At 63.5% G+C, this 221,919-nt stretch carries 218 protein-coding genes, 6 tRNA genes and 3 riboswitches (2 of these 227 cut by a window edge); of the genes, 125 read left to right on the top strand and 99 right to left on the bottom strand.

Features of this window, described 5'->3' with window-relative positions; genetic code table 11:
- The 5 genes from AC1DMA_RS24120 to AC1DMA_RS24100 all read left to right on the top strand — a co-directional run.
- Positions 1-16: the 3' portion of an O-succinylhomoserine sulfhydrylase gene (locus tag AC1DMA_RS24120; protein WP_478145715.1), read on the top strand. The gene continues 1,199 nt to the left of window position 1, outside the view; the window shows 16 of its 1,215 coding nt (coding positions 1,200-1,215); its start codon lies beyond the left edge, outside the window; its stop codon occupies positions 14-16.
- The gene (gene gltX, locus AC1DMA_RS24115) at positions 13-1,401 is read left to right on the top strand and encodes a glutamate--tRNA ligase (RefSeq protein ID WP_478145714.1); all 1,389 of its coding nucleotides are present in this window, start codon (positions 13-15) and stop codon (positions 1,399-1,401) included. Before AC1DMA_RS24120 ends, gltX begins: the two co-directional genes overlap by 4 nt.
- 35 nt (positions 1,402-1,436) lie before the next feature.
- A tRNA-Ala gene (locus AC1DMA_RS24110) sits at positions 1,437-1,512 on the top strand.
- 30 nt (positions 1,513-1,542) lie between these two features.
- Positions 1,543-1,618: transfer RNA gene (locus tag AC1DMA_RS24105), tRNA-Glu, on the top strand.
- 71 nt (positions 1,619-1,689) lie between these two features.
- Positions 1,690-1,766, top strand: a tRNA-Asp gene (locus tag AC1DMA_RS24100).
- 49 nt (positions 1,767-1,815) lie between these two features.
- Here AC1DMA_RS24100 and AC1DMA_RS24095 read toward each other — a convergent pair.
- Complete coding sequence (locus AC1DMA_RS24095) at positions 1,816-2,580, bottom strand: carbonic anhydrase family protein (RefSeq protein WP_478127018.1); 765 nt, start codon at positions 2,578-2,580, stop codon at positions 1,816-1,818.
- 224 nt (positions 2,581-2,804) lie between these two features.
- Between AC1DMA_RS24095 and AC1DMA_RS24090 the strand changes: the two genes are divergently transcribed.
- The gene (locus AC1DMA_RS24090; RefSeq protein ID WP_478127017.1) at positions 2,805-4,520 is read left to right on the top strand and encodes a M30 family zinc metallopeptidase; all 1,716 of its coding nucleotides are present in this window, start codon (positions 2,805-2,807) and stop codon (positions 4,518-4,520) included.
- Positions 4,521-4,560: 40 nt separating this feature from the next.
- Here the strand turns inward: AC1DMA_RS24090 and AC1DMA_RS24085 are convergent, their stop codons facing one another.
- Positions 4,561-6,051, bottom strand: a complete 1,491-nt coding sequence (locus AC1DMA_RS24085; protein ID WP_478145713.1) for a coniferyl aldehyde dehydrogenase — start codon at positions 6,049-6,051, stop codon at positions 4,561-4,563.
- Between the two features lie 142 nt (positions 6,052-6,193).
- On the opposite strand from AC1DMA_RS24085, the gene AC1DMA_RS24080 reads away from it, so the two are divergent.
- Positions 6,194-7,264 carry an AraC family transcriptional regulator gene (locus tag AC1DMA_RS24080; protein WP_478145712.1) on the top strand — a complete coding sequence of 357 codons (1,071 nt, stop codon included), beginning with the start codon at positions 6,194-6,196 and terminating at the stop codon, positions 7,262-7,264.
- A gap of 36 nt (positions 7,265-7,300) precedes the next feature.
- Here the strand turns inward: AC1DMA_RS24080 and AC1DMA_RS24075 are convergent, their stop codons facing one another.
- The 3 genes from AC1DMA_RS24075 to AC1DMA_RS24065 all read right to left on the bottom strand — a co-directional run bounded on the left by AC1DMA_RS24075 (position 7,301) and on the right by AC1DMA_RS24065 (position 8,714).
- Positions 7,301-7,792, bottom strand: coding sequence for a hypothetical protein (locus AC1DMA_RS24075; RefSeq protein WP_478127014.1), 492 nt, complete (start codon positions 7,790-7,792; stop codon positions 7,301-7,303).
- Between the two features lie 40 nt (positions 7,793-7,832).
- Positions 7,833-8,219 carry a DUF3597 domain-containing protein gene (locus AC1DMA_RS24070; protein WP_478145711.1) on the bottom strand — a complete coding sequence of 129 codons (387 nt, stop codon included), beginning with the start codon at positions 8,217-8,219 and terminating at the stop codon, positions 7,833-7,835.
- A 117-nt stretch (positions 8,220-8,336) separates the two neighbouring features.
- Positions 8,337-8,714, bottom strand: a complete 378-nt coding sequence (locus tag AC1DMA_RS24065; protein WP_478145710.1) for a hypothetical protein — start codon at positions 8,712-8,714, stop codon at positions 8,337-8,339.
- A gap of 165 nt (positions 8,715-8,879) precedes the next feature.
- Between AC1DMA_RS24065 and AC1DMA_RS24060 the strand changes: the two genes are divergently transcribed.
- Positions 8,880-10,631 carry an IlvD/Edd family dehydratase gene (locus AC1DMA_RS24060; RefSeq protein ID WP_478145709.1) on the top strand — a complete coding sequence of 584 codons (1,752 nt, stop codon included), beginning with the start codon at positions 8,880-8,882 and terminating at the stop codon, positions 10,629-10,631.
- A 5-nt stretch (positions 10,632-10,636) separates the two neighbouring features.
- Positions 10,637-11,101, top strand: a complete 465-nt coding sequence (locus tag AC1DMA_RS24055; RefSeq protein ID WP_478127090.1) for an EVE domain-containing protein — start codon at positions 10,637-10,639, stop codon at positions 11,099-11,101.
- Here AC1DMA_RS24055 and AC1DMA_RS24050 read toward each other — a convergent pair whose 3' ends face one another.
- Positions 11,102-11,476, bottom strand: a complete 375-nt coding sequence (locus tag AC1DMA_RS24050) for a VOC family protein (RefSeq protein ID WP_478127010.1) — start codon at positions 11,474-11,476, stop codon at positions 11,102-11,104. It abuts the gene before it with no gap.
- Positions 11,477-11,533: 57 nt separating this feature from the next.
- Between AC1DMA_RS24050 and AC1DMA_RS24045 the strand changes: the two genes are divergently transcribed.
- On the top strand, positions 11,534-12,835 hold the full coding sequence (locus AC1DMA_RS24045) for an acetyl-CoA hydrolase/transferase family protein (protein ID WP_478145708.1): 1,302 nt from the start codon (positions 11,534-11,536) through the stop codon (positions 12,833-12,835).
- Positions 12,836-12,847: 12 nt separating this feature from the next.
- Here the strand turns inward: AC1DMA_RS24045 and AC1DMA_RS24040 are convergent, their stop codons facing one another.
- Both AC1DMA_RS24040 and AC1DMA_RS24035 read right to left on the bottom strand, forming a co-directional pair.
- The gene (locus AC1DMA_RS24040; protein WP_478145707.1) at positions 12,848-14,311 is read right to left on the bottom strand and encodes a hybrid sensor histidine kinase/response regulator; all 1,464 of its coding nucleotides are present in this window, start codon (positions 14,309-14,311) and stop codon (positions 12,848-12,850) included.
- A 65-nt stretch (positions 14,312-14,376) separates the two neighbouring features.
- The gene (locus AC1DMA_RS24035; protein ID WP_478145706.1) at positions 14,377-15,882 is read right to left on the bottom strand and encodes an ATPase domain-containing protein; all 1,506 of its coding nucleotides are present in this window, start codon (positions 15,880-15,882) and stop codon (positions 14,377-14,379) included.
- Positions 15,883-16,004: 122 nt separating this feature from the next.
- On the opposite strand from AC1DMA_RS24035, the gene AC1DMA_RS24030 reads away from it, so the two are divergent.
- Positions 16,005-16,652 (top strand): HEAT repeat domain-containing protein, encoded by a 648-nt coding sequence (locus AC1DMA_RS24030; RefSeq protein ID WP_478127006.1) that lies wholly within the window; start codon positions 16,005-16,007, stop codon positions 16,650-16,652.
- On the opposite strand, the gene cueR is transcribed toward AC1DMA_RS24030, so the two are convergent.
- Positions 16,649-17,044 (bottom strand): Cu(I)-responsive transcriptional regulator, encoded by a 396-nt coding sequence (gene cueR, locus AC1DMA_RS24025; protein ID WP_478127005.1) that lies wholly within the window; start codon positions 17,042-17,044, stop codon positions 16,649-16,651. The genes AC1DMA_RS24030 and cueR overlap by 4 nt on opposite strands.
- 17 nt (positions 17,045-17,061) lie before the next feature.
- Entirely contained in the window at positions 17,062-19,311 is a 2,250-nt protein-coding gene (locus tag AC1DMA_RS24020; RefSeq protein WP_478127004.1) for a heavy metal translocating P-type ATPase, read from the bottom strand.
- A 192-nt stretch (positions 19,312-19,503) separates the two neighbouring features.
- Here AC1DMA_RS24020 and AC1DMA_RS24015 point away from each other — a divergent pair, with 192 nt between their 5' ends.
- A complete protein-coding gene (locus AC1DMA_RS24015; RefSeq protein ID WP_478127003.1) occupies positions 19,504-20,478 on the top strand; it encodes a cupin domain-containing protein in 975 nt (324 codons plus the stop codon).
- Positions 20,479-20,499: 21 nt separating this feature from the next.
- On the opposite strand, the gene AC1DMA_RS24010 is transcribed toward AC1DMA_RS24015, so the two are convergent.
- Complete coding sequence (locus AC1DMA_RS24010; protein ID WP_478145705.1) at positions 20,500-21,768, bottom strand: cytochrome c; 1,269 nt, start codon at positions 21,766-21,768, stop codon at positions 20,500-20,502.
- Positions 21,769-21,774: 6 nt separating this feature from the next.
- Positions 21,775-22,491 (bottom strand): c-type cytochrome, encoded by a 717-nt coding sequence (locus AC1DMA_RS24005; RefSeq protein WP_478127001.1) that lies wholly within the window; start codon positions 22,489-22,491, stop codon positions 21,775-21,777.
- Positions 22,492-22,624: 133 nt separating this feature from the next.
- On the opposite strand from AC1DMA_RS24005, the gene AC1DMA_RS24000 reads away from it, so the two are divergent.
- Together AC1DMA_RS24000 and AC1DMA_RS23995 are read left to right on the top strand one after the other, a co-directional pair.
- Positions 22,625-23,503, top strand: a complete 879-nt coding sequence (locus tag AC1DMA_RS24000; protein WP_478127000.1) for a mechanosensitive ion channel family protein — start codon at positions 22,625-22,627, stop codon at positions 23,501-23,503.
- 28 nt (positions 23,504-23,531) lie between these two features.
- A complete protein-coding gene (locus AC1DMA_RS23995) occupies positions 23,532-24,293 on the top strand; it encodes a DUF1345 domain-containing protein (protein WP_478145704.1) in 762 nt (253 codons plus the stop codon).
- Here the strand turns inward: AC1DMA_RS23995 and AC1DMA_RS23990 are convergent.
- The 3 genes from AC1DMA_RS23990 to AC1DMA_RS23980 are packed head-to-tail and all read right to left on the bottom strand — an operon-like array spanning position 24,243 to position 27,288.
- Positions 24,243-25,217, bottom strand: coding sequence for a DMT family transporter (locus AC1DMA_RS23990; RefSeq protein WP_478127089.1), 975 nt, complete (start codon positions 25,215-25,217; stop codon positions 24,243-24,245). The two genes, AC1DMA_RS23995 and AC1DMA_RS23990, sit on opposite strands and share 51 nt — an antisense overlap.
- Positions 25,217-25,741 carry a methylated-DNA--[protein]-cysteine S-methyltransferase gene (locus AC1DMA_RS23985; RefSeq protein WP_478126998.1) on the bottom strand — a complete coding sequence of 175 codons (525 nt, stop codon included), beginning with the start codon at positions 25,739-25,741 and terminating at the stop codon, positions 25,217-25,219. Before AC1DMA_RS23985 ends, AC1DMA_RS23990 begins: the two co-directional genes overlap by 1 nt.
- 8 nt (positions 25,742-25,749) lie before the next feature.
- A complete protein-coding gene (locus AC1DMA_RS23980; RefSeq protein WP_478145703.1) occupies positions 25,750-27,288 on the bottom strand; it encodes a DNA-3-methyladenine glycosylase 2 family protein in 1,539 nt (512 codons plus the stop codon).
- Between the two features lie 109 nt (positions 27,289-27,397).
- Between AC1DMA_RS23980 and AC1DMA_RS23975 the strand changes: the two genes are divergently transcribed.
- Together AC1DMA_RS23975 and AC1DMA_RS23970 are read left to right on the top strand one after the other, a co-directional pair.
- On the top strand, positions 27,398-28,780 hold the full coding sequence (locus tag AC1DMA_RS23975) for a phosphomannomutase/phosphoglucomutase (RefSeq protein WP_478145702.1): 1,383 nt from the start codon (positions 27,398-27,400) through the stop codon (positions 28,778-28,780).
- An 11-nt stretch (positions 28,781-28,791) separates the two neighbouring features.
- Positions 28,792-30,150: a 3-deoxy-D-manno-octulosonic acid transferase gene (locus tag AC1DMA_RS23970; protein WP_478126995.1), complete on the top strand. Its 1,359-nt coding sequence runs from the start codon at positions 28,792-28,794 to the stop codon at positions 30,148-30,150.
- A 16-nt stretch (positions 30,151-30,166) separates the two neighbouring features.
- Here AC1DMA_RS23970 and AC1DMA_RS23965 read toward each other — a convergent pair whose 3' ends face one another.
- From AC1DMA_RS23965 to AC1DMA_RS23935, 7 genes are all read right to left on the bottom strand, one after another.
- Entirely contained in the window at positions 30,167-31,051 is an 885-nt protein-coding gene (locus AC1DMA_RS23965) for an autotransporter outer membrane beta-barrel domain-containing protein (protein WP_478126994.1), read from the bottom strand.
- A 150-nt stretch (positions 31,052-31,201) separates the two neighbouring features.
- Entirely contained in the window at positions 31,202-32,701 is a 1,500-nt protein-coding gene (locus AC1DMA_RS23960) for a TolC family outer membrane protein (RefSeq protein WP_478145701.1), read from the bottom strand.
- A gap of 166 nt (positions 32,702-32,867) precedes the next feature.
- On the bottom strand, positions 32,868-33,206 hold the full coding sequence (locus tag AC1DMA_RS23955) for a rhodanese-like domain-containing protein (RefSeq protein WP_478126992.1): 339 nt from the start codon (positions 33,204-33,206) through the stop codon (positions 32,868-32,870).
- 13 nt (positions 33,207-33,219) lie between these two features.
- Complete coding sequence (locus tag AC1DMA_RS23950; RefSeq protein ID WP_478126991.1) at positions 33,220-33,906, bottom strand: protein-L-isoaspartate O-methyltransferase family protein; 687 nt, start codon at positions 33,904-33,906, stop codon at positions 33,220-33,222.
- A gap of 20 nt (positions 33,907-33,926) precedes the next feature.
- Positions 33,927-37,157 carry an efflux RND transporter permease subunit gene (locus AC1DMA_RS23945; protein WP_478126990.1) on the bottom strand — a complete coding sequence of 1,077 codons (3,231 nt, stop codon included), beginning with the start codon at positions 37,155-37,157 and terminating at the stop codon, positions 33,927-33,929.
- 10 nt (positions 37,158-37,167) lie between these two features.
- A complete protein-coding gene (locus AC1DMA_RS23940; RefSeq protein WP_478126989.1) occupies positions 37,168-38,355 on the bottom strand; it encodes an efflux RND transporter periplasmic adaptor subunit in 1,188 nt (395 codons plus the stop codon).
- Complete coding sequence (locus AC1DMA_RS23935) at positions 38,352-39,026, bottom strand: TetR/AcrR family transcriptional regulator (protein ID WP_478126988.1); 675 nt, start codon at positions 39,024-39,026, stop codon at positions 38,352-38,354. Before AC1DMA_RS23935 ends, AC1DMA_RS23940 begins: the two co-directional genes overlap by 4 nt.
- Before the next feature lie 96 nt (positions 39,027-39,122).
- Here AC1DMA_RS23935 and msrA point away from each other — a divergent pair, with 96 nt between their 5' ends.
- Genes msrA through AC1DMA_RS23920 form a run of 3 tightly spaced genes read left to right on the top strand, consistent with a single transcriptional unit; the run spans position 39,123 to position 40,989 of the window.
- Positions 39,123-39,704: a peptide-methionine (S)-S-oxide reductase MsrA gene (msrA, locus tag AC1DMA_RS23930; protein WP_478126987.1), complete on the top strand. Its 582-nt coding sequence runs from the start codon at positions 39,123-39,125 to the stop codon at positions 39,702-39,704.
- A 13-nt stretch (positions 39,705-39,717) separates the two neighbouring features.
- Positions 39,718-40,023 carry an acylphosphatase gene (locus AC1DMA_RS23925; protein WP_478126986.1) on the top strand — a complete coding sequence of 102 codons (306 nt, stop codon included), beginning with the start codon at positions 39,718-39,720 and terminating at the stop codon, positions 40,021-40,023.
- A gap of 18 nt (positions 40,024-40,041) precedes the next feature.
- Positions 40,042-40,989 carry an AEC family transporter gene (locus tag AC1DMA_RS23920; RefSeq protein WP_478126985.1) on the top strand — a complete coding sequence of 316 codons (948 nt, stop codon included), beginning with the start codon at positions 40,042-40,044 and terminating at the stop codon, positions 40,987-40,989.
- A 20-nt stretch (positions 40,990-41,009) separates the two neighbouring features.
- Here the strand turns inward: AC1DMA_RS23920 and pdxH are convergent, their stop codons facing one another.
- Positions 41,010-41,675, bottom strand: coding sequence for a pyridoxamine 5'-phosphate oxidase (gene pdxH / locus AC1DMA_RS23915; RefSeq protein WP_478126984.1), 666 nt, complete (start codon positions 41,673-41,675; stop codon positions 41,010-41,012).
- A gap of 22 nt (positions 41,676-41,697) precedes the next feature.
- Between pdxH and AC1DMA_RS23910 the strand changes: the two genes are divergently transcribed.
- Complete coding sequence (locus tag AC1DMA_RS23910; RefSeq protein ID WP_478126983.1) at positions 41,698-42,282, top strand: nucleotidyltransferase family protein; 585 nt, start codon at positions 41,698-41,700, stop codon at positions 42,280-42,282.
- On the opposite strand, the gene AC1DMA_RS23905 is transcribed toward AC1DMA_RS23910, so the two are convergent.
- Both AC1DMA_RS23905 and AC1DMA_RS23900 read right to left on the bottom strand, forming a co-directional pair.
- Complete coding sequence (locus AC1DMA_RS23905; protein WP_478126982.1) at positions 42,269-42,814, bottom strand: superoxide dismutase family protein; 546 nt, start codon at positions 42,812-42,814, stop codon at positions 42,269-42,271. The genes AC1DMA_RS23910 and AC1DMA_RS23905 overlap by 14 nt on opposite strands.
- A 5-nt stretch (positions 42,815-42,819) precedes the next feature.
- Entirely contained in the window at positions 42,820-43,488 is a 669-nt protein-coding gene (locus AC1DMA_RS23900) for a gamma-glutamylcyclotransferase (protein WP_478126981.1), read from the bottom strand.
- 129 nt (positions 43,489-43,617) lie between these two features.
- Here AC1DMA_RS23900 and AC1DMA_RS23895 point away from each other — a divergent pair, with 129 nt between their 5' ends.
- The 5 genes from AC1DMA_RS23895 to AC1DMA_RS23875 all read left to right on the top strand — a co-directional run bounded on the left by AC1DMA_RS23895 (position 43,618) and on the right by AC1DMA_RS23875 (position 49,555).
- Positions 43,618-44,154 carry an OmpA family protein gene (locus AC1DMA_RS23895; protein ID WP_478127088.1) on the top strand — a complete coding sequence of 179 codons (537 nt, stop codon included), beginning with the start codon at positions 43,618-43,620 and terminating at the stop codon, positions 44,152-44,154.
- Between the two features lie 97 nt (positions 44,155-44,251).
- The gene (gene edd, locus AC1DMA_RS23890; RefSeq protein WP_478145700.1) at positions 44,252-46,090 is read left to right on the top strand and encodes a phosphogluconate dehydratase; all 1,839 of its coding nucleotides are present in this window, start codon (positions 44,252-44,254) and stop codon (positions 46,088-46,090) included.
- Entirely contained in the window at positions 46,081-46,722 is a 642-nt protein-coding gene (gene eda / locus AC1DMA_RS23885; protein WP_478145699.1) for a bifunctional 4-hydroxy-2-oxoglutarate aldolase/2-dehydro-3-deoxy-phosphogluconate aldolase, read from the top strand. The genes edd and eda overlap by 10 nt, the downstream gene beginning before the upstream one ends.
- Entirely contained in the window at positions 46,719-47,444 is a 726-nt protein-coding gene (locus AC1DMA_RS23880) for a haloacid dehalogenase type II (protein WP_478126978.1), read from the top strand. The genes eda and AC1DMA_RS23880 overlap by 4 nt, the downstream gene beginning before the upstream one ends.
- A complete protein-coding gene (locus AC1DMA_RS23875; protein WP_478126977.1) occupies positions 47,444-49,555 on the top strand; it encodes an O-linked N-acetylglucosamine transferase, SPINDLY family protein in 2,112 nt (703 codons plus the stop codon). Before AC1DMA_RS23880 ends, AC1DMA_RS23875 begins: the two co-directional genes overlap by 1 nt.
- Here AC1DMA_RS23875 and gloA read toward each other — a convergent pair.
- Positions 49,552-49,962: a lactoylglutathione lyase gene (gene gloA, locus AC1DMA_RS23870; protein ID WP_478126976.1), complete on the bottom strand. Its 411-nt coding sequence runs from the start codon at positions 49,960-49,962 to the stop codon at positions 49,552-49,554. The genes AC1DMA_RS23875 and gloA overlap by 4 nt on opposite strands.
- A gap of 55 nt (positions 49,963-50,017) precedes the next feature.
- Positions 50,018-50,560: a PaaI family thioesterase gene (locus AC1DMA_RS23865; RefSeq protein ID WP_478145698.1), complete on the bottom strand. Its 543-nt coding sequence runs from the start codon at positions 50,558-50,560 to the stop codon at positions 50,018-50,020.
- Positions 50,561-50,588: 28 nt separating this feature from the next.
- Between AC1DMA_RS23865 and AC1DMA_RS23860 the strand changes: the two genes are divergently transcribed.
- The 5 genes from AC1DMA_RS23860 (at position 50,589) to AC1DMA_RS23840 (ending at position 56,791) form a co-directional block, all read left to right on the top strand.
- Positions 50,589-51,077, top strand: a complete 489-nt coding sequence (locus tag AC1DMA_RS23860; protein ID WP_478145696.1) for a MarR family winged helix-turn-helix transcriptional regulator — start codon at positions 50,589-50,591, stop codon at positions 51,075-51,077.
- The gene (locus AC1DMA_RS23855; protein ID WP_478145695.1) at positions 51,070-52,350 is read left to right on the top strand and encodes an MFS transporter; all 1,281 of its coding nucleotides are present in this window, start codon (positions 51,070-51,072) and stop codon (positions 52,348-52,350) included. Before AC1DMA_RS23860 ends, AC1DMA_RS23855 begins: the two co-directional genes overlap by 8 nt.
- 20 nt (positions 52,351-52,370) lie before the next feature.
- The gene (locus AC1DMA_RS23850; RefSeq protein ID WP_478126972.1) at positions 52,371-53,783 is read left to right on the top strand and encodes an MATE family efflux transporter; all 1,413 of its coding nucleotides are present in this window, start codon (positions 52,371-52,373) and stop codon (positions 53,781-53,783) included.
- A gap of 40 nt (positions 53,784-53,823) precedes the next feature.
- Positions 53,824-54,546: an SDR family oxidoreductase gene (locus tag AC1DMA_RS23845; protein ID WP_478145694.1), complete on the top strand. Its 723-nt coding sequence runs from the start codon at positions 53,824-53,826 to the stop codon at positions 54,544-54,546.
- Positions 54,547-54,703: 157 nt separating this feature from the next.
- Entirely contained in the window at positions 54,704-56,791 is a 2,088-nt protein-coding gene (locus tag AC1DMA_RS23840) for a site-specific recombinase (protein ID WP_478145693.1), read from the top strand.
- A 6-nt stretch (positions 56,792-56,797) separates the two neighbouring features.
- On the opposite strand, the gene AC1DMA_RS23835 is transcribed toward AC1DMA_RS23840, so the two are convergent.
- Genes AC1DMA_RS23835 through AC1DMA_RS23825 form a run of 3 tightly spaced genes read right to left on the bottom strand, consistent with a single transcriptional unit; the run spans position 56,798 to position 58,757 of the window.
- Positions 56,798-57,460 (bottom strand): 2-dehydro-3-deoxy-6-phosphogalactonate aldolase, encoded by a 663-nt coding sequence (locus AC1DMA_RS23835; RefSeq protein WP_478145692.1) that lies wholly within the window; start codon positions 57,458-57,460, stop codon positions 56,798-56,800.
- Entirely contained in the window at positions 57,457-58,362 is a 906-nt protein-coding gene (locus AC1DMA_RS23830) for a 2-dehydro-3-deoxygalactonokinase (protein ID WP_478126968.1), read from the bottom strand. The genes AC1DMA_RS23835 and AC1DMA_RS23830 overlap by 4 nt, the downstream gene beginning before the upstream one ends.
- Entirely contained in the window at positions 58,359-58,757 is a 399-nt protein-coding gene (locus tag AC1DMA_RS23825) for a RidA family protein (RefSeq protein WP_478145691.1), read from the bottom strand. The genes AC1DMA_RS23830 and AC1DMA_RS23825 overlap by 4 nt, the downstream gene beginning before the upstream one ends.
- A 112-nt stretch (positions 58,758-58,869) precedes the next feature.
- Here AC1DMA_RS23825 and AC1DMA_RS23820 point away from each other — a divergent pair, with 112 nt between their 5' ends.
- The 14 genes from AC1DMA_RS23820 to AC1DMA_RS23755 all read left to right on the top strand — a co-directional run bounded on the left by AC1DMA_RS23820 (position 58,870) and on the right by AC1DMA_RS23755 (position 74,171).
- Complete coding sequence (locus AC1DMA_RS23820; RefSeq protein WP_478145690.1) at positions 58,870-60,474, top strand: ABC transporter substrate-binding protein; 1,605 nt, start codon at positions 58,870-58,872, stop codon at positions 60,472-60,474.
- 18 nt (positions 60,475-60,492) lie between these two features.
- A complete protein-coding gene (locus tag AC1DMA_RS23815; RefSeq protein WP_478145689.1) occupies positions 60,493-61,443 on the top strand; it encodes an ABC transporter permease in 951 nt (316 codons plus the stop codon).
- Positions 61,444-61,475: 32 nt separating this feature from the next.
- Positions 61,476-62,306 (top strand): ABC transporter permease, encoded by an 831-nt coding sequence (locus tag AC1DMA_RS23810; protein WP_478127087.1) that lies wholly within the window; start codon positions 61,476-61,478, stop codon positions 62,304-62,306.
- A complete protein-coding gene (locus AC1DMA_RS23805; protein WP_478145688.1) occupies positions 62,303-63,349 on the top strand; it encodes an ABC transporter ATP-binding protein in 1,047 nt (348 codons plus the stop codon). Before AC1DMA_RS23810 ends, AC1DMA_RS23805 begins: the two co-directional genes overlap by 4 nt.
- Positions 63,346-64,329 carry an ABC transporter ATP-binding protein gene (locus AC1DMA_RS23800; RefSeq protein ID WP_478145687.1) on the top strand — a complete coding sequence of 328 codons (984 nt, stop codon included), beginning with the start codon at positions 63,346-63,348 and terminating at the stop codon, positions 64,327-64,329. The genes AC1DMA_RS23805 and AC1DMA_RS23800 overlap by 4 nt, the downstream gene beginning before the upstream one ends.
- A 17-nt stretch (positions 64,330-64,346) precedes the next feature.
- The gene (locus AC1DMA_RS23795; protein ID WP_478145686.1) at positions 64,347-65,618 is read left to right on the top strand and encodes an amino acid deaminase; all 1,272 of its coding nucleotides are present in this window, start codon (positions 64,347-64,349) and stop codon (positions 65,616-65,618) included.
- A 13-nt stretch (positions 65,619-65,631) separates the two neighbouring features.
- Positions 65,632-66,534: a MurR/RpiR family transcriptional regulator gene (locus AC1DMA_RS23790; RefSeq protein WP_478126961.1), complete on the top strand. Its 903-nt coding sequence runs from the start codon at positions 65,632-65,634 to the stop codon at positions 66,532-66,534.
- Positions 66,534-68,018, top strand: a complete 1,485-nt coding sequence (locus AC1DMA_RS23785) for an N-acyl-D-amino-acid deacylase family protein (protein ID WP_478145685.1) — start codon at positions 66,534-66,536, stop codon at positions 68,016-68,018. The genes AC1DMA_RS23790 and AC1DMA_RS23785 overlap by 1 nt, the downstream gene beginning before the upstream one ends.
- 115 nt (positions 68,019-68,133) lie before the next feature.
- Complete coding sequence (locus AC1DMA_RS23780; RefSeq protein ID WP_478145684.1) at positions 68,134-69,102, top strand: 2-hydroxyacid dehydrogenase; 969 nt, start codon at positions 68,134-68,136, stop codon at positions 69,100-69,102.
- Between the two features lie 8 nt (positions 69,103-69,110).
- Positions 69,111-69,857 (top strand): FadR/GntR family transcriptional regulator, encoded by a 747-nt coding sequence (locus AC1DMA_RS23775; protein WP_478126958.1) that lies wholly within the window; start codon positions 69,111-69,113, stop codon positions 69,855-69,857.
- A gap of 71 nt (positions 69,858-69,928) precedes the next feature.
- Positions 69,929-71,305: an ABC transporter substrate-binding protein gene (locus AC1DMA_RS23770; protein ID WP_478126957.1), complete on the top strand. Its 1,377-nt coding sequence runs from the start codon at positions 69,929-69,931 to the stop codon at positions 71,303-71,305.
- 30 nt (positions 71,306-71,335) lie between these two features.
- Positions 71,336-72,217: a carbohydrate ABC transporter permease gene (locus tag AC1DMA_RS23765; protein WP_478126956.1), complete on the top strand. Its 882-nt coding sequence runs from the start codon at positions 71,336-71,338 to the stop codon at positions 72,215-72,217.
- 16 nt (positions 72,218-72,233) lie between these two features.
- Positions 72,234-73,085: a carbohydrate ABC transporter permease gene (locus tag AC1DMA_RS23760; RefSeq protein WP_478126955.1), complete on the top strand. Its 852-nt coding sequence runs from the start codon at positions 72,234-72,236 to the stop codon at positions 73,083-73,085.
- A 15-nt stretch (positions 73,086-73,100) separates the two neighbouring features.
- Positions 73,101-74,171: an ABC transporter ATP-binding protein gene (locus AC1DMA_RS23755; protein ID WP_478145683.1), complete on the top strand. Its 1,071-nt coding sequence runs from the start codon at positions 73,101-73,103 to the stop codon at positions 74,169-74,171.
- Between the two features lie 79 nt (positions 74,172-74,250).
- On the opposite strand, the gene AC1DMA_RS23750 is transcribed toward AC1DMA_RS23755, so the two are convergent.
- On the bottom strand, positions 74,251-76,059 hold the full coding sequence (locus AC1DMA_RS23750) for a DEAD/DEAH box helicase (RefSeq protein WP_478126953.1): 1,809 nt from the start codon (positions 76,057-76,059) through the stop codon (positions 74,251-74,253).
- Positions 76,060-76,337: 278 nt separating this feature from the next.
- Here AC1DMA_RS23750 and ettA point away from each other — a divergent pair, with 278 nt between their 5' ends.
- The gene (gene ettA / locus AC1DMA_RS23745; RefSeq protein WP_478126952.1) at positions 76,338-77,999 is read left to right on the top strand and encodes an energy-dependent translational throttle protein EttA; all 1,662 of its coding nucleotides are present in this window, start codon (positions 76,338-76,340) and stop codon (positions 77,997-77,999) included.
- Positions 78,000-78,085: 86 nt separating this feature from the next.
- A complete protein-coding gene (locus AC1DMA_RS23740; RefSeq protein WP_478145682.1) occupies positions 78,086-79,438 on the top strand; it encodes a PQQ-dependent sugar dehydrogenase in 1,353 nt (450 codons plus the stop codon).
- Between the two features lie 18 nt (positions 79,439-79,456).
- On the opposite strand, the gene AC1DMA_RS23735 is transcribed toward AC1DMA_RS23740, so the two are convergent.
- Positions 79,457-80,830 carry a TAXI family TRAP transporter solute-binding subunit gene (locus AC1DMA_RS23735; protein ID WP_478126950.1) on the bottom strand — a complete coding sequence of 458 codons (1,374 nt, stop codon included), beginning with the start codon at positions 80,828-80,830 and terminating at the stop codon, positions 79,457-79,459.
- A 403-nt stretch (positions 80,831-81,233) separates the two neighbouring features.
- Positions 81,234-82,250, bottom strand: a complete 1,017-nt coding sequence (locus AC1DMA_RS23730; protein WP_478145681.1) for a P1 family peptidase — start codon at positions 82,248-82,250, stop codon at positions 81,234-81,236.
- A gap of 184 nt (positions 82,251-82,434) precedes the next feature.
- On the opposite strand from AC1DMA_RS23730, the gene AC1DMA_RS23725 reads away from it, so the two are divergent.
- Positions 82,435-82,905 (top strand): Cd(II)/Pb(II)-responsive transcriptional regulator, encoded by a 471-nt coding sequence (locus AC1DMA_RS23725; RefSeq protein ID WP_478126948.1) that lies wholly within the window; start codon positions 82,435-82,437, stop codon positions 82,903-82,905.
- Positions 82,906-82,927: 22 nt separating this feature from the next.
- Here AC1DMA_RS23725 and AC1DMA_RS23720 read toward each other — a convergent pair whose 3' ends face one another.
- The 7 genes from AC1DMA_RS23720 to AC1DMA_RS23690 form a co-directional block, all read right to left on the bottom strand.
- Complete coding sequence (locus AC1DMA_RS23720; protein WP_478145680.1) at positions 82,928-83,932, bottom strand: glycerophosphodiester phosphodiesterase; 1,005 nt, start codon at positions 83,930-83,932, stop codon at positions 82,928-82,930.
- A gap of 13 nt (positions 83,933-83,945) precedes the next feature.
- Complete coding sequence (locus AC1DMA_RS23715) at positions 83,946-84,524, bottom strand: DUF1439 domain-containing protein (protein ID WP_478126946.1); 579 nt, start codon at positions 84,522-84,524, stop codon at positions 83,946-83,948.
- A 48-nt stretch (positions 84,525-84,572) separates the two neighbouring features.
- Complete coding sequence (locus tag AC1DMA_RS23710) at positions 84,573-85,355, bottom strand: amino acid ABC transporter ATP-binding protein (protein WP_478145679.1); 783 nt, start codon at positions 85,353-85,355, stop codon at positions 84,573-84,575.
- Entirely contained in the window at positions 85,339-85,992 is a 654-nt protein-coding gene (locus AC1DMA_RS23705) for an amino acid ABC transporter permease (protein WP_478145678.1), read from the bottom strand. The genes AC1DMA_RS23710 and AC1DMA_RS23705 overlap by 17 nt, the downstream gene beginning before the upstream one ends.
- Before the next feature lie 4 nt (positions 85,993-85,996).
- Positions 85,997-86,659, bottom strand: coding sequence for an amino acid ABC transporter permease (locus AC1DMA_RS23700; protein ID WP_478145677.1), 663 nt, complete (start codon positions 86,657-86,659; stop codon positions 85,997-85,999).
- A gap of 9 nt (positions 86,660-86,668) precedes the next feature.
- The gene (locus AC1DMA_RS23695) at positions 86,669-87,460 is read right to left on the bottom strand and encodes a transporter substrate-binding domain-containing protein (protein ID WP_478145676.1); all 792 of its coding nucleotides are present in this window, start codon (positions 87,458-87,460) and stop codon (positions 86,669-86,671) included.
- Positions 87,461-87,529: 69 nt separating this feature from the next.
- The gene (locus AC1DMA_RS23690; protein WP_478145675.1) at positions 87,530-87,970 is read right to left on the bottom strand and encodes an OsmC family protein; all 441 of its coding nucleotides are present in this window, start codon (positions 87,968-87,970) and stop codon (positions 87,530-87,532) included.
- Positions 87,971-88,149: 179 nt separating this feature from the next.
- Between AC1DMA_RS23690 and AC1DMA_RS23685 the strand changes: the two genes are divergently transcribed.
- Entirely contained in the window at positions 88,150-89,838 is a 1,689-nt protein-coding gene (locus tag AC1DMA_RS23685; RefSeq protein WP_478126939.1) for a long-chain fatty acid--CoA ligase, read from the top strand.
- A 24-nt stretch (positions 89,839-89,862) separates the two neighbouring features.
- Here the strand turns inward: AC1DMA_RS23685 and AC1DMA_RS23680 are convergent, their stop codons facing one another.
- The gene (locus AC1DMA_RS23680; RefSeq protein ID WP_478145752.1) at positions 89,863-90,717 is read right to left on the bottom strand and encodes a LysR family transcriptional regulator; all 855 of its coding nucleotides are present in this window, start codon (positions 90,715-90,717) and stop codon (positions 89,863-89,865) included.
- A 75-nt stretch (positions 90,718-90,792) separates the two neighbouring features.
- On the opposite strand from AC1DMA_RS23680, the gene AC1DMA_RS23675 reads away from it, so the two are divergent.
- The 8 genes from AC1DMA_RS23675 to phnE all read left to right on the top strand — a co-directional run bounded on the left by AC1DMA_RS23675 (position 90,793) and on the right by phnE (position 99,229).
- Positions 90,793-91,998, top strand: coding sequence for a YbfB/YjiJ family MFS transporter (locus AC1DMA_RS23675; RefSeq protein WP_478126937.1), 1,206 nt, complete (start codon positions 90,793-90,795; stop codon positions 91,996-91,998).
- Positions 91,999-92,012: 14 nt separating this feature from the next.
- Positions 92,013-92,606: a carboxymuconolactone decarboxylase family protein gene (locus AC1DMA_RS23670; protein WP_478145674.1), complete on the top strand. Its 594-nt coding sequence runs from the start codon at positions 92,013-92,015 to the stop codon at positions 92,604-92,606.
- Positions 92,607-92,732: 126 nt separating this feature from the next.
- On the top strand, positions 92,733-94,460 hold the full coding sequence (locus AC1DMA_RS23665; protein ID WP_478145751.1) for an ABC transporter permease: 1,728 nt from the start codon (positions 92,733-92,735) through the stop codon (positions 94,458-94,460).
- Between the two features lie 37 nt (positions 94,461-94,497).
- Complete coding sequence (locus AC1DMA_RS23660) at positions 94,498-95,826, top strand: ABC transporter ATP-binding protein (RefSeq protein WP_478145673.1); 1,329 nt, start codon at positions 94,498-94,500, stop codon at positions 95,824-95,826.
- Between the two features lie 77 nt (positions 95,827-95,903).
- Entirely contained in the window at positions 95,904-96,767 is an 864-nt protein-coding gene (locus AC1DMA_RS23655) for a putative selenate ABC transporter substrate-binding protein (protein WP_478126934.1), read from the top strand.
- A gap of 13 nt (positions 96,768-96,780) precedes the next feature.
- A complete protein-coding gene (locus AC1DMA_RS23650; RefSeq protein WP_478126933.1) occupies positions 96,781-97,599 on the top strand; it encodes a phosphonate ABC transporter ATP-binding protein in 819 nt (272 codons plus the stop codon).
- Positions 97,600-97,604: 5 nt separating this feature from the next.
- Entirely contained in the window at positions 97,605-98,444 is an 840-nt protein-coding gene (locus AC1DMA_RS23645; protein WP_478145672.1) for a PhnE/PtxC family ABC transporter permease, read from the top strand.
- Positions 98,441-99,229, top strand: a complete 789-nt coding sequence (gene phnE, locus AC1DMA_RS23640; protein ID WP_478145671.1) for a phosphonate ABC transporter, permease protein PhnE — start codon at positions 98,441-98,443, stop codon at positions 99,227-99,229. The genes AC1DMA_RS23645 and phnE overlap by 4 nt, the downstream gene beginning before the upstream one ends.
- Here the strand turns inward: phnE and mnmH are convergent.
- Positions 99,220-100,284: a tRNA 2-selenouridine(34) synthase MnmH gene (mnmH, locus tag AC1DMA_RS23635; RefSeq protein ID WP_478145670.1), complete on the bottom strand. Its 1,065-nt coding sequence runs from the start codon at positions 100,282-100,284 to the stop codon at positions 99,220-99,222. The two genes, phnE and mnmH, sit on opposite strands and share 10 nt — an antisense overlap.
- Positions 100,285-100,331: 47 nt before the next feature.
- Here mnmH and selD point away from each other — a divergent pair, with 47 nt between their 5' ends.
- The 3 genes from selD to AC1DMA_RS23620 all read left to right on the top strand — a co-directional run bounded on the left by selD (position 100,332) and on the right by AC1DMA_RS23620 (position 102,094).
- Complete coding sequence (gene selD / locus AC1DMA_RS23630; RefSeq protein ID WP_478145669.1) at positions 100,332-101,423, top strand: selenide, water dikinase SelD; 1,092 nt, start codon at positions 100,332-100,334, stop codon at positions 101,421-101,423.
- A 20-nt stretch (positions 101,424-101,443) separates the two neighbouring features.
- Positions 101,444-101,944 carry an ABC transporter ATP-binding protein gene (locus tag AC1DMA_RS23625; protein WP_478126928.1) on the top strand — a complete coding sequence of 167 codons (501 nt, stop codon included), beginning with the start codon at positions 101,444-101,446 and terminating at the stop codon, positions 101,942-101,944.
- Between the two features lie 74 nt (positions 101,945-102,018).
- Positions 102,019-102,094 (top strand) — tRNA-Gly (locus AC1DMA_RS23620).
- Between the two features lie 42 nt (positions 102,095-102,136).
- Here AC1DMA_RS23620 and AC1DMA_RS23615 read toward each other — a convergent pair.
- From AC1DMA_RS23615 to AC1DMA_RS23600, 4 genes are all read right to left on the bottom strand, one after another.
- Positions 102,137-103,633, bottom strand: coding sequence for a trypsin-like peptidase domain-containing protein (locus AC1DMA_RS23615; protein ID WP_478145668.1), 1,497 nt, complete (start codon positions 103,631-103,633; stop codon positions 102,137-102,139).
- A gap of 96 nt (positions 103,634-103,729) precedes the next feature.
- Positions 103,730-105,181, bottom strand: coding sequence for a flavin-containing monooxygenase (locus AC1DMA_RS23610; RefSeq protein WP_478145667.1), 1,452 nt, complete (start codon positions 105,179-105,181; stop codon positions 103,730-103,732).
- Positions 105,182-105,204: 23 nt separating this feature from the next.
- Positions 105,205-105,486 (bottom strand): hypothetical protein, encoded by a 282-nt coding sequence (locus AC1DMA_RS23605; protein WP_478145666.1) that lies wholly within the window; start codon positions 105,484-105,486, stop codon positions 105,205-105,207.
- 188 nt (positions 105,487-105,674) lie between these two features.
- Positions 105,675-106,304, bottom strand: a complete 630-nt coding sequence (locus AC1DMA_RS23600) for a flavin reductase family protein (RefSeq protein WP_478126924.1) — start codon at positions 106,302-106,304, stop codon at positions 105,675-105,677.
- Positions 106,305-106,410: 106 nt separating this feature from the next.
- Between AC1DMA_RS23600 and AC1DMA_RS23595 the strand changes: the two genes are divergently transcribed.
- Entirely contained in the window at positions 106,411-107,319 is a 909-nt protein-coding gene (locus tag AC1DMA_RS23595; protein WP_478145665.1) for a DUF3014 domain-containing protein, read from the top strand.
- Between the two features lie 36 nt (positions 107,320-107,355).
- Here the strand turns inward: AC1DMA_RS23595 and AC1DMA_RS23590 are convergent, their stop codons facing one another.
- On the bottom strand, positions 107,356-107,907 hold the full coding sequence (locus AC1DMA_RS23590) for a DUF4124 domain-containing protein (RefSeq protein ID WP_478145664.1): 552 nt from the start codon (positions 107,905-107,907) through the stop codon (positions 107,356-107,358).
- A 172-nt stretch (positions 107,908-108,079) separates the two neighbouring features.
- Here AC1DMA_RS23590 and AC1DMA_RS23585 point away from each other — a divergent pair, with 172 nt between their 5' ends.
- Together AC1DMA_RS23585 and AC1DMA_RS23580 are read left to right on the top strand one after the other, a co-directional pair.
- Positions 108,080-108,463, top strand: a complete 384-nt coding sequence (locus AC1DMA_RS23585; protein ID WP_478126921.1) for a hypothetical protein — start codon at positions 108,080-108,082, stop codon at positions 108,461-108,463.
- Between the two features lie 31 nt (positions 108,464-108,494).
- A complete protein-coding gene (locus tag AC1DMA_RS23580; RefSeq protein WP_478145750.1) occupies positions 108,495-108,716 on the top strand; it encodes a hypothetical protein in 222 nt (73 codons plus the stop codon).
- An 18-nt stretch (positions 108,717-108,734) separates the two neighbouring features.
- Here AC1DMA_RS23580 and gcvP read toward each other — a convergent pair whose 3' ends face one another.
- The 4 genes from gcvP to AC1DMA_RS23560 all read right to left on the bottom strand — a co-directional run bounded on the left by gcvP (position 108,735) and on the right by AC1DMA_RS23560 (position 115,311).
- On the bottom strand, positions 108,735-111,641 hold the full coding sequence (gene gcvP / locus AC1DMA_RS23575) for an aminomethyl-transferring glycine dehydrogenase (RefSeq protein WP_478145663.1): 2,907 nt from the start codon (positions 111,639-111,641) through the stop codon (positions 108,735-108,737).
- Between the two features lie 137 nt (positions 111,642-111,778).
- A complete protein-coding gene (gene gcvH / locus AC1DMA_RS23570; RefSeq protein ID WP_478126918.1) occupies positions 111,779-112,153 on the bottom strand; it encodes a glycine cleavage system protein GcvH in 375 nt (124 codons plus the stop codon).
- An 83-nt stretch (positions 112,154-112,236) separates the two neighbouring features.
- On the bottom strand, positions 112,237-113,397 hold the full coding sequence (gene gcvT / locus AC1DMA_RS23565; protein ID WP_478145662.1) for a glycine cleavage system aminomethyltransferase GcvT: 1,161 nt from the start codon (positions 113,395-113,397) through the stop codon (positions 112,237-112,239).
- A gap of 46 nt (positions 113,398-113,443) precedes the next feature.
- Positions 113,444-113,553: riboswitch (glycine riboswitch) on the bottom strand.
- 15 nt (positions 113,554-113,568) lie between these two features.
- A riboswitch (glycine riboswitch) is annotated at positions 113,569-113,668 on the bottom strand.
- A 77-nt stretch (positions 113,669-113,745) separates the two neighbouring features.
- Positions 113,746-115,311, bottom strand: a complete 1,566-nt coding sequence (locus AC1DMA_RS23560) for a glycine betaine ABC transporter substrate-binding protein (protein ID WP_478145661.1) — start codon at positions 115,309-115,311, stop codon at positions 113,746-113,748.
- A gap of 29 nt (positions 115,312-115,340) precedes the next feature.
- On the opposite strand from AC1DMA_RS23560, the gene AC1DMA_RS23555 reads away from it, so the two are divergent.
- Positions 115,341-116,219, top strand: coding sequence for an alpha/beta fold hydrolase (locus AC1DMA_RS23555; protein WP_478145660.1), 879 nt, complete (start codon positions 115,341-115,343; stop codon positions 116,217-116,219).
- Positions 116,220-116,240: 21 nt separating this feature from the next.
- Complete coding sequence (locus AC1DMA_RS23550; RefSeq protein ID WP_478145659.1) at positions 116,241-117,389, top strand: ROK family protein; 1,149 nt, start codon at positions 116,241-116,243, stop codon at positions 117,387-117,389.
- A 13-nt stretch (positions 117,390-117,402) separates the two neighbouring features.
- Here the strand turns inward: AC1DMA_RS23550 and AC1DMA_RS23545 are convergent, their stop codons facing one another.
- From AC1DMA_RS23545 to AC1DMA_RS23530, 4 genes are all read right to left on the bottom strand, one after another.
- Positions 117,403-118,089, bottom strand: a complete 687-nt coding sequence (locus tag AC1DMA_RS23545) for a dienelactone hydrolase family protein (protein ID WP_478145658.1) — start codon at positions 118,087-118,089, stop codon at positions 117,403-117,405.
- An 81-nt stretch (positions 118,090-118,170) separates the two neighbouring features.
- Positions 118,171-119,550, bottom strand: a complete 1,380-nt coding sequence (locus AC1DMA_RS23540; protein WP_478145657.1) for a phospholipase D-like domain-containing protein — start codon at positions 119,548-119,550, stop codon at positions 118,171-118,173.
- Complete coding sequence (locus AC1DMA_RS23535; protein WP_478145656.1) at positions 119,547-120,215, bottom strand: glutathione S-transferase family protein; 669 nt, start codon at positions 120,213-120,215, stop codon at positions 119,547-119,549. The genes AC1DMA_RS23540 and AC1DMA_RS23535 overlap by 4 nt, the downstream gene beginning before the upstream one ends.
- 160 nt (positions 120,216-120,375) lie before the next feature.
- Positions 120,376-121,494 carry a 5-methyltetrahydropteroyltriglutamate--homocysteine S-methyltransferase gene (locus AC1DMA_RS23530; RefSeq protein WP_478145655.1) on the bottom strand — a complete coding sequence of 373 codons (1,119 nt, stop codon included), beginning with the start codon at positions 121,492-121,494 and terminating at the stop codon, positions 120,376-120,378.
- Between the two features lie 158 nt (positions 121,495-121,652).
- On the opposite strand from AC1DMA_RS23530, the gene AC1DMA_RS23525 reads away from it, so the two are divergent.
- The 7 genes from AC1DMA_RS23525 (at position 121,653) to AC1DMA_RS23495 (ending at position 127,790) form a co-directional block, all read left to right on the top strand.
- Positions 121,653-122,429 carry a GntR family transcriptional regulator gene (locus AC1DMA_RS23525; RefSeq protein ID WP_478145749.1) on the top strand — a complete coding sequence of 259 codons (777 nt, stop codon included), beginning with the start codon at positions 121,653-121,655 and terminating at the stop codon, positions 122,427-122,429.
- A 202-nt stretch (positions 122,430-122,631) separates the two neighbouring features.
- A complete protein-coding gene (locus AC1DMA_RS23520; RefSeq protein ID WP_478126908.1) occupies positions 122,632-123,807 on the top strand; it encodes an ABC transporter substrate-binding protein in 1,176 nt (391 codons plus the stop codon).
- A gap of 151 nt (positions 123,808-123,958) precedes the next feature.
- Complete coding sequence (locus AC1DMA_RS23515) at positions 123,959-124,831, top strand: branched-chain amino acid ABC transporter permease (RefSeq protein ID WP_478126907.1); 873 nt, start codon at positions 123,959-123,961, stop codon at positions 124,829-124,831.
- Positions 124,831-125,802: a branched-chain amino acid ABC transporter permease gene (locus AC1DMA_RS23510; RefSeq protein WP_478145654.1), complete on the top strand. Its 972-nt coding sequence runs from the start codon at positions 124,831-124,833 to the stop codon at positions 125,800-125,802. Before AC1DMA_RS23515 ends, AC1DMA_RS23510 begins: the two co-directional genes overlap by 1 nt.
- The gene (locus AC1DMA_RS23505; protein WP_478145653.1) at positions 125,799-126,641 is read left to right on the top strand and encodes an ABC transporter ATP-binding protein; all 843 of its coding nucleotides are present in this window, start codon (positions 125,799-125,801) and stop codon (positions 126,639-126,641) included. The genes AC1DMA_RS23510 and AC1DMA_RS23505 overlap by 4 nt, the downstream gene beginning before the upstream one ends.
- A gap of 1 nt (position 126,642) precedes the next feature.
- Complete coding sequence (locus tag AC1DMA_RS23500) at positions 126,643-127,347, top strand: ABC transporter ATP-binding protein (protein ID WP_478145652.1); 705 nt, start codon at positions 126,643-126,645, stop codon at positions 127,345-127,347.
- A gap of 41 nt (positions 127,348-127,388) precedes the next feature.
- Positions 127,389-127,790 carry an SRPBCC family protein gene (locus AC1DMA_RS23495; RefSeq protein ID WP_478145651.1) on the top strand — a complete coding sequence of 134 codons (402 nt, stop codon included), beginning with the start codon at positions 127,389-127,391 and terminating at the stop codon, positions 127,788-127,790.
- A gap of 117 nt (positions 127,791-127,907) precedes the next feature.
- On the opposite strand, the gene AC1DMA_RS23490 is transcribed toward AC1DMA_RS23495, so the two are convergent.
- Positions 127,908-128,525: an NAD(P)-dependent oxidoreductase gene (locus tag AC1DMA_RS23490; protein ID WP_478145650.1), complete on the bottom strand. Its 618-nt coding sequence runs from the start codon at positions 128,523-128,525 to the stop codon at positions 127,908-127,910.
- Positions 128,526-128,626: 101 nt separating this feature from the next.
- On the opposite strand from AC1DMA_RS23490, the gene AC1DMA_RS23485 reads away from it, so the two are divergent.
- The gene (locus AC1DMA_RS23485; RefSeq protein ID WP_478145649.1) at positions 128,627-129,577 is read left to right on the top strand and encodes a LysR family transcriptional regulator; all 951 of its coding nucleotides are present in this window, start codon (positions 128,627-128,629) and stop codon (positions 129,575-129,577) included.
- Here AC1DMA_RS23485 and AC1DMA_RS23480 read toward each other — a convergent pair.
- The 4 genes from AC1DMA_RS23480 to dnaG all read right to left on the bottom strand — a co-directional run bounded on the left by AC1DMA_RS23480 (position 129,522) and on the right by dnaG (position 136,528).
- On the bottom strand, positions 129,522-130,655 hold the full coding sequence (locus tag AC1DMA_RS23480; RefSeq protein WP_478126900.1) for an HPP family protein: 1,134 nt from the start codon (positions 130,653-130,655) through the stop codon (positions 129,522-129,524). The genes AC1DMA_RS23485 and AC1DMA_RS23480 overlap by 56 nt on opposite strands.
- Positions 130,656-130,660: 5 nt before the next feature.
- Positions 130,661-131,899 (bottom strand): multidrug effflux MFS transporter, encoded by a 1,239-nt coding sequence (locus AC1DMA_RS23475; protein WP_478126899.1) that lies wholly within the window; start codon positions 131,897-131,899, stop codon positions 130,661-130,663.
- An 86-nt stretch (positions 131,900-131,985) separates the two neighbouring features.
- Entirely contained in the window at positions 131,986-134,307 is a 2,322-nt protein-coding gene (rpoD, locus tag AC1DMA_RS23470) for an RNA polymerase sigma factor RpoD (protein WP_478126898.1), read from the bottom strand.
- Positions 134,308-134,581: 274 nt separating this feature from the next.
- Positions 134,582-136,528, bottom strand: coding sequence for a DNA primase (dnaG, locus tag AC1DMA_RS23465; protein ID WP_478145648.1), 1,947 nt, complete (start codon positions 136,526-136,528; stop codon positions 134,582-134,584).
- Positions 136,529-136,609: 81 nt separating this feature from the next.
- Between dnaG and AC1DMA_RS23460 the strand changes: the two genes are divergently transcribed.
- Positions 136,610-137,572, top strand: a complete 963-nt coding sequence (locus AC1DMA_RS23460; RefSeq protein WP_478145647.1) for a YihY/virulence factor BrkB family protein — start codon at positions 136,610-136,612, stop codon at positions 137,570-137,572.
- Here AC1DMA_RS23460 and AC1DMA_RS23455 read toward each other — a convergent pair.
- Positions 137,520-138,278 (bottom strand): 3-hydroxyacyl-CoA dehydrogenase, encoded by a 759-nt coding sequence (locus AC1DMA_RS23455; RefSeq protein WP_478145646.1) that lies wholly within the window; start codon positions 138,276-138,278, stop codon positions 137,520-137,522. The two genes, AC1DMA_RS23460 and AC1DMA_RS23455, sit on opposite strands and share 53 nt — an antisense overlap.
- A 248-nt stretch (positions 138,279-138,526) precedes the next feature.
- Positions 138,527-139,084, bottom strand: a complete 558-nt coding sequence (locus AC1DMA_RS23450; protein WP_478126894.1) for a phasin family protein — start codon at positions 139,082-139,084, stop codon at positions 138,527-138,529.
- Between the two features lie 173 nt (positions 139,085-139,257).
- On the opposite strand from AC1DMA_RS23450, the gene AC1DMA_RS23445 reads away from it, so the two are divergent.
- Together AC1DMA_RS23445 and AC1DMA_RS23440 are read left to right on the top strand one after the other, a co-directional pair.
- A complete protein-coding gene (locus AC1DMA_RS23445) occupies positions 139,258-140,187 on the top strand; it encodes a histone deacetylase family protein (protein ID WP_478145645.1) in 930 nt (309 codons plus the stop codon).
- Positions 140,184-140,630: an acyl-CoA thioesterase gene (locus tag AC1DMA_RS23440; protein ID WP_478145644.1), complete on the top strand. Its 447-nt coding sequence runs from the start codon at positions 140,184-140,186 to the stop codon at positions 140,628-140,630. The genes AC1DMA_RS23445 and AC1DMA_RS23440 overlap by 4 nt, the downstream gene beginning before the upstream one ends.
- Positions 140,631-140,687: 57 nt before the next feature.
- On the opposite strand, the gene AC1DMA_RS23435 is transcribed toward AC1DMA_RS23440, so the two are convergent.
- Both AC1DMA_RS23435 and AC1DMA_RS23430 read right to left on the bottom strand, forming a co-directional pair.
- Positions 140,688-141,107: a hypothetical protein gene (locus AC1DMA_RS23435; RefSeq protein ID WP_478145643.1), complete on the bottom strand. Its 420-nt coding sequence runs from the start codon at positions 141,105-141,107 to the stop codon at positions 140,688-140,690.
- Positions 141,108-141,171: 64 nt separating this feature from the next.
- A complete protein-coding gene (locus AC1DMA_RS23430) occupies positions 141,172-141,402 on the bottom strand; it encodes a CsbD family protein (protein WP_478126890.1) in 231 nt (76 codons plus the stop codon).
- A gap of 187 nt (positions 141,403-141,589) precedes the next feature.
- Here AC1DMA_RS23430 and pncB point away from each other — a divergent pair, with 187 nt between their 5' ends.
- The 5 genes from pncB to AC1DMA_RS23405 are packed head-to-tail and all read left to right on the top strand — an operon-like array spanning position 141,590 to position 147,776.
- Positions 141,590-142,810 carry a nicotinate phosphoribosyltransferase gene (gene pncB / locus AC1DMA_RS23425; protein ID WP_478126889.1) on the top strand — a complete coding sequence of 407 codons (1,221 nt, stop codon included), beginning with the start codon at positions 141,590-141,592 and terminating at the stop codon, positions 142,808-142,810.
- Complete coding sequence (locus AC1DMA_RS23420) at positions 142,807-144,243, top strand: sodium:proton antiporter (RefSeq protein WP_478145642.1); 1,437 nt, start codon at positions 142,807-142,809, stop codon at positions 144,241-144,243. The genes pncB and AC1DMA_RS23420 overlap by 4 nt, the downstream gene beginning before the upstream one ends.
- Positions 144,240-145,226, top strand: coding sequence for a 2-hydroxyacid dehydrogenase (locus tag AC1DMA_RS23415; RefSeq protein ID WP_478145641.1), 987 nt, complete (start codon positions 144,240-144,242; stop codon positions 145,224-145,226). The genes AC1DMA_RS23420 and AC1DMA_RS23415 overlap by 4 nt, the downstream gene beginning before the upstream one ends.
- A gap of 19 nt (positions 145,227-145,245) precedes the next feature.
- Positions 145,246-146,598 carry a DNA recombination protein RmuC gene (locus tag AC1DMA_RS23410; protein WP_478145748.1) on the top strand — a complete coding sequence of 451 codons (1,353 nt, stop codon included), beginning with the start codon at positions 145,246-145,248 and terminating at the stop codon, positions 146,596-146,598.
- Complete coding sequence (locus AC1DMA_RS23405) at positions 146,595-147,776, top strand: MFS transporter (RefSeq protein ID WP_478145640.1); 1,182 nt, start codon at positions 146,595-146,597, stop codon at positions 147,774-147,776. The genes AC1DMA_RS23410 and AC1DMA_RS23405 overlap by 4 nt, the downstream gene beginning before the upstream one ends.
- Positions 147,777-147,790: 14 nt before the next feature.
- Here AC1DMA_RS23405 and AC1DMA_RS23400 read toward each other — a convergent pair whose 3' ends face one another.
- From AC1DMA_RS23400 to earP, 3 genes are all read right to left on the bottom strand, one after another.
- The gene (locus AC1DMA_RS23400; RefSeq protein ID WP_478126886.1) at positions 147,791-148,657 is read right to left on the bottom strand and encodes an LOG family protein; all 867 of its coding nucleotides are present in this window, start codon (positions 148,655-148,657) and stop codon (positions 147,791-147,793) included.
- Between the two features lie 120 nt (positions 148,658-148,777).
- Positions 148,778-149,332, bottom strand: coding sequence for an elongation factor P (gene efp / locus AC1DMA_RS23395; protein WP_028253416.1), 555 nt, complete (start codon positions 149,330-149,332; stop codon positions 148,778-148,780).
- A gap of 106 nt (positions 149,333-149,438) precedes the next feature.
- Complete coding sequence (gene earP / locus AC1DMA_RS23390; protein WP_478145639.1) at positions 149,439-150,506, bottom strand: elongation factor P maturation arginine rhamnosyltransferase EarP; 1,068 nt, start codon at positions 150,504-150,506, stop codon at positions 149,439-149,441.
- 47 nt (positions 150,507-150,553) lie between these two features.
- On the opposite strand from earP, the gene AC1DMA_RS23385 reads away from it, so the two are divergent.
- The 10 genes from AC1DMA_RS23385 to AC1DMA_RS23340 all read left to right on the top strand — a co-directional run bounded on the left by AC1DMA_RS23385 (position 150,554) and on the right by AC1DMA_RS23340 (position 158,771).
- On the top strand, positions 150,554-151,036 hold the full coding sequence (locus AC1DMA_RS23385) for an OsmC family protein (RefSeq protein ID WP_478126884.1): 483 nt from the start codon (positions 150,554-150,556) through the stop codon (positions 151,034-151,036).
- A gap of 4 nt (positions 151,037-151,040) precedes the next feature.
- Complete coding sequence (gene uvrC / locus AC1DMA_RS23380; RefSeq protein WP_478145638.1) at positions 151,041-153,002, top strand: excinuclease ABC subunit UvrC; 1,962 nt, start codon at positions 151,041-151,043, stop codon at positions 153,000-153,002.
- 37 nt (positions 153,003-153,039) lie between these two features.
- On the top strand, positions 153,040-153,606 hold the full coding sequence (gene pgsA, locus AC1DMA_RS23375) for a CDP-diacylglycerol--glycerol-3-phosphate 3-phosphatidyltransferase (protein WP_478126882.1): 567 nt from the start codon (positions 153,040-153,042) through the stop codon (positions 153,604-153,606).
- Positions 153,603-154,484, top strand: coding sequence for a DMT family transporter (locus AC1DMA_RS23370; protein ID WP_478126881.1), 882 nt, complete (start codon positions 153,603-153,605; stop codon positions 154,482-154,484). The genes pgsA and AC1DMA_RS23370 overlap by 4 nt, the downstream gene beginning before the upstream one ends.
- A gap of 64 nt (positions 154,485-154,548) precedes the next feature.
- A complete protein-coding gene (locus AC1DMA_RS23365) occupies positions 154,549-155,634 on the top strand; it encodes a tartrate dehydrogenase (protein WP_478145637.1) in 1,086 nt (361 codons plus the stop codon).
- Between the two features lie 223 nt (positions 155,635-155,857).
- Positions 155,858-156,130, top strand: a complete 273-nt coding sequence (locus AC1DMA_RS23360; RefSeq protein WP_007830705.1) for an HU family DNA-binding protein — start codon at positions 155,858-155,860, stop codon at positions 156,128-156,130.
- Positions 156,131-156,143: 13 nt separating this feature from the next.
- Positions 156,144-156,219, top strand: a tRNA-Val gene (locus tag AC1DMA_RS23355).
- 74 nt (positions 156,220-156,293) lie between these two features.
- Complete coding sequence (locus tag AC1DMA_RS23350; protein ID WP_478126879.1) at positions 156,294-158,207, top strand: SurA N-terminal domain-containing protein; 1,914 nt, start codon at positions 156,294-156,296, stop codon at positions 158,205-158,207.
- Between the two features lie 30 nt (positions 158,208-158,237).
- A tRNA-His gene (locus AC1DMA_RS23345) sits at positions 158,238-158,313 on the top strand.
- A 119-nt stretch (positions 158,314-158,432) separates the two neighbouring features.
- Positions 158,433-158,771, top strand: coding sequence for an H-NS histone family protein (locus AC1DMA_RS23340; RefSeq protein WP_478126878.1), 339 nt, complete (start codon positions 158,433-158,435; stop codon positions 158,769-158,771).
- Between the two features lie 63 nt (positions 158,772-158,834).
- Here AC1DMA_RS23340 and AC1DMA_RS23335 read toward each other — a convergent pair whose 3' ends face one another.
- Positions 158,835-159,821: an NADPH:quinone oxidoreductase family protein gene (locus AC1DMA_RS23335; RefSeq protein WP_478145636.1), complete on the bottom strand. Its 987-nt coding sequence runs from the start codon at positions 159,819-159,821 to the stop codon at positions 158,835-158,837.
- Positions 159,822-159,947: 126 nt separating this feature from the next.
- Between AC1DMA_RS23335 and surE the strand changes: the two genes are divergently transcribed.
- Genes surE through rlmD form a run of 5 tightly spaced genes read left to right on the top strand, consistent with a single transcriptional unit; the run spans position 159,948 to position 164,975 of the window.
- Positions 159,948-160,712 carry a 5'/3'-nucleotidase SurE gene (gene surE / locus AC1DMA_RS23330; protein WP_478126876.1) on the top strand — a complete coding sequence of 255 codons (765 nt, stop codon included), beginning with the start codon at positions 159,948-159,950 and terminating at the stop codon, positions 160,710-160,712.
- Between the two features lies 1 nt (position 160,713).
- Entirely contained in the window at positions 160,714-161,487 is a 774-nt protein-coding gene (locus AC1DMA_RS23325; RefSeq protein ID WP_478127083.1) for a protein-L-isoaspartate(D-aspartate) O-methyltransferase, read from the top strand.
- Between the two features lie 11 nt (positions 161,488-161,498).
- A complete protein-coding gene (locus AC1DMA_RS23320) occupies positions 161,499-162,449 on the top strand; it encodes a peptidoglycan DD-metalloendopeptidase family protein (RefSeq protein ID WP_478126875.1) in 951 nt (316 codons plus the stop codon).
- Positions 162,450-162,455: 6 nt separating this feature from the next.
- Positions 162,456-163,499, top strand: a complete 1,044-nt coding sequence (locus AC1DMA_RS23315) for a sigma-70 family RNA polymerase sigma factor (protein WP_478126874.1) — start codon at positions 162,456-162,458, stop codon at positions 163,497-163,499.
- Positions 163,500-163,541: 42 nt separating this feature from the next.
- Positions 163,542-164,975, top strand: a complete 1,434-nt coding sequence (gene rlmD, locus AC1DMA_RS23310; protein ID WP_478145635.1) for a 23S rRNA (uracil(1939)-C(5))-methyltransferase RlmD — start codon at positions 163,542-163,544, stop codon at positions 164,973-164,975.
- Between the two features lie 48 nt (positions 164,976-165,023).
- Here the strand turns inward: rlmD and AC1DMA_RS23305 are convergent, their stop codons facing one another.
- On the bottom strand, positions 165,024-165,725 hold the full coding sequence (locus tag AC1DMA_RS23305) for a Bax inhibitor-1/YccA family protein (RefSeq protein ID WP_478126872.1): 702 nt from the start codon (positions 165,723-165,725) through the stop codon (positions 165,024-165,026).
- Positions 165,726-165,897: 172 nt separating this feature from the next.
- Between AC1DMA_RS23305 and AC1DMA_RS23300 the strand changes: the two genes are divergently transcribed.
- Complete coding sequence (locus AC1DMA_RS23300; protein WP_478126871.1) at positions 165,898-166,305, top strand: GlcG/HbpS family heme-binding protein; 408 nt, start codon at positions 165,898-165,900, stop codon at positions 166,303-166,305.
- A gap of 168 nt (positions 166,306-166,473) precedes the next feature.
- On the opposite strand, the gene hemP is transcribed toward AC1DMA_RS23300, so the two are convergent.
- From hemP to bfr, 6 genes are all read right to left on the bottom strand, one after another.
- Positions 166,474-166,692 (bottom strand): hemin uptake protein HemP, encoded by a 219-nt coding sequence (gene hemP / locus AC1DMA_RS23295; protein WP_478126870.1) that lies wholly within the window; start codon positions 166,690-166,692, stop codon positions 166,474-166,476.
- 91 nt (positions 166,693-166,783) lie between these two features.
- Complete coding sequence (locus AC1DMA_RS23290; protein ID WP_478145634.1) at positions 166,784-167,197, bottom strand: ExbD/TolR family protein; 414 nt, start codon at positions 167,195-167,197, stop codon at positions 166,784-166,786.
- A 5-nt stretch (positions 167,198-167,202) separates the two neighbouring features.
- Positions 167,203-167,916 carry a MotA/TolQ/ExbB proton channel family protein gene (locus tag AC1DMA_RS23285; protein ID WP_478126868.1) on the bottom strand — a complete coding sequence of 238 codons (714 nt, stop codon included), beginning with the start codon at positions 167,914-167,916 and terminating at the stop codon, positions 167,203-167,205.
- A 21-nt stretch (positions 167,917-167,937) separates the two neighbouring features.
- Positions 167,938-168,636, bottom strand: coding sequence for an energy transducer TonB (locus AC1DMA_RS23280; RefSeq protein ID WP_478127082.1), 699 nt, complete (start codon positions 168,634-168,636; stop codon positions 167,938-167,940).
- A gap of 100 nt (positions 168,637-168,736) precedes the next feature.
- Complete coding sequence (locus AC1DMA_RS23275; RefSeq protein WP_478126867.1) at positions 168,737-169,009, bottom strand: (2Fe-2S)-binding protein; 273 nt, start codon at positions 169,007-169,009, stop codon at positions 168,737-168,739.
- A 157-nt stretch (positions 169,010-169,166) separates the two neighbouring features.
- Complete coding sequence (gene bfr, locus AC1DMA_RS23270) at positions 169,167-169,643, bottom strand: bacterioferritin (RefSeq protein ID WP_478126866.1); 477 nt, start codon at positions 169,641-169,643, stop codon at positions 169,167-169,169.
- A gap of 244 nt (positions 169,644-169,887) precedes the next feature.
- Between bfr and ahpC the strand changes: the two genes are divergently transcribed.
- Complete coding sequence (gene ahpC, locus AC1DMA_RS23265; protein WP_478126865.1) at positions 169,888-170,460, top strand: alkyl hydroperoxide reductase subunit C; 573 nt, start codon at positions 169,888-169,890, stop codon at positions 170,458-170,460.
- Between the two features lie 82 nt (positions 170,461-170,542).
- Positions 170,543-172,120 carry an alkyl hydroperoxide reductase subunit F gene (ahpF, locus tag AC1DMA_RS23260; protein WP_478126864.1) on the top strand — a complete coding sequence of 526 codons (1,578 nt, stop codon included), beginning with the start codon at positions 170,543-170,545 and terminating at the stop codon, positions 172,118-172,120.
- 57 nt (positions 172,121-172,177) lie between these two features.
- Here ahpF and ppsR read toward each other — a convergent pair whose 3' ends face one another.
- Entirely contained in the window at positions 172,178-172,999 is an 822-nt protein-coding gene (gene ppsR / locus AC1DMA_RS23255; RefSeq protein ID WP_478097142.1) for a posphoenolpyruvate synthetase regulatory kinase/phosphorylase PpsR, read from the bottom strand.
- Between the two features lie 187 nt (positions 173,000-173,186).
- On the opposite strand from ppsR, the gene ppsA reads away from it, so the two are divergent.
- The 7 genes from ppsA (at position 173,187) to dnaB (ending at position 179,408) form a co-directional block, all read left to right on the top strand.
- Positions 173,187-175,580: a phosphoenolpyruvate synthase gene (gene ppsA / locus AC1DMA_RS23250; RefSeq protein ID WP_478126863.1), complete on the top strand. Its 2,394-nt coding sequence runs from the start codon at positions 173,187-173,189 to the stop codon at positions 175,578-175,580.
- A gap of 208 nt (positions 175,581-175,788) precedes the next feature.
- A complete protein-coding gene (locus AC1DMA_RS23245) occupies positions 175,789-176,289 on the top strand; it encodes a hypothetical protein (protein ID WP_478126862.1) in 501 nt (166 codons plus the stop codon).
- 97 nt (positions 176,290-176,386) lie between these two features.
- Positions 176,387-176,761, top strand: a complete 375-nt coding sequence (rpsF, locus tag AC1DMA_RS23240; RefSeq protein WP_093109828.1) for a 30S ribosomal protein S6 — start codon at positions 176,387-176,389, stop codon at positions 176,759-176,761.
- 4 nt (positions 176,762-176,765) lie between these two features.
- Entirely contained in the window at positions 176,766-177,068 is a 303-nt protein-coding gene (gene priB / locus AC1DMA_RS23235) for a primosomal replication protein N (protein WP_478145633.1), read from the top strand.
- Between the two features lie 21 nt (positions 177,069-177,089).
- Positions 177,090-177,371 (top strand): 30S ribosomal protein S18, encoded by a 282-nt coding sequence (gene rpsR / locus AC1DMA_RS23230; protein WP_007830781.1) that lies wholly within the window; start codon positions 177,090-177,092, stop codon positions 177,369-177,371.
- A gap of 12 nt (positions 177,372-177,383) precedes the next feature.
- Complete coding sequence (gene rplI, locus AC1DMA_RS23225; protein WP_478145632.1) at positions 177,384-177,836, top strand: 50S ribosomal protein L9; 453 nt, start codon at positions 177,384-177,386, stop codon at positions 177,834-177,836.
- Between the two features lie 168 nt (positions 177,837-178,004).
- Complete coding sequence (gene dnaB, locus AC1DMA_RS23220) at positions 178,005-179,408, top strand: replicative DNA helicase (RefSeq protein WP_478126859.1); 1,404 nt, start codon at positions 178,005-178,007, stop codon at positions 179,406-179,408.
- Here dnaB and AC1DMA_RS23215 read toward each other — a convergent pair whose 3' ends face one another.
- The 7 genes from AC1DMA_RS23215 to AC1DMA_RS23185 form a co-directional block, all read right to left on the bottom strand.
- A complete protein-coding gene (locus tag AC1DMA_RS23215; protein ID WP_478145631.1) occupies positions 179,409-180,125 on the bottom strand; it encodes a helix-turn-helix transcriptional regulator in 717 nt (238 codons plus the stop codon).
- 53 nt (positions 180,126-180,178) lie between these two features.
- Positions 180,179-180,634, bottom strand: a complete 456-nt coding sequence (locus AC1DMA_RS23210) for a GyrI-like domain-containing protein (protein WP_478145630.1) — start codon at positions 180,632-180,634, stop codon at positions 180,179-180,181.
- 33 nt (positions 180,635-180,667) lie between these two features.
- Positions 180,668-181,123, bottom strand: a complete 456-nt coding sequence (locus tag AC1DMA_RS23205; protein ID WP_478126856.1) for an EVE domain-containing protein — start codon at positions 181,121-181,123, stop codon at positions 180,668-180,670.
- Positions 181,124-181,128: 5 nt separating this feature from the next.
- A complete protein-coding gene (locus AC1DMA_RS23200) occupies positions 181,129-181,500 on the bottom strand; it encodes a VOC family protein (RefSeq protein WP_478126855.1) in 372 nt (123 codons plus the stop codon).
- A 126-nt stretch (positions 181,501-181,626) separates the two neighbouring features.
- Entirely contained in the window at positions 181,627-183,369 is a 1,743-nt protein-coding gene (locus tag AC1DMA_RS23195; RefSeq protein WP_478145629.1) for a PhoH family protein, read from the bottom strand.
- 190 nt (positions 183,370-183,559) lie between these two features.
- A complete protein-coding gene (locus AC1DMA_RS23190; protein WP_021006537.1) occupies positions 183,560-184,036 on the bottom strand; it encodes a peroxiredoxin in 477 nt (158 codons plus the stop codon).
- A 120-nt stretch (positions 184,037-184,156) separates the two neighbouring features.
- Entirely contained in the window at positions 184,157-184,543 is a 387-nt protein-coding gene (locus tag AC1DMA_RS23185) for an Mth938-like domain-containing protein (RefSeq protein ID WP_478126853.1), read from the bottom strand.
- A 66-nt stretch (positions 184,544-184,609) separates the two neighbouring features.
- Between AC1DMA_RS23185 and AC1DMA_RS23180 the strand changes: the two genes are divergently transcribed.
- The 6 genes from AC1DMA_RS23180 to moaD all read left to right on the top strand — a co-directional run bounded on the left by AC1DMA_RS23180 (position 184,610) and on the right by moaD (position 190,689).
- Positions 184,610-185,833, top strand: coding sequence for a pyridoxal phosphate-dependent aminotransferase (locus AC1DMA_RS23180; RefSeq protein ID WP_478126852.1), 1,224 nt, complete (start codon positions 184,610-184,612; stop codon positions 185,831-185,833).
- A gap of 63 nt (positions 185,834-185,896) precedes the next feature.
- Positions 185,897-187,219 carry a homoserine dehydrogenase gene (locus tag AC1DMA_RS23175; RefSeq protein ID WP_478126851.1) on the top strand — a complete coding sequence of 441 codons (1,323 nt, stop codon included), beginning with the start codon at positions 185,897-185,899 and terminating at the stop codon, positions 187,217-187,219.
- The gene (gene thrC / locus AC1DMA_RS23170; protein ID WP_478145628.1) at positions 187,219-188,634 is read left to right on the top strand and encodes a threonine synthase; all 1,416 of its coding nucleotides are present in this window, start codon (positions 187,219-187,221) and stop codon (positions 188,632-188,634) included. Before AC1DMA_RS23175 ends, thrC begins: the two co-directional genes overlap by 1 nt.
- 15 nt (positions 188,635-188,649) lie before the next feature.
- Positions 188,650-189,195: a molybdopterin-guanine dinucleotide biosynthesis protein B gene (mobB, locus tag AC1DMA_RS23165; protein WP_478145627.1), complete on the top strand. Its 546-nt coding sequence runs from the start codon at positions 188,650-188,652 to the stop codon at positions 189,193-189,195.
- Positions 189,188-190,435, top strand: a complete 1,248-nt coding sequence (locus AC1DMA_RS23160) for a molybdopterin molybdotransferase MoeA (protein ID WP_478145626.1) — start codon at positions 189,188-189,190, stop codon at positions 190,433-190,435. The genes mobB and AC1DMA_RS23160 overlap by 8 nt, the downstream gene beginning before the upstream one ends.
- A gap of 2 nt (positions 190,436-190,437) precedes the next feature.
- The gene (gene moaD, locus AC1DMA_RS23155) at positions 190,438-190,689 is read left to right on the top strand and encodes a molybdopterin converting factor subunit 1 (RefSeq protein WP_478145625.1); all 252 of its coding nucleotides are present in this window, start codon (positions 190,438-190,440) and stop codon (positions 190,687-190,689) included.
- Here moaD and dapA read toward each other — a convergent pair.
- Positions 190,676-191,671 carry a 4-hydroxy-tetrahydrodipicolinate synthase gene (gene dapA / locus AC1DMA_RS23150; protein ID WP_478145624.1) on the bottom strand — a complete coding sequence of 332 codons (996 nt, stop codon included), beginning with the start codon at positions 191,669-191,671 and terminating at the stop codon, positions 190,676-190,678. The genes moaD and dapA overlap by 14 nt on opposite strands.
- Positions 191,672-191,824: 153 nt before the next feature.
- Between dapA and AC1DMA_RS23145 the strand changes: the two genes are divergently transcribed.
- Positions 191,825-192,301, top strand: coding sequence for a molybdenum cofactor biosynthesis protein MoaE (locus AC1DMA_RS23145; RefSeq protein ID WP_478145623.1), 477 nt, complete (start codon positions 191,825-191,827; stop codon positions 192,299-192,301).
- 6 nt (positions 192,302-192,307) lie between these two features.
- Here the strand turns inward: AC1DMA_RS23145 and AC1DMA_RS23140 are convergent, their stop codons facing one another.
- Positions 192,308-193,264 (bottom strand): Bug family tripartite tricarboxylate transporter substrate binding protein, encoded by a 957-nt coding sequence (locus tag AC1DMA_RS23140; protein WP_478145747.1) that lies wholly within the window; start codon positions 193,262-193,264, stop codon positions 192,308-192,310.
- Between the two features lie 128 nt (positions 193,265-193,392).
- Between AC1DMA_RS23140 and clpB the strand changes: the two genes are divergently transcribed.
- From clpB to arfB, 3 genes are read left to right on the top strand one after another with little or no spacing between them, the layout of a single operon-like run.
- The gene (gene clpB, locus AC1DMA_RS23135) at positions 193,393-196,014 is read left to right on the top strand and encodes an ATP-dependent chaperone ClpB (RefSeq protein ID WP_478145622.1); all 2,622 of its coding nucleotides are present in this window, start codon (positions 193,393-193,395) and stop codon (positions 196,012-196,014) included.
- A 5-nt stretch (positions 196,015-196,019) separates the two neighbouring features.
- Entirely contained in the window at positions 196,020-196,349 is a 330-nt protein-coding gene (locus tag AC1DMA_RS23130; RefSeq protein WP_478126843.1) for a hypothetical protein, read from the top strand.
- Between the two features lie 18 nt (positions 196,350-196,367).
- Positions 196,368-196,775 carry an alternative ribosome rescue aminoacyl-tRNA hydrolase ArfB gene (gene arfB / locus AC1DMA_RS23125; protein ID WP_478126842.1) on the top strand — a complete coding sequence of 136 codons (408 nt, stop codon included), beginning with the start codon at positions 196,368-196,370 and terminating at the stop codon, positions 196,773-196,775.
- Here the strand turns inward: arfB and AC1DMA_RS23120 are convergent.
- Positions 196,744-198,465: a SulP family inorganic anion transporter gene (locus AC1DMA_RS23120; protein ID WP_478126841.1), complete on the bottom strand. Its 1,722-nt coding sequence runs from the start codon at positions 198,463-198,465 to the stop codon at positions 196,744-196,746. The genes arfB and AC1DMA_RS23120 overlap by 32 nt on opposite strands.
- Before the next feature lie 93 nt (positions 198,466-198,558).
- The gene (locus tag AC1DMA_RS23115) at positions 198,559-199,437 is read right to left on the bottom strand and encodes an AraC family transcriptional regulator (protein ID WP_478126840.1); all 879 of its coding nucleotides are present in this window, start codon (positions 199,435-199,437) and stop codon (positions 198,559-198,561) included.
- A gap of 89 nt (positions 199,438-199,526) precedes the next feature.
- On the opposite strand from AC1DMA_RS23115, the gene AC1DMA_RS23110 reads away from it, so the two are divergent.
- On the top strand, positions 199,527-200,765 hold the full coding sequence (locus AC1DMA_RS23110) for an MFS transporter (protein WP_478126839.1): 1,239 nt from the start codon (positions 199,527-199,529) through the stop codon (positions 200,763-200,765).
- Between the two features lie 10 nt (positions 200,766-200,775).
- On the opposite strand, the gene AC1DMA_RS23105 is transcribed toward AC1DMA_RS23110, so the two are convergent.
- The gene (locus AC1DMA_RS23105; RefSeq protein WP_478126838.1) at positions 200,776-201,288 is read right to left on the bottom strand and encodes a 6,7-dimethyl-8-ribityllumazine synthase; all 513 of its coding nucleotides are present in this window, start codon (positions 201,286-201,288) and stop codon (positions 200,776-200,778) included.
- A gap of 84 nt (positions 201,289-201,372) precedes the next feature.
- Positions 201,373-201,530, bottom strand: a riboswitch (FMN riboswitch).
- A gap of 58 nt (positions 201,531-201,588) precedes the next feature.
- Positions 201,589-202,713 (bottom strand): DNA glycosylase AlkZ-like family protein, encoded by a 1,125-nt coding sequence (locus AC1DMA_RS23100; RefSeq protein WP_478126837.1) that lies wholly within the window; start codon positions 202,711-202,713, stop codon positions 201,589-201,591.
- Positions 202,714-202,846: 133 nt separating this feature from the next.
- On the opposite strand from AC1DMA_RS23100, the gene AC1DMA_RS23095 reads away from it, so the two are divergent.
- Positions 202,847-203,314: a C40 family peptidase gene (locus AC1DMA_RS23095; protein WP_478126836.1), complete on the top strand. Its 468-nt coding sequence runs from the start codon at positions 202,847-202,849 to the stop codon at positions 203,312-203,314.
- An 18-nt stretch (positions 203,315-203,332) separates the two neighbouring features.
- On the opposite strand, the gene AC1DMA_RS23090 is transcribed toward AC1DMA_RS23095, so the two are convergent.
- From AC1DMA_RS23090 to AC1DMA_RS23055, 8 genes are all read right to left on the bottom strand, one after another.
- The gene (locus tag AC1DMA_RS23090; protein ID WP_478145621.1) at positions 203,333-204,211 is read right to left on the bottom strand and encodes a sugar phosphate isomerase/epimerase family protein; all 879 of its coding nucleotides are present in this window, start codon (positions 204,209-204,211) and stop codon (positions 203,333-203,335) included.
- Positions 204,212-204,218: 7 nt separating this feature from the next.
- Positions 204,219-205,406 (bottom strand): dihydrodipicolinate synthase family protein, encoded by a 1,188-nt coding sequence (locus tag AC1DMA_RS23085; RefSeq protein ID WP_478145620.1) that lies wholly within the window; start codon positions 205,404-205,406, stop codon positions 204,219-204,221.
- A gap of 9 nt (positions 205,407-205,415) precedes the next feature.
- Positions 205,416-206,579, bottom strand: coding sequence for a Gfo/Idh/MocA family protein (locus tag AC1DMA_RS23080; RefSeq protein WP_478126833.1), 1,164 nt, complete (start codon positions 206,577-206,579; stop codon positions 205,416-205,418).
- Positions 206,580-206,620: 41 nt separating this feature from the next.
- Positions 206,621-208,060: an enolase C-terminal domain-like protein gene (locus tag AC1DMA_RS23075; protein WP_478145619.1), complete on the bottom strand. Its 1,440-nt coding sequence runs from the start codon at positions 208,058-208,060 to the stop codon at positions 206,621-206,623.
- Between the two features lie 9 nt (positions 208,061-208,069).
- Positions 208,070-208,852 (bottom strand): ABC transporter ATP-binding protein, encoded by a 783-nt coding sequence (locus AC1DMA_RS23070; RefSeq protein ID WP_478126831.1) that lies wholly within the window; start codon positions 208,850-208,852, stop codon positions 208,070-208,072.
- A gap of 140 nt (positions 208,853-208,992) precedes the next feature.
- Complete coding sequence (locus AC1DMA_RS23065; protein WP_478145618.1) at positions 208,993-209,994, bottom strand: ABC transporter substrate-binding protein; 1,002 nt, start codon at positions 209,992-209,994, stop codon at positions 208,993-208,995.
- A gap of 28 nt (positions 209,995-210,022) precedes the next feature.
- Positions 210,023-210,796, bottom strand: a complete 774-nt coding sequence (locus AC1DMA_RS23060) for an ABC transporter permease (protein ID WP_478127080.1) — start codon at positions 210,794-210,796, stop codon at positions 210,023-210,025.
- 95 nt (positions 210,797-210,891) lie between these two features.
- Positions 210,892-211,545 carry a TetR/AcrR family transcriptional regulator gene (locus AC1DMA_RS23055; RefSeq protein ID WP_478126829.1) on the bottom strand — a complete coding sequence of 218 codons (654 nt, stop codon included), beginning with the start codon at positions 211,543-211,545 and terminating at the stop codon, positions 210,892-210,894.
- A 94-nt stretch (positions 211,546-211,639) separates the two neighbouring features.
- On the opposite strand from AC1DMA_RS23055, the gene AC1DMA_RS23050 reads away from it, so the two are divergent.
- The gene (locus AC1DMA_RS23050; protein ID WP_478145617.1) at positions 211,640-213,358 is read left to right on the top strand and encodes a thiamine pyrophosphate-binding protein; all 1,719 of its coding nucleotides are present in this window, start codon (positions 211,640-211,642) and stop codon (positions 213,356-213,358) included.
- Between the two features lie 82 nt (positions 213,359-213,440).
- Here the strand turns inward: AC1DMA_RS23050 and AC1DMA_RS23045 are convergent, their stop codons facing one another.
- Both AC1DMA_RS23045 and AC1DMA_RS23040 read right to left on the bottom strand, forming a co-directional pair.
- Positions 213,441-213,860, bottom strand: coding sequence for an SWIB/MDM2 domain-containing protein (locus tag AC1DMA_RS23045; RefSeq protein ID WP_478145616.1), 420 nt, complete (start codon positions 213,858-213,860; stop codon positions 213,441-213,443).
- A 183-nt stretch (positions 213,861-214,043) separates the two neighbouring features.
- Positions 214,044-214,970, bottom strand: a complete 927-nt coding sequence (locus tag AC1DMA_RS23040) for a DMT family transporter (RefSeq protein ID WP_478126826.1) — start codon at positions 214,968-214,970, stop codon at positions 214,044-214,046.
- Positions 214,971-215,330: 360 nt separating this feature from the next.
- Between AC1DMA_RS23040 and aceA the strand changes: the two genes are divergently transcribed.
- The 7 genes from aceA to pheT form a co-directional block, all read left to right on the top strand.
- Entirely contained in the window at positions 215,331-216,662 is a 1,332-nt protein-coding gene (gene aceA, locus AC1DMA_RS23035; protein WP_478126825.1) for an isocitrate lyase, read from the top strand.
- Positions 216,663-216,986: 324 nt separating this feature from the next.
- Positions 216,987-218,894, top strand: coding sequence for a threonine--tRNA ligase (thrS, locus tag AC1DMA_RS23030; protein WP_478145615.1), 1,908 nt, complete (start codon positions 216,987-216,989; stop codon positions 218,892-218,894).
- A 94-nt stretch (positions 218,895-218,988) separates the two neighbouring features.
- Positions 218,989-219,597, top strand: coding sequence for a translation initiation factor IF-3 (infC, locus tag AC1DMA_RS23025; protein ID WP_478145746.1), 609 nt, complete (start codon positions 218,989-218,991; stop codon positions 219,595-219,597).
- 137 nt (positions 219,598-219,734) lie between these two features.
- Positions 219,735-219,938 carry a 50S ribosomal protein L35 gene (gene rpmI, locus AC1DMA_RS23020; RefSeq protein WP_028253491.1) on the top strand — a complete coding sequence of 68 codons (204 nt, stop codon included), beginning with the start codon at positions 219,735-219,737 and terminating at the stop codon, positions 219,936-219,938.
- Between the two features lie 23 nt (positions 219,939-219,961).
- A complete protein-coding gene (rplT, locus tag AC1DMA_RS23015; protein WP_028253492.1) occupies positions 219,962-220,321 on the top strand; it encodes a 50S ribosomal protein L20 in 360 nt (119 codons plus the stop codon).
- 125 nt (positions 220,322-220,446) lie between these two features.
- On the top strand, positions 220,447-221,523 hold the full coding sequence (gene pheS, locus AC1DMA_RS23010; RefSeq protein ID WP_478126823.1) for a phenylalanine--tRNA ligase subunit alpha: 1,077 nt from the start codon (positions 220,447-220,449) through the stop codon (positions 221,521-221,523).
- 19 nt (positions 221,524-221,542) lie between these two features.
- Positions 221,543-221,919: the 5' end (the start) of a phenylalanine--tRNA ligase subunit beta gene (gene pheT, locus AC1DMA_RS23005; RefSeq protein ID WP_478145614.1), read on the top strand. The gene runs 2,059 nt beyond the window's last position; 377 of the gene's 2,436 nt are visible here — the first part of the coding sequence; its start codon is at positions 221,543-221,545; the stop codon falls past the right edge of the window.

The following is a 221,919-nucleotide window of genomic DNA, read 5'->3' as shown; positions in this document are numbered from 1 at the left end:
GAGCACCCTCGCATGACGCAAAAGACACGTACACGCTTCGCCCCTTCGCCGACGGGATTCATCCATCTCGGCAACATCCGTTCCGCGCTCTATCCGTGGGCCTTTGCGCGCTCGACCGGCGGCGACTTCATTCTCCGGATCGAAGACACCGATGTGGAGCGTTCGACGCAGGCGGCCGTCGACGTCATCCTGGAGGGCATGCAGTGGCTGGGCCTCGACCACGACGAAGGCCCGTATTACCAGATGCAGCGCATGGACCGCTACAAGGCAGTGCTCGCCGAAATGCAGGCCACCGGTCTGGTGTATCGGTGCTACATGAGCATGGCCGAACTCGACGCCCTGCGAGAAAAGCAGATGGCTGCCAAGGAAAAGCCGCGCTATGACGGCACTTGGCGCCCGGAACCCGGCAAGACCCTCCCGCCGGTTCCAGAAGGCGTACAGCCCGTGCTTCGCTTTCGCAATCCGCAGGGTGGCGTGGTCGCGTGGGATGACAAGGTCAAGGGCCGCATCGAGATCGGCAACGACGAGCTCGACGATCTTGTGATCGCTCGCCCGGACGGAACACCCACCTACAACTTCTGCGTCGTGGTCGACGACATCGACATGGCCATCACGCATGTGATCCGCGGCGACGACCATGTGAACAACACGCCACGCCAGATCAATATCTTTCGGGCGCTCGGCAAGGAGCCGCCGGTGTACGCGCATCTGCCGACTGTTCTGAATGAGCAGGGCGAGAAGATGAGCAAGCGCAACGGCGCAAAGCCGGTCACGCAATTCCGCGATGAAGGCTTTCTGCCTGACGCGATGGTGAACTACCTCGCTCGGCTGGGCTGGAGCCACGGCGATGACGAGATCTTCTCGCGTGAGCAATTCATCGGGTGGTTCAATCTGGATCACCTCGGCCGCAGCGCGGCACAGTTCGACGAAGCCAAGCTGCGCTGGGTCAATGCGCAACATCTGAAGGCAATGGCTGACGATGCGCTGGCGCCTTTGGTCGCAGACCAATTGAAGAAGCGCGGCATCGCGGCCGACGACCGCCTCTCGGCGATCTGCGGACTCTTCAAGGATCGGTGCGAAACCACGGTTGCACTCGCCGGCTGGGCAGCAGCCTTCTATTCGGATGTGGCTGCAAGCGAAGCGGATCGCGCGCAGCACCTCACCGACGCCGTGCGCCCGGTGGTTGCGACGCTGGCGGACAAGCTCGCGAATGTCACTTGGGATAAGGCTGCGATCTCATCTGCAATCAAGGAAGTGTTGGTTGAACATGGCATCAAAATGCCCGCGCTCGCAATGCCCGTGCGTGTGCTTGTCATGGGTACGCCGCAGACCCCGTCACTCGATGCAGTGCTCTCACTTTTTTCTCGCGAGAAAGTGATTGAGAGACTCAGGAAGGTCTAAAAACCTGTATATAATTTGAGGCTCGACACCCACATGGGGGTATAGCTCAGCTGGGAGAGCGCTTGCATGGCATGCAAGAGGTCAGCGGTTCGATCCCGCTTACCTCCACCAACAGGGCGTCGAGAAAACAGTCCAGGTTTTGACCCTATCGTCTAGAGGCCTAGGACATCACCCTTTCACGGTGAGTACCGGGGTTCGAATCCCCGTAGGGTCGCCAGTTTTCACCATCAGGTGAAGAAGGCACAAGTGGCAACACTTGGCTCCAGTCGGAGCGAACGTTGTCTATCAGGAGTGGTAGTTCAGTTGGTTAGAATACCGGCCTGTCACGCCGGGGGTCGCGGGTTCGAGTCCCGTCCGCTCCGCCAAAAAGCAAAAAGCCGTTGCAAGTTACTTGCAACGGCTTTTTTTGTTCGTTCAAGCCATGAACGTGACAACACCATTCGCAAGGTTGTACATCGATCCCACGATCTTGATCTGCCCCTTCTTTTCGAGATCTGCGAGGGTCGAGCTTCCACTGCGCAGTGCGTCCATCGTCTGCTGCACATTCGTGCGAGCCACCGCATCGACGAACTCGGCGTTCTTGGCGGATCGTTCGCCTGCGTAGGTCGTCGCAGCGACGGCGGGCTTGATGACATCAAGCAGACCGGTCAGGCTCCCCAGTTCCACCCCGTCAATGGCGCCCTTGATTGCGCCGCAAGCGGTATGTCCCATGACGAGGACTACCTTTGCGCCCGCTGCGGCGCAAGCGAACTCGAGACTTCCCAGCATGTCCTTGTTGGAGATGTTCCCCGCAACGCGTGCGTTGAAACTGTCGCCGATGCCCATGTCCAGAATGATCTCGGCCGGCGCACGCGAATCGATGCAACTCAGGATGACAGCCGCCGGGTATTGCCCGGAGGCGCTGGAGCGTTTCTGCGCAAGATAGTCGTGCGCTTTCATCTTTCCTGACCGGAACCGCTGATTTCCCTTCTTCATCATCTCGATGATTTGGTCTGGGGTCATCGCGTCGCGCTGCGCCTGGTTCAGCGAGGCGGCCTCGGCGTCATCTGTTCGCAAGCCGATGCTGGCCATCAGGACGGCGGCGCCGCCACCTGCGGCTGCCTTTTTCAACCACGACCGGCGGCCGTTGCTAGTGGGGCTGTGATCGTCCGATGCACAGCATGCAGTCATCAGTTTCATTGGGATCCTTTCAGTGAATATGGCGTCCGCCAGATGCTAGGGAGTTCGTCGGGCCGCCGCCACTTCTGAAGGGGGCGTTCGATGAGCTTGACGGAACTGGCGAACTGCCCGTCCGACATTCAAGTTTCAGCCCCTGCTGCCGATATCCGGGTGGAGCCCGAGAAGCTCTGCACGGCAACGAGCACTTTCGATTGCACGTGTCTTCAACGTACAGGAAAGATCTCATGCGCAGCAATTCGCGATTCGACCAAGTGTGTAGACCAACGGCACTGCTGGTGGCTGCAATGTTCTTGTCCGCATGCGGCGGAGGCGGCGGCGGTGGGGCTGGAGGCGGAGGTGCCGGCTATGCAACTGCGCAGACTTCACCGGCGACGGCATCGAATCCTCCCAGCGATTTGACAGTAACCAACGCGGTCAAGGCGACGTGCAATTCGTGCGGAGCGCTCGACGACGGAACCTACGCGGGCACCGGCACGGGAGTCTGGCAGGGCGTCAACGCCTCGCAGGCTCCGGTGGATGTGCCGCTCTCGATCTCTGGCCTCAAGGGGCAGACGGTGACGCTGGTGTTGACCAACGAGGGCAACTCGGCCGAGGCGCTGCCGGGTTTGAACGTGCGTGCGAGCGCCGAGATAGTCGCAACGGCAAACAAGGCGATCGTGGAACCGCATGATGGCGTGGGCGACTACCGCAGCGCGATCGACGATTTCAACCGCTCCGGATTCGCCAAACTGCTGGATCCTCAGACCAAGCAGCCGTCGGGCATCATGAAATCGATGGCGCCGCTTGCCGCTTACGCAGTCAATGACCAGCGCAGCATCTATCTCTACGACCAATCGCAGCGGACGGTCAAACTCGCGGCTCGGCGCCCGGCCGGCGACGGCACGATGGTGAACGTGTGGGTCGAGGCGGCCGAGCTCTCACCTTCTGCCGTGTCGGACACGCTGGTGACGCGCATGCTGGACAAATTCGCGGCGCCGGGGGGGATCTACGACATGCTCGTTCGAGTCGGCGGGCCCCTTTGGGGCGATCACGACACGATGCAATTGTTGCCGGGCAGTGGGCAGCCAGTCGACATCTTCATCGTCAACTTCGACCGCGACCGTCAGCCGTACGGCCTCGTGGGCTACTTCTGGGCCTTGAACAACTTCAAGAAGGGCGCTGCCGACTTGGCCTACAGCAATGAATCCTTGAGCCTGTACCTGGATTCGGAGTCGCTCTATCTGGACGGTGAAACGGGCGTCAAGCAGATCGCGACGGTGATGGCGCATGAAGGCATGCACATGCAGAACTTCTATCGCCGAGGTGTGAAGATGGGGCCCGACTCCACGTTCGATACCTGGCTCGAAGAAATGTCCGCATTGATGATGGAAGACTGGGCGAGCTTCAACATCGATCCCGCGCACAACGCCATCCGCGATTCGCGCTATCCGTACTATCTCAGCTACAACGGTGCGGGCAGCTACAACTGCGGGCTGACCGAATGGACGCCGATGGGGGTGAATTGCGAGAGCTATGCGGTGAACGGGTCGTTCGGCGGTTTCCTGAATCGCCAGTTCGGGCTCGACTTCTACAAGGCGCTGCTCAATGGTCCACCCAAGACAAAGTCGGCCGACATCCTCGACCAGGCGATCAAGTCGCGCCGTCCGGATTCGAGCACCGGACAAGAGCTGCGCCGATTCACCGCGGCTTCGGCGGGGCTGATCCCGCTGGGTGCAGGCATTGCCGAATACAGCATGCCGGCGCGCAACGACGACATCTTCAGGTTGCCGGCGATCGACCCGGCCAGTCTCGGGCAAGCCAACCGCAAGCTGCCGCGCGCTGCGCCGCAGTTTCTGCAGGCGCTTGCGAGCTTTCCAGTGATCCGGTCCAAGATCGAAGGCACCTACAGCGAAGTCGTCCGGGTTCCGCCGGGCAGCACGCTGTCGGTCGTCGTGAACTAGGAAAGCGAAAGCGGGAAAGCGGAGGGCCAGCCGGCGCGGATCATGGGCGATCAGCGGTGTGCTGGGCCGCGAGCTTCGGGTCGGCGCTTCGGAGGTAGAACTTCAGCGCCAAGCGCTGCACGAAGTTGCCGTAGGGCGGATAGAACAGGTCGATCGGGAAGAAGCGGTTGCGCTGGAAGACGGTACGCGCATGCGACAGTTCCCGAAAGCCCTCCACGCCGTGATAGGTGCCCATGCCCGAATTGCCGATGCCGCCAAAGGGCGCGTCGTGGTTCACCACCTGCCATCCCCAGTCATTGACGGCGACCCCGCCGGAATGCGTGCGGCGCAGCAGTTCGTCGCGCTCCGCGCCGCTGTGGGTGAAGCAATAGAGCGCCAGCGGACGCGGCCTCGCATTGACGAAGGCGATCGCTTCGTCTGTCGTGTCGTAAGGCACTACCGGGAGGATGGGGCCGAAGAGTTCTTCCTGCATCATGCGCATGTCCGGCGTCAGGCCGGTCACGATGTGTAGCGGCATCTGGCGACCGGCGCCTTGCGGATCAGGCGCACAGGCTTCGATGCGTGCGCCCTTGGCCCGCGCGTCTTCGAGGATGCCGCGGATGCGGTCCATCTGCCGCTGATTGACCACGGCCGTGTAGTCGGCGTTGCCGTGGGTGCGGTTGTCGTAGAAGCGGCTGAACGTGTTCCTGACGCCCGCGATGAAATCTTCCATGCGTTCGCGCGGCACCAGTGCGTAGTCGGGCGACACGCAGATTTGTCCGCTGTTGGTCGACTTGCCATGCGTGATGCGTTTCGCCGCATCGGCAATCGGGTAGTTGCGCGTGACCACTGCCGGCGATTTGCCGCCCAGCTCAAGCGTCACCGGTGTGAGGTTCTCGGCGGCGGTTCGCATCACGATGCGGCCGACGGCGGGCGAGCCGGTGAACACGATATGGTCAAAAGGGAGTGATGTGAAGACGTTCGGGTCCGCCAGTTCTTCGCCGACGACCGACACCAGATCCTCGGAGAAGACTTCGGCGAGCAACGCCTTCAGCGCCGCGTTGGTGGCCGGCGTGACTTCCGGCATCTTGATCATCACGCGATTGCCTGCCGCCACCGCTGCGGCGAGAGGGCCGATTGCCAGATAGAGCGGGAAATTCCACGGCACGATCACGCCGACGACGCCCTTGGGCTGGTAGCGCACCTCGACGCGGTTGCCGAGGAAGAGCAACTCGGTCGAACGGCGGCTAGGTTTCATCCACCGGCGGACGTGCGAGACCGCATGGTCGATCTCCAGAACCGATCCCAGCAGGTCGAGCATCTTCGACTCGGCTTCCGATCGATAGCCGAAATCCTTGCTCATGGCTGCGGTCAGGACGTCCTGGTGGCGCTGGATCTGCCGCTTGAGTGCAGTCAGCCGGGACCGGCGCTCCGCGGCGTCCGGGCAAGGCTGCAAGGCGAAGGCCGCTCGTTGCGCCGCGAAGAGGCGACCGACGCGTTCGGTTGCGTCGACAGTTGCTGCTGCATGCGCCAGATCGGTGGTGTCGTTCATGTGTTGTCTCCATGGACGCGAGCTTGCAAGGGGAAACTGTCGCGCCGTCTGGAAGCGACTGTAGGCTTTTGCAAGGGTTGCGCACAGGTTCAACTTCGACACATTAGGGTGAAAATCTGCCAAACCATCTCACCCGATCGCCGTGCCCAAAGAAGCTCTCGCCACCCCGACGGCAACGCCCCGCATGGCGGCCCGCTACGTCGCCGACATGGATGCACCGGCGCACAGCATGCTCGGCCTGACGGCGATCATCGATTCCCTCGCGGAACTCGGCGTGGCGACGCGCGACTTGTTCGACGGAACCGGCATCTCGCCGGAGGCCATCTCCGATCCGCAGGCGCGCATTTCACATCGCCAGAAGATCGCGTTCTTCGGCAACGTCCATCGGCTCAGCCCGGAGCCGGCCATCGGGCTCGTCGCCGGACAGCGCCAGCGCATTTCGGATTTCGGCGTCTTCGGTTATGCAGTGCTGACCAGCGCCACGCTGGCGGATGCGGTGGCTTTCGGCATTCAGCACGTGCGGCTCGCCGGCCCTGTGCTCGAGAAGAGCTTCCGCGTCGAAGGTGATGTCGCGATCTTCGAGGCGCAGGACGTCATGGACCTCGGGCCGCTCCTTCCTCTTGCGACCGAGTTCTGGTTCAGCTCGATACGCGCGTTGACGAGCCGCGTGCTGGAGCGTGATTACGGAGGTCGTTGCCTGCTGCTGCCTTATGCCGCCCCGGCGTATGCAAAGCGCTACGAAGAGATCCTGCAATGCGACGTGACCTTCGACGCGGGTGTCATGCAATGGCAGTTCGATGCTGCACTCCTGAGCGCGGCCTTGCCGAATGCGAACCCCATCACCGCGGAGGTATCCGCCGATTTTTGCGGCCGCATGATGGGAGAGTTCATGGGCGAGCACCCGCTGGTCAAGACCATCAAGGAAGCCTGTCTCGATAGCGTCGGCGACCTGCCACGCGCCGAACAGATGGCCGAGCGACTGCATCTGTCGACCCGCACACTGCACCGCCGGCTGGTCGATGCCGGCACGAGCTTTCAGGGAATCATCGACGGTATCCGACAGCGCGTGGCGATCGAATTTCTTGAGCGCACCGACATGTCCGTCGAGGAAATCGCTGGCCGCAGCGGTTTTTCCGATGCCTCGAATTTCCGCAAGGCGTTCAAGAAGTGGACGGGCCAGACGCCCGCGTATTTTCGGGATCGCGGGCGCTGAACCCGGACCCTAGACCTCGGATCTCGTGACAACGCCTCAGCGTTGCTGTGTCGCGTGCTCTTTCATCTTCGCAAGCGTGACAGCCAGGGCCGCGCCACCGATCATCTTGATGAGTCCGGCGTGCTGTGCATAGAACTGGCCGACCTGATCGACGATGCCCGGATGCGCCTGTTCGGCATGCGCCGCGATTTCAGTGACCTGCGCTGGCGTGAGCTGCGAAGCCTGATCGGGGGTCACCTGGGTCTGGCCCGGCGCCAGCACGCGCCCCAGGGCGCCGCCCGCCACCGCCGACGCTGCCGCCGGGCCGAGTGTGGCGAGGATCTGGTTCAGCAGGCCGGCTTGCTGCGATGACGACGACACGTTGAAGAGCTTTCCAACCATGTCCGCGAATGGCGGCGTCTGGTCGGATTTCATCGCGGCGGCGAGGCCCGCGCCGAGCTGGTCCGTGGAAGCGTTCTGCACGACCTGATCGAAGTGCGCTTCCGGATTGGCGCCAAGCGCCTGCTGCAACAGATCGAGCAATCCCATGGCGTTCTCCATTTGTCCGTTTGTCTGGTTGCCTAGTGGTTCAGGCGATGAGCTCCGATGGCACCTTGCCGCCGTTGGCCGCCAGCTTGGTCATGACCTGCCGGTGCAGCCAGACGTTCATCTTGGCGCTGTCGCTCGTGTCCGCGCCGTAGCTCAGTTCTTGCGCGAGCTGCTTGCGGGTTTCGAGGCTGCTGTCCAGGCCGAGCAGTTTCAACAGGTCGACGATGGACGTACGCCAGTTGAGATTCTTTGCGCCGGGCATCCCATCGAGCAGCGCCTCGACATCGACCACCGAGATGGCGGCCGGTGGCGCAGCAGCGGCTGACGCTGAGGGAGCGGCCGGCGCTACAGGAGCCGCTGTTTCTTGCGCCGGGGCAGCGGCTGCATGCGGAATGATCTTGGCAAGAATGCTGCTGAAAATGCTCATGGGTTTTCCTCAAAAAGAGTTGGGACTGGCGGCTGGTTCATTCTGCGACGCGGATGTGACGTGTTTGGAAGGCTGCAAACTGTTACTGGTCGCTTCCATGACGGGATTGGTACTGGTTCAGTGAGGGGTTGCTGGCGGACTGGCCGCCATGGACTCGCAGGTGTATCCGGGCTGCACCGACACAAACCGGTCGATCACCATATGTTCCCGCGCCGGGCCTTCCATTGGATCCATGGTTTCGAGGCGGCCGTCGACGTTTGCCAGCAGGGGCGCCTTCGGCTCGGAACGCCACTGCATGTAGGCGTGCTCCAGCGCGAGATAGTCGCCAGTCATCGCCACGGGCCACCGGGTGCCGCTCGCGCAATCGGTGAAAACGGCCGAATCCGCGAAGTAAACGAAGTCGCCGCGCCAGCGCACCGGCTGCGCTTGCGCGTTCAGCGCGAGTGCGCCAGTTGCGCCGAGCACGCAGGCGATGATCCATTTCGGTCTGAGCATCCGATCGCCTTTCATCATTCATCTTTCATGTGTCTAAAGGACGAAACCGTGCGACAGCTTAAGAGACGCCCACACAACCCGCAAGGCGGGCGAAGATGTGCAGGATCGCGTAGATCGCGTACAAAGCGATGACTTTTTTTCCACGATCTCCCGGAAGGCGTTTGCATGGCCAGTTCTCCGTTCGAACCCGATGACTCCATCGATGCCAGCGACGAGGGCGGCATGCGCAAGGGGCTGACCAGCTACGGCGACCAGGGCTTCTCGCTGTTCCTGCGCAAGGCTTTCATCAAGGGCGCGGGATTCACCGACGCGGCGCTCGACCGACCCGTGATCGGCATTGCCGACACCGGCAGCGACTACAACCCCTGCCACGGAAATTCGCCGCAGCTTATCGAGGCGGTCAAGCGCGGCGTGATGCTCGCGGGTGGATTGCCCATGGCATTTCCGACGATCTCCATCCACGAGAGCTTCGCGGCGCCGACCAGCATGTACCTTCGCAACCTGATGTCGATGGACACTGAAGAGATGCTCCGCGCGCAGCCCATGGACGCCGTGGTGCTCATCGGCGGCTGCGACAAGACCGTCCCGGCGCAGCTCATGGGTGCGGCGTCCGCGGGCCTTCCGACGATTCAGCTCATCACCGGGTCGATGCTCACGGGCAGCCATCGCGGCGAACGCGTGGGCGCGTGCACCGATTGCCGGCGGTACTGGGCTCGCTTTCGTGCCGATGAGATCGACGCCGAAGAGACGGTGGAAGTGAACAACCAGCTCGTGGCGAGCGTGGGAACATGTTCGGTGATGGGCACCGCCAGCACCATGGCCTGCATTGCTGAAGCGTTGGGCATGACGGTACCTGGTGGCGCGTCGCCCCCGGCCGTCACGGCCGATCGTGTTCGCATCGCGGAGCAGACGGGCGCGCAAGCCGTGCAGATCGCTCGCGAGCGGCTGACCATCGACAAGGTCCTCACAGCTGCCGCCTTCGAGAACGCGATGAGGGTGCTGCTTGCCATCGGCGGGTCGACCAACGGCATCGTGCATCTCGCGGCGATTGCCGGGCGCGTGGGGATCGACATCGATTTGCAGACGCTCGATCGCATGGGCCACGAGACGCCCGTGCTGCTGGACCTCAAGCCTTCGGGCCAGCACTACATGGAAGATTTTCATGCGGCTGGCGGCATGGCGACCCTGTTGCGCGAGCTCAAGCCGCTGCTTCGCCTCGAAGCACTGACGGTCACCGGTCGCACGCTGGGGGAAGAAATCGAACATGCCGGACCGGGGTTTGCGCAGGACGTGGTGCGGCCCATCGGCCGGCCGATCTATCCGCAGGGCGGCATCGCGGTGCTGCGGGGAAACCTGGCACCGGGCGGCGCGATCATCAAGCAGTCGGCGGCCGATGCAGCGCTCATGGAGCACGAGGGCAGGGCAGTCGTGTTTGAGAACCTCGAAGACCTCGCGCGGCGCATCGACGGCGATGATCTCGATGTGATGCGCGACGACATCCTTGTGCTCAAGAATATCGGCCCCAAGGGTGCGCCGGGCATGCCCGAAGCAGGCTATCTGCCCATTCCGCGCAAGCTGGCGCGTGCAGGCGTCAAGGACATCGTTCGCATCTCCGACGGCCGCATGAGCGGCACGGCCTTCGGCACCATCGTGCTCCACGTGACGCCAGAATCGGCCATCGGTGGCCCGCTCGCGCATGTGCGCAGCGGCGACCGCATCCGGCTCAGCGTTGCCAACCGTGAACTGTCGTTGCTCGTCGACGACGACGAACTCGCGCGCCGCGCCAACGAATCGCCGATCATTCCGCCGACGGCCGAACGCGGCTACCGCAAACTTTTTCTTCAGACGGTCACGCAGGCCGACCAGGGAGCCGACTTTGATTTCCTTCGCGCGCCGAAGGCTGGAGGACGTCCATGACTCAGATGACGCAGTATTGGTTGATGAAATCCGAACCCGACGATTGCTCGATCGACGATGCCATTGCGGCCCCGAACGCCACCGTCCCCTGGACGGGCGTTCGCAGCTGGCAGGCACGCAACTTCATGCGCGATGCGATGCATGTGGACGACGGCGTGCTCTTCTATCACTCGAGCTGCCCGCAGCCGGGCATTGTCGGCATCGCGCGTGTCGCATCGGGCACCCGTCCGGACCCGACGCAGTTCGACCCAGCCTCGCCGTACTACGACGCTGCTTCCAAGCCCGAATCGCCGCGTTGGTTGCTGCTGGACGTGCAGGCATTGCGCAAGACGCGCCTGCTGGCGTTGCCCGAGATGCGTGCGACGCCCGCGCTTGCGGACATGTTGGTGCTGCGAAAAGGAAACCGGCTGTCGATCACGCCGGTCGATGAAGCGCATTGGCGTCTGATCACCGAACAGTTGCTCGCCTGATCAGAGGCTCTGGATGACAGCGAGGATGTTCCCCTCCGTGTCCTTGAACCACGCCGCCATCGCGCCGCCCTGCGTCACGATGCCGTCGGCGTCCTTGCCGGGCATGTCGTAGTCCTCGAAGACCACGCCGCGCGCCTTCAGTTCGGCGACTTCCTTTCGGATGTCTTGGACCTGCCAGAAGGCCTGGCTGGCGCGTGAGGTTCCTGCATTCGGCGTGGGGTACAGAAACGCACCGGTGCCGCCGCCGAACTCATAATGCACTCCGCCGCCGAGCTCGGCCTTCGGCTTGAATCCGAGCCTGTCTTCGTAGAACTGCCTGGCTCGCGCGACGTCCTTGGCGGGGATGTAGGCATACAGAGGGGATTGCTGTAACACGGCATGCTCCTTGAGTCCTCGAACGGCAGATATTGTGCGCCCACACTGGAGTAAGTCATGACCCTCGCTTTCGAATCGAAGTACCAGAGCAAGCGGATGTCCGCTGCCGATGCGGTGCGACTGGTCCATGACGGCGACACCATCATCGTGCCGACGGGACCGGGAGAGCCGCCGCACCTGCTGACGGCTTTGTCCGAGCAGCGTCGGGAATTCCGCGACGTGCGCATTTCCCAGATCCTGCCGCTCGGGAAGTTCGGCTACTTCGACCCGGAGACGGTTCAGCATGTGCGGCATGTCGCGTATTTTTTCGGGCCCGCATCGCGTGCGGGTGGGCAGGACGGATGGAGCGATTACGTGCCGGCCAATTTCTCGGAGCTGCCGGTGCTGATCAAGCGTGGCCTCACGCCGGCCGACGTGGTGTTCAGCATGGCTTCGCCGATGGACGAGGAGGGCTACTTCTCGCTCGGCCTCGCGGCCGACTACACGATGGCGGCCGTCGGCGAGGCGCGAGCGATCGTGCTCGAAGTCAATCCCAACGTGCCGTATTCATATGGCGCCTGCCGCGTCCATCTGTCGCAGGTGAGTGCGCTCGTCGAATCAGACGACGAGCTTCCGGTCGTCGGCCTGCCGACGATCGGCCCAGTCCAGGAGGCCATCGGCAGGCAGGTCGCCGAAATGATTCCGGACGGTGCGACCCTGCAGATCGGCTATGGCGGCATTCCGGACGCGGTGGTGATGCAGCTCACGCACAAGCGCGACCTCGGCATCCACACCGAGATGGTGGGCGACGGCATCCTCACGCTGGTCGAAGCCGGCGCGGTCACCAATCGGCTGAAGAACATTCATCCGGGGCGCATGTTCGCGACTTTCGCTCTGGGCTCCAAGCGGCTCTATCAGTTCATGCATCGCAATGCGATGCTGGAGCTGCACCCGGTCGACGTCACCAACGATCCATTTCTTGCGGGTCAGAACGACCACCTCATCGCCATCAACGCGACGATGCAGGTGGACCTGATCGGGCAGTGCGGTTCCGAGAGCCTCGGCTTCTCGCCGGTGTCCGGAACGGGCGGCCAGAGCGATTTCGTGCGGGCCGCCAATCGATCGAACGGCGGCAAGGCGTTCATCGTGTTGCCGTCGACGGCCAAGGGCAACAGCATTTCGCGCATCGTGCCGACGTTGAGCCCGGGCACTCACGTCACGACGAGCAAGAATGACGTCAACTACGTGGTGACTGAATACGGCGTCGCGCAGTTGCGCGGCAAGAGCGCCAAGCAACGCGCCGAAGCGCTGATCGCGATTGCGCATCCGGACTTTCGGGACGAGCTTCGCGAGGCGGCGCAGAAGATGCGGCTGGCCTGAGCCACGCCGGAGTCAAAGCAACGATAGCAAGTGGTCGATGTTGACCGGCTTGAGCAAGTGGTGGTCGAAGCCCGCTTCTTCGATGCGTTCGCGGTGGCCGTGCTGTCCCCAGCCGGTGAGCGCAATGAGCTTGATCGCCGCGCCATCGGGTTCCGCCCGTAGGAGCCGCGCCAGGTCGCATCCATCCATGCCAGGCATGCCGATGTCGAGGATGGCGGTTTCCACGGGGTTCAGCCGGGCGAGCCGCAGGGCCTCTTCGCCGCTATAGGCGACGAGCGATTCGGCACCCATCGACCCCAGCAACTCCGAGAGGCTGTCGGCGGCATCGCGGTTGTCGTCAACGACCAGGATGGTTCCCTCGAGCTTGGCCATCGCGCGGCCGCGCTGCTCCGCGCGAGCATCGGTCACGGCGGTCTGCCTGGCCAGCGGAAGGCGGACCGTGAAGGTGGCGCCGCGATCGAGCCCTTCGCTCGCCGCTTCGACGCTGCCGCCATGCAGTTCAACCAGGCTCTTGACGAGCGTCAGGCCGATGCCAAGGCCGCCCTGCGCCTGCCTCGCGGTTCCGCTCACCTGCACGAACATGTCGAAGATCGAAGCCAGCATGTGGGGCGCGAGGCCGGTTCCTGAATCGATGACCTGCACCACGGCGCGGCGGCCTTCCGAAAAGGCCTTCAGTTGCAGCCGGCCGCCGGCGGGCGTGTACTTGGCCGCGTTGTTCAAGAGATTCGAGAACACCTGCGTCAAGCGAACCGCATCGCCCTGTACGACCAGCGGCCCGGACTCGATGTCCAGCGACAGCGAATGCCGGGCGTTCTCGATCAACGGCCGGCTCAGCTCCACCGCATCTTCGATCACGGCTTGCAGTCGCACCGGGCTCCGGCGCAACTGGATCTTGCCGCGGGTGATGCGCGATACCTCCATCAGGTCGTTCACCAGGCGCACCATGTGGTCGACCTGCCGCCGCATCAGTTGGTGGTACTTGTCGGCCTCTTCGGCGGAGAACTTCTTGCGCGCCAGCAGCGCCAGCGCCGTACTGAGCGGCGCCAGCGGATTTCGCAACTCGTGCGCCAGGGTCGCGAGGAACTCGGTCTTGCGCTGGTCCGCATCACGGAGCCCGTCGAGCAGCGTGCGCAGTTCATACTGCCGCCGCCGCGAGCGCATGGCCGTGCGCACGGCGCTGACCAGCGAGGCCACCCGCATGGGCCGCTCGATGACCGTGACGTTGGGGATCTCATCCATGACATGCACGATGGCGCGCGTGTCCATCCCTTGACGCGCAAGGACGATCACGGGCACGTCCGACCAGGGTGCCTGCTGCGCCAGCGTGGAAGCCAGTTCCGCCATCGCGGTGCCTGCGATCACTTCTTCGGCCAGCAGGAGGGCGCCGGCGCCGGCGGCGAACTCGTGTGTCAGTCGCTGCATGGTCTCGCAGGTGAAAGCTGTGAAACCGGCGCGCTTCAACACGGCGCTCGCCATCAATGCATCCCTGGAGGTCGCCGTCCGCAACAGGATGCGGAAATCGAGGTCCGTCTCGCAATGGCTCACGTTTGGGCCCGAACCCCGTCAAGCGGGATGGGAATGCCCGACAGGATGCCGCGGAAGTTGCGCAGCGGTGGCCCGACACAAATGCCGTTGCTGCCCAGTGAGAACGAGCGGATGCTGCGCTCATGCGCACCGCCGCGCTTCTTGAGCACCGAGATCGCCTGCCGCACTTCGCCTTCGTCCTCGAAGTAGCGCAGCAGCACCACCGAGTCGGCAAGGTAGCTCGCATCGACAGGCGTCTGCATCTGCATGCCGATCAGGCCGTGCTGCGCACCGATCAGCATCGTCGCGACGCCGGCCTGGCCCAGATAGGTCAGCAGCTCGTGAAGCTGGACGATGAGAAAGCGCTCGTCGGGCATGGCATTGAGATAGCCATTCAGGCTGTCGATGATGACGACCGTCGCGCCATGGTTTGCCACGACCTCGCGAATTTCGTGCACGAATTCGCCGGGCGAAAGCTCTGCAGGGTCGACCTGCCGCACGCGAATGGCGCCTGAATCGAGGTGCGGCCCGAGGTCCATGTTCATCCCGGCGCAGCGCGTGCGCAAGGTGTTGATGCTTTCGTCGAAGCAGAAGAGGGCTGCGCATTCGCCGCGCATCGCTGCGGCAATCGCAAACTGCACGGCAACGGTCGATTTGCCGGTGCCGGGAGCGCCGACGAAGAGCGTGCTGGTTCCCCTCTCGATGCCCCCGCCGAGAAGGTCGTCGAGGGCAGACAGTCCGCTGGGCATGCGCGTCTGCTCGATCGGGGTCGCGTGTTCCGCCGCAATCAGCCGCGGGAACACCTGCAGGCCGCCGCGCACGATCTTGTAGTCGTGGTAGCCACCGCGAAACGCCATGCCGCGGTACTTGGTGACGGTGAGCCTGCGCCGCGCCAATCCGTAGTCGGGCATCACTTGCTCAAGGCGGATGACTGCATGCGCGATGCTCTGGACTTGCAGGTCGTGCTCCATGGCGGTCATGTCGTCCAGCAGAAGCACGGTGCACTGCCGGCCTGAGAAAAACTGCTTCAGCGCCAGAATCTGCCGCCGATAGCGCAGCGAGCCACCGGCCAGCAGGCGCAGCTCCGACAGCGAATCGAAAACGACCCGCGTCGGCTTGATCACGTCGACGTCCGCCAGGATCTTCAGCGTCGTTTCGCTGAGCTCCACCTCGGACGGATGGAACATCGTGTATTGCTCGTCGGGCTCCAGGGCGTCGTGAGCGGGCAGCATTTCGCGGATCTGGATGGCACCCAGATCCCATCCATGTGAATCAGCCACGCTCTTGAGTTCGCCCGTCGTTTCGGAGAGGGTGACGTAGAGCACCGACTCACCCTGCAATGCGCCTTCAAGAAGGAACTGAATGGCCACCGTGGTCTTGCCTGCGCCCGGCGCTCCCTCCAACAGGTAGAGCCTGTGGGCCGTGAGGCCGCCACCGAGGACGTCGTCCAGGCCCGGTACTCCAAACTGCAACAGAGGGGTCAAGGTGGCCGCTTTGGTGGCGGCCGGGATTAGTGCCTTCATTCAATCTCCGGATTGCGGGAGGTTAGCGCAGCAACGCGACGCGTGATTTTGTATGCGGTCGCGAGAGCTCGATGTGAGGCGAGGTACGAGGCCGCCGTAGGAGAGCATCGCGGCATGCGGCGGTGGCCTACATCGGCCCGGCTTGTGTGCTGTCACGCTACGGCGCCATGAGTCAGGACATGGGCGGCCTCGACGCCGCAGACCCCCTCGATCGCGCCAGCGCACTTGCCGCCTTGGTCGTGGCCGGCCGTGCGTCGACGGCGACGCTGTTGCGCGCACTTTCAAGCACCCAGCCCGAAGCGCGCGAAATGGCGGCGGAGGGACTCGCTGAAGTCGCGGATCCCTCAGCCGCCGAAGCGCTGGCCAGCACGCTGGACGACGCCGAGCCGCGGGTCCGTGCGCGCGCAGCGCAGGCGCTGGCGTCCATCGGCGACCCTCGCGCGTTGGATGCGCTCGTGCGCACCATCGACGACTATCCGGATGAACTTCATCCACCCCATACCGTTGCCACCTATGTGCTGATTGCACGCGGCCGTGATGCATTGCCTGCCGTCGTGCCGCTGCTCGGTGCGCCCAACCCGCTCACGCGCCAGCGTGCATGCGTCGTGCTGCGGACCCTGGTATCGGCCATGCCCGAGGCCGGTGAGTGGGAACCGCTTTGGGAATCGCTGGGCGCCTACGATCCGATGGAGCCGGATCAGGCAGTGCGCGCAGCTGCTGCTGCGCAGTGGCGGCAGTGGATTGGCACGCACTGCCAGTCGCAGACCTAGTCCGCCAGCTCGTCAAGGATCGGGCAATCAGGTCGCTCATCGCCATGACAGCATTCGGCCAGGCGCTCCAGCGTGCGCTTCATGGCCGTCATTTCCTCGATGCGGCGATGCAGGTCTTCGGCGTGTGAAAGCGCGATGCGCTTGACGTCGGCGCTTGCGCGGCCCTTGTTCTGCCAGAGCTTCAGGAGCTCGCCGATTTCGGCCATGCTGAAACCCAGATCGCGCGCACGCCGGATGAAGCGCAGCGTATGCACGTTGCTCTCGGTGTATTGCCGATAGCCGGCATCGGTGCGCGACACATTCGGCACGAGTCCGAGCGACTCGTAGTGCCGCACCATCTTCGCGGAAACGCCCGAGCGTGCCGCGGCCTCGCCGATGTTGAAGGGGCCCATGGATGTTCCTGCAGCTCTCATCGCGCATTGCCTTTCCAGCGCCGCAGCAGCAGCGCATTGCTCACCACGCTCACGCTGCTGAAAGCCATCGCGGCGCCCGCGATCACCGGGCTCAGCAGTCCGAACGCCGCCAACGGAATGCCAACCACGTTGTAGGCAAAGGCCCAGAACAGGTTTTGCCGGATCTTGGCGTAGGTGCGGCGTGAGATGTCGATCGCATCGCCCACCAGCGCCGGATCGCCGCGCATGAGCGTGATGCCCGCCGCGTGCATGGCAACGTCGGTGCCCGTGGACATCGCGATGCCCACATCGGCGGCAGCCAGCGCGGGCGCGTCGTTGATGCCGTCGCCGACCATCGCCACGCAGTCGCCGTTGGACCTCAGTTGGGCAATGATGTCCGCCTTGTCTTCCGGCAGAACTTCCGCGCGAACGGTGTCGATGTCGAGCGCGCGCGCCACGGCTTCGGCACTGCCGCGGTTATCGCCGGAGACCAGTGCAGTGCGAATGCCTTGCGCATGCAATTGCCGAATGGCTTCGGCGGCAGATGCCTTGGGCGTGTCGCCGAAAGCAAGCATGCCGATCAGCGTGCGGCCATCGGTCAAGTCCGCAAGCCATGAGACGGTGCGGCCTTCTGACTGCAGCTGCGAAGCGAGTCCTTCGAGCGTGCCGAGCGGCACCGACAACTCCTGCATGAAGCGGCTGCTTCCGAGTCGCATCTCATGGCCCTCGACCACAGCCGACATGCCGCGCCCCGCAATCGCTCGCACGGCGTTGGCGCGCGGGATTTCGATGCCGGCGTCTTTCGCTGCGGCGAGCGTCGCACGCGCCAGGGGATGTTCGCTGCCGGCCTGAATGGCGGCGCTCGCGCGCAGCAACGAATGCGTGTTTCCGTCGACGGATTCGCAGGCAATGAGCACCGGGCGCCCTTCGGTCAACGTGCCGGTCTTGTCGAACGCGACGACCTTGACCTTGTGCGCGACTTCGAGGGCTTCAGCGTCCTTGATCAACACGCCATGCCGCGCGGCAACGCCGGTCCCGGCCATGATGGCAGTCGGCGTCGCAAGACCCAGCGCGCAGGGGCAGGCAATGACGAGCACCGCGACGGCGTTCAATATGGCTGTCTCCCAGTCGCCTGCTGCGATGCCCCAGCCGATGAAGGTGAGCAGGGCGATGCCGATGACGACGGGCACGAAGACGCTGCTGACCTGGTCCACCAGCCGCTGGATCGGCGCCTTCTTCGCCTGCGCGGATTCGACCAGCCGAACGATGCGCGCGAGCGTCGACTCCGCGCCGATCGCGGTCGTCCGGATGAGCAGCAGCCCCTCGCCATTGACTGAGCCGCCCGTGACGGCGTCGGCCGCCTGCTTGGTGACCGGCAGGCTTTCGCCGGTGATCAGCGACTCGTCGACTTCGCTGTTGCCTTCGACGACCCATGCATCCACCGGCACCCTTTCGCCGGGCCGGACGACCACGAGGTCGTTGATCCGGACCTGCTCCAGGGGCAGGTCGTGCTCGCCGTCTTCTTTTCGCACGCGGGCTCGCTCCGGGCGTAGCGCGTTGAGCGCGCGGATGGCCTCGGTGGTCTGTCGCTTGGCGCGTGTTTCCAGCCATTTGCCGAGCAGCACCAGGGTGATGACGACGGCCGACGCCTCGAAATAGAGATGCGACATCCCCTCGTCGGCCGGGGTGAAAAGCAGGAGATAAACGCTGAGTCCATAGGCCGCGGACGTGCCGAGCGCAACCAGCAGGTCCATGTTGCCGGCGCGCGCCTTCAGCGCCTTCCATCCCGATCGATAGAAGCGCGCCCCCAGCCAGAACTGGACGGGCGTTGCCAGGGCGAATTGCAGCCAGCCGTCGAGCATCCATTCTTCGCCGAAGAGAATGCCGAACATCGGCAACACGAGGGGTGCGGAAAGGATGGCTGCGACGACAACGGGCCAAGCATCGTTGCGCCCGCGGTGCTTCGCCGGCGGCGCGCCTGCAACGGGCGTCTCGCCGCCATGGGGGGGCGGGGCCTCTTCCTCGCCGACGCTGTAGCCCGCCTTTTCGACAGCGGCCCGCAATGTGGCGAGTTCGACCGAGCCATCAGTGCGTACGTTCGCCGCCTCCGTCGCCAGATTGACGCTGGCTTCGGTGACGCCGGGTACGCCGGCCAGCGATCGTTCGACCCGCGCGACGCAGGACGCGCAAGTCATGCCTTCAATGGGAAGCGACCACTCGCGAAGCCCGTTCGATGCGCCGGGCGAAAGCGCCAAGCTGTTGTTCATTCGGTTTTCCTGTCTGTTTCGTGCTCAATGCGAAGTGCCGTGAGTTTCAACCTTTCCATGATGGGAGGGTCAAGTGGGGTCAAGTGGGCCCAGCCGCTCCGTCGCATATTGGCCTTTAGTACTACATCGAAAGTTATTTAGTATTTTTTGTTACGTCCACGTATTCTTCCGGGATCACCTCAAGGAAGTCTCATGGGAGCGAGCGAAATCGACAAAATCACGGGCCTGACCGCCGATTGCCGGATGTGGGTGGATGACCCCGCGGGCTTCACGACCCACAAGGTCGGGCGGCTGCATCACACCTATGACCGGCACCCGCTATTCCAGTTGACGGAACTCGAGGCGCTCGCGAAAGAACTCGTCCCGCTCAAGCAATGCCGCTTCGTGAGACCCGGCATCACGCAGGCTTCGGGCTTTGCGCATGACAGCAATCATCCGGACGGGCGCAGCATCGAGGAGGTTTTCCGGCGCATCGAGGAGCCGGGTTCATGGATCGCGCTCTACGACGTCGAAGCCATTCCGCGATATCGGGCGCTGCTCGAAAACGTGCTGGACAACGTGCGCGAAACCATCATGCGAGAGCAGCGCGGGATCTTCATGGTCACCGGCTTCATCTTCATCTCGGCGCCGCCTTCGGTGACGCCGTTCCACATCGACCGCGAGAATAATTTCTGGCTGATGCTGCACGGACGGAAAGTGATGAACGTCTGGGACCATACCGATCGAGTGGTCGTGCCGGCCGAGGCGGTGGAGGACTACATCGTCGCCCACTCGGCGCGCAAGGTCCGGCTCAAGGATGAGTTCCGCGCGCGCAGCCATGAATTCGAGGCGCGGGCGGGGGATGGCATCTACTTCCCGAGCACTTCGCCTCACATGACGCGCTCGGACGCGGAGTGGACGGCGCCCGGCGACCGCGTGGCGATCTCGATCGGCGTGAACTTCTACACCGCGCATACGCGCAAGACAGCGCGCATTCACCAGTTCAACCGGCTGATGCGCAGGTGCGGGCTGTCGCCGGCGCAGCCGGGGGAGTCGCCGGTGGCGGATGCGCTCAAATCGCCGCTGGGCAAGGTCATCGGCGTCGCCCAGTCGACACTGGCGCGCGTGTCTTATGCGATGAAGACGAAGAACGCGATGAGCTTCAAGCCGCCGCCCGGCTCCTATTGAACTTGGACCGAACGCCCGCCCTCACTGGCGCATCATGTCGCGCGGTGAAACCGGCGATGCGTCGTTGCCCCAGGAGCCGCGAACGTAGGTCAGCACGGCTGCCACATCGCTGTCGTCCAGGACCGGGCTGAAGGGTGGCATGCCGTAAGGGCGCGGATTGCCTCCGGTCGAAGGGAGGAAGCCGCCGTGCCGCACGATCTGGATCAGGTTCACTGCCGAATCCATCAGTACCGCGCGGTTGCCCGCGAGCGGCGGATACGCGCCCTCGGCACCCTGGCCCGAGTCGCCATGGCAGTAGGCACAGCGCTGGTCGAAGATTTTGGCGCCCCGTTCCATGGTGCGCGCATCGCGCCGGATCGGAGCGGTCCGCGCCGCGGCGGACGCGGTGCTCGGCAGTGCCTTGAGGTACACGCCCATTGCGTGCAGGTCTGCCTCTTCGAGGTGCTGGGTGCTGCCGAACACGACGTCGGCCATGGGCCCCATGACGGAGCCGCGCGCGGACCGCCCGTTCTTGAGCAGCTCGACCACATCCTGCGGATCCCAGTCCGCAACCCCTGCTTCGCGATTGGAGGTGAGCGAAGGCGCATACCAGTTTTCCATCGCGATGAGCCCGCCCGAGAGACCCAGTTTCTCCTGGGTGGCGCCGAGCACATTGCGGCTGCCGTGGCACGCAATGCAATGGCCGAGACCTTCGACCAGATAGGCGCCCCGGTTCCACTCGGCCGATTTGGCGGTGTTCGGCGCGAAGGTGCCGGGGGTGAACGAAAGCGCCCGCCAGACCGCAAGCGCCGGTTGTGTGTCGTAGGGAAAGCGCAATTGGTGGGGAAGGTTGCGCATGGGCGAAGGCGGAACACTGCGCAGGTAGGCAAAGATCGCGTCCGAATCCTCGCGCGTCACGCGCGTGAAGTTCGGATATGGAAACGCCGGATAGAGCAGACGCCCGTCCTTCGAGCGGCCGTTGTGCAGGGCCCGCCAGAAGTGGTCGGCGCTCCAGTTGCCGATGCCCGCCTTCGGGTCGGGCGTCAGATTGCTCGCGAAGACGGTGCCGAAGGGCGTCTCGATGCCGACGCCGCCAGCGTACGGCGCGCCGCCGAGCGCGGTGTGGCATCCGGCGCAGTTGCCCGCCAGCGCGAGATAGCGCCCGCGTTCGACCTGGGCCGGCGAGGGATCGAAGGCGGCAGGTGTGTCCGGCAGCTTGTCCTCGCCGCGCAGATTGAGTCCGATGATGGCGAGTCCCGCAAGAACAGCGAGCGTGATCACGAAGGTCAGCAGATAAACAAAGCGTCGCATGGCGGCTCAGTTGTTGTTCAGCGCACTGCACGCCATCGGGACGGGGCTCGGCGCGTTGGCCTGCGGCTTCGGGTTGGCAGGCACCGGCTGCATCGCGAGCCAACTCGCCGCCGCGTTGATGTCGGCCGACGTGAGCTTGCGGCCCACTTCGGCCATGCAATCGGGCGCGAGCGCGTGGCGCTCGTTGGTGATCCAGGCGCCCAGCTGAGATGAAAGATAGAGGCGCGGCAGGCCCACAAGCGCGGGAATGCCGGGCAGCACACCGGTCAGTGCTTCGCCGTGGCAGCGAACGCAAGCCGGGATGTCGCGCGCGGGATCGCCCTGGAACACCAGCGCCTTGCCGCGCGCCAGCATCTCGGGCGTGGCGTCGGTGGTGGTGGGAACGGGCGGGTAGGGCAGGTCGATGGACGAAAAATACTCGGCGATCTCGCGCAAATAGGCATCCGACAGATGCCGCACCATGTGGACCATGTCCGAATTGAAGCGACGACCGTCCCGAAAGCTCTGCAGCTGGTTGAAGAGATAGCCCGCCGGCTTGCCGGAAAGGCGAGGGTAATAGCCCGCCTCGGTGCTCGAACCCTCGCGGCCATGACATGCAATGCACGCGGCGACGCGCTGTTCGATGGTGTCGGGAACGTGCCCCGGCGCAGGCGGTGCGGCAAGCGCCGGTCCCGGCATGGCGCAAGCGGTGAGCAGGGCGGCAAGAAGACGGGGAATGTTCATTCGGAATTCATTGGCTGACATCGAGCAGGCCGGAGCGTAACGCGATTGCGGCACACGAAGTCGGACAGTTCGCAGTGATTTTCAGATCGTTCCGGTGCCGCAGAAAAGGCGGCACCTCCGGAGAATCGATCGCATGAATCAATACCTGCAAGCGCTCGGCCGTATCGATTGGGAGCAGTGGAGCGCAACCGTTTTGTCGGGGCTGCGCATCTTGCTGATCGTGGCTGCGGCCTGGATGGCGATCCTCGTGCTGCAACGGGTCGTCGGCGCCGTTCGCCTTCGGGTGGAGGCCCGGCTCGACGCGGCCGATGGCCCTCAGCGCGCCGAGACCCTCGGGCGCGTGGTCCGCTACCTGATTGCACTGACAGTGAGCGTGGTGGCGGTCATGCTGGTGCTGGCCGAACTCGGCATATCGCTGGCGCCGATCCTTGGCGCTGCCGGTGTCGTCGGGCTTGCCGTCGGCTTCGGCGCGCAGAGCCTCGTCAAGGACTATTTCACGGGCTTTTTCATCCTGTTCGAGGACCAGATCCGCACCGGCGACTTCGTGACCATCGCCGATCTCAGCGGCATCGTCGAAGACATCACGCTGCGCCATGTCCGGCTGCGCGACTACGAAGGCAACGTTCACTTCGTGCCCAACAGCCTCGTGACGACAGTGACCAACATGTCGCGCTCTTTCGCGCAGGCCGTGGTCGAAGTCGGCGTCTCTTCCCGCGAGAACATCGACCACGTCATGTCCCTGATGGAGGACGTCGCCACCATGCTGCAGACCGATCCTGCCTTTGCGGCAAGAATCCTGGCGAACCTGGAAATGGCAGGCGTCGAGCGTTTCGAGAACGGCGCGGTCGTGCTGCGCTGCCGCTTCAAGGTGATGCCCTTGCAGCAATGGAGCGTTCGCCGCGAATACCTGCGTCGCCTCAAGATCGCTTTCGATCATTCAGGCATCGAACTGCACCTTCCGCGCATGGCGCTGTACGGCCCCTCCGTCTCCAATTCAGCGCCTGCAACCTGACGCGAGCGCTGGCGCTACAGTTGCCGGCATGCGAAAGCACTTCACCAGGATGACCGGCTGGCAGCGTCTGCTGTCCGGCGCCTTCCTCGGCTTGGTTGTGAGCCTGGCGCTTCCCCTTCTTCATTGGCCGCTCGACGATGCGACCCGCGGGCTGGTGGGCTGGTGCGTCGCGGCAGTCGCGTATCTGCTGCCGGCGTGGTGGATGGCGGAGACCTCGACAGCCGAGGGAACGCGCATGCGCTCCCAGCAACTCGATCAGCCGCAAGCGTGGATCCTGCTGATCATGCTGGTCGCGGTCGGTGTCGCGGTCGGAGTGATCGCGATGTTGCTGCAGCAGGTGCCGCAGCTGTGCGGTGGACACCGCGTCGGCCACATCGCCCTGGGGCTGGCGGGCCTCGCGTGTTCGTGGCTGGTGATTCACACCATCTATGCCTTTCACTACGCGCATCGCTACTACCAGCGCGAGCAGAAAGAGAGCGCAAAGGGCCCAAACGCCGAGCATCCCGGCCTGAAGTTCCCGGGCAAGTCCGAGCCGGACTACTTCGACTTCCTCTACTATTCCTTCGTGGTCGGCATGACATCGCAGGTGTCCGACGTGCAGGTCACATCGCGAGAGATGCGGCGCATCACGCTCGTGCACGGGGTCCTTGCCTTCACCTTCAACATGCTGGTGCTGGCCCTGTCCATCAACGTGGTGGCTGCGTCGATGCAGTCGCCGCCTTCGCCGCCGTCAGCGCCTTCAGGCACCCTGGCGCCCGGTGCGACCCAGTCTGACCAGCCCTGTCGATAGCGCGACACCACAGACGATCACCACCGCGCAGATCAGCATCCATCGCGTGATCTCTTCGCCCAGGAAGACGGCGCCATAGAAGAGGGCGAACACCGGCACGAGGAAGGTCACCGTCAGCGCGCGCGCCGGTCCCGCGTTCTCGATCAGCCTGAAGAACAGGATGTAGGCGAGGCCGGTACAAGCAGTGCCGACGGCAACGAGCGCGAGCCACGCATGCATGCTCGGCATCTGGGCGGGCCAGAGCCAGACGGCCGGCACCACGAGCGCCAGCGTGGCGCCGATCTGGCTGCCGGTCGCGGTTGCCAATGCAGGCACGCCGACCAGGTATTTGCGGGTCATGCTCGCCGAAACCGCATAGCAGACGCAGGCCGCAAGACACGCTGCAATCGCCCAGCGCGCGGCGCCTTCGTCCGCGCCTGAATGAAATCCCGCGCCACGCCCGGCCAACATCGCGACTCCGGCAAAGCCGATCACCAGCCCAAGGATGCGCGAGCGGTCGGGCCGATCGCCGAACCATGCCCATGCGACGAGCGCCCCGAACATCGGCACGGTGGCGTTGATCACCGCCGCCAGGCCGCTGTTGAGGGTCAGCAGCGCAAATGCGAAGAATGCGAACGGCATGCCTGAATTGAGTACGCCGACGCCGAGCGCCGGCTTCCAGTACTGCCTGAACGCCGACCATTGCCCCCGCATCCACAGCAAGGGCAGCAGGAAGATGGTCGCGATCGCCACGCGCACTGCCGCAGTCGGCAGCGCCCCGAATTCGGCCGCGCCAATACGCATGAAAAGAAACGATGCGCCCCAGAGCATGCCCAGCAGCAACAGGTCGACGAGCCATCGAAGGTTGGCTGGCTTGGGTTTCACGATCGACGCCGCAGGATTCGCGATGGCTGGAGCGGCCACTGTGCATTCGGCTTCGCTCATCATGGACACACCTCAGTCAGCGCGGCGCCCAGCACGCCTTCCAGTTCGAGCAGCGCGGTCTTGCGATCGAGGCCGCCTGCGTACCCGGTGAGCGAACCGTCCGAGCCGAGAACCCGGTGGCAGGGCACGATGACGCTGATCGGGTTGCGACCGACCGCCGCGCCCACGGCACGCACGGCAGCGGGCTTGCCGACACCGGCACTGATCGCGCCGTAGCTGGTGGTTCCTCCTGCTGGAATTGCGAGCAGCGCCTGCCAGACCGACTGCTGAAAGGGCGTGCCGTGCGACAGATCGAGCGGCAGATCGAAATGCTGGCGCCGGCCATCGAAATACTCTTCGAGTTGTGCGGCCGCCTGGCGAAGGACCGGATGCTCCGACGCTGCCTGCCATCCGGTCATGTCAGGCGAGTGGCGCTGGCGCTCGAACCAGACGCCGGCGAGGCCCTTGTCCGTCGCAGCCAGGATGATGCGCCCGAGCTTGCTGTCGAGATGGGCGGTGTAGATCGTTGAAGTCTTGAATTTCATGGGGATCATCAGACGGTGGCGGGGACGACCGCCGCGGCGTCGACGGGCGGAGCGGACGGGGGGCTGTGCCACGCGCGCAGCACGGCATAGCCACGCCAGGGCCGCCATGCTACAGAGGCTTCCGCCGCAGCGCGTGCCGTGGTGACGCCGAGCGCCTTTTGCAGCGCGACATCCCCCGCGGGAAAGGCATCGGGCCAGCGCAGGGCGCGCATTGCGATGTATTGCGCGGTCCAGTCGCCAATGCCGGGCAAAGCCTGCAACGCGGCGATGGTCGCGGGCACATCGGCGCCGGCATGCAGCGCGAGTCGGCCCTCCATCAATTCGCGCGCGACTGCGAGCAGTGCCGCCTGGCGCTGCCGCACGATGCCGAGTTGGCCGAGCGCGTCACCGCTTGCGCCGGCGATGGCCGCGGGCGTCGGAAAGAGTCGGTCCAGCCCTTCGATGGGCGTGACGATCGGTTCGCCGAAGGCTTGCACCAGCCGCGAGCCCAGCGTGCGTGCAGCCGCGACCGTGACCTGCTGGCCGAGCACCGCCCGCACGGCAATCTCGAAGCCATCGACCGTGCCCGGCACGCGCAGGCCATCGCCGTGCGGAAAGCTGGCGTGCAGTGCGCTGTTGATGGCGATGGGTTCGGCATCGAGATCGAGCATGGCGCGCACGCGGCTGATCACGATGGGCAGCACCGACGCCAGCGAGTCGCTGACGCGCAGCAGCACCTGTTCGCGCTGCGGGTCGAAGCGAAGCTGCAAGCATCCTTGCGAAGTGCGGCCGTTGTTGGAGATGCGTAGCGTGCGCGCGAACTGCCTGGTGCCGTTGATGTCCGACAGCAGCTCGACGCCGCCCAGCGCGCGGCGCGCGAAGAAATCCAGCATCGCGACGCTGTCGTAAGGCGGTCGAAACCCCAGCTTGACATCGACACCTTCCCGCTCCTTTCCACCAGCCGAGGCGCCGGCGCGGCGCAGTGCGCTGGGGTTCAGGCCGTAGTGGGTCAGAAAAGCCGCGTTGAATCGCCGCACGCTCGCGAATCCGCTGGCAAGGGCAACCTGCGTCATTGGCAACTGCGTGTCGGCGATCAATTGCTTTGCGGCCAGCAAGCGCCGTGTCTGCAAATACTGCAGAGGCGACACGCCGAACTGCGCTTCAAAGATGCGCCTCAGATGGCGATCGCTGACGCCCAGACGCGCGGCGATGCGTGCCGCACCCGGGCCGTCGTCGGCCCAGGCGTCGGGCTCGTCGATCAAGCGCGCCGCCTGCAGCGCGAGGATGCGCGATGCGTCCTCGGTCGACCAGCTCGCGGCGCGGGGCGCGAGTTCCGGCCGGCAGCGCAGGCAGGGCCGGAACCCCGCGGCCTCGGCCTGCGCGGCATGGCGAAAGAAGCAGCAGTTCTCGCGCCGGGGCACCTTCACGCGGCAGACCGGCCGGCAATAGACGCCGGTAGAGGTCACGCCCGTGAAGAAGGACCCGTCAAAGCGTGCATCGTGCGCCTTCATGGCCAAATAGCACGCGTCGCTCTCGAGTCCGGCTGTGGAGGCGGGGATGGATGGCATGCAAGGATGATACGTTTGCGCCGAGCCAAGAGTAGCCATTTCCGGACATCTGGCTCCAAAAGGCCATGCCTACAATCGTCTTCATTTTCTGAACTCCAGGGGTTGCTTAATGCAGATCAGCGCTTCGATCTTCAAGGCCTACGACATCCGCGGCGTGGTTCCCTCCACGCTCGACGCGCAAGTCGCCGAGGCGCTCGGCAAGGCCTTCGGCAGCGCTGCGCGCGCGGCCGGCGAGAAGGCGGTGGCGGTCGGACGCGACGGGCGCCTCTCGGGCCCTTCGCTGTCTGAGGCGCTGATCAGGGGCCTGGTCGCCACCGGCGTGGAGGTGATCGACGTCGGCGCCGTCACGACCCCGATGCTCTACTTTGCAGCCCATACGCTGTGCACCAGCGGCATCCAGGTCACGGGAAGCCACAACCCGAAGGACTACAACGGCTTCAAGATGGTGCTGGCGGGTCGCGCGATCTACGGCGACGAAATCCAGGGCCTTCGCAAGGTCATGGAAGCCGACAGCGCAAAGCTGGCCCCCGGCGGAAGCGTGCGCAAGGTCGACGTGACCGAGGCGTACACCACGCGCATCACCAGCGACATCAAGCTTGCGCGGCCGCTCAAGATCGTGGTCGACTCGGGCAATGGCATCGCGGGCGCGACCGCTCCGGCGATCCTGCGGGCCATCGGCTGCGAAGTGACCGAACTCTTCAGCGAAGTCGACGGCAACTTCCCCAATCACCATCCCGATCCCAGCAAGCCCGAGAACCTCAAGGATCTCATCGCCGCGCTGAAGTCCGGCGATGCCGAACTGGGGCTGGCCTTCGACGGCGACGGCGACCGCCTGGGTATCGTCACCAAGGACGGCAACAACATCTTTCCCGATCGGCAGATGGCGTTGTTTGCGCAGGACGTGCTGTCGCGCGTGCCGGGCGGGACCATCGTGTATGACGTCAAGTGCTCGCAGCGCCTTGGGCCTGCCATCGAGGCCGCGGGCGGCAAGCCGATGATTTTCAAGACAGGCCATTCGCTCATCAAGGCCAGGATGAAGGAGATCGACTCGCCGCTGGGCGGCGAAATGAGCGGCCACATCTTCTTCAAGGAACGCTGGTTCGGTTTCGATGACGGCACGTATGCCGGCTGCCGCTTGCTGGAGATCCTGAGCAAGAGCCCGGACGCGAGCGATGTGCTCAACGCCTTGCCGACCAGCTTCTCGACGCCCGAGCTCAATGTGAAATGCGCCGAAGGCGAGCCGCATTCCGTGGTCGATCAACTCGTCGCAAAGGCAAAGTTCGCGGCGCCTGCCAAGGTGTCGACCATCGATGGCTTGCGCGTCGATTGGCCTGATGGCTTCGGACTCATTCGTGCCTCCAACACGACGCCGGTGCTCGTGTTGCGCTTCGAAGGCCAGACCGATTCAGCGCTGAAGCGCATCGAGGAAGAAATGCTCACGCTGCTCAAGAGCGTCAAGCCGGACGCGTCGCTCGCCGAAGCCGCCCACTGAAGCCGAGAAGCGTGCGTTCCTTGCTGTTGCGCTTCTACGGCGCCGTCACAACGCTGGCCAAGCCGCTGGTGCGCCGCAAGCTTCGGCGGCGCGCGGCTGCCGAGCCGGGCTACGCGCTGGCCGTCGAAGAGCGCTTCGGCCACTACGACGAAGCGGCCAAGGGGACGGGCTGGTGCTGGATCCATGCCGTGTCCCTCGGCGAGGCGCGCGCTGCGGCCATCCTCATCGAAGAACTCCGCCGCCAGTTGCCCGGTATTCCGATCCTGCTGACCAACGGCACCGCGACCGGTCGGGAGGAAGGGGCCAAATTGCTCGAACCGGGCGATCTGCAGGTGTGGCAACCGTGGGACGCCCCGGAGCCGGTGGCGCGTTTTCTCGATCGCTTCCGTCCGCGCATCGGCGTGCTGATGGAAACCGAAGTGTGGCCCGAGATGACCGCAGCCTGCGCCGAGCGCGGGATTCCGCTGGTGCTCGCCAACGCGCGCCTGAACGAGAAGTCGCTTGCCGGGGCCGAACGCCTGGGCTGGCTTGCACGGCCCGCGTATTCATCTCTCGCAGCAGTGTGGGCGCAGACCGAGGCCGATTCGCACCGGCTGGTGTCGCTGGGCGCGAAAGTCGCTGGCGTGTTTGGCAATCTCAAGTTCGACGCCACGCCTGACGCCCGGCAACTCGCGGCGGCGGCCAAGCTGCGCACCCAGCTTCCGCGGCCGGTGATCATCTTCGCAAGTTCGCGCGACGGCGAGGAGCAGCAGTTGCTCGACGTGCTCAAGCGCTTCGGTGCCCTGGCGCCGGTGCCTCCCGCGCAAGATGCGGTGCAGTCGATTGCCAAGCGCGTACACGATGTGCAGTGGATGATCGTGCCGCGCCATCCACAGCGCTTCGACGAAGTGGCCTCTCTCATCGAATCGAACGGATTCGCCGTAGCGCGACGCAGCGCCGCCGGTGCGCCAACCGAAGCCGAAATCTGGCTCGGCGATTCGCTGGGCGAGATGGCGCTTTACTACGGCTTGGCTGACGTCGCCCTGTTGGGCGGCAGCTTCGAGCCGCTCGGTGGGCAGAACCTCATTGAAGCCGCAGCCTGCGGATGCCCCGTCATCATGGGCCCATCGACCTTCAACTTCGCCGAAGCGGCGGAACTCTCTCTGGCCGCCGGTGCTTCGGCACGCGTGGCCGACATGGAGCAGGCGGTGAGGGCTGCGCTCAAGCTGGTCGAAAAACCCGAACGGCGCGAAGCGATGGCCCAGGCGGCGTTCGCCTTTGCTTCATCAAATCGCGGCGCGGCAGAACGTACCGCCGCTGCATTGCTTGAGATCGCCGAGCGGGCGTCGCCCACCGAGCCCGAAGAGCGGGCCGAGCCTCACCTGGAGTGACTGCGGCGCTGGAGATCTACCAGGCGTACTTCATGCCGGCGCGCACGGTCCAGGCCTGATAGGGCTGGGTCGACTGGTTGTTCCATTGCCACCCGAGGTCTCCCCAGGCGCCCAAACCCTGCTTGAAGTCGACGTTGACGCCGGCCTTCAACTCGTAGCGGTTGCTCGGATAGAGGTCGCGCGTCGGCGGCTGGGTGATCAGCATTTCATCGCTGAGATCGTCGTGCCACCAGTTCATGGCGGCATAGGGGCGAAAGCGCCAGCCCGAGTTCTGCACCCAGTTCGGCTGCACGCGAATACCGATTCGCGATGCCCAGCCAGCGCGCTTGCTGGCCTCGATGCTGGAAAAGTCGGTGTCGAGCAGGTTGTAGTTGTTGTTGCGCAGATAGATCAGCTGCCCTTGAGGCTGCAGTGTCCAGCCGCCTGCCTCGCCGAGCGGGATGGCATAGCCGAGTTCGGCAGACGCAAGGCCCACGCGGGAACGGCCATCCGTCCCGGCCAAGGAGAGGGGCGCCACGCGGTTGTCGGATGCGCCGAACTGCCCGCGCAGGTCGGCGTACCAGCCTTGCCGAGTCCGATCGTCCTGGTACCAGGTGCCGTAGATACCCATGCTGCCGCCGGGAGAGTCTCCGAGGCGTGTCGGGTCGCTGGTGACGGTGGTGCCCAGGTGCAATCGGTCGGTTCCGCTGAAGAGCGACCATTGCGTGACATCGGCCGCGGCATCGCTGTTGAAATTGCTCGGGCGGCCGGCGGAACAAAGGGCGGCCGCGCCGAAGCCGGACGTAGGACACTGCTGCGCATAAGCACCAACGCTGCCGGCGCACAGTGCGGCAGCGACCGCTAACCGCGGTACGCGTTGCCCGGGCGACCTGCCCGCTGACAGAGGAGACGCATCACGCACGGCCGAACCCTCCTTCTGGACCCATCCGATGACCCGGAAACCGCGGGAGAACGCGGGAAGAACCGGAACACCCGTAACCTATTGTGCGTCGATTGTGAGCGTTTGGGGAGTTGCCTGCAAACGACGATTTGCGATTATTCGGTCCGGCAACTAGCGCCTTTGCGGCGCGATGACCGGCGGCGGTGGCGGCACGGCCATCCTCGGCGGTGGGGTCAGGCTCGGCGTCGGCTCGACAGGTACCGGGCTCTGCGTTGCCGCCGAAGGCTGGTCCGGTGAGGCGGCGCTGTCGACGCTCGCGCGGCCATTGGTCGCGAGTGTGTTGTTCACCGCAAGCAGGTCGTCCGCCGTCAGCGTGCCGTTTGCCTGCCGCAGCTTGAGATTGCCCACCAGCACGTTGTAGCGTGCCACCGCGAGGTCGCGCTTGGTCTGGAAGAGCTGGCTTTGCGAATTCAGCACGTCGATGTTGATCCGCACGCCGACCTGATACCCGAGCCGGTTGGCGTCAAGCGCACTCTGGCTGGAAGCCTCCGCGGCTTCGAGCGCCTTGACCTGTCCCGCGCCCGAGATGAGCCCCAGGTACGCCGAGCGCGTGCTTTGCGAGACGTTGCGTCGGGTCGATTCGAGAAACTGGCGCTGCTGCTCTTCGAGCGCAAGCGTTTCCTTGATGCGGTTTTCGGTCGCGAAGCCCGCAAAGAGCGGCAGGTTGAACACCACTCCCACGCTCGCCGCCCGCACGTTCACGCGGCCAGTGCTGGTGCTTGTGCTGGTGCCTTGCGGATTGTTCGTGGCGTTGTAGCCAAGCTGCGCGTCCAGTGTCGGCTTGTGACCGGCTTCGGCCCGCTCGACTTCGAGCTTGGCCACGTCAAGTCCGAGTTGCGCCTGCTGAATGGCGGGATGCACAGCCTCCGCTTGTGTCACCCAGGCGTTCATGTCGGCCGGCAGCACCGGTGGCAGAACCACCGGCGCGGCCAATGGCGTCGGGTTGGTTCCTGTGCGGCCGACCAGTTGGTCAAGCGCGATCTTCCTGACCTGCAGATCGTTCTCGGCCGTGATCTCCTGTGCGAGAACGAGGTCGTAGCGCGCCTGTGCCTCCCGCGAATCAGTGATGGTGGAAGTGCCGACCTCAAAGTTGCGCTTGGCCGAAGCGAACTGTTCGGCCACCGCGACTTTCTGCGCGCGGACCAGCGCCAGGCTGTCCTGCGCGGAAAGCACGTCGAAATAGGCTTGGCTCACCCGCACGACCAGATCCTGCTCAGCGATCGTGAGGGTCGCCTGTGCAATGTCGACCTGGCGCTTGCTTTGCTCGTAGAGCGCCCAGTTGGCGGGGCGGTACAGCGGCTGCGTCGCGTTGATGCCGGCAGACTGATTTGGAAAGCCGCGAGTGGCCGACAAGTTGTCGGTCGACAGCTCCTGGTGCGTGGACGAGGCATTGGCCGAAAGCCCGACCGTCGGCAAGATCCCAGCCTTGGCCTGCGCAGCCCGCGCCAAGCTCGCATCGAACTGAGCACGCGCCCCTTGGTACGTAGCGTCATAGCTGCGCGCCGAGTCATAAAGTTCAATCAGGCTCTGGCCATGAGCCGGCAGCGCGATCGCCGCTGCGAACAACGTCGCGAGCGCTGCCGAAAGAGGAAGAAGCCTGGGAACGGGCATGAAACGTCCTTGAAAGAATCAAAAGCAAATTTGCCGAGCATCGAGCGAACGCCCTCGCAGCCAAACCCAGGAACACCGCGGAACTGGCTTTGCCAGGCCGCCGGTGTTGCCCCCGGCAGGGGGTGGGCGAAGCGACACGAAGTGCGCGAAGCCTGGGGGCGAGCCATCAGTACCGTGGTACGCCAGGATCGCGTTGAGCCGACCACGCGTCGATGCCGCCAACGATGTTGGCCACTTCGTCGAAGCCGTTCTGCACGAGGAATGCCGCGACGCGCTGGCTGCGTGCGCCGTGATGGCACAGGCAGGCGATGCGCTGCCCTGGATTGAGCTCGCCGACCCGCGCCGGAATCTCGTTCATCGGGATCGTCGCCAATGTGAAACCTTTCGGGTCCACGCTGGCCGTCTGCAGTTCCCACGGCTCGCGCACGTCGAGAACCACCGGCGTCGCGTTCGGGTTTCGTGCGAACCAATCGGCGAGATCGGCGGGTCGGATTTGATCGATCATGAAAGGGCGGGGATCAGAAGTTGAATCGCGAAGGCACAGGAAAGTTGAGCAGGCGGGGCGCAACGATGTCCCACGGCTGCGTGGTGTCCCACTTGCCTTCACTCACGCGGGTGACGAAGTTGGCGCGCATCATCGGCTCGTCACCGACGATCGCTCCAAGCCGGCCGCCCGGCTTGAGGGAACTCAGCAGGCCCTGCGGAATGCGCGCGACAGAGCCGCTCAGCACGATCACGTCGAAGGTCGGGCCGCTCGGCAGCGGCTTGGAGCCGTCCGCATGGCGCACCTCGACGTTCATCGCGCCATTGCGGCGCAGCGTCTCTGCGGCGGTGGCGGCGAGCTTGGGGTCGATTTCGAGCGTCAGCACCTGCGCGGCGCGTTGAGCGAGCAGTGCGGCCATGAAGCCGGAACCCGTGCCGATTTCGAGCACGGATTCGTGCTTCTGGACGTGGAGGTCTTGCAACATGCGCGCCTCGACCTTGGGCGAAAGCATGCACTGGCCGGGTTCCCTGGGAGTGCTGACGTCTTCGAGCGGGATTTCCATGTCGAAGAAGGCCAGGCCACGGTGCGCCTGGGGAACGTAGTCCTCACGACGCATCTTCGAGAGGAGGGCGAGGATCTCGAGATCGAGCACATCCCAGGGGCGGATCTGCTGTTCGATCATGTTGAAGCGCAGGCGCTCCAGAGAAGGGGTGGGATTCATGTGCTTTTCCTACGTCGGGCTCAGGACAAACCTTCAATTTTAGGCGCGGGCTCCAGGGTTGCCCCGGCGGGAGCGGCCTTCGGAGTACGGCCCCAGCGTCGGCGAGCCCAGTTCGCCAGATCGTCCATGTAGCAATAGACGACCGGCACGACGACCAGCGTCAGCAGCGACGAGGTGATGACGCCGCCGATCACCGCTTGTCCCATCGGCGCACGCTGCTCGGAGCCTTCGCTGACCGCAAAGGCCAGCGGCACCATGCCGAAGATCATCGCCAGCGTGGTCATGAGGATCGGACGCAGGCGCACGCGAGCGGCCAGCAGCAGCGCTTCCGACCGGGGCAACCCAGGCACCGCGGTGCCGTTTTGATCGATGCCCGGCTCGCGCGAGCGGATCGCGAAGTCCACCAGCAGGATGGCGTTCTTCGTCACGAGGCCCATCAGCATCACGATGCCGATGATGGAGAACATCGACAGCGTCGAGCCGAAGATGAGCAGTGCCAGCACCACGCCGATCAACGTCAACGGCAGCGCTGTCATGAGCGCCAGCGGCTGGAGGAAGCTCTTGAATTGGCTCGCGAGGATCATGTAGATGAAGATGATCGCCAGGGCCAGCGCCGAGACGGCATAGCCGAACGATTCCTGCATGTTCTTGGTCGATCCGCTGAACTGCCAACCATAGCCGGGCGGGAAGGCGATTTCCGCGAGTACCTTGCGGATGTCCGCCGACACCTCGCCCGCCGAGCGGCCATCGACGTTGGCGTTGATGGCGACTTCGCGCGCCAGCGCACGGCGGTTGATCTGGTTCGGCCCGGTCGACTCACGCACTTCGGCCACCTGCTGCAACCGCACGATGCGGCTCGACCCGTCGGCGTTGGCGCCCACGGCCGTGCTGACGAACGGCAACCGCGCGAGGTCGGCCGGCGAATTGCGCACGTTTGGAGCGAGCCGCACGTTCACGTCATAGGTCTGATCGTCCGGGGCGCGCCAATTGCCGACCGTGGTGCCCGCCACCAGCGTGCGCAACGAAGCAGCGATCGGCGCGACGCCTAGGCCGAGGTCCGATGCGGCATCGCGCCGCACCACCACGCTCACCGTCGGCTTGTTCGGCTTTTGGCTGGAATCCAGATCGACCAGCCCCGGAATGGGACGGATCGCATCCATCACGCGTTGCGTGAGCCGTTCGAGTTCCTTGAAATCCGTGCCTTGCAGCGAGAACTCGATGGGCTTGTTGCCGCCGACGGAATCGCGCAGCCCGACGTGCGTAACCGTGATGCCTGGCACCGAGCGCAGCCGCTCCCGCAGCACCGTCGACATCTGGTCGACGCTGCGGCTGCGCGCCTTGCGGTCCACCAGCCGCACGTAGATGCTCGCGTACATCTTGCCTTGGGCATCGCCGGTGTTGATGGTGGTGAGCGTGTAGCGCACCTCGGGCATTTCGCGCAGCACGGCTTCCACTTGCCGCGCCTTGGCTTCGGTCACTTCGAGCGATGAGCCGACCGGCGTGTAGAAGTTGATCGCCGTCTCTGAAAAGTCGGCCTTGGGAACAAATTCGGTGCCCAGGAGCGGCACCATGAAGATGCTGCCGATGAAGATGCCGAGTGCCGCGAGCAGCGTCGTGAGCTTGTGCACGAGCGCCCAGCGCAGAATGCCCTGATAGCCCTCGGCCATCCGCTCGGTCGCCGAATCGAACCATCCGGTCACACGGCCGATGGTCTTGTCGTAGAAGGTGACCGGCGCCTCGCGCTTGCCTTGCCGATCGATCGCCGGGTCGTGCCAGATGCTCGACATCATCGGATCGAGCGTGAAGCTCACGAACATCGAGATCATCACGGCGGCAACGATGGTGATCCCGAACTCGTGGAAGAACTTGCCGATGATCCCTTCCATGAAGCCGATCGGCAGGAACACCGCGACGATCGAAAGCGTGGTCGCAAGCACCGCAAGGCCGATTTCCTGCGTGCCGTCGAGCGAAGCCGCGAAGGGTGTCTTGCCCATCTGCACGTGGCGCACGATGTTCTCGCGCACCACGATGGCGTCATCGATCAGCAGCCCCACGCACAGCGACAGCGCCATCAGCGTGACCATGTTGATGGTGAAGCCGAACATCGCCATGAACCAGAAGGTGCCGATCAGCGCAATGGGCAAGGTCAGGCCGGTAATGACCGTCGAGCGCCACGAGTTCAGGAACAGGAACACGATCAGCACCGTGAGCACCGCGCCTTCGATCAGCGTGTGGCGAACGTTCTCGACCGCGACACGGATCGGCCGCGAGGCATCCGCGATGGGTTCGAGCCTGACGCCCGGCGGCAGTTGGGGCTGAATCTCGGCAATCGCCCTGGTCAGGCCATCGACCACCTGAATCGTGTTTTCGTCCTGCGCCTTTTGCACCGACAACAGCAGCGTGCGTTGGCCATTGAAGAGGGCGAGGCTGTCGATTTCCTGGGCGCCGTCGCTCACCGTCGCGACCTGCTCCACGCGAATCGGTGCACCGCCCTTGCGCATGATGATGATCTTGCCGAAGTCCTCGGGCCGCTCCATGCGCGCATCGACCTGCACCACGCGATCCTGCTCGAGCGAACGCACGGAGCCGACCGGCAACGCCTGGTTTTCGTTGCGGACCGCATCGACCACCTGCGTCGCACTGACGCCAAAGGCTTCCATCGCTTGCGGGTTGAGATAGATGTTGATCTCGCGCCGGGTGCCGCCGACGAGCGTCACAGAGCCCACGCCACGCACGTTTTCGAGACGCTTCTTCAGGACCTGATCGGCCCAGTTGGTCAACTCCACGGCGCTGGGTTGCGTGTCCTTCTTGCCGTCGGGCAGCACGGCCACCGACCAGACCGCGCGCGAGGCCGGATCGAAGCGCAGCACGCGGGGGTCCTTGACCTCGTCGCGGAACAGCGGGCGCACCGACGCGACCTTTTCTCGCACGTCGTCTGCCGCCTTGCGTCCATCGACGTACAACTGGAATTCGATGATGACGACCGACTGGCCTTCATAGCTGCGAGAGGTGAGGGCGTTGATGCCGGCGATCGAATTGACGCCTTCCTCGACCTTCTTGGTGACTTCGCTTTCGACGATTTCAGGTGATGCGCCGGGGTATTCGGTGATCACGACCACCACCGGAAAGTCGATGTTCGGAAACTGATCGACCTGCAGGCGCTGGTAAGAGAAGGCGCCGAGCACGACCAGCGCGAGCATCAGCATCGTCGCGAAGACGGGATTCTTCAGGCTGACACGGGTGAACCACATGGTGCGCCGCTCAGGGGTTGGAACGCACGACCGCGCTCGCAACCGAGCCGGCCGAGGCGACCGGCGTGAGACGCACCGCGGTGCCTTCGCGAAGCGGACCGACACTGCCCGCGATCACTGTCGCGCCATCGTCGATGCCGCGCACCGCCACCATGGTCTGTCCTTCCGCGTGGCCACGCATGCCCGTTTCGACCGTGCGATGCGCGATGCGGCCGTCGATCACGATTTGCACGTAAGGTGCGGGCTTGTCGGTGCGCACCGCGGACAAAGGCAATGCGAGTGTTTCCGTGCGGCCCACGTCGATCGTGCCTTGAGCGAAGAGCCCCTGGCGAAAGCCGGTGCTGCGGTCCAGTTGCAGATAGACGAGCACGCTGCGGCTGCCTGCCTGCGCGCTGGGGTTGACGCGCACCACGGTCGCGCCGAGGCTGCGGTCGCTGCCTTGGCGGTCGGCGCCGCCGCCTTCGATCTGAAGCACCGCACGCTGGCCCACACGAACCGCCACTGAGTCGGCGGCGGCCAGCGTGGCTTCGACTTCGATGCGGCTCAGGTCGACGACTTCGATCACCTTGGTGTCGATGGCCACGCGCTCGCCGGACTGCGCCAGCCGCTGAGCCACCTGTCCGGTGATGGGGCTCCTGAGCACCGTGTCGTCGAGCGACTTGCGGGCCACATCCACGGCGGCAAGCGCCGCGCGATGCGTGGAGAGTGCGGAATTGAGATTCGACTGCGAGGTGTCCAGCGCCGTTCGCGAGATGAAGCCCTGGTCGACCAGGGCCTTGTTGTTGTCGAAGGTGCGCTGTGCCACTTCGGCCTGGGCGCGGGCGGAATCGGCCTGTTCCTGGGCCTGACGCATGCGGGAGCGGTATTCGATCGGGTCGATGCGTGCGATGACCTGGCCTGCCTTGACGGTATCGCCTTCACGCACCGTGAGACCGATGAGTTCGCCCGCCACGCGTGCCTTGACCGCTGCCCAGTCGACCGCCTTGAGCGTGCCCGACACCGCCAGGGTTTCGGCGAGTTCGCGGCGGGTCGCCCGCACCACGTCGGCCGATGAAAGCTCCACCACGGTTGCGGCCGGCTTGGCGCTTGCCGCAACGGCTGCCTGATGCGCCTTGCGGGCGCCAATGGCGCGCACGATGCCGCCGAGCACAAGAACGAGGATGAGGGCCGCGGCGACCCACTTGATGGAACGCTTCATACGCCGGCCTTGGGCGCACGCAGGCCGTTGAGGACGATTTCGGCCTGGAGGGCCAGGTACTTCTGGGGGTCGATTTCGGATTCTCCGTCGACGCAAATGGCAGCAGAGTGCTTCCACAGCATCAGGAACATCATCGGAGCGATGACGGCATAGATGGCAAGGTCCACGTCGACCGGCGCGAACTCGCCGCTGTCGACGCCGCGCCGCACGATGCGCCGCAGCAGCGCGTGTCCGGGGCGGACCACTTCGCGCCGATAGAACTCGGCGAGCTCAGGGAAATTCCGGCCTTCGCTCAGCATGAGCTTGGCGAGGCCGGAGGCTTGGGTGGAGCCGACGCGCTCCCACCAGATGCGCATGCAATAGCGCAGCATGTCGGCCGTGGAGCCTTCGAAGGCTTCGAACTCGCGGTTCCATTCAGTGAATCGGCCGGAGAGGTTTTCGACGACGACCGCCTTGAAGAGCTCTTCCTTGCTCGGGAAGTAGAGAAAGAGCGTGCCCTTGGAGACGCCGGCCCGCGCCGCGACCTCTTCCGATCGGGTGGCGGCAAAGCCCTTTTCCACGAACAGATCAAGCGCGGCCTGGAGCAACTCGCCCGGACGGGCTTCCTTGCGGCGCTCGCGCTTGGCGCGCACCGGACAGATCTTGTCGCTGAGGAATCGGGGGGCTGGCATTGGGTTACTGACTGGCGGGTTAGTAATGTAGTGAGGCGCCCAATTTGCGTCAAGCCGTCAAAATGCTGGTTCGACAAATACGTCTCTGGAGCCCTCATGACCGACCCGACAACCACAACGGCAGCCACGACGAAAACGACGGCGCAAACGGAAACCATCGTCCTCGGCGGCGGCTGCTTCTGGTGCACCGAAGCCGTGTTCGATCGCGTCCGCGGCGTGGTCGACGTCGAATCCGGCTACAGCAACGGCCAGGTCATGCATCCGAGCTACGAACAGGTCTGCACTGGGCGCACCGGCCATACCGAAGTCGTGAAGGTGCAATTCGACCCCGTCGAGATCTCGCTTCGACAGATCCTGGAGATCTTCTTCGTCGTGCATGACCCGACCACGCTCAACCGCCAGGGCAACGACGTCGGCACGCAGTATCGCAGCGGCATCTACTACACGAACGATGCGCAGAAGAAGGTGGCCGAAGACGTGATCCGCGAGATCACCGAAAGCAAGACCTATCGCTCGCCCATCGTGACCGAGGTGAAGGCGCTGGACAACTACTCGACGGCCGAGGCCTATCACCAGGACTACTTCCTGAACAACCCGAACCAGGGCTATTGCTCTTTCGTCGTCGGGCCGAAGGTCGAGAAGTTCCAGAAGACCTTCGCTTCGTATCTGAAAGCTTGACTCGGAGCGCTCGATGAGTTCCAGCGAAACGGGCGGGCTGGAGAGCCGGTCCGTCCGGGTCCGCGGCCGGGTGCAGGGCGTGGGCTATCGCGAAGCGTGCGTGCGGCATGCACGCGCGCTCGACGTCACCGGCTGGGTGCGCAATCGGGCGGACGGCTCGGTCGAAGTCCTGCTGCAAGGATGGCCGAGCCAGTTGGCGCACATGTGCGAGTGGCTGCGCACGGGTGTTCCGGGAGCGCGGGTCGACTCGATCGAGGTTACGGACGTGCAGCGGCCTTCCAAGAGGCTGGATGGGTTCGAACGCCTGCCCACCGCTTAGGCCGGTATCCTCGCCGCCGTGAATGCTTCCGTCCTCGCCTCACTGTTGCCTGTCGTCTTGCTCATCGCCGTCGGGTTCTTTGCAGGGCGAATGGGCTGGGTCGGCGGGGGCGCACTGCGTGACCTGTCGAACCTGATCTTCCTCCTTCTGGCGCCGGCGCTGCTCTTCCGGTCGATGAGCACCGTGCGCGTGGAGGAACTCAGCCTTCGGCCGGTGGCCGCGTACTTCATCGCGGCCGGGCTGATCTTCGGGGGGACGATGCTGTGGCGGGGCTTCAACCGCACGGCCGCTGTTCTCGCGCTCGCCAACACTTACAGCAACACGGTAATGATCGGGATTGCGCTGGTCAGCCTGGCGTATGGACCCGAGGGCATGGTCGTGCTGCTGACGCTGGTCTCGTTGCATTCGCTGGTGCTGTTGACCAGCGCGACCGTCGTACTCGAAATGGCAGTGGCGCACGAGCATGCCGCGAGCAGCGGCGAAGCGCGTCCGGCCTCGGCGAGAGTCGTCGGTCGGGCGCTCTATCACGCGATCATTCATCCAGTGCCGCTGCCGATCATTGCCGGTCTTCTGTTCGCTCAATCGGGGCTGCACATGCCGGAGGCCATCGACACGCCCATCGCCTTGCTGGGGGGCGCCTTCAGTCCGGTTGCGCTGGTCATGGTCGGCATCACGCTGGCGTTGACGCCCGTGGGCGAGCACTGGCGTGGCGCGCTGGTCCAGGCGCTCGTCAAGAACCTGGTGCACCCGCTGCTGGTGGCCGGCATCGGTCTGGCGCTGGGACTGCGGGGGATACCGCTCACGGTGATGGTGGTGGCCGCGGCACTGCCCATCGGCGCCAATGTCTTCCTGTTTTCGCAGCGCTATCGCACCGCCGAACAACTCGTGACCGCCAGCATGGTCGTGTCCACGGCTTTGGCGCTCGTCACGCTGACCCTCGTCATGGCGCTCGCGAATCACCTCTAGCGCAGGGGCGCCAGCGCGCGTCAGGGTGCGAGGCGTTCGCGCACCCAGGCGCCGCTTTCGATCCGATAGCGAAGCCGGTCGTGCAGGCGGCTCTTGCGGCCTTGCCAGAATTCCCAGCGATCGGGCATCAGCCGAAAGCCGCCCCAATGCGGCGGCCGTGGCGGCGAAAGCAGATGTCGCGCCGCCTGCACCGCGGCGTTCTTCACCAGCACGTCGCGCCCGCTGATGACTTCGCTTTGCGGACTGGCCCACGCGCCGATGCGCGAATCGAGCGGGCGGCTTGCAAAGTAGGCGTCGCTTTCGGCGTCGCTGACCCTTTCGACGCGGCCCTCGATGCGCACCACCCGTTCGAGTTCGACCCAGTGGAATTGCAGCGCCGCGTACGGGTTGCCGGCGAGGTCCTGACCCTTGCGGCTGTTGTAGTTCGTGTACCAGACGATTCCGCGAGCGTCGTAGCCCTTGATCAAGACGATGCGGGTGGAAGGTCGCAGGTCGCCGCCGACGGTGGCCAGCGTCATCGCGTTCGGCTCGGGGAGCTTGGCGTCGATAGCCTCGGCCAGCCAGCGTTCGAATTGCTGCAGCGGATCGGCGGCGCTGCCGTTTTCGTCAAGTTCGGCGCGCTCGTAGCTCTTGCGCAGTGCGGCCAGCGATTCGGTGGGAGAACTCATGCCGCCATTGTTGCGCATGCGAAGGGAAGATACTGCGGGGATGAATGAGCTGAACGAAGCGTCCGAGCCCCGTCGGCCGACGGTCATCGTGCTGGCCTCCGGCCGTGGCGAGCGCTTCAAGGCGGCCGGCGGCGTCGGACACAAACTCCAGGCGCCGCTGGGCAGTGCGACAGTGCTTGCGCACACGCTCGCCTCGGTGCGTGCGAGCGGCTTGCCATGGCATGTCGAGGACGTGGGGCACCCCGGCATGGGCGACTCGATCGCAGCGGCCGTGCGCGCCACGCCCGATGCGGGCGGCTGGCTGATTCTTCCGGCCGACCTGCCCTTGGTCCAGCCGGCCACTCTGCTCGCCATCGCTCGGGCCTTGGTCGAGCCGATGCGCGCCGCTCAGCCACACTACGACGGCCAGAGAGGTCACCCGGTCGGGTTTGCGGCGGCATGCGGCGCGCAACTGGCGGCGCTGTCCGGCAATGTGGGAGCAGCGGCCGTGCTACGGGCGCTCCGGGAGACGCACCAGGTCGCCGAGATCGAGGTGGACGATGTCGGCATCGTCACCGACATCGACACGCCCGAGCAGCTGGCGCACGCCGAATCGCTGCTGCTGGAGCGGCTCAGCCGCGAGTGATCAGCCCGCAGGCGATGCGCGGGCCCGAGTTGCCGGCCGGCTGCGAGGTGAAGTCGTCGCGGTCGCGATGTACGACCAGCGCCCGTCCGACCACGTTGTTCACCGCGCCTTCCGTCAGCGAAATCGAATGCACGTCGACACTGAATTTGGCTGCACCGCTGGCATCGGCGACCAAGCTGGGCAACTCGCCCGCATGGCTGCCCGGCGCTGCGAACTTGCCATGCGTGCCCCCGGATGGATTGAAGTGGGCGCCCGACGCGTTGCCGTTGTCGCCGCAGTCGCCTTTTTCGTGGATATGGAAGCCATGCTCGGTGCCAGGCGGAAGACCACGCACTTCGCCCGCGACGCGCACGCCATGTTCGAGCGGCGTGAAAGTCACCTTGCCCATGGTCGGGTTCGGCGAAATCGCTGCGGTCGGCGCGAGATTGGCGGTGGCGCCCACTCCCGAGCCCATGGTGCCGCAAGCAGCGATCAGGCTGGCAGATGCAAAGGTGGCAGCGATGGCGATCAATCGGCTCGGCAGGTGCGGCATTGGCGTTACTCCTTGGGTTGAGGCGTGGGTGAGAGCGATGGCTCCGAAGGGTATACCGGAGGCGGCTGATCGCTGCCAATGGCCTGCGACGACAGGCGGGATTCGGCCAGCTTGACCAGCCTCGCCAGCGCCGCGTCGTGGATGCCGTGGTGCTTCAACTCCAGCAATGTCTGTTGTGCATAGTCCAGCGAACTCCCATAGCGGCCGACCGCGGTCTCGAAGATGTGCCGATAGCGCTCGTCAGTCAGTTCGCCGGTGAAATTCGGGCTGTGCCGCGACAGGGTGAAGGCGAGTGCGCGCACCGTCGAATGCGGCGTCTCGCATTCGAGCCAGCGCGGGTCGTAGACGCCAGTCGGCATCTCCCGCAGCCAGAGTCGTCCGAGCGTTTCGAGCCCATCGGCGGCCGGCACGCGAAAAACCATCCCCCGGCAGCATCCACCCGACAACAGCCCGAACACCAGCCCGGGGTTTTCGACGGTGCCGCGATTGACGCGGCTCCACATCTTGAGCGCGCGGTGCCAGCCGTGCACTCGTGCCGGCAGGCGCTCGATGAAGCCGAACTCCGGCCGCCAGATCAGCGACCCATAGCCGAAGAGCCATAGATCCTGGTGGCCGCCCCATTCGTCGATCACACGGTCGAGCATGGGCTTCGGGTCCCGCAGGGGCTTGGGCATCGGGTCCAGCCCCGGAGGGCCCGGGTCGGCAGCTTGGTTGCTGAGGGCGACGCCTACAATTTCGTGATCATGGTTCACCGCACCATTATTTACCGACCCCTCGATTACGGAGACCCGCCCATGTCAGTGATGAACGAAGACGACAGCCAGCAGAATTTCATCCTCGCCTTGGTCATGGGGTTGATAGCGTTGGTGATCCTCTTCGTGATCGGCATCGTGCTCTACCAGAGGAATCACATGAGCGCCGCGCCGGCCGGGCCCGTCGCCGCGTCCGCAGCCGCGCCGGCGACCACCGTGGCCGTCGTCACGGAAACCGTGACCGTCGTGATTCCGGAAGGCGCGAGCATTCGCGTCGCGGGCGACGTCGTGAACTTCTATTTCGCAACGGCCAGCGCCGACATCGCGCCCGGCGCTGCCGAAGCACTGGCGATCGTGATCAAGGGCGTCGAAGCCGGCCACAAGGCAGTCGTGTCCGGCTTCCACGACACCACCGGAGACGCGGCGCTGAACGAGGAACTCGCCAAGAAGCGCGCCGGAATGGTTCGCGATGTCCTCACCGGCCTGGGCGTGCCTGCGGACAAGATCGAGCTGAAGCGACCGCCCGTGACCGCCGGCACCGGCGACGACGCGGAAGCGCGCCGGGTCGAAGTGAAGTTGGTGGATTAGCCCTACACCAGTGCCTCCACCAGTGCCTCGCGGGAGCCGGTACGATTCACCCCCGAGCTGCCGCACATGGCAGCTCATCGGCAGTGCGACAAATTCCATGACTACACACCCCACAGTCCGCGATGTCACCGACCGTATCCGCGAGCGCAGCCGTCCGCTGCGCAGCGCTTACCTCCAGCGTCTGAGCGAAATCCGCGACCGTGATCGCGGTTCGGACCGCATGGGCTGCGCGAATGTGGCCCATGCCGTTGCGGGTATTCCTGCCAACGACAAGATCAAGGTGGTGGCCGAGCGCGCACCCAACATCGGCATCGTCACAGCCTACAACGACATGCTGTCGGCGCATTCGCCGTACCAAGGCTATCCGGACATCATCAAGCACGAGGCTCGCCGCCAGGGCGCCACCGCGCAAGTCGCGGGAGGCGTGCCGGCGATGTGCGACGGCGTGACGCAGGGAACGCCCGGCATGGAGCTCAGCCTCTTCAGCCGGGACGTCATCGCGATGGGCACGGCGGTGGCGCTCACGCACGACATGTTCGATGCCGCGCTGCTGCTCGGCGTCTGCGACAAGATCGTGCCGGGGCTGCTGATCGGCGCCTTGCACTTCGGGCATCTGCCGATGGTGTTCGTGCCGGCGGGGCCGATGCCTTCGGGGCTCTCCAACAGCGCCAAGTCCAAGGTTCGCGAACAGGCGGCCCAGGGGCTGGTCGGGCGGCAGGGGCTTCTCGAGGCCGAAATGCAGGCCTATCACGCCCCAGGCACGTGCACCTTCTACGGCACGGCCAACAGCAACCAGATGTTGCTTGAAGCCATGGGACTGCACGTGCCCGGAACGGCGTTCATCCAGCCCGGCGATTCGATGCGCGAGGCTTTGACGCGCGAAGCTGCGCGCACCGTGCTGGGGCGCGCTTCCGATGCACCCCATGCCGTGCCTCCGATCGGCCAAATGGTCGACGAGCGCGTCATCGTCAATGCGATGGTTGCACTGCTTGCGACGGGCGGCTCGACCAACCACCTGATCCACTGGGTTGCGGTCGCGCGTGCGGCCGGGATCCTCATCGACTGGAACGACTTCTCGGAGCTTTCCGATGTCGTGCCGCTGCTGACGCGGGTCTATCCCAACGGCAGCGCCGACGTCAACGAATTCCAGGCTGCAGGCGGTCCGGGCTTCGTGATCGGCGAACTGCTCGACGCCGGCCTGATGCACGCAGACGTGCTGACGGTGCGGGCTGGCGGCATTCGCGAGTTCGCGAATATTCCGGCGCTGTCCGGTGCGCCCTCTGACGAGCATTCGCTCAAGTGGCAGCCCGCCGCTCCGCTTCGGAATGACGCCGTGACGAGACCCGTGTCCGCGCCCTTCAGCGCGACAGGCGGGCTGAAGCTGCTCAGCGGCAATCTCGGCCGGAGCGTGATCAAGGTTTCGTCCGTTCCGGACGATCGGCACGTGATCGAGGCGCCGGCCCGCGTGTTCGACTCGCAAGCCGCGCTGCAGCAGGCATTCAACGCCGGCGAGCTGGAGCGCGACGTGGTTTGCGTGGTGCGCTGGCAAGGCCCGCAGGCCAACGGCATGCCCGAGCTGCACAAGTTGACGCCGCCTCTGTCCGTGTTGCAGGGCAAGGGCTTCCGGGTGGCGCTGGTCACCGACGGGCGCATGAGCGGCGCTTCAGGCAAGGTGCCGGCGGCGATCCATGTGTCTCCCGAGGCCGCCGCCGGCGGTCCGCTCGCCAAGGTGCTCGACGGCGACCTGATCCGGCTCGACGCGGTGGCCGGCACGCTGACCGTGCTGCTTCCCGAAGACGAATGGACGTCGCGCCAGCCCGCGACCCAATCGCCGGAGCAGCGTGTGGCCAACGGCTTTGGCCTGGGTCGCGACCTGTTCGCCGGCATGCGCCGCAATGCATTGACAGCAGAAGAAGGAGCCTGCACATGGCTGTGACCGAATCGATTTCCGCGCTCGACGTGATGCGCGATGCGCCAGTGATTCCGGTGATCGTGCTGCACGACGTCAAGGACGCAGTGCCGCTGGCGCGCGCCCTTGTGGCGGGTGGCATCCGCATGCTCGAAGTGACGCTGCGCACCCGCGAAGCGCTCGAATGCATCGAGATCATCTCCAAGGAAGTGCCCGAGGCCGTCGCCGGTGCGGGCACGATCCGCAGCGCCGCCGATGCGCAGGCGTCGGCGCTGGCGGGCGCGAAGTTCGGCGTGAGCCCTGGCTACACGCGCGCGGTGGGCAAGGCTTGCCACGACCTGGGTCTGCCGCTGCTCCCGGGCGTTGCCACGGGCAGCGAAATCATGCTTGCCCAGGAGGATGGCTTCACCGAGCTCAAGTTCTTTCCTGCGGTGCAGGCGGGGGGGCTTGCCATGTTGAAGGCCTGGCAGGGGCCTTTCGGCGACGTCAAGTTCTGCCCGACTGGCGGCGTTCACGCGGGCAATGCGCATGAGTTTCTTGCGCTCGCCAATGTCGCCTGCGTCGGTGGGTCGTGGATCGTACCGACGGACGCAATTGCCGCCGGTGACTGGTCCCGGATCGAGGCGCTCGCGCGCGAGGCGAGCAAGCTGGCGCGATGAGCGGCACGGCTGAGCTCGGTGACCTGAAGGTCATCGCCTTCGACGTCTTCGGCACGGTCGTCGACTGGTATTCCGGCATTGCCGCCGAGGCCGAGCGAATCGTCCCGGGCGTCGACGGAGGCGCCTTTGCGCTGGCCTGGCGGGCAGGCTACCAGCCCGCCATGCGGAGCGTGATGGCGCGAATCGCGGCAGGCGAGGGCGGTTTCACGCTGCTTGACGAACTGCACATGGGCATGCTCGGCAACGTGCTGCGCGACTTCGGCATCGATGATCTCGATGCGACGCGAAAGCGCGACCTCAACAAGGCATGGCACCGGCTCCCCGCGTGGGCCGACACGGTGGAGGGGCTGACACGGCTCAAGCGCAAGTACATCATCTGCACGCTCTCGAACGGCAACATCGGCCTGCTGACGGAAATGGCCAAGCACGCCGGACTGCCATGGGACTGCGTGCTTTCCGCCGAAGTGTTCAAGGCCTACAAGCCGGACCCGCGCACCTATGTCGGCGTCGCAAGTGTCTTCGACGTATCTCCCGGGCAGGTGATGCTGGCGGCTGCGCATCACGATGACCTGGCCGCTGCGCGGACCTGCGGACTGCGCACCGGCTACATCGAGCGGCCGCTTGAATTCGGACCTTCGCGGCCTAAGGATGTGTCGCCCCAGCCCGAGAACACGCTGCACGCTCGCGACATCGGCCATCTGGCGGATCTGCTGGGCTGCTGATGCTTCAATCCACGGCGCAGCAAACGGCTCAGGCGGAGCGCCACTTCAGGGCCGGGCAAGCCGCGCTTGCCGAGGATCTGTTGCGCAAGGTGATCGCGCGCGATCCGAAGGTCGCCAAGGCCTACGAGCTGCTGGCGTACATCTGCGGCAATCGCCAGGACCTGGCGGCATGCGAGGAATTCCTGGAGAAGGCGGCAGCCCTGCCCCAGTGTTCCCCGGAAGCGCTGTTCTATCTCGGACGAGCGCAGTTGCAACGCGGGCGGGCGCGCGAGGCGGTGGGATCGTTCGATCGCGCGATGAAGCAGGCCGGAGAATTCTTCGAGGGGCTGCACGAATTGGGCGTAGCGCACAGTGCGCTCGGGGCGCATGACGCCGCTTTGCAGGCTTTTCGGCGGGCCGAGCGTCTCAATCCGCGATCGCGCGAATTGCAGTCCAACCTTGCGGACACGCTGGCGGCATTGCAGCAATTCGGGCAGGCGCTCCAGCACTACGACCGCGCGCTGACGCTCGATCCGAAATTCGTACAGGCTTGGGCGAATCGCGGCACGGTGCTGACCGAACTCGGTCGCGGGCCGGACGCACTTGAAAGCTATACACGCGCATTGGCGCTGGCGCCTGAAGACGTGCCCACCTTGATGAACCGCGCCGCCACGCTGACCGTGCTCAAGCGACACGCCGAAGCGCTCTCCTGCTATGACGAGGTCGCCCGTCTTGCGCCGGATACGGACTATCTGCGCGGGCAGCGGCTGCATGCGGCGATGTTCGTCGGCCGATGGGACGGCTGGGCGGATCAGGTCGGTGACATCGTGGCGCGGGTCGAAGCCGGTGAAAAGGCGGCGATGCCTTTCGCGCTCACCGCGACGCCCGCGAGTTCGGCCATCTTGCTGAAATGTGCTCGCACCTATGCGCAGGACAAGCACCCCGCGCGCGAGCCGACAGCAGTTCTCGCTCCGGTTGTACGTGACCCGGGGCGAAAGCTGCGGGTCGGCTACTTTTCGACCGACTTCCGCGAGCATCCGGTCTCGCAGCTGATTGCGCGCGTGCTGGAGTGCCACGATCGCGGTCGCTTCGAATGGTTCGGCTTTGCGCTTGGGCCTCCGGTGCGCGACGAGATGGGCGCGCGCATTGCGGCGGCTTTCGATCATTTCGCGCATGTCGGGGACCGAAGCGATGCAGCCATCGCAACCATGGCGCGTGATGCCGGCATCGACATCGCGGTCGACCTCAACGGCTTTACCGAAGGCGCGCGGCCGGACATCTTCGCGCGGCGCGCGGCGCCCGTGCAGGTCAACTATCTCGGCTACCCCGGCACCATGGGCTGCGACTACATGGACTACATCGTGGCCGATGCGACGCTCATCGCGCCGGACGAATACGCGCACTACGCGGAAAAGATCGTCGTGCTGCCGGACTCCTACCAAGCGAACGACAACACGAAGCGCGTCGCCGAGGGAATGACCACCCGCGAAAGCTCGGGCCTTCCGCCCAATGGTTTCGTCTTCGCGTGCTTCAACAGCAACTACAAGATCACGCCAGACGTGTTCGACGTCTGGATGCGGTTGCTGCGAAACGTGCCCAGTAGTGTGCTGTGGCTGCTGGAGGGCAACGCCGATGCCCGCAGTGCGATCGAGGCCGAAGCGAGCCGGCGCGGCGCGGGTGCGGAGCGCATCGTCTGGGCGCCGCGCATGCCGCTGGCTGAGCATCTGGCGCGGCACGCCCATGCCGATCTGTTCCTGGACACCTTCCACTACAACGCGCACACGACGGGGGGCGATGCGCTCTGGAGTGGGCTTCCCGTGTTGACGCTGGCCGGCCCGACCTTCGCTTCACGCGTCTGCGCGAGCTTACTCGGCGCAGTAGGCCTGCCCGAGCTGGTGACCCACACCGTTGAGGCGTACGAAGCATTGGCCTTGGCGCTGGCGACCTCGCCGGAACGCCTCGCCGAACTTCGTGGCCGACTGCAGATGAATCGCAAGACCATGCCGCTGTTCGATTCGCCGCTTTTCGCACGGCGGATCGAAGCGGCCTACGAGGCGATGTGGGACCGCCATCAGCGCGGCTTGGCGCCCGATCACATCCGGATCAGCGACGCCGCCGAGCCGGTGCTCTAGCGCAGTCCGCCGCCCGCAGCGGCTTCGGCGCGCTGGATCAGTTCAATTTTGTAGCCATCCGGGTCCGTCACGAAAGCGATGACCGTGGTGCCGCCCTTGACCGGGCCGGCTTCGCGCGTGACGTTGCCGCCGGACGCCTTGATCTTTTCGCACGCCGCGTATGCGTCAGGGACTCCCAGTGCGATGTGGCCGTAGGCGGTGCCGAGCTCGTAGCTTTCCGTTCCCCAGTTGTAGGTCAGTTCGATTTCAGCCTGGGCCGGATTGCCTTCGTAGCCGACGAACGCGAGGCTGTACTTGTATTCGGAGTTCTCGGAGGTGCGCAGCAGTTGCATGCCGAGCACTTGCGTGTAGAAATCGATGGAGCGCTGGAGATTGCCAACGCGCAGCATGGTGTGGAGGATTCGCATCTCGTGGGTCGCCGTTGAAATTGTTGGTCGACGATTGTCGCGCTTGGGCGCGGGATCAGCGATTCGGCATCTCGAACACCAGGCAGGTCGTCGTCGCATGTGCATACAGGGTGCCGTCCGCGCCGACGAGCCGGGCTTCGGCGGTCGCAAGCTGCCTGCCGCAGTGGATCACAGTGCCTTCGGCGCGCACGCGCTGGACCTTGGGCGTCAGCGCCTTGACCAGGTTCACGCTCAACTCAGCCGTGGTGTAGGCGCGGCCGACCGGCATCATGGTGTGCACCGCGCAGCCGAGTGCCGAATCGAGCAGCGTGGCAAACCAGCCTCCGTGGACGGTGCCGAGCGGATTCAGGTGCTCTTGCAGTGGCGTTCCCTGGAAGACCGCGCGACCTGCCGCGACTTCGATCAGCTGGAAACGCAGGGTCTTCGCCATCTGGGCGTACGGAATTTCCGCTTGAAGCATCGCTTGCATCACTTCAAGTCCGGTCTTGCCGGCAATCTGGTCCGGCCTTGCGAGACCGGGCCCAGGGCCAGCGTCGAGCCGCTTGTTGATGGCGTCTTCCTCGGCGATCCAGGCAGCCAGTCGATCCGTCGATGTCATTCAGGTTTCCTTAACAGTTGCATATGCAATGATTGTAGCTACAATCGTCTACATGAACGCCATCGCCAAACCCCAGGGCTGCACCAATTTCAGGTTGCGTCACTTGATGCGGCAGGTCGCGCGTCACTACGACGCCGAGGTCGCCAAGAGCGGGCTCAAGACCACGCAGTACTCGTTGCTGTCGCACGTGCTTCACCTGGGGCCGCTGCGGCCGGTGGACCTGGCGCAGGCCATGGGCGTTGAAGCGTCGACACTGACCCGCAATCTCAAGCCGATGATTGCCGCCGGCTGGCTCCTGCAGGGCGAGGGACCCGACGCGCGCAGCCGCCTTATCGAAATCACGGACGAAGGCCGAGAGAAGCGCGCCGAAGCCCAGCGCCATTGGCGCGCGGCGCAAGAGCAGCTCAATGAAGTGCTCGGGATCGAGCGCGTGGTGGCTCTGCATGCGCTGATCGACGAAAGCATCGAACTGCTGCAGATCGCCGACCAACTGACCGAGGAAAACGCCCATGAATGATCGAAACATCACCGCTGCAGCGCCTGTCGCACCTGCCGCACCTGTAGCACCAGCCGCGGGCTTCGCCATCGGCCTGGTGCTTCTCGCGGCCGCCGGCACCTTCGCGCTGACCATGGGCGTGCGGCAGACGATGGGTTTGTTCCTCTCGTCGCTGAACACGTCGACCGGCCTGGGCATCGGCAGCATCAGTCTCGCGTTCGCGTTCGGGCAGCTCTGGTGGGGCCTGACGCAGCCTTTTGCGGGCGCGGTGGCCGATCGCATCGGCACGGGGCGCGTGGTCTTCATGGGCGTGGTGTTGGTGGCGCTCGGCACCTTCATTACGCCGCTGATGAGCACGACGGGTGGCCTGATCTTCGCCATCGGCGTGTTGGCCGCCGGAGGCGCAGGCATGGCCGGGCCATCTGTGCTGATGGCCGCGACGACGCGCCTCGTACCGGCGCACAAGCGCGGTCTTGCCACGGGTGTGGTGAATGCGGGCGGCTCCTTCGGCCAGTTCGCCATGGCGCCAATCGCAATCGGCCTGATGGCCACCGTTGGCTGGGCGAGCGCAATGCAATGGCTGGCCGTTCTGATCCTGCTGGCGCTGCCTGCCGTCTTGGTGCTGAAGGGCAACTCGAATCAACTCGCAGCGCAGTCCGCGGCCGCCAGCGGCATCAAGCCGCTTACTGCACGCGAAGCCATCGGCCAGGCGATCGGAACGCCGAGCTATCGCTACTTGAGCCTCGGCTTCCTGGTCTGCGGCTTCCATGTGGCGTTTCTCGCCACGCACCTGCCGGGCGTGATCGCCGCGTGCGGCCTGCCGCCGGAGATCGGCGGGTGGGCACTCGGGATGATCGGCCTCTTCAACATCGTCGGCAGCCTGGCCATGGGCTGGGCCGTGGGGCGCTGGCGCATGAAGTCGCTGCTGGCGCTGCTCTATGCGACGCGTGGCATTGCGGTGCTCGTCTTCCTGCTGGCTCCCAAGACGCCAGCAGTGATGCTGATCTTCGCGGCGGTGATGGGCATCACCTTTCTTTCGACGGTGCCGCCCACGGCAGGGCTGGTCGCCAAGATGTTCGGGCCGGCCAACATGGCGATGCTGTTCGGCATCGTGATGCTGGCGCACCAGATCGGCGGCTTCCTTGGCGCCTTTCTCGGCGGCTATGTGTTCCAGGCCACCGGCAGTTACGACATCGTCTGGTACATCGACATTGCCCTCGCAGCCGGCGCGGCACTGATCAACCTGCCCATTCGCGAAGCACGGCCGGCAATGCTCGCGAAGGCGGCAGCATGAGCGCTCAAGAGCGTGTAGCAATGAGCGCGCCCCAAGGTGTCGATCCGCGCACGCGGCTGTTGCTCGAAGCGCCGATCGTGCCGACCTTGCTGCGGCTTGCCGCGCCCAATGTGCTGGTGATGATCGCGCAGGCGTCCGTGGGGCTGATCGAAACCTACTTCGTCGGCAAGCTGGGCACCGATGCGCTTGCCGGCATGGCGCTGGTCTTCCCGATCGTGATGCTGATGCAGATGACATCGGCCGGCGCGATGGGCGGCGGCATCGCTTCGTCCATTGCACGTGCGCTCGGCGCGCGGCGCCGCGACGATGCCGACGCGCTGGTGCTGCATGCGATCGCAATCGCCCTGGGCTTCGGATTGCTCTTCATGCTGGTTCTGCTGCTCGGCGGTCGCTGGCTCTACATGCTCATGGGCGGGACCGGCGCGTCGCTCGGCGCGGCGATGGCCTACTCCAACGTGGTGTTCGCGGGTGCTGTGCTGGTGTGGCTCTTCAATTCGCTGGCCGCGGTGATTCGCGGAACCGGCAACATGGCCGTACCGGCGAACGTGACTGTCGCCGGCGTGGTCGTCCTCATTCCACTGTCGCCATTGCTGATTTTCGGCTGGGGACCGATTCCGGGCTTGGGGATTGCCGGCGGTGCCGTCGCGTTGCTGCTTTACTACCTTGGCGGATCGGTCGCGCTCTGGATCTATCTTCGCTCCAGCCGCAGTCTGCTGAAGCCTTCGATGGCGAACGCGCGCTTTCGCTGGCCGCTGTTCAGCGACATCCTGCGCATCGGCCTCATTGGCGCAATTTCCACTGTCGCGACGAATCTGTCGATCGGCATCGCGACCGCGCTGTCGGGTCATTTCGGCCCGGGTGCGATCGCCGGCTACGGCACGGCTGCACGTCTCGAATACCTGCTGGTGCCGCTCGTGTTCGGGCTCGGCGCACCGTTGGTCGCCATGGTCGGCACCTGCATCGGTGCTGGCCAGCGCGAGCGGGCATTGCATGCGACGTGGGCCGGTGCTGCCATCGCTTTTGTGCTGACAGGCGCCATCGGCCTGGCTGCTGCGTTGTTCCCGAGACCCTGGCTGATGTTGTTCGGCAGCGATCCGGCAATGCTCGAAACAGGCGCGCAGTATCTGCGTGCAGCCGGGCCGTTCTATGGCTTCTTCGGCGTCGGGTTGGTGCTGTACTTTGCATCGCAGGGGGCAGGGCGACTGCTGTGGCCCGTCATCGGAAACATCGCGCGTCTCGTGGTCGCCGGGATCGGCGGTTGGATCGCCCTGCGTTGGGGCGGCACGCTCATGCATGTGTTCTTCGCGCAAGGCCTCGCGCTGATGGTCTACGGCGGCGTCACGGCTGCAGCCGTCGCCGGCGGCGTCTGGTTCGGCCGTATCGGCTGGCCTCGCACCACGACGGGCCTGTTGCGCCGCATGCAACTGTCCTGATCGACTCTTCTGATTTTTTTGAAACTTCCTTAAGGCAAGTATGCAGATCAAGGACTCCGTGGTTTTCGTCACCGGCGCCAATCGCGGGCTCGGTCTCGCGTTTGCGCGTGCGGCGCTCGCCGGTGGTGCGAAGAAGGTGTATGCGGCAGCTCGCGATCCGGCCAGCATCACGCTTGCCGGCGTGCATCCGGTCGCGCTGGACGTGACGCGCCCCGAGCAGATCGAGGCCGCAGCCCGCGCCTGCGGCGACGTCGACTTGCTCATCAACAACGCCGGCATCTCGCGCGGCGTGAGCCTCTTCGGCACCAGCGATGCCTTCGATGCCGCGCGTGCTGAATTCGAGACCAACTTCTTCGGTCCCTGGGCCATGAGCCGCGCTTTCGCCCCGGTGCTGGCGGCGAACGGCGGCGGCGCCATGGTCAATGTGCTGTCGGTCCTGAGCTGGCTTACGCTGCCGACCTCCGCGACCTACTCGGCTTCGAAATCGGCCGCCTGGTCGCTGAGCAACGGGCTGCGCTCCGCGTTGCGCGAGCAGGGCACACAGGTGTTGAGCCTGCATGTGGCCTTCATGGACACCGACATGGCGAGTGGCGCGCCAGGCCCGAAGGCATCTCCGGACGATGTGGCGAAGCAGACTTTCGACGCACTCGCAGCAGGGCGGTTCGAATTCTTGGCCGATCCGCTGACGCGACAGGTCAAGGCGGGCCTTTCCGCCGATGCGCCACCGTATGCGGTGAACCCGGCGGCGAATCCGGCGGGCTGAACCGCGAGCCGGCGGCAGCTATCATCCGTACCCCTCGATCGGCGCTCTGCGGAGTCGACGCGGCGCGGATCGGATCCTGTTCCAGAAGCATCGGCATGCGCCTTGGCCACTGCCGCGATCGTCCGACTCCGCCAGCGTCGCGCCTTCTGGAAAATACATGCTTCGTCTGTTCACCGCATTCAAGAGGTGGCGCGCTTCGCGAGATGCCGGGCATCAGCTCGACGCCCTGCTGGCCATGGCCAACGCGAACGCCTCCTACGCCCAGCGCAACGAATGGCTCATCGAGCTTGCGCATTGGATTCATCGCCGAGACAAGCTTCTGGCCGACGCCACTGAACGCATCGCGGACAAGTCACGGGCCGCTTCGATCCACGCGCGGGTGCGCTATCTGCTCCACGTGCTCGACCGCAACCTTGCCTGGAAGGGCAACGTCGCCGGCATCTTGCGAGCGGTGCTCCGCGAGAGCGACGGCATTTCGCTGCTGTGCGACGCAGGCATGCCGATCCACTCCGGCCTTTTCGGCGCGCTGGCCGAGCGCTTTCAGTCATTGATGATTCCGCCGACGCCGAACCGGCGCGAACTGAGTGCGCTGTTCACGCTGATGTTCACGTCCAGCGCCGATGCCGACTGGATCGACACCCTGCCGTCCGACTTGCTCCTTCGCATCCGCGAACTATTCGACCACGGCTCGGCGGACGACCCGCGGCGCGTGGGCGCGTTCTCACTCGATCTGCTCGCGGCATTGCACAACCTCACCTGTCAGATCAGCTCGACCGGCATGTCTCAGTTGGTGCGCGGCAAGCTCGGCGACGCCGACGCGCGCGTCGCGACCGAGTCGCAGCCCTTCTATCGGCTCCCGCGCGCGATGCTCGCGGTAGAAGCGGCGCACGAGGCAGTCGAAAGCGGTGCAGAGCCCGGTCGGCTGCTGCGCGAAGTCAACTACCTGCGGGTGCTGCTGGACCAATGCCGCATCGCCATTGACGATGTGTTCAGCAATCTCTATCGCAATGGCGTGAGCGTCGACATCGTGTTCCAGATGGAGCGCATGCGGATGCGCATCGCGCGCGCCGAGCACCTGCTGGACGCGTGGATGGCGTCGGACGACATGCGCGCCCTCGCGCGGCTGACGGCCGAGCTCGTCAAGGCGAACCGCGAAAGCCAGAGCATGTCGCACCTGCTGAGCAGCAACTTCTCGCTGCTCGCGCGCAAGGTGGTCGAATACAACGCCGAGACCGGCGAGCACTACATCACGCGCGATCGCCAGGAGTATCTGAGCATGCTGCGGATGGCGCTTGGCGGCGGGCTGGTGACGGTGATCACCGTTTGCCTCAAGCTGGGGATCAGCGGGGCTCATCTGCCGTCGCTGATCGAAGGGCTTCTGGCGTCCGTCAACTACGCCGCGAGTTTCCTGCTGATCCACTTCCTGCATTTCTCGCTTGCGACGAAACAACCCGCGATGACCGCACCGACCCTCGCGCGCGAACTCGACGCCGCCGGGACAGAGCAGGGCATGGACGAGTTCGTGACGTCCGTGCTGGCGCTGATCCGCACGCAAGCGGCAGCGGTGCTGGGCAATGTGCTGGCCGTCTTTCCGGTTTGCCTCGGCGTCACGTTGCTTTGGCGCGCCCTGTTCCAGACAGACATGATTTCTCCGGAAAAGGCGCATGCAACGTTGCAGTCGTTCTCTCTGCTGGGGCCGACGCCGATCTATGCCGCTCTGACCGGCGTGCTGCTATGGGCTTCGAGCCTTTTCGCGGGTTGGGTGGACAACTGGTTCGTATTGCACCGGGTCGGTGATTCGCTCGAATACAACCGCCGCCTGCGCATGACCTTCGGCGTGGCGGGCATGGCGCGGCTGGCGGCGTTCTGGCGCTTGAACATCGCGGGTGTCGCGGGCAATGTGTCGCTCGGGTTCATGCTCGGGTTGATCCCGGCCATTCACTCGGCCCTGGTGTTCAATTTCGAGGTGCGGCATGTGACGCTCAGCGCGGGATCGGTCGGCGTGGCCCTGGGCGTGCTCGGTACGGCACCGCTTCGATCGTCTGAACTGTGGTGGGCCGTTGCCGGCATCGGCAGCATGGCGGTGCTCAATGTCGCGGTGAGCTTTGCGTTGGCCTTCCACATGGCTGTTCGGTCGCGCGCGCTGCGCAATGCGGACGTGCGGTCGCTCTACAACAGCGTCTGGCAGCGCGTTCGCAGCCGGCCCATGGACCTCTTCTGGCCCAGCGCGCGGCCGAGCGCCTGACCGAGCTCAGGCGCGCTGTACTCCGCTGAAAGCCGCCACGAAGCGTTGCGCGTCTTCGCGCACCGCGTCGGCGCTCTTGCCCGGCTTGTACAGCGCGGAGCCGATGCCGAAGCCCACTGCGCCCGCGGCGCGCCATTCGTCCATGTTGCGGGGCGAGATGCCGCCGACTGGCATCAGCGAAGTGCCTTTGGGCAGCACCGCGAGCATCGCCTTCACGACCGCGGGGGTTGCCAGTTCCGCGGGAAACAGCTTGAGTCCGTCTGCGCCCGCGGCCAGCGCCGCGAAGGCTTCGGTCGGCGTCATGACGCCGGGCAGGCTGACGAGGCCGAGCCGCTTCGCTTCGGCGATGACTTCGGCGCTGAAGTTCGGCGCGACGATCAGTTCGCCGCCGGCGGCGTGTACGTCGCGCACCTGCTGTGCATCGAGCACTGTGCCGGCGCCGACCAGCGCGTCAGGAAAGCGTTGGCGAAGCAAGGCAATGCTCTCGAGGGGCCGCGGCGAGTTGAGCGGAACTTCGAGCAGCCGGAAGCCGGAATGGACGAGGGCGTCTCCCACGTCGGCAGCTTCTTCCGGCGTCAGGCCGCGCAGGATCGCGACCAGCGGCAGGTGCTTCATGGCGGCATTGAACTTCTGCGACGCCGTGGCGGCGGTGTTGACTGTAGAGGTCATGATTTGCGATGGCCGTTGGTGTGGTTGGTGTGGAGTGCATGCAGCCCGGCCCAGGTTGCCTCGGCGCCGAGCGTCCTGGCCCTGGTGCCGGAGGCCTGCAGGGCCAGCATGTAGCGCTGGGTGAGCGCAGGCGAACCGATCAGCACCACCTCGCCCGCAGCATGCAGCGATTGCGTGCGCAGTTCTTCCCCGATGAGGATGCCCGAGAGATAGCTCGAGAGTTCGCGTGCCGGCATGCGCTCGAACAGCGAGAGGGTGCGCGCGCCGAACGCGTTGTGCAGCAGGCCCTGGCCGTTGTCCGATTGCGTGACGCCTTGCAAGAAAGCGGCTTCGTCGAGCGGCGCGGAGGTATCCATCGTGCGCGCGAGGATGGAATGCTGACTCAGCACCGCGTAGAACTCGCCCGTCATGAAGGTGCGAAAGCCCGTCACCATGCCGTTCTTGACCCGGGCCCATTTGTTGTGCGTGCCGGGCAGCACGAAGAGGCCGTCGCGCAATTCGGTCAGTGCCATCGCGCCGAGAATCTGCACTTCCTCTCCGCGCATCACGTCGGGCACGCCGTCGTGCATGTCGCTCAGTCCCGGCACCAGCGAGATGCGGCCGGGTTCGATCTCCATCACCCTGTTGCGGATTTCGGCGAGTCCTGCCGGGCAAGGGCAGTAGGGCGCCTCGACCCATCCCTGCTTGCTTCCTGCCATGCCCGATATGAGGCAGCGCGTTCCCTGCGGACGCATCCAGTCGCCGAAGAGCGTCTCGAACACTTCGGTGAAGCCTCCGCTCTTGACGGTGAGGATGCCGCGCGGATGGCTTTGCTCTTCAAGCACGTGCCCGTCGGCATCGATCAGCGCGCCGCGCAGCGAACTGGTCCCCCAGTCGACGGCAACAAGGCGTGTGTGGCTCATGGGCGGCCCCGGGGTTTGTACGCAGTGACGTCGATCTCGACCTTCGCGTCGATCATGAGCCGCGACTCGACCGTGGAACGCGCAGGCCGATGATCGCCCAGGCACTCCATGTACACGCGGTTGAAGCTGCCGAAGTCGCGCGCGTCGTTCAGCCAGACGCTGACTTTGGCGATGTCGGCCAGTGTGCAGTCGGCCAGCGCCAACGCCTGTTCTATGCGCTTGAAGACCTGCCGCGTCTGCGCTTCGATGCCGCCGACGATGACCTGGCCCTGGTCGTCAGTCGGTACCTGGCCCGATACAAAAACGAAATCGCCCGCGCGGGTGGCGGGCGACAGCGGACGAGCCTGGCGGTCTGAGGCGATGGGCGACTGGCCGAGCATTTCAACTTGGGACATGGTGATGAATTTGTAATGAAATTACAGAAAATACGAGGGTAAACCCCCGTTTGACGTGAGATATCGCTGTAAATACGATCGACGATGTAATGTTATTACTCATGGAGCCGCGATGCAAACGTCCGCGATCACTGTACCGACCCTTGGCTTTTCTCCCTTGAACCCGGTGCGCGCGCCGCGTTGGCGGAGTGTCGCAGGCGCGCTTGCCGCCGCATTCACGTTGGCCATCTTGCCGGGTGCCGTGTGGGCCGAGCCCGCAAAGGGAGGCGCTGCCAACCTCGCCATGGTGGGCGAGCCGCAGGGCCTCGACCCGATGACCAGCACGGCCGACCTCGTGGGCACCATCATGCAGCACGTCTACGAGCCTCTCTACACCTTCGATGCAAACTGGAATATTGCGCCGATGCTGGCCGAAGGCATGCCGGTGGTCTCCAAGGACGGCCTGACCTACACGATCGCGATTCGCAAGGGTGTGAAGCTCCACAACGGGCGTGACCTGAATGCCGATGACGTTGTGGCTTCGCTGCAGCGCTGGATGGAACTCTCGCCACGTGGCAAGGCCGTCGGCAAGGAAGTCGCTTCGCTCACGGCCAAGGGCCCGCTCACTGTCGAGCTGAAGCTTGCGAACCCCTACGCGCCACTGCTGGCCCAGCTCGCATTGCCCAGCGGGATGGCGGCCATCATGGCCAAGGAAAGCATCGCGCCGCAGCTCAAGGAATTCATCGGAACCGGCCCCTACAAGTTCAAGGAACGCCGTCCGGATCAGTTCACCGTGTTGGTGCGCCATGACGGCTACACCGCCCGCAAGGAAGCGCCGAGCGGCTATGCCGGCCGGCGCGAGGCGCTGCTCGACGAACTGCGCTTTGTGCCCGTGCCCAATGCCAACACGCGCGTCGAAGGCTCGCTGTCCGGGCAGTTCCAGTACGCCGATCTGCTGCCGGTGGAGGCCGTCGGCCGAATCGAGAAAGGCGCCCCGGCCGTGGTGCCGATCGTGACGAAGAACTTCGGCTTTCCATACATCGTGTTCAACACCAAGGAAGGCGTGCTGGCCTCCCAGCCGCTGCGCCGTGCGGTGCAGACGGCAGTGGGCGAGGGCGAACTGATGGCCGCGGGCTTCGGAGACAACCGCTTCTTCGTCGTCGAGCCCAACTTCTTTCCGAAGGGGACGCCTTACTACTCCGCAGCCGGCGCCAACGCTTACAACACGCGCAATCCGCAAGCGGCCAAGGATCTCGCGGCGAAGGCCGGCTACAACGGCCAGCCCATCCGCATCATGGCGAGCCGGCAATACGAGTTTCACTACAACATGGCGCTCGTGATGTCCGAGCAACTCAAGAAGGCGGGCTTCAAGACCGACCTGCAGGTGGTCGACTGGGCGACGCTCGTGCAGCGCCGCAACGACGCCAAGCTGTGGGATGTCTACTTCACGCATTCGGGCCTGTTTCCGGAGCCGATGCTCTCGCCGCCGCAATTGGGCGACGGCGCGCCGGGCTGGTGGGACACGCCGGCCAAGAAGTCGACGCTCAGCGCCTTCAACAAGGAAAGCGATCCGGCCAAGCGCGGTGCGCTGTGGGGTCAGGTGCAGCAGACGGTCTATGACGAAGTGCCCTTCATCGAAGTCGGCAAGTTCAACAGCCTGTCGGCACGTTCGGCAAAGCTGGAGGGCTTCACGCCGGCGATCTGGCCGTTCTTCTGGAACACCGGCCTCGCCAAGTAAGCGCCTCGGGCTCCTTTCATGCTGCGCTTCCTGCTTTCACGCCTCGCCGGTGCACTGGTGGTGCTCGCCATCGTGGCGGTGCTGGTCTTCGCGCTGACGCGCCTCGCGTCGGGAGACCCTGTCGCGCTTCTGCTTGGCGACCAGGCCACTGCCGAGGACATCGCCCATGCCCGCACGCAATATGGGCTCGACAAGCCGCTGCCCACGCAGTTCGTCTTGTGGGTGGGAGAGCTGCTACATGGCAACCTGGGGCAGTCGCTGTTCTTGCAGCGGCCCGTTGCGCAGGCGCTGCTCGAGCGTGCGGAGCCGACGTTGTTTCTCGCACTGTTCGCGGTCGGCATCGCGGCATTGATCGGCATTCCGGCGGGCATGGCGGCTGCCGTCTGGCGCGGCAGTGCAGCCGATCAGGCCGTGAGCGGCGTGGCCATGCTGGGCGCAAGCGTCCCGAGTTTCTGGCTGGGGTTGATCCTCATCCAGTTCTTCGCCGTCAAGCTTGGCTGGTTCCCCGCATCGGGCTACGGTGATCCGAGCGCATCGCTGGGAGAGCGGCTGCATCACCTCTTGCTGCCCGCCCTGGTGCTTGGCTTGCTCAACTCAGCGTTGATCATCCGCTTTACCCGAGCGTCGATGCTCGACATCCTCGGCGAAGACTATGTGCGAACTGCCCGCGCCAAAGGCTTGCCGGAGAGCGTCATCATGGTCAAGCACGTGCTGCGCAATGCCCTGGTGCCGATCATCACGGTGCTCGGCCTCACGCTGGCCTTGATGATCGGCGGCACGGTCGTGACCGAGACGGTGTTCAACCTTCCCGGCGTCGGCAACCTCGTGGTGCGCGCGGTGCTGCGGCGCGACTATCCGGTGATTCAAGGCACGCTGCTGGTGATCGCTGCGATCTATGTGTTCATCAACCTGGGTGTCGACTTCGTCTACACGCTGGTCGATCCGCGCATCCGGCTGAGGTCGAAATGAAGGCCGCCGTGACTTCTTTCATGACAGGCGTGATGCCTCTCGCGCGGCGGCTGTTTTCGCGCAAGGTGGTGCTTGCCGCGGCGATCGTCCTGCTGTTGGTGGTCGGCGTCGCGGTGATCTACCCATGGCTCTCGGATGCGGATCCGGGCGCCATCGAGATCGGCGAGCGGCTGCGTGCGCCGTCGTGGACGCATTGGGCCGGCACCGACGAACTCGGCCGCGACGTCATGCTGCGCATCGTGCATGGCGCGCGCTATTCGTTGCTGATCGGCTTCGTGACGGCTGCGGGGGCGGTGCTCTTCGGCACGCTGCTGGGCATGCTCGCCGGCTTCTTTCCCCGGCTCGATGCGCCGCTGATGCGTGTGGTCGACGCCATGATGTCCTTCCCCGACATCCTGCTGGGCATTGCATTGGTGTCGATTCTCGGCGTGTCGCTGTGGAATGTGATGCTGGCGCTGGTCATCGTCTATACGCCGCGTGTGGCGCGTGTGGTGCGTGCAACGACGCTGGTGCTGCGCGAACTGCTCTTCGTCGATGCGGCGCGTGCGCTCGGCGTGCGCACGCCGCGCATCCTGCGCAAGCACATCCTGCCCAACCTCATGTCGCCGATCCTCGTGCAGGTGACCTTCATCTTTGCCTATGCCATCCTCGCCGAAGCAGGGCTCTCGTTTCTCGGCGTTGGTGTGCCGCCCGATATTCCCACGTGGGGCACGATGATCGCCGGCAGTCTTGATTACGCCGACAAGGCTTTCTGGACCATCTTCTGCCCCGGCCTTGCGATCGTGCTGACCGCGCTGTCGCTGCAGATGCTGGGGGACGGCGTGCGCGATTTGCTCGATCCAAAGCTGAGGAAAGCGACATGAGCGCCGCCAACATATCCGAGACGCCGCGCCTCCAAGTGCGCGGGCTTTCCACCTCCTTTGCAACAGAAGCCGGGCGCATCCAGAGCGTGGCCGACGTGAGCTTCTCCATCAGGCCTGGCGAAACGCTGGCACTGGTGGGCGAGTCGGGCTCGGGCAAGTCGGTCACCAGCCTGACGCTGATGGGCCTGCACGCCAAGACCTCGCACGCACAGGTACAAGGCGAGGCCTGGTTCGTGCGGCGCGATGGATTGCGCGTCGACCTGCTTGCCATTCCTGAGGCCGACAAACGCGCATTGCGGGGCAACGAGCTGGGGATGATCTTCCAGGAGCCGATGACGAGCCTCAATCCGGTGCTGACCATCGGAGAGCAGATCGCCGAGTCGGTGCGGCTGCATCTGAAGCTCGATCGCAGCGCCGCCTTTGCGCACGCGCGGCGCATGCTCGAACTGGTGGAAATCCCCGCCGCGGGCCAGCGTGTCAACGAGTATCCGCATCAGCTCTCCGGCGGCATGCGCCAGCGCGTGATGATTGCGTTGGCCATGGCGTGCAATCCGACGCTGCTGATCGCCGATGAGCCCACGACAGCACTCGACGTGACCATCCAGGCGCAAATCCTCGCGCTGATGGGGCGCTTGCAGAAAGAAACGGGGATGAGCATGCTCTTCGTCACGCACAACCTCGGCGTCGTTGCGCAGTATGCCGATGCGGTGGCGGTGATGTACGCGGGGCGGATCGTCGAATCCGCGCCGGTGCACGATCTCTTCGCGCGGCCGGACCATCCCTATACGCGCGGATTGTTGGCGTGCTTGCCGGGCGTGGCCCGGCGGCGTGGTGTGCCTGGAGCCTCGGCGGGGCGGCGTCCGCAGTTGGTGGCGATTCCGGGACAGGTCTCCAGCCCGTTCGCACCACCGCCCGGGTGTGCTTTTGCGCCGCGCTGCGCATTCCGCCAAGAGGCTTGCGATGCCCGCATGCCCCTGCTCGAATCGGCGGGCGGCCAGCGCATGGTTCGCTGCGTCGGATTCATCGAGGAGCAGGCCGCATGACGACCGCGACAAACGACAACCTGCTGGAGGTGCGCAACCTGCGCAAATACTTCGGCAAGGGCAGCCATCCCGTGCGCGCGGTCGATGACGTGAGCTTCAGCATCCGCAAGGGTGAGACGCTGGGACTGGTCGGCGAATCGGGCTCGGGCAAGAGCACCATCGGCCGCTTGCTGACTCGGCTCGTCGATCCGACAGGCGGGCAGATGCTCTACCAGCCGACGGGATCGGATGCGGCACCGCAGGATCTGGCGGGGATGTCGCAATCGCAGTTCAGGCCATTGCGCTCGAAGGTGCAGATCATCTTCCAGGACCCCTACGCGAGCCTCAATCCCCGCATGCGCATTCGCGACGTGCTGGCGGAAGCACTCGACACGCACGGGCTGGCCAAGGGCAGCGCACGCAAGGGGCGCATCGATCAACTGCTGCAGCAAGTGGGCTTGCGCCCCGAACATGCCGCACGCTTTCCGCACGAGTTCTCGGGCGGGCAGCGCCAGCGCATCGGTATTGCACGCGCTCTGGCGGTGGAACCGCAGTTCATCGTCGCGGACGAGCCGCTGTCCGCACTTGATGTGTCGATACAGGCGCAAGTGGTCAATCTGCTGGGCGAACTGAAGGAGCAACTCGGCCTCACGCTGCTCTTTATCTCGCATGACCTCGACGTTGTGGAGTACCTGTGCGACCGCGTGGTCGTGCTGTATCTCGGGCGGGTGATGGAGATCGCACCGACCGAGGCCCTTTATGCAAGTCCGCAGCATCCCTACACGCGTGCGCTGCTCGCAGCGGCGCCGATCCCTGATCCGGCGCAACGCCGGGTGGTGCCATTGCTGCAGGGCGATCTGCCGAGCCCTGCCAATCCGCCATCGGGCTGCGTCTTTCGCACGCGATGTCCGCTGGCGGAAGAGCGCTGCGCCGGTGCCGACATGCAATTGCGCGAAGTGCGGTCCGGACATTGGCACGCCTGCTGGCGCGACGACCTTTGAAGATGCCAGGAACAAACATGACAGAAGAACTGATCCTCGACCATCGAAGCAAGAGCTATCCGCTGCATGCCGCGCCCTGCCGCGCTGCTGACATCGGACAGAAGGGCTGGAACGTGCTGGCTGATGATCTGGCGTATCCGCTGGCAGTCATTCGCCGCTCGGCGCTCGCGCACAACATCGCCTGGATGCAGGACTACGCACGGCGCAAAGGCGTGACTCTCGCGCCGCACGGCAAGACCACCATGTCGCCCGAACTGTTCGCGCAACAACTTGCCGGAGGCGCGTGGGGACTGACCTTCGCCACCATCTACCAGCTTGCGGTCGGTGTCGAGGCCGGAGCGCGGCGCGCGATCATCGCCAACCAGGTCGTGTGCGATGCGGACCTCGACGGGCTGGAGATGCTGCTGGCCGGACGCGGCGATCTGCGCGTCTGGTTCCTTGTCGATTCGATTGCGCAACTGTCGCTGATCGAAGACTGGGCGAAGCGCCGCCAGAGCAGGCGTCGCTTCGATGTCCTTGTGGAGATCGGGATTCCGGGCCAGCGCACTGGCTGCCGCACGCTCGAAGAAGCGCTTGCACTCGCCGAGGCCATCTCGCGATCGCCCGCTGCGCAGTTGGGTGGAATCGAATGCTACGAAGGCGGCCTTGCCCGCTGCGACAGCGAACACGACGCGCGCGAAGTCACGGCGCTGGTCGAGCGTGTGCTCGAAGTGGCCCGCCGCTGCGACGCACAGAACCTGTTCCATGAAGACACGATGCTGCTTACCGCAGGCGGCTCAGCGGTGTTCGACCTGGTGGTGCCGCTGCTTCGCGCACAAGGCATGTCCCGGCCGGTGCAAGGCGTGTTGCGCTCCGGTTGCTATGTCACGCACGATGACGGCAACTACGCGCGCTTTCTGAAGCAGGTCGAGAAGCGCGAGGGCTTGGATAGCTCCTTGCGCGCCGCGCTTGAAGTGTGGGCCATCGTTCAATCGGTGCCGGAGCCCGGCTTGGCGCTCCTGACTTGCGGCCGGCGCGATATCTCCTATGACCTGGAGATGCCGATCCCCGTGCGCCATGCGCCGCGCGGGGCGCGAGTCGCGGCCGATGCGCCTGCAGGCTGGACAGTCAGCGCCCTCAACGATCAGCACGCCTACCTGCGCTTCGATCCGTCTCGCGCCGTACCGAAAGTAGGCGACCGGGTGGCGCTCGGCATCTCGCATCCTTGCACGACCTTCGACAAGTGGCGCTGGATGGCCCTCGTCGATGACGACATGGCGGTCACGGGCGCCATCAGCACTCGGTTCTGAAGGCCGCACTGCAATGAACAATCCGTCCGCTCAACTGTTGCAACGCCTGCGCGAACGCATGGCCGAGTTGCCGGCTGCGCAGCGCAGTGTCGTGCAGTGCGTGCTCGAAGACCCTCGCGCCGCCGTCGCAGCGACTGTCGAGCAACTCGCGCAGCAGGCGGGTGTTTCGATGCCGACCATCGTACGGACCTGCCGCAGCTTCGGATTTGAATCGGTGCGCGAATTCATGCTCGCGCTGGCGCAGGACCTTGCCGTGACCGGCTCGTACCTGCACCGCAGTGTGCTGGCGGAAGACAGCGCGGGCGACGTTGCGAGCAAGATCATTCACGCGGCCGTTTCGTCGTTGACCGAACTCGGCCGGCGCATCGATGTCGACGTTCTCGATCAGGTCGCGACACGACTCGCCGCTGCGCGACGCATCGATTGCTACTCGGTTGGCGCGGCGTCCACGTTCATGGCGAGCGAACTGCAAAGCCGGCTCTTTCGTCTGGGCTGCACGTCGAACGCAATCTTCGACGCGCACCAGCAGTTGGTGTCGGCAAGCACCTTGGGCCCGGACGGGGTCGCTTTCGTCATCTCGCACGTCGGGCGCATGCCCTACACCCTGGAGGCCGCGCGCTTCGCGCGTTCGCAGGGCGCTACGGTGGTCGCGCTGACGCAGCCTGGCACCCAACTGGCAGAGATTGCCGATCTTGTCCTTGCCGTGTCGGTGCCGCAGGATGCGGTGATGCGCGTGGGCACCGAGGCATACCTTGCGCATCTCGTGGTGATCGAGATACTGATGGTGCGGCTCGCGCAGAAGCTCGGTCCTGTCGCGACGCGCGGTCTGCAGCAATTCAAGCAGCTCCTTCACAAGCACGGCTTCGACAGCGCCGAATATTCCGGCGCGACCGAGACCTTCGACGACGAGAGATGATGACGCAAGACATTGGCAAATCGACCTTGCTCAAGAGCGGGCAGATCGTCGACGGCAGCGACAGCCCAGGCTGGCTCGGCGATGTGCTGCTGGTCGGTGACCGCATCGCATCGGTTGCTCCCCCCGGGGAAACGCCTCCAGACTTGCTTGCGAGCTTGCGCGTGGGCGGCACTGTTGAAGAAATCGACTGCAGCGGCATGGTCATCGCGCCAGGGTTCATCGACGTGCACACGCATGACGATGCAGCCGCGATCGAGAAGGCCGACATGCTGCCCAAGCTCTCGCAGGGCGTGACGACGGTCATCGTCGGCAACTGCGGCATTTCGCTCGCGCCTGTTGTGACCGATGAACCTTTGGCGCCGCTGTCTCTGTTGGGGCGCGAGCAGTTCCGCCACGGCACGATGCATGAATACGCCGACGCAGTGAACGCTGCGCGTCCGGGCGTCAATGTCGCCGCATTGCTCGGGCACACGGCGCTGCGCATGCGTCACATGGCCTCGCTCGACCGCCCGGCCAATGAGACTGAGCGCACTGCAATGGCAGCGAGCATGCAAGAGGCGATGGATGCGGGCGCCTTGGGGCTCTCGTCAGGCGTGTTCTACGCGGAAGCCTACGCCGCAGACGTCGATGAGCTTGTCGCGGTCGCCACGGTCGCTTCACGCAATGGCGGCGTCTACGCGACGCACATCCGCGACGAACTGGCAGGCATTCTTCCTGCGTTGCAAGAGGCGGCCCTGACGGCGCGCCAGTCCGGCTTGCCGTTGGTCATCTCCCACCACAAGTGCGCCGGCCCTGACAACTGGGGACGCACGCGCGAGACGCTGCCGCTCATCGAGCAACTCGCGCTCGGCCAGGAGATCGGCATGGATGTGTATCCCTACACGGCGGGCTCCACCGTGTTGCGCGAAGACCTGGTCGACGGGATCATCGACGTGCTGATCACCGGCAGTGAATCGCATCCCGAGATGGGCGGGCGCTACCTGGCCGACATTGCTTCTCAGTGGGGCGTTTCGCAGAAAGAGGCTGCTGTGAGGCTCAAGCCTGGCAATGCTTGCTACTTCCAGATGCGTGAAGACGATGTGCAGCGCGTCATGCTGCATCCGCTCTCGATGATCGGCTCCGATGGCTTGCCGCATGACGAGAGGCCGCATCCGCGCCTGTGGGGTGCGTTCCCGCGCGTGCTTGCGAGCTATTGGCGAGAAAAGGGCTTGCTGCGGCTCGAACAGGCGATCCACAAGATGACCGGCATGTCGGCATCGCGCTTTCGCATCGGCGAACGCGGCCTGCTGAAGGCGGGCTACATGGCGGATGTGGTGGTGTTCGATCCTCTGCGCATCAAGGATGGCGCGACATTCGAGCAGCCGCGCCAGTTCAGTGAAGGCATCGAGCGCGTGTGGGTCAACGGTATCTTGAGCTACACAGGAGTAGGGCGCGCGACAGGTGCGCGCGCGGGCCGCTTCGTCGCCCGTGCAAAGGCAGCTTGACGCCCCAGTGATGCCGCAGAGCTGACTTCGCCATCAGGGTTTGTCCTGCGGGGCATCGATTTCAATCATCATATGATAAGAATCGACAACGCCGGAAGGCTGGAGGGACGAACGCATGTCAGCCATCAATGCCGCCAACGAGACCGCTCGACCGGAACTGCTGGTGGTCGCTCCCTTGATGCCGTTTCTCATGGAGGCGCTGCGCCGTGACTACACAGTGCATGACCGCATCCATGTCAGCGACCCTGCCGCATTCGCAGGCGTCGCGCCGCGCATTCGCGGCGTGGTCGCCAACGGCGAAGCGAAGGTGCCGCGCGAGCTGATCGCGCAACTGCCCGCACTCGAGGTCATCTCGGTTTTCGGCGTCGGCTACGACGGCGTGGATGTTGCCGCCGCCCACGAGCGAGGCGTGCCTGTGACCAACACGCCCGAAGTGCTCAACGATGACGTGGCCGATCTCGCCATCGGGTTGCTGCTCGCCGTCGCGCGTCGCATCCCCCAGGCAGATCGCTTCGTGCGTGCCAATGAATGGCCTGCCGGCCCCATTTCGCTCAGCCGCAAAGTGACGGGCAGCCGTCTTGGCGTTGTGGGCATGGGGCGCATTGGCCAGGCGATCGCGCAGCGTGCGAGCGCCTTCAAGATGGAGATCGCCTACACCGCGCGTTCGCCTCGCGCCAATATCGGCTACACCTACTACCCCGACGCTGCCGCTCTGGCAGCGGCTGTTGATTTCCTGGTGGTGATCACGCCGGGCGGCGCAGGGACGCGAGGCATGATCGACGCGCGCGTTCTCGCGGCGCTGGGCTCCGAAGGCTATCTGATCAACGTTGCGCGCGGCAGCGTGGTCGACGAACCCGCATTGATCGAGGCACTGCGCAACAACGTGATTGCCGGCGCCGGGCTCGACGTCTTCGCGAACGAACCCAACGTGCCTGAAGCCTTGCGCAACATGCCCAACGTGGTGCTCACGCCGCACATCGGCAGCGCAACGAAGCAAACCCGCGAAGCCATGGGCAAGCTCACCTTCGACAACCTGCAAGCGCATTTCTCCGGTGCGCCGCTGCTGACGCCGGTGGACGCCTGAGGCAGCGAATGACCAAGAATACCCACGGCCGTACGCTGGACCTGCTGGGTGAGGCGATCGTCTCGCGCCGCTTTGCGATTGGTGCGCCGATGCCCGCCGAGCCGCTGCTGTGCGAGGAGTTCGGCGTCAGTCGCACGGTCGTGCGCGAAGCCGTGAAGTCCCTCGTTGCCAAGGGACTCATCGTGACCGGACCGAAGGTCGGCACGCGGGTGCTGCCCGACGACGAATGGAATTGGTTCGACCCCGACGTCATCACCTGGCAGGCCCGCGCGGGCCTCACGCCGGAGTTCCTGCGTGATCTTCAGGATCTGCGCCGCGTCGTCGAGCCTGCGGCCGTGCGGCTCGCTGCCGAGCGCGCAACGCCCGAAGACATCGAGGAGATCGAGATCGCCTATGCGGGCATGAAGGAAGCCGTGGAGTACGGCGGCGACTACGTGACCTTCGACCTGCGCTTTCATCACGGCTTGCTGCGCGCCGCACGCAATCGCATGCTCGCGCAGATGAGCAAGGCGCTGCATGCGTTGTTGCGCACCAGTTTCGAGATATCGACCATCAAGAAGGACGGCCCGGCGTTGTCGCTGCCGATGCATCGCGCCGTGCTCGACGCGGTCATCGCCCACAACCCCGCGCGCGCCGAGCGGGCCATCACCCGGCTGATCGAAGGCGCGCGCGAGGACATCGAAGAAGTTCTGCGCTCGCGACGCCGCCTGCCTCGGCTCGGTCGTCCACCACAGCGACTCAAGGCCACAGCCTGAGGCGCACCCGTTTCGCTTTCCAACCCGCGCTCGTGCATCGAGCAATCCCGTTCAAAGAAGGAGACAGCAGCATGAAGTTGAAGGCATTGATGATCCCCGCGCTGATGGCGATGGGCCTCGCGGTCGCCGGCCAGGCGTCGGCGCAGGAGACGCTCACCGTCTGGTGGGTCAAGGGCTTCTACAAGGCGGAAGACGAGGCGCTCTTCGCGGCCATCAAGAAGTTCGAGGAGAAGCACAAGGGGGTCAAGGTCGAGCTGTCCCAATATCCCGTGCAGGACATGATTCCGAAGACCGTGTCGGCCCTCGACTCGGGCAGCCCGCCCGATGTGGCCTATGCCGACGTCTATGACTTCCAGGTGACTGGCAAGTGGGCTTACGACAACAAGCTCGAAGACATCAGCAGCGTGCTCGCGCCCATGGTGAGCCGCTTTGCGCCCAACACGGTCGAGACCACGTTCCTTTACAACAACACGACGAAGTCGAAGGCCTACTACGCCTTCCCGATCAAACAGCAGACGATGCACATCAACTACTGGATCGACATGCTGGCCGATGCAGGCTTCAAGGAGTCGGACATTCCGACCACCTGGAAGGACTACTGGTCGTTCTGGTGCGAAAAGGTCCAGCCGGCGGTCCGCCAGAAGACGGGCAAGCGCCTCTTCGGCACCGGCATGCCCATGGGCGTTGATTCGAGTGATTCGTTCTACTCGTTCCTGACCTTCGCGGACGCCTACAACGTGAAGATGGTGAACGACAGCGGCAAGCTGCTGGTCGATGATCCTGCGGTGCGCACGGGCCTCATCAACGCCATGACCGATTACGTGGCGCCTTACCAGAAGGGCTGCACACCGCCATCGTCGACGAGCTGGAAGGACCCGGACAACAACGTCGCCTTCCACAACAAGACGACGGTGATGACGCACAACGCGACCATCTCGCTGCCGGCCAAGTGGCTCGACGACTCGAACAACGCGACGCTCACGCCTGAACAGCGCGAGGAAGCCAAGAAGAACTACTTCGAGCGCATCCGCACCGCCGGCTTTCCGACGAAGCCTGATGGCAGCAAGATGGTCTATCGCACTGCGGTGAAGACCGGCGTGGTGTTCAAGGACGGCAAGAACAAGCAGCGCGCGAAGGAGTTCGTGACTTTCCTGATGCAGGAAGAAAACCTCACGCCGTACGTCGAAGGCTCGCTCGGCCGTTGGTTCCCGGTGACCAAGGCGGGGCAGGCAAGCCCGTTCTGGCAGGCCGATTCGCATCGCAAGTCGGTCTACAACCAGTACGCTGCCGGCACGGTGACTTTCGAATTCACGAAGAACTACAAGTTCACCATCCTGAACAACGAAAACGTGTGGGCCAAGGCGATGAACCGCATCGTGAGTGACAAGGTGCCGGTGGACAAGGCGGTCGACGAGATGATCGAGCGCATCAAGACCGTCGCTCAATAATCAACACTGCAATACTGATCGGCGGTTGCCATGAGTTCCACTGCAACAAGCATCGTGACCAATGCTGCTGGCGCCGCCGCAACGCCTGCCTCGAAAACCGGGCGCTGGCAGTTCTGGGGGCGGATGATGGTCGTCCCCTACCTGCTGGTGTTCCTGGTCTTCGTTCTCTATCCGGTGTGCTATGGCCTGTGGCTGGCACGCCATCCGCAAAGCTACGAGCACCTGGTGGCCGATCCGATCTTCTTCAGGTCGGTCATCAACACCATCATCTTCCTGGTCGTCGCCATCAATCTCAAGATGGTGGTGGCGCTGGTGCTCTCGGGCTTCTTCGTGCAGTCGCGCTGGTGGATCAAGATTCTTTCGGGGATCTTCATCCTGCCGTGGGCCGTGCCGTCGATCCCGACCATTCTTTCGGTGCGGTTCATGCTCAACCCCGAGTGGGGCGTGATCAACACCACCATCTTTCGCCTGACGGGGCTCGACGGGCCCAACTGGCTGAACGACCCGACGCTGGCGCTCAGCTTCGCGATGCTGATGCACATCTGGAAGTCGCTGCCCTTCTGGACGCTGATCCTGGTCGCGGGGCGCCTTTCGATACCGACGGAGCAGTACGAGGCTGCATCGGTCGACGGCGCAACGTCGTGGCAGAAGTTCAAGTTCATCAGCTGGCCGGCGCTGCGCACGTTGTATGTCACGTCGCTGATCCTGTCGATGATCTGGACGCTGGGCGATTTCAACAGCGTCTATCTGCTGACTGGCGGAGGGCCCGCGGACTTGACGCACGTGCTTGCGACGCTGGGCATCCGGTATTTGCGGCTCGACCAAGTCGACTTGTCCATGGCATCGATCGTCGTCGCAATGCCCTTGGTACTGCCCCTTGTCTACTTCATGATGAAGAGGCTGTCGAAATGAACACTTGGAGGGCGAAATGAAACGCTGGACGCTCAAGTCCGTCGGCACCGAGGCCAAGCTCCTGCTGATCGGCATTCCCGTTCTTCTGTGGACGATCATCCCCATCTATCACATGGTGCTGTTCGCGATCTCGCCGCGCGGCGAGGCCACGTCCGGGCACCTGTGGCCCAAGTCGCCCACGCTGGACAACTTCAGCACCGTCTTTCATCAGAGGCACTTCTATCTGGACCACTTCTGGCTGCAGCTCGGCAATTCCGTGCTGATCGCCGTTGCGGTCGGCGCACTTACCCTGTTCGTCGCGACCACCTCGGCCTTCGCCATCAGCCGGTTGCGCGTCAAGGGAGGGCGCACGGTGATGAACATGGCGCTCTTCACGTACTTCATCCCTGCAGCCTTCCTCGCAGTGCCGATGTACAAGACGATGGGCAACTATGGGCTGCTCAACAGCCAGTGGTCGTTGATCCTCGCGATGGTGACCATCGCGTCGCCGTACTGCATCTGGGTGCTCAAGCAGGCTTCGGACAAGCTGCCGTATGAACTCGACGAAGCCGCGCGCATGGACGGCGCATCGCCCCTGCAGCTCTTCCGGATGGTGTACCTGCCGCTGATGGTGCCCTCGCTCGTCGCAGTTGGCACCTATGCACTGCTGCTGGCCTGGAACGAATACCTCTATGCCTTCTTGCTGCTGTCGAACGACCGGAGCGTGACGCTCGCGGTGGCGCTCGGCAACTTCCTTGCGGCCGATGATTCCCCTTGGGAACTGCTGATGGCCACCGGCCTGATCTATGCGCTGCCTCCCGCTGCGATCTACTACACCTTCAAACGCTACATGGTCGGCGGCATTACCGCCGGTGCCGTCAAGAGCTAAGGGAAAGACAACAACATGGCTTCAGTCACTTTTCAGAACGTCCAAAAGTCATACGGCAAGACGCGGATCATCGAGCGGCTCGGTTTCGAGATCGAGGATGGGGAGTTCGTCGTGCTGGTCGGTCCGTCCGGCTGCGGCAAGTCGACGCTGCTGCGCATGCTTGCAGGGCTGGAAGACATCTCCGGCGGCGAGATCATGATCGACGGCCGTGTGGTCAACGAACTCGAATCGAAGGACCGCGACATCGCGATGGTGTTCCAGAGCTACGCGCTCTATCCGCACATGACCGTCGGCGAAAACATGGGCTTCAGCCTTCGGCTTCGCAATGCCGACAAGGGCGTGACAGAGAAACGCGTGGCGGATGCGGCGAAGATCCTCAACCTTGACAAACTGCTCGGACGCTACCCCCGAGAGCTGTCGGGCGGCCAGCGGCAACGCGTCGCCATGGGGCGCGCGATTGTGCGCGACCCGAAGGTGTTTCTCTTTGATGAGCCGTTGTCCAATCTCGACGCCAAGCTGCGCGTCGCGATGCGCGCCGAAATCAAGGCGCTGCATCAACGCCTGAAGACGACGACTGTGTACGTCACGCATGACCAGATCGAGGCGATGACGATGGCCGATCGCATCGTCGTCATGCACGACGGCGCGGTCGAGCAGATCGGCACGCCGCTCGAACTCTACGACCGGCCCGACAACCTCTTCGTCGCGCAGTTCATCGGATCACCGGCAATGAACGTGATCGAAGGAACCGTGAGGCGCAGCAACGGACACTGCGCCTTCGAGGCGCATGGTGCGATGTGGCCGATGCCTGCGGGTGCTTTGGCGGCAGACGGGAAGGCCGTGCACTACGGCGTTCGGCCGGGAGACATGACGCTGTCGGATGTCGCGAATGGCGTGCCGGCGAAGGTGGTCGTGGTGGAGCCGACCGGTGCGGAGACTGAGTTGCTTGTTGAAGTGGGTGAAGCGAAGATCACGCTCGCCATTCATGGGCGGGTGGATGCCGAGCCTGATCAGATGGTCGGGCTCGTGATTGCGAGCGAAAGCGTGCATCTGTTTGACCGGGAGAGCGGGAAGCGGTTGGGGTGAAGGCCTCTCCGGTGGTGCCTGGACGGCAGTCTCATTGAAAAAGGGCGCCTTGGCGCCCTTTTCTGATGAATGGTCGAACTCAGCGACCGGATGAGCGGCCACCGCCGTAGCCGCCGCCACCGCCGTACCCGCCGCCGGAGCGACCACCGCCGCCGCCGCCTGAACGGCCGCCACCGGAACGGTTGCCGCCGTAGCCGCCACCGCCGCCGCCGCCGCCACGGCGGCCGCGGCCGCCAAGGCTGTCGACGCTGGTGCGCAACGGATCAGGCTGGCCTGCGGCACCGCCGACTGCTTCTGCACGCAGGTGCGCGACCGCATCCGCTTGCGTTGGGCTGTGGCTGTTGCCGTGATGGCGCGGCTGGCGTTCCTCGTGATGATCGTGCGCGTGATGGTGCGTCGGCGCGTGGTGCGGCGCGCGCGCCGGTCCTTGCGGCCCACGTGCCGGACCTTGGCCGCGGCCGCCCTGGCCACGAGCGCCTTGACCTTGCCCACCGCCGTTGCGCCCGGCAGGAGCGCCCTGGCCTTGGCCGTTACCAGCGCCGCGGCGCTGACCACCGCCAATGCCGCCGCCGTTGCCGCCGCCGCTGCGTTCGCCTTGGCCGCCCTTGTTCTCGCGAATGCGTTGCATCATTTCCTGGCGCGCCGCCTTGGCCGCGGCCTGCATCACTTCACGGCTCGGCGGGCGACCGGCGCCGCCCCAGATCGTCTGACGACCCATTGCGATCGGCTCGGCGCGCTCGCCTTCTTCAGGGCCGAAACCTTCGATCGGCTTGACCGGAATCTGCTGCTTCGTGAAGCGCTCGATTTCCTGCATGAAACCTTCTTCATCGAGGCAGACCAGGCTCACAGCCTCGCCGCTCGCCCCCGCGCGGCCGGTGCGGCCGATGCGGTGGACGTAGTCTTCGCTGACGTTGGGGATTTCGTAGTTGACGACGTGCGGCAGCTCGTCGATGTCGATGCCGCGCGCCGCGATGTCGGTCGCGACCAAGGCGCGGATCTCGCCGCTCTTGAAGCCGGCGAGTGCCTGGGTGCGTGCGCTCTGGCTCTTGTTGCCGTGCAACGCCATCGCCTGGATGCCGTTCTTGGTCAGGAACTCAGCCACGCTGTTGGCGCCGAACTTGGTGCGTGTGAATACGAGCACCTGACTCCAGTTGTGCTCGTTGATGATGTGCGCGAGGATCGCCTTCTTCTTCGTGCGGCCCACTGGGTGGATCACCTGGGTGATGCGCTGCACGGTCGTGTTGCGCGGCGTGACCTGGATGCTCTGCGGATTCTTCAGCAGCGTTGCGGCGAGGTCGCGGATCTCGTCGCTGAAAGTGGCCGAAAAGAGCAGGCTTTGCTTTTCCTTGGGCACCAGTGCGAGGATTTTCTTGACGTCGTGGATGAAGCCCATGTCTAGCATGCGGTCGGCTTCATCGAGCACCAGCATCTGCACGGTCGAAAGATCAAGCATGCCTTGCTGCTGCAGGTCGAGCAGGCGGCCGGGCGTTGCGACCAGGATGTCGACACCGCTCTTGAGCTTGCTGATCTGCGGGTTCATGCCGACGCCTCCGAAGATCACGGTCGAGCTGAGCTGAAGGTACTTGCCGTAGGTGCGAACTGATTCTTCGACCTGGGCTGCGAGTTCACGCGTGGGTGTCAGCACGAGGGCGCGGATGCCTGTGCCGCCGAACTTGTTGGTGGCGCTGCGGCTCATGGTGAGCTTGTGCAGCAGGGGGAGGGTGAAGGCAGCGGTCTTGCCGGTGCCGGTCTGGGCGCCGCCCAGAAGGTCATGGCCGTCGAGGACGGCGGGAATCGCTTGCGCCTGGATCGGCGTGGGATTTTCGTAGCCTTGCTCATGCACGGCTTTCAAGATGGCCGGAGCCAGCTTCAGTTCATCAAAGTTCATTGAGTTCAATAAGCGCCCTACACGGCGCAGTGGTATCCGCCCGCTCGGTCGTCACGTTGACGTCGAGCCAGTAAAGGCGGATGAAGGTCAGGAGTGGGAGCCTGAAAGCCCGCCCTTTGTCGAGGGAATGGCCTTCTTCGTCCCCGGCGGAGAGCCGGTGTTGCGGGCAACTGGACCCGGCAACAGACGCGATTGTCGCATGAGTCGATAATCGATGTTCGGCGCGCCGTTTCTCGGTGAACGCAATCCCTCCCACTTTCTGAAATGCAAGCAATCTGATGGCCCAGTACGTCTACACAATGAACAAGGTCAGCAAGACCGTGCCGCCCAAGCGGCAGATCTTGAAGGACATCTCGCTTTCGTTTTTTCCCGGCGCCAAGATCGGCGTGCTGGGCCTGAACGGCTCTGGCAAGTCTTCCCTGCTGAAGATCATGGCCGGCATAGACAAGGAAATCGAGGGCGAAGCCCTGCCGATGCCCGGTCTCACGATCGGCTATCTCGAACAGGAACCCAAGCTCAACCCGGCGCACAGCGTGCGCGAATCCGTCGAGGAAGCCATGGGTGCGGTCTATGCCGCCAAGGCGCGCCTCGAAGAGGTGTACGTGGCCTACGGCGCCGAAGATGCGGATTTCGACGCACTTGCGGCTGAACAGGCCGAGTTGGAAGCCATCATCGCCACCGCCGGCACGGATTCGGAGCACCAGCTCGAAATCGCTGCCGATGCGCTGCGTCTGCCGCCGTGGGACGCCAACATCGGCGTGCTGTCGGGCGGCGAAAAGCGCCGCGTCGCGCTGTGCCGCCTGCTGCTGAGCAAGCCCGACATGCTGCTGCTCGACGAGCCGACCAACCACCTGGACGCCGAATCCGTCGAGTGGCTGGAAGTGTTCCTGCAGCGTTTTCCGGGCACCGTGGTGGCCATTACCCACGATCGCTACTTCCTCGACAACGCCGCCGAATGGATTCTCGAACTCGACCGTGGCCGCGGCATTCCATGGAAGGGCAACTACAGCACCTGGCTCGAGCAGAAGGGCGAACGCCTGGCGCAGGAGCAGAAGAGCGAAGAAGCCCACGCCAAGGCCCTGAAGAAGGAACTTGAGTGGTCGCGCCAGAACCCCAAGGCGCGGCAGGCCAAGAGCAAGTCCCGCCTTGCCCGGTTCGAGGAACTGAGCGACTTCGAATACCAGAAGCGCAATGAAACGCAGGAAATCTTCATTCCTGTGGCGGAGCGTCTGGGCAACCAGGTGATCGAGTTCAAGAACGTCACCAAATCCTTTGGCGATCGGGTGCTGATCGACAACCTGAGCTTCGAGATTCCCGCCGGCGCGATCGTCGGCATCATCGGCCCGAACGGCGCCGGCAAGTCGACGCTCTTCAAGCTCATCGCCGGCAAGGAAAAGCCGGACGCGGGCGAGGTGGTCATCGGGCAGACCGTCAAGATGGCGTTCGTCGACCAGAACCGCGATGCACTCGGGAACGAGAAGACCGTTTGGGAAGACATCTCGAACGGCCTGGACATCATCAACGTCGGCAAGTTCCAGATGCCGAGCCGTGCGTATGCGGGGCGCTTCAATTTCAACGGTGCGGACCAGCAGAAGAAGGTTGGCACGCTTTCCGGCGGTGAACGCGGGCGGCTGCACCTGGCAAAGACGCTCATCGCGGGCGGCAACGTGCTGATGCTGGACGAACCGTCGAACGACTTGGACGTCGAAACGCTTCGCGCGCTGGAAGACGCGCTGCTCGAATTCGCGGGCTCGGTGCTGGTGATCAGCCACGATCGCTGGTTCCTCGACCGCATCGCGACGCACATCCTGGCCGCTGAAGGCGATAGCCAGTGGACTTTCTTCAACGGCAACTATCAGGAATACGAAGCCGACAAGAAAAAGCGACTCGGCGAAGAGGGTGCCAAGCCGCACCGGATGCGCTTCAAGGCGCTCAAGTAGTAGAGTCTTGGCGTCGGCGGTGCCGGTCGGCACCGCGGTCTCAATCGCATTTCCAGCTTGGCGTGATGAGCGCCGAGGAGATGGACATGAACTTGACGACGCGATGCTTCGTGATGGCGTGCGCCCTCCTGGCTGGGTGTGGAGGGGGCGGTGGGGGCGGGGGCTTTTCGCCCGGGACTCTTGGCGTTGCTGCCGGCCCCTCGACAGCGCCTTCGACAGGGGCGCCTGCGCCTGATGGCAGCGCAACGCCGGCCCCTTCGACGCCTTCCCCCAGCGGCGCCCCGCCTGGCCCCGCGAACCCCTCGACTCCTGCCACCGCGCCGCCATCGTCACCGATGGTCGTAAAGGTCGTCGAACTCGCAACCGATCTCGACACTCCTTGGAGCCTCGCGTTCCTGCCTGACGGCCGCATGCTGATCACGCAACGCGGCGGGCAGTTGAGGCTGCGCAACGCGGACGGCACGCCGGCCAATGGCGGAGCCGATCGGATCAGTGGCGTTCCGGCCGTCGCGGCAGTGGGGCAGGGTGGATTGCTCGACGTGGTGCTCGATCCGGCGTTTGCAAGCAATCGGCGGATTTACTTCAGCTTCTCGGAGCGCGACGGGGCCGATCCGAACCTCAATGGCACCGCCGTCGCGCGGGCCGAGCTGGACACGGAGCACCTGAGCCTCGGCAATCTTGCCGTCATCTATCGCCAGTCGCCCAAAGTGGACAGCACTGCGCACTTCGGCTCGCGTCTCGCCTTCGATCGCAACGGCTATCTTTTCGTGACGATGGGTGAGCGGGAACTCGATACGCAACGTGGATTTGCGCAGGATCTTTCACGCGGCAACGGCAAGGTTGTGCGAATCACCACCGATGGCGCGCCGGCGCCGGGCAATCCGTTCCTGGCGATGCCCGGTGCCCAGCCCCACATCTGGAGCTATGGGCACCGCAATCCGCAGGGCGCTGCGCTGCATCCGGTGACGGGCGACCTCTGGACCAGCGAGCACGGTCCGCAAGGCGGCGATGAAGTCAACCTGACGCTGGCGGGCCGGAACTACGGATGGCCCATCATCAGCTATGGCCAGGAGTACGGCACCTTGACCCAAGTGGGCGAGGGGACTGCCAAAGCGGGCATGGAGCAGCCATTGACCTACTGGGAAGAAATCGATGGCTCCACCTGGACACCGGGAACGCAGAAGTCGTCGATCGCCCCCAGCGGAATGGCCTTCTATACCGCCGACGCTCTTCCGGACTGGAAGGGCAATCTCTTCATCGGCGCGCTGGCCGGCACCGCGTTATGGCGCCTCACCCTCGATGGCAACACCGTTGTGTCGCGCGAACGCTTGCTTGCCGACCGCGGCGAGCGTATTCGCGACGTCCGGCAAGGCCCGGACGGATGGCTTTATCTGCTGACCGACAGCACCAGCGGCAAGCTGCTGCGACTGCAGCGTTAGCGAAGGATCGAGGGGCCTTCAGGCGGAGCCGGGCTCAGGCCACGCGTCCGGGTCTTCGTCGACCTGCGCACGCGCCAGGATGCGTTTGCGCACGGCGTAGATGTTGTTCCGCAGCGCATACAGCTCATCCGCATACGACAGCGGAACAGCCACCTGGTTGACGCGGCGGTCCAGCGCATCGAGTTCCTTCAGAAGTGCGTCCGCATCGCCGCTCTGCGACTCGAGCCTGGCTTCCACATCGCGCAATCTCGCATACCAGCGAAACACACGCCGACGCACGCGAAACTGATAGAGCGGCGGCACGATGCGGCTCAAGGGCAGCATCAGCACCAGCAAGCCGCCGAGCACCAGCCACATCCGTTCGACGAGGTTGCTCGCCCAGAAAGGGAGATACCGTTGCCAGAAAGGCGGGGTGCCGTTGATGGCGCGATCGCCTTCGGGGCTCACCGGCAGTTCGCTGGTGCGGGTGTTCGGAAAATCGCGCGCGCGGTTGAACCAGCCCGATCCGCCATGCAGCGTTTGCGCACTCTGCGCGAAAAGCTGCCGGATGGCGGGGTGCGTCTCCTCGCGCGACAGCAGCGACGTCGTTGCGGCAAGCAGCGAAATGTCGTGCGACGGCAGATCGGCGGCCAGGTCGACCACGCCGCGCGGCAGCGTCACCGGCTGAAGAAAAGGAAAGCGGCGCGAATAGGCATCGCTCTGGGCAAAGTCCATCAACTGGATGTCGGGCGCGCGCAGCAGCCGCTGCACGAGCGGCGATTGCGGCGCCGATGCCAGCACGATGACGTCGAGCAGGCCGGCCTGCAGCGCCTCCGTGGCCGGCGTCTGCTCCAAGTTGGACAACTCGAGCTTGGCCGGGTCCATGTGATTGGCGCGGAACATCCTGTCCATGATCTCCGGCACGCCGCTCCCCGGCTTGTCGACGTTGATGCGCAGATCCTGGAACTGGGTGAGCGACGTCAGGGTTGCCGTCTTGCGATCGATGCCGCGTGCCGCGTCGGTGCGATAGAAGAACCAGAGCGGCTCGAAGAACAGGCTTCCGAGCGAGGTCAGGCCGGCCTCCTCGTCCTTCACCGGGTCGGCGCTGCCGCCACGGACGAAAGCCACGTCGGCTTCACCGCTGCGAAGCAGTTGCAGATTGTCGAAAGAGCCGTCGGTCGGCTTCTGCACCACCTCGATGCCATTGGTCTTGAGTGCCGCCGCATACCGCTTGCCGAACCCGGCGTAGGCGCTGCCGGATGGCCCGGTTGCAAGCGTCACCGTCTTCGGCGGTTGCGGCTGAAGCCACCAATACGCCGCGACCAGCAGGCCAATGACGAGGAAGACGACCGGTCCGGCCGACGCGAGCAGGTCGCGGATGGAGAGGAGGAAGAGTCGAATGGGTTGGGGCATGCGCGGGCGTGGGAGAGACTCGGGACGGGGGCGTGCCATTTGCGGCAGCGGCATTTTCAGTTGATTCGGGCCGGTGCTGGTTACAAAGCGCTTGCACAGGCATGTCCGGCATAGCACTTCGGTCGGACCAGGAGGCCATCGCCTCATCCGCATGGACGATTGATGGGAAAGCAGGCTGCACGTCCAATACGTGCACCATGAATCACCTCCAGACTCGTTTGCTTTTTGCGGGCAGGATGCTCACGGCAGTCCTTGGGATCTCGCTGCTCTTGCTGATCGTCGGGCGCGAACTGTTTCCGATCATTTCACCGGCGAAGTTTCTTCTATGTGCAGGGGTGGGCGCGCTGCTGTTGATTGCGGTGGTTCATTTCCAGCCTGGCACGCGCGGCTGCAGAAACTTGCTTCAACCCAGGTCCGCAGCGCAAGGAAAGTGATGCTCGCCGATGCGCACGGCCTGTGCCGCTCGCACAGCGCGCACCGTCGCTAGCGCCACGACTTCGGCCGCCATCGCGCTCAACACTGTCATGCCTGGCGCGTCGCCCTCCAGCGGCACGCGCCCCGTCGCAAGTGCGAACAAGGTGTCGCCGTCACTCATGGTGTGTACCGGGTTGATGGCGCGTGCGAGGCCGTCGTGTGCCACGGTGGCGAGCCTGTTGGCCTGCACTTTCGTAAGCACCGCATCTGTCGCGATCACGCCCAGTGTGGTGTTGGTGCCTGCGAGCAGCGGCTTGGGAAATTCGCCGCGAAGCAGGGCGCGACGCGTGTCCAGCAGCGCGGTGCCGTCTTCGGTGCGCGCGCCGGCCACCACTTGCGCTGTATCGGGGTCGATCACATCACCGAGTGCGTTGCAGGCGATCAGCGCGCCGACAGTGACTCCGTTGACCGTGACCGAGGCGGTGCCGACGCCGCCTTTCATCGCGCGATGTATGCCAAACAGCTTGCCGACGAGCGCTCCGCTGCCGGCACCGACGTTGCCCTCCGCAGGCGCTGCGGCGGAGGCCGCTTCGCACGCCGCGTAACCCGCGGCCGCGTCGGGCCGGATGCGCGCGTCGCCGACGGGAAGGTCGAACAGCACCGCGGCAGGCACGATCGGCAGCGTGCCGTAGCGCACGTCGAGCCCCACGCCGCGCTCTTCGAGCCAGCGCATCGCACCGTCTGCGGCGGCCAGCCCCCAGGCGCTGCCGCCGGCGAGCATCACGGCATGAATCTGCTGAACGAGGTTGCCAGGCGCGAGCAGGTCCGTCTCGCGGGTTCCGGGCGCGGCGCCACGCACGTCAACGCCGGCGACCGCGCCGTCGCGCGCAAGAATGACCGTGCAGCCTGTCGGCCGGCGTGGATCGGTGAAATGGCCGACTTCGATGCCGGCGACATCGGTGATGGCGCCCGCGCCGGGCGCCGATGAGGTAGGGAAATCGCGCATCGGACGATTATGGTTGCTCATTGCCTGTTTGGCAGGCAACTCAGCCAGGAGCCGCATGGGGCGGTCGTTTGCGGATGGCAGTCCTTGCTCAACCCACAACGTTATCCACAGAAGTTCGGCGTAACTTGCCGCGATTTCCGCGAAATGCCACCATCCGGACATTGAAGTCACTCGAGGCCGACCCGTGGTCAACCCAACAAAGATTGCCGGACAGGGGCTGCGCATCGGCGACGCTGCCGCCCAGAGCGGCGTGAGCGCCGCCAACATCCGCTACTACGAAAAAGAAGGGCTCATCGAGCCCCAGGCGCGCAGCGACAACAGCTATCGCATCTACGGCGACGCCGATGTGCATCGCTTACGCTTTATCCGGCTGTGCCGCGCGATGGACATGTCGCTCGACGAAGTGCGCACCTTGCTTGCGCTCGACTTGCGCAGCAAGGCCGATTGCGAGGCCGCCTGCGTGGCGCTCGATGCGCATCTCGGCCACGTGCGCGAACGCCTGCGCGAGTTGCGCACGCTCGAAAAAGACCTGATTGCGTTGCGCGACTGCTGCGACGGCACCGATGCGCAATGCCACATCATCGAAACCCTGCATGCGCGAGCGGATCGGCAGCCGGCCGATGCGCCGCGTACTCGCACTGCCCGTCACGTGTAGTGCCGCACAGGGCTTGGCGGGCCTAGCGATTCCGGGCCGGTAGCGGCATGCCGTGCTCGCTCATAACGTCGCGAAGAATGGCCGGATCGTCGGTGATGATCCCGTCCACGCCCCAATCCATCAGCCGCGCCATGTCTGCGCGTTCGTTCACAGTCCACGGCAGCACCTGGAGGCCCAGCCCATGCGCTTCTTTCACGAGGGCGGCGGTGAGGCTGTTGAACGCGGGCGACCAGATCACTGGCCCCTTGGCGTCGCCGGCCGCCGCTTTCACCAGGCGAGGAACAGAGCCGAAGTCTTCGACCCGCAGGCCCGCGGTCCAGCGGCTGTCCTTGAGCGTGCTTGCGCTCGTGAGGTAGGCGCGCGGCATCTGTGGTGCCTGCTCGGCGACCAGCGCGAGCGTGCGCCAGTCGAAGCTCTGGATTGTCACGCGCTGCGCCATCCCTGCCTTGTCGATCTCGGCGAGCAAGGCGCGCACCATGCGGTCAGGCGGTGCGGTTTCTTCAGGGTGCGTCGGATCGACCTTGGTCTCGATGTTGAAGCGGATCTGGTCCGCTCCCATTTTCTGGACGCGCTCGAACAACGCGGCGAGTGTCGGAATGCGTTCGCTGTCGCGCGGCAGTTGCTTGCGGAAGAGCTTGGCGTAGTTGCTGTCGGGATTGATAAGCCCTACGTTGTAGGTCTGCAATTGCGCCAGCGTCAGCGTGCGCAAAGGCGGACCCTTCGAAACGAGAAAGCGGCCTTGCACGTCTCGCGTGTGATCGGGGTTGAGCGCCATGTCGTGCGAGATCACGACAACGTCGTCAGCGGTAAGTCCGATGTCCAGTTCAAGCGTGTTTACGCCCAATGCGATCGCATTCAGGAAAGCGGAAAGCGTGTTCTCCGGCGCGAGCGCGCGTCCACCCCGGTGCGCCTGGAGGTCGATGGGCGGCTTCGCCTCTTGCGTGGTCGACGCGCAACCAGCAAGCAAAGAGCCCGCAACAAGCCACGGCAGGCAAGTTCGGACAAGTAGGTGCAGCGAGTCGATCATGCGATCTCCGTTGTCATTTGAGTTGCACGGTGATGCCGTCGTCCTGCACGGTGATGTCACCGATCTCGTAGGTCTTGCGCCCGACGGTCAGTTCCTCTGCGGTGAAGGTGCGCAACGGCTGGTCGCGCAGCAGTTCCTGGGCAACGACAGCGCCGATACGCTGAAGCCGCTCGGCATCGCGTCCGGTCACGCCCTGCAGTTCGATCCGATCGGCCTGCGGATTGTCCAGGCGCAATGCGCGCGCAGGTGCGTCGTACTTGAGTCCGCTGCTGACGGTGACGATGCCTTCGACCGTCGAAGGCCGCAGCAGAGGGCTGTTGATCATGAGCAGGGCCGTGATCGCAGCGCGATTTTCGCGGGCATCGAGGCCCAGTCGAGGATCACGCAAGCTGACGGTGAAGATCTCCGCATAGTGCTTCTGCACTGGAAAACGCTTGGCGATCTGCGCCTGGAGTTCGTCGCGGCTCGCGGTGTATTCGCTGGTGAAGAAGTTGAAGCCGGCCATCGCGGGGAAAGCGGCCGGAAAGGCGGCGGCGCCCAGCAGCGCCTGCAGCAAGAGACGTCGGGAACGGAGGGGAGAGCGGTTGCGCATACCGCTCCGAGCTTGCCATAACCGGCGGGTTCCCCGCCGTCCTTGGCCTCAGTCGCGCAGCGACGAAAGGAACTGTTTCAATTCGGCGGTCCGAGGATTGCCGAAGAGCTCGCCCGGCGGTCCCATCTCATGCACGCGGCCCTGGTGCATGAAGATGACCCGATCGCTGACCTTTCGCGCGAAGCTCATCTCGTGCGTCACCATCAAGAGCGTCATGCCTTCGACGGCGAGCGATTCGACGACCCGCAGCACTTCGCCTACAAGCTCTGGGTCAAGTGCGGATGTGATTTCGTCGCACAGCAGCACGGCAGGTTCCATCGCCAAGGCGCGTGCAATCGCGACCCGCTGCTGCTGGCCGCCGGAGAGCTGGTCAGGCATGGCGTCGAACTTTTCCGCCAAGCCGACACGCGTGAGCAGCTTGCGCGCTTGCGCCGCCGCCCCCGTCGTGCTGCGCTTCTTGACCAGCGTAGGTGCGAGCATCACGTTGCGCCCGACGGTCAGGTGCGGAAAGAGATTGAAGCTTTGGAAGATCATGCCCACGCGCTGCCGTAAGTCGCGCATCGCCATTGCGCTTTCGTGCAGCAGCGGCTTGCCATCGACTGTCAGGGAGCCTTCCTGGAACGCTTCGAGCCCGTTGATGCAACGCAGGAGCGTGCTCTTGCCCGATCCGCTCTTGCCGATGATGGCGATCACCTCGCCACGCCTGACTTCGAGATCGATGCCCTTGAGCACTTCATTGCTGCCATAGGACTTGCGCAATGCGGTAATGCACACGACGGGCGCAGCGGACGACTCAACGGCCTGTGCGAGTGCTTCAGCGACGGGCGCCATGGAATTTCCTCTCGAGGTTCTTGGCGTGCAGGCTCACTGGAAAGCACAGCACGAAGTAGAGCAGGGCGACACAGCTGAACACGACGAAGGGCTTGAAAGTCGCATTCGAGATCATGCTTCCCGCCTTGGTGAGTTCGACGAAGCCAATGACGGATGCCAGCGCCGTGCCCTTGATCACCTGCACCAGGAAGCCGACTGTCGGCGCGATGGCGATGCGGACCGCCTGCGGCAGGATCACGTGGCGCATCTGTTCGGTGAAACTCAATGCGAGGCTGCCGGAAGCCTCCCACTGGCCTTTGGGAATCGACGCCACGCAGCCGCGCCAGATTTCGGTCAGGAAAGCGCTGGTGTAGAGCGTCAATGCCACTGATGCCGCAGTCCATGCGGAAACATCGATGCCGAAAAGTGCAATGCCGAAGTACGCAAGGAAGAGTTGCATCAGCAGCGGCGTGCCCTGGAAGACCTGCACGTACAGGCTGATCAATCGTTCGGCCACGCGTCCGCCGGAAAGCCGCCCGAAGAGCAGCAGCCCGCCGACCACGCCACCGCCGACGAAGGCGATCAGCGAGAGCACGACGGTCCAGCGCAACGCCATCAACAGATTGCGCAGGATGTCCCAAAGAGAGAAATCGCTCATGACTTCATCGTCCGAAGAAGTACTTGGGACCTGCCCAGTTGAGCAGCCGGCGAGCGCCGACCGACAGCGCCAGATAAATCACGGTCGCGACGATGAAGGCCTCGAAAGCCCGGAAGTTGCGGCTCTGGATGAGGTTGGCCGCGTAGCTCAGTTCCTCCGTCGATATCTGGCTGCACACGGCGGACCCCAGCATGACGATGATGATCTGGCTCACCATCGCGGGCCACACCTTTTTCATCGCCGGCGGCAGCACGACGCGGGTGAAAACCTGCACCTTGTCGAGCGCGAGACTCACCGCCGCTTCAATCTGGCCGCGCGGCGTCGCTTCAATGCCCGCTCGGATGATCTCGGTCGCATAGGCGCCGAGGTTCATCACCATCGCGATGATCGATGCCACTTCCGGAGACAGCTTGAAACCCGCGGCCGGAAGCCCGAAGAAGATGAAGAAGAGCTGCACGATAAAGGGCGTATTGCGGATGAGCTCGACATAGCTGCCCACGACCCAGCGCAACCATGTCGGCCCGCTGGCCCTCGCCCATGCGCAGGCGACGCCGACCACCATCCCGATCACGGTGGCAACGGCGGTCAGTCCCAGTGTCCACAGCACGCCCCTGAGCAACAGGGGCCATTGGCCGAGGACGGCGCCGAAGTCGAAATCGATGCCCATTGGGCTGCGTCAGACTGGCAGGTCGCCGGCAGGGCGGCCCAGCCACCTCTTCGCCATGGCGTCGAGCGTTCCGTCCTTCTTCGCATTTGCCACGATTTCGTTCACCTTGGCCTTCAGTGCGTCCTCGCCCTTGGCGATGCCGATGAAACAGGGGCTGTCCTTCAGCAGCAGCTTGTATTCGGCAGCGAGCTGTGGGTTCTTCTGCATCATGTCGCCCGCGACGGCCGCGCTCGTGGCGATGGTCTGCGTCTGGCCTGCGACGAAAGCCGCGATGGTGGCGTTGTTGTCCTCGAAGCGCTTGTAGTCGACGTTCGAAGGCGCGACCTTGGCGAGCTCCTGGTCCTCCATCGCGCCGCGCGTGACCGCCACGCTCTTGCCGCCCATGTCGGCAAAGCTCTTGATGTTCAAGCTTTTGGCGGCATAGACCGCTTGAAAGAACGGCGCGTATGCGGCGGAAAAGTCGATCACCTTCTCACGCTCAGCGTTCTTGCCCAGCGTGGAGATCACCAGATCGGCCTTGCGCGTCTGCAGATAGGGGATGCGATTGGCACTCGTCACCGGCACCAGTTCGACCTTGACGCCGAGCTTGCTGGCGATGAGCTGCGCCACCTCGACGTCCAGCCCCTGCGGGGTCATGTTCTTGTCGACAGAGCCGTAGGGCGGGTAGTCCGTCGGCACTGCGATCTTGATGGTCTTGGCCTTCATGATGTGGTCGAGCGCGCTTTGGGCATGCGCCGCACCCACGCCGAAGAGCGCGGCCGCGGCGAGGATCGACGCGAACTGGCGCTTGGAATACTTCATGGAATGGCTCCTGGAGAGGTCGGTGGAATTCATCCGCCGACCGTACGCAAGAGCTGTGCCGGTTTAGCTTCAACCCTTGAGTGTCGCCTTCAACGTGATCTCCGGCACGCTCGCGAGCGCCTTCGACAACGGGCAGCCCGCCTTGGCCCCGGCTGCAAGCTCCTGGAACTTGGCTTCGTCGATGCCCGGGATGGCGGCCTCCAGCTCCAGCTGAATGCGGTCGATCTTGAAGCCCGGGCCGTCCTTGGCGAGGCGCACCGCGGCCTTCGTGTCGATCGAAGTCGCGGTGAATCCGGCGCCCTCCAGCGCGAACGCGAAGGCCATCGTCAGGCAGCCGGCATGGGCGGCGCCCAGGATTTCTTCGGGATTGGTGCCGCGCTTGTCATCCTCGAAGCGGCTGGCGAATCCATAGGGGTACGCCTTCAGTGCGCCCGTTTCGGTGCTGATCTGGCCCTTGCCGGTCTTGCCGGCGCCTTCCCAATGAACGCTTGCGTGCTTGTCTGCTGGCATGTGAACTCCTTAGCGGTGGGTTGAAGGAATCGAAACGACGTCGGACGAACCCGCCGTTGTACGACATATCGGCCGTTGAGTCTGTCAGCAATGGGAGTCGCCCATGTGACGCCTTCGGGGCTTCCCCGATGCAGGCGAGCCGCCTCGCGGCGTAGGCTCACGGGCTGTTTGGAGACTGTATGGACCGCCCGCATTACAAGTTCTGGCCGCAGCGCCTGCCTCGTTCGATCACCGTCCCTGCCACATCGCTCTGGCACAACCTCAAGACCAACGCCGAGCGTTATCCGGACAAGCCTGCGCTCGTCTTTTTCGGCAGCGAGATCACCTACCGCGAATTCGCGGCCCAGGCCGAGCGCCTGGCCGGCACCTTGCACGCGCTGGGCGTGAAGCGCGGCGACCGCGTCGTCCTCGACATGCAGAACTGCCCGCAACTCGTGATCGCCCATTTCGCGATCCTGCGGGCGAACGCCGTCGTGGTGCCGGTCAATCCGATGAACCGCGCCGAGGAGCTGAAGCACTACATCACCGATCCGGACGCGAAAGTCGCTATCACCACCGGCGATCTCGCGCCCGAACTGGCCAAGGCAAGCAATGCGCTCGAAGCCAAGGACCGTCTGGCGCACATGATCGTCACGCAGTTCACCGATGTTTTCGATGCCGAGGTGACCGGCGACGAGGCGCCCGCGCCGGCCTGGCGCGACTGGCTGCTGACCCGCCACCCGCTGCCCATGCTGGAAGACGGCGACGTGATGGCATGGACCGATGCGATGAACGCCGGCCATCCCGCCCCGGAGCACGTGGTCGGCGCCAACGACATGGCCCTGCTGCCCTACACGAGCGGAACGACGGGCCTGCCCAAGGGCTGCATCCACAACCATTCGAGCCTGATGCACAACGCGTGCGCGGGCCAGCTCTGGGGCCTGGGTTCGATGGAGGCCATGGTGCTCGCCGTGGTGCCGATGTTCCACATCACCGGCGTGGTGAGCATGATGCACACGACCATCCTCTGCGGCGGCACGCTGGTCATCATGCCGCGCTGGGATCGTGACGTGGCTGGCCGGCTGATCTCGCGCCGCAAGGTCACCAGCTGGACCAACATCCCGACCATGGTCATCGACCTCATGGCCAGCCCGAACTTCGCGAACTACGACCTGAGCAGCCTGGTCTACATCGGCGGTGGCGGCGCCGCGATGCCGCAGGCCGTCGCCCAACGGCTGCTGGAGCAGTTTGGCCTCAAGTACCAGGAAGGCTACGGCCTCACAGAAACCGCTGCGCCTTCGCACGCGAATCCGTTCGAGAACCCGAAGCAGCAATGCCTGGGCATTCCCTACATGAGCACCGATGCACGCGTGGTCGATCCCGACACGCTGCAGGAAATGCCGATCGGCGAATCGGGCGAGATCATCATCCACGGGCCCGAGGTGTTCCAGGGCTATTGGAAGCGGCCGGACGCCACGGCTGCGGCCTTCGTCGAATTCGAGGGCAAGCGGTTCTTCCGCTCCGGCGACATGGGCCGGATGGACGAGGACGGCTATTTCTTCATGACCGATCGCCTCAAGCGGATGATCAACGCGAGCGGCTTCAAGGTCTGGCCTGCCGAAGTCGAACTGCTGATGTTCCGCCACCCGGCGATCCAGGAAGCCTGCGTGATCGCGACCAAGGACGCCTATCGCGGTGAATCGGTCAAGGCAGTCGTCGTGCTGCGCCCGACGCACAAGGACACGACCGAGCAACAGATCATCGACTGGTGCCGAGAGAACATGGCGGTCTACAAGATCCCGCGCAGCGTGCAGTTCGTCGATGCATTGCCCAAGAGCGGCAGCGGCAAGGTGATGTGGCGGCTGCTGCAGGAGGCGGAGGGCAAATAGTGGACACGCCCTGGTCGAAGCGGGCTAGGACTTCGCCAGCATCTCGATCAGCCGAGCCAAGGCGACCGACGGCGTGCCATGCCACACCAGGTGCGTTCGATTCGCGCGCATGCGTTCGGGCAGCGCATGCTGGCGCACATCGGCCGTGGCGCGCAGCGCTTTGAGCACGGACACGGGAACAATCGCGAAGCCCGTGCCCGCAGCCACGCAGGCAATCATGGCCTGGTAGGAAGAAAACTCCAGCGAGCGCGATGGCGAAACGCCGCCCTTGCCGAGCCATTGTTCGAGCAGGCGGCGGTATGAACAGCCCTGCGCGAATGCGATCAGCGTCGCATTGGCAAGGTCGCCCGGGCGCGTCACCGAGCTCACGCTGCGCGCCGTGACGAGCACCAGTTCTTCATCGAACACGGGCAGGGTTTCGAGCCCCGCATCGGCGAAGGGCTCGGACACGAAGGCGGCCTCGATGTCGAAGGCCTTCACCCGCTTCAGCAAGGCGCCGGTGGTGCCGGTGACGAGCTCGACAACCACCCCCGGATAAAGCCTGTGAAAGCGCGACAGCACCGGCGCCAGCCGACTGCCGGCGGTGCTTTCGAGCGAGCCCAGCCTGAAGGTGCCGAGCGGGAGATCGCTGCGTAATTCGCTCTCCGCCTCATCGGCCAGGCGCAACAGGCGATCGGCATACGGCAGCAGCTTGTGCCCGGCCGGCGCCAGCGCAAGCGTGCGACCCTGCCGATGAAAGAGCTTGTGACCGAGCCGCCCCTCGAGTTGCTGGATGCGGGTCGTGACGTTCGACTGCACGCGATTGAGCTTGTCCGCTGCGCGGATCACTCCGCCTTCGGCCACGACGGTGCGAAAAATCTCCAACGAGTCGAGGTCGATCGTTCTCATGGCAAGAATGATTGTTCTGAATAATTCATTTGTGGATGCGGCACATTCTGCGTCTAATGACGACCCATGTCGAACCCCTCCATCGCCGCTTCCAGACCGCCTTCCCTTGTCGCGGTGTGCGCTGCCGGCATGCTGGCTTTGGCGATCGCCATGGGCATCGGCCGCTTCGCCTTCACGCCGATGCTGCCGCTGATGATCCGGGCGGGCAGTGTCGACGTGGGCGCCGGCGGCTGGCTTGCGGCGGCCAACTACGCGGGCTACTTGCTGGGCGCGCTCACGACGGCGCGGCTGCCGCTCACGCCGCAACGCATAGGGCTTTTGTCGCTTGCCGCGATCGTGCTGTCGACGGCGGCGATGGGCTGGAGCGGATCCGTCGCAGTCTGGCTTTTGCTGCGCTTCGTTGCGGGCGTGGCCAGCGCGTGGGCGCTCGTGAGCACCAGCGTCTGGTGCCTGGGCTGGCTGGCGCGGCTCGAGCGGCCGGCTGGCGCGGGTGTTCTTTACGCGGGCGTCGGCGTGGGCATCGCACTTGCCGGGCTGTATTGCTGGCGGGCGGGAATGGCGGGCGTCCTGGCCGAGAGCCTGTGGATTCAGCTGGGTGTGCTGGCGCTCGTCGGGCTGCTTATGGTCGCGGTGTTGATGCCTCGCGAGGCGCCAGGGCAGGGGGCGGCTTCGGGCGGCTCTGCAGCCGCGGCGCCATCGACGCCGGCCGTCGTGCCGTGGGGGCTGGTGGTGAGCTACGGCCTTCTCGGATTCGGCTACATCCTGCCGGCCACCTTTCTGCCGGTGCTCGCGCGCGCGGTGGTCGACGATCCTTCCGTTTTCGGCGCAGCCTGGCCCGTGTTCGGCGCGGCGGCGGCGCTGTCGACCGTGTTTGCCGGCGCAGTGCTGGGCGGTGTGCCCAGGCGGCGCGTGCTGGCCGGCAGCCATGTGCTGATGGCGCTCGGCTGCGTCTTGCCGGTGCTGCATCTGTCGGCGCTCACGGTGCTTGCGGCGGCGCTGCTGGTGGGCGGCACATTCATGGTGGCGACGATGGCAGGCATGCAGGAAGCAAAGGCAAGCAGTGCCGGAGACCCGACGCGGATGCTCGGGCGCATGACGGCCGCTTTCGCGATCGGGCAAATGGCCGGGCCGGTGCTGTCTTCCGTTCTGAGCGGCAAGGCCGAAGGCTTCGGCGGTCTTTTCATTGCGTTGGCGGTCGGCGCCGTGGCACTGCTGGGCAGTGCCGTGTGGCTGGCGCGCAAGCCTTCTCGTACCGTTTCACATATTGGTTGACAGGAATCCCTCACATGATTGAACAAGGCCATACACAGCCCTGGGCCGAGCGTTTGCCCATGCCAGCCGCGGAGTCCATGACGGACGCGCAGCGCGCCGCCGCGCAATCCTTGATCGACGGTCCGCGCAAGGGCGTGTTCGGTCCGTTCATCCCGCTGCTGCAGAGCCCGACGCTGATGGAGCGCATCGGCACGCTCGGCGAATACCTGCGCTTCGACAGCGCGATCGATGCTCGCTTGCGCGAGCTGGTGACCTGCGCGGTCGCGCGCCACGTGGGCAATCAGTTCGAATGGCTGCTGCACAGCACCTTGGCGGTCAAGGCCGGCGTCAGCGCCGAGGCCATCGAAGCCTTGCGTCTCGGCCGCCGCGCGACCCCGCTGGCCGAAGACGAACAGATCGCGCTCGACTTCACGCTCGAACTGCTGCAGAACAACGGCGCAAGCCAGCCCACGTATGCGGCGGCCGAGTCGCGATTCGGGCAGCGCACGGTGGTCGAGCTCAGTGCGCTGGTCGGCTACTTCGTCATGGTCTGCTGGGTCATGAACGTTGCGCACACGCCGGCCAAGCCGGCCGACGGCCAGCCGCCGCTGGAGGCGTACCCGCTTTAGGGCGCTGCGAAAGCACTGGCCGCCGCGTCGGCCGGGCATGGCGCGTGGTCAGGTTGGTGTCGAAGTCGGCAGGCACAATCGCGTCGCGCGCGGACAGGGTCCGTGAACCGACCCTTCCTATCGCTCATGCTCGACAAACGTTTCTTCCCGCGCCAGGCCGTCGCCTCCGGCGGCAACCGCTGGGACTGGGCGCTCCTGCCCCTGGTGCTTGCCACGCTGTTCGCCCTGGCCTTCGGCGCCTCGCAGATGGCGCGCCCCTATGAACTGGGGCAGCCGCTGCCGATCAGCCTCGACCCCTGGATGCTGCCGTATTACCTGCTGCGCACGACGCTGCGGATGTTCCTCGCGCTCGGTGCATCGCTGGTGTTTGCCTGCGTCTTCGCGGTGCTGGCGAATCGCTACAAAGTGGSGGAAAAGATCCTCGTGCCGGTCCTGGACATCCTGCAGTCGATCCCGATCCTGGGCTTTCTGTCGATCACGGTCACCGGCTTCATCGCCTTGTTTCCGGGCAATCTGCTCGGCGTGGAATGTGCGGCGATTTTTGCGATCTTCACTTCGCAAGCCTGGAACATGGCGTTCAGCCTGTACCAGTCGCTTCGCACGGTGCCCGCCGAACTTCGAGAAGCGTCGGCGGTTTTCCAGCTTTCCGCGTGGCACCGCTTCTGGCGGCTCGAACTGCCTTTCGCGATGCCCGGACTGCTCTGGAACATGATGATGTCGATGTCCGGCGGCTGGTTCTTCGTGGTTGCTTCGGAGGCGATCTCGGTGTCGAACCAGAACATCAAGCTGCCGGGCGTTGGCTCCTACATTGCGATGGCCATCGAGGCACGCGACATCGGCGCGATCGGCTGGGCCATCGGCGGCATGCTGATCGGCATCACGCTGTACGACCAGCTCTTCTTCCGGCCCTTGATCGCGTGGGCCGACAAGTTCCGTTTCGAAGAAGGCAGTTCGGAAGATGCACCCCGCTCGTGGCTGCTCACGTGGGTGCGCCGCACGGATCGGCTCAAGCAGATGGTGGTCGGCGCGGCGAAGGTGCTCGAACGTTCGCTGGTGCTGTTTCGGCGCGATCACGACGGCACGTCCATCAAGGCGCGGCCGCGCATGGCGAACCCGGCCGTTGCGCGCGTGTGGGACGCGACGATCGCGGCGGCAGTGCTGCTTGCCATCGGCTGGCTCATGCGGTTCATCCATACCGAGGTCGGCTGGTCCGAAGTCGGCCACGTCTTCCTGCTGGGCTTCTACACGATGCTGCGCGTGCTGGTGCTGATCGCTCTGGCGGCAGTGGTGTGGGTGCCCATTGGCGTGTGGATCGGCATGAATCCCCGCTGGGCGGGGCGGCTGCAGGGCGTCGCGCAGTTCATGGCGGCCTTTCCGGCAAACCTGATGTTCCCGGTCGCGGTGCTGTTCATCGTGCGCTGGCAGCTCAATCCGAACATCTGGCTGGCGCCGCTGATGGTGCTCGGCACACAGTGGTATCTGCTCTTCAACGTGATCGCGGGTGCTTCGACCATCCCGACCGAACTGCGCTACGCCGCCGAGAATTTCGGCCTCACCGGATGGCTCAAGTGGCGGCGCTACCTGCTGCCGGCAGTGTTCCCGAGCTTCGTCACCGGCGCCATCACGGCCAGCGGCGGCTCATGGAACGCCAGTATCGTGGCCGAATACGTGACCTGGGGCGACACCACGCTGCAGGCCGTCGGCTTGGGCAGCTACATCGCCCACATGACGGCCATCGGCGACTTTCCGCGCATTGCGCTGGGAATCGGCGTGATGTGCGTGTTCGTGATGGGCATGAACCACTTCGTCTGGCGGCGGCTCTATGAGCTGGCCGAGAACCGGATGCATTTCTGATCTCCAATGACTGCGAATGATCGTGTGAGGAATCCCCATGGCAGAAGCCATCGTTGAACTCAGGGGCGTCGGCAAGTCCTTCAAGCTGGCGGACGGCGCGGCGCGTTCGGTGCTGGAAGGCGTCGATTTCCGATTGGCCGAAGGCGAAATCGTCGCCTTGCTCGGACAGTCGGGCTCGGGCAAGTCGACGCTGCTGCGCATCATGGCCGGGTTGATCGGTGTGGATGCCGGGAGCGTGAACTACCGTGGGCAGCCCTTGTATGGCCCTGCGCGCGGCATCGCGATGGTGTTTCAGTCCTTCGCGCTGTTTCCGTGGCTCACGGTGCAGCAGAACGTCGAGTTGGGGCTGGAGGCGCGCGGTGTCGAGCCGGTGGAGCGCGCGCGCCGCGCAAGCGATGCGATCGAGCTGATCGGCCTGGCGGGTTTTGAGGGAGCGCTGCCGCGCGAGCTGTCGGGCGGCATGCGGCAACGCGTCGGCATCGCGCGCGCGCTGGTCGTCGAGCCCGAGGTGCTGCTGATGGACGAAGCCTTCTCCGCGCTGGATGTGCTGACCGGCGAGCGCCTGCGCGACGACATCCTTCAGCTCTGGGGCGGCGGCGAGATGCCGACCAAGGCCATGCTCATCGTCTCGCACAACATCGAGGAAGCCGTGCTGATGGCCGATCGCGTGCTGATCTTCGCGGCAGATCCGGGCCGCGTGCGCGCCGAACTCCCGATCCATCTTCCGCGTCCGCGCGATGTCGACAGCCTGGAGGTGAGGGCGCTCATCGACGAGGCCTACGCGCTCATGACCGCGGGGGCGCCGGTGGCCGGCCGTGCGGCCGAGGAGCCCGCGCGCCTGCACTTGGGCGAACGCTTGCCGGACGCCGATGTCGGCCGGATGGAAGCGTTGCTCGAAATGCTCGTCGAGGATGGACGGGATGGCCGGGCTGATCTTCCGCAACTCGCGGAAGAAGCCGAGCTCACCGACCACGACCTGCTGCCGCTGGCGCAGGCGCTGGCGCTCTTCGGCTTTGCGCAGCTCGCGGATGGCGATTTGCATCTGACCGAACTGGGCCGCCGCTACGTCGCCGGCACGCACACGCTTCGACAGCAGTTGCTGGGCCAACAATTGTTGGCGCATGTTCCGCTCGCAGCGCACATTCGCCACAGCCTGGAGCAGGCGCCTTCTGGCGAGCTGCCGCAGGAGCCGTTCCTTGAACTGCTGAAGGAAAGCCTGAACGAGTCCACCGCCGAGCGCGTCCTGCGCACCGCGATCGAATGGGGCCGCTATGGCGAGGTGTTCGAGTACGACTTGCGAACCGGCCTCATCCATCTGCCCGCAGGCGAAGACGAAGCGGCCGAAGCCGCGAACAGCGGCGGCTAGGGCGTAGGCACGGCTCGATAATGCGGGGCCCCGCGGCCCCCGCAGCCGCCTTCTTTCATCTACCGACTGTTCTCCTCATGAAGCGACTTTTCCTGCAAGGCGCGCTGGCCGCCTTGATGGCCACCGGCCTCGGCCTGGCTGCGCATGCGCAAACCCCGGTGCTGCGCGTTTCGGCGATCCCCGACGAGGCGCCGACCGAACTGCAACGCAAGTTCAAGCCGCTGGGCGATTACCTGCAGAAGGCCACCGGCATGACGGTGCAGTTCACTCCCGTGACCGACTACGCCGCGGTCGTCGAAGGCCTTGCCACCAACAAGATCGACTTGGCCTGGCTCGGCGGTTTCACCTTCGTGCAGGCCAAGCTGCGCACCGGCGGCGGAGCGCAGCCGATCGTGCAGCGCGCCGAGGACAAGGTCTTCACGAGCAAGTTCATCGTTCCGACGGACAGCAAGGCGAAGACCCTGGCCGATCTCAAGGGCGAAACCTTTGCATTCGGCGCACCGTCGTCCACATCGGGCAGCCTGATGCCTCGCTATTTCCTGATGCAGGCGGGCCTCAACCCCGAGAAGGACTTCAAGAGCGTCGCCTATTCAGGCGCACACGATGCGACGGTCGCTTTCGTTGCCGCGGGCCGCGCGCAGGCCGGCGTGCTCAATGCTTCCGTGTGGGACAAGCTGGTCGAGGAAAAGAATCCCAACGCCGGCAAGGTGCGCGTGCTGGCGACCACGCCGACGTTCTACGACTACAACTGGACCGTGCGCCCCGGGCTCGATCCGGCCGTCACCCAAAAGCTGGCCGACGCCTTCCTGGCGCTCGATGCGGCGAATCCGGCACACAAGGACATTCTTGCGCTGCAGCGCGCGAGCAAGTTCATTCCGACGCAGGCATCGAACTACGACGGCATCGAGGCGGCGGGCAAGTCAGCCGGCCTCATCAAGTAGGGCGGGGTCGGCCTTGACGCTGGATTTGCGCGACATCGGCCTGGTGCACCCCAACGGCCACCGTGCGCTGAAGCGCGCAACGCTGGCCATCGGGCGCGGCGAGTGCGTCGCCGTGATCGGTCCTTCGGGCGCGGGCAAGACCAGCCTGCTTCGCGTCGCCGGGACCTCGGTGCGCCCGAGCGAAGGCCACCTCGAAGTTCTGGGCCAGGCGCCATGGGCATCGTCAGCCTCGGCATTGAAGGCCCTGCGAGCGCGCATCGGCTTGATTCACCAGACACCACCCATCCCACCGCGCCTGCGTGTGGTCAGTGCGGTGTTGGCAGGGCGACTGGGTGTGTGGTCCGGCTGGAAGGCCATCGCTTCGCTGGTGCGCCCCGCTGACGCAGCCGGTGCGCAGAACGTGCTGGAGCGGCTCGACCTCGGCGAGCGTGTGTTCGACCGATGCGATCGCTTGTCGGGCGGTCAATTGCAGCGCGTCGGCATTGCGCGCGTGCTCTATCAGGCGCCGGAACTCATCCTGGCCGACGAGCCGGTGTCGGCGCTCGATCCCGCGCTGGCAGATGCCGCCATTCGCGAACTCATCGCCCAGAGCGAGGCGACCGGCGCAGCGGTGGTGGCCTCGTTGCACGCTGTCGATCTCGCACTGAAGTGGTTCGGCCGCATCGTGGGCTTGCGCGATGGCGAAGTGCTGTTCGACGCGCCTGCGCCCGAGGTCACGCGCGCCATGCTGCAGGACCTGTATGCGCCCGAAGGCGGCGTGCTGCCGACGCACGGCCGCGAGCAGCCACTGACGGACGCGGACGCGCGGGCCCCGGCGATCATGTGCCGCTGAGCGCCATGCGTTTCGATTCTGCGCGTGACGCGAACTTGCGCGATCCCCTGGCGCGTGGACGCCTGACCGCCGTGCTGCTTGCGCTTGTCGTGCTGTGGCCAATGGCGTTGGTCGCGCAGTTCAATCCGCTTGCGTTGTTCGATCCGGCAAGCCTCGGGGTCATGGGCGGCTTTCTTGCAGGCTTCTTGCCGCCCTCGGCGGCGCCGGACTTCCTGGCGCTGCTGGCGAAGGCCACGCTCGAAACGCTCGCCATGGCCACCGCGGGCATTGCCTTGGCATTCGTCATTGCAGCGCCTCTGGCGTTCGCCATGACGCGATCGCTCTCTGTCGCGCGCATCGGCCCCGGGCCGGGACGATGGCGGGCGCAAGCGGTCCGCACGAGCGCCAGCGGTGTGCTCGTCGTACTGCGTGCCATCCCCGAAGTGGTCTGGGCGCTGGTGCTGGTTCGCGCCTTCGGGCTCGGGCCGGCTGCTGGCGTGCTGGCCCTGGCGATCACTTATGGCGGCATGCTCGGCAAGGTCTACGGCGAGATTCTTGAATCGGGCGACACGCGCCCTGCGCGCGCACTGCTCGAAGCGGGCAGCGGGCGCATCGCTGCGCTTTGCTATGGGCTGATGCCCGGCGCGGCACAGGAACTGGTGTCATACACCGTATACCGCTGGGAATGCGCGGTGCGGGCATCGGTTGTGATGGGCTTTGTCGGCGCCGGCGGTCTGGGCCAACTCATGGACCAGTCGATGAAGATGTTGAACGGCGGCGAAGCCAGCAGCATCTTGATCGTCTTCCTTTTACTGGTGCTGCTGGCCGACGGCCTGAGTGCGATGCTGCGCAAGGTGCTCGCATGACACCGCGCGCACCGAGGCCGTGCGTGGCATGCATCGCGATCGGCATGGGCGTGCTTGCCGCCGTCATTGCGAGCTTTGCCTATCTGGCGATCGACTTCCGGGCACTTTTCACGCGCGAATCGGCGACATCGATGGCGAAGTTCGTCGCCGAATTTTTTCCGCCGGACGTTTCCTCGGGGTTCCTGGCAAAGACGGCCTGGGGCGCACTTCAGACGCTCGCGATATCGGCGCTAGGCACTCTGCTGGCATTCGTCTCCGGTGCGTTGCTGGCACTGCCGGCTTCGGGCCGATTCGGCACCGTCGCAAAGCAGGGCGCTCGTTTCGTGCTGAACCTGCTGCGCAGCGTGCCCGAACTCGTGTGGGCGGCGCTGATGGTGTTGCTGGCCGGACTTGGTCCTTTCGCGGGCGTGCTTGCGCTGGCACTGCACACCACCGGCGTGTTCGGGCGCCTGTTCGGCGAAGCGCTCGAAAACGCGCCCACCGCGCCTGAACGTGCCCTGCGGGAAGCCGGTAGCGGCGCAGCCGCCTTCGCCTATGGCGGCCTGCCGCTGGTGTGGCCGCAGTGGCTTGCCTACACGCTCTATCGCTGGGAAATGAACATCCGTATGGCGTCTGTGCTCGGCTTCGTGGGTGCGGGCGGACTCGGGCAGATGCTGTACTTCCATCTGTCCCTCTTCCAGCAGGCGCAAGCCGCGACGGTGATGGGGGCCATGTTCGTGCTGGTCTTCATCGTCGATGGTGCAAGCAGCCGGCTGCGGCGCGAGCTCGTTCCGGCCTACGCCTGAAGGCGATCGGCTTCCAGCGCGAGCACGGCATCGGCGACGGCCTCGATGCCCGCGTCCGAAAGATCGCTTGATTCGACGCGGGCGCGTTCGGGCCATGCCGTGAAGTGGCGGGCCTGCGAGCGTGCATAGTGCGGGTCGTAGTGCAGCGCCATCAGCTCGGCGAACAACGGCGACAGCTCGCCAGCGCGCGCCCAGGCTTGCCAGCGTTGCACCGTCTCCTTGCCCTGCAACTCCTTCAGCATGCCGAGCTGGTTCGCGAGTGCCTCGGCGTTGTCGCCGAGATAAGCGTAGTCGCGCAGCAGGTAGGCGAGGCGCGCTTCGGGCGTCGCGGCGATCTCGATACATGGGCTCTCGCGCATTCGCGCCACCATCGGCAAGGGCAGTGCGATGCGCCCGATGCGCGGGCTTTCGCCTTCCACGTACAGCGGGCGATCGAGGTCGACCGATTCGAGCACCTGCGCGATGCGCGTCTCGAAATGCTTCTGCGAAGGTTGAGGGACGCCGGGCAGGGCGCCGAGCAAGGATCCCTTGTGCCTTGCGAAATCTTCCAGGTCGAGCACCTGCGCGCCGCGCCGCGCCAGCGCCTGCAGGACGCGCGTCTTGGCGCTGCCCGTTGCGCCGCAAAGAATGCGCAGCGGCAGCCGCGGGCAGAGCGATTCGAGTTGTTCGAGCACGTGATGRCGAAAGCTCTTGTAGCCGCCGGCAAGTTGCTGGGCATCCCAGCCCACGAGCCGCAGCCAGGTCACCATGGACCCACTTCGCAGCCCGCCGCGCCAGCAATACACGAGCGGCTTCCAGTTGGCGGGGCGGTCCGCGAAGCGCTCGCGCAGATGCTTGGCAAGATTGGCTGCCACCATCGCACCGCCAACACGACGTGCCTCGAACGCGCCTTGCTGCTTGTAGAGCGTACCGACAATGCGCCGCTCCTCGTCGTCCAGCACGGGGCAGTTGATGGCACCGGGAATGTGGTCGAGCGCGAATTCGGCCGGCGAGCGCGCGTCGATGAGCGTGTCGAACGCGTGACGATCGGTGACCCGAACAGGAGGACGTTGCATGACCCGTTCAGTGCCCACGGGAGGCGCGGGTCTGCGCGGCTGGCAAAATGCCGACCCAAACCGGCAGTCTCAAATTCTTCATCATGGAACCGATCGCTCTCACTAGGTTTTCGCACGGCGGCGGTTGCGGCTGCAAGATCGCTCCCGGCCTTCTGGCCGAGATTCTGGCACGCGCCCCGCAGGGCATCGTGCCGCCCGAACTGCTCGTGGGCATCGAGACCAGCGACGACGCGGCCGTCTATCGGCTCAACGCGACGCAGGCGCTGGTCGCCACCACCGACTTCTTCACGCCGATCGTCGACGACCCGTACGACTTCGGCCGCATTGCCGCGACGAATGCGCTGTCGGACGTGTATGCGATGGGCGGCACGCCGATCATGGCGCTGGCGCTGGTCGGCATGCCCATCGACAAGCTGCCGCCCGAAGTGATCGGGCGCGTGCTCGAAGGCGGCGCCAGCGTTTGTCGGGAAGCCGGCATTCCGATTGCGGGCGGCCACAGCATCGACGTGCTGGAACCGATCTACGGGCTCGTCGGCCTGGGGCTGGTTCATCCCGATCGCGTGCGCCGCAATTCGGACGCCCGGGCCGGCGACGTGCTCGTCCTCGGCAAGCCGCTGGGGGTGGGCATCCTGTCTGCGGCGCTCAAGAAGGGGCTGCTCGATGACGCGGGCTACGAACAGATGCTGCGCTATACGACACAACTGAACCGCGTGGGCGTCGAATTGGCCGCCATGGACTGCGTGCACGCGATGACCGACGTCACAGGTTTCGGCCTTGCGGGCCACCTGCTCGAGATCTGCCGTGGTGCGAAGCTGGCGGCGCGCGTGCAACTCGGCGCCCTGCCGATCATCGAGTCCGCGGCCAGGTTCGCCAAAGAAGGCATCGTGACGGGCGCGTCGGGCAGGAACTGGATCGGCTATGGTTCGCAAGTCGAATGGCCGAATTCAGCCGCTTCGTGGCAGCATTCGCTGGTTGCCGATCCGCAGACCAGCGGCGGGCTGTTGGTGAGCGTCGGGGCGGACGATGTCGACGCCGTCGTGGCGGTGTTCCGCGCAGCGGGTTTCGAGCATGCCGCGCCGATCGGTGCACTCCGGCAAGGCGATGGCGAATCGGCGCCCCGCCTTGAATTCACAGCATAAGAATGAGTATCGAGGAGCCTATGAATCGTCGTGCCAGCGCAGTGGGGGCAAGTCTTCTGATTGCCTTGTCGTCATCCGCGGTTTGCGCGCAAGAGCCGGAGGCCGACGAGTTTTCCGGCAAACCCTATTGGGAGGCGCTGATCGGCCCGTTTGCGGTGCACTGGAGCAACAGCGACGAGCACAAGAACGTCTACCTGCTGGGCATCGAGCGAGCCCAGGCGAACGGATTCATCTGGGGGTTTTCCGCGTTCAGCAATTCGTTCGGGCAACCCTCGGCCTATGCCTACTACGGCTATCGCTGGGACAACCTTTTCGGCTACTCCAAACTCTACGCGAAGCTCAGCGGCGGGATCATCTACGGCTACAAGGGCAAGTACGAGGACAAGGTGCCCTTCAACCACGACGGCTTCGGCCTCGGGATCATTCCTGCGATCGGCTACCGGCTGACACCCAAGGATGCCGTTCAGGTTGGCGCGCTCGGGACGGCCGGACTGATCTTCACGTACAACCGCCGGTTCTGACGCTCGACAAAATCCCCTATAATTCAAGGCTTCGCAAAACGCGAACAAACGCGGCGAACAATGCGGCGAACAATGCGGGAATAGCTCAGTTGGTAGAGCGCAACCTTGCCAAGGTTGAGGTCGAGAGTTCGAGACTCTTTTCCCGCTCCAATTCTTAAAAAAAAAGAGGCTTCGGCCTCTTTTTTTTTGTCTTCAATTCGACGCGCTCGATGCCCCGAGCCGCCGCTGCGGCAGCCGCACTGGCACATACGCCAGCCGCCGATCTCGCATCACCAGCAGCGCCACAGTGCGTCCCGGCGGCAGACCCGACACGCTCCGTCGAAACTCATCGACACGATCGACCCTGGCGTCATTCACCGCCACAATGAGATCGCCCGCCCGAATGCCTTCGCTGCGCGCCGCGCCCGTGGCTTCCTTCACCATCAAGCCACCGTCGCTGCCCAGTTGCGTGCGCTGCGCGCTCGACAATTCACCCAGGCTCAGGCCGAGGCCATCGTTCCATTCAGGTGTGAACTCGGCCCGGAGAAAGCTCCTTTGTGCCGGCTCTTCGGCGAGCGTGACCAGAAAAGTGCGCTTCGTGCCTTTGCGCCACACTTCCAGGCGAGCGCGGCTGCCGGGCGGCCGATCGCCAATCTGGCGCAGCAGCTCGGTGAAGTGCGCGATCGGCGCGCCGTCGAGCGTGGTGACCACGTCGCCGCGCACCAGCCCTGCGCCCTGCGCCGGACCGCCGGCATCGACGCGAACCACCAGCGCGCCGCCCGTTGCATCCGGCACCGCGAAAGACTGAGCGAGCGCGGGCGTCATCTCCTGGAAATCGGCGCCGATGCGAGCCCGCCTCACGCGGCCTGAAGCCTTCAACTGTGCCGCGATCTTGACCGCGAGGTTGATCGGAACCGCAAACGACAGGCCCATATAGCCGCCGCTGCCGCTGTAGATCATCGAATTGATGGCGACGACTTCGCCGCGGTTGTTGAACAGCGGGCTGCCTGAACTGCCCGGATTGATTGCTACGTCGGTCTGAATGAAGGGTGTCTCCCCTGCGCCGCCAATGTAGCGGTCGACGGCGCTCACCACGCCGGCGGTGACGCTGCCATGAAAGCCAAAAGGCGCCCCGATGGCGGCGACCCAGTCCCCCGGGGCGAGTTTCGACGAGTCTCCGAGGATGGCGGTCGGAAGTCCGCTCGCGTCGATCTTCATCAGCGCGATGTCGGTACGTTTGTCGACGCCCAGCACCCTCGCCGGGAAGCGGCGGCCGTCGTCCAGCCGCACTTGCGCTTCGTCGATGGCGGAGACCACGTGGGCGCTGGTCAGGATCAGGCCGTCGCTCGTGAGAACAATCCCGGAGGCCAGGTCGCGGGTCTGGCTGACCCGCACGCTTGCGGACAGCGGCCAAGCCAGCCTGTCGCCGAAGTCGGTCTCCGGCGCCATGTCCAGGTCGACGCTGTCCGTCGTTTCCTCGCGTCCGATCCTCAGCGTCCTGATGTCCACCACGCTGGCGCTGCGGCTCGCCACGAGCGAAGAAAAAGAGGTCGCCTCATGCGGCGGCGCTCCAGGCGCGACCGCGCATGCGCTCATGAGGCAAGCAATCATCAACGCGAAGGTCAACGCGACCATTACCCGAGACGGCCGCCCCGTCTGCGCGACGGAAGCGCCGCCGTTCCACAACCGCAGGATCGAAAGATCGCACATGGCGATCTTTCAGATCAAAGAAGCGCGAGGCTGGTTCCTGCGCCTCAGGCGTTCTGCAGGTTGTCGCGCGTCCCATTGCCGCAAGCGGTGGGCGGACTAGCCGGAGAAGCGCATGACGCCATCGTCTACCGCGCCGTAGCGCAACGTGAAGAAGTCGGAGAGATAGTTCTGGTTGAGCTTCCAAGGCCTTTTCTCACCTTGGCGAGGCATCTGTTGCATGGCGCGCTGAAAGTAGCCGGACGAAAAGTCGACCCACGGCTGCAAGGGCATGGCCGGATCGTCCGTCATCGCGACGCACTGCCGTGCACCTGTCTGCTGCATGTGATTGAGCAAGCGACAGACGAAGGTGGCGGCCAAGTCCGCCTTCAGCGTCCATGATGCATTGGTGTAGCCGAAGATCGACGCGAAGTTCGGAACGCCCGCAAACATGATGCCCTTGTAGTTCACCAATTCCGCCGGCTCCAGCTTGCGGCCATCGACGAAAAGCTCGGCGCCGCCGACCACCTTGAGCTTGAGTCCGGTGGCTGTCACCACGAGGTCGGCCGGCAATTCCGCGCCGCTCGCGAGCTTCAGGCCTGATTCGGTGAAGGATTCGATGCGGTCGGTGACCACGCTCGCACGCTGTGCACGAATGGCCTTGAAGAGGTCGCCGTCGGGCACCAGGCACAGCCGCTGTTCCCACGGGTTGTAGCGGGGCGTGAAGTGGGTCTCGACGTCGAAGCCCGGACCCAACTGACGGCGGACTTGCTTGATCAGCGCGGACTTGGCGAACTGCGGCTTGTGCCGGCACACCCTGAAAAGTATGAGCGCGAGCAGCATGTTCTTCCAGCGCGAAAGCGCGTGCGCGCGTGACGCGCCCATGTTCCGCTGGAGCCAACCGGCGACGCGATCGACCGAGGGCCGCGAGGCCACATAGCTGGGCGAGCGCTGAAGCATCGTCACGTGCGCCGCCTGTCGCGCGAGTTCGGGCACCATGGTCACCGCGGTCGCGCCGCTGCCGATCACGACCACGCGCTTGCCGATGTACTCGATGTCATCGGTCCACTGCTGGGGATGCACCACGCGCCCGGCAAATCGCTCGCGGCCCGGAAAGTCCGGTGTGTAACCTTCCGCATAGTCGTAGTAGCCGCTGCACATCAGCAGGAAGGCGCAGCGCAATGAAACCGGCTCGCCGTGGTCGCGTGTGGCCTCTATGGTCCACTGCGCCGCCTCGGACGACCAACTGGCGTTTCGCACGCGATGGCCGTAGCGGATCAGCCGATCGACACCTTCTTCATGCGCCGTGTCGCGCAGGTACTGGAGGATGGCCGATCCGTCGGCGATGGCCTTGTCGTGCGTCCAGGGGCGAAACGAATAGCCCAGCGTGTACATGTCGGAATCCGAACGCACGCCCGGATAGCGAAAGAGATCCCACGTACCCCCGAGCGAGTGCCGTCCTTCCAGAATGGCGACGCTGCGGCCGGGGCACAGCCGCTGCAGGTGTGACGCAGCGCCGACGCCGGACAACCCGGCGCCGACGATCAGCACATCGACGAATTCATCGGCCATCGCTTGGCCGTCCGGCTCGAGCTTCAGGCTTTCGCTGGTGCTTCGCGGCGATTGGCGCCCAGCGCATACACGACCGGCTTTTCGTCAGCCAATTTTTGCGGTACCGCACTTTCGCCGACCGGAACATGCGTGCTTCCGTACACCTCGCGCTCCAGTCGCTTGGCGCGGTCGGCGTACATGCGCGCGAGCGCGCCGTGATGCTCGGCAGCGGCCTGGTGCTCGATGCGCGCCAGGTTTGCCTCCTCGAGCAAGGTCATGATGCGTCTCAGATGGCCGTTCCGGTTGTGCTGAAAAATGCTGAACATCGGATTCCTCCAGTCAGGCAGCGAAGAGGAGGCATTTTTAACTTCAATCGGCCCCGGCGTGTGCGTCGCGGTACCCAACCATTGAGCTAGTCCTACAGGCCGATGACCGCTTGCCTGACAAAGCGCTAGATTGATGGGCGTTGCCCACCCAACCCGCAAGCGCGGGCGACCGTCCGCCGTCCGCCCGCCTACATTTCGTCGATGGCGGTGCTTCGCGTCGCGCCCTGGGCTGCGAGCGCATACCGTTCGCGCGTCTTCACGTAGAAACTGGCGCCGAAGCGGCCGACCGGAAAGTAGTGCTGCAGGCGCACTCGCCATGCTTCGGTGTCGATCAGTTCGTCGCGCGCGTGCATCCAGCGTACCTGGCCGATGAAGATCTGGCGGCTGTCGGTTTCCAGCGTTTCCCACAGCGTGCATTCGAAGGCGACCGGCGCCTCGGCAATGCGCGGCGGCTTCACGGCGTTGCTCGGCAGGGCGGTGAAGCCGACGATGTCGAGTTCGCTCACGTGCGGCGGATGACGGTCGCCGCAACGGTGCATCTGTTCGGCGATGTCCTCGTCGGCCAGATGGATGACGAACTCACCCGTGCGCACGATGTTGGCGGCAGTGTCTTTCAAGACGCCGTCCTGCAGCCGGTTCACACTGATCATCACGATCGGTGGTTCCTCGCCCAGCATGTTGAACATGCTGAAGGGCGCCGCGTTGACCACGCCGAGGGCCCCGATCGTGGTGACCAGCGCGATCGGCCGTGGCACGATGAGGCTCGCCATGAGCTTGTAGCGTTGGTATTGCGTCAGTGTCGCGAAGTCGATGTTCATGGTGCTCTCATGGCGCGCTCGCACTGCGGTGACCGTGCGGTCACAGGACGTTACGGCAAGCCGCGGCGCAGTGGTTTCCAATGGACAGGGAAAGGAAGATTGAAACATGCCCGATCGGGACCCAGCAGAATTCAGGCCAGCTCGCGAAACCTCGATGTGGATCCCCGCGCTCGTGATCATTGCGATCCTCGCGGGTGCTTTCGCCTGGTGGCGTTGGTCCATGCAAAAAGAAGCGCCGCCTGAAGCGCCGCCAGTATCAACAGCGCCTCAGCCGCAACCGGCAGCGCCCGACAACCCCGCGCCCGTGGCGACCGGGCCGCAGAACCTCGTCGAGCCCCTGGCTGAGCCCGACAAGACGCTCCCGCCACTGAACGACGCCGACGCGCGCGTCAACGGTGCCTTGAACGACTTGCTCGGCAAGAAGGGCGTCACTTCGTTCGTGCAGACGGACGGCTTCGTCCGGCGCGTGGTTGCCACGGTGGACAACTTGCCGCGCGCGCAGGCATCTTCGCGCCTGTGGCCGGTGCACCCGACGCCGCAGCGCTTCGAGACGCAGGGCGCCGGCGAGATCAAGACCATCGGCGTCGACAACGGCAATCGCTACACACCCTTCGTGCTGTTCGTGGAGTCGGTCAACACGGCCAACGCCGCGGCGCTGTATGCCAAGCTGTATCCGCTGTTTCAGCAGGCGTACGAAGAGCTGGGTTATCCGGGGCGCTATTTCAATGACCGGCTGGTTGCCGTGCTGGATCATCTTCTGAAGACCCCGGAACCTGCCGGGCCGGTGCAGGTCAGGCTGACCGAAGTGAAAGGCGAACTGAAAGACGAAATGAAGAGCGACGCGGCCTCGAACACCCCGTGGCTACGCTATGAATTCGCCGATCCGCAACTTGAAGCCTTGTCTGCCGGGCAGAAGATCCTGATTCGCATGGGCCCGGTGAACGAGCGGCGGATGAAGACCAAGCTCGCCGAGTTTCGCGGGCTGGTCGCGACCGGCGCTGTCGCCAAGAAATAGCAAGTAGGGCAAGCAAGCGGGCGCTCTACGCTCTATTCAGCGGCAGACGGTGGTCGTACCCACCGGCTGGCAGGTTCGTCCGTCGATGCTTCGGTAGCGGTCGAGTTGACCCGAGTGCGTGAAGTGATTGCCTTGGGTGTCTTCGCAGGTTCGCGAGCCGCAGGAGCGAATGCGCGGCCGCATGTCGCGCGGCCGGGGCGGACGAGAGACGCCAGGGGCGGCATACATCGACCCGTCGTCGATCACGATGCTCTCGACGCCGCGATCGCTCCAGCGTGAGTTGTCGGGTACCGCGCCGCCGGCGTTGCCGTCGCGGCGGCCGTCAATGATGATGGGGGCCGAAGGCGCAGGCGGCGGTGCTGCCGCAACATCCGTGGATTCGACGTTCGCCGCGGGGCGAGGTTTGTCGGCGCCGCGCACGACGCTGATGGGCTCTACCGTCGACACGCGTGCCACCTTCTTGGCGCCCGTCGGACATGCCGCGTCGGTGTAGCTCACGTTGCCGGCAGCGTCGGCGCAGCGGATCACGTCCGCGCCGGCCATCGGAGCGGCGGCGAGCAAAACCGCGAGAAGTACGAGCTTGCGCATGGTCGACATATTGTGTGCTTTTCGCAGAGCAGCAGCGCGCGTGCTGCAACAAAAGTACGCACTGGAGGCGCGGCCTTCAGCTCTTTTTGACGCGCTTGACATGCTTCGACGCAGCGGCGCACGATGCATCGCAGCCGCAAGAACCAACCAAGGAATCCCGTTGGAAAACGCAATGACATCGAAACTGCAAGTACGCGCCGCCCTGTCGGCCGCGTGCATGGCCCTGGCGCTCGCGTGCGTACCCGCCAAGGCGGCCGACATTCCGGTCGTGACCGGCGAGCAATGGACCACGTCGGCCCCGGCCGTGAAGAAGGCGTATCTGGTCGGTCTGGCCAATATCGTGCAGGTCGACGCGGCTTACTCTTCGAGGAACCCGCCGCCGGACGCGCAGAGCTTCATTCCGCGGCTGGCGAAGGGAATGCAAGGACAGACGCTCGACAGCGTGAGTTCGAGCATCGATAAGTGGTACGCCGCCAACCCGGACAAGCTCAAGCGGCCGGTGTTGGACATCATCTGGTTCGAAATGGCCGTTCCCGGTCTGCAAAAGAACAAGTGAAAGGAAACGGATCATGAAACGACTCCACTGGATGGCGGCGGCAGCACTGGCCGGGTCAGTGTTCGCCGTCGGCTGCACCAACATGAGCCCGCAGCAGCAAGGGACGGTGAGCGGCGCCGCGATGGGCGCGGCAGCCGGCGCGGGGATCGCCGCGATCTCCGGAGGCGATGCCTGGATAGGCGCGGCCATCGGCGGCGTTGCGGGTGGCATCGCCGGCAACATCCATGGCGGGCGGCAGCAGCAACGCTGGTAGCCGCCCCGAGAAAGTTTCCTACTTGACCAGTTCGTCCATCGGCACGCAACTGCAGAACAGATTGCGATCGCCGTAGACGTTGTCGACCCGGCCGATGGGCGGCCAGTATTTCGCCGCTTTGAGCGCGACGAGCGGAAACGCCGCCAGCTCGCGCGAGTAAGGGCGCGTCCATTCGCTGGCGAGCAGGCTCGCGGCGGTATGCGGCGCGTTCTTGAGCGGGTTGTCGTCCTTCGGCCAGACGCCTTCCTCGACGCGGCGGATCTCGCCGCGAATGGCGATCATTGCGTCGATGAAGCGGTCCAGCTCAGTCAGCGGTTCGCTTTCGGTGGGTTCGACCATCAGTGTGCCGGGAACGGGGAAGCTCAAGGTCGGCGCGTGGAAGCCGTAGTCGATGAGCCGCTTGGCAACGTCTTCGGCCGTGACGCCGCTGGCGTCCTTCAGCGGGCGCAGGTCGAGGATGCACTCGTGCGCAACGTGGCCGTTGGCGCTTGCATAGAGCGTAGGGTAGTGCTCCTTCAGGCGCGCGCTGATGTAGTTGGCGCTGAGGATCGCGGTTTCAGTGGCAGCCTTGAGACCGGGCGCACCCATCATGCGGCAGTACATCCAGCTGATCGGCAGCACGGCCGCGTTGCCGAGCGGTGCCGCCGACACGGCCCCGACGCCATGCGAGGCAATGCCGCCTGTCGCGTGACCGGGCAGATACGGAACAAGGTCCTCGACCACGCAGACCGGCCCGACACCCGGACCGCCGCCGCCGTGAGGGATGCAGAAGGTCTTGTGCAGGTTCAGGTGGCTCACGTCGCCGCCGAATTCGCCCGGCGCAGCGACGCCCACGAGCGCATTCATGTTGGCGCCGTCCACGTATACGCGACCGCCGTGCGCATGGACGATCTCGCACAGCTCTTTCACGCGCGTCTCGAACACGCCGTGGGTGCTGGGGTAGGTGATCATCACGGCGGCCAGCTTGTCGCCGTGGGTGCCGCATGCGCGCTTGAGATCGTCGATGTCGACATTGCCTTCGGCATCGCAGGCCGTGACCACCACCTTCATCCCCGCCATGTGCGCACTGGCCGGATTGGTGCCATGCGCGGAGAACGGAATGAGGCACACGTCGCGATGGCTCTCGCCCCTTGCTTCATGAAAAGCCTTGATTGCAAGCAGCCCTGCGTATTCGCCTTGTGATCCGGCGTTGGGTTGAAGGCTGATGCCGGCGTAGCCGGTGGCTTCGCACAGCCATGCGCGCAATTGCTTGTCGAGCTGCGCGTAGCCCTGCAACTGCTCCGCCGGCGCGAAAGGATGGATGTTCGCGAATTCAGGCCAGGTGATCGGGATCATCTCGCTGGTCGCATTGAGCTTCATCGTGCAGCTTCCCAGCGGGATCATGGTGCGATCGAGCGCGAGATCCTTGTCGGCCAGGCTGCGGATGTAGCGCAGCATCGCGGTTTCGCTCTTGTGCGTGTTGAATACCGGATGCGTGAGAAAAGCGCTCGCGCGGCGCAAGTCGTCGGGGATGCGCGATGCGATCCGGCCGGCGAGTTCGTCGAAACGCGGCAGCGGCGTTCCGGCGGGCACGAACAGCGCCCAGAGCGTCTCGATGTCCGCGCGCGTCGTGGTCTCGTCCAGCGAAATGCCGACGTGGTTTTGCACGCGCAGACCGAGGTTGACACTGGCGGCGTCCGCGCGTTCGACGACTTTCGCGGTGTCTTCGCCTGTCTTGACGGTGAGCGTGTCGAACGCCGTTGCGTTCACCAGCTCACGGCCCATCTGTTCGAGCCCTTGCGCGAGGATCGAGGTGAGCGACGACACGCGCTGCGCGATGCGGCGAATGCCCTCCGGCCCGTGATAGACCGCGTACATGCTGGCTATCACCGCCGGCAGCACCTGCGCGGTGCAAATGTTCGAGGTGGCTTTCTCGCGCCGGATGTGCTGCTCGCGGGTCTGCAGGGCGAGGCGGTAGGCCGGCTCGCCATGCGTGTCGACGCTGACGCCGACGAGGCGCCCGGGCAGCGAGCGCTTGAATTCGTCGCGGCATGCCAGGTAGGCCGCGTGAGGGCCGCCGTTGCCCATCGGCATGCCGAAGCGCTGCGTGGTGCCGCAGACGATGTCGGCGTCCCATTCGCCCGGCGGCGTGAGCAGTGCGAGCGCGAGCAAGTCCGCCGCCACACAGAAGGCGGCATCGAACTGGTGCGCATGCCCGGCCAGCGGCCGCAGGTCGTGCACGTGGCCGGTGGTGGCCGGGTATTGCGCCAGCACGCCGAAGAATTCACAGCTCGCCATCAGGTGCGGCAGCGTCTCGGACACGGTGCTGACGCGGACTTCGATGCCGAGAGGCGCAGCACGTGTCTTGATGACTTCGATGGTCTGCGGATGACAGTCGCCGGACACCAGGAACACGTTGCTCTTGCTCTTGACGCTACGGCGGGCAAGCGTCATCGCCTCTGCCGCGGCGGTCGCCTCGTCGAGCATCGAAGCATTGGCAATGGCCATGCCTGTGAGGTCGCACACCATGGTCTGGAAATTGACGAGTGCCTCCATCCGGCCCTGCGAGATCTCGGCCTGGTAGGGCGTGTAGGCGGTGTACCAGGCGGGGTTCTCCAGCACGTTGCGCAGGATGACGCCCGGCGTATGGGTGCCGTAGTAGCCCTGCCCGATAAAGCTCTTCGCCACCTTGTTCTTCGCGGCGATCGCCTTGAGTTCGGCCAGCGCCTCAGCCTCTGTGACCGGGGCAGGCAGGCGCATCGGCCGCGCGCGCCGGATGGCGGGCGGGACGATGCCGTCGATCAGTTCGGCCCGCGTGGCCGATCCGATGGCCGACAGCATTCGCGTCTCGTCGGCCGGTTCGATTCCGATATGGCGCGCGATGAATTCCTCGGCGTTCTCGAGCTCGCTGAGCGGAGGAAAAAGGGGCAGGACGGGTGTCGACATGGGGTAGCTTGAGAAGGTTCTGGTTTCGGCAAGTTGTCAGGGACACCGCAGAACTGGCTTTGCCAGGCTGCTGGTGTCGCCCCCTTGCAGGGGGTGGGCGAGAGCGACACGCAGTGCGCGAAGCCTGGGGGTGCGCATTATTCCGCCGAGAATTTCTCGTACGCGGTGTCGTCGAGCAGGGCTTCGAGCTGTGTCACGTCGCTGACGCGCACCTTGAAGAACCAGCCAGCGTCCATCGGAGCGCTGTTGGCAAGCGACGGGTCGGCGCGCAGCGCTTCGTTGACTTCGGTGATCTCGCCGGAGACCGGCATGAAAACGTCCGCGGCAGCCTTGACCGACTCGACCACGCCCGCCACTTCGCCTTGCGCGAAGGACTTGCCGACCTCGGGCAGGTCGACGAAAACGACGTCGCCCAGCGCGTCCTGCGCGTGAACCGTGATGCCAACCGTGACAAGCGCCGCGTCGGCTTCCTGGCGAACCCACTCGTGATCCTTGGTGTACCTGGTGGTCATGAACTGAAGCTCCTTGAGATGAGAAAGTGGGCTGGAAAAAGCAAAGAAAAAAGGCAAAAAAGAGCGCCGCGTGCGGATCGGCCTCAGCCGCGGAAATAGCGCGCGGGAATGAAAGGCATCGTGCTCACTTCCATCAGGACCGGCTTGCCACGGACGATCGCCTGCATGCGCGTGCCGGGCTCTGAATAGGCCAGAGCGACGTACGCCATGGCGATCGGCCGGTCGACGGTGGGGCCGAGCAATCCGCTGGTCACCTGTCCGATCGCAACGCCTTCGAAGGATTCGAGCAGTGTGCCGTCGCGCACTGGCACTCGATCGATCGCGACCAGGCCGACGCGCTTGCGCTTGAGGGTGTGATGGTCGAGGTGGCCCGCCGTCCCGTCCGCAGCCGTGAGCTGTGCCAGCACCTTGGCCGCACCCGGAAATCCGCCTTCGCGGGCTCCGCCGGTGCGCCGGACCTTCTGCATGGCCCACACCAGCGAGGCTTCGACCGGCGTGGTCGTCTCGTCGATGTCGTTGCCATAGAGGCAGAGTCCGGCTTCCAGCCGCAGGGAGTTGCGCGCTCCCAGGCCGATGGGCTTGACCTCGGGTTGGGCGAGCAGCAGCCGGGCCAGGCGCTCGGCGTTCGCAGCGGCAACGGAGATTTCGAAACCGTCCTCGCCGGTATAGCCGCTGCGAGTGACGAAAGTCGGGATGCCGCCGATTTGCGCTGCGCCGCCGGTCATGAAGACAAACCGTTCGATACCCGGTGAAAGCCGCGCCAGTGTTGCGGCAGCCTGCGGTCCTTGAAGGGCGAGCAGCGCGTGGTCCGGCATCGGCGAAACCTGGCAGCGGTGTCCGATTTTGACGGTGATATGCGCGATGTCCGCCTGCTTGCAGGCGCCGTTGACGATCACGAACAGCGAGTTGTGGCCCTCGTTGAAGAACATCAGGTCGTCGAGGATGCCGCCGTCTTCATTCAGCAGCAGCCCGTAGCGCTGCTTTCCAGGTGCGAGACCGATGACGTCGACTGGCATCAGGGTCTCGAACGCGGCCGCGGCCTCGGGGCCTGAAAGCCGCAACTGGCCCATGTGGGAAATGTCGAACAAACCCGCGGCATCGCGCGTGTGCTTGTGTTCGGCCATGAGGCCGGCCGGATACTGCACGGGCATCGAGTAGCCGGCGAAGGGCACCATGCGTGCGCCGAGTTCGACGTGCAGGTCGTGAAGCGGAGTCTTCAGAAGGTCGGTCGATGCGGAGGCCAAGGCTCTCTCCAAAAGGGGCAGTCCAGATCCATGACCGAAGCCATGGGCCACCCCTGCTGTCCGCTTTACCTGAGAGATTCACCCCACGATTGGGGCTTGCTCCTTCGGTGGGCGAGGCCGTCGTGCGACGGGTCGCCTCTCTCCAGCAAGGAAACGCCCTGATGCGGGGCGCTTCGCCAGTCCTTTTGCCTGAGCGTTCGGGCCCGTGTTTTGGTGGGACCTGCGCCTTCGGCGGCCCCGGCGCAGCGGGGCTCTCTCCTGACTGCGCCAGTGTAAGGGATCGAAAGCTCGTTCAACGGCGATTTCAGTGCGATCGCCCAGCCGGGCAAGGCTTGTTCCGCCGCGCCTTCAGCCTCTGCGGCGCATCAAGTATTCGATCGATTCGAACAATGCCTCGCTGAGCAATGCCAGCACTGCGGCCGGCACTGCGCCAGCCAGCAGCAGTTCGCGATCGTTGAGCGCCAGCCCCGTCACGATGCGCTCGCCGAAACCTCCGGCGCCAATGAAGGCCGCGATCGTCGCGGTGCCAATGGCGATGGTCGTCGCCGTCCGTACGCCGGCAAGGATGGTGGGCAGCGCCAGCGGCAACTGCACCACTTGCAGCGTCTGCCCGGCGGTCATTCCCAAGGCGGTGCCGGCCTCGCGCAGCCCTGCCGAAACCTCGGCCAAGCCCGTGACCGTGTTTCGCATGATCGGCAACAGCGAATAAAGCGTGAGCGCGATCAGCGCCGGAACGAGGCCGATCGCGCCCACTGCGGAGATCAATATCGCCAGCAGCGCAAGCGAAGGAATCGTCTGCAGCAGCCCCGTGAGCCCGAGCACGAGCGCACGCGTTCGAAGGTGTGGAAACACGAGGATGCCCAATGGCACCGCGATCAGGATGCCCAGCCCCACCGAAACCGCGACCAGCAGCAGGTGCTGGCGCGTGAGCCGGCCGAGGTCCGGGCCGAAGAGCTTGGCGAGGAAACCGCGCGCCGCGGCATCCTTCGGGCGCGCGGCGCCGGCTGCCTGGGTCGTGTTGGCGTTGGCCGGCTGGGCGACGATCTTGCTTTGCGCGAGGAAGTCGCGCGCAATGACATCGAAGCCCACGCCCTGCAATTCGGCACGCGCATTCATCTCGATCATCGCGTGCTCGTCCACCCGGCCTTCCAGCTTCTGCATCGCCGCCCATGCCTGCGGCCAGCGCGTGGGCACGTCGAGGCGGTAGAGCACCACAGCGTCATAGCGCGGAAAGTAATGGCGGTCGTCTTCGAGCACGCGCAGGCCGAGATGATCGATCTTGGCGTCGGTCGTGTAGATGTCGGTCACGTCGATCTGCTTCGCGGCGATCGCGTCGTAGGCCAGTCCGTGGTCGAGCCCGGTCGGCGTCTGCGTGAAGCCATAGCGAGCGGCCAGCCCTTGCCAGCCGTCGGCGCGTCCGAGGAATTCGTTCGACAGGCCGAGTTTCAGCTCAGGGTGGGCAGCGAGGTCGCCGAGCGTTCGCACGCCCAGCCGCTCGGCATCGGCCGCGCGCATGGCGAGCGCATAGCCGTCGTTGAAGCCGAATGGAATCGCAATGCCAAGTCCCAATGGACGAAGCGCCGCGTTCATGTCCTCCAGCGTCATGGGCTGGGCGCTCTTGAGGATTTCGAGGGCAATGGTGCCGGTGTATTCGGCATAGAGATCGATGCCGCCGGAGGTCAACGCTTCGTAGACGATGGCCGTATTGCCGAGTCCTTGCCGCACGACGGGCGCGGGTGTGGTGTGCGCTGCCGCGGTCTGCGCGAGCACCTGCGCGAGGATGTACGACTCGGTAAATCGCTTCGATCCGATGCGGAGCTCGCCGGCGCCTCCTTGGGCGTGCGACGGCAAGGCTGCGCCGAGAAGGCCCAGGCAGGCCAAGGCGATGAGCCAGGTTCGGCGCAGAGAACGCATCGAGGCAGTGTATCGGCGCCGCGACTCCGATGAGGCGTTTCGAGGGACTGGTTCGTCTCCTACAGACGATCGTGCGCCGTGCCGATGCTGCGGTGCAGCGCCTGAACCAGAATGAATGCGTGCGCATCAACTACATCCGTCGCGGTGAAGGCAAGCCCTTGTTGCTCATCCACGGCCTGGGAGGCACCTGGCGTTCGTGGAGGACCATCCTCACGCCGCTGGCTGCGGAGCGCAGCGTGGTGGCGATCGATCTGCCGGGGTTCGGCAAGAGCCCTGAACTGGATGGCGAAGTTTCTATTGGCACTCTTTGCGATGCGGTCGCCTTGTTTCTCAAGGAACACGATCTCATGGGAATCGATGCCGCTGGCAGTTCAGTGGGCGCGCAACTCATTCTGGAATTGGCGCGGCGCGGCGGTGTCGTCGGGGCGGTCGTGTCGCTCGGGCCGCTCGGCTTCTGGGAAGGCTGGGAGCGCCATGCGTATCGAGCATCCGTGTGCCTTTCCTGGCGAATGGCGCGTGCACTGCAATTCGCCATGCCGGCGATCACGGCGAACGAATGGTCGCGCGTGCTGCTGCTGGGGCACGTCTCGGCGCGCCCGGCCGGTCTTTCGCCTTCGCTGGTCCTGGATGAAATGCGCAACTTCGCATCGGCAGCTTCCTTCAACCTGGTCCTGAAGAACCTCATACAAGGGTCGCCGCAGGAAGGCGCTTTGGTCGGCAGTCTCGAAAAGCAACTCGTGATCGGCTGGGGGCGCTTCGACCGCCTCTGCTTCCCGATCCAGGCCGCTCGCGCGCAGCAACTCTTCCCGGACGCTCGCGTCCACTGGTTCGACCGGTGCGGACACTATCCCCATTGGGATGCGCCGGACGAAACCGCAAAGTTGATACTAGCGACCACGGCCGACTGAACGGCGCACCCGAGGAACACGATGGCAAAAGAAAAGAAAGAAAAGAGAGACAAGAAAGAGAAGAACGAAAGCAAAGATGGGAACGACAACGACGCGCATCCCCTACCGGACGTGCATGGCGCACGCGAACTCCCTTCGGTGGTGGTCGAGGGCTATAGCCTGCAATTGCGCGACAAGGACGGTTTTGTCGGTGACGCGGCCAGCCAGACGGCCTTCAGGGAACTGCTCGAGCGCTGGCGCCGCCGCAGCCGACGCAAGGGGACTGACCCGCTGGGAAGGCGTCATTCCAGGGATCTGAGCAAGCGGGTCCTCGACAAGGCCATCGGCGAAGAGGCCTCACGGGCCGCCGATGTCGTGCATGCCGTCATCGAGGAATTCGCGGAAGACCTGGCTTGGGTGATCGACCGGTTTATGCGTCACCCCTCATGGAAGGGCGTCGAGCGGGTCGTGATCGGCGGCGGCTTTCCGGAAAGCGACGTCGGCGAACGCGCGATCCTGCAGGCCGCGGCCATCCTCCAGGAAATGGGGCAGTCGGTGCAATTGGGCCGCATCTCGCATGAGACCGACGATGGCGGCCTTCTCGGCTGGGTGCACCTGGTTCCGCCGCCGCTGCTGAAGGGCCGCGACGCCATTCTTGCGCTCGACATCGGCGGCACCAATGTGCGCTGCGGCGTCGTCAAGACGCGGATCAGGCGCTCAGCCGACCTCTCCAAGGCCAAGGTGGTTCACCGCGAGAAATGGCGCCATGCCGACGATGGTCCCAGCCGCAAGGTCCTGGTCGAAACGCTCGCGGAAATGCTCGCCAGGCAGATGCGGCATTGCGACAAGAAGGGCATTCGACTTGCCCCGTTCATCGGCATCGGATGTCCCGGGTTGATTCGCAAGGACGGATCGATCGCGCGCGGTGCGCAGAACCTGCCGGGCGACTGGGAGAGCGAGCATTTCCATCTGCCCAGCGAGCTTTGCAAAAAAATCCCGCTGATCGGCGGACACCCCACGGTCGCGCTGATGCACAACGATGCGGTGGTCCAAGGGCTGAGCGAACTGCCCTTCATGCAGGACGTGGAGCGCTGGGCGATCCTGACGATCGGTACCGGGCTCGGTAACGCGAGCTACACGAACAAGTCCGCCGAATCGGGAAAGGGCATCAAGAAGAAAACGAAGCGCTGAAGCGCACCTGGTTTCAGGCGAGTTCGCGGCCGAAGAATCGCAAGGTGCGATCCCAGGCACGCTCCGCCCAGACCGCGTCGTATTGCGTGATCGGGATGCGCCCCGGGCCCTGCGCTTCCTCGTTGGCGAAGGCATGGTGCGCCAGGTAGCGGTGCCCCTCGTATCGCACGCCCGCGGCGTTCAGTTTTTCTTCGAGGCTTTCGACGCCTGCGATCGCAAAGGCCTGATCCTGCGTGGCCCAGTGAGCCATCAGCGGCGCAGTGATCTTCGACGCATCGACGTACTCCAGCGGCGGGTAGCCGTACCACACGACCACGGCGTCGGCCTCGGGGGCCATGGTCGAGGCGAGGAGGGTGACCGCTCCGCCCATGCAAAAGCCGGTGACGCCGACCTTGCCGCCGCGCGCCTTCAGGAACTGCACCGCCCCGCGGACGTCCTGTGACGCCGCGTCCGCGAAGTTCAGGCCGTCCATCAGGTGATGGGCTTCCTCGGCTTCGACCGTGGACTTTCCGCGATACAGGTCTGGCACCAGGGCGGTGAACCCTGCTTCTGCAAACCGATTGGCCACCCCGCGGATCTGATCGTTCAATCCCCACCATTCCTGGATCACCACGACGGAGCCGAAGGGCTTGTCGGCTTCTGCAAGGTAGCCTTGAACGGCGCCGCCATCGGGCCGGTTGAACTGGACGAGCTTTGTCATGCATCTCTCCTGAAGTTGCTTGCGACGAGAAGGCGAGTATCGGACAACGAGGCATTGCCGGCATGCCCGCCCGGCGCTCGGTCAGAGCTGGAACGCGATGGTGAGAAGCAGCCCCTCCGCCAGATCGCGAAGGAGGCCCGGCCGGCGCGCCCGGTAGGTCTCACCGGCCGAAGCGGTGGTTTCGATCCACTGAGCCAGCCAGTCGATCTGGCGGTGGCCGTAGAACACCACGGCCGCCTCATGGTTGATGAGCAAGCTGCGCAGGTCGAGATTGATCGATCCGCACATCGCGAGGTCTTCGTCCACCACCACGGCCTTGGCGTGCGCCATGAAAGGCAACATGCGAAAGGTGACCCCTGCGCGAGCGAGGTCGCGCATCGCGCGTGCGCGAACGAAGTCGGCCAGACGGTGATTCGATCGGGCCGGGATGGCGATCGTCACCTGCACGCCGCGCCGCGCGGCCAGGCGCAGCGCGTCGCGCAGTCCGTCGCCCGGAACGAAGTAAGGAGTGATGGCGAGCAGTCGCTGCTCGGCGCGAAAGCAGGCGTCGATGAGCAGGGCGTGTGCCGTGTCTTCGGTCTGGTCGGGCCCGCTCGGCAGGAACTGCGCGAGGTCGCCTCCAGCGGTCGTTTCGATGGCGGCCGAAGCGCGCGCCTTGCGCTTGCGCACCGACGACCAGTCATGGTCGAACTGCCGCGCCGCCGCGGCGGCCACGCTGCCCCGGAGATCGAAGGACAGGTCACGCCATGGAATCGGATGATCGTCGTTGCCGGTGAAGTACTCGCCAGCAAGATTGCGGCCGCCCGACCAGAGCCACTGGTCGTCGGCAATGGTGAGCTTGCGGTGGTTGCGCAGGTTTCGCGGGCCGGTGCGCCGCAAGCTGAAGATGGGACGAAACACCGCAACTTCGGCGCCCGCTTCGCGCAGCGTGTCGAAGTGCGAGCGCGGCAGTGAAAGCGCGCCGAAGCCATCGAGCAGCACGCGCACCGCCACCCCTTCGCGCGCGCGCCGCGACAGCCGGTTGATGACTTCATGGCCCAGCGCGTCGTCACCGATGATGAAGGTGCCGACGTCGAGCCGCGTCCGTGCGCGTTCGATCACCTCGAAGAGCGCATCGCGCGCAGCCGCGCCATCGGAATGGAAATGAATGTCGCAGGGCCCGGGCGGCGCCAGGCCGAAGCTCTCGATCAAGTCGGCGGCCCAATGCCCCGTCGGGCCGGTGCGCGGCGGACGGGGAGAGCCCGCCGGCCGGAGCTTGCGTTGGCCGAACAACAGGTACATGGGAAGGATGACGTAGGGCATCAGCGCAAGTCCCATGACCCAGGCGATGGCCGTCGAAGGCGCGCGCTGTTCGCGCCGCCCGCGGGTCGTCAGCACATAGACGAGCAGCGCGAACGTGACGACCAGCAAATGCTGCGACGGCGAGGGCAGCCAGTCGAGCAACTCGTCGATCTGATTCACGTGCGGAGATGCGACTGCAGGAAAGCGGGCACCGGCCGCCCGTGCGATGCGAGGAAACGCATCATCGCGCCGACCACTTCGCGCACGGCGGGCCGCTCGCCAACGCGATCACGCCAGGCCACCAGCCGCGGGGTGGAGGATGTCATGCCGGCTCCCTTGCGGTCGGCGAATACATGCGCCATGTAGAAGGCTATGTCGGCGTACGAATAGGGGCCGGCGAGATAGTCGCGGCCTTCGAGAAGAAGATCCAGGTCCTTGCAAAAGCGGTCGCACGCAGCACACGCCGCCCGCGCCGCGGGACTCTGCATGTCGTCCTGCAGCCCAAAAAGCTTCACGACGTGGGGAAAGAAAACCTCATCCGACTTGAGTTCGAGTTGTCGCGCCCGGGCACGCGCGGAGACTTCGGCGGGCCACAGCGGTGGATCGGGAACGAGGTCTTCGAGGTACTCGAAGATCTGAGTCGAATCGAACAGTTCGAGGTTGCCGTCGACCAGCACCGGCACCTGCTGCTTCGGGTTGATCCGCAGCACATCCGGATGCTTGGGCTCGTAGTTGTCGTCGCGGTCGAAAGGCACCATCACGCACTCGAACGGCAGGCCTTTCTCAAGAGCCGCGATCTGCGCCTTGGCGCCGAACATGCTGAGGGGACCGGTGAAGAGCTTCATCCCCGAAGCCTACTTCACCCCAGCGCCAAAACAAACCGCCCGCCGGAACGGCATCTTCGGGAAACACCGCGGAACCGGCTTTGCCGGGCCGCTGGTGTTGCCCCCGGCAGGGGGTCGGCGAGCGACACGAAGTGCGCGCAGCCTGGGGGCGAGCCTAGCGTTAGCCCCCCCAGACCTCTTGGGCTGTCTCTATGACCAGACGCAGCTTGGCACGTTGCGCCTCGACAGCGATGTTGTTGCCGTGCACCGTGCTGGAGAAACCGCATTGCGGCGACAGGGCGAGCTGGTCGAGCGAAACGTATTTGGCGGCGGCCTCGATGCGGCTCTTGAGCTCGTCCTTGTCTTCCATTTCGCCGAACTTGGTGGTCACCAAGCCAAGCACGACCGTCTTGCCCTTCGGCAGAAAGCGCAGGGGACGGAAATCTCCCGAGCGCGCGTCGTCGTATTCGAGGAAGTAGGCGTCGAGATCCATTTCCTTGAGCAGCGCCTCGGCCACCGGCTCGTAGTTGCCGGCTGCGGCGTGCGTGCTCTTGAAGTTGCCGCGGCACAGGTGCATTGCCAGCGTCATGCCGGCCGGCTTTTGCGCGACGACCTTGTTGATGAAGGCGGCATAGCGGTGCGGCAGTTCGTTCGGGTCGTCGCCGCGCTGGCGGGCTGCTTCGCGCATTCTTTCGTCGCAAAGGTAGGCGAGATTGGTGTCGTCCATCTGCACATAGGTGCAACCGGCGTCGGCCAGCGAGCGAAGCTCGTCGCCATAGGCCTGGGCCACATCGTCGTAGAAGGTCGGATCGAGTTCCGGGTAAGCCTCCTTGCTGATGCCGGCGCGGCCGCCGCGAAAGTGCAGCATGGTGGGCGAGGGGATCGTGACCTTGGGCGTGTTGCCGGCCGACACCTGGCTCTTGAGGTACTGGAAATCCGCCAGCTGGATGTTCTTGGCGTGGCGGACCTTGTCGATCACGCGCATCACCGGCGGGGCAAGTTCCTCTGTGCCGTCGGCCTTGCGGATCGTGACCGGAATATCCGTTTTCACGCCGCCGAGCTGTTCGAGAAAGTCGATGTGGAAATAGGTACGGCGGAATTCCCCGTCGGTGATGCTCTTGAGGCCAACGTCTTCCTGGAACTTGACGATCTCCGTGATGGCCTTGTCTTCGACCTTGCGAAGCTGCTCGGGCGTGATTTCGCCCTTGGCTTTTTGCTCTCGGGCTTCGAGCAGGTATTTGGGGCGCAGGAAGCTGCCGACATGGTCATAGCGGGCAGGCAGTTGGGCATGCTGGGACATAGGTGGCTCCGTCAAAACTGGAATAGAACGGTCGATCGTATCCGCACAGGACTGATGCGCAGCGGATACACCGGGATGAGTGTTTACCCTCGAAACTGGGCGGCCTGGTCAATCTTCTGGGTTCGTATGTATACAGTCCGTATCCCGTGAACGATCGCATCCATCCCGCCAGCAGCCATGCCGTCGCCGCCGTGTCCGGCGAACCCGAAGCGGGCGGCTCGCAAGCCGTCAAGGCCCAGTTGCGGCTGCGAGAGATGGTGCTGGCCGGCGAACTGGCCGGCGGTGCCCGCATTGCCGAAGTCGCCATCTCCGAATTGCTCGGCGTCTCCCGAACCCCGGTGCGCAGCGCCCTAATGCGCCTCGAGCAGGAGGGCTTGCTGGAGGCGCTGCCCAATGGTGGCTATGCCGTGCGGACTTTCTCGGAGCGTGACGTGTCGGATGCCATCGAACTGCGCGGCACGCTCGAAGGTTTGTCGGCGCGGCTCGCAGCCGAGCGCGGCGTGGCGCCGGTGGTGCTGCGCGAGGCCCGTGCGTGTCTCAAGCGCATCGACGAGCTGTTGTGCGAACCGGCGCTGGACGATGCCGCGTTCTCGCGCTATGTGGCTTTCAACGAAGAGTTTCATCGCCTGCTGTCCGAGCTGTCCGCGAGCCCGCTGATCAGCATGCAGACCGAGCGCGTCACCAACTTGCCCTTCGCATCGCCATCGGCCTTCGTCGTCGTGCAGGCCAATGCGCCTGCCGCTCGAGACATGCTGCTGATCGCACAGGACCAGCATTGGCAGGTGTTGGACGCGATCGAAAACCGCGAGGGTTCCCGCGCCGAGGCGCTGATGCGCGAGCACAGCCGCATCGCCCAGCGCAACCTCCGCGAGGCGCTGCACGGCCTGCAGGCGCATCCTTTGCCGGGCGTGAATCTCATCCGCCGCCGAACCTGAACATTGCACCCGCACGATGGACCTGCATGACTTGCCTCTGCCACCCCCCATTGCGCGATGATCGCGCGTCCAATTTCATGATCGCGCAGAAATCCGATCCTGCGGCGGCAAGCTAGGTGTTTGCCGAAGCCCGCGTCCACTTGCATCTCGTCACAATATCCACCGTTTCGCCAATTCAGCACCTATCGAAAAGGAGAGCTCCATGCTTCGTCGTCATCTCGTCAAGGCTGCCAGCCTGACCGCCATTGCGCTGGCCATGCCTTCGGCATTCGCCGCGGACAACACGTTCAAGATCGGCCTGATCCTTCCGATGACCGGCCAGCAAGCTTCCACCGGGCGCCAGATCGAGGCCGCCGCGCGTCTTTACATGGCGCAGAACGGCGACACGGTCGCGGGCAAGAAGGTCGAACTGATCGTCAAGGACGACACCGGCTTGCCGGACGTCACCAAGCGCCTGGCGCAGGAATTGGTCGTCAACGACAAGGTGAACGTGCTCGCCGGCATGGGCATCACGCCATCCGCGCTGGCCGTCGCACCGATTGCCACGCAGTCGAAGACGCCGCTGGTCGTGATGGCGGCTGCCACGTCGAGCATCACCGAAGCGTCTCCGTACGTCGTGCGCTCGAGCTTCACGCTGCCGCAGGTCTCGGTGGCCATGGGCGACTGGGCGCCAAAGAACGGAATCAAGACCGTGGTCACGCTGGTCTCCGACTATGGCCCCGGCAACGACGCCGAGAAGTACTTCAAGGAGCGCTTCCAGCTCAACGGCGGCAAGGTGCTCGATTCGCTGCGCGTGCCGCTGCGCAATCCCGACTTCGCGCCCTTCCTGCAGAAAGTGCGCGACGCCAAGCCTGACGCGCTGTTCGTCTTCGTGCCCTCCGGCGCGGGCTCGGCCGTGATGAAGCAGTTCCTCGAACGCGGCATGGACAAGGCTGGCATCAAGCTGATCGCCACCGGCGACGTGACGGACGACGATCAGCTCAACGACATGGGCGACGGCGCGCTGGGCGTGGTCACCTCGCACCACTATTCGGCGGCCCATCCCTCGGCGATGAACAAGAAGTTCGTCGAAGCCTTCGAAAAGGCCAACAAGAACATGCGCCCCAACTTCATGGCCGTCGGCGGCTATGACGGCATGCGCGTCATCTATGACGCCCTCAAGACGACCAAGGGCCAAGGCGGTGGCGAAGCACTCCTCGCCGCAATGAAGGGCCAAGTCTTCGAAAGCCCCCGCGGCCAAGTCCTCATCGACGCCCAGACCCGCGATATCGTGCAAGACGTGTACCTGCGCAAAGTCGAGAAAAAAGACGGCCAGCTCTACAACGTCGAGTTCGACGTCATCAAAAACGTCAAAGACCCCGGCAAGACCAAGCAGTGATGCACCCCCCGCCCTTGACCGCTGACAACGCAAAATCCGCCCCCACCCCATTCGGAAAATACCGTGGAACCGGCTCCGTCGGGCCACTGGTATTGCCCCCGGTAGGGGGTAGGCGAAGCGACACGAAGTGCGCGAAGACTGGGGGCGAGCCATGCTAACCATTCTGTTTGACGGCATCGCCTACGGCATGCTGCTGTTCGTGCTCGCGGTCGGCCTGGCCGTGACGCTGGGGCTGATGAACTTCATCAACCTCGCGCACGGGGCATTCGCCATGGCCGGCGGCTACCTGACGGTATTCGCCATGCAACAGCTCGGCGTGCCTTTTCTCCTTTGCCTGCCGCTCGCGTTCATCGTCGTCGGCGCCGCGGGCGCGCTGCTAGAGCGCACGCTTTATCGTCCGATGTACGGCAAGCCGCACCTCGACCAGGTGATGTTCTCCATCGGCCTTGCGTTCATGGCGGTCGCAGCGGTCGACTACTTCGTCGGCTCCTCGCAGCAGAACATCCACCTGCCCGAATGGCTTCGCGGACGCACCGAGATCGGTGACGGCGCGCTGATGCTGGGCATGGGCCACTACCGGATCTTCATCATCGCCGTGTGCGCGTTGCTGACCGTGGTGCTTCAGCTGATCCTCACGAAGACGCGCTTCGGCAGCCGGCTTCGCGCCGCCGTCGATGATCCGCGGGTTGCCGCCGGCATGGGCATCAACGTGAACGTGGTGTTCCTGCTGACTTTCGCAGTGGGCTCGGGGCTGGCCGGCCTGGGGGGTGCGCTGGGCGCCGAGATCCTCGGCCTCGATCCGACCTTCCCGCTGAAGTACATGATCTACTTCCTCATCGTGGTGTCCGTCGGCGGCACCTCATCGATCACCGGGCCGCTGCTGGCTGCGCTGCTGCTTGGCATCGCCGATGTGGCCGGCAAGTATTTCATTCCGAAGATGGGCGCCTTCACGGTGTACCTGCTGATGATCTTCATTTTGATGTGGCGGCCGCAGGGCCTGTTTACGCGCAAGGGAGCGCGTTGATGGACTTTCAGCAACCGCTCTTGCGCAAGGCGCGCTGGCGACTCTGGGAGTTCGTCGTCTGGGCCGTGGCTTTCGTACTGCCGCTGATCTTCCCCTCCCATGCGCTCATGATCAACGAGATCGCCATCGTCGGGCTGTTCGCGATGTCGCTCGATCTCATCCTCGGCTACACCGGCATCGTGTCGCTCGGACACGCCGGGTTCTTCGGGCTCGGTGCCTATGCGGCGGCGCTCTTTGCCAAGCACGTGATGCCCGACCCGACTGTCGGACTGCTGGTCGCGATCGTGGTGTGCGCGGTCGTCGGCGCAATGGCCAGCGTGACCATCCTGCGCGGCACCGATCTCACGCGACTGATGGTCACGCTCGGAACCGCGCTGCTTCTCCTGGAGCTTGCCAACAAGCTCGACTGGCTCACCGGCGGCGCCGACGGATTGCAGGGCGTGGTGATGGGTCCCGTCCTCGGTTTGTTCGACTTCGATCTCTTCGGTCGCACGGCGGCCTGGTATTCGATGTCCGTACTGCTGCTGCTCTTTTTGCTGATGCGCCGCCTTGTGCATTCGCCCTTCGGGGCCACGCTGATGGCCGTGCGCGACAACCGTCTGCGCGCGATGGCGATCGGCATTCCCGTGGTTTGGCGCCTCGCGGTGATCTACACGATCGCTGCGGCAGCGGCCGGAGCGGCCGGCGCGCTGCTTGCGCAGACCACCGGCTTCGCGTCCCTCGACGTACTTTCGTTCGACCGCTCGGCCGACGTGCTGTTGATGCTGGTGATCGGCGGGGTCGGCTGGCTTTACGGCGGCGTGGTTGGCGCCATCGTTTTCAAGCTGTTGCAGGACACGCTCTCCAGCGTCACGCCGCAGTACTGGATGTTCTGGATCGGCTTGATCCTTGTGCTGATGGTGCTGGTCGGCCGCGATCGGCTGTTCAAGCCGTGGACGTGGTTTGGCGCCCGCGCGGGAGTCAAGCCATGACCGCTACGGCAAACGACATCGTCCTTTCCGCAACGGGCCTCGTGATGCGCTTCGGCGGGATCACGGCCACCAACAATGTCACGCTGAACCTGCATCGCGGCGCACGCCATGCGTTGATCGGCCCGAACGGCGCCGGCAAGACGACGCTGATCAATCTGCTGACCGGCGTGCTCACGCCCACCGAGGGCCGCATCGTCCTTGAAGGCGAGGACATTACGCGCCTTGCGCCGCACCGCCGCGTGGCGAGAGGGATGGTTCGCACTTTCCAGATCAATCAGCTGTTCGATTCGATGACGCCCCTGGAGACGCTCGCCCTGGTGGTCTCGCAGCACACCGGCGTGGGCACCGACTGGTGGCGGCCGCTCGGCGCGTCGAAGCAGGTGGCCGAACGCGCCGGTCGACTGCTGGAGCAATTCCGTCTGGCGGACGTGGCCCAGCAACAGACGAAGCATCTGGCCTACGGCAAGCGCCGTCTGCTGGAAATCGCCATTGCGCTGGCCTGCGAGCCGCGCGTCCTGCTGCTCGACGAGCCCGTCGCTGGCGTGCCTGCCGGCGAACGCGAAGAACTGCTCGAAACCGTCGCCGCGCTGCCGGCCGACGTGTCCGTGCTGCTGATCGAGCATGACATGGACCTCGTCTTCAGCTTTGCCGACCGGATGACCGTGCTGGTCAACGGCACCCTGCTGACCGAAGGCGACCCCGACACGATCGCCAACGACCCGCGGGTGAAAGAGGTCTACCTGGGCCATGGAAGTGATGTGGACCCCCAAGCTCACATACGTTCGCAGCCCCCCGAGGGGGCGCAGGCCTCCCTTGGGGCGGCCCGGCGGGAGACCTGACATGTCTGAATTGCTTCGCATCGAAAACCTGAGTGCCGGATACCGCGAGGCGGTCGTGCTGCACGACGTCAACCTCGCCATCGGACAAGGCCAGACCCTGGCGCTGCTGGGCCGCAACGGCACCGGCAAGACCACGCTGATCAACACGCTCGCGGGCGCGACGCGCCAGCACGGCGGCAGCATTTCGCTCGGCGGCGTGGCGCTGCACAAGCTGTCGTCACACCAGCGCGCGTCAGCGGGCATCGGATGGGTGCCGCAGGAGCGCAACATCTTCAAGTCGCTGACCGTGCACGAGAACCTCACCGCCGTCGCCCGCCCGGGCAAGTGGAACCCGCAGCGCGTCTACGAGATGTTCCCTCGACTGGCCGAGCGGAAGTCCAACCTCGGAACGCAACTGTCGGGCGGCGAGCAGCAGATGCTCGCGGTCGGGCGCGCGCTGGTGGTCAATCCGACGCTGCTGCTGCTCGACGAGCCGCTCGAAGGCCTCGCGCCCATCATCGTGGAAGAACTGCTTCGCGCCATTCGCCGCATCACGCAAGGCGAGGGGCTGTCAGCCATCGTCGTCGAACAGCATCCACAGGCGATCCTTGCGATTTCCGACGAAGCGGTCGTGCTGGACCATGGCACGGTCGTCCATGCCGACCGGGCGGCCACGCTGCGCACGCAACCCGAAGTGCTGGAGCGTTTGCTGGGGGTTTCGCGCTAATCTCCGGCCTCAGTTCTTCATCTTCGTGAGGAGATCAGGCCATGGCTTCCATTCGACGCGAGATTCAGGTGGCGGCAAGCGCCGCCGCCATCTGGGATGCCGTCCGCGACGTCGGCGAAATTCATCGCCGCCTGGTCCCGGGCTTCGTCAGTGATTGCCGCATGGACGGCGACGATGCCCGAATCGTCACCTTCGCCAACGGCATCGTCGCGCGAGAGGTGATCGTCGACCTCGACGAAGCCGCCCGCCGCATCGTCTGGTCCGCCAGCGGCGGCCGTCTCACGCATCACAACGCATCCCTGCAAGTATTCGCAGAGGAGGCCGGAACCAGCAGGCTTGTCTGGATCGCCGACCTCCTGCCCAATGCCATGGCCGCCCCGATCGCTGCCATGATCGAAGAGGGCATGCGCGCAATGAAGCGAACCCTCGAAGCAAACCCTTGAACACAGCAGCGCCTCTCTTCCAGAAACACCGCGGAACCGGCTAAGCCGGGCCGCCGGTGTTGCCCCCTGCAAGGGGGTGGAGGAGCGACACGAAGTGCGCGGAGCCTGGGGGTGTGCCTAATATCCGGCGGTGAAGCGAACGCGCGAGTGCTTGGGCCTTTCGAGCTCGTCGGCCAGCGCGATGGCGTAGTCCTCCATCGAGATCCAGCTTTTGCCATTGGCGTCCGTCAGCAGTTGATCGCCGCCGAGCCGGAACTTGCCCGTACGCTCTCCGGGCGCGAACAGCGCGGATGGCGAAAGAAAGGTCCAGTCCAGTTCCTTCTCGCTGCGCAGCCGCTTCAGGAGCGCGCCGCCGGCGCCGGCCTCCGCCTTGTAGGCGTCTGGAAAGTTCGGCGTATCGATCAAGGCTTTGCCGGGCGCTACCTCCAGGCTGCCTGCTCCGCCGACAACCAGCAGCCGTGGCACGCCCGCGCTCTTGGTCGCTGCAATCAGCGTTTCGGCATCACTCCCGCCGACGAAGCGGGTGGCGCTGATCACGGCATCGTGGCCCCGAAGGAGCGGGACCAACGCATCGACGGAAGTGGCATCCGCAGTCTTCACGGTGAGTTGCGGGTGTGGCGCGACGCCTTCCGCCTTGCGGGCAATTCCGGTCACGGTGTGGCCGCGTTGAAGCAGTTCGTGGGCGATACGAGAACCGGCGTTGCCGGAGATACCGAGGAGGGCGATTTTGCTCATGGTGATCCTTGTACGAAGATGGGTGCGATCGATCGTATGTTTCTCCGGTCGGTCTAAAAACACCGTTGAGCGCGCAGGTTTGTTGCAGAATTCGGTCGAATATGGACCGTATTGCCGCCGCTGAAGTCTTCGTATCGATTGCCGAGCGGGCCAGCATGACAGCTGCGGCCGAGGCGCTCGACATGTCACGCGCCATGGTCTCGCGCCACCTTGCACAGATGGAGCAGTGGGCGGGAGCGCGGCTCCTGCATCGCACGACCCGACGCGTGAGCCTGACTGAAGCGGGGGCGGAAACCCTTGTGCGCTGCCGGCGCATGCTCGAAGTGGCCGCGGAGATGCCAGCCGCCGCCGCGGCGGATGCCGACACGCTGCGAGGACTGCTACGGGTAGCGAGTTCGCACTCTCTGGCCCAGGAGGTGCTTGCCGCCGCCGTCTCCGAATTCCTGCGCCGCCATCCGCTGGTTTCCATCGACCTCCACATGGGTGCCAAGTCCGTCAACCTGGTCGAAGAACGGATCGACTTGGCGATCCGGATCACCAACGATCTTGATCCCAACCTCATCGCCCGCCCGCTCGGCCGATGCGATTCGGTGATCTGTGCTGCGCCCGCCTACGTGGCTGCAAAAGGAAAGCCATCGAGCGTGGAAGACCTGGCGACCCACAACTGCCTGACTTACTCCTACTTCGGCAAAAGCCTGTGGGAGTTCGAGCGGGCGGGCGAGCGGGTTGCGGTGCCGGTCAGCGGCAATCTGAGCGCCAACGAATCGCAGGTGCTGCTTTCGGCGGCCATCGAAGGCGCGGGCATCGCGATGCAGCCGGCGTATGCCGTTCGTGCGCCGATTGCGGGCGGGCGTTTGGTGGCACTCCTGCCGGACGCGGTGCCGCAGCCGCTCGGTGTATACGGGCTATATGGTTCACGGCGCCAGATGCCGGCCTCGCTGCGTGCGCTGCTCGACTTTCTAGTGAAGTGCTTCGCAGACCCGGCCTTCTGGCCGCTCAGTCCTGGGGCCCCACGGCGCGATACAGCGCGCGCACGAAGTCGGACTGCGTGATCATTCCCACGAGCCTCTTTTCGTCGTCGATGATCGGGATGTGATGGTGGCCGCCTTCCGAGAACAAAGGCACCAGTTCGGCGAGGGGCCGGTCCTCGCTGGCTACGCGCACCTGCCGCGTCATGATCTGGCCCACGACTTCAGGCTTGCTCGACATGACGGTGCGCGTCGCCCGGATGAAATCGCGCAGGCGGCCGCCCAAGCCTTCGTGGTGCTGCAGATCGATATGCCTGAAGAAATCCGCCTGCGTGACGATCCCGACCACGCGCCGGGTCTTGTCGACGACGGGCAGGGCTTTGATGCGCCGGGCGTGCATCAGCGACCACGCTTCCTGCAGCGTCGTGCCGAATTCGACGGAGACGAGGTCGCGCGACATGATGTCGACGCAATGCACCGTGCCCAGCCTCCGGTGCCATGACTCGATTTCGGTCTCGCGGATCAGCGATTCGAGATCGTCTCTGCTGATGTCGAGCACCTGGTTGTAGCGCGCCAGAACCGCGTCCACGTCCGCCGAACTGAAGCGGCTGTCTGTAGTGGGCTGCCGCGGCGCGATTTGCACGTGCGGATAGCGGCGGCCCGTCAAGCTGTTGTAGAGCACGCCTGCCAGCACCAGCAGCAGCGAATTGGCGAAAGTCGGGAAAAGGGCAAAGGAGAATTGCGTCGCGTGTGTCAGGACCGCCAGCAACGCAACGGCGCCGCCCGGTGGATGCAGGCAGCGAAGCGCGAACATCAACGAGATGGCGAGCGCAACTGCAATGGCGCCGACCCAAGGGCCGTCCGGCAGCCACTGCACACAGGCAACGCCCGCCAGGGCGGCGACGGTATTGCCGCCGATCACGGACCAAGGTTGCGCCAGCGGGCTCCCCGGCACTGCGAAAACCAGAACGGCGCTGGCCCCGAGCGGCGCGATCAGCCAGGTGCTGCCCCACGCCATGTGAACCATCCATTGGCACAACACTGCCGTGACGAGCAAGCCGGCCAAGGCGCCGGTTGCCGCCCGCAGGCGCTCACGCCCATTGACAGCAGTGCGACCTGGGATCCAGGCCCGAGCGAAAGTGGGCAGCGCGTCGATTCTCATGAGCCTCATGCGGCTGCCCCGGCGACAAGGCGCCCGATCTCCGGCCAGCGCCCGTGCAGCCAGACCCATGCGACGAGCCCGATGCCCAGCATCAGGATCGAGGTGCCCGCGAGTGCCAGCGTCGAATGCATCACCAGCGGCGCGATCACGCCTGCGACGACGCCGTTGGCGGTCGATCCGATCACGGCTTGCAGCGATGAAGCCATGCCGCGGCGCTCGGGATGCAAGTCGAGCACCAGCAGCGTGATGACCGGCACCATCAGCGCCCACCCGAAGGCGAACACCGCCAGCGGCCACAACGCCCAGCCCGCATGCGGGGTGAACAACGCGTTCGCGACGACGTTCACGAGGGAAGTCGCCAACATGATGACGAAACCATCGCGGATCTGCCGCTTGGGGGCCACCTTGCCGGCCATCCGGCCGCTCGCCCATGCGCCAGCCATGATGCCGCCGATGGTCAGCAGGAAGAACCAGAAGAACTGCGTCGGTGCGAGCGACAGGTGCTCGCCGAGAAACGCCGGCGCGGCGAGCACATACAGGAACATGCCGTTGAAAGGCACCCCGCTCGCGAGCGCCAGCAGCAGAAAACGCGGGTCGGAGCACAGCTCCCAGTAGCCGCGCATCAGGTGCTTTACCTCGAAGGGCTGGCGGTGCTCGGCGTGCAGCGTCTCGGGAAGGAGTTTGTAGTTGGCGATGAACAGCACCACGCCCACCGCGACCAGAAACCAGAAAATGCTGTGCCAGCCCAGGTTCACGAACAGGAATCCACCCACGATCGGCGCGATCGCCGGCGCGATGCCGAAATAGATCGTGACCTGGCTCATCACCTTCTGCGCTTCGGCGGGCGGAAACATGTCACGGATCACTGCCCGGGACACCACGATGCCGGCCCCCGTCGACAAGCCCTGAAGCGCGCGAAAAAGCACCAGCTGTCCGATGGTCTGCGACAACGCGCAGCCGAGCGAAGCGACCGTGAAGACGACCAGCCCCCAGAGCACCACCGGGCGGCGGCCGAAGCTGTCCGACAGTGCCCCGTGGAACAGGTTCATGAAAGCAAAGCCGAAGAGATACGCCGAGAGCGTCTGCTGCATCTCCACGGGCGTGGCGCCGATGGAGTGGGCGATACCTGAAAAAGCGGGGATGTAGGTGTCGATCGAGAACGGACCGAGCATGCCCAGCACTGCCAGCAGAATGGCCAGCGCCCAGCGCGGGGCCAGCCAGAGTTTGTCGGCGTCGGGATTCATGCGCGGTGGCTCCAGTCGATTCTTGGCGTTCGGAAAAAAGAAGGGCGCCCGAGGGCGCCATCTTCTTGCTTGCAGCGAATGCGAGCTTACAGGGTATCGATAAAGCTGCGCAGCTTGTCGGAACGCGACGGGTGCTTGAGCTTGCGCAGCGCCTTCGCTTCGATCTGGCGGATGCGCTCGCGGGTCACGTCGAATTGCTTGCCGACTTCTTCCAGCGTGTGATCGGTCGACATCTCGATGCCGAAGCGCATGCGAAGCACCTTGGCTTCGCGCGGCGTGAGGCTGTCGAGGATGTCCTTGACCACGTCGCGCAGGCCGGCTTGCATCGCGGCCTCGATCGGCGCCGTGTTGCTGCTGTCCTCGATGAAATCGCCCAGGTGCGAATCGTCGTCGTCGCCGATGGGGGTTTCCATCGAGATCGGCTCCTTCGCGATCTTCATGATCTTGCGGATCTTGTCTTCCGGGATCTCCATCTTCGCAGCCAGGATGCCGGCGTCGGGCTCGAAGCCGAACTCCTGCAGATGCTGGCGGCTGATGCGATTCATCTTGTTGATCGTCTCGATCATGTGCACCGGGATGCGGATGGTGCGCGCCTGATCGGCAATCGAGCGGGTGATCGCCTGGCGAATCCACCACGTCGCATACGTCGAGAATTTGTAGCCGCGACGGTATTCGAACTTGTCGACCGCCTTCATCAGGCCGATGTTGCCTTCCTGGATCAGGTCGAGGAAYTGCAAGCCGCGGTTGGTGTACTTCTTGGCGATGGAGATCACGAGACGCAGGTTGGCCTCGATCATTTCCTTCTTGGCATCGCGCGAAGACGATTCGCCTTCGTTCATGCGCTTGTTGATGTCCTTGAGCTCGGCGAGCGGCACCACGACGCGCGACTGGATGTCGGCCAGACGTTGCTGCAGTTCCTGCACCGGCGGAATGTTGCGCGAAAGCACGGCGCTCCAGGGCTTGCCTGCGGCAGCCTGCTTCTCGACCCACTTGAGGTTGAGCAGGTTGGACGGGACGCGGTTGCCGTTCTTGTCGTAACCGCTGAAGTCGCGGATGAACTCGTCCTGCGGGAAGCCGCATTTGTCCACGATGATGCGGCGCAGTTCGCGCTCTTTCTTGCGAACGTCATCGACCTGCGTGCGCACCAGGTCGCACAGCTTCTCGATGGTGCGGGCGGTGAAGCGGATGGTCATCAGCTCTTCGGAGAGCGAGTGCTGTGCCTTCTGATAGGACGGCGTTCCGTAGCCTTCCTTGTCGTAGATCTTGTGGATCTTTTCGAACAACACTGCGATACGGTCGAAGCGTTCGAGTGCGTCGCGCTTGAGTTCCTCGAGCTTCTTGGTGAGCGCCTTGGAACCGCCCTTGCCGTCGTCGTCGTCTTCCTCGTCGAATTCGTCGAAGTCTTCTTCGGCCACATAGTCGTCAGCCTCGTTCGGGTTCGAGAAGCCATCGACGATGGTCGAGATGACGACCTTGCCTTCGCGGATGTCTTCGCCCAGGCGCAGGATTTCAGCAATGGTGGCGGGCGAAGCCGAGATGGCTTCCATCATCGCCATCAGGCCGCCTTCGATGCGCTTGGCAATTTCGATTTCGCCTTCACGCGTGAGCAGTTCGACCGTGCCCATTTCGCGCATGTACATGCGTACGGGGTCGGTGGTGCGGCCGAATTCGCTGTCGACCGTGGAAAGCGCCGCTTCGGCCTCTTCCTCGGCTTCTTCGACCGTCGTGGCGGTCGGAGCGGTGTTGTTCAGCAGGAGAGTCTCGGCATCGGGCGTCTGCTCGTACACGGCCACGCCCATGTCGTTGAGCATGGTGACCACCACTTCCATGGTTTCGGCGTCGACCAGCTTGTCCGGCAGGTGATCGGAGATTTCGCCGTGCGTCAGGTAGCCGCGGGTCTTGCCGAGCGTGATCAGGGTCTTGAGGCGCGAGCGGCGCTTTGCGAGGTCTTCCTCGGACAGCACGGTCTCGTCAAGGCCGAACTCCTTCATCAAGGCGCGTTCCTTCGCCTTGCTGATCTTCATGCGGAGCGGTTTGACCTTTTCTTCGGTCGCGGCGACGACCGGTTCTTCACCCGCCAGATCGTCTTCGATGTCGGACAGATCGATGTCGCTGGAGACGGACTCGTTGCCCGCTTTGGGCTTGCGGCCGCGCTTTGCGCCGCCCGTTGCGGCGGGCGCACCGGCTGCCTTGGGAGGACGGCCGACTTTCTTTGCGGCGGGTTTCAGGGTTTCAGCGGTGGTGGTCGTTTTCGTAGGCACGGTATTCACTTTCGTTGCTGCAGACGCCTTGGACGCGGCGGCGCCCGTCTTGGTTGCCGGCAGCGCGGCTTTTTTCAATGGCTTCAATGGCTTTTCTGCAGCCGGTTTTTTGGCGGTAGACACGGCAGGCTTCTTTGAACTGGGCATAAAACCTCGTACAACAAGATGGACCAACGGAATCAACGCGCCAAAACCGGCGCAGGCGGGAGCACAAACAATGAGGCAGCGAGGACGCGAGGTCCTCGAACGGCCATCAAAAGGCAAGATGTCGGGCGAACATTTGGTGTGCAGTCCTTGCGGTGAATTGACCCGTTTCCCGTTGGGAAGTGCATTGCGCTTGGGGTCGGCCCGGAGGTGCTGCTGTCGCTCTTGCCTATTTCGCGTTCTGGCGAAGCCTTAAATTATAGCTGTTACAGCTTTTTCAAGCCCCGTCCGTGGTGCTTGATTTAAGGCGCTGTCGCAGTTCGAGGCGACGTGCTTGGAGGGCCTTGTAGCGTTCCAGCGCATGCGGGTCGGTCTTGGCTGCTTCGATGGCCTCCGTCTGTTGCGACTTGAGCAAGTCGTCCAGCATGTAGTCGAGCACGCTGCGCAATTCCCGGGCGGCGTCGGCCGCTTGTTCGCCCTCTGAATTGCCGATGAGGCTTCCGTCGGGGCCTGTCATTACGCGAAGAGCCAGCGCTTCGAGCGGTTGGCCGCGCAGGCCCTCGCGCAATCCGGCCCAGGATTGGATCCCGTGCTCGTGCAATTGGCTGTCGAGCCAGGCAAAAAGCAGCCCGTGCTCGCCGGGCAGGTCGCAGAGCAGGGCGTGCAGTTCATGGGACAGGCCCTCCCACTCCGCCATGTTCGACAGGATGAGTCTTGCCGCGACGTCCGGCCGACTGGTCGGCAGCTTGCGCCCCCCGGGTGGCGGCCGAGGTACAGGCGCTCTGGAAGACTTGAATCGCCGACGTTCGGACGAACTCCGGGGATGCTCGTCGACCCACTCGTTTCGACCGTCCCAGGCGCTCCAGTCCTCATCCGGCGGCAGCGATGGGGTCGCGGGAGCGGGGGGTCTCGCGGCCGACGGCGCCCACAGCCGTTCAAGGTCCTGCCCGCTCAATTGCGCCAACGCGGCGATTTCGGCGAGCAACTGGCGCTTCAGGGCGCCGTCCGGGAGAGCGGTCCAGAGTGGCCGCGCATTGCTCGACATGTGGGCGCGGCCCTCCGCCGTGCCGAGGTCGCAACCTTCGCTGGCGGCTTCGATCAAGAAGCGGCTGAGAGGTGTCGCGTCGTTGACGAAGCGCGCGAAAGCGTCGGCGCCGAACTCTCGAATGAAGCTGTCCGGGTCGTGTTCGGCAGGCAGGAAGAGAAACTTGATGCTGCGCACGTCGGTCGCGTACGAGAGCGCGCCGTCAAGTGCCTTTCGGGCAGCGCGGCGGCCGGCGGCGTCGCCGTCGAAACTGAAGACGACGGATTCGGTGAAGCGAAATAGCTTTTGGACATGCTCCGGCGTGCAGGCGGTGCCCAGGGTTGCGACCGCGTTCGGGAAGCCCAGTTGGGCGAGCGCCACGACGTCCATATATCCCTCGGTAACGAGGGCATAGCCCCTGTCACGGAAGGCAGCGCGGGCTTCGTAGAGCCCGTACAACTCACGCCCCTTGCTGAAGACCGGTGTTTCGGGCGAGTTCAGGTATTTGGGCTTTTCGTCGCCCAATACCCGTCCGCCGAAGCCGATGCATTCGCCTTTGACGTTGCGGATCGGGAACATGACGCGGTCCCGAAAGCGGTCGTAGCGCTTGCCTTCGCCGTTTTCCTCGGGTTCGCCCGTGATCACCAGGCCGCTTTCGACCAGCAGCGGGTCGTCGTAGTCGGGAAACACGCTGGCCAGCGTGCGCCAGCCCGCCGGCGCGTAGCCGATGCCGAACTGCCGCGCGATTTCGCCGGACACTCCCCGAGCTTTCAGGTAGTTGATCGCGCCCGGCGCCTGTCGAAGGTGCTTCCGGTACGCCTCGCCGGCCTTTTCGAGTACTTCGGAAAGGGTGACCTGCTTCTGCCTTTGACCAGCGGCGCGGGCGCGTTCTTCGGGGGAGGCATCGTCCTCGGGAACCTGCAGGCCATATTGGCCCGCAAGGTCTTGCACGGCTTCGACAAAACCCATGCCGCCGTGTTCCATGAGAAAGCCGATCGCGTTGCCATGTGCGCCACAGCCGAAGCAGTGATAGAACTGCTTGGTCGGGCTGACGGAGAACGAAGGGGACTTTTCCCCGTGAAAGGGGCAGAGCCCCATGAAATTGGCGCCCGCCTTTTTGAGCTGAACATAGCGCCCGACGATTTCCACCACGTCGGCGCGCGCGATCAGTTCCTGGATGAATGAAGCGGGGATGGTCATGTAGGCGGAGAGCGGCAGATGATACGCAAGCCATCGATCAGTCGCCGGCCGGCGGCATACTGGCCTTCCCGAAGTAGACGCATGATTCGCCGAAACATCATCCACGCACCGCCCTTGTTGCGCCACCCGTTGCGGTTCATTTGGCAGGCGCTCAAAGCCTTCAGGGCCAACCAGGGGCTGTTGCTGGCCGGTGCTGTTGCCTACTACGCGCTGCTGTCGATCGTGCCGCTTCTGATCGTGAGCGTGATCGCCTTGTCGCACTTCATCGAACAGGCCGCGCTGCTCGAAGCCGTGGGGCGCTATCTGGAATGGCTGCTACCCGGGCAATCGCGCGCCATCGTCGCCGAACTCTCGAATTTTCTGACGCACGCGGACGTGCTCGGGCCAGTGCTGCTGGTGACGATGATCTTTTTCAGCTCGCTCGCTTTCACGGTGCTCGAAAGCGCGATGGCAGTGATTTTTCATCATCGAAAGGCGGATCACTCCCGGCACTTTCTCGTTTCGGTGGTGATGCCGTATGTCTACATCCTCTGCCTGTGCGTAGGCCTGTTGTTGGTCACCCTTGTGTCCGGAGCGCTGCAGATCATCGGGGAGGAGAGCATCGATCTGCTCGGCCACAGGTGGTCGTTGTCGGGCGTCTCCGGCCTGCTTTTGTATCTGCTGGGACTGGCCGGTGAGATCCTGATGCTGACGTCGCTCTACCTCGTCATGCCGGTCGGCCACCTCAGGCTGAGGCATGCGCTGCTCGGCGGAATCACCGCCACGTTGCTGTGGGAAGTGACGCGCCGCCTGCTGGTGCTCTATTTCGCGACGCTTTCGCAGGTGAACGTGGTCTACGGCTCGTTGACGACCGCGATCGTGGTCCTGTTGAGCCTGGAAATCGCGGCGACGCTGGTGCTTTTCGGCGCCCAGGTGATCGCGCAATACGAGCGCCTTGAGCGCACGGGCAACCTGATCCCGGACGGCGACACTGAAGGCGCCCTGGGAAGCGTCAGCGCGGCGCCAGACGGATCGCGCCGTCGAGGCGGATCACCTCGCCATTGAGCATGTCGTTCTCGATGATGTGCTTGGCGAGCTTGGCGTAGTCGTCAGGCGTACCGAGGCGCGAAGGGAAGGGCACGCTGGCGGCGAGCGCATCCTGGACTTCCTGCGGCATGCCGAACAGCATCGGCGTCCCGAAGATGCCCGGTGCGATCGTCATGTTGCGGATGCCGTTGCGGGCCAGGTCACGGGCGATGGGAAGCGTCATGCCCACGACGCCGCCTTTCGATGCGCTGTACGCGGCCTGCCCGATCTGCCCGTCATAGGCCGCGACCGAGGCAGTGGAAATCAGCACACCGCGCTCACCCGTAGCCTCAGGCTCGTTTTTGCTCATCGCATCCGCCGCAAGGCGAATCATGTTGAAGCTGCCAATCAGATTGACGGTGACGGTCTTGCTGAAAACAGCCAGCGCATGCGGCCCCGTCTTGCCAACCGTCTTCTCCGCCGGCGCAATGCCCGCGCAGTTGATCAGCCCCATCAGCTTGCCCAACTTCTGCGCCGCAGCGACCGCAGCCTGCCCATCCGCCTCCTGGCTCACGTCGCACTTGACGAAAACCCCGCCGATTTCCTTGGCGACCGCTTCCCCCTTCTCGGCTTGCATATCGGCAATCACCACCTTGCCTCCATTGCCTGCCAGCATCCGAGCCGTGCCCTCGCCAAGCCCCGAAGCCCCACCCGTCACGATAAAAACCTTGCCGTCGATTTGCATCCAAGTCTCCAAAAGAATTGCGCAATTATCAAAGAGCAGCCCGCAAAGCGAGCGAATTTCCAGAAACACCGTGGTACCGGCTTCGCCGGGCCACCGGTGTTGCCCCCGGTTGGGGGTGGAGAGCGACACGAAGTGCGCGAGCCTGGGGGCGGCGAGCAACGGGCCATAAAAAAAGCCCCCGTCCGAGGACGGGGGCCTGAATTGGATCCCGAAGGACCCAAGGAGACAATCGTTGCTTGCTTGCTTGCTTAGCGCTTGCGCGTAGCGGTTTGAGCGGTGCTCTTGGCTGCGTTCACGGCAGTGGTCGACACGGCCTGGAAGTTGGCTTCAGCAACGTCGCTCGCTTGCTTGACGGCCTTCTGCACCGATTCGAAAGCGTTGTTGGCGGCGGCCACTGCGCTCTTCATCACGGCAACGGCGGTTTCCGAACCGGCCGGAGCGTTCTTGGCAGCGCTGTCGACGAGGCCGACGAATGCTTGCTGAGCTTCAGCGGCCTTGACTTCGAAAGCCTTGGTGAACTCGGCGCCGGTGCCTTGGGCGATGTCATACAGGTGACGGCTGTAGGCAGCGGTCTTTTCGGCCAGGGGCTGGTAGAGGCTGGCTTGCAGGGACAGCAGTTCTTGCGCGTCCTTGACGTTCAGGAGAGCTTGGGTCGTGCCGGCAGCTTCGGTCAAAGCAGCCTTGGAAGCGGTCACGTTCAGTTCGACGAGTTTCTCGACGCCTTCGAAAGCCTTGGTGGTCAGGCCGAACAGGGTTTCGAGGTTTGCTTTTTGCACTGCGATGAGTTGGTCTGCGGTGAGGGCCATGAGGTGCTCCAGTAGAAGTAAAAGGTGGATTCGCGTTGCGCTGCCCCTCGACTCATGTTGCGGTGCAGCATGGACGCAAGTATAGGCAGCTGAGATTTGTAAACAAGAGGATTCTTGTTGCGTTGCAGCAATTTAGAACGTGATTTCTAAATCAGCACCTGACAATGTTTCCGATGCGTGCGTTTTATTCAGGCCAGTTTGTTTTGCCCTTGCCGCCCGGACATCGTTTTCCGATGGGGCGCTACGCCATGCTGCGCGACGGCCTCCAGCGTCATCAGCCGCAGGTCGAAATGATCGAGGCACCTCGGGCGAGTGACGGTGAACTCGCGCTCGCGCACACGCCGGAATGGATTGCCGCCATCAGCGACGGGAGCGTGTCGACGGAGGCCATGCGCGAGATCGGGTTCCCCTGGAGCGAGGCGATGGTCGAGCGCTCGCGCCGCTCCACTGGCGCAACGATCGCCGCCTGCCGAGCGGCTTTGGCCGAGGGGGTGTCGGGCAACATGGCTGGTGGGACGCATCACGCGAGTGCGGGCAAGGGCGGCGGCTTCTGCGTCTTCAACGATGCAGCGGTGGCCGCCAGGCTCATGCAGGCCGAACACGGGCGCCGCGGCCGCTTACCGCTCCAGGTGGCCATCGTCGACCTCGATGTTCACCAGGGCAACGGCACAGCCAGCATCTTCCGTGGCGATGGCAGCGTCTTCACCCTCTCGATGCACGGCCAAAAGAACTTTCCCTTCCGAAAAGAGGCGAGTGACCTGGATGTGGAGCTTCCCGATGGCTGTGGAGACGCCGACTACCTGGCGGCGCTCGAACTGGCGCTCGACGAGCTCGAACGGCGCTTCACGCCAGGATTGATCATCTATCTCGCGGGCGCCGACCCTTTCGAAGGCGACCGCCTTGGCCGGCTCAAGCTGAGCTTCGACGGCCTGGAGGCGCGCGATCGGCGTGTGTTCGATTTCGCCTGGCAGCGGCGCATTCCGCTGGCGTTTGCCATGGCAGGTGGCTATGCGGCCGACATTGCGGACACCGTCCAGGTGCAGTTGGGCACGTTTCGCGTCGCTTTCGAGTATTGGCGCCGCTGGCACAATGCCGCGCCATGAGTGATCGACCCTCCCCTCAGAACCGCAGCAGCTATCGGGCTTTTCGCAGCATCCCGACGCGCTGGGCCGACAACGACATGTACGGCCACGTCAACAACGTCGTCTACTACAGCTGGTTCGACACTGCCGTCAATGCGCACCTTGTCGAGCGCGGCGCTCTCGACATCCATCGAGGCACGACCGTTGGATTCGTCGTCGAGACGCAATGCAACTATTTCGCGCCTCTGTCCTTTCCCGAGACTGTGGAGGCGGGCATTCGCGTGACCCATGCCGGGAGTTCGAGCGTGCGCTACGAAGTCGGCTTGTTCGCCGAGGGCTCAGACACTGCGGCTGCCCAAGGGCATTTTGTTCATGTCTACGTAGACCGCGACACACAGCGCCCCGTCAAGCTTTCAGCTGCGCTCCTTGCCGCCGTCGACGAACTTCGCGTCGAGCGCGGATAAAAAAATGGCGTCCGAGGACGCCATTTCTTTTATGAAGCGAATGTATCTACATCATCTTCATTGCTTGGAAGACGACATCTTCATCGACTTGATGTCGGCCTTGCCGCGCGCTTCCTCGGCCTTGGCTTCCTTCTCGCAAGCGCTCTTGGCTGCGCCCTTCTGGTCGTCGCATTTTTCCTTCGCGACTTCGTAGTTGGCCTTTACCTTTTCTTCGGCGACATTGCGGGCGTGCGCGTCGCTGGGCTTGTATTGCTGTTCGAGTTCGGCCTTGGCAACGTTTTCCTTGCCCTTGGCCTGCTTATCGCACACGTCCTTGGCGTTGTCCTTCAGCGCGTCGCACTGCGCCTTGTCCGCTTTGTAGTCAGCCTCGATCTTGTCCTTTGCGGCCTTGTATTCGTCGGATGACATTGCGCTGGCTTGCCCGGCGACGAGGCAGCAGGTCGATGCAATGGCGATCATGAGCAGATGTTTTTTCATGGCTTGGTTCCTCTGAAGTTGCTGAACTGGGGTCGGATGAATCCGGCTGAGCGAAGCGGCTGCCTCAGACGCGTTCCATCCAGATGGCGGGTGTGCGGCCGTCGCGGTTTTCCCAGGCCGCCACCTGTTGTTCGGCCTCGTCGCGGCTGACGCCATGGCGTTCCTGGATGCGCCCGAGCAACTGGTCCCGCTTGCCGGCGATGACATCGAAGTCGTCGTCGGTGAGCTTGCCCCACTGCTCCTTGATCTTGCCCTTCAGCTGCTTCCAGTTGCCTTCGACGGTGTCTTTGTTCATCACTAGCTCCTTCAATTTGGGTTTCTCCACCGGCGTCAGAGAGCTGATTGCCGGCGTGAAAACACTGTCTCGTGATGGACTCAGCAAGTCGGTAGGACGCTCGGGGAAGGGTCCGTAGGCACTTGCCGACGCGCCCCGTGATAATCGAACGCACGCCGAATGACTACGGAGACCAGCGCGCCGCATCATGATCATCCACAGCCTGCTCGATACCGACCTCTACAAGTTCACGATGATGCAGGTGGTGCTGCACCAGTTCCCTGGAGCGCGCGTCGAATACCGCTTCAAATGCCGCAATCCCGGCATCGATCTCGCCCGCTTTGCCGGGCAGATCCGCGAAGAAGTGCGCCACCTCTGCTCGCTGCAATTCAAGGATGCCGAATTGAGCTACCTGCGCTCGATGCGATTCATCAAAAGCGACTTCGTCGACTTTTTGGGGCTGTTCCGTCTGAACGAGAAGTACATCGATATCGTCCCGCAGGCTTCCGGCGAGCTCGAGATCCGTATCAAGGGGCCGTGGCTGCACACCATTCTTTTCGAGATCCCGGTGCTCGCGATCGTCAACGAGGTGTACTTTCGCAATACCCAGCCGCAGCCGGACTTCGCGGAAGGCCGCCGGCGCCTGGAGACCAAGATCTCGCAGCTACAGCATGCCGGCCTTTCGGACCTGAAGATCGCCGACTACGGCACGCGCCGCCGCTTTTCCAAGGATTGGCATGAAGAGGTGCTGCGTACGCTGGCCGGCCAACTGGGTGCCGTGGCCGCGCCGCCGCAACAAACCCAGGGGCATTTGAAGCTGCCGCAATTCGCGGGCACCAGCAATGTGCTGTATGCGATGAAGCTGGGCCTGATCCCCCTGGGCACCATGGCGCACGAATACCTGCAGGCCTGTCAGGCGCTGGGGCCGCGGCTCCGCGACAGCCAGATCTTCGGCTTCGAGATGTGGGCCAAGGAATATCGCGGCGACCTGGGAATCGCGCTTTCCGATGTCTACGGCATGAGCGCGTTCCTGCGCGACTTCGACCTGTATTTCTGCAAGCTCTTCGATGGCGCACGCCACGACAGCGGCGATCCGTTCCAGTGGGGCGAACGCATGCTTGCACACTACGCAACCAACCGCGTTGATCCGCTCACCAAGACGCTGATCTTCAGCGACAGCCTGACAGTGCCTCGCACGGTCGAGCTGTACCAGCAGTTTCGCGGCCGTTGCCAGCTTGCTTTCGGCATCGGCACCAACCTGACCAACGATCTGGGCTACGAGCCGCTGCAGATCGTGATCAAGATGGTGGCCTGCAACGACCAGCCTGTGGCGAAGCTCTCGGATACGCCATCCAAGAACATGTGCGAAGACGAGCGATACCTGGCCTATCTGCGGCAGGTCTTCGAGATCGCCCAGCCCTCCGCATGACGGTCGTGGCTCCAGCAAGGAAGATCGCGCGATCGCTGGCAGTGGCACTCGTCGGGCTCATGCTGCCGGCAATCGCGTTGGCGGCCGAGTTCGATGGCGCCCGCCTGTCTCCGCTATGGGGAGTGCCTTTCGCCGGGATCTTGCTTTCGATTGCGCTGCTGCCACTGATTGCGCCATTGTTCTGGCACCACCACTATGGCAAGGTCGTGGCCGCTTGGGCGCTGGCCTTTCTGCTGCCTTTCGCGGCAACCTTCGGCTTGCCTCTGGCGCTTGTTCAACTGGTGCATGCGCTGGTCGCCGAATACATCCCCTTCATCGTCCTGCTGGCCGCGTTGTTCGCCGTTTCGGGCGGAATCCATATCCGCGGAAATCTTCGGGGATCGCCAAAGCTCAACACGGGAATTCTGGCCTTGGGAGCCGTGCTCGCCAGCCTGATGGGGACGACCGGCGCATCGATGCTGCTGATCCGGCCCTTGATCCGCGCCAACGACGAGCGCAAGCACAAGGTGCATGTGATCGTGTTCTTCATCTTCATCGTGTCGAACATCGGCGGCTCGTTGACCCCGCTGGGCGATCCGCCGCTTTTCCTGGGCTTCCTGAAGGGCGTCGATTTCTTCTGGACCGCAAGGAACATCCTGCCTGAAACCTTGTTCATGCTCGCCATCCTGCTGGTCCTTTTCTATGTGCTCGACACCTGGTACTACAGGCACGGGGGCAAGTACCCGGTGGACCCGACGCCCGACACGAAAACCATCGGCATAGACGGAGCCGTCAACTTCCTGCTGCTGGCCGCCACGATTTTTTTCGTCCTGCTCAGCGGTTTGTGGAAATCTCCCATCAGCTTCGATTTTCTTGGCACTGAGGTGGGGTTGCCGAGCGTCGTGCGCGATGTGGCGCTCATCGCAATCATCCTGCTGTCGCTCAAGATCACGGCGCCCAAGGTGCACTTCGACAATCAGTTCAGCTGGGGACCGATGCTCGAAGTGGCAAAGCTTTTCGCAGGCATCTTCCTGACGATCGTGCCGGTGATCGCTATGCTGAAGGCGGGGGTGGACGGTCCTTTCGGTGCGGTCGTCTCGGCGGTCACGCGCCCCGGCGGTGAGCCCCATCCAGCCATGTATTTCTGGGCCACCGGCATTCTCAGTTCGTTCCTCGACAATGCGCCGACATACCTGGTGTTCTTCAATACCGCCGGCGGTGATCCGCAGGCACTGATGACCACCTATGCGACGACGCTGGCCGCGCTGTCGGCGGGCGCCGTGTTCATGGGAGCCAATACCTACATCGGCAACGCGCCCAATCTCATGGTCAAGGCCATTGCCGAGAGCCGCGGCGTGCGCATGCCGAGCTTCTTTGGCTACATGCTGTGGTCAGGCGCCATCCTGATGCCGCTCTTTGTTCTTGTCAGCTTCATCTTCTTTCATCGATCATGAATAAACCCAAGATCCTGGTCGCCCGCGCGATCTTTCCGGAGACCATCGCGAGGCTTGAGGAGCACTTCGAAGTCCAATCCAACCCTAACGACGAAAGCTGGACCAAGGCCCAGCTGATCGAGAAGTTGCAGGGGAAGGTCGGCGTCTTCACCACGGGCAGCGAACGCATCGACGCCGAGGTCCTTGGCGCTTGCCCCGAGCTCAAAATCTGCGCCAACATGGCCGTGGGCTACAACAACTTCGACATCGATGCGATGACCTCCCGCGGGGTGCTCGGCACCAACGCGCCCGACGTGTTGACGGAAACCACAGCCGATTTCGGGTTCGCGCTGCTGATGGCCACCGCCCGCCGCATTGCCGAAAGCGAGCACTTTCTGCGCGCAGGCAAGTGGGAAAAATGGAGCTTCGACATGTTCGCCGGCTCGGACATTCACGGCTCCACGCTCGGCATCATCGGCATGGGCCGAATCGGGCAGGGGATCGCGCGCCGCGGCGCGTTGGGCTTCGGCATGAAGGTGATCTATCACAACCGATCGCGGCTCGATGCCAAGCTGGAAGCCGATTGCAAGGCCAGCTACGCCAGCAAGGAAGATCTGCTCAGGACTGCCGATCACGTGGTGCTCGTGGTGCCATATACGCCGGCCTCGCACCACACCATCGGCGCCGCCGAGTTGGCGCTGATGAAGCCGACGGCCACGCTGGTCAACATTGCGCGCGGCGGGATCGTCGATGACGCAGCACTTGCTGCGGCCCTGCGCGACAAGCGGATCGCCGCCGCCGGCCTCGATGTTTTCGAGGGCGAACCGAAAGTCCATCCCGACCTGCTGAAGGTGCCGAACGTCGTCCTGACGCCGCACATCGCGAGCGCCACCGTTCCGACGCGGCTCGCCATGGCCGACCTGGCTGCGGACAACCTCATTGGCTATCTCGTCAACAACAAGCCCGTCACGCCGCTCAATCCGGACGTGCTTGGCAAACCCTGAAAAGACAACGCGACCCGTGATCGAAACCTGGATCCTCCTGGCCCTGGCGGCCCTGAATTTTTTGCTGGTCATCTGGCTGCTGGTGCGAAGACCCCCTCCACCCACTCCTCCAGACCATTCCTCCTTGATCGCGACACTGGCGGCCGGCAACGAGCGCGTCGAGCGCGAACTGCGCCACGAAATCGGCGAATCCTCTCGCGGCGCTCGCCAGGAGACGGCGCAGGCGTTTTCCACCTTCCAACAGGCGCTCGTCCAGCAAGGCGCGGAAAACACGCGCACGCAAAACGCGCAGATCGATGCTTTCGCACAGCAGCTCACGTTGCTGCAGAAGACGCTCGGGGACACGCTCAACACGCAATTGCAGGGACTGAGCGAATCGAACGCGCGGCGGCTTGCCGAGGTACGTGCCACGATGGAGACGCAACTCGCGCAGCTCCAGCAGACCAACACGGCCAAGCTCGACGAGATGCGCAAGACGGTCGACGAGAAGCTCCAGAGCACGCTGGAGGCGCGCCTCGGCGAGAGCTTCAAGCAGGTCGCCGATCGCCTTGAGCAAGTCCATAAGGGCCTCGGTGAGATGCAGACGCTGGCGGTGGGGGTCGGAAGCCTGCAGCGTGTCCTGACGAACGTGAAGACGCGCGGGGTGTTCGGCGAAGTCCAGCTCGAAGCCTTGCTCGAACAGGTGTTGACCACCGAGCAATACGCCAAGCAGATCGAGACCAAGCCGCGCAGCGGCCAGCGCGTGGACTTCGCGATTCGCTTTCCAGGGCGGGGCGATGATGGCTCCCCGGTGTGGCTGCCGATCGACGCCAAGTTTCCGCGCGACGACTACGAGCGATTGCTCGATGCGCATGAACGGGCCGACCCGGGCGCGGCCGAAGTCGCTGCCAAGGCGCTTGAGGCGCGCATTCGCACTGAAGCAAAGTCCATCGCCGAAAACTACCTGGCGGCGCCGCACACCACGGATTTCGCGATTCTTTTTCTTCCCGTCGAAAGCCTCTATGCCGAAGTGCTGCGCCGCCCCGGCCTGATGGACGCGATCCAACGCCAGCATCGGGTGACGCTGGCCGGCCCGACCACGCTGCTGGCGATGCTCAACAGTCTGCACATGGGCTTTCGCACGCTGGCATTGGAGCATCAGGCTTCGGAGGTCTGGAAAGTCCTCGGCGCCGTCAAGACCGAATTCGAGCGCTACGGCGAATGGGTGGCGCGCATCAAGGAGCAGGTCGCAAAGGCGTCCGACACGATCGACAAGGCGGACACCCGCGCCAAGCAGATGCGTCTCGCGCTGCGCAAGGTCGAGGCACTCCCTGAGTCCCAGACCCAAGGCATGCTGCCGATGGCCGACGTCGAGGACGACGGCGCCGCGTGAACGCGAGCTTGCTACGGCTCATCGCAGCCCAGGTGTGCCTGCACGCGGCGATGACGGGCACCCGGCTGGCGTCGCCGCTCCTGGCGCTGAGCGAAGGCTATAGTGCCGCGGCCGTCGGGGTGCTGCTGTCGCTGTTTGCACTGACTCAGGTTTTTCTGGCGTTGCCGGCGGGGCGCTTCGCCGATCGCCATGGCTTGCGGCGACCGCTGTCGATCGCCGTCATCGCGGCCACCTCGGGCGCCGGCCTGGCGGCGGCCTTTCCCGTGTTCCCCGTGCTTTGCATTGCTGCTTTGCTCACGGGTGGTGCGACGGGCATCGCGGTCATCGCACTGCAGCGCCACGTCGGCCGTGCAGCGACCAATTCGACACAGCTCAAGCAGGTGTTCAGCTGGCTGGCGATCGCGCCGGCGGCTGCCAATTTCGTCGGCCCGTTCGTGACCGGCCTATTGATCGACCATGCGGGGCCGGTGCCGGGCGATCTGGTTGGCTATCGGGTGGCTTTCGTGCTGTTGGCGCTGCTGCCCATTGCGTGCTGGATGCTGGCGCGCGGCACAGCCGAACTGCCGACCATCCGCCTGCCCGATGGTGCGCCCAAGCCGCGCGCGTGGGATCTCCTGAGCCAGCCGATGTTTCGGCGCCTGTTGTTCGTCAATTGGCTGCAATCCGCCTCGTGGGACGTGCATACGTTCGTCTTGCCGATCCTCGGGCACGAACGCGGGCTGAGCGCGTCGATGATCGGCTCCATTCTTGGAGCCTTTGCCGTTGCGGCGGCCGCTATCCGGGTCGTGCTGCCGATCGTGGCCTCTCGCCTGAGCGAGCGGACCGTGATCACCGGATCGAACGTCATCACTGCGCTGGTGTTTGCGGCCTACCCGTTGATGACCTCGGCCGTTGGCATGGGCATATGTTCGGTGCTGCTGGGCATTGCTCTCGGTGCCGTGCAGCCGATGGTCATGAGCATGCTGCACCAGATCACGCCCCATGCACGCCACGGCGAGGCGCTAGGGCTGCGCGTGATGACGCTCAATGCATCCAGCGTCGCGATGCCGATGCTCTTCGGCGCCGCGGGGGCGGTGATCGGCGTGGCGGGTGTGTTCTGGATCGTTGGCGGCGTGGTCGCGCTCGGCACGCGCGCTGTCTGGGGCTTGCGAGTCCCCAGCGCGGCCGACGTTGCGTGAGCCTCAGGTGATCGTCAGAGCTTGTAGAAGCGCTTGATGTAGTCCCAAGCGTTCTGTGGCGCATCGACGTATTCGATCAGCTTGACGTCATCCGGCGAGATCACCCCTTCCTCGGCAAGAAACTCGAAATTGACGAGCTGCTTCCAATAGTCGGAGCCGAAAAGGACGATCGGCACCGGCTTGGCCTTGCGGGTCTGCACGAGTGTGATGACCTCGAACAGCTCGTCCAGCGTGCCGAAGCCGCCCGGAAAGGCGACCAGCGCCTTCGCACGCATCATGAAATGCATCTTCCGGATCGCGAAGTAGTGGAATTTGAAGCTGAGCGCCGGCGTGACGTAAGGATTGGCTTCCTCTTCCATTGGCAGCGCAATGGCGAGGCCTACGGAAAGTCCTCCGCCTTCGTACGCGCCCCGGTTCGCAGCCTGCATGATGCCGGGGCCGCCGCCGGTGCAGACGAAGAGCTTGTCTTCCGGATCCCGCTCATTGCTGTATTGCGCGACCAGTTTGCCGAAGGCGCGCGCCTTTTCGTAGTAGTGCGAGCTGCGCGCGAGCTTGCGCCAGCGTGTCGCGGCAACGGTGTCACCGGCGGCTTCGGCCTGCGCGATCAGCGCTCCGGATTCTTCTTCGCTGCGAAAGCGGGCGCTGCCGAAGACCACCACCGTGTTTTCAATTCCGTGGGCACGCATTTCGATGTCGGGCTTCATCAGCTCCAACTGCATGCGAAGCCCGCGTGTTTCGCGGCGCAGCAGGAATTCGGGATCGGCGAACGCCAGTCGCGATGGATCGGTGTTCAGCGGAAGCCCCTTGTCGGCGTGAGACTGCAGGGTGGCCCAGGCGTCGGCGAGGCGTTTGTCGTGAAGGTCGTGTGTACTGTTGGGCATGGTCTTGCGAAAAAGCGATCCTGAATTGTGCGCCCTGCAGTTTTCGGACCTGGCATTCGAGCGACGTAAAAAAGGCTCCCGCAGGAGCCAGTTTTTTGATCCACCAGGACGTTCAATTGCTTAGACGCGCTTGCGATATTCACCAGTGCGGGTGTCGATTTCGATGCGGTCGCCTTGTGCAACGAAGAGCGGCACGCCGATTTCAAAGCCGGTGGAAATCTTGGCTGGCTTCATGACCTTGCCAGAGGTGTCGCCCTTGACGGCTGGCTCGGTCCAGGTGATTTCGCGCTCGACGCTGGTGGGCAGTTCGACCGAAATGGCCTTGCCGTCGTAGAACACCACTTCAACGGGCATGCCGTCTTCGAGGTAATTGAGCGAATCGCCCATGTTCTCGGCTTCGACTTCGTACTGGTTGTACTCGGTGTCCATGCAGACATACATCGGGTCTGCAAAGTAGGAGTAGGTGCACTCTTTTTTGTCGAGCACGATCTGGTCGATCTTGTCGTCGGCCTTGAAGACCACTTCGGTATTGAAGTTGGCAATCAGGCTCTTGAGCTTCATGCGAACAGTGGCGGAATTGCGGCCGCCGCGGCTGTATTCAGTCTTGAGGACGACCATTGGGTCCTTGCCATGCATGATCACATTGCCGGCACGGATTTCTTGAGCGATTTTCATATTCAGGGTCTCTGGATGTAAGCCGCTCGTTGCACATGCACTGCGGCGGTTCAGCGGAAGGCGGGCTACGGGTGAAACCGGCCGGAAATCTGCAAAGCCCGCAATTTTAGCTTTTTTGGGCGACGAAGCGCCGCAAGCGCGTCAAAAGGTCATCCTGCGCCAGGAGGCGGGCGCGAGCCGTGAGCGCCGCGGCGTTCCAGACTGCGAGCGTCGTCGGGTCCAACTCCGGAAGGGGCCCCGGGGCGACGCCATTCCAGAGATGGTGAAACCTGCGCAGAGAGGGCGGTGCTTGCAGCCAGTCGAGTAACGCATTGAGTTTGTTGTGGTGGGCGTCGTCGTCCTGCGGATAAATCTGCCAGACGAAAGGCGCGCCGGCCCACAGCGCTCTTGTCAGTGAATCTTCTCCGCGAACGAAATTCAGGTCGCACGCCCAAAGCAGATGGTCGAAATCCTGATGCGACATGTAGGGCAGCCACGAAATGGAAAGGGCGCCCCGTTGCGCAGGCCCAACTGGCAAGGCTGCCGCCGCGCGGCCAGCCGTGACGAGAAGGCGGCTTGGTTGTCCAGCGGATTGCAACTGCGCCAGCAAGTCCGAAAGCGCCGCGGGCTCGTAGCAGAACAGAGAGACGAGTCGTTCTCCCTGCCACGGAATTCCCTGCTGCGCCAGCCATGCCGCACGATCGAAGCGCTCCCTCCGCGCCATCAACTCAGGCTCCCGCAAGAGCCCACCGGTCGCCGCCGTGAATCCAGGATAGAAAAAATGCTTCGTGAGTCCGGCCGCTGGCTCGCGGAAGACAGGGGAGGGCAGTCCATGCAGGCGCTCGACATAGGGCTCGGCCGACAGGTACTCCAGGTTGATCCAGCGGTTGCCGATGCCGGAATCGTGATGCTGCTGGGCGAAGAGCGCCACGACACCTGGCGCCGGATCGCAACCGAAGGCTTCAATCAGCACGTCGGGCCCCGGGGCAGCGAGTTGCTCCGCCGCAACCTGTTTTTTCCAGACGATGACGGTGACGCCTTCGCAGCCATCGGGGGCCATCCATTTCAGTGCGGAAGGCTCGTCAATCCAGAGCCGAGCCGTCTCCCCAGCGCTCGCCAGCGCGACTGCGAGGCGCCAGCAGACGCCGACGTCGCCGTGGTTGTCAATCACCTTGCAGAAAATGTCCCAACGCATCGCGGGATACTCTACAGCCCCTTATGACGACATCGGAGACGGCATTCATGTCACAGCATTCGGCCGACATCCTCTGGCAGCGCGGCGACCAGGACTTCCTTGGAAACCGGTACAGCCGCCGCCACGCGATTCGCTTCGACGGCGGCGCCGAATGGGTCGGATCCTCGTCGCCGCACGTGGTGCCGGTGCCGCTGTCCGACCCCGCGGCGGTCGACCCCGAAGAGGCTTTCGTGGCGTCGCTGTCCAGTTGCCACATGCTGTGGTTCCTGTCGATCGCTGCGGAGCGCGGCTTCTGCGTGGATCGGTATAGCGACCATGCGACCGGAAAGATGGGGCGCGGCGCGACCGGCAAGATCATGATCACCGTTGTCACGCTGCAACCAGACGTGCGCTTTTCCGGCGAAAAGCTCCCGTCCCATGAGCAGATCGAAGAGATGCACCATTTGGCGCACGATCAATGTTTCATCGCCAATTCGGTCAAGACCGATGTGCGATGCGAGCCGGTGCTGCCCGGCGCGCAATCCCGATAAAGACATGTCAGAAACGCATTCAGAACAGTTGCTCAGCGAAGTGGCGGCGTTGCCGCAGTTGCCTGGCGTCTATCGATATTTCGACGCGGCGGGCGCCGTGCTCTACGTGGGCAAGGCACGCAATCTAAAGAAGCGTGTGGCCAACTATTTCCAGAAGAACCACGCCGGCACGCGCATCGGCCACATGATCTCGAAGATCGCCCGGATGGAGACGACGGTGGTCCGCTCCGAGGCCGAGGCGTTGCTTCTCGAGAACAACCTCATCAAGACGCTCAAGCCGCGCTACAACATTCTTTTTCGCGACGACAAGAGCTATCCCTACCTCAAGATTGCTTCGCATGCTTTTCCGCGGCTGGCCTACTACCGGGGCTCGGTCGATCGAAAGCACCGGTATTTCGGTCCCTACCCGAGCGCATGGGCGGTGAAGGAGTCGATTCAACTGCTGCAGAAGGTCTTCAGGCTGCGCACGTGCGAGGACACGGTCTTCAGCAACCGGACGCGGCCTTGCCTGCTCTATCAGATCAAGCGCTGCAGCGGACCCTGCGTGAACTACATCGCGCCTGCAGATTACGCGCAGGACGTCGCCAATGCCGAAGCCTTCCTGATGGGCGACACGCAAGCCGTACTCACGCAGTTGGAGGCGCGGATGATGGCGCACGCCGAGAAGCTCGAATTCGAGCAAGCGGCCGAATTGCGCAACCAGATGTCGGCACTGTCACGCGTCTTGCACCAGCAGTCGGTGGAAATTGCCTCGGACAAGGACGTCGACATCCTCGCGGTGAAGGTGCAGGGCGGCAAGGCCTGCGTCAACCTGGCGATGGTGCGCGGCGGTCGGCACTTGGGCGACAGGGCGTACTTTCCGGTGCACGTCGAGGACGCCGCGCAGATGCAGCATGGCGAGCGCGATGTCGAAGACGACGACGCATCGCCTGTCTCCGTCGCTGTCGAGGTTCAGGTGCTCGAAGCGTTTATCGCGCAGCACTACATCGATGTCCCCGTGCCTGCGACGCTGGTCCTGAGCGAACTTGTCAGCCGCGATCTGATCGAGGCGGTGTCGCAGCAGGCCGGTACGCGCATCACGGCGGTGTTCCAGCCTCGCGAGCAGCGACGCCACTGGCTGGAGATGGCGTGCAAGAACGCGAGCCTGCAACTCGCACGCTTGCTCGCGGAAGAGGGCTCGCAGCAGGCGCGCACACGAGCCCTGGTCGATGCGCTCGAACTCGCGCCGGACGATCTCGACACCTTCCGGGTCGAGTGCTTCGACATTTCGCACACTGCCGGCGAAGCGACCCAGGCCTCATGCGTGGTGTTCGAGCATCATGCGATGCAGAACCGTGAGTACCGCCGCTACAACATCGAAGGCATCACGCCCGGCGACGACTACGCCGCGATGCGCCAGGTGCTGCACCGTCGCTACGGCAAGCTGGCGGAGGCCATGGCGGCCGAAACGGATGCGCCGCCCGCTGGGGACGCCGCTGGCGCAGGTTCGGACGCCCCGCCGGGCACGCGCTCTGCACGCATGCCCGATCTGGTGCTGGTCGACGGCGGCAAGGGGCAGGTCTCCATGGCGCGCGAGGTATTCAGCGAACTTGGATTGCCGCTGTCGCTGATCGTCGGCGTGGAGAAGGGCGAGGGGCGCAAGGTCGGGCTTGAAGAACTTGTCTTCGCGGACGGTCGGGAAAAGGTCTACCTCGGGCGGGATTCTGCGGCGCTGATGCTCGTGGCGCAGATCCGCGACGAGGCGCATCGCTTCGCCATCACCGGCATGCGGGCCAAGCGAGCCAAGGTGCGCGTCGGCGGCAGCCAACTCGAAGACATCCCTGGAATCGGCCCAAAGCGCCGCGCTCGATTGCTTCAACGCTTCGGAGGCATCCGCGGCGTCGCGGCGGCGAGCGTGGAAGACATCGCGTCGGTGGACGGAATCGCGTTGGACCTCGCAGAGGAAATCTATCGCGCATTGCACTAGGCCGGAACCGTCTTCATGCCATGACACAATCGACCCGATGTTCTGGACACTTCCAACGATCATGACCTGGGCGCGCATCGTCGCGATTCCGTTGATTGTGGGCGTGTTCTATCTGCCGCTGTCCGAGCCGATGCGCAATCTCATCGCGACGGTGATGTTCATCGTCTTCGCCGCGACGGACTGGCTCGACGGTTTTCTGGCGCGCAAGCTTAACCAGACGTCGGCCTTCGGCGCTTTCCTGGACCCGGTCGCCGACAAATTCCTCGTATGCGCATCGCTGCTCGTGCTGGTGCACCTGAATCGGGCCGATGTGTTCGTGGCGCTGATCATCATCGGCCGCGAGATCGCCATCTCGGCGCTGCGCGAGTGGATGGCCCAGATCGGGGCTGGCAAGAGCGTTGCGGTTCATATGCTCGGCAAGGTCAAAACGGCGGTGCAGATGATCGCAATCCCGTTCCTGCTCTTCAATGGCACTTTGTTCGGCTCGATCGACACCGGTGCCTGGGGCCAGTGGCTGATCTGGATTTCCGCAGTCCTCACGGTCTGGTCGATGGTCTATTACCTCCAAAAAGCAATCCCCGAAATTCGGGCGCGGGCCAAATGAGCGTTGCAGCCCGCTCGGCGGGCTGGTTGCGAGCGATGCCGGGTGTCTTCGTGCTCATCTGGAGCACCGGCTTCATCGTGGCGCGCTATGGCATGCCCCATGCGCCACCTTTGAAGTTCCTGGTTGTGCGCTACGCACTGTCGGTCGCCTGCTTCCTGGTCTGGGTAAGGCTCGCGCGCGTCACTTGGCCCCGCGAGCGGATGCAGTGGGGTCATCTCGCCGTCACGGGCGTGTTGATGCAAGCGGGTTATCTGGGCGGTGTGTGGGCGGCAGTACGGGCGGGCATGGGTTCGGGCTTGGTCGCGCTGCTTGTCGGCATCCAGCCGGTATTGACCGCGATCTGGCTTTCATTGCGCGGCGGCACTGTCACGCGTCCTCAATGGGCAGGGCTTCTGCTCGGCTTCATCGGATTGCTTCTCGTCGTATCGCGCAAGCTTGGCGAAGGTGGCGAGGTGAGCGTGCTCACGATGAGCCTCGCGATCATGGCGCTGCTGTCGATCACGTCGGGCACGCTGTACCAGAAGCGCTTCGTGGCGCCGTGCGATGTGCGCAGCGCCAACGCCATCCAACTGGCGGCGGCGCTGATCGTCACCTTGCCCTTTGCTGCGCTGGAGCAGGAAAGCATCCACTGGAACGTGGCTTCGGGCGGCGCCATGGCATGGTCGGTGCTGGCGCTATCGCTGGGTGGTAGCTCACTGCTTTACATGCTGATCCAGCGCGGCACAGCCACTGCCGTCACAAGCCTTCTCTATCTGGTGCCGCCGTGCACGGCCGTGATGGCGTGGCTGTTGTTTTCCGAACCGATCACGGCCATGACGCTCGCGGGCATTGCCATCACGGCCGTCGGTGTGAGCCTCGCGGTTCGCGGCGGCCGCTGAATCCCTGGTGCAAGCGACGCACAATGGCGTTTCATTCTTCAAAGCGGCACCCGAGCATCGAGACATGAGTACCCAACATATCGCAGTCATTGCTGGCGACGGCATCGGCAAGGAAACCATGCCCGAAGGCTTGCGCGTGATCGACGCAGCGGCCCGCAAGTTCGGCATCGACCTGAAGTTCGACCACTTCGACTTCTCGAGCTGGGACTACTGCGAGAAGCACGGAAAAATGTTGCCCGACGACTGGAAAGACCAGATCGGCGGGCACGACGCCATCTTCTTCGGCGCCGTCGGTTGGCCAGAGAAGATCCCTGATCACATCTCGCTGTGGGGCTCGCTGCTGCTGTTCCGGCGCGAGTTCGACCAGTACATCAACCTGCGCCCTGCTCGCCTGATGCCGGGCATCATTGCGCCGGTGGTGAGGCGCGACGGCACGCCGCGACAGCCTGGCGAGATCGACATGTACATCGTGCGCGAGAACACCGAAGGCGAGTATTCGAGCATCGGAGGGCGCATGTACGAGGGCACTGCGCGGGAGATCGTTGTGCAGGAAACGGTGATGTCGCGCGTGGGTGTGGATCGCGTGCTCGAGTTCGCCTTCGAGCTTGCTCAATCACGGCCCAAAAAGCATCTCACCAGCGCAACCAAGTCCAACGGCATCTCCATCACGATGCCATATTGGGACGAGCGCGTCGCCGCGATGGCGAAGAGCTATCCGGGGATCAACCTGGACAAGTTTCACATCGACATCCTCACGGCTCATTTCGTGCAGCGGCCGGATTTCTTCGACGTGGTCGTCGCGAGCAATCTCTTCGGCGACATCCTCTCGGACCTCGGGCCGGCATGCACCGGCACCATCGGCATCGCGCCCAGTGCCAACCTGAATCCCGAGCGCACGACGCCTTCGCTCTTTGAACCCGTCCACGGCTCGGCACCCGACATCGCGGGCAAAGGCATCGCGAATCCCATCGGACAGATCTGGTGCGGCGCAATGATGCTCGAGTTCCTGGGGCACAAGGCCGCGCACGACGCGATCCTGGCGGCGATCGAAAAGGTACTCGCGCCCGACAGCGGTGCCCCGCGCACGCCGGACATCGGTGGTACGGGGAACACGGTCGATCTCGGTCGAGCGATTGCTGAAGCGCTTTGAAAACGGCTTCATGAAAACGCCACTAAAATCGCGCTCCTTGCCGTGGTCTATGGGGTGAGTGTCGTATTGACACCCCGTAGACCAGTGGTTGTAATCCCTGTCGGCAGTGCGCTGCCGGCGCGTCAGAACTGCCACCCTTATCCATTCATGTACCCCGCGGCTTGGTCGCGGGGACGGGATCGCTTCTGACCCTGATCAACATTTTTTTCTGCAAGGGGCCCTTGTGAACAAGACCGAACTGATTGAGCACATCGCAAAAAACGCCGACATTTCCAAAGCCGCTGCGACGCGCGCACTCGAGTCCACCATCGGCGCCATTCGTACCACGCTCAAAAAAGGCGGCTCCGTGTCGCTCGTCGGTTTTGGCACTTTCGCAGTCGGCAAGCGCGCCGCGCGGACCGGTCGCAATCCACGCACCGGCGACGCGATTAAAATCAAGGCCGCCAAGATTCCAAAGTTCCGTCCAGGCAAGGCGCTCAAGGACGCATTGAACTGAGATACTGTTTCGGGGGTGCTTAGCTCAGCTGGTAGAGCGGCGCCCTTACAAGGCGTAGGTCGGGGGTTCGAGCCCCTCAGCACCCACCACCCCGATGCAAAGGCGAACAGAGTGTTCGCCTTTTTTGTTGCCGTTCCGCAATTCGTCAGAGAGAGCCTCAAGCATGTTTGATTCCTTCCGCAAGTACAACAAGATCATCATGGTGCTCTTGTTCTTGCTGATCATTCCGTCGTTCGTGCTGTTTGGCGTCGACCGGTATCAGGGTGGCGGCCAAGGCGAGACGGTTGCGCACGTGGCGGGCACCGACATCACGCGCCCCGAGTGGGATCAGCAGCATCGCAATGAAGTCGACCGGATTCGCCAGCAGGCCCCCAACATCGAACCCGCAATGCTCGACTCCGATGCAGCGCGCTATGCAACGCTCGAGCGCATGGTTCGTGAGCGTGTGCTGCAGGCAGCGGCATCCAAGTCGAACATGACCGTGTCCGAAGAGCGGCTTGCCCGCCTTTTCGCCGAAGACGCAGGCCTCGCGTCGTTCCGCACGCCGGACGGCAAGTTCGATCGGGAAACCTTCATGCGCGCAACGGGACGTACGCCTGAGCAATACGAGGCGGCGGTTCGGGCGGACCTGGCAACGCAGCAAGTCTCGCTCGGCGTATCAGGCACTTCGTTCGCGACCGCTGCCCAGGCCGCGACAACACTCAATGCCTACTACGACCGTCGTGAGATCCAGGTGTCGCTTTTCAAGCCGGCCGACTTCGCTTCGAAGGTCAGCGTCAGCGACGATGATCTCCAATCGTTCTACAGGGAGCATGCCGCGCAATTCCGTGCACCCGAGCAAGCCAGCGTCGAATACCTGGTTCTCGATCTCGAGGCCGCAAAGAAGAACATTTCCGTCAGCGAAGCCGATCTTCGCAGTTACTACGATCAGAACAGCGCCCGCTTCGGCACGAAGGAAGAGCGACGAGCAAGCCACATCCTCATTGCCGCGCCCGCCAGCGCTCCTGCAGCCGAACGCGAAAAGGCGCGCGCGAAGGCGGAGCAATTGCTTGCAGAAGTTCAAAAGGCGCCGAGCACATTTGCAGAGGTCGCACGCAAGAATTCGCAGGACCCAGGATCGGCTGAAAAAGGCGGCGATCTGGATTTCGTCACTCGCGGCGCGATGGTGAAGCCATTTGAGGACGCGATGTTTGCGCTCAAGAAGGGCGAGATCAGCAACGTGGTCGAGACTGAATTCGGCTATCACATCATCCAGCTCAACGACATCAAGCCGGCTGTTGTGCCGCCATTCGAAAAGGTTCGCGCGACCATCGAGAACGAAGTGCGTAGCCAACAAGCGACGCAGGAATTTGCCAAGGCGGCAGAGATCTTCACGGACGTCGTTTATCAGCAGCCCGATAGTCTCAAGCCCGCGGCCGAAAAGCTGAAGCTTACGATTCAATCGGCCAACAATGTCGGACGGACTCCCGCCCCAGGTGTCACCGGCCCATTGGCAAGCCGCAATTTCCTGAATGCCCTGTTCGCCCCCGATTCGATCGAGCGCAAGCACAACACCGAGGCGGTTGAAATCGGTCCGAATCAACTAGCCTCCGGGCGTGTGACCCAATATTCGCCCGCTCGCGCGCTGCCGTTCGAGGAGGTCAAGGAAAAGGTTCGCACGCAGCTGATCGCCGAACGCTCCGCGGCGCTTGCAAAGGCAGAGGGCCTTGCCAAGCTTGCCGCATGGCAGGCGAATCCGGCTGGCGCAAACCTCGGTGCGCCAATCACGGTCTCTCGGCTGGAGACGCAGTCGCAACCGGCTGCAGTGATCGAAAGCGCCCTTCGCGCTGACGGTGCCAAACTGCCCACGCTTGTCGGCGCGGATCTGGGTGCGCAAGGGTTCGCAGTCGTACGCGTCAACAAGACGGTCCCACGCACTCCACCGAGCCCAGAGGTGGCAAAGCAGGAGACGGAACAGGTAGGGCAAGCGGTGGGAGCGGCCGAGACCGCTGCCTACTACGACATGCTGAAGGATCGGTTCAAGGCAGAAATTTTGGTGTCGAAGCCGTCCGACTCCGCAGTAGCCGTGGAAAAGTGATTTTTTCACGCTAGAATTCGTGGCTCTGCGGTGGCTGTAGCTCAGTTGGTAGAGTCCCAGATTGTGATTCTGGTCGTCGTGGGTTCGAGTCCCATCAGCCACCCCAAACTACTTGATCAAAAAAAGCGCCGGCCTTCAAGCCGGCGCTTTTTTTTGGTTCATGCAGTTGCGGCAATTGCGATTTCAATTAGAATTTTCGCTTTCCAATTCGGAGGATTAGCACCGATGGCCTCAACCCTTGCCGACATCAATTCCCAGATCAAGAAGCACGATGAGCAGATCGCGCAATTGCGAAAGCAAGCCGAAGAGCTTAGAAATCAAGAGCGTGCAGGCGTGATCGAGGAACTGCGCAAGAAGATCGCTGAATACGGGTTGACAGCAACCGACCTCAAACTCTCGGCGCGCGCTGGCAAGAAGAGCGTTTCAGCTGTGCCTGCCAAGTCGGCCGCCAAGTATCGCGGCCCGACCGGTGAAACTTGGTCCGGTGGCCGTGGTCGTAAGCCGCGGTGGGTCACCGAAGCTCTGGCGGCCGGTAAATCGCTGTCCGACTTCGAAATCAAGTAAGGACTCCCTGGTAATTGAAAAGGCCCGCATCGGCGGGCCTTTTTCGTTGGATCGACTGGCAGTTCAGTTGACCAGCACCAGCTTGCCCTTGACGCCGCGCGATCCCATGTGCGCGTAGGCCGCTTTCAGATCCGCCATCGGCATCGTGCTGTCGATGACCGGCTTGATCTTCCCTTGGCCATACCACTTTGCCAATTCGGCCATCATTTGCGCGTTGGCTTTCGACTCGCGCTTGGCGAAGTCCCCCCAGAACACGCCAACCAAGGATGCACCTTTCAAGAGCATCAAATTCAAAGGCAGCGAGGGAATGGGCCCTGCAGCGAAGCCTACGACCAGATAACGCCCGCGCCAGCCAATCGAACGGAACGCCGGCTCGGCGAATTCGCCACCCACGGGGTCATAAATCACGTCCGGGCCTTTGCCTTCGGTCGCCGCTTTGACGGCATCGCGAAATGCGTTGGGCACTGGATGTGTGGTGTAGTTGATGGTGATGTCCGCGCCTATCGATTTGCAGAGCTCGCATTTTTCGTCTGTCGACGCCGCTGCAATAACCTTCGCGCCTGCGGCTTTTGCGATCTGTATTGCGGCCGTGCCGACGCCTCCTGCGGCACCGAGTACGAGCACGGTTTCACCGGCCTTCAATTGCGCTCGGTCCATCAGGGCGTGCCACGAGGTGGCATAAATCATGATGAATGCCGCTGCGTCGACATACCCAAAACCATCGGGCAGTGGCATGCAGAGGGCCGCTGGTGCGATCGTGTGCGTGCCGAATCCGCCGGTGCCAGAAAGGCATGCAACGTTCTGGCCCACGCGCAGGTGAGTGACACCTTCACCGACCGCAGCGATCACGCCCGCGTATTCGGAGCCTGGAACGAAGGGCAGCGGCGGCTTTATCTGATACTTGTTCTGCACGATGAGCAGATCAGGAAAGTTCAGGCTGGCCGCCTTGATTTCGATGAGCACCTGACCTGGGCCCGGCTGGGGCGTCGGCAGTTCTTTCCACGTCAGTGCGTCGACGCCGGTGGGGTTTTCGCAAAGCCATGCGTGCATGCTCGTGTCTCCTGTCAATGAGTCTGGATGGTGAAGAATGCGGATCATGATAGGCGGGCTCCAACGACCGCGTTGTCCCAGTCGTGACGCGTCCGCCGCCTACAATCGCGCGGACCCATAGACGCCATGAAAATACTTATTTCAAACGACGATGGTTACCAGGCTCCTGGCCTCGTTGCCTTGCACGATGCGCTGAAGGAGATTGCGGAAGTCGAAGTGGTCGCGCCTGAGCACAACAACAGCGCCAAGTCGAATGCGCTCACGTTGGCGGCGCCTCTGTACGTGCACACCGCGCACAACGGGTTTCGCTACGTCACGGGAACACCGGCCGACTGCGTGCATGTCGCTCTGAAGGGCCTTCTCGGCTATCGACCGGACCTGGTTGTCTCCGGCATCAACAACGGTGCCAACATGGGCGACGACACGATCTACTCGGGCACCGTCGGGGCTGCGATGGAGGCATATCTTTTCGGCATCCCCGCCATTGCCTTCTCGCAAATCGAAAAAGGATGGGCGCACATCGACGCTGCCGCTCGCGCTGCGCAGCGCTTGGTCGAGCAGATCGAGCGGGATCAGATGCTCGGAGGCGGCGCGTTTCTGTTGAACGTCAACGTGCCGAACCTTCCCTTCGATGCACTGAAGTCGGTCAAGGTCTGCAGGTTGGGACGCCGCCACTCGGCTGAGAAGGTGATCACGCAGGACAGTCCGCGCGGTGAGACGATGTATTGGATCGCCGGGGCAGGTGGCGCCAAGGACAGCGGCGAAGGCACTGATTTTTACGCAACAGCAGCGGGGCATATCGCGCTGACGCCACTGCAGATCGACCTGACTGATCACGCTCATCTCGACCAGTGGCGCGACACGGTGGCTCGGCTGGGTGAGCCATCCTGACATGGCGGCACAGCGACCTGGATTTCCCGTGCGGCTGACATCGTCGGCCTCTTCTCCCGCTCCCAGCCGGGCACCCTTGACGCCCACCAGACCGATGATTCAAGGAGCGCCCTCGATGGCATCCGATGCGGTGCGCGCGCGCATGGTTCAGCGCCTTGCCGCGCAGGGCATCGCGGACGGACGCGTGCTGCGAGCAATGGGAACGGTTGAACGGCATCGGTTCGTCGACAGCGCGTTGGTCAACCAGGCCTACGAAGACACGAGCCTGCCTATCGGCTTGGGCCAAACAATCTCGAAACCGAACGTGGTCGCACGGATGATCGAGTTGCTGCTTGGTGCGCCTGCCTTGGCGAACAAGCCTGCGCAGCGGTTGGGCCGGGTGCTCGAGATCGGCACCGGTTGTGGCTATCAGGCCGCGGTGCTTGGTCTAGTGGCAAGCGAGGTTTACAGCATCGAGCGTTTGCGAGGACTGCATGAGCGTGCTCGTGCAAACCTGCGGCCCTTCCGCTTGGCCACTGTGCACCTTCTGCTGGGCGATGGGATGGTGGGGTACGCCAAAGGTGCGCCGTACGCCGCCATCATTGCGGCGGCGGGCGGAGAGACGGTGCCCGAGGCGTGGGTCACACAGCTTGCGGTAGGTGGCCGGATCGTTGCCCCGACATCATCCGCGACCGGCGGACAAGCTTTGGTCGTGATCGATAAAACTGCCCGCGGACTCGAGCGCCGCATTCTTGAGGCGGTCCACTTTGTCCCCCTAAAATCGGGAATTGCTTGAAGGAAGAACACATGCAGGGTTTTGGCAATCGGGGCTGGCTCGCCGGCGTGACGCTGGTGTCCGCGCTCGTGATTGCGGGGTGTGGAGCACCACGCGGTCAGGTGCCAGTCGAAGACCGCGGCACCATGACGCGTGCACCGGTCGCAGGGTCGAATGCAAGCGCGACGCCGGGCGTTCCCCCCATCACCACCGATGCGTCGGGCAAGCCGCTTCCCGGAATCGAGAACTATGGCAAGCCTGGCTATTACGCCGTTCGTCCTGGTGACACCATCCGCCGCATCGGCACCGAAACGGGCCAGAGCTGGCAGAACATCGCGCGCTGGAACAATCTCGACAATCCCGATCTGATCGAAGTCGGCCAAGTGTTGCGCGTCATTCCTCCAGCCCCCGGAGGCGCGACGGCTGCAGGATCGCCTGCTTCGGCGGCTGCCGGTGCGGAAGCATCCGGCGTCGTCACTCGGCCAGTCACGCAGCCCATCGTAGCGCCGGCAACTGCCGCGGCAGCAGCGGCGGCGGGTGCCTCCGCAGCGGCAAAGCCAGCTTCGCCCATCACAGCGTCGCCAACATCGCCCGCAGCTGCGGCATCCGGTGACGAAGATGTGGGCTGGATCTGGCCGGCGCAAGGTTCGTTGATCGCCGGCTTCGACGAAGCCAAGAACAAGGGCCTCGATATTAGCGGCAAGGCTGGCGACTCTGTACTCGCCGCGGCCGATGGCCGGGTGGTCTACGCGGGTGCGGGCTTGAGGGGCTATGGCAACCTCATCATCCTCAAGCACAACAACACCTATCTCACTGCTTACGCGCACAACCGCACACTGCTGGTCAAGGAAGATCAGTCCGTTCAAAAGGGACAGAAGATCGCGGAAATGGGCAACAGCGACGCAGACCGAGTGAAGCTGCACTTTGAAATTCGTCGTCAGGGCAAGCCGGTCGACCCGGCTCGGTACCTGCCACAGCGCTAGCATGCCATGGCCGCTTCCCGCCCTTATCGCACTGCGGCCGTGCGGCGAGCGGCGGGCGACGGCGGCACTGCGGCTTTCGGTCCCGCGCAACTCACCGACACTGAACGGATCACCTTCCAGGGCGATTTAGGCGGGAGCGGCGAAGAGAAGCACATCGGAAATCCGCGCGATGCGACCCTGGTTGATACGGCGGGCGAAGGCGGCGATTCGCTGACGCTCTACTTGCGCGAAGTCCGCCGAACCCAGCTTTTCACTCCGGAAGAAGAGTATCGAACCGCCTGCGCGGCGCGAAGCGGCAACTTTTCCGCGCGGCAATCGATGATCGAGCACAACCTTCGTCTGGTGGTCAACATCGCAAAGGGCTATCTCGGACGCGGCGTCCCAATGGGCGATCTGATCGAGGAAGGCAATCTCGGCCTGATGCATGCGATCAACAAGTTCGAGCCGGAGCGCGGGTTCCGCTTCTCGACCTATGCGACGTGGTGGATTCGGCAGTCCATCGAACGTGCGGCAATGATGCAGGCGCGCGCCATCCGATTGCCGGTGCATGTCGTGCGCGAACTCCAGCAGTTGATGCGCGCGCGCCGTGCGCTGGAAGGCGATCCAGAATTTCTCGCTCGCCGACCCGACGGCGTGCGCGTCGAAGACGTGGCTGTATTCCTGGGCCTTGAGGTGCAAGCGGTGGCGGACCTGATGGCGCTCGCGGAGGCGCCGCGTTCGCTGGACGCAGGCAGCGAACGTGGCGATGAAAGCTTTACGCTCGCCGATATCGTGGCTTCGGTCGATGACGGTGCCGACCCGACAGGCGTTACGCAGACGCACGAAATAGAGAAGCTTCTCGATCAGTGGATCCGCGTTCTGAACGAGCGCGAGCGAGAGGTCCTGGAAGGGCGCTTCGGTCTGCATGATCGCGATCCAGAAACACTCGAGGTGCTGAGTGCGCGTCTTGGCCTCACGCGTGAACGCGTTCGACAGATCCAGAATGAGGCGCTTGCGAAGATGCGGCGACAACTGGCTCGCGCCGGTGTGCAGCGCGACGCACTTTTATAAGACCTGGGATGATCCCCTCCCGCGGCCTGAGACAATTCGGGCATGACGGATTCGAAAGAAAAGAAAGAGGCGCAGCGCTCGAGCGGTGAATGGCTGCAGGTCGAATCGCTCGACCTCGACGCGCAAGGCGTCGCTCACAAAGCGGACGGTATGGTGGTGTTCATCGAAGGTGCCTTGCCCTTCGAAGAGGTGCAGTTCAACGTTCATCGCAAGAAGAACAATTGGGAGCAGGGCACCGTGACGACCATTGGTCGCGAATCGTCGCAGCGAGTGCGGCCGGGCTGCCCGCACTTCGGTTTGCACGCAGGCGCTTGCGGTGGCTGCAAGATGCAGCATCTCGACGCGGCCGCGCAGGTTGCTGTGAAGCAGCGCGCGCTTGAAGACAACCTTTGGCACCTCGGGAAGGTGCGGCCCGACAACATCCTGCGTCCGCTCGAAGGACCCGCCTGGCACTACCGCTATCGGGCGCGCCTGTCCGTGCGCCACGTCGTGAAAAAAGGAACCGTGCTGATCGGCTTCCACGAACGCAAGAGTCGCTATTTGGCGGACATGAAGGTATGCCCCGTGTTGCCAGTGCAGGTCAGCGAGATGCTGATGCCTCTGCGTGAACTCATCGGCTCGATGGACGCTCGCGAAACCTGTCCGCAAATTGAACTGGCCTGCGGCGACGCACCGGATGGCCTTGGTCTGGGCGTCATCGCACTCGTGCTGAGGCATTTGGAACCGCTGTCCAATGCTGACGTTGCTCGGCTGAAGACATTTGCGGCGCAGCACTCAGGCGTCCAGTGGTGGCTGCAGTCCAAAGGCCCCGAGACGGTGAAATTGCTGGAAGAGGGCGGCACCCTTCTGGCTTATGAATTGTCCGAGTTCGGCGTGAGGATGCCGTTCAAACCGACCGATTTCACGCAGGTCAATCCGCATATCAATCGTGTGCTCGTCGGTCGGGCGCTTCGACTGCTCGATGTGAGGTCTGACGAACGCGTGATCGACTGGTTCTGCGGGCTTGGCAATTTCACGCTGCCACTTGCGAGCCGGGCGCGTGAAGTACTGGGGATTGAAGGCAGCGACACGCTGGTCGCGCGCGCCACCGAAAACTTCGAACGCAATCGAGCGGCGACCCCTGGCCGGCGGCCGCTCGCGGCGACGAGCTTCGTCGCACGCAACTTGTTCGACATGACGCCTGAGAGGCTCATGGCAGACGGTGCTGCTGAAAAGTGGCTCGTGGATCCGCCGCGCGAGGGAGCATTCGCACTCGCCAAGGCGCTCGCCGATCTCCATCAGCAGGCTTTGCTTGGGCGAGAAGAATGGACACCTCCGAAGCGGATTGTCTACGTGAGCTGCAACCCTTCGACGCTTGCCCGTGATGCGGGGCTTCTGGTGCATCAAGCGGGCTATCGGTGTACGTTCGCCGGTGTGGTCAACATGTTTCCTCATACGGCACACGTTGAATCTATAGCGGTGTTCGACCGCGCATGAAAAAAGGGCCCGCTGCTGCGGGCCCTTTTTGGTTTAGGTCGAAATTGTTCAGTCGCGGTCGCCGCCGAAAATACCGAGCAGCATCAGCAGGCTCTGGAACACGTTGAATAGGTCGAGGTACAACGCGAGCGTCGCGCTGATGTAATTGGTCTCGCCGCCGTCGATGATCTGCTTCAGGTCGTACAGCATGTAGGCAGAGAAAATTCCAATGGCGACGACCGAGATCGCCAGCATGCCCGCGCTCGAACCGACGAACACGTTGATGATCGCGCCCACCATCAGAACCATCGCGCCTACAAAGAGCCACTTAGCCATACCCGAGAGGTCTCGCTTGATCACCGTGGCGAGAGAAGCCATCAGGAAGAACACTCCCGCGGTACCCCCGAAGGCGGTCATGATGAGTTCGGAGCCGTTCTTGAACCCGAGCACCATTGCGATCAGGCGCGAGAGCATCAGGCCCATGAAGAAGGTGAAACCCAGCAAAACGGGAACGCCCGCAGCCGAGTTCTTCGTCTTTTCGATCGCAAACATGAAGCCGAAGGCACCGCCCATGAACACCATGAGCCCGAGTCCGCCCGTGAGGCTGCGAGTGATTCCGGTCGCGACGCCAAGCCAGGCGCCGAGCACGGTGGGCAGCAGGCTCAGAGCAAGCAGCCAGTAGGTGTTGCGCAGTACGCGCTGCCGATCCGCTTGGGCTAGCGGCCGGCCGTAAGCGGAGGAGGTATCGAGGGTAGTGACACGGTCGTTCATTGCTGAAACTCCAGGTATGTGCTGCAACGCTGCAGTTGGGCGCATTCTAGGTCGTTGCAAGGGAGTCAAATCACAAATACCTGCGCCGAGATGGTCTTAGCTGCCGGGGGCACCGGAGCCTGGGATAAAGCGAGCGCTATGCTCTCGGGTTACTCAACTTTTCCTGAAGATCATGAAGTCCAAGTCCTTTCTCGAACTCGCCGATGTCAAGGCCATCGCTTCAGCAGCGGAGGCTGAGGCGCTCAAGAACAATTGGGCTGTCACCATCGCCATCGCAGACGACGGCGGAAACTTGTTGTGGCTGCAGCGGCTCGATGGGGCCGCAGCGCTTTCATCGCACATTGCGCCTGCCAAGGCGCACACCGCCGCCATAGGGCGACGCGAAAGCAAGACGTATGAGGACATGATCAACGGCGGTCGTACCTCGTTCTTGACAGCGCCGGGCATCCAAGGATTGCTTGAAGGTGGGGTGCCGATCGTGAAAGACGGTCACGTGATCGGCGCGGTCGGGGTAAGCGGTGTCAAGTCCAATGAAGATGCGCAAATCGCACGCGCTGGTATTGCTGCAATTGGCCTCTGACAGCGACTCAAACGAAAACGCCGACTCTGCGTCGGCGTTTTTTTGTTTGATCGACAAACGTGGAAAAAAAGCATGGCTGTCGGCGAACCGTTGGCTAGCTAAAACGACCCTGGGAGGATTCTCCTTTGGTCGCCCCACGATGAAACTTGCGCGAAATCGAAATGGCCACTATTTGGTCAGGATCAGCTTGCCCAGCTTGGTGGCTTGCAGCCGATAGAGCGAACCATTGTGCAGAATACCCACCGTCTTGCCGCCCTTGAGCAGTTCGGTGCTCTCGACCAATGACGGTAGGCCTATTGAATCGTCGACAGTCGAAGCTCTACTACGGCCGACATGATCCAGCGAACGATGACTCGAGACGGAGAGGGAGTTGGGCGAGGTTTGCATGAAGTGTCTTGCCGGGTTTATCGGGCGATTTGCAAATGATAATTATTCTCAACAAAAAGTCAACGAACTGATCGACCTTTCGTCCGAACTCCTATCTGGGCTCCGGCTCGGTGATGAAGCCGATCTTGCGTACACCCGCTTGACGAGCGGCAGACATTGCCTGAGCCACGCGTTCATACCGGACTGCCTTGTCTCCGCGAATATGCAGCTCTGGCTGCGGTTCTTTGGCCGCTTCGACAGCGAGGCGCCCCGMCAGTTCGGAATCCTCGATCTTCTGGTCGTTCCAGAAATAGGTGCCGTCCGCCGCCACGGTGAACAAGACGTTCTGAGGTTTGGCCTGCTCGGGCTCACTCGTGGCTCTCGGCAAGTCGATATTTACCGCATGCTTCATGACCGGCACGGTGATGATGAAAATGATCAGCAAGACCAACATGACATCGACCAACGGCGTCATATTTATTTCGTTCATCACTTCATCGGGTTCATCTTGTGTTCCGAACGCCATGGTGCTCAGCCCTTCTTGAGTGGAACGACCGTCGCTTCGCCGCCGCTTTGCACTCTTGCGCCCGTGACGAAATACGCGTGCAGATCATGCGCAAAGCTGTTGAGCTTGGTTAGTACGAATTTGTTGCCGCGGACCAGCGCGTTGTAGCCCAGTACCGCGGGAATGGCCACGGCGAGACCTAGCGCCGTCATGATCAACGCTTCTCCGATCGGTCCGGCCACCTTGTCGATTGTTGCCTGACCGGCGGAACCGATGCTCATCAAGGCGTGATAGATGCCCCAGACCGTGCCGAACAAGCCAATGAACGGAGCAGTCGAACCGACTGACGCCAACACTGCGAGCCCGGTCTGAAGCCGCGCTGTGAATTCATCGATGCCATTGCGAAGGGCGCGCGTAATCCAGTCGCTGACGTCGAGCGCATCATGGAGGTGAGCTTTGGTGTTGCGGTGATGCGCCGCGGCTTCTCGGCCTTCCAGTGCAAGCGCACGAAACGGATTGCTGTCGTCCTTGCCGAGCTTATTGAGTGCAGTTGCAAAGTCCTCGCTATGCCAGAAGTCCTGCGAGTGCTTGGCCAAGCGCTTGTACCTGATCACATCCAGCGCTTTGATGATGATCACTACCCATGACGCCAGTGACATGCCGATCAACAAGAGAGCGACCGCCTTGGTAACGAAGTCACCCTGATGCCAGACATTCATCAGGCCGAATTGCGAGTTCATACGAAGTTGCTCCAGAAAAAATTATTTAAGTACCCAGTTGATCGGCACATTGAATTCCATGGATTCGACGACGCCGTCGCGTTTTCCCGGTACGAAGCGCCAAGACATCACAGCATTGCGCGCTGCCTCATCCAGGCGTTCGTAGCCGCTCGACGTCTGGATGCTCGCCCGCTTGGGCAGACCATCGACGCCAATCAGCACGCGCACGACCGTCTTGCCCTGCTCGCCAAGCCGCCTACTAATGGCAGGAAAAACCGGCTTCGGGTTCTGCAGATAGTCGGCGTCGCTTGACGGCAATTGGACCGATGGCGGCGCAGGCGGCGCAGGTGCAGGGGCGGGCGGCTCCGGTGGAGCCGGGGGCGCAATCGGTGCAGGTGGGGGCGGCGGTTCGATGCTGCCGGTCGGCGCACTGGGTGCCGGAGTCGGCTTGGGTTCTCGAATGGCCTGCGGTCTGGGCGGAGGTGGCGTTTTCGTGATTTGCCGTTTCGGCTCCGGCGGTGGGGGCGGGGGTGGAGGCGGCGGATCAACAGGCTTGGGCGGCTCGATGAATTCGCTCAGGATCTCGACCGGAATGACCACTTCCGCAGCCCGCCGCAGAAGGCCGCTTTGAAGCGCCCATAAAGCCGCGAGGTGCGCGAGAACCACACCTCCCGCGATAACAGCATTGCGCGACAGCCCAAGGACCGAAGTGGAGGGGGAGGAGAAGCGGTCAGACACAATCAATTTTTCGATAAGGAAGCACTCTTTGAGCGCTCCGCATCAGCAGACCACTTAGCGAACTACTTGCGAAAGATCCACCAGGTCGAACCAGCTACGAAGATCAGACTGCCACCGAGTGCTGCGAACAGTTCCATGCGTTGCTTTCCTGGATGGAATCGGCAAGATGGATCGCCCTTTGGTTCGTTTCGCGACTGAGCGCAGCGACGGGATGCAAGGCGCTGCACTGGGCGACGACATCGCGTGCACAGCCTTCACATTGGCCACACTGCGTGGCCACGCCGAGTTCAAACTGCACTTCATCAAAGCTCATGCCGGCCCGCACATGACGTGCGATTTCGCGGTCGGAGACTCGGCGGCATACACAAACGATCATGGTTGAAGCGACTTCGCTGGCTGTTGGGAACGGGTTCATTATAAATACGAATTCTTCGCATTTGCAATAACTATGGACCGAGTAGGGCGACCGTTCCCAACGCACAAAGTCCCAAAAAAAATCGGGGCAAGCCCCACGTGCATCGCCTCAGGCAAAGCTAGTCGATCTCCCCCATCTGCGCTTGCAGATAGTTCTGAAGTCCCACCTTGTCGACGAGGTCGATTTGCGTCTCCAGGAAGTCGATATGTTCTTCCGTGTCGTCCAGGATCTCCTGCAGAAGATCCCGTGAGACATAGTCGCGTACAGCTTCGCAGTGGGCGATTCCAGCCTTGATCGTTGCTTGAGCGCCCGTTTCCGCCTTCAAGTCGCACTCCAGAATCTCCGGCACGTCTTCGCCGACGTTGAGCTTGGCCAAATCTTGCAAGTTGGGTAGCCCATCCAGCATGAAGATGCGATCCATGAGCTTGTCGGCGTGTTTCATCTCGCCGATCGACTCTTCGTACTCTTTCTTTGCGAGCTTGTCCAAGCCCCAATGCTTGAGCATCCGATAGTGAAGAAAGTACTGGTTGATCGCTGTCAGCTCGTTCTTGAGTTGCGCCTGGAGATGATCGATGACTTGAGGGTCGCCCTTCATGGATTTTCCTTGTTCTTGAAAGGGTCGATTGTGAGCGCGTGGGGACGGGGCGCAAGCAATCCCATGCTGGAGCGCTCGGCATGCGTTTGAGGCTCATACCTGTTCGCATTCGCCGAAATTCGAGCTCCGGGGAGCGGCCCAATAGGTGACAGGCATACTTTTCATAGCAAATGACTATTGAAATAGTAGATCTGGTAGTTATACTCACTGCTCGCCCATTTCATCAGCCACCAAGGAAGTAAACATGTCCCTGATCAATACCGAAATCGTCCCGTTCAAGGCCACCGCGTATCACAACGGCAAGTTCGTGCCGGTTAGCAACGAGAACTTCAAGGGAAAATGGTCTGTCGTGGTGTTCTACCCGGCCGACTTCACGTTCGTGTGCCCGACCGAACTCGGCGACCTTGCCGACCACTACGCAGAGTTCCAGAAACTCGGCGTTGAGGTTTATGGTGTGTCGACTGACACGCACTTCACGCACAAGGCATGGCACGACACATCGGACACCATTGCAAAGGTCCAATATCCGCTGATCGGCGACCCCAGCCAGCAACTTGCCCGCGCCTTCCAGGTGCTGATCGAAGAGGGCGAAGACGCCGGCCTCGCCTACCGTGGCACGTTCGTGATCGACCCCGAGGGCAAGATCAAGACCATCGAAGTGCATGACAACGGAATCGGGCGCGACGCTGCCGAACTGCTGCGCCGCGTGAAAGCCGCGCAATACGTTGCAGCACATCCTGGCGAAGTCTGCCCCGCCAAGTGGACTGAAGGCGCCGAAACGCTGAAGCCTTCGTTCGACCTGGTCGGCAAGATCTAAGTCGCCTCCGTGCGCCGCGGCCCGGGCGCATAGCTCCCGGGCCTTTTTTATTCCGTTCGCACCACCAAGAGAGAGTCCCCCCATGCTCGACGCCGGCACCAAATCGCAACTCAAAAGCTACCTCGATCGCATCGCTCAACCAATCGAAATCGTGGCTTCGCTCGACGAGAGCAAGGCATCGAGCGATTTGCAATCGCTGCTGAAAGACATTGCTGAGTCGTCTCCGCTGGTGAAGATCACGGAGAGCCGGGACGACAACCATCGCAAGCCTTCGTTCTCGATCAATCGTCCGAGTGAAAACCACGGCCCCCGCTTTGCAGGCTTGCCGATGGGTCATGAATTCACTTCGCTGGTGCTTGCGCTGCTGCAGGTCGGTGGATATCCGCCCAAGGTGGATGAGGCGGTGCTGCAACAGATTCGCGGGCTTGATGGTGATTTCGAATTCGAAATCTACATTTCGCTGACTTGCCACAACTGCCCTGACGTCGTTCAGGCGCTTAACCTTATGGCTGTTCAGAACCCGCGCATCAAGACGACCATGATTGATGGGTCGCTTTTCCAGGACGAGGTCAAGGAGCGACAGGTCATGGCGGTACCGACCGTCTTCCTCAATGGCACAGAATTCGGTCAGGGTCGCATGAGCCTGGAAGAGATCCTCGCAAAGATCGACACTAGCGGAGTCGAGCGCGAGGCGAAGAAGATTGCCGCCAAGGAACCCTTCGATGTGTTGATCGTCGGCGGCGGGCCCGCTGGAGCCGCTGCGGCCGTGTATGCAGCGCGAAAGGGCATCCGCACCGGCGTTGCGTCGGAGCGCTTCGGCGGGCAGGTGCTTGACACGATGGGCATCGAAAACTTCATATCGATCCGCGAAACCGAAGGGCCCAAGTTCGCCCTCGCGCTTGAAGAACATGTGCGCGACTACGAAGTCGACATCATGAACCTGCAGCGTGCTGCTGCTTTGGTGCCGGGCAATGACTACATCGAGGTGAAGCTCGAAAACGGCGCTTCCCTGAAGAGCCGCTCGGTAGTGATTTCAACCGGCGCGCGCTGGCGCAACATCAACGTGCCAGGTGAGCACGAGTACAAGAACAAGGGCGTGGCCTACTGCCCGCACTGTGACGGTCCCCTGTTCAAGGGGAAGCGCGTGGCGGTGATCGGCGGCGGCAATTCAGGGGTTGAGGCGGCCATCGACCTTGCCGGAATCGTGGGGCACGTCACGCTCATCGAGTTCGACACGCAACTGCGAGCCGATGCGGTGTTGCAGCGAAAGCTGCGCAGCATGTCGAATGTGAAGGTGATCACGAATGCGCAGACCACCGAGATCACGGGCGACAACCAGAAGGTCAGCGGCCTGGTCTACAAGGATCGCGCGAGCGGCGAGAGTCACACCGTGCCGCTTGAAGGCGTGTTCATCCAGATCGGTCTTGTACCCAATACAGATTGGCTCAAGGGCACCGTCGAACTGTCGAAACACGGCGAGATCGTGGTCGATGCCAAGGGGCAAACGTCTGTGCCGGGTGTCTTTGCCGCGGGCGATGCGACGACAGTGCCGTTCAAGCAAATCATCATTGCAGCGGGAGACGGTGCCAAGGCAGCGCTCAGCGCATTTGATCACCTGATTCGAACCTCGGCGCCTGCCGAAGAGGCAGTCACCGCCTGACGCCGCTCGCCTTCGCGCAAAACTCGCCAACCGGCAGAGAGCCGACTGGCACTGAGTTCAGTACGTCAGTCGTTCAGGACGCAGTTCCTGCAGGATGGTCGTCGCGATCTCTTCGATGGATTTGGTCGTGGTCGACAGCCATCGGATGCCGGCCCGGCGCATCATTGCCTCCGCCTCGCTGACTTCATGTCGGCAGTTCTCGATACTGGCATAGCGAGAGTTCGGCCGCCGCTCGTTACGGATTTCGCTCAGCCGCTCAGGTTGAATCGTGAGGCCGAAGATCTTCTTGCGGTGCGGTAGCAGAGCGGGCGGCAGCTGACGGCGATCGAAATCCTCGGGGATCAGCGGGTAGTTTGCGGCTTTGAGGCCATGCTGCATGGCGAGATAGAGCGAAGTGGGGGTCTTTCCGCTGCGGCTGACGCCGACGAGGATCACATCCGCTCCATCAAGGTCTCGGTTGCTCTGGCCATCGTCATGTGCAAGGCTGAAATCGATGGCCTGAATCCGCTCGTTGTATTCCTTGCTCTTGCTCACATCGCTGAAACGGCCGATCCGATGATTTGACTTCATTGCTAACTCGATTTCGAGCGGCCGGACGAATGTGCCGAACATGTCGAGCAGCATGCCCTTGCAGCCGGTTTCGATCACCTCGAGGACCTCCATATTGGCCAGCGTGGTGAAGACGATAGGGCGCAGCCCTTCTACTTCGGCCGTGTGGTTGATCCGTCGAACCGCCTGGTGCGCCTTGTCGACCGTGTCCGTGAAGGGTAGCCGCACGTGGCGGGGCTTCATTTCAAATTGGGCAAGGACGGCATTCCCGAAGGTTTCGGCGGTAATGCCGGTGCCATCGGAGACGAAGAAAACAGTGCGGGTGTGCATGGTATGGCTGCCTTGTCCGTAGGCGCGCCGGTCCGTGGCGCGCCTACAATTCGGCCCATTATCGGGAATGCCGAACGCCGTTCCCGTCGAAATCCTTCCATGCACCCTCGTCAGCGCCCCAAGCAAGAAGAATGATCGCGTTGCGCCGTCTGCATGCAGCATCAGTTTCAACTTCTGGAGCTTTCCCATGTCTGCACTCTTCGAAGCGACCGCCCTGGTCGTACCGTTCGAAAACCTGAGGATGACCGACGTCGAGTCGGTTGGTGGCAAAAACGCCAGCCTCGGCGAGATGATTTCTCAACTGCCCCAGGGCGTGCGCGTTCCTACCGGCTTTGCGACGACCGCACACGCGTTCCGGCAATTTCTCGCGCACGACGGACTGGCCGACAAGATCAGTGCGAGGCTTGCAAAGCTCGACACTGATGATGTGCGAGCCCTCGCCGCAGCCGGGGCCGAAATTCGCGCTATGGTCGAGAACCAGCCCTTTCCCGCGGACCTGCAGAAGGCTATCGCAGCCGCATTCGCCACCCTCTCGGCCGGCAACCCCCAGGCCAGCTTCGCTGTTCGCTCATCCGCAACGGCCGAAGACCTGCCGGATGCATCTTTCGCAGGTCAGCAGGAGACCTTCCTCAATGTGGTCGGTATCGACGACGTTCTTCACAAGATGAAAGAGGTCTTCGCGTCGCTCTACAACGATCGTGCGATCAGCTATCGCGTTCACAAGGGGTTCGCGCACGACGTGGTGGCGCTTTCGGCGGGTGTGCAGCGTATGGTTCGCAGCGATCTGGGCGCGGCCGGCGTGATGTTCACCATCGATACCGAATCAGGCTTCGAGGACGTAGTTTTCATCACGTCCAGCTATGGTCTCGGCGAAACCGTGGTGCAGGGGGCCGTCAACCCTGACGAGTTCTATGTGCACAAGCCCACCCTGAAAGCAGGCAAACGAGCGGTCATTCGCCGGAACCTCGGTTCGAAGCTGATCCAGATGGAATTCGCAACTGCGGCTCAGAAGGCAGCGAGCGGCAAGCTGGTCAATACGACCGACGTGCCGGCCGAGCAGCGCAACCGCTATTCACTGACAGACGCCGAAGTCGAGCAGCTTGCGAAGTACGCACTTGTGATCGAAGAGCACTACGGCCGTCCGATGGATATCGAGTGGGGCAAGGACGGCACCGACGGACAGATCTACATCCTTCAAGCGCGCCCGGAGACCGTCAAGAGCCAGCAGCAGGGCAAGGCCGAACAGCGATACAAGCTGCTTGGCAAGGGCGCCGTGCTGGCAGAGGGCCGCGCCATCGGCCAGAAGATCGGAACCGGTCCCGTCCGCCTGGTGCACAGCATCAGCGAAATGGACAAGGTGCAACCTGGCGACGTGCTGGTGACGGACATGACTGACCCCAACTGGGAACCGGTCATGAAGCGTGCGGCTGCCATCGTTACGAACCGCGGCGGGCGCACCTGCCATGCGGCCATCATTGCACGCGAACTTGGCATTCCGGCGGTGGTCGGTTGCGGCGATGCCACGGATCTCCTCAAGGACGGCACGCTTGTCACGGTGAGCTGCGCCGAAGGGGACACGGGCTTCATCTACGACGGGCTTCTCGAAACCGAAGTGACCGAAGTCAAGCGTGGAGAAATGCCAGAGATCGACCTTAAGATCATGATGAACGTCGGCAATCCGCAGTTGGCCTTCGACTTTGCCCAATTGCCGAACCATGGCGTGGGCCTGGCTCGGCTCGAGTTCATCATCAACAACAACATTGGGGTGCACCCCAAGGCGATCCTCGACTATCCAAACGTGGACGTCGATCTCAAAAAGGCGGTCGAATCGGTTGCGCGCGGCCACGCATCTCCGCGGGCGTTCTATGTCGACAAGGTGGCAGAAGGCATCGCGACGATCGGTGCCGCATTCTGGCCGAAGCCCGTCATTGTTCGGCTTTCGGATTTCAAGTCGAATGAATACCGCAAGCTGATCGGCGGCAGCCGCTACGAACCCGAAGAAGAAAACCCGATGCTCGGCTTCCGCGGTGCGGCGCGGTACCTCAGCGACGATTTTGGCGAAGCCTTCGCCATGGAATGCGAAGCGCTCAAGCGAGTTCGCAATGAGATGGGCCTGACCAACGTTCAGATCATGGTGCCTTTTGTGCGGACGCTGGGCCAAGCCAAGCGCGTGACTGAGTTGCTGGGCGACCACGGTCTCAAGCGAGGCGAAAACGAGCTCAAGCTGATCATGATGTGCGAGGTACCTAGCAATGCCATCCTCCCAGAGGAATTCCTGAAGTACTTCGATGGCTTCTCGATCGGATCGAACGATTTGACGCAACTCACGCTCGGTCTGGATCGCGACTCCGGCCTGGAGTTGCTAGCGGCCGATTTCGATGAGCGGGATCCTGCTGTCAAGGCACTGCTCGGTCGCGTGATCAAGGCGTGCAAAGCCGAAGGCAAATACGTTGGCATCTGCGGCCAGGGCCCTAGCGATCACCCGGATTTCGCTCAGTGGCTCGCAGAGCAGGGTATCGAATCGATTTCGCTCAACCCCGACAGCGTCATCGACACCTGGAAGCAACTCGCAGCGCGCTAGGCACGTCGGAGCAGAGCGCTCCGACCGTGTGACTGCCACGCAACGACTTACGTCACGCCGCCGGCTGTAATGGTGGCGTCAGGTTGCTGCTTTTACAAATTGACGCATCTTTGGTGTCAAACTCGGCTCCAAGGGAGTGCAGTTGCGGAGCGCACACGCGCCGGCCGGCCGGCCGGCGTTTGCGACTTCAGACTTTGGCGTCGAAATCATGATTCTTGTAAAGACAGAGGCCGGGCATCGGGTGCTCAAGGATCGATCACTGCCGCTGACTGCGCGGCAGCGATCGGCATTTATTCTTTTCGACGGAAAACGCTGCGTCGACGACGTGATCGGTGCCGGCGTGGGTGTGGCCCGAGAAGACATCGACCAACTTGTTCAGCTTGGGCTACTGGGCGTTCCATTCGGGTCTGCCGCACCCCCCAACTCGGTTGTGGCGTCGGCGCAGATTTCATCCTCGCCCGTCGAGCCCGCACCGGTGCTTGTTCTCGCTCGACAGGACGACGGAAGATCAAATCAGCAGCGCTACAAAGACGCCTATCCCATTGCCACGCAACTCACCGGGGCCCTGGGATTGCGGGGATTCAGGCTCAACCTGTCAGTAGAGAAGACCTCCAACTACGACGAACTGCTCGATCTCCTCCCGAAGATCCGCAGTGCTGTGGGGCCGGAGAAAGTCATGGCTTTGGAGCGCGCCCTGACGGGCGATTGACAGCCTCGCTGCTATAATTTCCGGCTTTGCCTTGCCACACCGCGACCGACGCTGCGGGTGGCTTAATCCCTTCTACGGAAGATCCACAAGGAGCGCTATGCGTCACTACGAAATCATCTTGCTGATCCATCCGGATCAAAGCGAACAAGTTCCGGCCATGCTGGAGCGGTACAAGGGCTTGATTACTGCCGGCGGCGGCAAAGTCCACCGTGTTGAAGACTGGGGCCGTCGCCAGCTCGCTTACCAGATCAACAAGCTCAACAAGGCACACTACCTGTGCGTGAACATCGAGGCTGAACAAGCCGTGATGGCCGAGCTGGAGCATGCGTTCAAGTTCAACGACGCCGTTCTTCGTCACCTCACCGTTGTCAAGAAGAAAGCCGAAACGGGCCCTTCTTCAATGATGAAGACTGTAGAGCGCGAAGAAGCCCGCAAGGCTCAGCAGGCCGAATACGCCGCCAACAACAACTGATTGTGTGAGCGCCGCCGCAGCCAATCAGCTTGTGCTGACTGCCTGCGTCGCCGAAATCGGAACTTTGCGATTCACCCCCGCCGGATTGCCTGCTGTCGATTTGAGACTCGAACATGAGTCGACGATTGCCGAAGTGGGTCATCCCCGGCAGGTCAAGACAGCCATCAAAGCTGTCGCGTTCGGCGCAATAGCCGAGCGACTCGCAAAGCAGGCTCTTGGAAGTCTCTGGCGTTTTCAGGGTTTCCTCGCCACTCCTGGTAACGGCAAGCATCCGGTTTTGCACATTCAGGATTTTCAGCAAGATTAATTTTCGAAAAGAGGTCCTCAAATGGCCACGTTCAAGAAATTCAACAAAGACAAGCGCCCCAAGCGCAATACACAATCGCTGCTCTTCAAGCGCAAGCGCTTCTGTCGCTTCACCGTCGCTGGCGTCGAAGAAATCGATTACAAGGACATCGACACCTTGCGTGATTTCATCAGCGAAAACGGAAAGATCATTCCGGCTCGCCTGACTGGCACGCGCGCTATTTACCAGCGTCAACTCAACACCGCCATCAAGCGCGCTCGCTTCCTCGCGATGGTGCCGTACAGCGACCAACACCGCGTCTAAGGAGCAAGACACATGCAAGTCATTCTTCTGGACAAGGTCGTCAACCTTGGTGTGCTGGGCGAAATCGTCAAAGTCAAAGACGGTTATGCACGGAATTTTCTGATCCCCACCGGACGTGCGCGTCGCGCCACTGAGGCAAACAAGGCCGAATTCGAAGCCAAGCGCGTCGAACTCGAAAAGGCCGCGGCCGCCAAGTTGGCCGAGTCCCAGGCTCAAGGCGAAAAGCTCGCGGGCACGACAGTCAAGCTGACGCAGAAGGCCGGCGTTGATGGCCGTCTGTTTGGTTCGGTGACCAACCACGATGTCGCCGAGGAGCTCAACAAGCTCGGCTACAAGATTGCGAAGTCGCAGGTGCGCATGCCCAGCGGTCCGATCAAGATCGTCGGCGACAGCACCGTCAGCGTTGCACTGCATACGGACGTGGTGGTCGAAATCACCGTGACGGTGTACGGCGAAAGCGCCTGATCGAACTGCGGGATCATCCCCGTCTCAAGAGCCGCCTTCGGGCGGCTTTTTTTCTGCCGCTTCGTGTTGTCCCCGCGTGCTGCACCGGAAGATCACTGTTTATTCACAGCCTTGTCCACGTGACGCCGAGCGGTGTGCGGCTTAGCATGCAGGGTTGCAAGGAACTCCATGTCCGCCGTTTTTTCATACGCCGATAACGACCCATCTACAGACCGTCAGATTGCGCAACTGCGCATCCCCCCGCATTCGATAGAAGCCGAATCCAGTGTGCTTGGGGGACTTTTGCTCGACAACGGCGCTTGGGATCGCATGGGCGATGTTGTGGTAGACAGTGACTTCTATCGCCATGAGCACAAGCTGATCTATGGCGCGATTGGAATGCTGATCAACGCCAGCAAGCCAGCGGACGTGATCACCGTCTATGAGCAATTGCAGAATCTCGGCAAGGCCGAAGAAATCGGTGGGCTTGCCTATCTCAATTCGCTCGCGCAGTACGTACCGAGCGCGAGCAACATTCGCCGATACGCTGAAATCGTGCGCGAACGTTCGATCCTGCGAAAGTTGGTAAGCGCGAGCGACGAGATTGCGACCAATGCCTTCAACACGCAGGGCAAGCCTGTCGACAAGATCCTGGACGAGGCCGAGCAGAAGATCTTCAACATCGGCGAGGAAGGCTCCCGCATGAAGCAAGGCTTCCAGGGCATGGACTCCCTGGTCGTCGAATTGCTTGATCGGGTGACCGAGATGGCCGAGAACCCGAACGACATCACGGGTGTCCGCACCGGTTTTTACGAGTTCGACAAGATGACCTCGGGGCTGCAGCCGGGCGACATGATCGTGTTGGCTGCGCGACCGTCGATGGGAAAGACGTCGCTGGCCATCAACATTGCCGAACACGTTGCCCTCAACGAAGGTTTGCCGGTCGCAGTGTTCTCGATGGAAATGGGTGCCTCGCAACTGGCTGTGCGCATCGTCGGGTCGATAGGCCGCATCGACCAAGGCCATTTGCGCACGGGCAAGCTCACGGACGAAGAATGGCCGCGCCTTACCGAAGCGATTGAGAAGCTGCGCAACGTGTCGCTTCACATCGACGAAACTCCGGGCCTGACCACGAGCGAATTGCGCGCCAATGCACGCAGGCTCGCTCGTCAATATGGCAAGCTGGGGCTGATTGTGGTGGATTACCTTCAGCTGATGAGCGTGTCCAGCAGCATGAACGACGAGAACCGAGCCACGGCAGTTGGTGAAATCTCTCGTGGCTTGAAGATGCTGGCGAAGGAGCTCAAATGTCCAGTCATTGCGCTTTCGCAGCTCAGCCGCGGTGTGGAGAGCCGCACCGACAAGCGGCCCATGATGAGTGATCTGCGCGAGTCGGGTGCGATTGAGCAGGATGCCGACATCATCATGTTCATCTATCGAGACGACTACTACGACAAGAACAGCAAGGAGCCTGGCGTTGCCGAGGTGATCATCAGCAAGCACCGGAATGGTCCGACAGGCACCGTCAAGCTTGCGTTCCTCAAGCCACTGACCAAGTTTGAAAATCTCGCGATGGGCAGCGACGATTTTTAGTCAATCGATCTGGCGCGTCGACGCGTCTGATTTCTGCGAGTCCGCCTGCAGCCTCCGAAGCATGTCAGCGAGCGTTTTCCCCGGCTCGTCACGAAAGCGCTCCGGCAGGACTTCGATCTGACTGATTCGGTCGATCCTGAATCCGCGGAAGTCTCCGCGGAGTTCGCACCAGGCAGAGAACGTCCACACTTTTCCCCAATAGAAGCAACCCAGTGGCCGCACCGTGCGTTGGCTTGGCGATCCCACGACATCGCGATAGTCCATGCGCAGCTTCTGGCGTGCCTGCACAGCTTCCCGCAGCGTCTGCAGCCGCGAGCGTGTGCCGTCGTCAAGGGCGTATGCCGGCGCATAGAGCGCCAGGCTCTCGGCGGACACGCGTGCCGCTGGCGGGAGTACCGACAGGATCTTGCCAAGAGCCGATTCGATGTCGCGCGCCATGGCCGCATCGACCCAACTCTGCGCGAGCCGTGCCGAAGCAACCAATGCCGCTGCTTCGTCCTGAGTGAACATGAGCGGGGGCAAGTCAAAGCCGGAGCCCAGCCGATATCCGACGCCGGCCTCGCCGTCAAGTGGCACTCCCTGCGCTTGGAGATCGGCGATGTCACGGTAGACGGTGCGCTCGGAAATCTCCAGGCGCTGCGCGAGAAAAGCGGCAGTCGTCAGGCGGCGTCCGCGGATGATCTGGACGATTTGAAATAGGCGATCGGCACGGCGCATGGAGTCGTCAGGTTCGGATGCATTGTTTGGGTCGTGCCGCTCTCAGTTTCATGTCAATCCAGTTGGATTCCGATGTGGATGGCGACTTCCTCTGGGCCGCTGTACGCTTCGAAATCGCTGCGATAGCGGCGCTTGACCTCCGGATGCGACTCGAAATACTGCCAGATCGTCTGCCATACCGCGAGCACCATTTGCGGCATTTGTCCGTGTCCGGTGAAGACAAGGTAGTCACCACCTTCGATGCGCACTGCCGCAGGCGCGTCGGTCACGGCGACGCCGGTGGTAATGTCGAAGGCCCCGTGCGCATCGCTCTCGTACCCTGAATAGACGCTGTAAAGGTGCATGTCGGCCTTCCGATTGGGCGTTCTTTCGTACACGCGCTCATCGAAAAAGCGTGCCCACAATGGGCCGATGCGGGCAATCTGTGGGTCGGTTTCGTCGCGGGTGGTCGTGCGTGCTGTGAGTCCTGCGACGCGGAAGGCATCCAGCCGTTGAAGTTCGGGTTGCATCAAGTTCTCCATCCGGAATTCAAAGATCAAACGTCAGAGGTCCAATTCCAATAGCCGACTGTCTGCCTTCATGGCGTCGGCGATCAAACGAATATCGTGCTCGTCGACCTCCAAGAGGCCGAAACGAAACTTGGAACCCCATCTCGTGGGGTCTTCAACGAAGTCGAATTTTTCAATCAGAGGCAGGATCTGCGCTTCGCAGGCTGGCGCGTAACGTACGTCCCTTCGCCATGGAATGAATCCATTGCCCATGTCTGCCTCATAGGGCGTGCCCCCCTGAACGACTCCGATCGACACGAAGCTCTGCAGCCTATCGGCGTGGCCGAATTCGGTGGTGGGCGAGTAGTAGGCGACCCGGTCCCCGGCAGCGATTCGCTTGAGCGGCGCCAGCTTTCCGTGGCCCACCTGCATGAAGCCGCCTTTGGGATCATCGCGCCCGCGGCGGGCGTGTTCGGCGCTGGCGACGGCGATCCAGTTCTTGCGTGTCATCGCTGTCATCCCAAGGCGTGCAGGCCGACTTCATTGCCTTCTGTATCTCGAAGATGGGCAAAGAAGCCCATTTCCGCCGGGAGCGCTGTTTTGGGTGTAACGACCTGCCCACCGGCTGCCACCACACGGGCCAGTGCGGCATCGATGCTCGGGGCGCAGTCCAAGTAGATCCGGACTCCGGTCCCCGCGGCGGCTGATTGGGTGTTTCCGGCGACCAGGCATCCACCGGTGGCGGAGCTTTCGTACGGGAAGACGGCCATGATGCCTCCCCCGAAGTCTTCACGCTTCAGTGTGCGCCCCAGAATCTTTTCATAGAACGATTGCGCGCGGTCCATGTCGGCGACCGGGATCTCGAACCAGTTGATGGCGGATGTCATGAGCGGCTTCCTTTGCAGTGAATGAAGCCGTCATGCTGCGCGACAGCTCCTGACAACGTCTTGTCAGGAGCGTTCTGAAGACTCAAAAAAGGGCGCCCGTAGCGCCCCTTAAGAGATTCAGCCCGCCTACAGGACCTCGCTGGCGAAATCCGCCAGGCGGGATCGTTCTCCGCGTGCCAGGGTGATATGCCCGCTGTGGGGCCAGCCCTTGAATTTGTCCACTGCAAAGGTGAGGCCGGACGAACCCTCCGTGAGATAGGGCGTATCGATTTGCGCCAGATTGCCCATGCAAATGATCTTGGTGCCGGGGCCTGCGCGGGTCACGAGTGTCTTCATCTGCTTTGGCGTCAGGTTCTGCGCCTCGTCGATGATCACGTACTTGTTCAGGAAGGTCCGTCCGCGCATGAAGTTCATGCTCTTGATCTTGATCTTGCTTCTGATCAGCTCATTGGTGGCGGCACGGCCCCATTCGCCGGCGCCGCCGCCGTCGCCTTTGGCGAGGAACTCGAGGTTGTCGTCCAGTGCGCCCATCCAGGGGCCCATCTTTTCTTCCTCGGTTCCCGGCAGGAAGCCGATGTCTTCGCCCACGCTCACCGTCGCGCGCGTCATGATGATTTCGGTATAGCGACGATCGTCGAGCACCTGCGTGAGCCCGGATGCGAGTGCCATCAATGTCTTGCCGGTGCCGGCAGTGCCAGTCAGCGTGACCAGATCAACCTCAGGGTCCATCAGCAGGTTCATCGCGAAGTTCTGCTCGCGGTTGCGTGTGTTCACGCCCCAGACAGCATTCTTGACGGAGCCGTAGTCCTTGAGAGTCTTGAGGACGGCCGTCTTGTCCCGGATTTCGGTCACGCGCGCATACATGCTCGGCTCTCCGGGCGCTTCGAAAAAGACGAATTGATTGATGTACAGATTGGGCACGATCGGGCCGCTCACGCGGTAGAACGTGCTGCTCCCGCTTTGCCAGCTTTCGATTGTCTTGCTCTGGCGCGTCCAGAAGTCCGCCGGCAGTGCGAGCGATCCGGAATAGAGGAGGTCGCCGTCCTCGAGAGTCTTGTCATTCTGGTAGTCCTCTGCGGCGAGACCCAGTGCGCGCGCTTTCACACGCATGTTGATGTCTTTCGACACCAGCACGACCTCCTGCTTTACCCGGCCGGGACCATCCTTGGCATAGAGATCGCGCAGCGCCTGTACCACGCCGAGGATCTGGTTGTCCGCCTTGCCTTGCGGCAGGCTGGTGGGCAAGGAGTAATTTAGCGGAGCAGTCTGGAAGAACAGTTTGCCACCGGCCTCGCGGTGGCCGGTGGTGTCCAGCTTCAACCCCTTGCCAATGTCCGCACCCTGCGCCGCGGCCAGGCCGTCGAGCGTACGGCTGCTCTGGCGTCCGTTCCGGGCGACCTCGGTCGTTCCCTTCTTGTGACCGTCGAGCTCTTCGAGAACGATCATCGGCAGGAAGATGTCGTGCTCTTCGAACCGGAAGAGGCACATCGGGTCGTGCAGCAGCACATTCGTATCGAGAACGAAGAGCTTGGCAGGACCATTTCCCTTGTTTCGCCTGGAGCGAGTCTGGCTTGGTTGCTCCGGCGTGACGGCGCTTGAAAGCGGCTCCGGGAGCCGTTGCGGAGCTTCCTGTGGCGCGGGTGCGGGTGCCTTTAGCCTTGGTGACGGGGGAGTTTCGACGTCACCGCCGCCTTCGGAGGCCCGCCGGTCGAAAAGCTCAAGGGGCCGGGGCCCGTTTGTTTCCTCCTGTTCCGACCGGCGCTGCGACGGGCGACGGCCGCTCCTCCCGTGCAAGGAGCGGGCCGGCGCATTGTGTGCGTCCGGCGAAAGCAATGCGGCACGTTTTGTGGGGGCGGGGGGCAGGGGCATGGGGCGGTTCGCTCGCAAAAGTGAAGGGGCCAGAAAACGAAAAAGCCGCCTGAAGACCTGGGCGGCTTTGTTCGGTGGATGCGGTCGCGGAGCTCAACGGCATGGAGCCATTATGCACATCGACAGTGTCGCCTCCTGAGTTCGTTGCGCGCCGCCAACGCGTCCGCGCAAACCTCACACACTTCAGAGATCAGGCAGCTTTCTTGAGCGCCTTGACAGCTTTGAGCACGTCGTCGACGTGGCCTGGTACCTTGAGTCCGCGCCACTCTGCCTTGAGCACGCCATCAGCGCCGATGAGGAACGTGCTGCGCTCGATGCCCTTGACCTTCTTGCCGTACATGATCTTGTTTTTGACCACGCCGAACATGTGACACATCTTTTCCTCCGTGTCTGCAATGAGTTCGAAAGGGAGTTCGAGCTTGGCCTTGAATTCGTCGTGCGACTTCATGTTGTCGCGCGAGACGCCGAATACCGTGGCGCCGGCCTTCTCGAAGTCCTTGTACCGATCCCGGAACTGCATGGCTTCTGTCGTGCAGCCTGGCGTGTTGTCCTTGGGATAGAAATACATGACCAGGACGTGGCCCAAATGAGAAGTGTTCGAGACCTTCAGGCCGCCGGTGGCATTGGCGTCGAATTCGGGAATGGGTTTGTTGACAACGATCGCCATGAAACTTGTTTTCTCCGTTTGATTCCATGCCCCGCGCGCGTCGGGTTCATGGAGGATTGGTCGTTGCTAACTGAGGGCTGGCCGCCGGTTCGCAACCCGCGATTTTACCTCGAAAAGCCTCTACTGCCCAACGTCAGGCCTCTCCACCAGCAGGGCCGCGACCACATGGCGGCCTTCGCTGGCGAGGATGTTGTAGGTGCGGCAGGCAGCAGGCGTATCCATGGTTTCGACGCCCGTACGCTGCGCCATGAGAGGCTGAAGCCATTTCGGCTGCGGAAAACGGATCCGCGCGCCGCTTCCGAAGATGATCAGCTCGGCGCCAAGGGCTGCCAATGGAGCGAAGTGCTCGGCGTTCAAATCCTCGAAGGTGCTGCAGTTCCACTCAAAACGTTCGCCACGGGACCCGACGACGACGCTCGATTCGACCCGTTCGTTGTTGATGGCCACCCAGCCTGGGCCGTGTGCAGTGAGTGTTTGGACGTCGGATTTGTCAGGCTGGAGCTTCATCGGGAGGGCGTTCGAACTGTGGTCAAATTATAGGTTTTCCCCTGCGCTGACCCCCTTGGAGGGACTTTGAAACCGCTCAAGAAATCGGCCAAGCTGGCCAACGTGCTCTACGACATCCGCGGACCGATCATGGACGCCGCCAAGCAGATGGAAGAAGAGGGCCAGAAGATCATCAAGCTCAACATCGGCAACCTCGCCGTATTCGGCTTCGATGCGCCAGAAGAGGTCCAGCAGGACATGATCCGCAATCTGCCCGCCTCGGCAGGCTATTCGGACAGCAAGGGAATTTTCGCGGCGCGCAAGGCCGTGATGCATGAAACGCAAAAGCAGGGGATCGCGGGCGTGACGCTCGACGACATCTACCTGGGCAACGGCGCCAGTGAGCTGATTGCAATGGCGACCAACGCGCTGCTGAACGACGGTGATGAGTTGTTGCTGCCGACGCCCGACTACCCGCTGTGGACCGCGGTGGCAAGCCTGTCGGGCGGCAAGCCGGTGCACTACCTGTGCGACGAGGAGAACGACTGGATGCCGAATCTCGACGATATTCGCGCAAAGATCACCTCGCGCACCAAAGGCATCGTGGTCATCAACCCGAACAACCCGACCGGCGCGCTGTATTCCACCGATTTGCTCAATGGCATCGTTGACATCGCGCGTGAGCACGGGTTGGTGATCTTCGCGGACGAAGTCTACGACAAGGTGCTGTACGACGGAGTCGAGCACACCGCCATTGCCAGCCTGTCGACCGACGTGCTCACGCTCACTTTGAATTCGCTGTCCAAGAGCTATCGCTCGTGCGGCTATCGTGCGGGCTGGCTTGTGGTGTCGGGCGACAAGAAGATGGCGCGTGACTACATCGAGGGCTTGAACATGCTCTCGAACATGCGGCTGTGCGCCAACGTGCCGGGCCAATGGGCGATCCAGACAGCGCTCGGTGGCTACCAGAGCATCAATGACCTCGTGGGGGCGGGCGGCCGGCTGCGACGTCAGCGTGACCTGGCCTACGAGCTGATCACGGCCATTCCCGGCGTGACTTGTGTCAAGCCGAGCGCGGCGCTGTACATGTTCCCGAAGCTCGACCGGAAGGTCTACCCGATAGACGACGACCGGCAGTTCTTCCTCGACCTGCTGAAGGAAACCAAGGTGATGCTGGTCCAGGGCACTGGCTTCAACTGGCCGACGCCTGATCATTTCCGCATCGTCTTCCTTCCTCACGAAGAAGACCTCAGGGAAGCTGTCGGGCGAATCGCCGGTTTCCTGGAGCGCTATCGAACCCGGCTCGCATGACTCGCCTGGACGTGAACGTCGACACCCCATCTTTCGAACACCTTGCATTCCAAGACGAACCCAATGAAACCCATCCAAGTTGGCCTGCTCGGCATCGGCACGGTCGGTAGCGGCACCTTCAAGGTGCTGCAGCGCAATCAAGAAGAGATCAAGCGCCGCGCCGGCCGTGGCATCGAGATCACCATGGTTGCGGACCTCGACACTGCGCGCGCCAAAGGCGTCGTGGGCGAAGACGTGAAGGTGGTCAATGACGCACGCGCTGTGATCGCGAACCCCGACATCGACATCGTGATCGAGCTGATCGGCGGCTACGGCGTCGCCAAGCAACTGGTGCTCGAGGCGATTGCCGCCGGCAAGCACGTGGTGACGGCCAACAAGGCGCTGCTAGCGGTGCACGGCACCGAAATCTTCGCAGCCGCGCACGACAAGGGCGTGATGGTGGCATTCGAGGCCGCCGTAGCGGGCGGCATCCCGATCATCAAGGCATTGCGCGAGGGTCTCACGGCCAACAGCATCCAGTGGATTGCCGGGATCATCAATGGCACCACCAACTTCATCCTCTCCGAGATGCGCGACAAGGGCCTCGACTTCGCGACGGTGCTGAAGGAAGCGCAACGCCTGGGCTACGCTGAAGCCGACCCGACCTTCGACATCGAGGGCGTGGATGCCGCGCACAAGGTCACCCTGATGAGCGCCATCGCGTTCGGCATTCCGGTGCAGTTCGACAAGGCCCATGTGGAAGGCATCACCAAGCTCGCCGCGCAGGACATCAAGTACGCCGAGCAGCTCGGTTATCGCATCAAGCTCCTTGGCGTGACCAAGCGCGTGGCGCAGGGCATCGAGTTGCGCGTTCATCCGGCGCTGGTTCCGTCGAAACGCTTGCTCGCCAATGTCGAGGGCGCCATGAACGCGGTGGTCGTCAACGGCGACGCGGTCGGGACCACGCTTTACTACGGCAAGGGCGCAGGCAGCGAGCCCACTGCGAGCGCGGTGATCGCCGACTTGGTCGACATCACACGCCTGCACACGGCCGACGCGGCGCATCGCGTTCCCCACCTTGCCTTCCACCCGGACGCGATGAGCGACCTGAAGGTCCTGCCGATGTCGGAAGTGGTGACCAGCTACTACCTGCGACTGCGCGTGGCCGACGAGGCTGGCGTGCTCGCGAAGGTGACCGGACTCTTGGCCACTGCCGGCATCAGCATCGACGCGGTGCTGCAGCGTGAAGCGGATGAGGTCGGCGGCGAAGGATCAACCCAGACCGACCTGATCATCCTGACGCACGACACCCGAGAAGGCACCCTGGACGACGCTCTGGCCCAACTGCAAGCCTTGCCCACAGTGCTCGCTCCGATCGTTCGTCTTCGCAAGGAAGAGCTGTCCTGATGCGGTACCTTTCGACCCGCGGCCACCCCGACCGCCGGCGCTTCTGCGAGATTCTCCTGGAAGGCCTGGCGCCCGACGGCGGCTTGTACCTGCCCGAACAATACCCGGCCGCCGATGCCGCCTTGCTGGCGAAGTGGCGCGGCTTGGGCTATGCCGACCTCGCCTTCGAGATCCTCTCGCTGTACATCGACGACATCCCGCCTACGGATCTCAAGGCCATCTGCGCCAAGACCTATACCGCGGAAGTATTCGGTACGGCCGAGATCGTGCCGTTGCGCGAGCTTGAAGATGGTGTCTACCTCGAAGCGCTGTCCAATGGCCCGACCTTGGCCTTCAAGGACATGGCGATGCAACTGCTCGGCAACCTGTTCGAATACGAGCTGGCCCGCCGTGGTGAAGAACTGAACATTCTCGGGGCGACCAGCGGAGACACGGGCAGTGCTGCCGAATACGCGATGCGCGGCAAGAAAGGCGTGCGCGTTTTCATGACCTCGCCCGATGGCCGCATGAGTCCCTTCCAGCAGGCTCAGATGTTCAGCCTGCAGGATGCGAACATCCACAACCTCGCGATCTCGGGTGTTTTCGACGACTGCCAGGATATCGTCAAGGCGGTGTCCAACGACCTGGCCTTCAAGCGCAAGTACAAGATCGGCACCGTCAATTCGATCAACTGGGCGCGGCTACTGGCCCAGGTCGTCTACTACTTTGCAGGCTACTTCCAGGCCACCGCCAGCAATGACAAGCAGGTGAGCTTCGCGGTGCCCTCGGGCAACTTCGGCAACGTCTGCGCCGGGCACGTGGCTCGCATGATGGGGCTGCCGATCCGCACGCTGGTGGTTGCGACGAACGAGAACGACGTGCTCGACGAGTTCTTCCGCACCGGCGTCTACCGCGTGCGCTCTGCGGCCGACACGCACGAAACATCGAGTCCTTCCATGGACATCTCGAAGGCGAGCAATTTCGAGCGCTTCGTGTTTGACCTCCTGAGACGTGACGCTGCCAAGGCGCGCGGCCTGTTCGAAGGCGAACTCAGCCGGGCCGGTCGCTTCGACCTGAGCCTCGACCCCGCCTTTGCACATTCTGCGTCGCGCTTCGGCTTTGCAAGCAGCCGCAGCACGCACGCGGACCGCTTGGCGACCATCCGAGATACAGACAAGCGTTTTGCCACCCTGATCGATACGCACACGGCAGATGGCTTGAAGGCCGCACGCGAGCACCTCACGCCCGGCGTGCCGATGATCGTCCTGGAGACGGCGCTGCCGATCAAGTTTGCTGAAACCATCGTCGAAGCGCTCGGCCACGAGCCCGAGCGGCCGGCCCGCTTCGAAGGGATCGAAGCGCTTCCAAAACGGGTAGTCAAGCTGCCTGCCGATGCCGAAGCAGTCAAGGCCTATATCGCCACTCACTGCGACTGACGCCACGGTAGACGCATGAAAGTCATCGGCTTTGCGGGTTTCTCGGGAGCGGGGAAAACAACGCTGGTCGAGCGGCTGATTCCCGCGCTCAAGCGAGAAGGACAACGTGTGTCCGTAGTCAAGCATGCGCACCACAAGTTCGACATCGATCACCCGGGCAAGGACACATACCGCCATCGCGAAGCGGGCGCCTTCGAGGTTGTGATCGCGTCCGACAAGCGACTCGCGCTCATGCGTGAGTTCGAGCGGCCCACGGAACTGGACGTGCATGACCTCATCGCTGAACTCGACGAACGAATCGACTGGGTGCTTGTCGAAGGCTTCAAGCACACCGATCTGCCCAGAATCGAGGTTTGGCGACCACCCGCCGTGGGAGAGCGGCCGCGTCCCGTGCGGTACCCGGAAGATCCTTTTACGGTCGGAATCGCGACGAACACACCGGCGGCGTTGCCCGCGCGCACCGAGTTGCCGGTCTTTGACCTCGACGACATCGATGCCATCTGCGCATGGCTGCTGCGGCATGCGGATCGTTTCGACTACAAGGTGAATCACCATGGCTGAGCCTTCCTCGCGTCCCCCCTTGATGGCCCTTGAAGAGGCGTTGGCTCGGTTGTTGAGCGCCGCCACGCCGTTGCTCGGCGCGGAAAGTGTTTCGACTTTCGATGCTGACGGCCGGGTGCTGGCGCAGGACGTCACGTCCGCCCTGACAGTGCCGCCGCGCGACAACAGTTCGATGGATGGCTATGCGGTTCGAATATCTGGCTGCACAGCGCCAGGCAATGTGTTGCGCGTATCGCAGCGGATCCCGGCGGGTACAGTGGGCACGCCTTTGGAGCCTGGCACTGCCGCACGGATCTTCACTGGCGCGCAGATCCCCGAAGGCGCCGATGCCGTGGTGATGCAGGAAGACACGTGTGCCTTGCCCGAGGAGGGTGGTCTCGGCAGTGTGCGCATCGACATCATTCCCGCCGCCGGGCAGTGGATTCGCCGCGCCGGTGAAGACGTGGCCACAGGCGACGTGGTGCTGTCAAAAGGCGATCGGCTCACCCCCGCAGGGCTTGGGTTGGCGGCGAGCGTAGGTCTCGCCAAACTCCTGGTTTCGAGGCGGCCGCGTGTGGCGCTTCTGTCAACCGGCGACGAACTCGTCATGCCGGGCGAGGTTGCTCCCGGAGCCATGAAACCGGGCTCGATCTACAACTCGAATCGCTTCTTCATGCGGGCGCTGCTGAAACGGCTGGGCTGCGACGTCAGCGATCTGGGCATCGTGCCGGATCGCCGCGAAGCGACCATCGATGCTTTGCGAGAAGCGGCGCTTCATAACGACTTGATCATCACCACAGGTGGCGTTTCCGTGGGCGAGGAAGACCACATCCAGGCGGCTGTGCAGCATCTGGGCCAACTGAATCTCTGGTCGCTGTCGATGAAGCCCGGCAAGCCCTTCGCCTATGGGCGGATTGGCAATGCCCACCTTTGCGGATTGCCAGGCAATCCGGTGTCGAGTTTCCTGACCTTCCTGATGCTCGTGCGGCCCTTCCTGCTCACTCTCCAGGGCGCCAAGCGAATCGCCGTCGAGTCTGTCGCTGTGCGCGCTGACTTCGACTGGCCGCGCGCGGACCGCAGGCGCGAATTCCTGCGTGCGCGGCGCAACGCGGCAGGCGGGCTGGATGTCTTCCCCAACCAGAGTTCCGGCGTGTTGACGTCCACTGTCTGGGGCGACGGCCTGATCGACACGCCCGCAGACCAGCCTTTCAAGGCGGGCGACATGGTGAAGTTCATTCCTTTTGTGTCGCTGCTGGCTTGAGCATGAAGATCAACGTTCGCTACTTTGCGTCGGTTCGAGAGGCGCTCGGAACGGGTGCCGAGACCATCGAAACAGACGCCCAGAATCTTGGCAAATTGCGCGATGAACTCATCGCGCGCGGCGAGCCTCACGCGAGCATCCTCGCGCGAGGCCGAGCCGTGCGGATGGCGCTCGATCAGATCATGAGCAGCGAAAGCGCTGCCCTGCGCGACGGCAGCGAAGTCGCGTTCTTCCCGCCGGTCACCGGCGGTTGAGGGCGGCCTGTATTTGCATCAGGCGCTCGCCGGCCGCCGCCGGCGCGCGCGTCATTGGGGAGCGCAACTCATCGAGCAGAACTCCCTGGCTGGCGAGCACTGCCTTCAGCGGGCCCGGATTCGCATCCGCGAACAAGGCTTCGATGAGCGGCAGCAGCGGATGCCACAACTTTCGTGCCTGCGCCAACTTTCCTTCCCGAAGCAGGCGAATCACATTAACGAAGCGCTCAGTCTGCAGGTGTGCACTGGCGGCAATCGCGCCCGCCCCACCTTCGGCCACCGTGCTGAAGATCTGGCCATCCTCCCCGGCAAGAACCTGTAGTCGACCATCTGCAATCAAGGCTCGCGTCTTTGCGCCGTTGCCGCCGCAGTCCTTGATCGCCCGAATGCGTGGATGTGCCGCAAGCGTCAAGAGCGTATCGCCCGAGATCGAAACGCCGGTGCGGTAGGGGATGTCGTAGATCACGACCGGCGCTGCACTGGCTTCGGAAATAGCGCTGAACCACTCCACCAACCCACTTTGCGACGGCCGGACATAGCTCGGCGCGGGCACAAGCAGTCCGGCTGTCTCTTGCTCGCTCAAGCGCCGAACCCAATCAAGCGTCTTCCTGAGGTGGTAGCCGGAAATCCCCATGATCCGCGACACGGCTGGGGCGGCTCGTGCCACCGTCGCGAGAACCGCCAGTTGCTCGCTCTCTTCGAGCGCCGCCGCTTCGCCGGTCGAGCCGCAGACCACGAACCCTGCAATGCCGGTCGGTGCAAGGCGTTCGACCAGCCGGGTCAGGGCTGCATGGTCAACGGCGCCGTCACGAAAAGGCGTCACCAGCGGAATCCAGAGCCCCGAGAAATCAGAGACAGGCGGTGTGGAGAGAGATGAATGTTGCACGCGACTTTCCTTCGAGGAATTGACCGATGGAATGACCACCGTCAGATGCGCGCGCACAACCAGCTTCGGCTTGGGCCTTGCAGTTCCGTCGCTCATCCGACGACGGAACCGAAGCTCCGGTCAGACGAGCTTTGGTTTTTTGGCTTTGCCTTGCAGGCGCGTGCAGACCTGTTCTTCGCGAGAAGAGGGGAAGCGTTGCAGGGCGCTGGAAGGCATCGCGGGAGTCTATCGCAGTGCCACAATCCTGGAATGGCTGGCGCACGCGTTTCTATTCAAGCGGAAGACTTCGACCTACAAGCGGAGATCGCCACGCTGCGCGCCGGCGATGCGCGCGTCGGGGCGGTCTGCAGTTTCATCGGCACCGTGCGAGACCGGAACGACGGCAGTTTAGTCAGTTCGATGGAACTCGAGCACTACCCCGGCATGACCGAGAAGGCGATCGAAGCCATGATCGATGAGGCGCATCGCCGCTTCGACATCCTCGGCGCACGCGTGGTGCATCGTGTAGGGCTCCTGCAGCCAGAAGCCCAGATCATGATGGTGGCGGTGACTTCAGCGCATCGCGGCCAGAGCTTCCAGGCGTGCGAGTTCCTCATGGACTATCTCAAGACCCAGGCGCCGTTCTGGAAGAAAGAGCAGACCCCTGAAGGCGCCCGCTGGGTCGATGCCAGGGTGGACGACGATGCGGCGCTGGCGCGCTGGGGCATCGTTGCCAGCAACGCTTGATGTGCCTTACTGAGGCGTAAAGCCGCTTTCCTTGATGATCTTCGCCCAAGTCTGCGTATAACTTCTCACACGGCCAGCGAACTGGCCTTGCGGCATGAAACCAACGGTCAGCCCGAGCGCCGTGAGACGTTCGCGCACGTCAGGCATTGCCAGCGCCTTGGCCAGGGCATTGTTGAATTGATCGATGACTGGTTGAGGGGTGCCGACCGGTGCAAAGATCCCGTAGTAGGGCAGGTCTTCCAGTCCGGCCAGGCCGAGCTCGGCGAAGGTGGGCACCTGTGGCAACACCGCCTGGCGCTTGTCTCCGATGACGGCGACGACGCGGATCTTCCCGGCCTTCTGGTTTTCGATGAAGTCCGGAATGGAGCCGATCCCTGCGGCGATCTGGTTGCCAAGCATGTCGGACATCATCGGCGCGCTGCCGCGATAGGGCGCTGCCTGCAAGTCGAGCTTGTATTTGGCGCCCACCAGCTTGACGAGAAATTCAGGAATGGATGCCGGCGCCGGCACGCCGATGGTGTCCTTGCCGCCGCGCTGGTTTCGCACCCACGCCACATATTCATTCATCGACTTCGCTGGCGTGCCACCCGAGACAGCCAACGCATTGGCGAAGGTTGCAAAACCCGCGACCGGCACGAAATCATGAGCGGGATCGAAGCCCGGGTTTTTCACCACCTGCGGGAGGATCGAGATCGTGTGGTCGTGCGTCAGGAAAAAGGTGTGGCCATCTGCCGCCGAACTCTTGAGCACTTGCGCGGCGATCTGCCCACCGGCGCCGGCGCGGTTGTCGACGACGATCGACGTTCCCAATTGGTCTTTGAGCTTGTCGCCCAGCATGCGCGCAATAACATCGGTGCCGCCGCCTGCCGGGAAACCAACGAGCAGCCGGATTGGCGCGGAGGACGTCTGCGCCGACACTACGCCTGCGGCGCCCAACAGACCTGCCGCCAGAACGCCGAGCATCAGGCGCCTGGCGCCACCCCATGTTGACTTGACCATCTATCGACTCCAAAGATTGCTGGTGTAAAAAAGATCCGGACGGTCTTGATATAGACGCCGAACAGCCCTATTTTGAATGCAGGAATCAAGCCATGCGTCAAGACAAACTCACCACCAAATTCCAGGAAGCCCTTGCCGATGCCCAGTCGCTCGCCTTGGGCAATGACAACGCCTATATAGAGCCGGTCCATCTGCTGGTCGCCATGCTTCGCCAGGACGACGGTCCTCGAGCGTTGCTGGAGCGAGCCGGTGCCAACGTGCCCGGATTGCTCAACGCCGCCGAAGCCGCCATCAAGAAGCTTCCGCAGGTGCAGGGCCATGACCAGGTTCAGGTGGGTCCTGAATTGGGCAAGCTGCTGCAGGCGACCGAGAAAGAGTCGATCAAGCGCAATGACCAGTTCATTGCGAGCGAGCTCTATCTGCTCGCCGTGGCGGACAGCAAGGCCGATATCGGGAATCTCGCGCGCAGCCATGGTGTGACGCGCAAATCGCTCGAAGCGGCCATCGACGCCGTTCGTGGCGGGCAGGGCGTGAACAGCGCCGATGCCGAAGGCCAGCGCGAAGCGCTCAAGAAATATTGTCTCGACCTGACGGAACGTGCGCGCCTTGGCAAGCTCGATCCCGTCATCGGCCGCGACGAAGAGATTCGCCGTGCCATCCAAGTGCTTCAACGCCGCACCAAGAACAACCCGGTGCTGATCGGCGAGCCGGGCGTTGGCAAGACGGCCATCGTCGAAGGGCTTGCGCAGCGCATCATCGCCGGCGAGGTGCCTGAGTCGCTGAAGGGCAAGCGCGTGCTGTCCCTGGACATGGCCGCATTGCTTGCAGGCGCGAAGTTCCGCGGGGAATTCGAAGAACGCCTGAAGAGCGTGCTCAACGAGCTGGCCAAGGATGAAGGCCAGACCATCGTCTTTATCGACGAGCTGCACACCATGGTCGGCGCGGGCAAGGCCGAAGGCGCCATGGACGCGGGCAACATRCTCAAGCCGGCGCTCGCGCGCGGCGAACTGCATTGCGTCGGTGCAACGACGCTCGACGAATATCGCAAGTACATCGAGAAGGATGCTGCGCTGGAGCGCCGCTTCCAGAAGATCCTCGTGGGCGAACCGAGCGTCGAAGCGACGATCGCGATCCTTCGCGGCCTGCAGGAGAAGTACGAGGTCCACCATGGCGTCGATATCACTGACCCGGCGATCGTCGCCGCGGCCGAGTTGTCCGACCGCTACATCACGGACCGCTTTCTGCCCGACAAGGCCATCGACCTGATCGACGAGGCCGCGGCCAAGATCAAGATCGAGATGGATTCCAAGCCCGAGGTGATGGACCGGCTTGATCGCCGGCTCATCCAGCTCCAGATCGAGCGCGAAGCCGTGCGGCGCGAGAAGGACGAAGCATCGCAAAAGCGACTGGGGCTGATCGAGGACGAGATCGCCAGGCTGCAGAAGGAGATCGCCGACCTCGACGAGATCTGGCAGGCCGAGAAGGCGCAAGCCCAGGGCAGCGCCCAAATCCGCGAAGAGATCGACAAGATCAAGTTTCAGATTGCCGAGTTCACCAGCAAGGGTGACTTCAACAAGGTGGCCGAGCTTCAGTACGGCAAATTGCCGGGGCTGGAAAAACGCCTGAAGGAAGCGCAGGAGACTGAAGCCGACAAGGGCAAGTCCAGCGCGCCGAAGCTGCTGCGCACGCAGGTTGGCGCAGAGGAAATCGCCGAAGTCGTGGCGCGCGCCACGGGCATTCCGGTATCGAAGCTGATGCAGGGCGAGCGCGACAAGCTGCTCATGATGGAAGACAAGCTGCACGAGCGCGTGGTGGGTCAGGACGAAGCCATCGGCGCGGTTGCGAACGCAATTCGTCGCTCGCGCTCGGGGCTCTCCGACCCGAATCGCCCAACGGGATCCTTCCTGTTCCTCGGCCCGACGGGCGTGGGCAAGACCGAGCTGTGCAAGGCCCTGGCAGGCTTCCTGTTCGACAGCGAAGATCATTTGATCCGCGTCGACATGAGTGAATTCATGGAGAAGCATTCGGTCGCGCGACTGATCGGTGCGCCGCCCGGCTACGTGGGCTACGAGGAGGGCGGTTATCTGACCGAAGCCGTGCGCCGGAAGCCATACAGCGTGCTGCTGCTCGACGAAGTGGAGAAGGCGCACCCGGATGTCTTCAACGTGCTGCTGCAGGTGCTCGACGATGGCCGGCTCACCGACGGCCAGGGCCGCACGGTGAACTTCAAGAACACGGTCATCGTCATGACCAGCAACATCGGTTCGCCGCTCATCCAGTCGATGGTGGGTCGACCGACCGAGGAGATCAAGGATGCTGTCTGGGACGAGCTGAAGAACTACTTCAGGCCCGAGTTCCTGAATCGCATCGACGAGACGGTGGTCTTCCATGCGCTCGACGCGAAGAACATCGAAGCCATTGCGGCGATCCAGCTCAAGGTGTTGCAGGAGCGACTGGCAAAGATGGACCTGGAATTGGACGTGTCGCCGGCCGCCTTGGCTGAAATCGCGAAGGTCGGATTCGACCCGGTGTTCGGCGCGCGGCCGCTCAAGCGAGCGATCCAGCAGCGCATCGAGAATCCTTTGTCGAAGCTGTTGCTCGACGGCACCTTCGGACCGAAGGACGCGATCGTGGTGACCACCGATCCGATCCGGGCTCCCGGCCAGTTCGACTTCCATAAGGCCGGGGAACCAAGGGCCGAGGCCGTGGCCTAAGAGCGATGGTCAATTTTCTTGTTCGCCTGGTTCTGTTCCTGCTCGGTCTCGTGTTCGCGGTCAGCCTGGCTTTTGCCGTGCTTTTGCTGGCGATGGTTTGGGGGCTGCGCTACGGTTGGGCTCGGCTTACCGGCAAGCCGGCGACTCCCTGGGTCATGCGCTTCAACCCTCGCGGCGGCTTTGACCGCTTTCGCGCGGCGGCGCGGCCGCGGGAACCATCGGCCGCCGATGTTGCAGGTGCTCGTGCGCGAGGACAGGCAACCGACAGTCCGGTGCGGCTGATGGAGCCCGGGGGCGTGACGGACGTGCCAGTCAAATCCGCGCGCGGCGAATGACGCCGAATGATGGTTTCCATGCCGCAGACCACGGTGCTGGTCGATCCGGCGGAGGTTGAATTCAGCGCCATCCGCGCGCAGGGTGCGGGCGGGCAGAACGTCAACAAGGTGTCCAGCGCAGTTCACTTGCGCTTTGACATTTCGGCCAGTTCATTGCCCGAGGACGTCAAGGCGCGGCTGCTCGCTGCGCGCGACAGCCGCATCACGAGCGAGGGCGTGCTAGTCATGAAGGCGCAGCGGCATCGGAGCCAGGACATGAATCGCGCCGACGCGCTCGCCCGTTTGCAGGAACTCATCGATGGCGTCGCAACGCCGCCGCGCGTGCGGCGCGCCACCAAGCCGACCTATGGATCGAGACAGCGGCGGCTCGAGGGCAAGAGCCAGCGGTCCGCCATCAAGAGCCTGCGTGGGCCAGTGAAGGACTGAGTTCGGCCGGCACTTCGGGCGAGGCGCCGCACTGTGCAATGGATGCCAGCGCTTCGGCGTCGGTCCGATAGGTGAAGAGCAGGGGTCCAGGTGCGAGCAGTCCCGCGCGTTCGAGCACCTGTTGTGCCGGCAGCTTAAGCCCTGAGACGTGCAAGCGCACCCCCCGCGATTCGAGCAACCGGCGAATGCTCCCGAATACTTCGGCCCCCGTGATATCCACGCGGTTGATCGGATATGCGAACAGGCATACGTCCGTCAGGCCCGGCCGCTCCGCCAGTGCCACACTGATCGCGCGCTCGAGCGTGCTGGCCGACGCGAAATCCAGTTCGGCATCCATGCGCAATGCGTAAAGGTTGGGCGCGAGCAATGGCAAGTGCCAAAGGTGTCGGTCGCGCAGGCTGCCGTCCGGATGCAAGCCGACTTCGATGATTCGCGGATGCAGATGGCGATACATGTAGTGCGCCAGCGCCGCCAGCAGGCCGCCGAGCACTCCCCAGTAGATCGACGGCGCAGTCGCGATGGTCAGAGCGAAGGTCGCCAGCGCGATCGCCGCCTCGATGCGGGAGATGCGCCACAACGCGATGAAAGCTGAAGGCCGGAGCAGTCCGATGGTCGCGGTTGCCACGATGCAAGCCAACACGGCCTGCGGCACGTGATAGAGCCATGGCATGGCCCACAGCAACGCGGCCGCCACCACTGCCACGCTGAAAAGCGTTGACCATTGCGTCTTGGCGCCTGCGTAGAGCGTGATGGCCGACCGCGAAAAAGAAGAACTCGTAGGGAACGATCCGGTCAGGCCGGATGCAATCTTTCCCAGGCCTTGGCCGATCAGGTCCTGGTTTTCGTTCCACAGCTTGCCGGCCCGGGCGTTGTCGACCTTGGCGCTCGATGCCGTCTCCAGAAAGCTGACCAACGTGATGAGAAACGCCGGCAGCAGGAGGTCGCCCAGATTGCTCATCGAAAGCCCGCCCGGCCAGTAGAAGGAGGGCAGGCCCGAGGGCAGCTTGCCAATGACAGCGCCGCCGCGCAGCGCATAGTCGATGGCAGCGCTGATGGCCGCCGCAACCGCGACGAGCGCCATGGTGGTCGGAAAGCGCGGCATCATGCGCTTGCCGAGCCACAGCGCCGCCATGCCGCCGAGGCCGAACGCAATGGCGATGAAGTCCGGCAGCGGGCCGTGGAGCAACTGCGAATAGGAGCGCCCCGTGAAGCCCAGCAGCGCCGGCAGTTGCGATAACGTGATGAGCACGGCCGCGCCTTGCGTGAATCCCATCAACACCGGCGAATTCACCATACGCAGCACCCAGCCGAATCTTGCCGCGCCGAGCACCACCTGCATCACCCCGGACAGCAGCGTGAGCCAGACAGCGTAGGCAACCCATTCGCTGCTCCCTGGAATGGCCAGAGGTGCGAGAGATGCGCCGACCAGCAGGCTCGTGAGCGCCGTCGGACCCACGGACAGCCGGGCGGAAGAACTGAAGAGGACGGCAATCAGTGCAGGCAGCAAGGCCGCGTACACGCCGGTGACCAGTGGCATGCCTGCCAACGCTGCATAAGCCACACCCTGCGGAATGACCATCAGTGCGACCGTGACGCCGGCAGCGGCCTCGTTCACGAGCAATGCGCGGTCAGGCCGGGGCCATGCCAGAAAAGGAAGCCAGCGCACGAGCCGGTCGCGGTTCATGGCCATGGCTTGCGGACACAGACGCAATAGGTTTGTAAATTCACCCGGCGATGATACGTACGGAAAAGAGCTGGACCGCTCCCGCACCCGCCCCCCACCCTACAGACGGCGCTTGTGCTGGAACGCGGTGGGCGACTGGCCCGTGGCCGCCTTGAACATTGCGCAAAAGGCGCTGTCGGTGGCGTAACCGCTGGCCGATGCGACCTGGCTCACCGCCATTCCGCGCGCCAGTAGCGGCAGCGCATGCGCGAGCACCGCCTGCTGGCGCCACTGCTGCCAGCTCATGCCGAGCTGGTCCCGAAAGAGCCGGGCGACCGTTCGTTCGCTGGCGCCGATTGCATGCGCTCTCTCGGCGAGCGTCGCACGGTTGGCTGGATTGCGCAGGAGCGCCTCGCACAACTGGCGCAAGCGCTTGTCTGCAGGCAACGGCACGTCAATGCGGATCTGCGTCGCGCGTTCGAGTTCGTCTATGAGCAGTGGTGCGATCCAGCGTTCGCGTTGGGCAGCGTGCGGCTCGGCGGGTGGCAGGCCGTCGGGGGTCGTGTCGAGCGCCAGCATCAGCGCGCGCAGCAACGGACTGATCTCGAGCACTTCGCATTTCTCCCATGCCGGGCCCAACCAGCTGTGGAGATACACGGTGCGGAGTTCAGCGTCTTCGATCAGCGTGATGCTGTGCGACATGTCCGCCGGGACCCAGAGCGCCCGGGAGGGCGGAACGATGTAGCTGCCGTCCTCGGTGCTCAGACGGATCACGCCGCGCGTCGAAAAAGTCAGTTGGGGCCATGGATGCCGGTGCAGTTCGACCAGCGTATCGGCCTTCAGAAAGTGTTCCTTGGCCCGCAAGGGGCGCAGCGCGTCAGGTGCGTAGAGGTGCGGCGTGAGCGGACCGACGCTGGCCGAGGGTGCTGTGCTGGCTGGCAGCGTGCGCCCTGGCGGCGTGTCGACGGGCGCCGACGTTGGGGCGGCTGTGGACGGCATGGTTTCGACAAATGTTGTCTCTGTATCGCCATTCTGCCGCGGCGGCGCAGCTTAGGATCGGTGCTCAACCCAGATTCTTGTTGCAATCCATGTCTTCCTCCAATGCGACCGCCACCGCCCCTTCCTTGGGTTCGGACGCCAAGCTGATCGGCCTCGTGGGCCTCGCGCATGCCGTCAGCCACTTCAGTCAACTGATTCTTCCGCCGTTGTTCCCATGGCTGAAGGATGCGTTCAACGTGAGCTACACCGAGCTGGGCGCCGTGCTGACGGTGTTCTTCGTCGTCTCCTGCATGGTGCAGGCAGCCTCTGGATTCATCGTCGACAAACTGGGTCCCCGGCCTGTGCTCTTTGTCGGGCTCGGCATGTTGAGCCTTGCGGCCTTCGGCTATGCCATGGCGCAAAGCTACTGGATGCTGCTCGTCTGCGCAGTGGCGGCAGGCATTGGCAATGGCGTGTTTCACCCGGTCGACTACACGCTTTTCAACCGCAAGGTGGCGCCTACGCGATTGGGCCATGCCTATAGCGTGCATGGCATCACCGGGAGCCTGGGGTGGGCCTTGGCGCCCGCCTTCGTGGTGCCGTTGGCAATGGCTTTCTCGTGGCGAGTGGCGCTGGCTTCGGCGGGGGCCTTGGCTGTGGTGGTCCTGCTCATCCTCTGGGTCAATCGCAGCGTGCTGTCGCTGGACGTCAAGGCAGTGCACAAGGCGACGGGGTTCGATGCAGCCGGCGGCGAGTTTGCCTTCCTCAAGATTCCCGCGGTGTGGATGTGCTTCGGGTTTTTCTTTTTCTACGCGATGGCCTTGAGCGTCGTGCAGACCTTCGCGCCGACGGCGGCGGGGCGGCTGCACGCAGTGCCGGTGACGCTGATCGCCATGTGCCTGACGATCTACATGGTCGCGAGCGCGGCCGGCATGGTCGTAGGCGGATTCCTGGCCTCGGATCCGTCACGTTGCGAACGCATCGTCGGCGCAGGCTTCGGCATTGCGGCCGCCATCGCGCTCGTGCTGGCGTTTGGCGATTTCGCGCCCTTGCTCGTGCCGGTGATGTTCGGCGCCATGGGATTCGCGGCGGGGATCGCGGGCCCGTCGCGGGATCTGCTGGTCAAGCGTTCGACACCAGCCAACGCCACGGGACGCGTGTATGGCGTGGTGTATGCGGGGCTCGACATCGGGCAAGCCTTTGCACCGCTGGTCTTTGGCCGGCTGATGGACCACGGCCAGTACGCCAGCGTGATCGTCGGCCTCGCGATGGTGCAGGGGGTGCTGATCGTGAGCGCCTTCAACGTGCGCCGCGTACGGCGCGAGGCGCTCATCCCCGTATCGGCCTGAACCCGCTCCGTCAGGCAGCGATCAGCGCGTCGACGCGGCTCAGGCCTTCAATGGTCTTCATGCATGCTTCGGCCGCCTCCGTGCCCTTCACGGCGAAATGGCGATGGAAGTATTTGCGGTGTTCCACATGCTCGTGGAAGTGATGTGGGGTGAGCACGGCTGAAAGAATCGGCACGTTGGTCTCCAGCTGTACCGTCATCAGCGAATTCACCACCGTGCTGGCGACGAATTCGTGACGGTAGATGCCGCCGTCGACAACGAGCGCACATCCGACGATCGCGGCATATCGACCGGAAGTCGCGAGCCGCTTGGCGTGCAATGGAATCTCGAATGCACCGGGCACGTCGAACACGTCGATGGTGTCGAGCGCCACGCCCTGGCGCTCCATTTCGGCGAGAAACGCGTCGCGCGCCTGATGGACGATGTCCGAATGCCATTGCGCCTGCACGAATGCAATGCGGCGGCCAGGCGCTTGGGCCGAAGCCCGTGTGGCGGAGAGGGGAAGGTCGTTGATCTGACTCATGGTTTGCCTTTGAAGGTTTCCTGAATCAGGGCGCACGAACCCGGAGCCGGGGCACGCGCACGAATGCGCTGCCCGGCAACGGGGTCGCGCTCTCTTTCATCCGGACTGTGACCGTCGGCCCCGGGATCTCACCGGATCTGCTGACCCCGCTGCACATGGCGCGCTGCGGGCGCTCGCGGGCTTGTGCGACTTTCGCCGCCATCACCGCCGGTGGGGAATTTCACCCCGCCCTGAGAACGCTTGTCCCGGCCCTCAGGCCGGAACAGCACGAATTCTAGGCAAGGCCGGCCACCCGTGCTGTCACGCAAGCGGCAAAACCCTGAAATCGGCGCCGGGACGTCGCAAGAGGAACAACGTCAGGCGCTCCAACTCGTCGTCAAGAGCGGATCGAAACGCCGGCCCTGCCGGTTTCTTGCCGGCGTAGCCGAAGGCCGCCTCGACCTGTCCGTCGCGAACCGAGACATTGGCCCAGCCGATCACGCGGTCGTGCAACAGCATCGGCAGCGCGTAGTAGCCGAACTGTCGTTTCGGCGCGGGCATGTAGGCCTCGAACTTGTACGTCCAGCCCCATAGCAGCTCGAATCGACGGCGATCCCATACGACCGGGTCGAACGGCGCGAGCAGGCGCAACGTTTCATCGGGCTCGTGGCGCCGCGAGTTCGGATTCTCTTTGGCCGGCCAATACCAGGTCACGCCGTCGATGCGGCAGCTCGCAAGACAATCGCGCGCCAGCCGCAAGGCTGCCTGCGTTTGCACCGTGAGATGCGGTGCGCCATATCCGAGCAGACGCACGAGGTAAGTCAGGCTCGCAGCCGGCAGAGGTGCGTACTTGCGTACCACCAGGTCGATCAGCGCAGCCGCGCGTTGTGCGCGGCCGGTTGGGCTGTCGTCGGCCGGTGCATGTGTGATCGCCTCGTAGATCCGGGTGCCGTTCTCGCGCCGTTTGACGCGCAGCATTCCGCGATAGTGCATGTCGTCGAGCAGATGCGTTGTCGCATTGCTCGATCCGCCCCAGTAGTTCGTCACGCGTCCATGGGCGAACTGCTGCTCGACCTGGCGCGGATGCACTGGCCCGGTCTCGCGAACGAAGGCCAGCACATCGGCGGCCCTGCGACTCGTCTCCGGGTCCCATGCGCGTCGGGCTTCGCGTGGATGCATCAGCGAGAGGTGTTCCCGCGGCAGGAAACCATAGTTGACGAGGCAGTCCTCATCGACCGGCAGCCGCGCATACCGTTGCTCCAGATCGCCAGCGCGGTAGTCCGCGACGCGATGACGCAGTGTGAGGTCTTGCGCGCGCGCCGGCGCCCGGATCGGATCGGCCTGCACGAACCCCAGCCGCCTGATCGCACCCGGCAACGTTGTCGGCTTGAAGAGGGTGCGTGATACGGCGTAGCGCCGCAGTGCGTCGAGGTTCGGTTCAGGCATCTGCGAATTGCAGCACATGCAGCGGAAAGTCGTGGCGCTGGCTGCTCGGCAGTCGATGCCTATGGCATGCTCCCGGGCCATGTCTGCAGCTCCTCTTGCTCCTTTCCCTCCACTCGGACTGATGCCTCTCCGCATGCTGTTTCGGCTGTTGTCGCTGAGTGCTTTCCTTTGGGTGGTGGGTTGCGCGAGCCCACCGGCGAAGTTGCCCGGCGCCGGCGTCGCGTCACTGAGTGCCGAGCAATCGAACGATGTCGCCGTTCATGCGCTGGGGCTGGTTGGCACGCCCTATCGCTACGGGGGCAACACACCCGAGGGGGGATTCGATTGCAGCGGACTCATCGCCTACGTCTATCGAAGCAGCGTCGGTCAAGCGACCCCTCGCACCGTCGCAAGAATGGCTTCGTTCGGATATCCGGTAGCCATCTCTGACCTGCGCTCGGGCGATCTGGTTCTTTTCGGCGCATCCACGCCATCGCACGCGGGCATCTACGTCGGAGAGGGCCGCTTCGTGCATGCACCTTCGACGGGCGGGGAAGTGCGGCTCGATCGTCTGGATGGCATCTATTGGTCGCGCCAGCGCGTGCAGGCGCGCCGTCTCTGAGGCGCCAAGGCGCGCCGGTCAGACGGCGCTGCGGTGCCGCTCGATGCAGGTGGCCAGCGTTTCGTCGCCTGGGCGCTGCCACCAGTCGAGCGTCGAGAAAATTTCGACTTCGCTGAAGCCTTCGAAGCCGGCATCCTCAACCCAGCCTCGAACCTTCTTCAGTTCGACCACGCCATCGCCCATCATTCCTCGATCGGACAGCAAATCGCGCGTGGGCGTCAGCCAATCGCACACGTGGTAGGCCAGCAGACGCTCCTTGCCGGCGCGCGCGATCTGCTGCTGGAGCTTGGGATCCCACCACACGTGATAGATGTCGAGAGCGACCCCGAGCATTCCCGAGCGTGTGGGATCAAGTTCATCGCAGAGATCGAGCGCATGCTCGAGGGTGTTGATGCAGGCGCGATCGGCCGCCTGCATGGGGTGCAGGGGCTCGATGGCGAGCGGCATGCCGACCTGGCGCGCATGGTCGAGGGACGCTGCGATGCCATCGCGCACTTCGCTGCGCGCGCGGCTGATGTCCTTGTAGATCGCCTTGCCATCGAGCGCACCCGGGAGGCTGCCGACAACCAGCACCAGGCAAGGCGCGCCGAGCGTTTTCGCCTCGTCGATGGCGCGCCGGTTGTCTTCGAGCGCTGCTTTGAGCCCCGCCGCGTCCGGTGCCGGAAAAAAGCCGCCGCGGCAGTACCCTGAAAGCCCGATGCCGTGTGCCTTGAGCTGCCTGGCAATCTTGTCGAGCCCGACGGCCCCGACCTGGTCGCGCCACGGGCTGATGGCACGGATGCCATTTGCGGCGCACTGATCGATGATGCGGTCCAGCGGCACTTCGGCACCGAGCTGCTTGCGAATGGTGGCTGTGTTGATCGACAGCCAGTCGTGATTCTTCGAGAAGTCGCGCATCGTCCAATCAGCCTTCAATGCCGTGCAGAGCCAGCAGTGTCTTCATGCGCCGAACCGCCAACTCAGGTTGCTCCAGCAGGTTCGCCGCGTCGGCGAGTCTGAACAGTTCCGCCAGATGCGGCAGAGAGCGCGTGCTCTGCTGACCGCCGACCATCGTGAAATGGCTCTGATGACCATTGAGCCATGCCATGAAGACCACGCCCGTCTTGTAGAAGCGCGTGGGTGCCGCAAAGATGTGGCGCGACAGAGGAACCGTCGGGCCCAGGATCGAATGAAACTTGTCGACGTTCCCGAGCGCTAGCTCGCCCAGTGCGGCGCTCGCTGCCGGTGCGATCGCGTCGAAGATTCCGAGCAGCGCATCGCTCTTGCCATGCGTGGGTTCGCTGCCGTATCCGTCGCCCGCGATCAACTCGGCGTAGTTGAAGTCGTCGCCGGTATACATGCGAACACCCGCCGGCAGGCGGCGACGCATGGCAATTTCCTTGTCCTTGTCGAGCAGGGATATCTTGATCCCATCGACCTTGTGCGGATGCGCCGCGATGATGCCGAGCGCCGTGTCCATTGCGCGATCGATGTCCGGCATGCCCCAATAGCCGCTGAGCGCCGGATCGAACATATCGCCGAGCCAGTGCAGCACCACAGGTTGCTTCGCCTGGCTGAGGATGCGGTCGTAGACGCGCTCGTAGTCGGCGGGGCTCCTGGCGACGCGGGCGAGCGCACGGCTGGCCATCACGATCAGCTTGCCGCCGAGCGCTTCGATTGCCGCCATCTGCTCTTCGTAGCCGCGGATCACGTCGTCGGTGGTCTTGACGTTGTCGATGTCCAGATGGTCAGTGCCGCAGCCGGATGCGATCAGCGCGCCGGGTACGTGCTTTGCGGCGTCGAGTGAGCGGCGGATCAGTTCGAGAGAGGTCGGCCAATCCAGACCCATGCCGCGTTGCGCGGTATCCATTGCTTCGGCCACGCCGAGGCCGAGCGACCAAAGGTGCCGGCGGTAGTCGATAGTGGCATCCCAGTCGACCGCGCACTGCAGCCACGGGTCGATGGCGGCCGTGGCATCGGCCACGACGTGCGCTGCCGAATAGGCGGTGCGGTCGAACTTGACGCCCGCCGGCGGCTTGACTGGGGTGCTTCCGCGCAGTGTGTAGGGCGCGAGAGAGCCACTCGCGGTGGGGAGAGTGAGTGAAATGGCCATGGGAAAGACTCAGATCTTGAGTTCGGGGACGTCGACCCAGCGCCGGTCTTTCCAGCTTTCGAGCGCCGCCTCGACGAGCTGCACGCCCTTGGCGCCTTCAGGCAGAGTCCACCTGTACGGCGCGTTCTCCACGACGTGGCGAATGAAATGTTCCCACTGGATCTTGAAGCCGTTGTCGTACACCTGCGAATCCGGAATCTCCTGCCACTGATCGAAGAAGTTCATCGTCTGCTTCTCGTCCGGATTCCAGACTGGCCGCGGCGTTGCAACGCGCGATTGCGCACGGCACGACGACAGGCCCGCAACGGCGGAGCCATCGGTGCCGTCCACGTGGAAGGTGACGAGATCGTCGCGCCGCACGCGCGTGACCCAGCTCATGTTGATCTGCGCAATCACCGGCTCGCCGTTGTGTCCCTTGAGTTCGCAGGTCGCGTAGGCCGCGTCGTCCGCGGTGGCTTCGTACGGTTTGCCTTCTTCGTCCCAGCGCTTGGGAATGTGAGTCGTCCCGAGGCAGGACACGGACTTGACCTCACCGAACAGGTTGTCCAGCACATAGCGCCAGTGGCACATCATGTCCAGGATCATCCCGCCGCCGTCTTCCTTGCGGTAGTTCCACGACGGGCGCTGAATGGGCTGCAGGTCGCCTTCGAACACCCAGTAGCCGAATTCGAGCCGCACCGACAGCATGCGACCGAAGAAGCCGGCGCGCCGCAGCATGTCGAGCTTGCGCAGGCCAGGCAGGAAGAGCTTGTCCTGCACCGCGCCATGCTTGAGCCCAGAGCCTTCGGCAAGACGGGCGATCTCCACCGCTTCGTTCAGATTGGTCGCGATCGGCTTCTCGCAGTAGACGTGCTTTCCTGCGCGGATGGCCTTCGCCAGCAGGGTGGGGCGCATCTGCGTGGTGCCCGCGTCGAAGAAGATGGTGTCGTCCTTGTTCTCCAGCGCAAGATCGAGATCGGTGCCCCAGCGCTCGATTCCATGCGCCTTGGCCAGCGCTTGGATCTTCTCTGCGTTGCGTCCGATGAGGATCGGGTCGGGCATGACCTTATCGCCGTTAGACAGCGTCACGCCTCCCTGCGCCCGGATCGCGACGATCGAGCGAATCAGGTGTTGGTTCGTGCCCATGCGCCCGGTGACGCCGTGCATGATGATTCCGAGTCTTTGTGTTGTCATGGTGTTCTCCGCTGTGTTTGAGAGTTGAAGTGCGCCAGCGTCTACACGAACGTGGACGCAAGCGAGAGGGGGTGCAGGCCGGCGAAATCAGGGACTGCCGAGTGAGCGAAGCCGGGCTTTGCCAATGAACCGATGTCGATCCGGCCGTTGCGAATGGCCAGGCGAGGGCGGCTCGCGCTGGTTTCGTAGAGGTCGCTGTGCGCGGCGGCAAAGGCGGCTTGTTCATCCGCTGGCGCAATGCCGAAGCCGTCGACGTAGTGATGGCCATTGCGCTCGCAGTGCTGCAGACCAAGCAGGGAAGCAAGTGCCAGGTCCTGTTGCACGGCCAGTCCTGCCTGGCATGTGAGGTCTTCGGCGGACATGAAATAGTGACCGCCTTCAGCGGCCGAATTCCACGAATCGCAGCGTGCGCGATTGATCAAGGCTTTGTAGAAGCCTTTGCAAGCTTTGCTGGAGACGCCTCGCCATCCATGCGAACGCCCTTCATGGAACGCGTCCAGAGTGCCATCCGCTTCATCGAGCAGGAGCGGCGAAGGCGTTTGCGGTTCGAGCAGCGCCGGGTCCATGCTGGCGTCGCGCGGCAGGGGTTGTTCGAGATAGAGCAGTGCTTCGGGACGAGCGGCAAGCTGCGGCAATTGGCGCAGGCCCTCGCAGAGCGCGCGCAGCGCGTATGCGTCGGCGTACTGTTCATTGCCATCGAGGGTGAACTGATGCCCAGGCGCGATGGTGTCGAGCGTCGCCAGCACTTGCTGCAGCCGTTGAAGATCCGTCTCAGGATTCCCGCCCAGCTTGATCTTGAAATAGCGATGGCCGTAGCGGCGCACCACGGCCGGGAGGCTGACGGGCAGCCCGGCCGCATCCTCCGTGTCGCCATCCAGTACGTCGAGCATGCCCACCGTATGGCGCGCCTGCAGATGGTCGGCCGGAGTGCGCTTGGCAAGCCAGCGATTCCAGTCCCAGCCGTGGAGGTCATTCATCAGAGATGTGTCGACCATTCCGATCATGTTGCACTGGATAGCGGTGTAGACCGACACCTGTGTCGCGCGACATAGCGCGTCGAGGACTGCGCGATCGAGCACGGCTTGGCCGAAGGCGGTCGAGAGCGTCGTGCGGCCGAGTGCAGCGCCGTGTGCCATCAGCGATTCATAGTGCCGGGCGAACAGGGCGAATGCCGGCGCGGCTTCGGCTGTCGTGTAGGCATTGGCCGTGGCCTCCAATGCCCATCCAAGGTCCGTGACGTTGTCCGCCTGGGTTCGGTCTGGCCGCTTGTCGAACCAGCGGGGCACCATCAGTTCGGCCGCAAAGCCTTCGGCCACCCCGTGCGCACCGCAGTCGACGGTGGCCCGCACGAACACCTGCGGACAGCGGGTGAGCGTGACTGCGCCGAACTTGAACGGCAGGCGCAGCGTCATCGGCCGCACGCCGGTTTCGACGGCAAGCACGCGCACGAAAGGCGCGGAAGAGATGTTCGCGGCGGACATGGCGAAGCGTCAGTGCGCGTCCAGGTGACCTTGCGCGAAGAAGTGCGCGCGCAGAGTGCGTGCGTACGCTGCAAAGCGTTCGGTGCCCATGACATCCAAGGGGCGGGGCCGTGGCAGGTCGATGTCGTAGATGGCGGCGATCGAACCGGGGCGCTCGCTCATCACGATCACGCGGTCCGACAAGAAAATTGCCTCGGGAATGCTGTGCGTGATCAGGAGTACCGTCTTCCTGGAGGCAGACCAGATGCGCTGGAGCTCTAGGTTCATCTTCTCGCGTGTCATCGCGTCGAGAGCGCCAAAGGGCTCATCCATCAGCAGTACCGACGGGTCGTGCAGCAGCGCGCGGCAGATCGACGCTCGCTGCTGCATGCCGCCGGAAAGTTGCCACGGGTATTTGTTCTCGAAGCCGGTGAGTCCGGCCATCTTCATCAACTCGCGAGCGCGTTCGCGTGCCGCCGTCCTGGGCATCCGCCGGATCTCGGCCTGCAGGAGGATGTTCTCCTCGATGCTTCGCCATGCCAACAGCACCGCGCTCTGGAAGACGATCCCGACGTCCTTTTGCGGACCGATGATCGGATGGCCAGCCAATGAGAGCGTACCGCCGCTGATCGGCAGGAGCCCCGCGACCATCTTCAGCAGCGTGCTCTTGCCGCAGCCTGAGGGCCCCACCACCGAGACGAACTCCCCTGCGCGAATCGAGAAGTCGAGCGGCTTCAGCGATTCGATGGGCCCGTCTTTGCTTTGGTAGATCTTCGAGACGCCGCGCGCTTCGATCAAAACATCAGAAGTCATGAATTAAGAAAAAACGGAGCCGAACTGGAACGCACCTTTTCGGGAAACACCGCGGAGCCGGCTTTGCCGGACCGCAGTGTTGCCCCCGGTAGGGGGTAGGCGAAGCGACACGAAGTGCGCGCAGCCTGGGGGCGAGCTGGTCAGGGCAGGAAGTCGAGCGTCACGTAGTCTTCGGCCTTGCCGCGGGTGGCGGCGTCCATCCCGCCGTACTGCACGAGCAGGTCGAGTGAGTCGTCCACGTTCTTCATCGCGACACGGAAGGGGCGCTGGTTGGCGGTGTCCTTGGTGTGATAGAGCGCCACGCTCTGCTTCATACCGAGGATGAGCGTGTCGCGCACGCCGGCCTTCGGGTTGGCCTTGAGCATGGCGTCAACAGCGGCAGCGGGGTCTTTCTCGGCGGCCTCGGCGGCGCGCGTCGAGGCGCGCATGAAGCGCTTCACGAGGTCGGGGTTCTCGGTGAGGAGGTTCTTGTTGGTGATGATCCCCGAGCTGATCTGGTTGACGCCGGAGTCCGCGAACCGGATCGGCGTGACAGGCTTGCCAGTGGCGTCCTGAAGCTTGATTGCCTGGTCCATCACATAGCCGAGCAGCAAGTCGGCCTGGCCGCTGGTTACCGCGTTGAGCTTGGTCTGCGCGTCACCCGAGACGATCTTCACCTGGTCGGCCTGGATGTTGTTGACCTTCAGGAAGAGCGGCCACATCTGCGACATCGAGTCGCCCGGCGTCGTGGCCACAGTCTTGCCGACGACGTCCTTGGGCGTCTTGATGTTCTTTTCGGAGAAACCCATGACCGACATCGGGCTGACCTGGAACAGGACGCCCGTCGACTTCAGCGGAGCGCCCTTTGCTGCGGCCTTGATCATGGTGGTGACGTCGATATAGCCGAAGGTTGCCGACTTGGCGGCCACTGCCTGCGCGGTCACGGCCGAGCCGCGGCCTTCCTGGATGTCGAGGTCGATGCCTTCGTCTGCGTAATAGCCGCGCTCCTTGCCCAGGAAGAACGGGGCATGCTCGCTGTAGAGATACCAGTTGAGCATCAGGGTGACCTTGTCCTGCGGCTTGTTCTGCGCATGTGCGGGCGTCAAGGCGAGCGCCAGTGCCGCAGTGGCTCCGGCAATGAGGGATGTCAGCATCTTCTTCATGGTTGTCTCCTGGAAGAGTGGTTGGAACTCACTGGGCGTGGCGTTGCGACGCATGCCACGGAATCATCAGCCGTTCGACGAGGTCGACGGCGACGAAAAGAATCACTCCGATCGTCGACAGCACGACCAGGGCGGCGAACATCAACGGCAGGTCGAAGTTGCCGTTGGCGACCTGCAGCACGTAGCCGATGCCGGAGTTGGAGCCGACGAACTCGCCGACGACTGCGCCGACCACGGCCAAGGTGACCGAAACCTTGAGCCCGCTGAAGATCGCCGGCATCGCCTGCGGGAGACTGATCTTCAAGAAGGTCTGCAGTCGGCTCGCACCCATGGAGCGGGCCAGGTCGAGCATGTCGGGCTCGACCGACTTGAAACCCATCACCGTCGAGACCACCACCGGAAAGAAACCCAACAGGAACGCGGAGATCACCTTCGGAAAGATGCCGAAGCCAAACCACACGACGAAGAGCGGGGCGATCGCGACTTTGGGAATGCTCTGCGAGAACACCAGCAGCGGATAGACGTAGGACTCCACCAGGCGCGAATAGGCGATCACCATCGCGATCGGAATCCCGATCACGATCGTCAGTGCGAATCCGCCGAGCGTCGCGACCGTGGTCTTCCAGCTTTCCGCGAGAAGGCGCGGCCACTCGGCAATCAACTGCTGCACAACCTGCAATGGCGGAGGGATCAGGTAGGCAGGGATCTTGAAAAGCCGGATCGCGAGGTCCCACAGCACCAGCAGAATCACGATGAGCAGGAAAGGCCGCAGCGCGGGGGAGAGCAGGAAGTTGCGAAGCATCGACAAGGTATGTTCAATTCACCGACAAGTGAATTAACGATTCTAGGAAGCCCATTGCAACGGCGCAACGAGTGCGTGCCTAGGAGATACCCGTATCAGCGCAGGACGTAGCCCAGTACGAGATCCGTCATGTGCGAGAGTCGCTGCGCCATCGCCTTGGGTGCGCGCAGATTGCGTCCGAACACGGCTGACAGGGTGTCGTTGTTCGACAGGTAGAAATAGCAGAGCGAGGCGATAGAGATGTAGAGCTGAACGGGATCGACGCCAGCGCGGAAGAGATTGTTGTGCTTGCCCCGCTCCAGTACACCGTCGAGCAGTTGAACCAGCGGCGAGTTCATCTCCTGGATGCGATCGGAGCGCTTGAGATGCTCGGCGCGATGCAGGTTTTCGCTGTTGAGCAGCGTGATGAACTCCGGATGCTCCAGGTAGTAGTGCCACGTGAAGGAGATCAGGCGACGAATGGCCTCGACGGGCTCGACCTCGTCCAGGTGAAGCCGCTGCTCGGCTTGCCGGATGTCCGCATAGGTGCCTTCGAGCACGGCGAGGAAGAGGTCGTCCTTGCTGCCGAAGTAGTAGTAGATCAGCCGCTTGTTGAGCCCCGCGCGCTCGGCGATGCTGTCCATGCGGGCACCGGCAAGACCATGCCGTGCGAACTCGTCGCGAGCCGATGCAAGGATGGCGAGCTGCGATCGGTCGGCGTCCCGGGAACGCGGCTCGCTCGGCGCGGTGTGTCTGGCTTTTGTGCGCATGTGGCGAATTTAACCAATCGGTGAATTAAGGCAAGCCGGCGCGAGGCCCGCACATAATTCATCAACGTTGTTGCAGCAAAAGGGCGCGTCTTAAATGAGTTCATCACAACCCGCGGGTCACCTGATCGTCGAGTGTCTGCTAGAGCAGGGGGTCGAACTGGCCTTCGGCGTTCCTGGAGAGAGTTTCCTGGCCGTGCTCGACGGGTTTCATGCCTATCGCGAGCGCATCCGGTTCATCGTCAATCGCCAGGAAGGCGGCGCGGCTTTCATGGCCGAGGCGCACGGCAAGCTGACCGGGCGGCCGGGCGTGTGCTTCGTCACGCGCGGGCCGGGTGCCACCAATGCGTCCATCGGCGTGCACAACGCGTTCCAGGATTCGACGCCGATGGTGCTCTTTGTTGGCGACGTCGGCAGCGATTTTCGAGATCGGGAGGCGTTCCAGGAGGTCGACTACGGCAGCTTCTTCGGACCCAGCACCAAGGGCTTCGCGAAGCGCGTGGAGCGCATCGACGATGCCAACCGCATTCCCGAATACGTCGCGCGGGCCTTTGCGACGGCGATGAACGGGCGCCCCGGGCCTGTAGTGGTCGTGCTGCCCGAAGACATGCTGCGCGCGACCACCGATGCGCGACCGCTGCGGCGCGTGGAGCCGGTGGAGCCCTGGAGCGATCCTGGCGCCTTGCGCACCCTCCGTGAACTGCTGCTGAAGTCGCAGCGCCCACTGGTCATCGCCGGCGGCGGTGGTTGGACGACGCAAGCAGCCCAGGCACTGCAGCGATTCGCCGAGAACTGGAAGCTGCCCGTTGCCAATGCGTTCCGCTTTCAGGACACTTTCGACAACCACCATCCGCTGTACGCTGGCGACGTGGGCATTGCAATCAATCCCAAGCTTGCCGATCGAGTCCGCCAAAGCGACCTCATCATCGCGATCGGTCCGCGGCTTGGCGAGATGACGACCGGCGGCTACACGCTCCTCGAAGCACCCAAGCCAAAACAGACGCTGGTGCACATCCACGCCAGCGCGGAAGAGCTCAATCGGGTCTATCAGGCCGACCTGGCGATCAACGCGGGCATGAGTTCGGCCGCGCGCAGCCTGGAGGTGTTGAGCGCTCCGACCGAACTGCCCTGGGAGGCATGGACGAGCGCGGCCAACGCCGACTACGTTGCAAACCTCGAGCCGCAGGCGCTTGCCGGCCTGCCAGCAGAGGCGCCGCGCGGCGCTGTCGACATGGTGACGGTCGTCGGTTTGCTCCAGAAGCATTTGCCGCCTGACACTGCAATCACGAACGGCGCGGGCAACTTCGCGAGCTGGGTGCATCGCTACTTCCGCTATCACGGCCTCGTCAAAGGTGCGAAGACCCAACTGGCGCCCACCAGCGGCGCCATGGGCTATGGCGTGCCCGCCGGCATCGCCGCAAACATCGCCACCGGCCGCGTTGCTTTCACGATCGCTGGGGACGGAGACTTCCTCATGACGGGGCAGGAACTCGCCACAGCGGCGCAGCATGGGGCCAAGAGCATCATTGTTCTGCTGAACAACGGCATGTTCGGCACGATCCGCATGCACCAGGAGCGCGAATATCCGTCCAAGGTGAGCGGCACGGAATTGCGCAACCCCGACTTCTGCGCGCTGGCCAAGGCCTATGGCTATGCGGCCGAACGCGTGACGGAAACCGCGCAGTTCGAGGGGGCGTTGATGCGTGCTCTGGCTGCCGATACAGGCACCCTGATCGAGATTCCATTGGACCCCGAGGTGATCACGACCCGCGGTACGTTGAGTTCGATCAGAAAGGCGGCGCAGGCCAAGGGGTGAACCTGCGCACGCGCTCAGGGCAAAAAAAAGCCGGCGCATGCCGGCTTTTTTGATTCAAGCGCGCGGGGCGCCTGGATGGCTCTTACTTGACGTGCTTGCCAATCAGTGCAGCCAGTTCGAACATCGAGACCTGCGGCTTGCCGAAGATTTCCTTCAGCTTGGCGTCGGCGTTGATGTTGCGCTTGTTGGCCTTGTCCTGGAGGTTGTTCTTCTTGATGTAATCCCACAGCTTGCTCACGACAGCGGTGCGCGGCAGAGGCGTCGAGCCGACCACAGCTGCAAGCGCCGGGCTGGGGGTCAGTGCCTTCATGAACGCAGCGTTGGGAGTGCGCTTCTTTGCGGGAGCCTTCTTTGCAGCAGCCTTCTTGGCCGGAGCCGCCTTCTTTGCGGGTGCCGCCTTCTTTGCAGGAGCAGCCTTCTTCGCCGGTGCGGCTGCCTTCTTTGCGGGAGCCGCCTTCTTTGCCGGCGCTTTCTTGGCCGGAGCCTTCTTTGCAGTTGCCATGGTTGATTTCCTTTTTTGGTTGGACACTTTCACCAATGAAAAGCAGTGTCTCCATCGGCATTGCGGATGCTAAAGGAGAAGAAACGCGTTTCCAAGGGAAAAACGGCTTTTTTCATTGGGAGCTGTTGTTTTTTCAGAGGAGAGAAGCCCAGTGATTTCCCTCGACAGTGGCAAGAGATGGCTTCAGGCACGTCGCGACGGCCAAGTCGCAAGCAACACGCCGAGCAGCGCGAGCGAGAAGGCGATCACTTGCGGCACCGACAGATCCTCTCCCAGGACCACCACGCCGACCACCGCCGCGCTCACTGGAAGCATCACGGTAAACACGCCCGCCTGCGATGCGGGGACACTCTTGAGGCCGGTCATCCAAAGCCAGACGGTCCATATGCTTGCTGCAAGCGCATAGACGAGCAAGAGGACCCAGATGCCAACGGAGACTGCGCTGAAGTCGAAGCGCAGCGCGAACCAGATGCCCAGCGGCGTCGAAAGCGCGAATCCCCACAGGTTGATCAAAGAGGAAATCCGCTTCGGCCCCAGCCTTCCCGTCAACGACTTGCCGATCACTGCGTACGCGGCTTCGCAAAGAACGGCGCAAAAGATGAGCAGATTGCCGAGCCATGGCATGCGGGCGGGCGACGCGTCGCTCGCATGCACCGCTGCCTGTGCCGGCGCCAGCGCCAGCAATCCGATGCCGAAGGCCGCACATACGATCGCCGCGCCGATGCGCGCCGTGATGCGTTCTCTCAGGAAGAGCCAACTGCCGATTGCGACGACTGCCGGTATGGAAGCCATGATCACGCCGGCAGACACCGCGCTCGTCAAACTCACGCCGAAGAGCATGCAGATCGAGAACATGAAGTTGCCGAGGAACGATTCGAGGAAGACCAGTCCGCGCGTGTGCGGTGTCATGGGCGGCTCGTTCGCAGGGCGTCGAAGCCAGTGAGGCATGGCAAGTGCCGCAATGCCGAATCGCAGCCATGCGAGCAAGAGGACCGGGAACGCCGCGACGAGCGGCTTTGAAAGCGCGACGTAGCCACCCACGAGCGACATGCTCAAGGCGAGGCAGCCGTAAGCGACAAGGCGCTGCGGCGCCGGGAGTGCGGTGTTCAAAAGACTTGAATGCTTGAGGAGGACTGATTCGATGATGCCTTATGTGACAGCGCGCTCTCGCTGCGTGTGCGCCCCCGTAGCGTCTCTGGCAAGCCAGTCATCGCGAGATCGGGCAATCTCCTTTTCACCTTTTCATTGCCGCAAACGCCATTCCGTATAGTGAAACAAGCGAGTGCTGCGCCGCAATATTTTTTCTCAATACAAGAAAAATAATTTTGCATTGAGAAAAAACGCCATAAGTCATTGATTTTGTTCGCAGAAAAATATGTCTTCTATAAGACATAAGAGTGGACACGTTTGCCATACAGTAGCTCCAACGGCCGCGACAGCGCCTCCTCTCAATCAACCCTCGGAGTGACCATGCCACAGACCCTCACCGAACAACTCAGCCGCGAACAACAGATCGCCGCCCTCGAAAAAGACTGGGCCACCAACCCGCGCTGGAAGGGCGTCAAGCGGGGCTACAGCGCTGCAGACGTGGTGCGTCTGCGCGGCTCATTGCCAATCGAACACACGCTCGCTCGGCGCGGCGCCGAGAAGCTGTGGGAGAAGATCAACGGCGGCGCCAAGAAGGGCTACGTGAACGCATTCGGTGCCATCAGCGCGGGGCAAGCAATGCAGCAGGCCAAGGCCGGTCTCGAGGCCGTCTACCTGTCCGGCTGGCAGGTTGCCGCGGATGGCAACACCTCGGAAACCATGTATCCGGACCAGTCGCTGTATGCCTATGACTCGGTGCCCACGATGGTTCGCCGCATCAACAACACGTTCAAGCGCGCCGATGAGATCCAGTGGTCGCGCGGCGTCAATCCCGGGGACAAGGAGTTCATCGACTACTTCCTCCCGATCGTCGCTGATGCGGAAGCCGGCTTTGGCGGCGTGCTCAACGCTTTCGAACTGATGAAGAACATGATCGCTTCGGGTGCTGCCGGTGTGCACTTCGAAGACCAGCTCGCCGCAGTGAAGAAGTGTGGACACATGGGCGGCAAGGTGCTGGTTCCGACCCATGAAGCCTGCGAGAAGCTGATTTCGGCACGATTTGCGGCCGACGTGATGGGCGTTCCGACCATTGTGCTGGCCCGTACGGACGCCGAAGCGGCAAACCTGATCACATCCGACCACGATGCCAACGACAAGCCGTTCCTTACCGGCGAACGCACGCAGGAAGGCTTCTACCGTGTCAAGAACGGCCTGGAGCAAGCCATCAGCCGCGGCGTCGCCTATGCGCCTTTTGCCGACCTCGTGTGGTGCGAAACCGGTACGCCGGACCTCGGCTTTGCGCGCGAATTCGCCCAGGCCGTGCATGCCGCATGTCCAGGCAAGCTGCTGTCGTACAACTGCTCGCCTTCTTTCAACTGGAAGAAGAATCTCGACGACAAGACCATCGCAGCGTTCCAGGACGAGCTCTCGGCGCTGGGCTACAAGTACCAGTTCATCACGCTCGCGGGCATCCACATCAACTGGTACAACACCTTCAAGTTCGCACATGCCTATGCGAATGGCGAAGGCATGAAGCATTACGTCGAAATGGTGCAAGAGCCGGAATTCGCGGCGCGCGAGAAGGGCTACACCTTTGTTTCGCACCAGCAGGAAGTCGGCGCAGGCTACTTCGACGACGTCACGACGGTGATCCAGGGCGGCTCCTCCAGCGTCAAGGCGCTAACGGGTTCGACGGAAGAAGAGCAGTTCCACTGAGCCGATGCGGCCCGCCACGGGCCTGCAAAATCGGAAAGATCCCTGCAGGGGCGATCCTCGGGGATCTTTTTCGTCCGCTCAGGGCGAGACGGAGATGCACGCGCATTACCGGCCGCCGAGGATAGAATCTCCAGCTTCTTCCAGCCCCAACAAGAGCGAGAAAGGCACCTTGGTTATGACACCGCGAACTACACCGCAAGGAATCAGCGGTCTTTTCCTTCAGGGGAAAGGCCAGTAGGCCGCGCACGCCGGAAGTCACCGGCACATCACCAAGCCAAGCGCGGTCAAGTACCGCGCTTTTTTGTTTTCTCGCTGAGGTTTTTCATGATTCAGATCACGCTCCCTGACAACTCGCGCCGCGAGTTCCCTGGCCCGGTTTCTGTGGCCGAGGTTGCCAAGGCAATCGGTCCCGGCCTTGCGAAGATGACACTCGCCGGCAAAGTCGACGGCCGCCTGGTAGACGCCAGCGACGTGATCGACCACGACGCAAAGCTGCAGATCATCACTCCAAAGGACGATGAAGGCCTGGAGATCATCCGGCATTCGGTGGCCCACCTGGTCGGCCATGCGGTCAAGCAGCTCTACCCGACGGCGAAGATGGTCATCGGCCCAGTCATCGATGAGGGCTTCTACTACGACATTTCGTACGAGCGCCCCTTCACCCCGGAGGACATGGAGGCCATCGAAGCGCGCATGCGGCAACTGATCGCGCAGGACTACGATGTGATCAAGAAGATGACGCCGCGCGAGGAAGTCATCTCCGTCTTCAAATCGCGGGGCGAGGACTACAAGCTGCGGCTAGTGGAAGACATGCCCGATGAGCAGGAGATGGGGCTGTACTACCACCAGGAATACGTCGACATGTGCCGCGGCCCGCATGTGCCGAACACACGGTTCCTGAAGGTGTTCAAGCTGACGAAGCTGGCAGGCGCCTATTGGCGCGGGGACGCAAAGAACGAGCAATTGCAGCGCATCTACGGTACGGCCTGGGCCGACAAGAAGCAACTGGACGACTACATCCGCCGCATCGAGGAAGCGGAGAAGCGCGACCACCGCCGGCTGGGAAAGGAACTTGACCTGTTCCACATCGACGAGACGGCGCCGGGGGTCGTGTTCTGGCATCCCAAAGGCTGGGCCATTTGGCAGGAAGTCGAACAGTACATGCGCCGCGTTTACCGCGAAACCGGCTACCAGGAGGTCAAGGGACCGCAGATCCTGGACAAGAGCCTTTGGGAGAAAACCGGCCACTGGCAGAACTACCGCGAAAACATGTTCACTACCGAGTCGGAAAAGCGCGAGTACGCGCTCAAGCCGATGAACTGCCCGGGCCATGTCCTGATTTTCAAATCGGATCTGCGCAGCTACCGTGATCTGCCGTTGCGCTACGGAGAGTTCGGCCAATGCCATCGAAATGAACCCAGCGGCGCCTTGCACGGCATCATGCGTGTTCGTGGTTTCACGCAGGACGACGGTCACGTCTTCTGCACCGAGGATCAAATCCTCGATGAGTGCGTCGCGTACACGGCGCAACTGCAGAAGGTCTATGCGGACTTCGGCTTCACGGAGATTCTCTACAAGGTCGCAACCCGGCCCGAGAACCGCGTGGGTTCGGACGAATTGTGGGACAAGGCAGAGTTCGCCGTCATGGAGGCCCTCCGGCGTTCGGGCGTCGATTTCGTCGTCTCGCCTGGCGACGGCGCCTTTTACGGACCCAAGATCGAGTACACGCTGAAGGACGCCATCGGCCGCCAATGGCAGTGCGGGACCATGCAGGTTGACTTCAACACCGCTGAGCGCTTGGGTGGTGAATATGTGACGGAGACCAGCGGGCGCGCTTATCCGGTCATGCTTCATCGCGCCGTCGTGGGGAGCCTGGAGCGCTTTATCGGCATGCTGATCGAACATCATGCGGGGGCAATGCCCGCGTGGCTGGCTCCAGTGCATGTGGCGGTCCTCAACATCAGCGAGGGACAGTTAGAGTACGCGTCCGGGGTTGCAAAAACGCTGCAGAGTCAAGGTCTTAGAGTTTCGCTCGACCTACACAACGAGAAGATTACGTATAAAATACGGAAGCATTCGTTGCAAAAGCTCCCGTACATCCTTGTCGTAGGCGACAAGGAAAAGGAAGCAGGTGCCGTCGCAGTGCGCGCCCGAGGCAATGTGGATCTCGGTGCTATGTCGATAGAAGCGTTCTCGCAAAAGATTGCTCACGACATCCAACACAAGCTTTGAATTAGAGAGAGTTCAAAGGCTGATTTTTATCAGACGACTTGTGGGCGCGAACTCTATGGCGTTCGCTACATTCTTGTAGCAAATTGTTTGAAGGATTCTGACCATCGCTACTGCATTTCGCGACCGCCGCCACCGCGAGGAACGCCAACACCGCCTTAACCGGGAGATCATGGCCCCGGAAGTTCGCCTGATCGGGCCCGACAATGAGCAATTGGGGGTCGTGAGCCTCGCTGAGGCGCTGCGCCTTGCCGGCGAGCAGGACGTGGATCTGGTGGAAGTCGTCGCGGCGGCCAATCCGCCGGTCTGCCGCCTGATCGAGTACGGCAAGTTCAAGTACCACGAGCAAAAGAAGGCAGCCGAAGCGAAATCCAAGCAGAAGGTGATTGAGGTCAAGGAAATCAAGTTCCGCCCAGGCACCGACGACGGCGACTACAACATCAAGATGCGCAACATTCGCCGTTTCCTGGAAGACGGCGACAAGTGCAAGATCACCCTCCGGTTCCGTGGTCGTGAGATTACGCACCAAGAGCTTGGGCTGGCACTGCTGCAGCGCATTCGCGATGAACTCGGTGATCTGATCGTGGTGGAGCAGTTTCCGAAACTCGAAGGCCGGCAGATGATCATGATGATCGCTCCTGGTCGCAAGAAGGCGGGAGCCGCAAGACCGACTGTGGAGCCAACGGCGGCTCCAGCGGCGGCCTAAGTTGCTGTTTTAAAGGATTTCGCCGCTGCCTGCGCCTTGAAGGTGCAGGCATAGGCGAGATGTAGAAGTGTCTCGGGGCCAACAAGCCCGCGGAACATCCGCGGCGCCTCACGAGCACAAACAAGAGGAGCATTTACATGCCCAAAATGAAGACCAAGAGCAGCGCGAAAAAACGTTTCCGCGTTCGTCCAGGTGGCACCGTCAAGCGCGGGCAAGCCTTCAAGCGTCACATCCTGACCAAGAAGACCACCAAGAACAAGCGTCACCTGCGGGGTGCGACAGCAGTTCATGAGACCAACATGGTTTCCATGGCCGCCATGTTGCCCGGCAGCGGCATCTAACCAGACGAACAAGGAGTACACATATGCCTCGCGTCAAACGTGGTGTAACGGCTCGCGCCCGCCACAAGAAGGTTCTCGCACTCGCCAAGGGTTTCCGTGGTCGCCGCGGCAATGTCTTCCGCATCGCCAAACAGGCGGTGATGAAGGCAGGCCAATATGCCTACCGTGACCGCCGTACCAAGAAGCGCGTATTCCGCCAACTTTGGATTGCGCGTATCAACGCCGCCTCGCGCGAATTGGGCCTGACTTACAGCCAGTTCGCCAACGGCATCCGCAAGGCTGGTATCGAAATCGACCGCAAGGTGCTCGCCGATATCGCCGTGCATGACAAGGCCGCTTTTGCCGGCATCGTGGAGCAGGTCAAGGCCAAGCTGGCAGCTTGATCCCGCATAGCAGGTTGCCATCCACGATGGTGCCTGCGCCCACGACATGAGGGCTGGCGCTTGAAAGGGCACCAGCCCTTTCTTCATCCTCCCCCGTTTGTTCCTGTTTCATCTCCCACACCCTCATGAACGAGTTGGACTCCCTTGTCGATACCGCCCGCGAAGCCTTTGCCCAAGCGAAGGCTCCGGCCGAACTGGAAAACGCCAAAGCGCAATTTCTCGGCAAGGCCGGCCGCGTTACCGAATTGATGAAAGGCATGGCTTCGCTGAGCGTGGACGAGAAAAAATCCAGGGGTGCAGCGATCAACCTCGCCAAGCAGGCCATCGAAGCTGCGCTGGCGGAGCGCCGTCAGCAACTCGCCGACGAAGAACTGGCGGTGCAGTTGCGCTCTGAGGCTCTGGATGTGACCTTGCCGGGCCGCAAGCGCGTTTCGGGTGGCCTTCATCCGGTCAGCCGAACGATGGAGCGCATAGAGGCAATCTTCTCGAGCATGGGCTTCGACGTTGCGGATGGTCCTGAAATCGAAAGCGATTGGCACAGTTTCACTTCTCTGAACAATCCGCCGAATCATCCGGCCCGCTCGATGCAGGACACGTTCTACGTCGATCTCAATGGGGAGGATGGCATCCCATACAACCTGCGTCCGCACACGAGTCCGATGCAGGTCCGCTACGCACATCAGCACATCAAGAAGTACGCCGCGCAGTTCGAAGCGGCAGCGGCGGATTCTGGTGGAGCAGTCAAGGCGCCCGAAATTCGCGTGATCGCGCCCGGACGCACCTACCGCGTCGACAGCGATGCCACTCATTCGCCCATGTTCCACCAGTGCGAGGGACTCTGGCTTGGCGAAAACGTGAGCTTCAAGGATCTCAAGGTTGTCTTCACCGATTTTTGCCGCACTTTTTTCGAGAGCGACGATCTGGTGCTGCGCTTCCGTCCAAGCTTTTTTCCCTTCACCGAGCCCAGTGCGGAGATCGACATCCAATTTCAAGACGGTCCACTGGCCGGTCGCTGGCTTGAGGTCGCGGGCTCGGGACAAGTCCACCCGAACGTCGTACGCAATATGGGCTTGGACCCCGAGCGCTATATCGGTTTCGCGTTTGGCATGGGACCAGACCGACTGACGATGCTGCGCTACGGTGTCGACGATCTGCGCCTTTTCTTCGACGGCGACTTGCGCTTCTTGCGCCAATTCCAGTAAACAGAACGAGAACGACGAGATGCAATTTCCCGAGTCCTGGTTGCGCGAGTTCTGCAACCCGCCGCTCAGCAGCGCCGAACTGGCCGAAACACTCACGATGGGTGGCTTCGAAGTTGAGGAGCGCAGGCCCGTCGCGCCGCCTTTCTCCGAGGTGGTGGTGGGCGAAATCAAGGAAGCCGTTCAACATCCGAACGCCGATCGCTTGCGCATCTGCCAGGTCGACGCCGGTCGGGGCGCTCTGCTTAACATCGTCTGCGGAGCGCCCAATGCTCGAGTGGGCATCAAGGTGCCGTTGGCTCTGGTCGGAGCGGAGCTTCCGCCTGGCGAAGATGGCAAGCCCTTCCTCATCAAGCTCGGGAAGCTCCGCGGCGTCGAAAGCCAAGGCATGCTGTGTTC

The sequence above is a fragment of the Variovorax sp. 05N34 genome, from assembly GCF_056397405.1.
Note: the sequence above shows the minus strand (reverse complement) of the source record. Positions and strands in the feature narration are given on the sequence as shown.

Coding starts and splice junctions, on each gene's coding strand:
- AC1DMA_RS23690 (WP_478145675.1), bottom strand. CDS start 87,970: ATGCCAGCAGACAAGCACGCAAGCGTTCATTGGGAAGGCGCCGGCAAG.
- AC1DMA_RS23505 (WP_478145653.1), top strand. CDS start 125,799: ATGACCGCTACGGCAAACGACATCGTCCTTTCCGCAACGGGCCTCGTG.
- ettA (WP_478126952.1), top strand. CDS start 76,338: ATGGCCCAGTACGTCTACACAATGAACAAGGTCAGCAAGACCGTGCCG.
- AC1DMA_RS23695 (WP_478145676.1), bottom strand. CDS start 87,460: ATGAAGTATTCCAAGCGCCAGTTCGCGTCGATCCTCGCCGCGGCCGCG.
- AC1DMA_RS23495 (WP_478145651.1), top strand. CDS start 127,389: ATGGCTTCCATTCGACGCGAGATTCAGGTGGCGGCAAGCGCCGCCGCC.
- AC1DMA_RS23580 (WP_478145750.1), top strand. CDS start 108,495: ATGGCGGCGGCAGCACTGGCCGGGTCAGTGTTCGCCGTCGGCTGCACC.
- AC1DMA_RS23205 (WP_478126856.1), bottom strand. CDS start 181,123: ATGACACGCAAGAACTGGATCGCCGTCGCCAGCGCCGAACACGCCCGC.
- AC1DMA_RS23480 (WP_478126900.1), bottom strand. CDS start 130,655: ATGAGAATCGACGCGCTGCCCACTTTCGCTCGGGCCTGGATCCCAGGT.
- gloA (WP_478126976.1), bottom strand. CDS start 49,962: ATGCGAATCCTCCACACCATGCTGCGCGTTGGCAATCTCCAGCGCTCC.
- AC1DMA_RS23760 (WP_478126955.1), top strand. CDS start 72,234: ATGAAACGCTGGACGCTCAAGTCCGTCGGCACCGAGGCCAAGCTCCTG.
- msrA (WP_478126987.1), top strand. CDS start 39,123: ATGACCGACCCGACAACCACAACGGCAGCCACGACGAAAACGACGGCG.
- AC1DMA_RS23875 (WP_478126977.1), top strand. CDS start 47,444: ATGCTTCAATCCACGGCGCAGCAAACGGCTCAGGCGGAGCGCCACTTC.
- AC1DMA_RS23350 (WP_478126879.1), top strand. CDS start 156,294: ATGTTTGATTCCTTCCGCAAGTACAACAAGATCATCATGGTGCTCTTG.
- AC1DMA_RS23105 (WP_478126838.1), bottom strand. CDS start 201,288: ATGAGTCAGATCAACGACCTTCCCCTCTCCGCCACACGGGCTTCGGCC.
- AC1DMA_RS23830 (WP_478126968.1), bottom strand. CDS start 58,362: ATGAGCCACACACGCCTTGTTGCCGTCGACTGGGGGACCAGTTCGCTG.
- AC1DMA_RS24085 (WP_478145713.1), bottom strand. CDS start 6,051: ATGAACGACACCACCGATCTGGCGCATGCAGCAGCAACTGTCGACGCA.
- ahpF (WP_478126864.1), top strand. CDS start 170,543: ATGCTCGACGCCGGCACCAAATCGCAACTCAAAAGCTACCTCGATCGC.
- AC1DMA_RS23440 (WP_478145644.1), top strand. CDS start 140,184: ATGAGTGATCGACCCTCCCCTCAGAACCGCAGCAGCTATCGGGCTTTT.
- ahpC (WP_478126865.1), top strand. CDS start 169,888: ATGTCCCTGATCAATACCGAAATCGTCCCGTTCAAGGCCACCGCGTAT.
- AC1DMA_RS24035 (WP_478145706.1), bottom strand. CDS start 15,882: ATGAAGGCACTAATCCCGGCCGCCACCAAAGCGGCCACCTTGACCCCT.
- AC1DMA_RS23195 (WP_478145629.1), bottom strand. CDS start 183,369: ATGCCCCTGCCCCCCGCCCCCACAAAACGTGCCGCATTGCTTTCGCCG.
- AC1DMA_RS23415 (WP_478145641.1), top strand. CDS start 144,240: ATGAATAAACCCAAGATCCTGGTCGCCCGCGCGATCTTTCCGGAGACC.
- AC1DMA_RS23085 (WP_478145620.1), bottom strand. CDS start 205,406: ATGGCCATTTCACTCACTCTCCCCACCGCGAGTGGCTCTCTCGCGCCC.
- AC1DMA_RS23555 (WP_478145660.1), top strand. CDS start 115,341: ATGAGGCGTTTCGAGGGACTGGTTCGTCTCCTACAGACGATCGTGCGC.
- AC1DMA_RS24010 (WP_478145705.1), bottom strand. CDS start 21,768: ATGCGACGCTTTGTTTATCTGCTGACCTTCGTGATCACGCTCGCTGTT.
- AC1DMA_RS23325 (WP_478127083.1), top strand. CDS start 160,714: ATGGCGGCACAGCGACCTGGATTTCCCGTGCGGCTGACATCGTCGGCC.
- AC1DMA_RS23075 (WP_478145619.1), bottom strand. CDS start 208,060: ATGTCCGCCGCGAACATCTCTTCCGCGCCTTTCGTGCGCGTGCTTGCC.
- AC1DMA_RS23815 (WP_478145689.1), top strand. CDS start 60,493: ATGCTGCGCTTCCTGCTTTCACGCCTCGCCGGTGCACTGGTGGTGCTC.
- AC1DMA_RS23385 (WP_478126884.1), top strand. CDS start 150,554: ATGTCACAGCATTCGGCCGACATCCTCTGGCAGCGCGGCGACCAGGAC.
- AC1DMA_RS23190 (WP_021006537.1), bottom strand. CDS start 184,036: ATGGCGATCGTTGTCAACAAACCCATTCCCGAATTCGACGCCAATGCC.
- AC1DMA_RS23455 (WP_478145646.1), bottom strand. CDS start 138,278: ATGCAAATCGACGGCAAGGTTTTTATCGTGACGGGTGGGGCTTCGGGG.
- AC1DMA_RS23685 (WP_478126939.1), top strand. CDS start 88,150: ATGGACCGCCCGCATTACAAGTTCTGGCCGCAGCGCCTGCCTCGTTCG.
- arfB (WP_478126842.1), top strand. CDS start 196,368: ATGCCGCAGACCACGGTGCTGGTCGATCCGGCGGAGGTTGAATTCAGC.
- AC1DMA_RS23645 (WP_478145672.1), top strand. CDS start 97,605: ATGCGTTTCGATTCTGCGCGTGACGCGAACTTGCGCGATCCCCTGGCG.
- pgsA (WP_478126882.1), top strand. CDS start 153,040: ATGTTCTGGACACTTCCAACGATCATGACCTGGGCGCGCATCGTCGCG.
- AC1DMA_RS23590 (WP_478145664.1), bottom strand. CDS start 107,907: ATGCGCAAGCTCGTACTTCTCGCGGTTTTGCTCGCCGCCGCTCCGATG.
- AC1DMA_RS23785 (WP_478145685.1), top strand. CDS start 66,534: ATGACGCAAGACATTGGCAAATCGACCTTGCTCAAGAGCGGGCAGATC.
- AC1DMA_RS23925 (WP_478126986.1), top strand. CDS start 39,718: ATGAGTTCCAGCGAAACGGGCGGGCTGGAGAGCCGGTCCGTCCGGGTC.
- AC1DMA_RS23770 (WP_478126957.1), top strand. CDS start 69,929: ATGAAGTTGAAGGCATTGATGATCCCCGCGCTGATGGCGATGGGCCTC.
- AC1DMA_RS23210 (WP_478145630.1), bottom strand. CDS start 180,634: ATGCAACCCGAACTTCAACGGCTGGATGCCTTCCGCGTCGCAGGACTC.
- AC1DMA_RS23140 (WP_478145747.1), bottom strand. CDS start 193,264: ATGCTCGGCGTTCTGGCGGCAGGTCTGTTGGGCGCCGCAGGCGTAGTG.
- AC1DMA_RS23800 (WP_478145687.1), top strand. CDS start 63,346: ATGACGACCGCGACAAACGACAACCTGCTGGAGGTGCGCAACCTGCGC.
- thrS (WP_478145615.1), top strand. CDS start 216,987: ATGATTCAGATCACGCTCCCTGACAACTCGCGCCGCGAGTTCCCTGGC.
- AC1DMA_RS23805 (WP_478145688.1), top strand. CDS start 62,303: ATGAGCGCCGCCAACATATCCGAGACGCCGCGCCTCCAAGTGCGCGGG.
- AC1DMA_RS23910 (WP_478126983.1), top strand. CDS start 41,698: ATGAATGAGCTGAACGAAGCGTCCGAGCCCCGTCGGCCGACGGTCATC.
- AC1DMA_RS23660 (WP_478145673.1), top strand. CDS start 94,498: ATGGCAGAAGCCATCGTTGAACTCAGGGGCGTCGGCAAGTCCTTCAAG.
- AC1DMA_RS23200 (WP_478126855.1), bottom strand. CDS start 181,500: ATGACATCCGCCATCAACTGGTTCGAGATCCCGGTCGCCGACATGGAC.
- AC1DMA_RS23515 (WP_478126907.1), top strand. CDS start 123,959: ATGCTAACCATTCTGTTTGACGGCATCGCCTACGGCATGCTGCTGTTC.
- AC1DMA_RS23600 (WP_478126924.1), bottom strand. CDS start 106,304: ATGAACATCGACTTCGCGACACTGACGCAATACCAACGCTACAAGCTC.
- AC1DMA_RS23615 (WP_478145668.1), bottom strand. CDS start 103,633: ATGTGCGATCTTTCGATCCTGCGGTTGTGGAACGGCGGCGCTTCCGTC.
- AC1DMA_RS23095 (WP_478126836.1), top strand. CDS start 202,847: ATGCTGTTTCGGCTGTTGTCGCTGAGTGCTTTCCTTTGGGTGGTGGGT.
- AC1DMA_RS23500 (WP_478145652.1), top strand. CDS start 126,643: ATGTCTGAATTGCTTCGCATCGAAAACCTGAGTGCCGGATACCGCGAG.
- AC1DMA_RS23160 (WP_478145626.1), top strand. CDS start 189,188: ATGGCTGAGCCTTCCTCGCGTCCCCCCTTGATGGCCCTTGAAGAGGCG.
- AC1DMA_RS23490 (WP_478145650.1), bottom strand. CDS start 128,525: ATGAGCAAAATCGCCCTCCTCGGTATCTCCGGCAACGCCGGTTCTCGT.
- AC1DMA_RS23130 (WP_478126843.1), top strand. CDS start 196,020: ATGGTCAATTTTCTTGTTCGCCTGGTTCTGTTCCTGCTCGGTCTCGTG.
- AC1DMA_RS23080 (WP_478126833.1), bottom strand. CDS start 206,579: ATGACAACACAAAGACTCGGAATCATCATGCACGGCGTCACCGGGCGC.
- AC1DMA_RS24000 (WP_478127000.1), top strand. CDS start 22,625: ATGAATCAATACCTGCAAGCGCTCGGCCGTATCGATTGGGAGCAGTGG.
- AC1DMA_RS23985 (WP_478126998.1), bottom strand. CDS start 25,741: ATGAAATTCAAGACTTCAACGATCTACACCGCCCATCTCGACAGCAAG.
- gcvH (WP_478126918.1), bottom strand. CDS start 112,153: ATGACCACCAGGTACACCAAGGATCACGAGTGGGTTCGCCAGGAAGCC.
- AC1DMA_RS23780 (WP_478145684.1), top strand. CDS start 68,134: ATGTCAGCCATCAATGCCGCCAACGAGACCGCTCGACCGGAACTGCTG.
- AC1DMA_RS23740 (WP_478145682.1), top strand. CDS start 78,086: ATGAACTTGACGACGCGATGCTTCGTGATGGCGTGCGCCCTCCTGGCT.
- AC1DMA_RS23320 (WP_478126875.1), top strand. CDS start 161,499: ATGCAGGGTTTTGGCAATCGGGGCTGGCTCGCCGGCGTGACGCTGGTG.
- AC1DMA_RS23955 (WP_478126992.1), bottom strand. CDS start 33,206: ATGATCGATCAAATCCGACCCGCCGATCTCGCCGATTGGTTCGCACGA.
- efp (WP_028253416.1), bottom strand. CDS start 149,332: ATGAAAATCGCTCAAGAAATCCGTGCCGGCAATGTGATCATGCATGGC.
- AC1DMA_RS23655 (WP_478126934.1), top strand. CDS start 95,904: ATGAAGCGACTTTTCCTGCAAGGCGCGCTGGCCGCCTTGATGGCCACC.
- AC1DMA_RS23450 (WP_478126894.1), bottom strand. CDS start 139,084: ATGGCCCTCACCGCAGACCAACTCATCGCAGTGCAAAAAGCAAACCTC.
- AC1DMA_RS23445 (WP_478145645.1), top strand. CDS start 139,258: ATGCGTGCGTTTTATTCAGGCCAGTTTGTTTTGCCCTTGCCGCCCGGA.
- rpmI (WP_028253491.1), top strand. CDS start 219,735: ATGCCCAAAATGAAGACCAAGAGCAGCGCGAAAAAACGTTTCCGCGTT.
- dapA (WP_478145624.1), bottom strand. CDS start 191,671: ATGAGCGACGGAACTGCAAGGCCCAAGCCGAAGCTGGTTGTGCGCGCG.
- AC1DMA_RS23825 (WP_478145691.1), bottom strand. CDS start 58,757: ATGTCCCAAGTTGAAATGCTCGGCCAGTCGCCCATCGCCTCAGACCGC.
- moaD (WP_478145625.1), top strand. CDS start 190,438: ATGAAGATCAACGTTCGCTACTTTGCGTCGGTTCGAGAGGCGCTCGGA.
- AC1DMA_RS23610 (WP_478145667.1), bottom strand. CDS start 105,181: ATGGCCGATGAATTCGTCGATGTGCTGATCGTCGGCGCCGGGTTGTCC.
- AC1DMA_RS23510 (WP_478145654.1), top strand. CDS start 124,831: ATGGACTTTCAGCAACCGCTCTTGCGCAAGGCGCGCTGGCGACTCTGG.
- rlmD (WP_478145635.1), top strand. CDS start 163,542: ATGACGGATTCGAAAGAAAAGAAAGAGGCGCAGCGCTCGAGCGGTGAA.
- AC1DMA_RS23795 (WP_478145686.1), top strand. CDS start 64,347: ATGACAGAAGAACTGATCCTCGACCATCGAAGCAAGAGCTATCCGCTG.
- AC1DMA_RS23850 (WP_478126972.1), top strand. CDS start 52,371: ATGAGCGCGCCCCAAGGTGTCGATCCGCGCACGCGGCTGTTGCTCGAA.
- AC1DMA_RS23960 (WP_478145701.1), bottom strand. CDS start 32,701: ATGCCCGTTCCCAGGCTTCTTCCTCTTTCGGCAGCGCTCGCGACGTTG.
- AC1DMA_RS23940 (WP_478126989.1), bottom strand. CDS start 38,355: ATGAAGCGTTCCATCAAGTGGGTCGCCGCGGCCCTCATCCTCGTTCTT.
- AC1DMA_RS23335 (WP_478145636.1), bottom strand. CDS start 159,821: ATGCACGCATGGCTTTGCGAAAACCCCACCGGCGTCGACGCACTGACG.
- edd (WP_478145700.1), top strand. CDS start 44,252: ATGACTACACACCCCACAGTCCGCGATGTCACCGACCGTATCCGCGAG.
- rpsR (WP_007830781.1), top strand. CDS start 177,090: ATGGCCACGTTCAAGAAATTCAACAAAGACAAGCGCCCCAAGCGCAAT.
- bfr (WP_478126866.1), bottom strand. CDS start 169,643: ATGAAGGGCGACCCTCAAGTCATCGATCATCTCCAGGCGCAACTCAAG.
- rplI (WP_478145632.1), top strand. CDS start 177,384: ATGCAAGTCATTCTTCTGGACAAGGTCGTCAACCTTGGTGTGCTGGGC.
- phnE (WP_478145671.1), top strand. CDS start 98,441: ATGACACCGCGCGCACCGAGGCCGTGCGTGGCATGCATCGCGATCGGC.
- AC1DMA_RS23605 (WP_478145666.1), bottom strand. CDS start 105,486: ATGTTCAGCATTTTTCAGCACAACCGGAACGGCCATCTGAGACGCATC.
- AC1DMA_RS24040 (WP_478145707.1), bottom strand. CDS start 14,311: ATGGCGAGCGCCGTGTTGAAGCGCGCCGGTTTCACAGCTTTCACCTGC.
- AC1DMA_RS23530 (WP_478145655.1), bottom strand. CDS start 121,494: ATGTCCCAGCATGCCCAACTGCCTGCCCGCTATGACCATGTCGGCAGC.
- AC1DMA_RS23485 (WP_478145649.1), top strand. CDS start 128,627: ATGGACCGTATTGCCGCCGCTGAAGTCTTCGTATCGATTGCCGAGCGG.
- AC1DMA_RS23430 (WP_478126890.1), bottom strand. CDS start 141,402: ATGAACAAAGACACCGTCGAAGGCAACTGGAAGCAGCTGAAGGGCAAG.
- AC1DMA_RS23520 (WP_478126908.1), top strand. CDS start 122,632: ATGCTTCGTCGTCATCTCGTCAAGGCTGCCAGCCTGACCGCCATTGCG.
- selD (WP_478145669.1), top strand. CDS start 100,332: ATGCCGACCCAAACCGGCAGTCTCAAATTCTTCATCATGGAACCGATC.
- AC1DMA_RS23090 (WP_478145621.1), bottom strand. CDS start 204,211: ATGCGCGACTTCTCGAAGAATCACGACTGGCTGTCGATCAACACAGCC.
- AC1DMA_RS23560 (WP_478145661.1), bottom strand. CDS start 115,311: ATGCGTTCTCTGCGCCGAACCTGGCTCATCGCCTTGGCCTGCCTGGGC.
- rplT (WP_028253492.1), top strand. CDS start 219,962: ATGCCTCGCGTCAAACGTGGTGTAACGGCTCGCGCCCGCCACAAGAAG.
- AC1DMA_RS23145 (WP_478145623.1), top strand. CDS start 191,825: ATGGCTGGCGCACGCGTTTCTATTCAAGCGGAAGACTTCGACCTACAA.
- AC1DMA_RS24060 (WP_478145709.1), top strand. CDS start 8,880: ATGGCCAGTTCTCCGTTCGAACCCGATGACTCCATCGATGCCAGCGAC.
- hemP (WP_478126870.1), bottom strand. CDS start 166,692: ATGCAAACCTCGCCCAACTCCCTCTCCGTCTCGAGTCATCGTTCGCTG.
- AC1DMA_RS23855 (WP_478145695.1), top strand. CDS start 51,070: ATGAATGATCGAAACATCACCGCTGCAGCGCCTGTCGCACCTGCCGCA.
- AC1DMA_RS24055 (WP_478127090.1), top strand. CDS start 10,637: ATGACGCAGTATTGGTTGATGAAATCCGAACCCGACGATTGCTCGATC.
- AC1DMA_RS23275 (WP_478126867.1), bottom strand. CDS start 169,009: ATGATCGTTTGTGTATGCCGCCGAGTCTCCGACCGCGAAATCGCACGT.
- AC1DMA_RS23775 (WP_478126958.1), top strand. CDS start 69,111: ATGACCAAGAATACCCACGGCCGTACGCTGGACCTGCTGGGTGAGGCG.
- AC1DMA_RS23905 (WP_478126982.1), bottom strand. CDS start 42,814: ATGCCGCACCTGCCGAGCCGATTGATCGCCATCGCTGCCACCTTTGCA.
- AC1DMA_RS23175 (WP_478126851.1), top strand. CDS start 185,897: ATGAAACCCATCCAAGTTGGCCTGCTCGGCATCGGCACGGTCGGTAGC.
- AC1DMA_RS24075 (WP_478127014.1), bottom strand. CDS start 7,792: ATGGGATTGCTCGATCTGTTGCAGCAGGCGCTTGGCGCCAATCCGGAA.
- AC1DMA_RS23675 (WP_478126937.1), top strand. CDS start 90,793: ATGTCGAACCCCTCCATCGCCGCTTCCAGACCGCCTTCCCTTGTCGCG.
- AC1DMA_RS23340 (WP_478126878.1), top strand. CDS start 158,433: ATGGCCTCAACCCTTGCCGACATCAATTCCCAGATCAAGAAGCACGAT.
- AC1DMA_RS23755 (WP_478145683.1), top strand. CDS start 73,101: ATGGCTTCAGTCACTTTTCAGAACGTCCAAAAGTCATACGGCAAGACG.
- AC1DMA_RS23750 (WP_478126953.1), bottom strand. CDS start 76,059: ATGAACTTTGATGAACTGAAGCTGGCTCCGGCCATCTTGAAAGCCGTG.
- AC1DMA_RS24070 (WP_478145711.1), bottom strand. CDS start 8,219: ATGAGCATTTTCAGCAGCATTCTTGCCAAGATCATTCCGCATGCAGCC.
- earP (WP_478145639.1), bottom strand. CDS start 150,506: ATGCGTTGGGACATTTTCTGCAAGGTGATTGACAACCACGGCGACGTC.
- uvrC (WP_478145638.1), top strand. CDS start 151,041: ATGTCAGAAACGCATTCAGAACAGTTGCTCAGCGAAGTGGCGGCGTTG.
- AC1DMA_RS23845 (WP_478145694.1), top strand. CDS start 53,824: ATGCAGATCAAGGACTCCGTGGTTTTCGTCACCGGCGCCAATCGCGGG.
- AC1DMA_RS23050 (WP_478145617.1), top strand. CDS start 211,640: ATGAGTTCATCACAACCCGCGGGTCACCTGATCGTCGAGTGTCTGCTA.
- AC1DMA_RS23835 (WP_478145692.1), bottom strand. CDS start 57,460: ATGACCTCTACAGTCAACACCGCCGCCACGGCGTCGCAGAAGTTCAAT.
- AC1DMA_RS24005 (WP_478127001.1), bottom strand. CDS start 22,491: ATGAACATTCCCCGTCTTCTTGCCGCCCTGCTCACCGCTTGCGCCATG.
- AC1DMA_RS23315 (WP_478126874.1), top strand. CDS start 162,456: ATGGCCGCTTCCCGCCCTTATCGCACTGCGGCCGTGCGGCGAGCGGCG.
- AC1DMA_RS23460 (WP_478145647.1), top strand. CDS start 136,610: ATGATTCGCCGAAACATCATCCACGCACCGCCCTTGTTGCGCCACCCG.
- AC1DMA_RS23535 (WP_478145656.1), bottom strand. CDS start 120,215: ATGAAGCTCTTCACCGGTCCCCTCAGCATGTTCGGCGCCAAGGCGCAG.
- AC1DMA_RS23720 (WP_478145680.1), bottom strand. CDS start 83,932: ATGATCGACTCGCTGCACCTACTTGTCCGAACTTGCCTGCCGTGGCTT.
- AC1DMA_RS23705 (WP_478145678.1), bottom strand. CDS start 85,992: ATGAGCGATTTCTCTCTTTGGGACATCCTGCGCAATCTGTTGATGGCG.
- aceA (WP_478126825.1), top strand. CDS start 215,331: ATGCCACAGACCCTCACCGAACAACTCAGCCGCGAACAACAGATCGCC.
- AC1DMA_RS24095 (WP_478127018.1), bottom strand. CDS start 2,580: ATGAAACTGATGACTGCATGCTGTGCATCGGACGATCACAGCCCCACT.
- AC1DMA_RS23185 (WP_478126853.1), bottom strand. CDS start 184,543: ATGAAGCTCCAGCCTGACAAATCCGACGTCCAAACACTCACTGCACAC.
- AC1DMA_RS23625 (WP_478126928.1), top strand. CDS start 101,444: ATGAATCGTCGTGCCAGCGCAGTGGGGGCAAGTCTTCTGATTGCCTTG.
- AC1DMA_RS23585 (WP_478126921.1), top strand. CDS start 108,080: ATGACATCGAAACTGCAAGTACGCGCCGCCCTGTCGGCCGCGTGCATG.
- AC1DMA_RS23945 (WP_478126990.1), bottom strand. CDS start 37,157: ATGTGGTTCACCCGTGTCAGCCTGAAGAATCCCGTCTTCGCGACGATG.
- AC1DMA_RS23865 (WP_478145698.1), bottom strand. CDS start 50,560: ATGACATCGACGGATCGACTGGCTGCCTGGATCGCCGAGGAAGACGCC.
- pncB (WP_478126889.1), top strand. CDS start 141,590: ATGATCATCCACAGCCTGCTCGATACCGACCTCTACAAGTTCACGATG.
- AC1DMA_RS24020 (WP_478127004.1), bottom strand. CDS start 19,311: ATGAACAACAGCTTGGCGCTTTCGCCCGGCGCATCGAACGGGCTTCGC.
- gcvP (WP_478145663.1), bottom strand. CDS start 111,641: ATGTCGACACCCGTCCTGCCCCTTTTTCCTCCGCTCAGCGAGCTCGAG.
- AC1DMA_RS23900 (WP_478126981.1), bottom strand. CDS start 43,488: ATGCCCAAGCCCCTGCGGGACCCGAAGCCCATGCTCGACCGTGTGATC.
- mobB (WP_478145627.1), top strand. CDS start 188,650: ATGAAAGTCATCGGCTTTGCGGGTTTCTCGGGAGCGGGGAAAACAACG.
- AC1DMA_RS23300 (WP_478126871.1), top strand. CDS start 165,898: ATGAAGTCCAAGTCCTTTCTCGAACTCGCCGATGTCAAGGCCATCGCT.
- AC1DMA_RS23710 (WP_478145679.1), bottom strand. CDS start 85,355: ATGGCGCCCGTCGCTGAAGCACTCGCACAGGCCGTTGAGTCGTCCGCT.
- AC1DMA_RS23980 (WP_478145703.1), bottom strand. CDS start 27,288: ATGCCATCCATCCCCGCCTCCACAGCCGGACTCGAGAGCGACGCGTGC.
- AC1DMA_RS23950 (WP_478126991.1), bottom strand. CDS start 33,906: ATGAATCCCACCCCTTCTCTGGAGCGCCTGCGCTTCAACATGATCGAA.
- AC1DMA_RS23765 (WP_478126956.1), top strand. CDS start 71,336: ATGAGTTCCACTGCAACAAGCATCGTGACCAATGCTGCTGGCGCCGCC.
- rpsF (WP_093109828.1), top strand. CDS start 176,387: ATGCGTCACTACGAAATCATCTTGCTGATCCATCCGGATCAAAGCGAA.
- AC1DMA_RS23400 (WP_478126886.1), bottom strand. CDS start 148,657: ATGCCCAACAGTACACACGACCTTCACGACAAACGCCTCGCCGACGCC.
- AC1DMA_RS23975 (WP_478145702.1), top strand. CDS start 27,398: ATGCAGATCAGCGCTTCGATCTTCAAGGCCTACGACATCCGCGGCGTG.
- AC1DMA_RS23700 (WP_478145677.1), bottom strand. CDS start 86,659: ATGGGCATCGATTTCGACTTCGGCGCCGTCCTCGGCCAATGGCCCCTG.
- AC1DMA_RS23365 (WP_478145637.1), top strand. CDS start 154,549: ATGAGTACCCAACATATCGCAGTCATTGCTGGCGACGGCATCGGCAAG.
- gltX (WP_478145714.1), top strand. CDS start 13: ATGACGCAAAAGACACGTACACGCTTCGCCCCTTCGCCGACGGGATTC.
- AC1DMA_RS23840 (WP_478145693.1), top strand. CDS start 54,704: ATGCTTCGTCTGTTCACCGCATTCAAGAGGTGGCGCGCTTCGCGAGAT.
- AC1DMA_RS23065 (WP_478145618.1), bottom strand. CDS start 209,994: ATGAAGAAGATGCTGACATCCCTCATTGCCGGAGCCACTGCGGCACTG.
- ppsR (WP_478097142.1), bottom strand. CDS start 172,999: ATGCACACCCGCACTGTTTTCTTCGTCTCCGATGGCACCGGCATTACC.
- AC1DMA_RS23995 (WP_478145704.1), top strand. CDS start 23,532: ATGCGAAAGCACTTCACCAGGATGACCGGCTGGCAGCGTCTGCTGTCC.
- ppsA (WP_478126863.1), top strand. CDS start 173,187: ATGTCTGCACTCTTCGAAGCGACCGCCCTGGTCGTACCGTTCGAAAAC.
- AC1DMA_RS24015 (WP_478127003.1), top strand. CDS start 19,504: ATGGGAGCGAGCGAAATCGACAAAATCACGGGCCTGACCGCCGATTGC.
- AC1DMA_RS23860 (WP_478145696.1), top strand. CDS start 50,589: ATGATTGTAGCTACAATCGTCTACATGAACGCCATCGCCAAACCCCAG.
- AC1DMA_RS23880 (WP_478126978.1), top strand. CDS start 46,719: ATGAGCGGCACGGCTGAGCTCGGTGACCTGAAGGTCATCGCCTTCGAC.
- AC1DMA_RS23055 (WP_478126829.1), bottom strand. CDS start 211,545: ATGCGCACAAAAGCCAGACACACCGCGCCGAGCGAGCCGCGTTCCCGG.
- AC1DMA_RS23100 (WP_478126837.1), bottom strand. CDS start 202,713: ATGCCTGAACCGAACCTCGACGCACTGCGGCGCTACGCCGTATCACGC.
- AC1DMA_RS23790 (WP_478126961.1), top strand. CDS start 65,632: ATGAACAATCCGTCCGCTCAACTGTTGCAACGCCTGCGCGAACGCATG.
- AC1DMA_RS23370 (WP_478126881.1), top strand. CDS start 153,603: ATGAGCGTTGCAGCCCGCTCGGCGGGCTGGTTGCGAGCGATGCCGGGT.
- dnaB (WP_478126859.1), top strand. CDS start 178,005: ATGTCCGCCGTTTTTTCATACGCCGATAACGACCCATCTACAGACCGT.
- AC1DMA_RS23045 (WP_478145616.1), bottom strand. CDS start 213,860: ATGGCAACTGCAAAGAAGGCTCCGGCCAAGAAAGCGCCGGCAAAGAAG.
- AC1DMA_RS23595 (WP_478145665.1), top strand. CDS start 106,411: ATGCCCGATCGGGACCCAGCAGAATTCAGGCCAGCTCGCGAAACCTCG.
- eda (WP_478145699.1), top strand. CDS start 46,081: ATGGCTGTGACCGAATCGATTTCCGCGCTCGACGTGATGCGCGATGCG.
- AC1DMA_RS24065 (WP_478145710.1), bottom strand. CDS start 8,714: ATGCTCAGACCGAAATGGATCATCGCCTGCGTGCTCGGCGCAACTGGC.
- pheS (WP_478126823.1), top strand. CDS start 220,447: ATGAACGAGTTGGACTCCCTTGTCGATACCGCCCGCGAAGCCTTTGCC.
- AC1DMA_RS23895 (WP_478127088.1), top strand. CDS start 43,618: ATGAACGAAGACGACAGCCAGCAGAATTTCATCCTCGCCTTGGTCATG.
- AC1DMA_RS23545 (WP_478145658.1), bottom strand. CDS start 118,089: ATGACAAAGCTCGTCCAGTTCAACCGGCCCGATGGCGGCGCCGTTCAA.
- AC1DMA_RS24045 (WP_478145708.1), top strand. CDS start 11,534: ATGACCCTCGCTTTCGAATCGAAGTACCAGAGCAAGCGGATGTCCGCT.
- AC1DMA_RS23715 (WP_478126946.1), bottom strand. CDS start 84,524: ATGCGCAACCGCTCTCCCCTCCGTTCCCGACGTCTCTTGCTGCAGGCG.
- AC1DMA_RS23935 (WP_478126988.1), bottom strand. CDS start 39,026: ATGCCAGCCCCCCGATTCCTCAGCGACAAGATCTGTCCGGTGCGCGCC.
- AC1DMA_RS23215 (WP_478145631.1), bottom strand. CDS start 180,125: ATGCGCCGTGCCGATCGCCTATTTCAAATCGTCCAGATCATCCGCGGA.
- AC1DMA_RS23550 (WP_478145659.1), top strand. CDS start 116,241: ATGGCAAAAGAAAAGAAAGAAAAGAGAGACAAGAAAGAGAAGAACGAA.
- AC1DMA_RS23420 (WP_478145642.1), top strand. CDS start 142,807: ATGACGGTCGTGGCTCCAGCAAGGAAGATCGCGCGATCGCTGGCAGTG.
- AC1DMA_RS23305 (WP_478126872.1), bottom strand. CDS start 165,725: ATGAACGACCGTGTCACTACCCTCGATACCTCCTCCGCTTACGGCCGG.
- dnaG (WP_478145648.1), bottom strand. CDS start 136,528: ATGACCATCCCCGCTTCATTCATCCAGGAACTGATCGCGCGCGCCGAC.
- AC1DMA_RS23475 (WP_478126899.1), bottom strand. CDS start 131,899: ATGAATCCCGACGCCGACAAACTCTGGCTGGCCCCGCGCTGGGCGCTG.
- thrC (WP_478145628.1), top strand. CDS start 187,219: ATGCGGTACCTTTCGACCCGCGGCCACCCCGACCGCCGGCGCTTCTGC.
- AC1DMA_RS23990 (WP_478127089.1), bottom strand. CDS start 25,217: ATGAGCGAAGCCGAATGCACAGTGGCCGCTCCAGCCATCGCGAATCCT.
- cueR (WP_478127005.1), bottom strand. CDS start 17,044: ATGGGCCCCTTCAACATCGGCGAGGCCGCGGCACGCTCGGGCGTTTCC.
- AC1DMA_RS23810 (WP_478127087.1), top strand. CDS start 61,476: ATGCCTCTCGCGCGGCGGCTGTTTTCGCGCAAGGTGGTGCTTGCCGCG.
- AC1DMA_RS23730 (WP_478145681.1), bottom strand. CDS start 82,250: ATGCGCGATTTCCCTACCTCATCGGCGCCCGGCGCGGGCGCCATCACC.
- AC1DMA_RS23735 (WP_478126950.1), bottom strand. CDS start 80,830: ATGCCCCAACCCATTCGACTCTTCCTCCTCTCCATCCGCGACCTGCTC.
- AC1DMA_RS23115 (WP_478126840.1), bottom strand. CDS start 199,437: ATGCCGTCCACAGCCGCCCCAACGTCGGCGCCCGTCGACACGCCGCCA.
- AC1DMA_RS23670 (WP_478145674.1), top strand. CDS start 92,013: ATGATTGAACAAGGCCATACACAGCCCTGGGCCGAGCGTTTGCCCATG.
- AC1DMA_RS23060 (WP_478127080.1), bottom strand. CDS start 210,796: ATGCTTCGCAACTTCCTGCTCTCCCCCGCGCTGCGGCCTTTCCTGCTC.
- AC1DMA_RS23110 (WP_478126839.1), top strand. CDS start 199,527: ATGTCTTCCTCCAATGCGACCGCCACCGCCCCTTCCTTGGGTTCGGAC.
- AC1DMA_RS23120 (WP_478126841.1), bottom strand. CDS start 198,465: ATGGCCATGAACCGCGACCGGCTCGTGCGCTGGCTTCCTTTTCTGGCA.
- AC1DMA_RS24090 (WP_478127017.1), top strand. CDS start 2,805: ATGCGCAGCAATTCGCGATTCGACCAAGTGTGTAGACCAACGGCACTG.
- AC1DMA_RS23435 (WP_478145643.1), bottom strand. CDS start 141,107: ATGAAAAAACATCTGCTCATGATCGCCATTGCATCGACCTGCTGCCTC.
- AC1DMA_RS23245 (WP_478126862.1), top strand. CDS start 175,789: ATGATTCTTGTAAAGACAGAGGCCGGGCATCGGGTGCTCAAGGATCGA.
- AC1DMA_RS23070 (WP_478126831.1), bottom strand. CDS start 208,852: ATGACTTCTGATGTTTTGATCGAAGCGCGCGGCGTCTCGAAGATCTAC.
- surE (WP_478126876.1), top strand. CDS start 159,948: ATGAAAATACTTATTTCAAACGACGATGGTTACCAGGCTCCTGGCCTC.
- pdxH (WP_478126984.1), bottom strand. CDS start 41,675: ATGCGCAACAATGGCGGCATGAGTTCTCCCACCGAATCGCTGGCCGCA.
- AC1DMA_RS23285 (WP_478126868.1), bottom strand. CDS start 167,916: ATGAACTCGCAATTCGGCCTGATGAATGTCTGGCATCAGGGTGACTTC.
- AC1DMA_RS23820 (WP_478145690.1), top strand. CDS start 58,870: ATGCAAACGTCCGCGATCACTGTACCGACCCTTGGCTTTTCTCCCTTG.